This is a genomic window from Rossellomorea sp. GAMAL-10_SWC, from assembly GCF_049568075.1.
Taxonomy (GTDB): Bacteria; Bacillota; Bacilli; order Bacillales; family Bacillaceae_G; genus Gottfriedia.
Window position 1 is genome coordinate 4,555,067 of record NZ_CP144911.1, and the last position, 230,686, is coordinate 4,785,752.

Annotated in this window: 214 protein-coding genes, 3 riboswitches and 5 other annotated features (2 of these 222 cut by a window edge); of the genes, 183 read left to right on the plus strand and 31 right to left on the minus strand. The window is 33.2% G+C overall.

Annotated features, from left to right (window positions below; translation table 11 throughout):
* From upp to V5E38_RS22135, 17 genes are all read left to right on the plus strand, one after another.
* Nucleotides 1–459, plus strand: the 3' portion of a protein-coding gene (gene upp, locus V5E38_RS22055; protein ID WP_097974886.1) for a uracil phosphoribosyltransferase. Its footprint begins 171 nt before the window's first position; only the last 459 of its 630 coding nucleotides appear in the window; its start codon lies beyond the left edge, outside the window; its stop codon occupies nucleotides 457–459.
* 237 nt (nucleotides 460–696) lie between these two features.
* Nucleotides 697–1,638 carry a sugar-binding transcriptional regulator gene (gene deoR, locus V5E38_RS22060; protein WP_499211457.1) on the plus strand — a complete coding sequence of 314 codons (942 nt, stop codon included), beginning with the start codon at nucleotides 697–699 and terminating at the stop codon, nucleotides 1,636–1,638.
* 230 nt (nucleotides 1,639–1,868) lie between these two features.
* A complete protein-coding gene (gene deoC / locus V5E38_RS22065) occupies nucleotides 1,869–2,534 on the plus strand; it encodes a 2-deoxyribose-5-phosphate aldolase (protein WP_499211458.1) in 666 nt (221 codons plus the stop codon).
* A 140-nt stretch (nucleotides 2,535–2,674) separates the two neighbouring features.
* The gene (locus V5E38_RS22070) at nucleotides 2,675–3,079 is read left to right on the plus strand and encodes a cytidine deaminase (protein ID WP_097974891.1); all 405 of its coding nucleotides are present in this window, start codon (nucleotides 2,675–2,677) and stop codon (nucleotides 3,077–3,079) included.
* 120 nt (nucleotides 3,080–3,199) lie between these two features.
* Nucleotides 3,200–4,384 carry a NupC/NupG family nucleoside CNT transporter gene (locus V5E38_RS22075; RefSeq protein WP_097974893.1) on the plus strand — a complete coding sequence of 395 codons (1,185 nt, stop codon included), beginning with the start codon at nucleotides 3,200–3,202 and terminating at the stop codon, nucleotides 4,382–4,384.
* A 113-nt stretch (nucleotides 4,385–4,497) separates the two neighbouring features.
* Nucleotides 4,498–5,130: an AmiS/UreI family transporter gene (locus V5E38_RS22080; protein ID WP_499211459.1), complete on the plus strand. Its 633-nt coding sequence runs from the start codon at nucleotides 4,498–4,500 to the stop codon at nucleotides 5,128–5,130.
* 175 nt (nucleotides 5,131–5,305) lie between these two features.
* Entirely contained in the window at nucleotides 5,306–7,510 is a 2,205-nt protein-coding gene (locus tag V5E38_RS22085; protein WP_499211460.1) for a S8/S53 family peptidase, read from the plus strand.
* 261 nt (nucleotides 7,511–7,771) lie between these two features.
* Nucleotides 7,772–7,996: an AtpZ/AtpI family protein gene (locus V5E38_RS22090; protein ID WP_025568596.1), complete on the plus strand. Its 225-nt coding sequence runs from the start codon at nucleotides 7,772–7,774 to the stop codon at nucleotides 7,994–7,996.
* Between the two features lie 4 nt (nucleotides 7,997–8,000).
* The gene (locus V5E38_RS22095) at nucleotides 8,001–8,381 is read left to right on the plus strand and encodes an ATP synthase subunit I (RefSeq protein WP_025568597.1); all 381 of its coding nucleotides are present in this window, start codon (nucleotides 8,001–8,003) and stop codon (nucleotides 8,379–8,381) included.
* A gap of 64 nt (nucleotides 8,382–8,445) precedes the next feature.
* On the plus strand, nucleotides 8,446–9,117 hold the full coding sequence (gene atpB / locus V5E38_RS22100; RefSeq protein WP_420488148.1) for a F0F1 ATP synthase subunit A: 672 nt from the start codon (nucleotides 8,446–8,448) through the stop codon (nucleotides 9,115–9,117).
* A gap of 80 nt (nucleotides 9,118–9,197) precedes the next feature.
* Nucleotides 9,198–9,413, plus strand: coding sequence for a F0F1 ATP synthase subunit C (gene atpE / locus V5E38_RS22105; protein WP_025568599.1), 216 nt, complete (start codon nucleotides 9,198–9,200; stop codon nucleotides 9,411–9,413).
* A 205-nt stretch (nucleotides 9,414–9,618) separates the two neighbouring features.
* On the plus strand, nucleotides 9,619–10,122 hold the full coding sequence (atpF, locus tag V5E38_RS22110; protein WP_029715296.1) for a F0F1 ATP synthase subunit B: 504 nt from the start codon (nucleotides 9,619–9,621) through the stop codon (nucleotides 10,120–10,122).
* Nucleotides 10,119–10,658, plus strand: coding sequence for a F0F1 ATP synthase subunit delta (locus V5E38_RS22115; RefSeq protein WP_098233749.1), 540 nt, complete (start codon nucleotides 10,119–10,121; stop codon nucleotides 10,656–10,658). The genes atpF and V5E38_RS22115 overlap by 4 nt, the downstream gene beginning before the upstream one ends.
* Before the next feature lie 22 nt (nucleotides 10,659–10,680).
* The gene (gene atpA, locus V5E38_RS22120) at nucleotides 10,681–12,189 is read left to right on the plus strand and encodes a F0F1 ATP synthase subunit alpha (RefSeq protein WP_025568602.1); all 1,509 of its coding nucleotides are present in this window, start codon (nucleotides 10,681–10,683) and stop codon (nucleotides 12,187–12,189) included.
* Between the two features lie 85 nt (nucleotides 12,190–12,274).
* Nucleotides 12,275–13,129: a F0F1 ATP synthase subunit gamma gene (locus V5E38_RS22125; protein WP_069033739.1), complete on the plus strand. Its 855-nt coding sequence runs from the start codon at nucleotides 12,275–12,277 to the stop codon at nucleotides 13,127–13,129.
* A gap of 63 nt (nucleotides 13,130–13,192) precedes the next feature.
* Nucleotides 13,193–14,605 (plus strand): F0F1 ATP synthase subunit beta, encoded by a 1,413-nt coding sequence (gene atpD, locus V5E38_RS22130; protein WP_025568604.1) that lies wholly within the window; start codon nucleotides 13,193–13,195, stop codon nucleotides 14,603–14,605.
* 82 nt (nucleotides 14,606–14,687) lie between these two features.
* Nucleotides 14,688–15,089, plus strand: a complete 402-nt coding sequence (locus V5E38_RS22135; RefSeq protein ID WP_025568605.1) for a F0F1 ATP synthase subunit epsilon — start codon at nucleotides 14,688–14,690, stop codon at nucleotides 15,087–15,089.
* A 717-nt stretch (nucleotides 15,090–15,806) separates the two neighbouring features.
* Here V5E38_RS22135 and V5E38_RS22140 read toward each other — a convergent pair.
* Nucleotides 15,807–16,427 (minus strand): TetR/AcrR family transcriptional regulator, encoded by a 621-nt coding sequence (locus V5E38_RS22140; protein WP_499211461.1) that lies wholly within the window; start codon nucleotides 16,425–16,427, stop codon nucleotides 15,807–15,809.
* A 226-nt stretch (nucleotides 16,428–16,653) separates the two neighbouring features.
* On the opposite strand from V5E38_RS22140, the gene V5E38_RS22145 reads away from it, so the two are divergent.
* From V5E38_RS22145 to spoIID, 17 genes are all read left to right on the plus strand, one after another.
* Nucleotides 16,654–17,298, plus strand: a complete 645-nt coding sequence (locus V5E38_RS22145) for an HlyD family secretion protein (RefSeq protein ID WP_483295418.1) — start codon at nucleotides 16,654–16,656, stop codon at nucleotides 17,296–17,298.
* 12 nt (nucleotides 17,299–17,310) lie between these two features.
* Nucleotides 17,311–19,083: an efflux MFS transporter permease gene (locus V5E38_RS22150; protein ID WP_499211462.1), complete on the plus strand. Its 1,773-nt coding sequence runs from the start codon at nucleotides 17,311–17,313 to the stop codon at nucleotides 19,081–19,083.
* Between the two features lie 386 nt (nucleotides 19,084–19,469).
* Nucleotides 19,470–19,838: an NADH-quinone oxidoreductase subunit A gene (locus V5E38_RS22155; RefSeq protein ID WP_056469320.1), complete on the plus strand. Its 369-nt coding sequence runs from the start codon at nucleotides 19,470–19,472 to the stop codon at nucleotides 19,836–19,838.
* The gene (locus V5E38_RS22160; RefSeq protein ID WP_056469321.1) at nucleotides 19,829–20,347 is read left to right on the plus strand and encodes a NuoB/complex I 20 kDa subunit family protein; all 519 of its coding nucleotides are present in this window, start codon (nucleotides 19,829–19,831) and stop codon (nucleotides 20,345–20,347) included. The genes V5E38_RS22155 and V5E38_RS22160 overlap by 10 nt, the downstream gene beginning before the upstream one ends.
* Nucleotides 20,344–21,537: an NADH-quinone oxidoreductase subunit C gene (locus tag V5E38_RS22165; protein ID WP_499211463.1), complete on the plus strand. Its 1,194-nt coding sequence runs from the start codon at nucleotides 20,344–20,346 to the stop codon at nucleotides 21,535–21,537. The genes V5E38_RS22160 and V5E38_RS22165 overlap by 4 nt, the downstream gene beginning before the upstream one ends.
* Nucleotides 21,538–21,545: 8 nt before the next feature.
* On the plus strand, nucleotides 21,546–22,646 hold the full coding sequence (locus V5E38_RS22170; RefSeq protein WP_499211464.1) for an NADH-quinone oxidoreductase subunit D: 1,101 nt from the start codon (nucleotides 21,546–21,548) through the stop codon (nucleotides 22,644–22,646).
* Complete coding sequence (nuoH, locus tag V5E38_RS22175) at nucleotides 22,646–23,647, plus strand: NADH-quinone oxidoreductase subunit NuoH (protein WP_097974912.1); 1,002 nt, start codon at nucleotides 22,646–22,648, stop codon at nucleotides 23,645–23,647. Before V5E38_RS22170 ends, nuoH begins: the two co-directional genes overlap by 1 nt.
* Before the next feature lie 31 nt (nucleotides 23,648–23,678).
* Complete coding sequence (gene nuoI, locus V5E38_RS22180) at nucleotides 23,679–24,098, plus strand: NADH-quinone oxidoreductase subunit NuoI (RefSeq protein WP_025568978.1); 420 nt, start codon at nucleotides 23,679–23,681, stop codon at nucleotides 24,096–24,098.
* The gene (locus tag V5E38_RS22185; protein WP_025568977.1) at nucleotides 24,095–24,613 is read left to right on the plus strand and encodes an NADH-quinone oxidoreductase subunit J; all 519 of its coding nucleotides are present in this window, start codon (nucleotides 24,095–24,097) and stop codon (nucleotides 24,611–24,613) included. The genes nuoI and V5E38_RS22185 overlap by 4 nt, the downstream gene beginning before the upstream one ends.
* The gene (gene nuoK / locus V5E38_RS22190; RefSeq protein WP_025568976.1) at nucleotides 24,610–24,924 is read left to right on the plus strand and encodes an NADH-quinone oxidoreductase subunit NuoK; all 315 of its coding nucleotides are present in this window, start codon (nucleotides 24,610–24,612) and stop codon (nucleotides 24,922–24,924) included. Before V5E38_RS22185 ends, nuoK begins: the two co-directional genes overlap by 4 nt.
* Before the next feature lie 17 nt (nucleotides 24,925–24,941).
* A complete protein-coding gene (gene nuoL, locus V5E38_RS22195) occupies nucleotides 24,942–26,798 on the plus strand; it encodes an NADH-quinone oxidoreductase subunit L (RefSeq protein WP_097974914.1) in 1,857 nt (618 codons plus the stop codon).
* A complete protein-coding gene (locus tag V5E38_RS22200; RefSeq protein ID WP_335448674.1) occupies nucleotides 26,795–28,303 on the plus strand; it encodes a complex I subunit 4 family protein in 1,509 nt (502 codons plus the stop codon). The genes nuoL and V5E38_RS22200 overlap by 4 nt, the downstream gene beginning before the upstream one ends.
* A 3-nt stretch (nucleotides 28,304–28,306) precedes the next feature.
* Nucleotides 28,307–29,803: an NADH-quinone oxidoreductase subunit N gene (nuoN, locus tag V5E38_RS22205; RefSeq protein ID WP_499211465.1), complete on the plus strand. Its 1,497-nt coding sequence runs from the start codon at nucleotides 28,307–28,309 to the stop codon at nucleotides 29,801–29,803.
* 176 nt (nucleotides 29,804–29,979) lie between these two features.
* On the plus strand, nucleotides 29,980–30,216 hold the full coding sequence (locus V5E38_RS22210) for a DUF1146 family protein (protein ID WP_025568971.1): 237 nt from the start codon (nucleotides 29,980–29,982) through the stop codon (nucleotides 30,214–30,216).
* A gap of 80 nt (nucleotides 30,217–30,296) precedes the next feature.
* Nucleotides 30,297–31,016 (plus strand): YwmB family TATA-box binding protein, encoded by a 720-nt coding sequence (locus tag V5E38_RS22215; protein ID WP_499211466.1) that lies wholly within the window; start codon nucleotides 30,297–30,299, stop codon nucleotides 31,014–31,016.
* A 32-nt stretch (nucleotides 31,017–31,048) separates the two neighbouring features.
* On the plus strand, nucleotides 31,049–32,353 hold the full coding sequence (gene murA / locus V5E38_RS22220) for a UDP-N-acetylglucosamine 1-carboxyvinyltransferase (RefSeq protein WP_387362447.1): 1,305 nt from the start codon (nucleotides 31,049–31,051) through the stop codon (nucleotides 32,351–32,353).
* A 279-nt stretch (nucleotides 32,354–32,632) separates the two neighbouring features.
* On the plus strand, nucleotides 32,633–33,646 hold the full coding sequence (gene spoIID, locus V5E38_RS22225; protein ID WP_499211467.1) for a stage II sporulation protein D: 1,014 nt from the start codon (nucleotides 32,633–32,635) through the stop codon (nucleotides 33,644–33,646).
* A 308-nt stretch (nucleotides 33,647–33,954) separates the two neighbouring features.
* On the opposite strand, the gene V5E38_RS22230 is transcribed toward spoIID, so the two are convergent.
* Nucleotides 33,955–35,574, minus strand: a complete 1,620-nt coding sequence (locus V5E38_RS22230; RefSeq protein ID WP_499211468.1) for a peptide ABC transporter substrate-binding protein — start codon at nucleotides 35,572–35,574, stop codon at nucleotides 33,955–33,957.
* 51 nt (nucleotides 35,575–35,625) lie between these two features.
* Nucleotides 35,626–35,921 (minus strand) — a binding site (T-box leader).
* Nucleotides 35,922–36,255: 334 nt separating this feature from the next.
* Here V5E38_RS22230 and spoIIQ point away from each other — a divergent pair.
* From spoIIQ to V5E38_RS22265, 7 genes are all read left to right on the plus strand, one after another.
* On the plus strand, nucleotides 36,256–37,050 hold the full coding sequence (gene spoIIQ / locus V5E38_RS22235; protein WP_176522483.1) for a stage II sporulation protein SpoIIQ: 795 nt from the start codon (nucleotides 36,256–36,258) through the stop codon (nucleotides 37,048–37,050).
* A 279-nt stretch (nucleotides 37,051–37,329) separates the two neighbouring features.
* The gene (gene spoIIID, locus V5E38_RS22240) at nucleotides 37,330–37,599 is read left to right on the plus strand and encodes a sporulation transcriptional regulator SpoIIID (protein ID WP_025569002.1); all 270 of its coding nucleotides are present in this window, start codon (nucleotides 37,330–37,332) and stop codon (nucleotides 37,597–37,599) included.
* A 157-nt stretch (nucleotides 37,600–37,756) separates the two neighbouring features.
* Complete coding sequence (locus tag V5E38_RS22245; RefSeq protein ID WP_025569003.1) at nucleotides 37,757–38,758, plus strand: rod shape-determining protein; 1,002 nt, start codon at nucleotides 37,757–37,759, stop codon at nucleotides 38,756–38,758.
* A gap of 549 nt (nucleotides 38,759–39,307) precedes the next feature.
* A complete protein-coding gene (locus V5E38_RS22250; RefSeq protein WP_499211469.1) occupies nucleotides 39,308–40,639 on the plus strand; it encodes a UDP-glucose dehydrogenase family protein in 1,332 nt (443 codons plus the stop codon).
* A 244-nt stretch (nucleotides 40,640–40,883) separates the two neighbouring features.
* Complete coding sequence (locus V5E38_RS22255) at nucleotides 40,884–42,407, plus strand: spore germination protein (RefSeq protein ID WP_335477058.1); 1,524 nt, start codon at nucleotides 40,884–40,886, stop codon at nucleotides 42,405–42,407.
* Between the two features lie 2 nt (nucleotides 42,408–42,409).
* The gene (locus tag V5E38_RS22260) at nucleotides 42,410–43,591 is read left to right on the plus strand and encodes a Ger(x)C family spore germination protein (protein ID WP_499211470.1); all 1,182 of its coding nucleotides are present in this window, start codon (nucleotides 42,410–42,412) and stop codon (nucleotides 43,589–43,591) included.
* 17 nt (nucleotides 43,592–43,608) lie between these two features.
* Nucleotides 43,609–44,727, plus strand: a complete 1,119-nt coding sequence (locus V5E38_RS22265; protein ID WP_499211471.1) for a GerAB/ArcD/ProY family transporter — start codon at nucleotides 43,609–43,611, stop codon at nucleotides 44,725–44,727.
* A 26-nt stretch (nucleotides 44,728–44,753) separates the two neighbouring features.
* Here V5E38_RS22265 and V5E38_RS22270 read toward each other — a convergent pair whose 3' ends face one another.
* Nucleotides 44,754–45,011 carry a hypothetical protein gene (locus V5E38_RS22270; protein ID WP_097974935.1) on the minus strand — a complete coding sequence of 86 codons (258 nt, stop codon included), beginning with the start codon at nucleotides 45,009–45,011 and terminating at the stop codon, nucleotides 44,754–44,756.
* A 416-nt stretch (nucleotides 45,012–45,427) separates the two neighbouring features.
* On the opposite strand from V5E38_RS22270, the gene fabZ reads away from it, so the two are divergent.
* A complete protein-coding gene (fabZ, locus tag V5E38_RS22275) occupies nucleotides 45,428–45,850 on the plus strand; it encodes a 3-hydroxyacyl-ACP dehydratase FabZ (RefSeq protein WP_056469377.1) in 423 nt (140 codons plus the stop codon).
* A 117-nt stretch (nucleotides 45,851–45,967) separates the two neighbouring features.
* Here the strand turns inward: fabZ and V5E38_RS22280 are convergent, their stop codons facing one another.
* Both V5E38_RS22280 and V5E38_RS22285 read right to left on the minus strand, forming a co-directional pair.
* Nucleotides 45,968–47,368, minus strand: a complete 1,401-nt coding sequence (locus V5E38_RS22280) for a radical SAM protein (protein ID WP_499211472.1) — start codon at nucleotides 47,366–47,368, stop codon at nucleotides 45,968–45,970.
* On the minus strand, nucleotides 47,340–48,095 hold the full coding sequence (locus V5E38_RS22285; protein ID WP_499211473.1) for a prolipoprotein diacylglyceryl transferase: 756 nt from the start codon (nucleotides 48,093–48,095) through the stop codon (nucleotides 47,340–47,342). The genes V5E38_RS22280 and V5E38_RS22285 overlap by 29 nt, the downstream gene beginning before the upstream one ends.
* 139 nt (nucleotides 48,096–48,234) lie before the next feature.
* On the opposite strand from V5E38_RS22285, the gene V5E38_RS22290 reads away from it, so the two are divergent.
* Nucleotides 48,235–48,516 (plus strand): hypothetical protein, encoded by a 282-nt coding sequence (locus V5E38_RS22290; protein ID WP_499211474.1) that lies wholly within the window; start codon nucleotides 48,235–48,237, stop codon nucleotides 48,514–48,516.
* 128 nt (nucleotides 48,517–48,644) lie between these two features.
* On the opposite strand, the gene V5E38_RS22295 is transcribed toward V5E38_RS22290, so the two are convergent.
* From V5E38_RS22295 to V5E38_RS22305, 3 genes are all read right to left on the minus strand, one after another.
* Nucleotides 48,645–49,178, minus strand: coding sequence for a GrpB family protein (locus tag V5E38_RS22295; protein ID WP_499211475.1), 534 nt, complete (start codon nucleotides 49,176–49,178; stop codon nucleotides 48,645–48,647).
* Between the two features lie 65 nt (nucleotides 49,179–49,243).
* Nucleotides 49,244–52,000 carry a DEAD/DEAH box helicase gene (locus V5E38_RS22300; RefSeq protein WP_499211476.1) on the minus strand — a complete coding sequence of 919 codons (2,757 nt, stop codon included), beginning with the start codon at nucleotides 51,998–52,000 and terminating at the stop codon, nucleotides 49,244–49,246.
* The gene (locus V5E38_RS22305) at nucleotides 51,978–53,609 is read right to left on the minus strand and encodes a hypothetical protein (protein WP_097974948.1); all 1,632 of its coding nucleotides are present in this window, start codon (nucleotides 53,607–53,609) and stop codon (nucleotides 51,978–51,980) included. Before V5E38_RS22305 ends, V5E38_RS22300 begins: the two co-directional genes overlap by 23 nt.
* A gap of 593 nt (nucleotides 53,610–54,202) precedes the next feature.
* Here V5E38_RS22305 and V5E38_RS22310 point away from each other — a divergent pair.
* Nucleotides 54,203–56,218: a M14 family metallopeptidase gene (locus V5E38_RS22310; RefSeq protein WP_499211477.1), complete on the plus strand. Its 2,016-nt coding sequence runs from the start codon at nucleotides 54,203–54,205 to the stop codon at nucleotides 56,216–56,218.
* Nucleotides 56,219–56,445: 227 nt separating this feature from the next.
* Nucleotides 56,446–56,646: a cold-shock protein CspD gene (gene cspD, locus V5E38_RS22315; RefSeq protein ID WP_025568675.1), complete on the plus strand. Its 201-nt coding sequence runs from the start codon at nucleotides 56,446–56,448 to the stop codon at nucleotides 56,644–56,646.
* A gap of 372 nt (nucleotides 56,647–57,018) precedes the next feature.
* Here cspD (V5E38_RS22315) and V5E38_RS22320 read toward each other — a convergent pair whose 3' ends face one another.
* Nucleotides 57,019–57,504, minus strand: a complete 486-nt coding sequence (locus tag V5E38_RS22320) for a CarD family transcriptional regulator (RefSeq protein ID WP_286133493.1) — start codon at nucleotides 57,502–57,504, stop codon at nucleotides 57,019–57,021.
* A 193-nt stretch (nucleotides 57,505–57,697) separates the two neighbouring features.
* On the opposite strand from V5E38_RS22320, the gene V5E38_RS22325 reads away from it, so the two are divergent.
* The 3 genes from V5E38_RS22325 to V5E38_RS22335 all read left to right on the plus strand — a co-directional run bounded on the left by V5E38_RS22325 (nucleotide 57,698) and on the right by V5E38_RS22335 (nucleotide 60,789).
* Nucleotides 57,698–58,618: an alpha/beta hydrolase family protein gene (locus V5E38_RS22325; protein WP_499211478.1), complete on the plus strand. Its 921-nt coding sequence runs from the start codon at nucleotides 57,698–57,700 to the stop codon at nucleotides 58,616–58,618.
* A 201-nt stretch (nucleotides 58,619–58,819) separates the two neighbouring features.
* Complete coding sequence (locus V5E38_RS22330; RefSeq protein WP_097974954.1) at nucleotides 58,820–59,038, plus strand: hypothetical protein; 219 nt, start codon at nucleotides 58,820–58,822, stop codon at nucleotides 59,036–59,038.
* On the plus strand, nucleotides 59,038–60,789 hold the full coding sequence (locus V5E38_RS22335) for a hyaluronate lyase N-terminal domain-containing protein (RefSeq protein WP_499211479.1): 1,752 nt from the start codon (nucleotides 59,038–59,040) through the stop codon (nucleotides 60,787–60,789). The genes V5E38_RS22330 and V5E38_RS22335 overlap by 1 nt, the downstream gene beginning before the upstream one ends.
* A 243-nt stretch (nucleotides 60,790–61,032) precedes the next feature.
* Here the strand turns inward: V5E38_RS22335 and V5E38_RS22340 are convergent, their stop codons facing one another.
* Entirely contained in the window at nucleotides 61,033–61,395 is a 363-nt protein-coding gene (locus V5E38_RS22340; RefSeq protein ID WP_429898766.1) for a group I truncated hemoglobin, read from the minus strand.
* 944 nt (nucleotides 61,396–62,339) lie between these two features.
* Between V5E38_RS22340 and V5E38_RS22345 the strand changes: the two genes are divergently transcribed.
* The 31 genes from V5E38_RS22345 to V5E38_RS22495 all read left to right on the plus strand — a co-directional run bounded on the left by V5E38_RS22345 (nucleotide 62,340) and on the right by V5E38_RS22495 (nucleotide 92,926).
* On the plus strand, nucleotides 62,340–63,095 hold the full coding sequence (locus V5E38_RS22345) for a YveK family protein (RefSeq protein ID WP_390309980.1): 756 nt from the start codon (nucleotides 62,340–62,342) through the stop codon (nucleotides 63,093–63,095).
* Nucleotides 63,034–63,693: a CpsD/CapB family tyrosine-protein kinase gene (locus tag V5E38_RS22350; RefSeq protein ID WP_499211480.1), complete on the plus strand. Its 660-nt coding sequence runs from the start codon at nucleotides 63,034–63,036 to the stop codon at nucleotides 63,691–63,693. Before V5E38_RS22345 ends, V5E38_RS22350 begins: the two co-directional genes overlap by 62 nt.
* A gap of 290 nt (nucleotides 63,694–63,983) precedes the next feature.
* Nucleotides 63,984–65,807, plus strand: coding sequence for a polysaccharide biosynthesis protein (locus V5E38_RS22355; protein ID WP_499211481.1), 1,824 nt, complete (start codon nucleotides 63,984–63,986; stop codon nucleotides 65,805–65,807).
* Nucleotides 65,808–65,823: 16 nt separating this feature from the next.
* The gene (locus V5E38_RS22360) at nucleotides 65,824–65,946 is read left to right on the plus strand and encodes a hypothetical protein (RefSeq protein WP_499213640.1); all 123 of its coding nucleotides are present in this window, start codon (nucleotides 65,824–65,826) and stop codon (nucleotides 65,944–65,946) included.
* 5 nt (nucleotides 65,947–65,951) lie between these two features.
* Entirely contained in the window at nucleotides 65,952–67,061 is a 1,110-nt protein-coding gene (locus V5E38_RS22365; RefSeq protein ID WP_499211482.1) for a glycosyltransferase family 4 protein, read from the plus strand.
* A 17-nt stretch (nucleotides 67,062–67,078) separates the two neighbouring features.
* Nucleotides 67,079–68,194 (plus strand): glycosyltransferase family 4 protein, encoded by a 1,116-nt coding sequence (locus V5E38_RS22370; RefSeq protein ID WP_499211483.1) that lies wholly within the window; start codon nucleotides 67,079–67,081, stop codon nucleotides 68,192–68,194.
* A gap of 1 nt (nucleotide 68,195) precedes the next feature.
* The gene (locus V5E38_RS22375; RefSeq protein ID WP_499211484.1) at nucleotides 68,196–69,086 is read left to right on the plus strand and encodes a glycosyltransferase family A protein; all 891 of its coding nucleotides are present in this window, start codon (nucleotides 68,196–68,198) and stop codon (nucleotides 69,084–69,086) included.
* 22 nt (nucleotides 69,087–69,108) lie between these two features.
* Nucleotides 69,109–70,185 carry an EpsG family protein gene (locus V5E38_RS22380; RefSeq protein WP_499211485.1) on the plus strand — a complete coding sequence of 359 codons (1,077 nt, stop codon included), beginning with the start codon at nucleotides 69,109–69,111 and terminating at the stop codon, nucleotides 70,183–70,185.
* Nucleotides 70,186–70,210: 25 nt separating this feature from the next.
* A complete protein-coding gene (locus V5E38_RS22385) occupies nucleotides 70,211–71,422 on the plus strand; it encodes a glycosyltransferase (protein WP_499211486.1) in 1,212 nt (403 codons plus the stop codon).
* On the plus strand, nucleotides 71,394–72,581 hold the full coding sequence (locus V5E38_RS22390) for a glycosyltransferase (RefSeq protein WP_499211487.1): 1,188 nt from the start codon (nucleotides 71,394–71,396) through the stop codon (nucleotides 72,579–72,581). The genes V5E38_RS22385 and V5E38_RS22390 overlap by 29 nt, the downstream gene beginning before the upstream one ends.
* 18 nt (nucleotides 72,582–72,599) lie before the next feature.
* On the plus strand, nucleotides 72,600–73,607 hold the full coding sequence (locus V5E38_RS22395) for a glycosyltransferase family 2 protein (protein WP_499211488.1): 1,008 nt from the start codon (nucleotides 72,600–72,602) through the stop codon (nucleotides 73,605–73,607).
* Nucleotides 73,608–73,687: 80 nt separating this feature from the next.
* Complete coding sequence (locus V5E38_RS22400) at nucleotides 73,688–74,716, plus strand: glycosyltransferase family 2 protein (RefSeq protein ID WP_499211489.1); 1,029 nt, start codon at nucleotides 73,688–73,690, stop codon at nucleotides 74,714–74,716.
* A 72-nt stretch (nucleotides 74,717–74,788) separates the two neighbouring features.
* Nucleotides 74,789–75,841 (plus strand): NAD-dependent epimerase/dehydratase family protein, encoded by a 1,053-nt coding sequence (gene galE, locus V5E38_RS22405; protein WP_499211490.1) that lies wholly within the window; start codon nucleotides 74,789–74,791, stop codon nucleotides 75,839–75,841.
* A 27-nt stretch (nucleotides 75,842–75,868) separates the two neighbouring features.
* Nucleotides 75,869–76,039: a YwzD family small protein gene (locus V5E38_RS22410; RefSeq protein ID WP_390310002.1), complete on the plus strand. Its 171-nt coding sequence runs from the start codon at nucleotides 75,869–75,871 to the stop codon at nucleotides 76,037–76,039.
* A 13-nt stretch (nucleotides 76,040–76,052) separates the two neighbouring features.
* The gene (locus V5E38_RS22415; protein ID WP_429898774.1) at nucleotides 76,053–76,652 is read left to right on the plus strand and encodes a sugar transferase; all 600 of its coding nucleotides are present in this window, start codon (nucleotides 76,053–76,055) and stop codon (nucleotides 76,650–76,652) included.
* A gap of 1 nt (nucleotide 76,653) precedes the next feature.
* Entirely contained in the window at nucleotides 76,654–77,295 is a 642-nt protein-coding gene (locus tag V5E38_RS22420; RefSeq protein ID WP_429898775.1) for an acetyltransferase, read from the plus strand.
* Between the two features lie 18 nt (nucleotides 77,296–77,313).
* Nucleotides 77,314–78,486: a DegT/DnrJ/EryC1/StrS family aminotransferase gene (locus V5E38_RS22425; RefSeq protein WP_390310008.1), complete on the plus strand. Its 1,173-nt coding sequence runs from the start codon at nucleotides 77,314–77,316 to the stop codon at nucleotides 78,484–78,486.
* Nucleotides 78,483–78,824, plus strand: coding sequence for a helix-turn-helix domain-containing protein (locus V5E38_RS22430; RefSeq protein ID WP_390310010.1), 342 nt, complete (start codon nucleotides 78,483–78,485; stop codon nucleotides 78,822–78,824). Before V5E38_RS22425 ends, V5E38_RS22430 begins: the two co-directional genes overlap by 4 nt.
* 55 nt (nucleotides 78,825–78,879) lie before the next feature.
* A complete protein-coding gene (locus V5E38_RS22435; RefSeq protein ID WP_499211491.1) occupies nucleotides 78,880–80,655 on the plus strand; it encodes an ABC transporter ATP-binding protein in 1,776 nt (591 codons plus the stop codon).
* Between the two features lie 30 nt (nucleotides 80,656–80,685).
* Entirely contained in the window at nucleotides 80,686–81,828 is a 1,143-nt protein-coding gene (locus V5E38_RS22440; RefSeq protein ID WP_499211492.1) for a polysaccharide deacetylase family protein, read from the plus strand.
* Between the two features lie 28 nt (nucleotides 81,829–81,856).
* Nucleotides 81,857–82,714, plus strand: coding sequence for a 6-hydroxymethylpterin diphosphokinase MptE-like protein (locus tag V5E38_RS22445; protein WP_499211493.1), 858 nt, complete (start codon nucleotides 81,857–81,859; stop codon nucleotides 82,712–82,714).
* A 33-nt stretch (nucleotides 82,715–82,747) separates the two neighbouring features.
* Nucleotides 82,748–83,986, plus strand: a complete 1,239-nt coding sequence (locus V5E38_RS22450) for a hypothetical protein (RefSeq protein WP_499211494.1) — start codon at nucleotides 82,748–82,750, stop codon at nucleotides 83,984–83,986.
* 76 nt (nucleotides 83,987–84,062) lie between these two features.
* Nucleotides 84,063–84,809: a 3-deoxy-manno-octulosonate cytidylyltransferase gene (locus tag V5E38_RS22455; RefSeq protein WP_499211495.1), complete on the plus strand. Its 747-nt coding sequence runs from the start codon at nucleotides 84,063–84,065 to the stop codon at nucleotides 84,807–84,809.
* Nucleotides 84,806–86,434 (plus strand): aldolase catalytic domain-containing protein, encoded by a 1,629-nt coding sequence (locus V5E38_RS22460; RefSeq protein WP_499211496.1) that lies wholly within the window; start codon nucleotides 84,806–84,808, stop codon nucleotides 86,432–86,434. The genes V5E38_RS22455 and V5E38_RS22460 overlap by 4 nt, the downstream gene beginning before the upstream one ends.
* A 12-nt stretch (nucleotides 86,435–86,446) precedes the next feature.
* Complete coding sequence (locus V5E38_RS22465) at nucleotides 86,447–87,118, plus strand: HAD family hydrolase (RefSeq protein WP_499211497.1); 672 nt, start codon at nucleotides 86,447–86,449, stop codon at nucleotides 87,116–87,118.
* A 58-nt stretch (nucleotides 87,119–87,176) separates the two neighbouring features.
* Entirely contained in the window at nucleotides 87,177–88,175 is a 999-nt protein-coding gene (locus V5E38_RS22470) for a metallophosphoesterase (protein ID WP_499211498.1), read from the plus strand.
* 97 nt (nucleotides 88,176–88,272) lie between these two features.
* Complete coding sequence (locus tag V5E38_RS22475) at nucleotides 88,273–89,163, plus strand: LCP family glycopolymer transferase (protein WP_499213626.1); 891 nt, start codon at nucleotides 88,273–88,275, stop codon at nucleotides 89,161–89,163.
* Between the two features lie 527 nt (nucleotides 89,164–89,690).
* Complete coding sequence (locus tag V5E38_RS22480; protein WP_499211499.1) at nucleotides 89,691–90,461, plus strand: hypothetical protein; 771 nt, start codon at nucleotides 89,691–89,693, stop codon at nucleotides 90,459–90,461.
* Between the two features lie 109 nt (nucleotides 90,462–90,570).
* A complete protein-coding gene (locus V5E38_RS22485) occupies nucleotides 90,571–91,146 on the plus strand; it encodes a hypothetical protein (RefSeq protein WP_499211500.1) in 576 nt (191 codons plus the stop codon).
* Nucleotides 91,146–91,718 (plus strand): peptidase S26 family protein, encoded by a 573-nt coding sequence (lepB, locus tag V5E38_RS22490; protein WP_499211501.1) that lies wholly within the window; start codon nucleotides 91,146–91,148, stop codon nucleotides 91,716–91,718. The genes V5E38_RS22485 and lepB overlap by 1 nt, the downstream gene beginning before the upstream one ends.
* 26 nt (nucleotides 91,719–91,744) lie before the next feature.
* The gene (locus V5E38_RS22495) at nucleotides 91,745–92,926 is read left to right on the plus strand and encodes a hypothetical protein (RefSeq protein WP_499211502.1); all 1,182 of its coding nucleotides are present in this window, start codon (nucleotides 91,745–91,747) and stop codon (nucleotides 92,924–92,926) included.
* A gap of 96 nt (nucleotides 92,927–93,022) precedes the next feature.
* On the opposite strand, the gene V5E38_RS22500 is transcribed toward V5E38_RS22495, so the two are convergent.
* Entirely contained in the window at nucleotides 93,023–93,343 is a 321-nt protein-coding gene (locus tag V5E38_RS22500; protein WP_025671315.1) for a helix-turn-helix domain-containing protein, read from the minus strand.
* 235 nt (nucleotides 93,344–93,578) lie between these two features.
* Nucleotides 93,579–93,710, minus strand: a riboswitch (cyclic di-GMP riboswitch).
* 456 nt (nucleotides 93,711–94,166) lie between these two features.
* Nucleotides 94,167–94,688 carry a sigma-70 family RNA polymerase sigma factor gene (locus V5E38_RS22505; protein WP_499211503.1) on the minus strand — a complete coding sequence of 174 codons (522 nt, stop codon included), beginning with the start codon at nucleotides 94,686–94,688 and terminating at the stop codon, nucleotides 94,167–94,169.
* Nucleotides 94,689–94,996: 308 nt separating this feature from the next.
* Here V5E38_RS22505 and V5E38_RS22510 point away from each other — a divergent pair, with 308 nt between their 5' ends.
* Nucleotides 94,997–95,530 (plus strand): competence protein ComK, encoded by a 534-nt coding sequence (locus V5E38_RS22510; RefSeq protein WP_499211504.1) that lies wholly within the window; start codon nucleotides 94,997–94,999, stop codon nucleotides 95,528–95,530.
* A gap of 117 nt (nucleotides 95,531–95,647) precedes the next feature.
* On the opposite strand, the gene V5E38_RS22515 is transcribed toward V5E38_RS22510, so the two are convergent.
* Both V5E38_RS22515 and secA2 read right to left on the minus strand, forming a co-directional pair.
* The gene (locus V5E38_RS22515; protein ID WP_499211505.1) at nucleotides 95,648–96,556 is read right to left on the minus strand and encodes an accessory Sec system S-layer assembly protein; all 909 of its coding nucleotides are present in this window, start codon (nucleotides 96,554–96,556) and stop codon (nucleotides 95,648–95,650) included.
* A complete protein-coding gene (secA2, locus tag V5E38_RS22520; protein ID WP_499211506.1) occupies nucleotides 96,540–98,924 on the minus strand; it encodes a preprotein translocase subunit SecA in 2,385 nt (794 codons plus the stop codon). The genes V5E38_RS22515 and secA2 overlap by 17 nt, the downstream gene beginning before the upstream one ends.
* 280 nt (nucleotides 98,925–99,204) lie before the next feature.
* Between secA2 and V5E38_RS22525 the strand changes: the two genes are divergently transcribed.
* A complete protein-coding gene (locus V5E38_RS22525; RefSeq protein ID WP_499211507.1) occupies nucleotides 99,205–100,854 on the plus strand; it encodes a PQQ-binding-like beta-propeller repeat protein in 1,650 nt (549 codons plus the stop codon).
* Between the two features lie 222 nt (nucleotides 100,855–101,076).
* Nucleotides 101,077–101,655: a YARHG domain-containing protein gene (locus V5E38_RS22530; RefSeq protein WP_499211508.1), complete on the plus strand. Its 579-nt coding sequence runs from the start codon at nucleotides 101,077–101,079 to the stop codon at nucleotides 101,653–101,655.
* 142 nt (nucleotides 101,656–101,797) lie between these two features.
* Here V5E38_RS22530 and V5E38_RS22535 read toward each other — a convergent pair whose 3' ends face one another.
* On the minus strand, nucleotides 101,798–103,180 hold the full coding sequence (locus V5E38_RS22535) for a M48 family metallopeptidase (protein WP_499211509.1): 1,383 nt from the start codon (nucleotides 103,178–103,180) through the stop codon (nucleotides 101,798–101,800).
* A 245-nt stretch (nucleotides 103,181–103,425) separates the two neighbouring features.
* Between V5E38_RS22535 and V5E38_RS22540 the strand changes: the two genes are divergently transcribed.
* From V5E38_RS22540 to V5E38_RS22555, 4 genes are all read left to right on the plus strand, one after another.
* A complete protein-coding gene (locus V5E38_RS22540) occupies nucleotides 103,426–104,724 on the plus strand; it encodes a zinc ribbon domain-containing protein (RefSeq protein WP_499211510.1) in 1,299 nt (432 codons plus the stop codon).
* Between the two features lie 414 nt (nucleotides 104,725–105,138).
* Nucleotides 105,139–105,756, plus strand: coding sequence for a lysozyme family protein (locus V5E38_RS22545; RefSeq protein WP_499211511.1), 618 nt, complete (start codon nucleotides 105,139–105,141; stop codon nucleotides 105,754–105,756).
* A gap of 307 nt (nucleotides 105,757–106,063) precedes the next feature.
* Nucleotides 106,064–108,475: an SH3 domain-containing protein gene (locus V5E38_RS22550; RefSeq protein WP_499211512.1), complete on the plus strand. Its 2,412-nt coding sequence runs from the start codon at nucleotides 106,064–106,066 to the stop codon at nucleotides 108,473–108,475.
* A 127-nt stretch (nucleotides 108,476–108,602) separates the two neighbouring features.
* Entirely contained in the window at nucleotides 108,603–110,258 is a 1,656-nt protein-coding gene (locus V5E38_RS22555; protein ID WP_499211513.1) for an Ig-like domain-containing protein, read from the plus strand.
* A gap of 526 nt (nucleotides 110,259–110,784) precedes the next feature.
* Here V5E38_RS22555 and V5E38_RS22560 read toward each other — a convergent pair.
* Complete coding sequence (locus tag V5E38_RS22560; protein ID WP_499211514.1) at nucleotides 110,785–111,441, minus strand: sugar transferase; 657 nt, start codon at nucleotides 111,439–111,441, stop codon at nucleotides 110,785–110,787.
* A gap of 1,323 nt (nucleotides 111,442–112,764) precedes the next feature.
* Between V5E38_RS22560 and V5E38_RS22565 the strand changes: the two genes are divergently transcribed.
* From V5E38_RS22565 to V5E38_RS22685, 25 genes are all read left to right on the plus strand, one after another.
* Nucleotides 112,765–113,385, plus strand: coding sequence for an IMPACT family protein (locus V5E38_RS22565; protein ID WP_499211515.1), 621 nt, complete (start codon nucleotides 112,765–112,767; stop codon nucleotides 113,383–113,385).
* Between the two features lie 84 nt (nucleotides 113,386–113,469).
* Nucleotides 113,470–114,513: an LCP family protein gene (locus tag V5E38_RS22570; RefSeq protein WP_499211516.1), complete on the plus strand. Its 1,044-nt coding sequence runs from the start codon at nucleotides 113,470–113,472 to the stop codon at nucleotides 114,511–114,513.
* A 290-nt stretch (nucleotides 114,514–114,803) separates the two neighbouring features.
* On the plus strand, nucleotides 114,804–115,997 hold the full coding sequence (locus tag V5E38_RS22575) for a sensor histidine kinase (protein ID WP_499211517.1): 1,194 nt from the start codon (nucleotides 114,804–114,806) through the stop codon (nucleotides 115,995–115,997).
* A 150-nt stretch (nucleotides 115,998–116,147) separates the two neighbouring features.
* Nucleotides 116,148–116,825, plus strand: coding sequence for a response regulator (locus V5E38_RS22580; protein ID WP_097975019.1), 678 nt, complete (start codon nucleotides 116,148–116,150; stop codon nucleotides 116,823–116,825).
* Between the two features lie 296 nt (nucleotides 116,826–117,121).
* Nucleotides 117,122–117,964: a DegV family protein gene (locus V5E38_RS22585; protein WP_499211518.1), complete on the plus strand. Its 843-nt coding sequence runs from the start codon at nucleotides 117,122–117,124 to the stop codon at nucleotides 117,962–117,964.
* A 519-nt stretch (nucleotides 117,965–118,483) separates the two neighbouring features.
* Nucleotides 118,484–119,827: an ATP-dependent helicase ComFA gene (locus V5E38_RS22590; RefSeq protein ID WP_499211519.1), complete on the plus strand. Its 1,344-nt coding sequence runs from the start codon at nucleotides 118,484–118,486 to the stop codon at nucleotides 119,825–119,827.
* A gap of 146 nt (nucleotides 119,828–119,973) precedes the next feature.
* The gene (locus V5E38_RS22595; RefSeq protein ID WP_499211520.1) at nucleotides 119,974–120,504 is read left to right on the plus strand and encodes a ComF family protein; all 531 of its coding nucleotides are present in this window, start codon (nucleotides 119,974–119,976) and stop codon (nucleotides 120,502–120,504) included.
* 142 nt (nucleotides 120,505–120,646) lie between these two features.
* A complete protein-coding gene (locus V5E38_RS22600; protein WP_499211521.1) occupies nucleotides 120,647–120,904 on the plus strand; it encodes a flagellar biosynthesis anti-sigma factor FlgM in 258 nt (85 codons plus the stop codon).
* A 331-nt stretch (nucleotides 120,905–121,235) separates the two neighbouring features.
* Nucleotides 121,236–123,056, plus strand: a complete 1,821-nt coding sequence (locus V5E38_RS22605) for a potassium transporter KimA (protein WP_097975028.1) — start codon at nucleotides 121,236–121,238, stop codon at nucleotides 123,054–123,056.
* 242 nt (nucleotides 123,057–123,298) lie between these two features.
* The gene (gene cspD / locus V5E38_RS22610; RefSeq protein WP_056469532.1) at nucleotides 123,299–123,496 is read left to right on the plus strand and encodes a cold-shock protein CspD; all 198 of its coding nucleotides are present in this window, start codon (nucleotides 123,299–123,301) and stop codon (nucleotides 123,494–123,496) included.
* Nucleotides 123,497–123,766: 270 nt separating this feature from the next.
* A complete protein-coding gene (hpf, locus tag V5E38_RS22615; protein WP_069033815.1) occupies nucleotides 123,767–124,312 on the plus strand; it encodes a ribosome hibernation-promoting factor, HPF/YfiA family in 546 nt (181 codons plus the stop codon).
* Nucleotides 124,313–124,526: 214 nt separating this feature from the next.
* Nucleotides 124,527–127,040 (plus strand): preprotein translocase subunit SecA, encoded by a 2,514-nt coding sequence (secA, locus tag V5E38_RS22620; protein WP_499211522.1) that lies wholly within the window; start codon nucleotides 124,527–124,529, stop codon nucleotides 127,038–127,040.
* A 139-nt stretch (nucleotides 127,041–127,179) separates the two neighbouring features.
* Nucleotides 127,180–128,278, plus strand: a protein-coding gene (gene prfB / locus V5E38_RS22625; RefSeq protein ID WP_248267333.1) for a peptide chain release factor 2 whose coding sequence is annotated in 2 segments (ribosomal slippage) — nucleotides 127,180–127,242 and nucleotides 127,244–128,278 — 1,098 coding nt in all. Because the reading frame shifts where the segments join, the coding sequence is not laid out codon by codon here.
* Between the two features lie 455 nt (nucleotides 128,279–128,733).
* Nucleotides 128,734–129,612, plus strand: a complete 879-nt coding sequence (locus V5E38_RS22630) for a YitT family protein (RefSeq protein WP_097975035.1) — start codon at nucleotides 128,734–128,736, stop codon at nucleotides 129,610–129,612.
* Between the two features lie 69 nt (nucleotides 129,613–129,681).
* Complete coding sequence (gene cccB, locus V5E38_RS22635) at nucleotides 129,682–130,011, plus strand: cytochrome c551 (RefSeq protein WP_387325570.1); 330 nt, start codon at nucleotides 129,682–129,684, stop codon at nucleotides 130,009–130,011.
* A gap of 328 nt (nucleotides 130,012–130,339) precedes the next feature.
* Nucleotides 130,340–131,026, plus strand: a complete 687-nt coding sequence (ftsE, locus tag V5E38_RS22640; RefSeq protein WP_097975037.1) for a cell division ATP-binding protein FtsE — start codon at nucleotides 130,340–130,342, stop codon at nucleotides 131,024–131,026.
* A complete protein-coding gene (ftsX, locus tag V5E38_RS22645) occupies nucleotides 131,016–131,909 on the plus strand; it encodes a permease-like cell division protein FtsX (protein ID WP_499211523.1) in 894 nt (297 codons plus the stop codon). The genes ftsE and ftsX overlap by 11 nt, the downstream gene beginning before the upstream one ends.
* 136 nt (nucleotides 131,910–132,045) lie before the next feature.
* The gene (locus V5E38_RS22650; RefSeq protein ID WP_499211524.1) at nucleotides 132,046–133,416 is read left to right on the plus strand and encodes a murein hydrolase activator EnvC family protein; all 1,371 of its coding nucleotides are present in this window, start codon (nucleotides 132,046–132,048) and stop codon (nucleotides 133,414–133,416) included.
* A 484-nt stretch (nucleotides 133,417–133,900) separates the two neighbouring features.
* Nucleotides 133,901–135,364, plus strand: a complete 1,464-nt coding sequence (locus V5E38_RS22655; protein ID WP_499211525.1) for a catalase — start codon at nucleotides 133,901–133,903, stop codon at nucleotides 135,362–135,364.
* 178 nt (nucleotides 135,365–135,542) lie between these two features.
* A complete protein-coding gene (locus V5E38_RS22660) occupies nucleotides 135,543–136,976 on the plus strand; it encodes a S41 family peptidase (RefSeq protein ID WP_499211526.1) in 1,434 nt (477 codons plus the stop codon).
* A gap of 275 nt (nucleotides 136,977–137,251) precedes the next feature.
* Nucleotides 137,252–138,445: a PDZ domain-containing protein gene (locus V5E38_RS22665; RefSeq protein WP_499211527.1), complete on the plus strand. Its 1,194-nt coding sequence runs from the start codon at nucleotides 137,252–137,254 to the stop codon at nucleotides 138,443–138,445.
* A gap of 321 nt (nucleotides 138,446–138,766) precedes the next feature.
* Nucleotides 138,767–140,200, plus strand: coding sequence for a PTS mannitol transporter subunit IIBC (locus V5E38_RS22670; protein ID WP_499213627.1), 1,434 nt, complete (start codon nucleotides 138,767–138,769; stop codon nucleotides 140,198–140,200).
* A gap of 19 nt (nucleotides 140,201–140,219) precedes the next feature.
* The gene (locus tag V5E38_RS22675; RefSeq protein WP_499211528.1) at nucleotides 140,220–142,322 is read left to right on the plus strand and encodes a BglG family transcription antiterminator; all 2,103 of its coding nucleotides are present in this window, start codon (nucleotides 140,220–140,222) and stop codon (nucleotides 142,320–142,322) included.
* Between the two features lie 11 nt (nucleotides 142,323–142,333).
* Complete coding sequence (locus V5E38_RS22680) at nucleotides 142,334–142,771, plus strand: PTS mannitol transporter subunit IIA (RefSeq protein ID WP_387325592.1); 438 nt, start codon at nucleotides 142,334–142,336, stop codon at nucleotides 142,769–142,771.
* 1 nt (nucleotide 142,772) lies between these two features.
* Nucleotides 142,773–143,936 (plus strand): mannitol-1-phosphate 5-dehydrogenase, encoded by a 1,164-nt coding sequence (locus V5E38_RS22685; RefSeq protein WP_499211529.1) that lies wholly within the window; start codon nucleotides 142,773–142,775, stop codon nucleotides 143,934–143,936.
* A 93-nt stretch (nucleotides 143,937–144,029) separates the two neighbouring features.
* Here V5E38_RS22685 and V5E38_RS22690 read toward each other — a convergent pair whose 3' ends face one another.
* On the minus strand, nucleotides 144,030–145,277 hold the full coding sequence (locus V5E38_RS22690) for a helix-turn-helix domain-containing protein (protein WP_499211530.1): 1,248 nt from the start codon (nucleotides 145,275–145,277) through the stop codon (nucleotides 144,030–144,032).
* 404 nt (nucleotides 145,278–145,681) lie between these two features.
* Here V5E38_RS22690 and V5E38_RS22695 point away from each other — a divergent pair, with 404 nt between their 5' ends.
* Nucleotides 145,682–149,740, plus strand: a complete 4,059-nt coding sequence (locus V5E38_RS22695) for a S8 family serine peptidase (protein WP_499211531.1) — start codon at nucleotides 145,682–145,684, stop codon at nucleotides 149,738–149,740.
* A gap of 131 nt (nucleotides 149,741–149,871) precedes the next feature.
* Here the strand turns inward: V5E38_RS22695 and rluF are convergent, their stop codons facing one another.
* A complete protein-coding gene (gene rluF / locus V5E38_RS22700; RefSeq protein WP_499211532.1) occupies nucleotides 149,872–150,588 on the minus strand; it encodes a pseudouridine synthase in 717 nt (238 codons plus the stop codon).
* A gap of 189 nt (nucleotides 150,589–150,777) precedes the next feature.
* Nucleotides 150,778–150,879: riboswitch (purine riboswitch) on the plus strand.
* Between the two features lie 88 nt (nucleotides 150,880–150,967).
* Here rluF and V5E38_RS22705 point away from each other — a divergent pair.
* Nucleotides 150,968–152,269, plus strand: coding sequence for an NCS2 family permease (locus V5E38_RS22705; protein WP_499211533.1), 1,302 nt, complete (start codon nucleotides 150,968–150,970; stop codon nucleotides 152,267–152,269).
* 65 nt (nucleotides 152,270–152,334) lie between these two features.
* On the opposite strand, the gene V5E38_RS22710 is transcribed toward V5E38_RS22705, so the two are convergent.
* Nucleotides 152,335–153,669, minus strand: coding sequence for an APC family permease (locus tag V5E38_RS22710; protein ID WP_499211534.1), 1,335 nt, complete (start codon nucleotides 153,667–153,669; stop codon nucleotides 152,335–152,337).
* Between the two features lie 284 nt (nucleotides 153,670–153,953).
* Between V5E38_RS22710 and V5E38_RS22715 the strand changes: the two genes are divergently transcribed.
* From V5E38_RS22715 to V5E38_RS22725, 3 genes are all read left to right on the plus strand, one after another.
* Entirely contained in the window at nucleotides 153,954–154,667 is a 714-nt protein-coding gene (locus V5E38_RS22715) for an MBL fold metallo-hydrolase (RefSeq protein ID WP_499211535.1), read from the plus strand.
* Between the two features lie 162 nt (nucleotides 154,668–154,829).
* A complete protein-coding gene (locus V5E38_RS22720; RefSeq protein ID WP_499211536.1) occupies nucleotides 154,830–155,027 on the plus strand; it encodes a hypothetical protein in 198 nt (65 codons plus the stop codon).
* Between the two features lie 272 nt (nucleotides 155,028–155,299).
* Nucleotides 155,300–156,184, plus strand: a complete 885-nt coding sequence (locus V5E38_RS22725) for a LysR family transcriptional regulator (protein ID WP_499211537.1) — start codon at nucleotides 155,300–155,302, stop codon at nucleotides 156,182–156,184.
* Between the two features lie 149 nt (nucleotides 156,185–156,333).
* Here V5E38_RS22725 and V5E38_RS22730 read toward each other — a convergent pair whose 3' ends face one another.
* The 4 genes from V5E38_RS22730 to V5E38_RS22745 all read right to left on the minus strand — a co-directional run bounded on the left by V5E38_RS22730 (nucleotide 156,334) and on the right by V5E38_RS22745 (nucleotide 160,707).
* Nucleotides 156,334–156,954 carry a DUF47 domain-containing protein gene (locus tag V5E38_RS22730; protein ID WP_499211538.1) on the minus strand — a complete coding sequence of 207 codons (621 nt, stop codon included), beginning with the start codon at nucleotides 156,952–156,954 and terminating at the stop codon, nucleotides 156,334–156,336.
* A gap of 80 nt (nucleotides 156,955–157,034) precedes the next feature.
* The gene (locus V5E38_RS22735) at nucleotides 157,035–158,120 is read right to left on the minus strand and encodes a Ger(x)C family spore germination protein (RefSeq protein WP_499211539.1); all 1,086 of its coding nucleotides are present in this window, start codon (nucleotides 158,118–158,120) and stop codon (nucleotides 157,035–157,037) included.
* 11 nt (nucleotides 158,121–158,131) lie between these two features.
* Entirely contained in the window at nucleotides 158,132–159,223 is a 1,092-nt protein-coding gene (locus V5E38_RS22740; protein WP_499211540.1) for a GerAB/ArcD/ProY family transporter, read from the minus strand.
* Entirely contained in the window at nucleotides 159,220–160,707 is a 1,488-nt protein-coding gene (locus V5E38_RS22745; protein WP_499211541.1) for a spore germination protein, read from the minus strand. The genes V5E38_RS22740 and V5E38_RS22745 overlap by 4 nt, the downstream gene beginning before the upstream one ends.
* Nucleotides 160,708–160,943: 236 nt before the next feature.
* Nucleotides 160,944–161,194: a binding site (T-box leader), on the plus strand.
* A 43-nt stretch (nucleotides 161,195–161,237) separates the two neighbouring features.
* Nucleotides 161,238–161,501: a binding site (T-box leader), on the plus strand.
* A 112-nt stretch (nucleotides 161,502–161,613) separates the two neighbouring features.
* On the opposite strand from V5E38_RS22745, the gene trpE reads away from it, so the two are divergent.
* The 33 genes from trpE to V5E38_RS22910 all read left to right on the plus strand — a co-directional run bounded on the left by trpE (nucleotide 161,614) and on the right by V5E38_RS22910 (nucleotide 195,768).
* Nucleotides 161,614–162,984, plus strand: coding sequence for an anthranilate synthase component I (gene trpE / locus V5E38_RS22750; RefSeq protein WP_499213628.1), 1,371 nt, complete (start codon nucleotides 161,614–161,616; stop codon nucleotides 162,982–162,984).
* Nucleotides 162,968–163,579, plus strand: a complete 612-nt coding sequence (locus V5E38_RS22755) for an anthranilate synthase component II (RefSeq protein WP_499211542.1) — start codon at nucleotides 162,968–162,970, stop codon at nucleotides 163,577–163,579. Before trpE ends, V5E38_RS22755 begins: the two co-directional genes overlap by 17 nt.
* Nucleotides 163,551–164,579 (plus strand): anthranilate phosphoribosyltransferase, encoded by a 1,029-nt coding sequence (trpD, locus tag V5E38_RS22760; RefSeq protein ID WP_499211543.1) that lies wholly within the window; start codon nucleotides 163,551–163,553, stop codon nucleotides 164,577–164,579. The genes V5E38_RS22755 and trpD overlap by 29 nt, the downstream gene beginning before the upstream one ends.
* The gene (trpC, locus tag V5E38_RS22765) at nucleotides 164,580–165,368 is read left to right on the plus strand and encodes an indole-3-glycerol phosphate synthase TrpC (RefSeq protein WP_499211544.1); all 789 of its coding nucleotides are present in this window, start codon (nucleotides 164,580–164,582) and stop codon (nucleotides 165,366–165,368) included. It abuts the gene before it with no gap.
* A complete protein-coding gene (locus V5E38_RS22770; RefSeq protein ID WP_499211545.1) occupies nucleotides 165,365–165,970 on the plus strand; it encodes a phosphoribosylanthranilate isomerase in 606 nt (201 codons plus the stop codon). The genes trpC and V5E38_RS22770 overlap by 4 nt, the downstream gene beginning before the upstream one ends.
* A complete protein-coding gene (trpB, locus tag V5E38_RS22775) occupies nucleotides 165,971–167,170 on the plus strand; it encodes a tryptophan synthase subunit beta (RefSeq protein WP_499211546.1) in 1,200 nt (399 codons plus the stop codon).
* Between the two features lie 6 nt (nucleotides 167,171–167,176).
* The gene (trpA, locus tag V5E38_RS22780) at nucleotides 167,177–167,962 is read left to right on the plus strand and encodes a tryptophan synthase subunit alpha (RefSeq protein WP_499213629.1); all 786 of its coding nucleotides are present in this window, start codon (nucleotides 167,177–167,179) and stop codon (nucleotides 167,960–167,962) included.
* A gap of 638 nt (nucleotides 167,963–168,600) precedes the next feature.
* A complete protein-coding gene (locus V5E38_RS22785) occupies nucleotides 168,601–169,026 on the plus strand; it encodes a DMT family transporter (protein WP_097975091.1) in 426 nt (141 codons plus the stop codon).
* A 26-nt stretch (nucleotides 169,027–169,052) separates the two neighbouring features.
* Nucleotides 169,053–169,751, plus strand: coding sequence for a Crp/Fnr family transcriptional regulator (locus tag V5E38_RS22790; protein ID WP_499211547.1), 699 nt, complete (start codon nucleotides 169,053–169,055; stop codon nucleotides 169,749–169,751).
* Between the two features lie 44 nt (nucleotides 169,752–169,795).
* Nucleotides 169,796–170,278, plus strand: a complete 483-nt coding sequence (locus V5E38_RS22795; RefSeq protein ID WP_499211548.1) for a DMT family transporter — start codon at nucleotides 169,796–169,798, stop codon at nucleotides 170,276–170,278.
* Between the two features lie 28 nt (nucleotides 170,279–170,306).
* Nucleotides 170,307–171,026, plus strand: a complete 720-nt coding sequence (locus V5E38_RS22800; protein WP_499211549.1) for a YjjG family noncanonical pyrimidine nucleotidase — start codon at nucleotides 170,307–170,309, stop codon at nucleotides 171,024–171,026.
* Nucleotides 171,027–171,273: 247 nt separating this feature from the next.
* Entirely contained in the window at nucleotides 171,274–173,271 is a 1,998-nt protein-coding gene (locus V5E38_RS22805) for an IucA/IucC family protein (protein WP_499211550.1), read from the plus strand.
* Complete coding sequence (locus tag V5E38_RS22810) at nucleotides 173,268–175,358, plus strand: IucA/IucC family protein (RefSeq protein WP_499211551.1); 2,091 nt, start codon at nucleotides 173,268–173,270, stop codon at nucleotides 175,356–175,358. Before V5E38_RS22805 ends, V5E38_RS22810 begins: the two co-directional genes overlap by 4 nt.
* A 17-nt stretch (nucleotides 175,359–175,375) precedes the next feature.
* The gene (locus V5E38_RS22815; protein WP_499211552.1) at nucleotides 175,376–176,599 is read left to right on the plus strand and encodes an MFS transporter; all 1,224 of its coding nucleotides are present in this window, start codon (nucleotides 175,376–175,378) and stop codon (nucleotides 176,597–176,599) included.
* Between the two features lie 27 nt (nucleotides 176,600–176,626).
* Nucleotides 176,627–177,871 carry a type III PLP-dependent enzyme gene (locus tag V5E38_RS22820; RefSeq protein WP_499211553.1) on the plus strand — a complete coding sequence of 415 codons (1,245 nt, stop codon included), beginning with the start codon at nucleotides 176,627–176,629 and terminating at the stop codon, nucleotides 177,869–177,871.
* A gap of 170 nt (nucleotides 177,872–178,041) precedes the next feature.
* Nucleotides 178,042–179,538 carry an FTR1 family iron permease gene (locus V5E38_RS22825; protein WP_499211554.1) on the plus strand — a complete coding sequence of 499 codons (1,497 nt, stop codon included), beginning with the start codon at nucleotides 178,042–178,044 and terminating at the stop codon, nucleotides 179,536–179,538.
* Nucleotides 179,528–179,902: a hypothetical protein gene (locus tag V5E38_RS22830; protein WP_499211555.1), complete on the plus strand. Its 375-nt coding sequence runs from the start codon at nucleotides 179,528–179,530 to the stop codon at nucleotides 179,900–179,902. The genes V5E38_RS22825 and V5E38_RS22830 overlap by 11 nt, the downstream gene beginning before the upstream one ends.
* 218 nt (nucleotides 179,903–180,120) lie before the next feature.
* On the plus strand, nucleotides 180,121–180,351 hold the full coding sequence (locus V5E38_RS22835; RefSeq protein ID WP_499211556.1) for a FeoA family protein: 231 nt from the start codon (nucleotides 180,121–180,123) through the stop codon (nucleotides 180,349–180,351).
* On the plus strand, nucleotides 180,345–182,345 hold the full coding sequence (feoB, locus tag V5E38_RS22840) for a ferrous iron transporter B (RefSeq protein WP_499211557.1): 2,001 nt from the start codon (nucleotides 180,345–180,347) through the stop codon (nucleotides 182,343–182,345). Before V5E38_RS22835 ends, feoB begins: the two co-directional genes overlap by 7 nt.
* A gap of 18 nt (nucleotides 182,346–182,363) precedes the next feature.
* Nucleotides 182,364–182,516, plus strand: a complete 153-nt coding sequence (locus tag V5E38_RS22845) for a FeoB-associated Cys-rich membrane protein (RefSeq protein ID WP_025568315.1) — start codon at nucleotides 182,364–182,366, stop codon at nucleotides 182,514–182,516.
* Nucleotides 182,517–182,621: 105 nt separating this feature from the next.
* A riboswitch (TPP riboswitch) is annotated at nucleotides 182,622–182,732 on the plus strand.
* Between the two features lie 136 nt (nucleotides 182,733–182,868).
* Nucleotides 182,869–183,675, plus strand: coding sequence for a bifunctional hydroxymethylpyrimidine kinase/phosphomethylpyrimidine kinase (gene thiD / locus V5E38_RS22850; RefSeq protein ID WP_499211558.1), 807 nt, complete (start codon nucleotides 182,869–182,871; stop codon nucleotides 183,673–183,675).
* Nucleotides 183,668–184,906 carry an SLC5/6 family protein gene (gene cytX, locus V5E38_RS22855; RefSeq protein ID WP_499211559.1) on the plus strand — a complete coding sequence of 413 codons (1,239 nt, stop codon included), beginning with the start codon at nucleotides 183,668–183,670 and terminating at the stop codon, nucleotides 184,904–184,906. The genes thiD and cytX overlap by 8 nt, the downstream gene beginning before the upstream one ends.
* Nucleotides 184,890–185,717: a hydroxyethylthiazole kinase gene (gene thiM, locus V5E38_RS22860; protein WP_499211560.1), complete on the plus strand. Its 828-nt coding sequence runs from the start codon at nucleotides 184,890–184,892 to the stop codon at nucleotides 185,715–185,717. The genes cytX and thiM overlap by 17 nt, the downstream gene beginning before the upstream one ends.
* Nucleotides 185,693–186,328, plus strand: a complete 636-nt coding sequence (gene thiE, locus V5E38_RS22865) for a thiamine phosphate synthase (protein WP_499211561.1) — start codon at nucleotides 185,693–185,695, stop codon at nucleotides 186,326–186,328. The genes thiM and thiE overlap by 25 nt, the downstream gene beginning before the upstream one ends.
* A 656-nt stretch (nucleotides 186,329–186,984) precedes the next feature.
* Entirely contained in the window at nucleotides 186,985–188,130 is a 1,146-nt protein-coding gene (locus tag V5E38_RS22870; RefSeq protein ID WP_097975124.1) for an acyl-CoA dehydrogenase family protein, read from the plus strand.
* Nucleotides 188,131–188,141: 11 nt separating this feature from the next.
* Complete coding sequence (locus V5E38_RS22875; RefSeq protein ID WP_499211562.1) at nucleotides 188,142–189,482, plus strand: acetyl-CoA carboxylase biotin carboxylase subunit; 1,341 nt, start codon at nucleotides 188,142–188,144, stop codon at nucleotides 189,480–189,482.
* Between the two features lie 11 nt (nucleotides 189,483–189,493).
* Nucleotides 189,494–189,715 carry an acetyl-CoA carboxylase biotin carboxyl carrier protein subunit gene (locus V5E38_RS22880; RefSeq protein WP_025568303.1) on the plus strand — a complete coding sequence of 74 codons (222 nt, stop codon included), beginning with the start codon at nucleotides 189,494–189,496 and terminating at the stop codon, nucleotides 189,713–189,715.
* Nucleotides 189,716–189,727: 12 nt separating this feature from the next.
* Entirely contained in the window at nucleotides 189,728–190,639 is a 912-nt protein-coding gene (locus V5E38_RS22885) for a hydroxymethylglutaryl-CoA lyase (RefSeq protein ID WP_499211563.1), read from the plus strand.
* Entirely contained in the window at nucleotides 190,640–191,416 is a 777-nt protein-coding gene (locus V5E38_RS22890; protein WP_499211564.1) for a Clp protease/crotonase-like domain-containing protein, read from the plus strand.
* Between the two features lie 4 nt (nucleotides 191,417–191,420).
* Nucleotides 191,421–192,950: an acyl-CoA carboxylase subunit beta gene (locus V5E38_RS22895; protein ID WP_499211565.1), complete on the plus strand. Its 1,530-nt coding sequence runs from the start codon at nucleotides 191,421–191,423 to the stop codon at nucleotides 192,948–192,950.
* A gap of 387 nt (nucleotides 192,951–193,337) precedes the next feature.
* Nucleotides 193,338–194,600: a DUF2157 domain-containing protein gene (locus tag V5E38_RS22900; protein WP_499211566.1), complete on the plus strand. Its 1,263-nt coding sequence runs from the start codon at nucleotides 193,338–193,340 to the stop codon at nucleotides 194,598–194,600.
* On the plus strand, nucleotides 194,590–195,093 hold the full coding sequence (locus tag V5E38_RS22905) for a GDYXXLXY domain-containing protein (RefSeq protein ID WP_499211567.1): 504 nt from the start codon (nucleotides 194,590–194,592) through the stop codon (nucleotides 195,091–195,093). Before V5E38_RS22900 ends, V5E38_RS22905 begins: the two co-directional genes overlap by 11 nt.
* Before the next feature lie 168 nt (nucleotides 195,094–195,261).
* A complete protein-coding gene (locus V5E38_RS22910) occupies nucleotides 195,262–195,768 on the plus strand; it encodes a VanZ family protein (RefSeq protein ID WP_499211568.1) in 507 nt (168 codons plus the stop codon).
* A gap of 58 nt (nucleotides 195,769–195,826) precedes the next feature.
* On the opposite strand, the gene V5E38_RS22915 is transcribed toward V5E38_RS22910, so the two are convergent.
* Nucleotides 195,827–196,393 (minus strand): biotin transporter BioY, encoded by a 567-nt coding sequence (locus tag V5E38_RS22915; RefSeq protein WP_499211569.1) that lies wholly within the window; start codon nucleotides 196,391–196,393, stop codon nucleotides 195,827–195,829.
* Nucleotides 196,394–197,230: 837 nt separating this feature from the next.
* Nucleotides 197,231–197,459, plus strand: a binding site (T-box leader).
* Between the two features lie 48 nt (nucleotides 197,460–197,507).
* Nucleotides 197,508–197,739 (plus strand) — a binding site (T-box leader).
* Between the two features lie 372 nt (nucleotides 197,740–198,111).
* Between V5E38_RS22915 and V5E38_RS22920 the strand changes: the two genes are divergently transcribed.
* The 12 genes from V5E38_RS22920 to V5E38_RS22975 all read left to right on the plus strand — a co-directional run bounded on the left by V5E38_RS22920 (nucleotide 198,112) and on the right by V5E38_RS22975 (nucleotide 207,050).
* Nucleotides 198,112–199,848: an aromatic amino acid hydroxylase gene (locus tag V5E38_RS22920; RefSeq protein ID WP_499211570.1), complete on the plus strand. Its 1,737-nt coding sequence runs from the start codon at nucleotides 198,112–198,114 to the stop codon at nucleotides 199,846–199,848.
* A 111-nt stretch (nucleotides 199,849–199,959) separates the two neighbouring features.
* Nucleotides 199,960–200,328, plus strand: a complete 369-nt coding sequence (locus V5E38_RS22925) for a VOC family protein (protein WP_499211571.1) — start codon at nucleotides 199,960–199,962, stop codon at nucleotides 200,326–200,328.
* 116 nt (nucleotides 200,329–200,444) lie between these two features.
* Nucleotides 200,445–200,645 carry a DUF1963 domain-containing protein gene (locus tag V5E38_RS22930; RefSeq protein ID WP_499211572.1) on the plus strand — a complete coding sequence of 67 codons (201 nt, stop codon included), beginning with the start codon at nucleotides 200,445–200,447 and terminating at the stop codon, nucleotides 200,643–200,645.
* On the plus strand, nucleotides 200,608–201,000 hold the full coding sequence (locus V5E38_RS22935; protein ID WP_499211573.1) for a YwqG family protein: 393 nt from the start codon (nucleotides 200,608–200,610) through the stop codon (nucleotides 200,998–201,000). The genes V5E38_RS22930 and V5E38_RS22935 overlap by 38 nt, the downstream gene beginning before the upstream one ends.
* Before the next feature lie 148 nt (nucleotides 201,001–201,148).
* Nucleotides 201,149–202,135 carry a GNAT family N-acetyltransferase gene (locus tag V5E38_RS22940; protein WP_499211574.1) on the plus strand — a complete coding sequence of 329 codons (987 nt, stop codon included), beginning with the start codon at nucleotides 201,149–201,151 and terminating at the stop codon, nucleotides 202,133–202,135.
* Between the two features lie 42 nt (nucleotides 202,136–202,177).
* On the plus strand, nucleotides 202,178–202,720 hold the full coding sequence (locus V5E38_RS22945; RefSeq protein ID WP_499211575.1) for a GNAT family N-acetyltransferase: 543 nt from the start codon (nucleotides 202,178–202,180) through the stop codon (nucleotides 202,718–202,720).
* 25 nt (nucleotides 202,721–202,745) lie between these two features.
* A complete protein-coding gene (locus V5E38_RS22950; RefSeq protein ID WP_499211576.1) occupies nucleotides 202,746–203,189 on the plus strand; it encodes an SRPBCC family protein in 444 nt (147 codons plus the stop codon).
* A 2-nt stretch (nucleotides 203,190–203,191) separates the two neighbouring features.
* On the plus strand, nucleotides 203,192–204,310 hold the full coding sequence (locus V5E38_RS22955; RefSeq protein WP_499211577.1) for a GAF domain-containing sensor histidine kinase: 1,119 nt from the start codon (nucleotides 203,192–203,194) through the stop codon (nucleotides 204,308–204,310).
* A 13-nt stretch (nucleotides 204,311–204,323) separates the two neighbouring features.
* Nucleotides 204,324–204,971, plus strand: coding sequence for a transcriptional regulator (locus V5E38_RS22960; protein ID WP_499211578.1), 648 nt, complete (start codon nucleotides 204,324–204,326; stop codon nucleotides 204,969–204,971).
* A gap of 24 nt (nucleotides 204,972–204,995) precedes the next feature.
* Complete coding sequence (locus V5E38_RS22965) at nucleotides 204,996–205,949, plus strand: ketopantoate reductase family protein (RefSeq protein ID WP_499211579.1); 954 nt, start codon at nucleotides 204,996–204,998, stop codon at nucleotides 205,947–205,949.
* A gap of 134 nt (nucleotides 205,950–206,083) precedes the next feature.
* Nucleotides 206,084–206,632 (plus strand): NADPH-dependent FMN reductase, encoded by a 549-nt coding sequence (locus tag V5E38_RS22970; RefSeq protein ID WP_499211580.1) that lies wholly within the window; start codon nucleotides 206,084–206,086, stop codon nucleotides 206,630–206,632.
* Nucleotides 206,633–206,648: 16 nt separating this feature from the next.
* A complete protein-coding gene (locus V5E38_RS22975) occupies nucleotides 206,649–207,050 on the plus strand; it encodes a VOC family protein (RefSeq protein WP_499211581.1) in 402 nt (133 codons plus the stop codon).
* A gap of 202 nt (nucleotides 207,051–207,252) precedes the next feature.
* On the opposite strand, the gene V5E38_RS22980 is transcribed toward V5E38_RS22975, so the two are convergent.
* A complete protein-coding gene (locus V5E38_RS22980) occupies nucleotides 207,253–207,702 on the minus strand; it encodes a YmaF family protein (RefSeq protein WP_499211582.1) in 450 nt (149 codons plus the stop codon).
* A 173-nt stretch (nucleotides 207,703–207,875) separates the two neighbouring features.
* On the opposite strand from V5E38_RS22980, the gene V5E38_RS22985 reads away from it, so the two are divergent.
* Complete coding sequence (locus tag V5E38_RS22985) at nucleotides 207,876–208,346, plus strand: Lrp/AsnC family transcriptional regulator (RefSeq protein WP_097975163.1); 471 nt, start codon at nucleotides 207,876–207,878, stop codon at nucleotides 208,344–208,346.
* Nucleotides 208,347–208,356: 10 nt separating this feature from the next.
* Nucleotides 208,357–208,971: a LysE family translocator gene (locus V5E38_RS22990; protein WP_098428497.1), complete on the plus strand. Its 615-nt coding sequence runs from the start codon at nucleotides 208,357–208,359 to the stop codon at nucleotides 208,969–208,971.
* 145 nt (nucleotides 208,972–209,116) lie between these two features.
* Here the strand turns inward: V5E38_RS22990 and V5E38_RS22995 are convergent, their stop codons facing one another.
* A complete protein-coding gene (locus V5E38_RS22995; protein WP_499211583.1) occupies nucleotides 209,117–209,368 on the minus strand; it encodes a hypothetical protein in 252 nt (83 codons plus the stop codon).
* Between the two features lie 273 nt (nucleotides 209,369–209,641).
* Here V5E38_RS22995 and V5E38_RS23000 point away from each other — a divergent pair, with 273 nt between their 5' ends.
* Nucleotides 209,642–210,070, plus strand: a complete 429-nt coding sequence (locus V5E38_RS23000) for an Rrf2 family transcriptional regulator (RefSeq protein WP_499211584.1) — start codon at nucleotides 209,642–209,644, stop codon at nucleotides 210,068–210,070.
* Nucleotides 210,071–210,210: 140 nt separating this feature from the next.
* Entirely contained in the window at nucleotides 210,211–210,852 is a 642-nt protein-coding gene (locus V5E38_RS23005) for an NAD(P)-dependent oxidoreductase (RefSeq protein ID WP_499211585.1), read from the plus strand.
* Between the two features lie 220 nt (nucleotides 210,853–211,072).
* Here V5E38_RS23005 and V5E38_RS23010 read toward each other — a convergent pair whose 3' ends face one another.
* Genes V5E38_RS23010 through V5E38_RS23020 form a run of 3 tightly spaced genes read right to left on the minus strand, consistent with a single transcriptional unit; the run spans nucleotide 211,073 to nucleotide 212,447 of the window.
* Nucleotides 211,073–211,705 carry a hypothetical protein gene (locus tag V5E38_RS23010; protein ID WP_499211586.1) on the minus strand — a complete coding sequence of 211 codons (633 nt, stop codon included), beginning with the start codon at nucleotides 211,703–211,705 and terminating at the stop codon, nucleotides 211,073–211,075.
* Between the two features lie 11 nt (nucleotides 211,706–211,716).
* A complete protein-coding gene (locus V5E38_RS23015; RefSeq protein ID WP_387325727.1) occupies nucleotides 211,717–212,121 on the minus strand; it encodes a permease prefix domain 1-containing protein in 405 nt (134 codons plus the stop codon).
* Nucleotides 212,118–212,447 carry a PadR family transcriptional regulator gene (locus tag V5E38_RS23020; protein ID WP_499211587.1) on the minus strand — a complete coding sequence of 110 codons (330 nt, stop codon included), beginning with the start codon at nucleotides 212,445–212,447 and terminating at the stop codon, nucleotides 212,118–212,120. Before V5E38_RS23020 ends, V5E38_RS23015 begins: the two co-directional genes overlap by 4 nt.
* Nucleotides 212,448–212,690: 243 nt before the next feature.
* Between V5E38_RS23020 and V5E38_RS23025 the strand changes: the two genes are divergently transcribed.
* The 3 genes from V5E38_RS23025 (at nucleotide 212,691) to V5E38_RS23035 (ending at nucleotide 215,929) form a co-directional block, all read left to right on the plus strand.
* Entirely contained in the window at nucleotides 212,691–213,995 is a 1,305-nt protein-coding gene (locus V5E38_RS23025; RefSeq protein ID WP_499211588.1) for a phytoene desaturase family protein, read from the plus strand.
* Nucleotides 213,996–214,015: 20 nt separating this feature from the next.
* Nucleotides 214,016–214,900 (plus strand): sigma-70 family RNA polymerase sigma factor family protein, encoded by an 885-nt coding sequence (gene sigJ, locus V5E38_RS23030; RefSeq protein ID WP_499211589.1) that lies wholly within the window; start codon nucleotides 214,016–214,018, stop codon nucleotides 214,898–214,900.
* 240 nt (nucleotides 214,901–215,140) lie between these two features.
* Nucleotides 215,141–215,929, plus strand: a complete 789-nt coding sequence (locus tag V5E38_RS23035) for an EcsC family protein (RefSeq protein ID WP_499211590.1) — start codon at nucleotides 215,141–215,143, stop codon at nucleotides 215,927–215,929.
* A 66-nt stretch (nucleotides 215,930–215,995) separates the two neighbouring features.
* Here the strand turns inward: V5E38_RS23035 and V5E38_RS23040 are convergent, their stop codons facing one another.
* Nucleotides 215,996–216,652, minus strand: coding sequence for a glycosyltransferase (locus V5E38_RS23040; protein WP_499211591.1), 657 nt, complete (start codon nucleotides 216,650–216,652; stop codon nucleotides 215,996–215,998).
* A 235-nt stretch (nucleotides 216,653–216,887) separates the two neighbouring features.
* Here V5E38_RS23040 and V5E38_RS23045 point away from each other — a divergent pair, with 235 nt between their 5' ends.
* Complete coding sequence (locus V5E38_RS23045; protein WP_499211592.1) at nucleotides 216,888–217,454, plus strand: VanZ family protein; 567 nt, start codon at nucleotides 216,888–216,890, stop codon at nucleotides 217,452–217,454.
* A gap of 31 nt (nucleotides 217,455–217,485) precedes the next feature.
* Here the strand turns inward: V5E38_RS23045 and V5E38_RS23050 are convergent, their stop codons facing one another.
* Nucleotides 217,486–218,196 (minus strand): polysaccharide deacetylase family protein, encoded by a 711-nt coding sequence (locus tag V5E38_RS23050; RefSeq protein ID WP_499211593.1) that lies wholly within the window; start codon nucleotides 218,194–218,196, stop codon nucleotides 217,486–217,488.
* A gap of 292 nt (nucleotides 218,197–218,488) precedes the next feature.
* Here V5E38_RS23050 and V5E38_RS23055 point away from each other — a divergent pair, with 292 nt between their 5' ends.
* The 14 genes from V5E38_RS23055 to uvrB form a co-directional block, all read left to right on the plus strand.
* Nucleotides 218,489–218,932 (plus strand): MarR family winged helix-turn-helix transcriptional regulator, encoded by a 444-nt coding sequence (locus V5E38_RS23055; RefSeq protein ID WP_499211594.1) that lies wholly within the window; start codon nucleotides 218,489–218,491, stop codon nucleotides 218,930–218,932.
* Nucleotides 218,933–218,952: 20 nt separating this feature from the next.
* On the plus strand, nucleotides 218,953–219,894 hold the full coding sequence (locus tag V5E38_RS23060) for a ring-cleaving dioxygenase (RefSeq protein WP_499211595.1): 942 nt from the start codon (nucleotides 218,953–218,955) through the stop codon (nucleotides 219,892–219,894).
* Nucleotides 219,895–219,896: 2 nt separating this feature from the next.
* Nucleotides 219,897–220,502, plus strand: a complete 606-nt coding sequence (locus tag V5E38_RS23065; RefSeq protein WP_499211596.1) for an alpha/beta hydrolase — start codon at nucleotides 219,897–219,899, stop codon at nucleotides 220,500–220,502.
* 16 nt (nucleotides 220,503–220,518) lie between these two features.
* Entirely contained in the window at nucleotides 220,519–221,124 is a 606-nt protein-coding gene (locus V5E38_RS23070) for a flavin reductase family protein (protein ID WP_499213630.1), read from the plus strand.
* A gap of 166 nt (nucleotides 221,125–221,290) precedes the next feature.
* Nucleotides 221,291–223,669, plus strand: coding sequence for an Ig-like domain-containing protein (locus V5E38_RS23075; protein ID WP_499211597.1), 2,379 nt, complete (start codon nucleotides 221,291–221,293; stop codon nucleotides 223,667–223,669).
* Nucleotides 223,670–223,801: 132 nt separating this feature from the next.
* A complete protein-coding gene (gene sigY, locus V5E38_RS23080; RefSeq protein WP_499211598.1) occupies nucleotides 223,802–224,341 on the plus strand; it encodes an RNA polymerase sigma factor SigY in 540 nt (179 codons plus the stop codon).
* The gene (locus V5E38_RS23085; RefSeq protein ID WP_499211599.1) at nucleotides 224,334–224,630 is read left to right on the plus strand and encodes a DUF5345 family protein; all 297 of its coding nucleotides are present in this window, start codon (nucleotides 224,334–224,336) and stop codon (nucleotides 224,628–224,630) included. Before sigY ends, V5E38_RS23085 begins: the two co-directional genes overlap by 8 nt.
* Nucleotide 224,631: 1 nt before the next feature.
* A complete protein-coding gene (locus V5E38_RS23090) occupies nucleotides 224,632–224,835 on the plus strand; it encodes a transcriptional regulator (protein ID WP_499211600.1) in 204 nt (67 codons plus the stop codon).
* Nucleotides 224,836–224,853: 18 nt separating this feature from the next.
* Nucleotides 224,854–225,351: an SdpI family protein gene (locus tag V5E38_RS23095; RefSeq protein ID WP_499211601.1), complete on the plus strand. Its 498-nt coding sequence runs from the start codon at nucleotides 224,854–224,856 to the stop codon at nucleotides 225,349–225,351.
* Between the two features lie 204 nt (nucleotides 225,352–225,555).
* Nucleotides 225,556–225,948 (plus strand): GntR family transcriptional regulator, encoded by a 393-nt coding sequence (locus tag V5E38_RS23100; protein ID WP_025568295.1) that lies wholly within the window; start codon nucleotides 225,556–225,558, stop codon nucleotides 225,946–225,948.
* Nucleotides 225,949–226,638 carry an ABC transporter ATP-binding protein gene (locus V5E38_RS23105; protein WP_056469792.1) on the plus strand — a complete coding sequence of 230 codons (690 nt, stop codon included), beginning with the start codon at nucleotides 225,949–225,951 and terminating at the stop codon, nucleotides 226,636–226,638.
* Nucleotides 226,635–227,474, plus strand: a complete 840-nt coding sequence (locus V5E38_RS23110) for a hypothetical protein (RefSeq protein ID WP_499211602.1) — start codon at nucleotides 226,635–226,637, stop codon at nucleotides 227,472–227,474. Before V5E38_RS23105 ends, V5E38_RS23110 begins: the two co-directional genes overlap by 4 nt.
* Nucleotides 227,475–227,487: 13 nt before the next feature.
* Nucleotides 227,488–228,756: a hypothetical protein gene (locus tag V5E38_RS23115; RefSeq protein ID WP_499211603.1), complete on the plus strand. Its 1,269-nt coding sequence runs from the start codon at nucleotides 227,488–227,490 to the stop codon at nucleotides 228,754–228,756.
* A gap of 284 nt (nucleotides 228,757–229,040) precedes the next feature.
* Nucleotides 229,041–230,686: the 5' portion of an excinuclease ABC subunit UvrB gene (gene uvrB / locus V5E38_RS23120; protein ID WP_499211604.1), read on the plus strand. The gene runs 340 nt beyond the window's last position; only the first 1,646 of its 1,986 coding nucleotides appear in the window; the start codon lies at nucleotides 229,041–229,043; the stop codon falls past the right edge of the window.

Genomic DNA, 230,686 nt, shown 5'->3' on the forward strand with positions numbered 1-230,686 from the left:
CCAGTAGCAACTGCAAAGTCAAAAGTTATTGCTGGTAAAAAATTAGGGATCGTACCAATTTTACGTGCAGGTTTAGGGATGGTTGATGGGTTCCTTCAATTAGTTCCTGCAGCTAAAGTTGGACATGTTGGATTATACCGCGATCCAGAGACTTTAAAACCGGTTGAATATTATGTTAAACTTCCTACGGATGTAGAAGAGCGTGACTTCATTGTGATTGATCCAATGCTTGCGACAGGTGGATCAGCAGTTGAAGCGATCAACTCTTTAAAAACACGAGGTGCTAAAAATATTAAGTTTATGTGCTTAATTGCAGCTCCAGAAGGTGTTGAAGTTTTACAAAAAGCACACCCAGATGTAGATATTTACATAGCTGCCCTTGATGAAAAATTAAACGATCATGGTTATATTGTTCCTGGTCTTGGCGACGCTGGAGATCGTTTATTCGGTACAAAGTAATTACATTTTAAAAGCTTTCCTAGCGTAGGAGAGCTTTTTTCACTTTTAAAAAGTATAAATTGGCAGCTAGGTAGCTTATTCGACGAAGTCACCAATTTTAGGAATTAAGTTTAAGTGCAACTACGCCTCTGCCTAAAAGGCTCGTCAGTCTACGAGTTTTCTTTATATTAAAAGGGATATAATAATTTAAAATTTGAACGTTGAAATAAGGATTGGTAAGTTAAAGGGGATTAGGGAATGTCACTCGAAAAACAAAGGTTAATAATAGATGCCGCAAGACTATACTATGATTCTGACTTTAGTCAACAAGAGATCGCGACACAATTAGGAATCTCTCGTCCAACTGTTTCAAGATTACTCCAACAGGCTAAGGAATTGGGATATGTACGCATTGAAATTATTGACCCCCTTGAAGGCAATCAAGATTTAGCCCGAGAGTTAAAGAAGAAATATAATTTACAATCTGTTGAGGTTTGCTATTCACCAATTGATGACTACAATGAAGTTTTGCAAACGATCACTAAAAAAGCTGCGGATGTGTTAGTAGATTTAGTCAATGATGGTGACGTTGTAGGAGTAACTTGGGGAACAACGATGTATCATATTGCAACGAAGTTAAGTAATAAACAAGTAAAGGGTGTAGAAGTAATTCAGCTAAACGGTGGAGTAAGTTATTCTAAAACGAATACTTATGCATCTGAAACGGTCAATTTGTTTGCCGAAGCATTTAACACCGTTCCAAGATATTTACCACTACCTGTTATATTTGATAATCCACAAGTAAAACAAATGGTTGAGGAAGATCGCCATATTGGTCGATTAATCGATTTGGGAAAACAATCAAATGTCGCAATTTTTACTGTAGGAACTGTTAAAAAAGATGCTCTGTTATTTAGAGTTGGCTACTTAAACGAGAAAGAAGAACAGGATTTACAAACATTTGCTGTAGGAGACATTTGCTCACGTTTTTTTGATAAAGAAGGAAATATTTATTCTGAACTTCTTAATCGACGAACGATTGGAATTGAGTTAGATGAGCTAAGAAGTAAAGAAAAGTCTATTTTAGTGGCAGGTGGAGAAAGAAAAATAAACGCTATTCACGGTGCTTTAATGGGTAAATATGCAAACGTATTAATAACTGATCAATTTACTGCAAAAAGATTGCTAGAGCAGGAATAAGCAAGAGAAAATCAGATATTTTTAAAATTAAAAAGGAGGCGTCTTTAGTGTCAGTTAATCTGACTTAAGAGATAGCCTTTTTTAAAATTTAATAGGAAAAAATATCCTTGAACATAAGTTCAATTTGTATTTTACAAAATTTCATAGCGATGTTATAGTATAGACATATTCAAAGTAACTTAGTAAATAAACATTTTTTTATAATAAAACCATTAAGGGAGCGACTATATATGAATTACGCAAAATTAGTAGATCACACATTATTACGAGCTGACGCAAAAAGAGAAGAAATTGCAAAACTAGCTGAAGAAGCAAAAGAGTTTAACTTTGCATCAGTTTGTATCAATCCTACTTGGGTTTCTTATGCAAGTGAATTATTAAAGGATTCTTCTGTAAAGGTTTGTACGGTTATTGGCTTCCCTCTAGGAGCAAACACTCCTGAAGTAAAAGCATTCGAAACTACAAACGCAATTGAAAATGGTGCTGAAGAAGTTGATATGGTTATCAATATTTCTGCATTAAAAGAAAAAAATGATGAATTAGTTGAAAGAGATGTACGTGCAGTTGTTGAAGCTGCTAAAGGTAAAGCTTTAGTAAAAGTAATTATTGAGACTTGTCTTTTAACTGATGAAGAAAAAGTTAGAGCATGTGAATTATCAGTTAAAGCTGGTGCTGACTTTGTAAAAACATCAACAGGATTCTCAACTGGTGGAGCAACTGTAGAAGACGTTGCATTAATGCGTAAAACTGTTGGGGAAAACGTTGGCGTTAAAGCTTCTGGTGGTGTTCGTAACTTAAAAGACGTAGAAAATGTAGTAGCTGCTGGTGCAAACCGTATCGGAACAAGTTCAGGTGTTAAAATTGTTCAAGGTGAAGAAGCTAACACAGCTTATTAATTTCAAAATAATTTTAAAATAAAAAAAAGTGAGTGAGTTATTGCTCTTTAGCTCTTACGTTGGTAATATGGTAAAGCGAAGACAAAACTCACACACTTTAATAAAGAATTACCTAACTTATTCGTTAAAGGGTGATAAATATGAATACAAAATCATTAATCAACGAAGCTTTAAAGGCTCGTGAAAACGCATACGCTCCTTACTCAAAGTTTAAAGTAGGTGCAGCAATTTTGTTGAATAACCAAACAGTCTACACAGGTTGTAATGTTGAAAATGCTTCTTATGGACTAACAAATTGTGCAGAAAGAACTGCTATATTTAGTGCAGTCGCTGCGGGTAACGGTTCAGCAAAGATCGAATCAATTGCAATAGTAGGGGATACTGAAGGCCCGATTTCACCATGTGGTGCATGTAGACAAGTTATCGCAGAATTTAGTGATGAAAATACAAAAGTATACTTAACTAACTTAAAAGGTGACATCGCTGAAACAACTGTTAAGGAATTACTTCCAGGGTCATTTAGTTCAAAAGATTTACAAGGTTAATCCTTGTCTGACATCTAACTTCTATATGATGTCTGACATCCAACAAATAAAAAGTTGTGTTCGTTTTGAAAGCGCTTATATTAAATAAAAATAAATTTATTGGATTTTCGGGGGAGAAACATGAAATATATTATAGCTCTTGTTGGATTACTAGTTGTTTTCGGTCTAGCTTTCATCGCTAGTAGTGATCGTAAAAACATTAAATATCGTCCAGTCGTAATCATGGTCGTTGTTCAAATCATTTTAGCGTTCTTATTATTAAATACAGAAGTAGGCTTAATTTTAATTAAAGGAATTTCTAACGGATTTGGAAAGTTATTAGAATATGCTGGTGAAGGCGTTAATTTCGTTTTTGGTGGAATGGCAAATGAAGGTGCTTTCCCATTCTTCACAGGAGTATTATTACCAATCGTATTTATTTCTGCATTAATTGGTATTTTACAATTCACAAAGATTTTACCGTTTTTTATTAAATACATTGGTTTAATCTTAAGTAAAATCAATGGTATGGGTAAATTAGAGTCTTACAATGCAGTAGCATCTGCAATTTTAGGACAATCTGAAGTTTTCATTTCAGTAAAAAAACAATTAGGTCATTTACCTAAAAATCGTTTATATACACTTTGTGCATCAGCAATGTCAACAGTATCTATGTCGATCGTAGGGGCATATATGACAATGGTTGAACCAAAATATGTAGTAACAGCAATTGTCTTAAACTTATTTGGTGGCTTTATTATTTCATCAATCATCAATCCGTACACTGTTTCAGCTGAAGAGGATATTTTAACGGTACAAGAAGAAGAAAAACAAACATTCTTCGAGATGCTTGGTGAGTATATTTTAGATGGTTTCAAAGTAGCAATCATCGTTGCAGCAATGTTAATTGGATTTGTTGCATTAATTGGTGCAATTAATAATATCTTTGATATGATTTTTGGAATCTCATTCCAAGGAATTTTAGGTTATGTATTTGCTCCATTCGCATTCATTATGGGTGTACCATTTAAAGAAGCGGTTGACGCAGGTAGTATTATGGCAACAAAACTTGTTTCAAATGAGTTCGTTGCAATGATGGATTTAGCAAAACATGGTAAAGAGTTCTCAACTCGTACATTAGGAATTGTGTCAGTATTCCTTGTGTCATTTGCTAACTTCTCATCAATTGGTATTATTGCAGGTGCGGTTAAAGGTTTACATGAAAAACAAGGTAATGTTGTCGCTCGTTTCGGTTTAAAATTATTATTTGGTGCAACATTAGTAAGTGTATTAACGGCGATTATCGTAGGGATCGTTTTAAAATAATTTAATCCAAGCGTTTGACTTAGATCAGGCGCTTGTATTTTTTTTCTAATCTTAAAGTAGGAGGGTTGAGTTAAAAAGTGAATTTTTAACAATTTTCTTTTTAACAAGTCACTATGGGAGCTGTAGGTTTACTTTTATCTGGTGCAACTCTGTTTTTAAATAGTCTTGTTTTATTAAATAAGGCGAATGCTAAAAGTGCAGCATTATTAAACTTATTTGTTGGTACTTTACAAATCGTTTTTCCTATCTACTTATTAATGCATTTAGGTGCTGGTAAGTGGGAATTATTTAATACGGCAAGTATTTTCTTTTTTGGTATTACTTATTTATATAATGGATTTACAAATCTTAAAGGTTTTAATGGAACAGGCTTAGGCTGGTTCTCTCTTTGGGTTTCCATCATGTCTGTCCTTTGGGCTTTCGTGAACTTCGCTATAATTCATGATGTAGTAGGCGGATTATTGTGGGTTATGTGGGCATATTTATGGTATCTATTCTTTGCTGGCCTAGTATTAGGTAAGAAAATAGAACGATATACAGGAATCGTTGCAATGATTCAATCTTGGACTACAATTACTCTTCCTGCATTTTTTATGCTTTTAGGGATTTGGCAGGAGACAGTAATTTTAAATGCATGGGTCGTAGTTTTAGGAGCATCCATATTGTATTTTGTGATCCATGAAGTGAAAGCGTATGTTACAAATAAAAAATTCCAGTTGTTTAACCAACCCGAATTAAAAAATTAATGATAATACTAAAAGACTAACTTTTTAAGGAAGCTTAATGCTTTACCTAGAGTTAGTCTTTTTTTATTTTGAAAACTTTGTAGGTTCTAGAGAAAATTACCTTTTTATACATGAATGAACGATTAGTGAGAAAGCTAAAAAGAAAATATCTTATATAAAGGAGAACCTGCATTGAATGAAAAATTACTTTCTTAAAATAATTATTTGTCTAGTTTTTTTACTAATTCCATTTAAAGAAGTTTATGTAAATGCACATGAACAACAAAAACAAGTTGCTTTAATTTCGATTAAAGATGGAATGATTACACAGGCCATAAAACATATTGCTGAACGTTTCCCAAATGTAACTGTAAGGCAACAATACACTGAGACGTACTATGGTTTTTCAGTATCGGGTTCTCTTGAAGAGTTATCACAGTTAGCTAAAATGCCGTTAGTAAAGGACATGCATTTTGTTACAACTTATAGAGCTCATTTGGAAGATAGCATCCCTTTTATTGGAGCTGACGAAGCTCAATTATATAAGGATCAAAGGGGAAGAAAGATTACGGGTGAAGGCGTTAAGGTAGGAGTAATCGATACTGGTGTAGATTACAGACATCCTGATTTGAAATCAAATTATGGTGGCGGGTACGATACGATTGATTTAGATAAAGACCCAATGGAAACTAAACTTGAAGAAAAAAGTACATTTCATGGTACTCATGTAGCTGGTGTAATAGCGGCTAATGGAAAAAGAAAAGGCGTTGCACCTAAGGCAACAATCTATGCATACCGTGCCCTTGGCCCTGGTGGCGTTGGTACATCTGAAACGGTTATGGCTGCAATTGAGCGAGCAGTGAAGGATAAAGTAGATATTATTAATTTATCACTTGGTAATGATGTCAACGGACCAGACTGGCCGACAAGTATTGCGTTAGATAAGGCAGTAGAGAAGGGGGTACTTGCAATTACAGCTGCAGGAAACTCTGGACCAGGACTATGGACTGTTGGTTCTCCTGCAACTGCATCAAAGGCTTTAACAGTTGGTGCGAGCTATCCTCCTGTTCTTTTCCCATCTATACATGTACAAAATAAAGAGACAATTATTAGTCCTATGATTGGATCTGCTAAATGGGGTAAAGGTTTAAATGGGCGATTTGTATTTAAGAAATATGGGGAAAAGCGTGATTTAAAAAGAGTGAAAGACAAAATAGTCTTGCTTGAAAGAGGAAAAATCACATTCACTGATAAAGTAAAAAATGCTCAAGATGCTGGTGCAAAAGCTGTTATTGTCTTTAATAATATTGATGGAAATTTCATCGGACAAATTAAAGGTAAATTTACTGTTCCAGCTGCGACTATTTCAAGAAAAGAAGGCTTAATGATTAAGAAGATCATTGAAAAAAGTAGAGTGGAAGCTAAAACTGGACATGAAAAGAAGGTAGATATTCTAGCGGATTTCAGCTCTAGAGGGCCAGTAACAGGTACTTGGCAAATGAAGCCTGATTTATTAGCTCCAGGTGTACAAATAAAAAGTACAATTCCCGGTGGGTATTTAGCACTTCAAGGAACGAGTATGGCAAGTCCACACGTTGCTGGAGCAGCTGCTCTAGTAAAACAATTGCACCCAGATTGGAGTATGGAGGATTTAAAAAGTGTGCTAGTCAATACAGCAACACCATTATATAAGAATAATAAAAAGATGTATCATGCGTACGAACAAGGGGCTGGAAGATTAGATATTGAAAAAGCACTAGAGACTGAGACAACATTATTCCCGACGTCTTTATCTTTAGGAGTAACAAGAAAAACAGATTTACAAGTTAAGAAAGATTTTGTCGTTAGAATATCTAATAAATCAAATATATCAAAACAAGTTACAGCTATAAATAATCAGCCAGCCACTGGAATACAATGGGTATTACCTAAGCCTTTTACTATTCCACCGCATACTAGCAAAAAGATTAATCTTACTGCAACAGTTGATACGAAGGTATTAAGAGATGGATTTTATGATGGGGCAATTACGTTTAGTACAAATGATGATGAAAATCTAAGAATGCCGTTTTTATTACTACAAGGAGAACCGAACTTTCCGTCAGTAATGGGATTTCACTTTGGAAGAGTAAAAGGAAAAAATCGCTATAAATATGAGCTCTATTTACCAAGTAAGGTTGAGGAATACAAAATTGCTGTTTTTGAATCAGAAACATTCCGTTTGTTAGGTGTTATTGATGAACAGGAGAATAGTAAAAGGGGGATTATCAAAAAGGAATTAGTTTTAAAGGACTTTCCAAAAAGCGGGATTTATAAGTTTGTGATCTTTTATAAACGTAAACAATATGAAAGTGCAACGGAATCTTACGTTAACGTCGCTAAAATTTATGTTGAAGACTAAAAATTGGTAAGTAATTTTTAATAGTTTTTTAATTTAGGTAATTGACACATTTTTGTAACATATTGTATGCTTAACATGAATGTTTAAAAGGGTTTTTATTGTATGTAAATACTATGTTATTAAAATTTTTTGAACGTTTTGTGAACAATTTGTGAACGTTTTCAATGTTTAGAGATTTTAGCAAATATTTGTTGTAGAATTAACCATGATAAGACTTTTGGCAATTTTTTGAGAATGAAAATTGACATGGAGGGATTTTGTATGAAAAACAACAATCAACATCCTCTTAAAGCAATGGCACTCATGTCTTCCATTCTAGCTCAGCTTGTCGGTTCTATTCTCATAGGCATCTTTTTAGGAAGATGGATTGATTCATTTTTTAATTGGCCAGTACCAGTATTTATGATCATCTTTTTACTGTTAGGATTATTTACTGGAATCTATGGCACGCTTAAATTAGTTAAGCAATTCACACCAGGGGACTAGTTACATGCAAAAAGATAATTTTAGACGATTCACACGAGATATGTTGTATATCATTGCTTTAGCAGTTTTGGGTTGGGCATTTACCGACTATAAAACAATATTCACAGGCTATATTCTCGGAACAGTAACTAGCTTTTATTGTATATGGATTCTTCACAGAAAGATAAATACCTTCTTTGACCGAGTTTTAAAGCAACAAAAAGTTCGATCTTTAGGTACTGTAATTTGTCTTTCAGCGGTGGCTCTAGCTATGGTCATCGCGCTTCGGTATGAAAATTTTGTGAGCATACCGGCACTAACTGCGGGACTAATGACAGGACATCTTGTCATTATGATACATTTTGCATTACAACAAACGTCTTTTGCAAGGAAGAGAGGTGAATAAATTGGAACACGGCACTTATGGTTTTAAATTTATTGGTTTAGATTTTACGTTAACAAATGTTCTAATGACAACCATTGCTGCAGTAATCGTTTTTATCATCGCAGTTACATGCGCAAGAAGTCTACAAATACGCCCATCAGGAAAGCAAAACTTTTTAGAGTGGGTTATAGATTTCGTTAAAGGCATTATCAACAGTACAATGGATTGGGAAACTGGTGGTCGCTTCCTTACACTAGGTGTGACATTACTTATGTACATATTTGTTTCAAATATGTTAGGTCTACCATTCGATATCTCATTCGATGGAAACTCAGTTTGGAAATCACCTACATCAGACCCAGTCATTACTTTATCATTAGCAATCTTTATAGTTGGTTTATCACATTATTATGGTATTAAGATGCGCGGTTTTGGAGCGTATGGTAAAACATTCTTCCAACCAATGCCATTCTTATTCCCATTAAAAATTATTGAGGAATTAGCAAACACATTAACGCTAGGTCTTCGACTTTACGGTAACATTTACGCGGGGGAAATCTTACTAGGTTTACTTGCAACAATGGGTACACATGCTTATGCAGCAAGCGCAGGAGAAGGCGTTCTTTGGACAATTGCAGCGGCAATACCAATGATCATATGGCAGGGATTCTCTGTATTTGTTGGTTCAATCCAAGCGTTTATCTTCGTAATGTTAACAATGGTTTACTTGTCACATAAAGTGGCGGACGAGCATTAATCTGCTCATTAAAATTGGTAGTTAGATAAAAATTATAAAAAAAAATATATTTCTTATGATTAAGAAGGAGGAAATTTAAAATGGCTTTAATCGCAGCGGCAATCGCAATAGGTTTAGGTGCACTAGGTGCAGGTATTGGTAACGGTTTAATTGTATCACGTACAGTAGAAGGTGTTGCTCGTCAACCAGAATTACGTTCAACTCTTCAAACTTTAATGTTCATCGGGGTTGCATTAGTTGAGGCACTTCCAATCATCGCGGTAGTTATCGCGTTCATGGCATTTGGTAAAGCTTAAGATTTATACAAGCAGTTAAAAAATGGCGAAGTTTGTGTTCACATTTACTTCGCCATTCCTTTATGGCACTTTTGTTGTAAAGATTGAATTTTGAAAGTAAAGCTAGGGTCGGTAAGAGTCCTAGGCTATGTTATAAAAAAGAAAAATTATTAAATGATACCCTCGAAGGGAGTGAAGGCTTGTGTTAAACGGTTCATTATTCGTAATCGGTGAAGCAAACGGACATGGTATACCTTGGGGCGATGTAGCGTTTCAATTAGTAATCTTCTTAATCCTACTTGCTTTATTACGTAAGTATGCATTAGGACCTGTAATGGGAATTATGAAACAACGTGAAGATCACATCGCTAATCAATTAGACTCAGCTGAGAAAAACAACGCTGATGCAATGAAACTAGTTGAAGAGCAAAAGCAAGAGTTAGTTGCTGCTCGAACTGAAGCTCGTGAGCTTCTTGAGAAAGCTAGAAAGCAAGCTGATGTACAACGTGAAGAAATCGTTGCAGCAGCAAAAGCAGAAGCTGAAAACTTGAAAGAAAGCGCTAAACGTGAAATTACGCGTGAAAAAGAGCTTGCAGTACAATCAGTTCAACAACAAGTTGCTTCATTATCTGTATTAATTGCTTCTAAAGTACTTGAAAAAGAAGTGAAGTCTGAAGACCAATCTGCTATTTTTGATCAATATCTTAAAGAAGTAGGCGAAGCTAAATGAGTAACGAATTAGTTGCAAAACGCTACGCAAACGCTCTTTTTGAATTAGCAACTGAACAAAACTTAGTAGAAACTGTTGAACATGACTTACAAGTAGTGAAAAAGGAGTATGTAGAAAACTTAGAATTAAATAAGTTTTTACAACATCCTGGTATCACAAAAGAAAGCAAAAAGTCTGTCTTAAATGACACGTTTGCTTCAATCTCTGAAACGGTATTAAATCTAGTATGCTTATTAGTTGATCGTGGACGAATGAGCACTATTTCTAACTTAGTAACTGAATATGTAAAAATTGCGAATGAAACTCGTAATATTGCAGATGCAACAGTTTACTCTGTGAAGGCAATGTCTTCTGAAGAACTAGATAAAATTGGAGCGTTATTCGCTTCTAAATTAGGTAAAAACTCAATACGTTTGAAAAACGAAATTGATCCATCTTTAATTGGTGGGTACAAAGTTCGTGTTGGAAACCGTATTTTTGACGGCAGTTTAAAAAATAAACTTGTTCGAATTGAACGTGAATTAATCGCAAAATAGTTTGTAGATAGGGGTGAAATGCATGAGCATCAAAGCTGAAGAAATCAGTGCGCTGATTAAAAAGCAAATCGAAAATTACCAAACTGAAATAGAAGTTAGTGATGTTGGTACAGTTATCCAAGTTGGTGACGGTATCGCTCGTGCTCATGGTCTTGACCAATGTATGTCTGGAGAACTAGTTGAGTTCTCTAACGGCGTTATGGGACTAGCACAAAACTTAGAAGAAAACAACGTAGGTATTATCATCTTAGGACCTTACACAGGCATTAAAGAAGGCGACGAAGTTCGTCGTACTGGACGCATCATGCAAGTTCCAGTTGGTGAAGCATTAGTAGGACGTGTAGTAAACTCATTAGGTTTACCAGTTGATGGTCTTGGCCCAATCGAAACAACTAAATCTCGTCCAATTGAAAACGCTGCTCCAGGCGTAATGGCACGTAAATCAGTACATGAGCCATTACAAACAGGTATCAAAGCGATCGACGCTCTTGTACCAATCGGACGTGGTCAACGTGAGTTAATCATCGGTGACCGTCAAACTGGTAAAACAGCTGTTGCTATCGATACAATCCTTAACCAAGCTGACCAAAACATGATCTGTATCTATGTTGCAATCGGTCAAAAAGAATCAACAGTTCGTGGACTTGTTGAAACTTTACGTAAGCATGGCGCATTAGATTACACAATCGTTGTAACTGCACCTGCTTCATCTCCAGCTCCAATGTTATACTTAGCTCCTTTCGCTGGTGTAACAATGGGTGAAGAGTTTATGTACAATGGTAAACACGTATTAGTAGTATACGATGATTTATCAAAACAAGCGGTAGCTTACCGTGAGCTTTCACTATTATTAAAACGTCCTCCAGGTCGTGAAGCATATCCAGGGGATGTATTCTACTTACACTCTCGCTTATTAGAGCGTGCAGCTAAGTTAAATGATGAATTAGGTGGCGGTTCATTAACTGCATTACCATTCATTGAAACACAAGCTGGTGATATCTCAGCTTATATTCCAACAAACGTAATCTCGATTACTGACGGACAAATCTTCTTACAGTCTGACTTATTCTTCTCTGGCGTACGTCCAGCGATCAATGCAGGTCTTTCTGTATCACGTGTTGGTGGTTCAGCGCAAACTAAGGCGATGAAATCAGTAGCAGGTACGCTACGTCTTGACTTAGCGTCATTCCGTGAGCTTGAAGCATTTGCTGCGTTCGGTTCAGACTTAGATAAAGCAACTCAAGCTAAACTTAACCGTGGTGCTCGTACAGTTGAAATCCTTAAACAAGGTTTACACAAACCATTAAAAGTAGAAAAACAAGTAACATCTTTATATGCATTAACACGTGGCCACTTAGACAGCGTAGCAGTTGAAGACATTACTCGTTTTGAAGAAGAAATGTTAGCTTGGATGGACGTAAACGCTAAAGGTCTTTTAGATGCTATTCGTGATACTGGTAAATTACCAAACGAAGCTGACCTTGACGCTGCAATCACAAGCTTTAAAAAGAACTTTATTGCTTCTAAATAAGAAGGCGATTTAAATATCTGGATTTGAAGGATCGGGCTTTAGCTCGTCCTTCATTTAACTGTTTACCAAAAGGTGGTGAAAACCTGTGGCATCATTACGCGATATAAAAACAAAAATTAATTCAACAAAAAAGACAAGCCAAATCACAAAAGCGATGGAGATGGTTTCTGCTGCGAAATTAAACCGTGCTGAGCAAAACTCTAAGCAATTCGTTCCTTACATGGAAAAAATGCAAGAGGTAGTTGGTAGCGTGGCAAAAGGTGTAAACAGTAGACATCCGATGCTAGTAACTCGTCCAGTTAAAAAGACTGGTTACATTGTCATCACTTCTGACCGTGGTTTAGCGGGTGCATTTAATAGTAACGTATTACGTGCGGTAACTAATACAATTAAAGAGCGTCATAAATCGAATGATGAATTTGCAATTATTGTACTAGGTCGAGTTGGACGTGACTACTTTAAGCGTTTAGGTTACCCAATCGTTGAAGAGGTTCTTGGACTTCCAGATCAACCTTCATTCGATGATATTCAAAAATTTGCTAATCGTACAGTTCAAATGTACACAGATGGCATTTTTGATGAGCTTTACTTATCATATAATCATTTCGTAAGTAAGATTTCTCAAGAAGTTACTGAGAAAAAGCTATTACCTTTAACAGATATTGACACAGGTAAGGCAACAACTAATTACGAATTTGAACCATCTGATGATGAAATCTTAGAAGTTTTACTGCCTCAATATGCAGAAAGCTTAATCTTTGGTGCATTATTAGACAGTAAAGCTAGTGAACACGCTTCACGTATGACAGCGATGAAAAGTGCAACTGATAATGCGAAAGAAGTTATTAGTAAGCTTACTCTTCACTATAACCGTGCGCGTCAAGCAGCAATTACACAAGAAATTACTGAAATCGTCGGTGGGGCAGCAGCACTTGGCTAATCTGCTTACAACGGCTATATAAATTGATCGGCTTTTAATGAAACAATGCTAGGAGGAAAAGCGATGAGCAATGGTATTATTACTCAGGTATTAGGTCCAGTAGTAGACGTAAAGTTCGAAAATGGCCAATTACCACAAATATATAATGCGTTACGTGTTCGTAAAGAAGCGGGCGATGCAAACGAAGTAAACATTGATTTAACATTAGAAGTTGCTCTTCACTTAGGTGACGATACTGTTCGTACAGTTGCAATGGCTTCAACTGATGGATTAGTACGTGGAATGGAAGCAGTTAACACAGGGAAACCAATTTCGGTTCCAGTTGGTGACGCTACATTAGGACGCGTATTCAATGTGTTAGGTGACAACATTGACTTAGACGAAGAACTTGGAGAAGACGTACGTCGTGACCCAATTCACCGTCAAGCACCTAAATTTGAAGAATTAACTACAAAAGTAGAAATCCTTGAAACTGGTATCAAAGTAGTAGACTTATTAGCTCCTTACATCAAAGGTGGTAAAATCGGTCTATTCGGTGGTGCGGGTGTAGGTAAAACTGTATTAATTCAAGAATTAATTAACAACATTGCACAAGAGCACGGCGGTATCTCAGTATTCGCTGGTGTAGGTGAGCGTACTCGTGAAGGTAACGACTTATACCACGAAATGAGCGACTCTGGCGTTATCAAGAAAACAGCGATGGTATTCGGACAAATGAACGAGCCACCTGGTGCACGTCAACGTGTTGCCTTAACTGGTTTAACAATGGCTGAATATTTCCGTGATGAGCAAGGACAAGACGTGTTATTCTTTATCGATAACATCTTCCGTTTCACTCAAGCAGGTTCTGAGGTTTCTGCCCTATTAGGTCGTATGCCTTCTGCGGTAGGTTACCAACCAACTCTTGCTACTGAAATGGGTCAATTACAAGAGCGTATCACTTCAACAAACAAAGGTTCTGTAACTTCGATTCAAGCGATTTACGTTCCTGCCGATGACTATACGGATCCAGCACCAGCTACAGCGTTCGCTCACTTAGATGCAACAACAAACTTAGAGCGTCGTTTATCTGAGATGGGTATTTACCCAGCGGTAGATCCATTAGCATCTACATCTCGTGCATTAAACCCTGAAATCGTTGGTGAAGAGCACTATGAAGTAGCTCGTCAAGTACAATCAACTTTACAACGTTATAGAGAACTTCAAGATATCATCGCAATCTTAGGTATGGATGAGTTATCAGAAGAAGATAAATTAGTCGTAGCTCGTGCTCGTCGTATTCAATTCTTCTTATCTCAAAACTTCCACGTTGCGGAGCAATTCACAGGACAAAAAGGTTCTTACGTACCAGTTAAAGAAACTGTTAGTGGATTCAAAGAGATCTTAGAAGGTAAATACGATACTCTTCCTGAAGATGCATTCCGTTTAGTTGGACGCATTGAAGAAGTAGTAGAAAAAGCAAAAACACTAGTATAATAATTGTCTAATCGACAGCTTGTTCATCATTCTAACTGAATGGACTTGATTAGCTCACGAAGCTAGACAGGAGGAGTTCACTATGAAGACAATGAAAGTCAGTATCGTCACTCCTAATGGACCGGCTTATGAAGGCGAAACAGAATTCGTTAGCACGAAAGCAACTAGCGGTGAGCTAGGTATTTTACCAGGACACATTTCAACTGTGGCACCGTTAGCAACAGCACCTGTTAAAATTAAATCACCAGCTGGAACAGATTACGTTGCAGTTAGTGGCGGATTCATTGAAATTCGACCTGAAGCCGTTACAATATTGGCTCAATCTGCTGAAGCATCAACTGAAATCGACGTTGAGCGTGCAGTAGAAGCAAAAAAACGTGCAGAAAAACGTCTACAAGAAAGACGCCCTGACACAGATATCAAACGTGCAGAACTTGCTTTACACAAAGCAATGAACCGTTTAAACGTAGCACAATATAAGTAATTAAAAAAAGAGCCCTTTTGGGGCTCTTTTTTTGTTGGGTTATTTTGGGGTGGGTGTTAGTAGAGTGATAAGGGTGCAATTATAGTCGGGGTGCTGCTATTAAAATCAAAGAAACTGCAATTAAGTACAATGAAAGTACAAATAAATAGGTTGAGCGTGCAAATAAATTTAAATGAGTAGCAAATAAACTGTAGGTGCAATTAAAATCGATGAAACTGCAATTAAAAATTGTAAAACTGCAAATTAAATTAATAAAACTGCAAATATAATCTGGTTACTGCAATTAAATTTTGTAAAACTACAATTAAAATTGAGATAACTTCAATTAAATCTACGAAAATTTTTAGACACAGAAAGAAATAAGGAGATTAGCTAAACAGTTAATAAAGAAACATCAGCTTTTAGATCAAAATATATTAGATAAGTACAATATTGTTAAAAATGATCTACTAACTGGTGTAATTTGTATTAATTGTTATCAGTTTTTAATGGTTCGAGATAAAGGGAATTGGATTTGCAAGAATTGCTTATATGTTTCAAAAGTAGCACATATTAATGCTTTAGTTGATTACTTTTTGTTAGTTGGAAACTCGAATAATAATAAACAAGTTAGAGACTTTCTCCATATACCCTCTATCTACAACGCTTCAAGACTCCTACGCAAACTAAACCTACCATCATTAGGTACAACGACGAGCTGTCACAGCAATCCTCTTTTTAGTTTGATTCCAATCCCGCTGTTGTTAAAACACCATTTCTTGAGATTTTTAAAAGGTATTCTGCCATGTGTTTTTTTGTGTATGGCATGTCATTTTCAACCCAAAATGAAATTACGCTGAGAGTTGCGCCTGATATATAACTTACTAGTAGGTCACCTGGGACAAGGTATTTATTCTTTTTTGGTTGTATGAATGCAATGCCTTTTTCGAATGTTGTTGATAATACTTCGTAAAGTCTTCTTCTAAAAATATTTGGTCCTTGTCGTTTTAGGAGGACTTTGTAGAAGTAACTGTTTTTTTCGATATGTTCAAATAGATGGAAGTATGATTTTAAAGCCATTTCATCGAGTGAGTTTGGGTTTCCGTCATACATACCAAAATCTACATTCTTCATTGCGCTGTCCAAATCAACTAGTTTTTCTCTAACGATTTGGCGGACCATTTGGTATTTGTCTTCGTAGTGACTGTAAAAGGTTGCTCTGTTGACATTTGCTTTTTTAGTTATGTCTTGTACACTGATCGCTTCGAATTCTTTATCTGCTAATAGCGTAATTAATGCATCTTGTAAAAGTTGTCTAGTTCGAATCACACGGGGGTCAAGATTATTTTTTATGCTCATTTTTAAACTCCTTTATTAAATTACTTTAAGAAATTAAACAGTTTGTAATAGTAGTGTTGCTTAAACAACAAATTTTAAATTATTAACGGTTGAGTACGTTTATAAATCAATTATAATTAAAAACTATGAGAAGTAAAACGACAACGTGTTGCTTTACTTTTGTTACCTATATAGAGAAACGATTAAAAATTTAGGAGGAATTTTATTTATGGGGAACATGAAGAAAATGGTGTTTGTTAACATAATTACTTTAATCATATTAGTTGCAGGTGGATTTGCTGGTTATTACTATTATGATCAATCAACAAATTATATAAAAACGGATAATGCAAAAATAGATGGGCAACAAATTGTTATTTCATCTCCTGCAGCTGGTAAGCTTGAGTCATGGTCAGGTACATTCGGAAAAACATTTTCACCAAATGAATCAATCGGGAAAGTTTTAACAGCGCCTCAAACAGCTGGAGATACTGCACATGAAGTATCAGTTTCAGTGCCAACAAATGCTACGATTGTTCAAGCAAATGCAATTAAAGATCAATTAGTTGGAACAGGTTCAACTCTTGGTTATGCATATAACTTAGATAATCTTTGGGTTACTGCAAATATTAAAGAAACTGAAGTAGAAGATGTGAAAAAAGGTCAAGTGGTTGATGTGTATGTTGATGCATATCCAGATACAACTTTAACAGGTACTGTGGAATTTGTTGGATTAACAACTGCAAATACATTTAGTTTATTACCTTCTGGAAACTCTAATGCAAACTATACGAAAGTTGAGCAGGTTGTACCTGTAAGAATTGCTTTAGATCATAATAAGTCATTTGAAATTGTTCCAGGAATGAATGCTTCTGTTCGTATCCATAAGTAAGGAGGAATTTCAATGTCAACAGGAATGATCATTGCATATGGAGGGTTTTGCTTAATTGTTTTCTTTGTTATTAATCGAATCGTATTAAGAAATAAAGAAAATGACCTAAAAATAGATAAAAGAGAAGAAATGGTCCAAACGGAAGAACCAAATAAAATAGAAAAAACTGAAGAAAATCAAAATAAATCAGTTCCATCAGAGTCAAGTGAAAAACAGAGCTTTAGCATGGGAAAAGTTTTGACAGTTCTATTACTAGGCATGTTCGTGTCTATATTAAATCAGACATTAATAAATGTTGCCTTACCGAAGTTAATGGCAGATTTTAATGTAACGACTTCGACTGCCCAATGGTTATCTACTGGTTTTATGTTAGTGAATGGTATTTTAATTCCGGTCAGTGCCTACTTAGTTGATACATTTACTTATCGAAAATTATTTATCTTTTCGATGATTGCCTTTACAATCGGTTCAATTATTTGTGCTTTATCAGGAAACTTCCCGGTTATGATGGCAGGTCGCGTAGTTCAAGCTGTCGGGGCTGGTATTTTAATGCCGCTTGGTATGAATATCTTTATGACGATCTTCCCACCTGAAAAGCGTGGGGCAGCAATGGGATTGATGGGGATTGCAATGATTCTAGCGCCAGCTATTGGTCCTACAATAACTGGTTATGTAGTTCAAGATTATTCTTGGCATTTCTTATTTTACGGAATGGCTGTGTTAGGTGTCATTTCAATCATTTTGTCTAATGCTTGGTTTCATATTTCACGTAAACGTTCATTCCCAACTTTAGATATTTGGGGAGTAATAAGCTCGTCACTAGGGTTCGGAAGTTTATTATATGGATTCAGTGAAGCTGGTAATAAAGGTTGGGGTAGCACTGAAGTAGTTCTTTCTTTAGTAATTGCTTGTATCAGTTTAGGTTTATTTGTGTGGAGAGAATTAACTGCTAAACAACCATTAATAAATTTAAAAGTATTTAAATCTTTTTCGTTTACTTACACATTATTAATTAACTTAATTGTTACGACTGCTTTATACGGAGGGATGATTTTACTACCTCTTTATTTGCAAAACATTCGCGGGTTTACACCAATTAAAGCAGGATTATTATTACTTCCTGGTTCATTAATAATGGGTGCTCTTGGACCACTTACAGGTAAGTTATTCGATAAATATGGTATTCGTCCTTTAGCCATTTTTGGTTTACTTATTATGACTTATACAACTTATGAGTTCACTAAATTGTCTATTGATACACCGTATTTAAAAATTATGTTTTTCTATACTTTACGTTCATTCGGTATGTCATTTATTATGATGCCAATTATGACTGCTGGTTTAAATAAGTTATCTCTTAAGATGATTTCTCATGGTACTGCAACTCAAAATACACTACGACAAGTTGCAGGTTCAGTAGGTACAGCAGTCCTTGTTACAATTATGACGACTCAGACGACTAATCACATGGCAGACTTCTCAAATGAAATAACGTCAACGAATCCGTTCATTATGGATTGGGTTCATCAAACAGGCGCACAGTTAGCTGGTGCAGCTGGAGTAACCCCTTCTCAAGGTGGAGCTTTAGCAGTTACAACACTTTATAGCCAGGCGTCTAAATTAGCATCTATTAATGGAATCAATGATGCATTTATCTTTGCAACTGCATTGTCTGGTATTGCATTAGTACTTTCATTCTTTATGGGAAGTACAAAAAGTAGAAAGTTTGCACAACCTAAATCTAAAAATCAAAATAAGCAGTCTTCAGAAACGATTGCATCTTAAAAAAAAGCCAGTTCATGATTTTGAACTGGTTTTTTTTTCGACAGTTATCACTATTTTTTAATTTGTGGGAATTGTGAATAACTTTCTGTGGATTTGTGGATAACTCTTATACTGATATATAATTTTAGTAACTGGTAATGACAATTGGAATATTAGAAATTTATTAGAACGACATACATATAAGGTAATTTATGATTAACGGAATTTATTTTCCAACTATATCATTCAATTTTCAGATTAATGGCAATAAATATCGACACGTTTTTGTCACATTTGTTATAATGGATACGATTACAAAACTGAATAGTAAAAATTAATGAAAAATACATTATATTTATAATAAGTATATAATGTAGAGCTCTGTAGTTAGAGGAGGGACAAGTTTCGTGAATGCTTATTTAAATAATTATGTGATCGTAGTTGTGTTTCTAGTTATAGGAATTGCGCTTCCAGTTGTGGCACTCTCGGTAATAGGTAAAATTTTAAGACCGAATGTACCAACTGAAGCAAAAGCAACGACCTATGAAAGTGGTATTGAACCATTTCATGATGCGAAGGTTCGTTTCCACGCTGGATATTACATTTTTGCACTATTATTCGTTATCTTTGATGTTGAAACTGTTTTCTTATATCCGTGGGCGGTTGCATATGATCAATTAGGGCTTTTTGCATTTGTAGAGATGATTATTTTTATTCTTATGTTACTACTTGGACTTATTTATGCTTGGAAGAAGAAGGTGTTGAAATGGTTATGAAGTTAGATGGAATTTCTGTTGCTGAAATGGAAGAACTCCAAAAGAATATTTTTTTCACGACTTTGGAAGAAGTGAAGGCATGGGCAAGAAGTAACTCGTTGTGGCCATTAACATTCGGGTTAGCTTGTTGTGCAATCGAAATGATGGGTGTAGGTTCGTCTCATTATGACTTAGACCGATTTGGATCATTTTTCCGTACTTCTCCTCGTCAATCTGACTGTATGATTGTTTCTGGAACTGTAACGAAAAAGATGGCGCCAATCGTTAAACGCCTTTACGATCAAATGCCTGAACCAAAATGGGTAATTGCGATGGGCTCATGTGCGACTGCTGGTGGACCATATGTTAACTCGTATGCAGTTGTTAAAGGAGTGGACCAGATTGTTCCTGTGGATGTGTATATCCCTGGATGCCCTCCGAATCCAGCAGCATTAATTTATGGTATTAACAAATTGAAAGAGAAGATTCGTTACGAAGCTAAAACTGGAAAGCAGGTGACGAATAAGTGAGTGAAGATAAGTCAAAAGAACAGTTAAAGAAAGAAGCAGCTGAGAGGGCTAAAGAAGCAGCTCGACGTAAAATGGAACAGTTGAAGGCAGAAAAGGAAGCTGCAAAAAATACTGAAGTTCAAAAAGAAGAAGCTCATGTAGTTGAGGAGCCTACTGTTGAAAATGAAGTTAAACAAGAGGAACCAGCTTCAGAAGATGAAAAAGCGAAAGCACTTGCACTAGCGAAAGCAAAAGCAGTAGCAGCGGCGAAGGCAAAGGCGGCAGCAATCGCAAAACAAAAAGCAGCAGAAGCAAGTGAACAGGCTCAAGCAGAAGAGTCAGAGGAGACATCTGATGATGATAAGGCAAAGGCTTTAGCAGCAGCGAAGGCAAAAGCAGTAGCGGCAGCAAAAGCAAAGGCAGCGGCATTAGCAAAGCAAAAAGCAGCAGAAGGTGGAGAAACTCCAGCAGATGGTGCAGATGATGAAAAAGCGAAAGCAATTGCAGCAGCAAAGGCAAAAGCAGTAGCGGCAGCAAAAGCAAAGGCAGCCGCATTGGCAAAACAAAAAGCAACGGGTGGAGAAGACACAGCAAGTGCTGGTTCAGACGATGAAGTGGCAAAAGCAAAAGCGAAGGCAATTGCAGTTGCGAAGGCAAAAGCAGCAGCAGCGGCAAAAGCGAAAGGTAAAACAGACGGTGGTAAAGAGGCTCCAGTTGAAGAAGTGAAACCTTCTCATAATCAACCATTGTTAGATGAAGTAAAGGCATTAATTGAAAGAGAGTTTGGAACGGATGTTATTGAGGAATCAATTATTAATACGCTTTCTAAACATGATCCAACTTTTACAATCAAAAGGGATGCTTATTTTAAAGTAGCACAGTTCTTAAAGAATAATGAACAGCTACAATTTACTTATTTATCTGGATTACATGGAACTGATTTTATTGAGTACATGGAAGTCTACTCTTACATATATTCATATAAACGTAAACATGGAATCGCTTTAAAAGTAAAAGCAGACCGTGAACAACCTATTGTTGATAGTATTACTCCAATATGGGAAGGTGCAAACTGGCCAGAGCGTGAGACTTACGACTTACTTGGTATTCAGTTTGAAGGTCATCCAAAATTGGAGCGTATCTTACTGCCAGATAATTGGGTTGGCTATCCACTAAGAAAAGATTACGTTCAATTTGATGAGGGGGTGTAGGATAAGCCATGATTCGTACGGAAGAAATGCTATTAAATGTCGGACCTCAGCATCCAAGTACACACGGTGTATTTCGTCTTGTGTTAAAGATTGATGGAGAGATCATTAAAGAGGCGACACCTGTCATCGGTTATCTACACCGTGGTACAGAGAAAATCGCTGAAAATCTTCAATATACACAGATTATTCCATATACAGACCGTATGGATTATCTATCAGCAATGACAAATAACTATGTTATCTGCCATGCTGTTGAAACAATGATGGATATTAAAGTTCCAGACCGCGCAGAGTATTTACGCGTTATTTCAATGGAATTAGGGCGTGTTGCTAGTCACTTAGTTTGGTGGGGTACAAACCTTCTGGATATTGGGGCAGTGAGTCCATTCCTTTATGCTTTCCGTGAGCGTGAAATGATTATCAATCTATTAAACGAACTGTGTGGAGCGAGATTGACTTTTAACTACATGCGCGTTGGTGGGGTTAAGTGGGATGCTCCTGAAGGTTGGATTGAAAAAGTAAAAGAATTTATTCCTTATATGAGAGAGCAATTAAAAGGATATCACGATTTAGTTTCTGGTAATGAAATCTTTATTAATCGTGTAAAAGGTATTGGTGCATATTCACAAGAAGATGCAATTAATTTTTCATTAAGTGGTGCAAATCTTCGTTGTACTGGTGTTAAATATGATCTACGAAAAGATGCGCCATATTCTATTTACGATCGTTTTGATTTCGATGTTCCAGTGGGAACAGTTGGCGATGCATGGGATCGATATATGTGCAGAATGCTAGAAATTGAAGAGTCATTAAAGATTTTAGAACAAGCTGTTGAACAATTCCCTGCTGAAGGTGAAATTTTAGCAAAAGTTCCTAAAATCATTAAGGCTCCTAAAGGTGAAGGATACGTTAGAATCGAGTCACCTCGTGGAGAAATCGGTTGCTATATTGCAAGTGATGGAAAAAAAGAGCCGTATCGTTTGAAGTTTAGACGACCATCTTTTTATAATCTGCAAATTCTTCCAAAGCTATTAAAGGGTGAAAACATCGCAAACTTAATTACTATTTTAGGTGGTATCGATATTGTACTTGGGGAGGTAGACGGATAATGATAGAAAATCTTCTACAAAGTACACCGTCTTGGATAAATTTTCTCATCTATTTAGGCTTAGGCGTTATTTTTCTATTTGTAGTTTTAGGTTTCGTAACATTTGGAATCCTATCAGAACGTAAAGTAATGGGTTTCATGCAAGGGCGTATTGGACCTAACCAAGTTGGTGGACGTTATGGTTTACTTCAAACTGTTGCTGACGTATTAAAGCTACTTTTAAAAGAGGATACAATTCCGAAAGCGGCAGATAAACCATTATTTATACTTGCACCGATCATCGCATTTGCACCAGCGTTTATGGTATTAGCAACTCTACCTTTCACAGAGAACTTACAGTTTGCTGATATAGGTGTTGGATTACTTTACTATATTGCTGTTTCAGGATTAACAACAGTTGGTGTTGTTACAGCGGGTTGGGCCTCAAATAACAAATACTCACTTATTGGTGGTATGCGTGCAGCAGCACAGATGATTTCATATGAAATTCCGTTAGTAATGAGCGTATTAGGTGTTATTTTATTAACTGGAAGCTTAAATTTAAATGATATTGTTAATGCACAGGAGAATGTGTGGTTCATTGTAACTCAGCCGATTGCTTTTATCGTTTTCTTAATTGCAGCTGTAGCTGAATTAAACCGTACACCTTTTGACTTACCAGAGGCTGAGTCAGAACTTGTAGCAGGTTATCATACAGAGTTTTCAGGATTTCGTTGGGCATTTTTTATGCTTTCAGAGTATGTTTACTTTTTTGCAATGTGTTCGTTAATTACGATTCTATTTTTAGGCGGATGGAAACCAATTGCGGGTCTAGACTTCATTCCTGGGGCTGTTTGGTTCTCTTTAAAATTTAGTGTAATTTTATATTTATTAATTTGGTTCCGTGTAACGTTCCCACGTTTACGTGCTGACCAATTAATGGAGTTCGGTTGGAAGGTATTATTACCAGTTTCATTAGCTAATATTTTAATAACTGCATTAGTAAAAAGCTTGTTCTTCTAAACAAATAGACCAATCTAAAGGGGTGTGAGTCATGATTGGGTTAGTAAAAGGTTTAAAATATACTCTTCAAAATTTAACGCGCGAGAAAGTGACGTATGATTATCCAAATCAGCCGATTCCGTTACCAGATCGTTTTCGTGGAATTCAGAAATTTTATCCAGAAAAATGTATTGTTTGTAATCAATGTTCAGCAATCTGTCCAACAGACTGTATTACATTAACTGGGAAAAAACATCCTGATCCTACGAAAAAAGGAAAAATTATCGACACATACGATATAAATTTTGAAATTTGTATTCTATGTGATTTATGTACAGAAGTTTGTCCAACAGAAGCGATTATTATGACAAATAACTTTGAACTTGCCGAATATTCACGTGATGAATTGTTTAAAGACCTCCAATGGCTTGATGAAAACGATCAAAACATTCGAAAGGAGAATAAAGCATGAGTGGTTTTGTAGTTGCTTTCTTTCTTCTTTCTTTATCAGCCATTTTAGGTGGCGTAATGATGTTAAACTCAACGAAAGTTATGCATATGATGCTTTCGCTTGTATTAACATTCATCAGTATTGCAGGGATTTATGTCCTTCTATCAGCTGAATTCGTAGCTGTTGTTCAAATTCTTATTTATTCAGGTGCAGTAACAATCTTAATGATTTTTGGAATCATGTTAACGAAACATGATATTGAAAGTGAAAAACCAAAAAGAAATTGGAGAAATATAGCTGCATTAATCGGTATTGTTGCATTTGGAGTCGTTATGTTTTTAGGAGTAAACGGACTTTCAATCGACGCATCAGATGTTGATTTAGCAACAAATAATACGAAAAATATTGGATTACAATTATTTACAAATCATATCGTGCCATTTGAAGTAATGTCTGTATTATTACTGATTGCTTTAGTAGGTGCGATTATTTTAGCAAAATCAGATGATTCAAAAGAGGAGGGTACGAAGGAATGAGTTCAGTTCCAATTAATGCTTATCTTCTCTTAGCGCTAATTTTATTTTGTATCGGATTATATGGTGCATTAACAAAACGAAACACAGTAATCGTGTTAATTTGTATTGAGTTAATGTTAAATGCCGCAAATATTAATTTAGTGGCATTTAGTAAGCTGGGTGTAGCACCGTCTTTAACAGGACAAATTTTTTCATTATTTACGATTTCAGTTGCAGCTGCTGAGGCTGCAGTGGGCGTGGCAATTTTAATTGCATGGTATCGTCATCGTCAGACAGTCAATATCGATGAAGCTGATTCATTGAAAAGATAAATAGGAGGTGGAATTTGATGATGCAGTATGCTTGGCTTGTTCCGGTACTTCCGCTAATTTCCTTTCTAATCCTAATATTAGCTGGTACAAAAGGAAAGAAAGGTAGTGGGATTTTAGGAGCAACTTTAACAGGAATCTCATTCATCATCTCCTTGTTCGTCTTATTTGACCGTCTACAAGGGGATACAGTGCAGAAACTATACACTTGGTTAACAATTGGAAATATCGATATTCACGTTGGATATGTAGTAAATGCACTAAATTCGTTAATGCTAGTAATCGTTACGTTTGTTAGTACATTAGTACATATTTATTCAACAGCATATATGGAAGAGGATGATCGAATTACAGTGTTTTTCGCATATTTGGGCTTATTTACATTTGCGATGTTAGCACTTGTTATTTCACCTAGCATTCTACAACTTTATGTATTCTGGGAGTTAGTAGGCTTAGGCTCGTTCTTACTTGTTGGTTTCTACTTTTATAAAGAAGAAGCAAAAGCAGCGGCTAAAAAAGCGTTCATTATGACTAGAATAGGGGACGTTGGTTTATTTATCGGGATGGTACTTTTATTTTGGAAAACAAAGAGCTTTGATTTCGATCAAATTTTCAGTGTAATCCAAGGTGGACAAGTGAGTACTGGTATGTTAACACTTATTGCGATCTTGATTTTCGTAGGAGCAATGGGTAAATCAGGTCAGTTCCCACTTCATACATGGCTTCCTGATGCGATGGAAGGTCCAACACCTGTTTCTGCATTAATTCACGCAGCAACAATGGTAGCAGCCGGTGTTTACTTAGTAGCAACGACTTATCCAATCTTTATTGCTAGTGGAACTGCTTTAACGGTAGTTGCGATTGTCGGAGGATTTACAGCGATTTTTGCAGCGAGTATTGGTCTTGTGCAAAGAGATATTAAGCGAGTACTAGCATACTCTACAGTCAGTCAATTGGGCTATATGATGCTTGCATTAGGTGTAGGTGGTTATACTGCAAGTATTTTCCACTTAACAACTCATGCGTTTTTTAAAGCATTGTTATTCCTAGCTGCAGGTAGTGTTATTCATGCCGTACACACTCAAGACATTTTTAAAATGGGTGGATTACGTCAGAAAATGAAATGGACATCTACACTATTCTTAATCGGTACATTAGCTATTACAGGTGTACCATTACTATCTGGTTTCTTTAGTAAGGATGAAATTTTAGCTGCAACTTGGGAAAATGGCAATTACGTTTTATTCGTAGTAGCTTTAACTGCGGCATTCTTTACTTCTTTCTATATGTTCCGATTATTTTTCTTAGTTTTCACTGGGGAAGAGAAGACAAAGGGTGCGCATGAGTCACCAATGTCAATGGTCCTTCCAATGTCTCTACTAGGGATCCTTGCAATATTTGCAGGTTATATTAATACACCATTCTTTGGTCGTCACTTAAATGAGTTTTTATTAGATGGAGCTCCATTTACAATTACTGAACATAGTCATGAGCCGGTTTGGATTATGATCGTAGCAACGCTTGTTTCTTTAGCTGGTATTACGCTTGCTTACAATATGTATGGAAGAAATGTGAAGCAATCGAAACAAGAAGAAAATGGATTATTCTATGAAATTCTTCTTAATAAATATTATATTGACGAATTGTATAACGGTTCAATCGTAAAAGGTATGTTTGCAATCGGACATGTAATGTTTGCTATTGAGCGTTTTGTAATTGAAGGACTTGCATTACTAGTAAAAGGAATTGTAAGTAGTGTCGGTGGAATTGGTTCAAGGCTTCAAAGTGGTCAAGTCCAAACTTATGGATTTATCACATTACTTGGTCTTGCACTAATCTTATTAGCAATCGTTGTGACAGGGGGGTACAACTTATGATGTCTCATTTCTTATTATGGGTTGTTTTCTCACCTTTATTGGGATTATTACTAGTTTCTTTTGCTCCAAAGAATTCTTATAAGCTTTGGGCATTATTGACTTCGGTTTTATCATTTGCAGTTACTATACTAGCTTATATAGCAGGTCAAAACCATTCTAGTTTAAAAGATTGGAATATTTCATATGATTGGTTTTCATTTGGAAAATTTTTCGCTGGATCAACTAGATTGTTTCAAGTTAAGTTTGAGCTTGGAGTAGACGGTCTATCATTAGTGATGATTTTACTTACTGGTATTATCTCATTAATCGCTGTAATAGCGGGTTACTCTATTAATAAAGGTTCAAAAGGCTTCTATCAACTACTATTTATTTTACAAGTAGGTATGTTTGGTGTATTCGCAGCTCAGAACTTAGTATTATTCTTCTTATTCTTTGAATTAACGCTAGTGCCAATGTTCTTCTTAATTGGTAAATGGGGTCGATTTGATAGTGAACGTGCTGGATACCAATTCTTAATTTATAACGGATTAGGGTCTGCATTCTTATTATTTGTTATTGCTGTCCTATTTGCTCGCACAGGCACAACAAATTATGAAGTTTTAGCAAACATTATTCCAGCAGGACAACAAACAGTTAGTCCAATTTCAGAGCATTTAAAAATGGTTCTATTAATTTGTTTATTAATTGCATTTGCAATCAAACTACCATTATTCCCGTTCCATCGATGGATGGTGAATGTTCATACTCAAGCAAATCCTGCTGTAGTAATCATTCACGCTGGTATCCTATTAAAAATTGGAACTTACGGTTTAATTCGTTTTGCTTTAGGTATTTTCCCAGAGCAATTTGAAAAAATGTCGGTAGCTCTTGCGATTATTGGTGTAATTAATTTACTTTACGGAGCTTATATTGCTTTAATTCAAAAGGAATTACGCTCTGTATTGGCATATTCAAGTTTCTCACACATGGGGATTGTTATTATTGGATTAGCAGCAATGAATAGCGCTGGAATCCAAGGAGCAATTTTACAATCAGTATCTCACGGTTTAATTGCAGCACTTCTATTTTTAATAGTTGGCATGTTAGAAAACCGAGGTGATACTACTAGTTTTGACCGTATTTCTGGTCTTTCAAAATCAGCTCCAAGACTTGCCGGCTTATTGCTTTTTGGTGGTATGGCATCGTTAGGTTTACCAGGTCTATCAGGGTTCGTAGGAGAATGGTTATCATTTGTAGGCCTTTTCCAATCTCATAAAGCAATTGCAACTGTAGGTACATTAGGAATCATCTTAACTGCAGCTTATATTTTAAGAGCAATTTTACAATTAAGCTTCGGTAAAACTAGTGAATTTATTTCATCATTCACTGATTTGTCAAAACGCGAAGCAATCGCTTCGGTTATTTTAGTATTTGCGATTGTCCTGCTTGGTGTATACCCAGCTTTCGTAAATGATATGATTGTTTCATCAGTGGATTTTATCATTCAAGGGATTAGAGGTGTATAGAAGATGACTTGGAAAGCATTATCTGAATTTCAATGGGGAACAATGGGTCCTGAGATTATTCTAGTAGCTGCTGCGCTTCTTCTATTAACTCTTGAACTCTTACTACCTAAGAATGCGAGTCGTAAAATAGTCGGCTGGGTTGGTTTACTAAGCGTTGTTGGATCACTAGTATGGTTATTCACACTTTATTCACATAAACCAATAAGTCTATTAGCGGGATCGTTTAAACTTGATTCATTTGGGCTTCTCTTTAAAACTATTTTATTAATCGGGGCAATCTTAGTTTTATTACTTGCTCTTGGAGATAAATCAATTGCAGAGCGCTCAGAATACTACACATTGTTTATTACAGCGTTAATTGGAGCAATGTATATGGCTTCAAGTAGTGATTTAATCACATTATTTGTTGGATTAGAGTTACTCTCGATTTCATCTTATATTCTAGTTGGCATTCAAAAGAGAAGAGAAGGCTCTTCTGAGGCTGCACTTAAGTATGTAATTAACGGTGGTATTTCAACTGCAATAACATTATTCGGACTAAGCTATACTTATGGCTTAACTGGTACAACAAACATTACTGAAATGAATTTGGCACTTCAACAAGGAATTCCAAGCAGTAATGAATTTCTAATGATCCTAGCATTTGTGCTAGTATTTGTTGGATTATCATTTAAACTTGCGTCTGTTCCGTTCCATATGTGGGCGCCAGATGTATATGAAGGTGCTCCAACACCTGTAACAGCATTTTTAGCAACAGTTTCAAAAACAGGTGGATTTATTATCGTACTTCGCATCTTCTTAGCAATTTTTACGGGTGCATTACTGATGAAGGAACAAAAATCTGTATTTGAAGTAATGCAACCAGTTGTAGCCACATTGGCCGCGTTATCGATGATTATTGGTAATACAATTGCTTTAAAACAAAACAGTCTAAAGCGTATTCTTGCATACTCAGGTATTGCACACGGTGGTTATGTTCTAGTTGCATTTGTAAGTATTTCACCATTCATGTTTGAGGGAATCTGGTTCTACTTATTAGCTTATACATTCATGACAATCGGTATTTTAACAATTGTCTACAATGTACAACAACAAAGGGGAACTGACTCATTATCATCATTTGCAGGGCTAATTAAAACAAATCCATTTTTAGCAATTACAATGTCAATATTTGTTTTATCACTAGCGGGTATTCCATTAACTGCAGGGTTTATAGGAAAGTTAAATATATTCTTAGGGGCTTTCGTCCAAGTTAAAGGATATTATGTTCTAGGTGGTATTCTACTTTTAACTACAGTAGTATCCTATTTTTATTATTTCGGGATCCTTCAAACTATTTTCTTTAGAAGTGGTGAAGAGCGTAAAGTTGTACTTCCTAAGACACATTTATTCGTTGTATTGGTTTGTGCTATTTTAACAATTGTATTGGGTATTAAACCATCTTTAGCATTAGAGGTATTTCATAAGCTAGACATTGTGAAAGACTTCTTTATGGCGTAAAATATATTTAAATTAAAAGTGTAGGTTGATTCCTACACTTTTTAATTTGTAGAAAAAGTATAAAATTAGGTTTTCAGACTGTTTGAAATTTCGTGTACTAAGAACACATGGGCTAAAAATGCAACTAGGCAATCTGAAAATTTTTTCTATAAAAATGCGGAAAGAGGACGTGGAAAATGGAAGCTTTAGTTGGGACAGAAGCGTTATTAGCAATAATTGTCCATTTATTTTTCATTATTTTAACTTGGTGGGCTTTAACAGCAATTAAGTGGGAGAGTATTATGAAAAAAGGCCATGTTGCCCAAATTCGACTTTTTATGGTGCTATTGACGATTACAATTTCTTCTGCTGTAAGTAGTTTTTTCCTAGACTATCTTCAATATACAAAAAACATTACATATTTATTGAAATAATTTGTCAAAAAGTATGTTACGATGTACCGTATAAACCCCTCTCTACCTGTGAAAAATGGAAGTAAGAGAGGGGATTATTTATGAAAAAGACTATGTACATATTATTAATTACGATTACTTTTGCTTCTGCACTATTTTTTAATTGGGGTAAAATCGGTATGGCTGACACAGGTGTAGGCCAATTGAATCGTTTTGCAGACGTATTAAATAAAAAAGACATTTCGGTTACAAGTTGGAATTTATACGCAAGAGAAGCTAAAATGAATACTTCGGTGTCCAAAATAATCAGTAAATATAAAGAGGATTTTAAAAATTTTAAGTGGACGAAAGCTGACAATGGTAATAAAATAATTGGTACGTTTAACCATAATTTGGTCACAGAAAGAATCGTTGTTACATCTACTGGCAATAACAGCAGCTATGTAATTTATGAACTTAGTGGGACTAAATGGGACCAACAGGCTGAAAAAGAAACGAATAAGCTTATAAAGAACTCATTGGAAAATATTTTTAGTAAAGAACCTACTTTTTTTACTTGTATTAAGGGGACAATGGGTGGTAAACTTGAAGGTGTTTTGCAGGGTATAAAAAATGATTTTTTGGGGACTTTTAAAGCAACAAAAATTGAAGAAATAAAAGAAGGGGCATTCGTCTCTGTTTCAGCATATACTGAACAGTGGAATGACGCTCTGGTTGCAAATGGCAAAAAAATTAATTTACAAATTGCAATACGTGAAAACAATGTTGATAAATCAACGACAATTATTATTGGCACACCGATTATAACAGTAGAATATTGATAGATCTATTTTAGGACACGGAGGGGAAAAGTTTGGATAAAATCATTGTCCGTGGCGGGAAACAGCTTCAAGGCACAGTTCGTGTAGAGGGTGCAAAAAATGCTGTCTTACCAGTTCTTGCTGCAGCGCTACTAGCTAGTGAAGGAAAAAATATAATTCATGACGTACCAACTCTATCTGACGTTTACACGATTAACGAAGTTCTTCGTAATTTAAATACAGAGGTTGGGTTTAAAAATAATACAGTAACAGTTGATGCTTCAAAGGATTTACATGTTGAAGCACCATTTGAATATGTTCGTAAAATGCGAGCATCTATTCTTGTAATGGGACCTCTTTTAGCAAGAAATGGTCATGCACGTGTAGCGTTACCAGGTGGATGTGCGATTGGATCTAGACCAATTGAACAGCACTTAAAAGGGTTTGAAGCAATGGGAGCTCAAATTACGGTTGGTAATGGTTTTGTAGAAGCAAAATCAAACGGTCGTTTAAAAGGGGCAAAAATCTATTTAGATTTCCCAAGCGTAGGTGCAACAGAAAATATTATGTCTGCAGCAGCACTTGCTGAAGGAACAACAATTCTTGAAAATGCTGCAAAAGAACCTGAAATTGTTGACTTAGCAAACTTCATTAATGCAATGGGCGGTAAAGTTCGTGGTGCTGGAACAGGCACTATTCGAATTGAAGGTGTACCAACATTATTTGGTACAACTCATCACATTATTCCAGACCGTATTGAAGCTGGAACATTTATGGTAGCAGCAGCAATTACGAATGGAAACGTATTAATTGAAAATGCAGTTCCAGAGCATTTAAGCTCAGTAGTAGCGAAAATGCGTGAAATGGGCGTAACAATTATCGAAGAGGAAGAAGGTCTACGTGTAATTGGTACAGACAATTTAAAACCTGTAGACATCAAAACAATGCCTCACCCAGGCTTCCCAACAGATATGCAATCACAAATGATGGCACTTCTATTAAAAGCTAATGGAACAGGCATGATTACTGAAACAGTATTCGAAAATCGTTTTATGCACGTGGAAGAATTCCGTCGCATGAATTCAAATATTAAAATTGAAGGTCGATCAACTATTATTCATGGACCAAATGATCTTCAAGGAGCAGAAGTAGCTGCTACGGATTTACGTGCTGCTGCATCACTTATCCTTGCTGGTCTAGTTGTTGATGGATATACTCGTGTTACTGAATTAAAACATTTAGATCGTGGTTATGTAAATTTCCATGAAAAGCTTGCTGCACTTGGAGCGGACATTGAACGTGTAAACGAACCAAGCACAGCTGTAGAGGAAGAAACACTTAAAGATTTACAAGCGTAAACTAAAAACTAATTCAAATGCCTGGCACTTTGTGTTACCCCACATAGAGTCGGGCATTTTTGCATTTTCATGCAACTTTCTACTATCAGTTATAGACAGAAACCTTATAAAATATTCTAAAAATAATAAAAAAATAATACAATTTGTTAAAAGAATCTAATTTGAGATGAATCTATTATTTGTTCTAAATGCTTGTCCATATACATAAATTATCTTTAGAAAGGGCAATTAGTTGAAAATTGTCATTTAAAGTTGTTTTGAAATGGATAGGAGGAAAATATGAAGTCATTTAAAACATTAATCACTGCAGGATTAACTACTTGCTCAGTCGTTATTATTATCCCTACATTGCTTGTTCTACCATTTCATAGCCATACAGATGGTAGATTGGTTGATCAGCTACAGAAAAAAGCAAACCAAGTCGCAGCAGCGAACAAAAATGACAATCTAAGTATTGAAGTCTTTAGAACAAAAACACAAAAAGTAGAAAAACTACCAATCGAGGAATATGTATTAGGAGTAGTAGCATCAGAAATGCCAGCAAAATTTGAAACAGAAGCACTAAAAGCACAAAGTTTAAGTGCAAGAACATTTATCATCAAACGATTGAAAGAAGGTAAACCACTGGATGAAGGTGGAATTGTTGATGATTCAGTTAATTTTCAAGTCTTTCAGGATCGCGATGATCTGAAGAAAAGATATGGTGCTGAATACGATAAAAATATAGCTAAAATTGAAAAAGCTGTAAAAGCCACTGAAGGACAAATATTAACTTACAATGGACAACCTATAACTGCTTCATTCTTCTCTACAAGCAATGGATACACAGAAAACTCCGAAGAATATTGGAAAAATAGTGTACCATATTTGAAAAGTGTACCGAGTCCTTGGGATTCCGTTGCTCCAAACTATATATCAAAAAAATCATTTACAATAAGTGATTTCGAAAAAAAACTTAATGTAAAAATTAATAAGTCAGACATAGGGAAAGTCACCTTGAGAACACAAGGTAAACGTGTAGAACAAGTAGTGTTTGGTAAAAAAACTCTCTCTGGTAAAGAAATTAGAGAAAAACTAAACTTACGTTCAACGGATTTTTCATGGGAGCGTTCAGGTAATGAAATCATCATTACAACAAAAGGCTTTGGCCATGGAGTAGGTATGAGTCAATACGGAGCAAATGAGCTTGCTAAGCAAGGTAAAACATACGATGAGATTGTTAAGTATTATTATAAGGGAATCAACATAAAGAAGCTTAGTAAGAAGGATTATGACCTATTAGAGAAGCTTTGAGAGTTCAGACTGTTGACAAGCGCTTGCAGTCAGTCTGAAACTCAAGTTTTTTAGTACTTTGTCTACACACTGGACAGACCTCATGAAGGTCTGTTTTTTGTTTATCGGTTTTATATGAAAAGAAGAAATTAAATTTAAAAACACTCTAAATCGAACTAAGATTCGTTCATTTAGAGTGTTTTTTGATTAAAGAAAGTATTTATTTTGGGATATTACGAAGTTTAATTGCAGAATTACCAATGTTATTTGGTTCAATTTCAGTTCCTTAGTATATATAAGAATACAATTCACACTTATTTACTTAGCCCTTACTGCTTTTGAGCATATTTATAATAAAAATATCCAACAAATGGACGTACCTTTATGTTTTTTACATTTGATTTTTGCAAGTATACATAGCCAGCTTGGTAAACTGGAGCAATCGCAGCATCATCTAGTAAAAGGTCTTCAGCATTATGAAGGAGCTGAGTACGTTCTGTTTCGTTTTGTAAGCTGATTGTATTTGCTTTTTGAACAAATTCGTCATATTTAGCATTTTTATAATTTAATACATTTAAAGCTGATTTAGATGTAAATAGCTCTAAATAAGTTGTTGGATCTGGATAATCTGCGCCCCATGTATCTAGAGAGAGATCATAGTTTCCTTGCTGACGCAATTCGAATTTTTGTTGTGCAGGCTGTACGACAATATTAACTGTTAGACCTTTTAAATTTGTTTCTAATTGTGATTTTAAATATTCACCGATTTTACGCGATGTATTGTTATCACTTACTAGTAATGAAATTGTAGCTTTTGACTTACCACTTTCAGATAAAGCTTCTTTAAATAAAGATTTAGCCTCCTCTAAATTTACTGTAGAAGGATGAGACGTTGAGCCAACAAAGTCGACCCCTTTCGAGTTTTTTACTAAACCTTTAGGAATAATTCGATCAGTAGGAATAGAGCCATCGTTTAATATCGTTGTACTAATGTCCTCTTTATTATAGCCATTTGCGATAGCCTTACGTACTTTTACATTTGCTAAAAATGGATTTTTGTGATTAAAGCTGATGTAAGAGACAATTGGCATAGCTAGTTTGTTTAATTCTTTATTCCCTTTATAACGATCGATAACATTAGAATCAATAATCGCTTGGTCAAGTTCACCTGTTTCATAAAGATTAACTGCAGTTGTTGTTTCTTTCATGATTTTAACGTCAATTTTATTTACATGGACATTCTTTTTATCATAGTATTGCGGATTTTTTGTCATAGTGAATCCAGCCCCATGATCCCATTTACTAACAACGTAAGGACCATTATATAAAGTTGTATTTGCTTCTAAACCATATTTGCTACCTTGCTCCTTAACGAATTTTTCATTTAACGGGAAGAACATCGGTAAACTTGTCAGTTGAAGGAAATATGGGATAGGGCGTGCAAGTTTAATTTGTAATGTTTTATCGTCTAGTGCAGTTACCCCGAGTTTATCCACAGATAACTTTCCTTGGTTAATTTCTTTTGCATTTTCAATATCATATAAATCGTATGCAAACTGAGCTTTAGTATTTGGATCAACTGATCGTTTCATTGCAAAAACAAAATCTTTTGCTGTTACTGGATCTCCATTTGAATATTTAGAATCCCTTAAGGTAAATGTATAAACTTTACCATCCGTACTAACTTTATGTGACAAAGCAGCAGCGGGAACGTATTCTCCTTTTTCATTTGGCATGTAAAGACCTTCCATTACGCTATTAAGTGCGTTTAATGATGGTCCATCTAAAGCTAGTGAACTATCAAGACTTACAATATCTGAAGTATCCATTAAATGTAACGTATGATCATTTGACTTCGAAGCTGTTTGATTTGATTGTTGTCCACAACCTGCTAGTGCCAATGTGAATAATAAAGTAATTGATATGAAGGTTTTCTTAGTAAATATCATTTTATTTTTCTCTCCTTATTTTTGGGTACAAAAAAAGAGTCCCCGCCTTATAAAAAGGACGAGGACTCCCGTGGTGCCACCTTAATTAGTCTAAAAACCTTTAGACTCACTTTGCAGTATCAAAACAAATGAATTGAACTACCTTGTGACAAAAAGCAGTATCGAAACATGAGTTTGAATACCCGTCTCTTTTATCGGTGAGACGTCCGCCAAAGCCTACTGCATTAATAAATGGTTCGGTTTGGGTGCTCAGAAGCCCATTCAAAAATATGTCCGTACTGACTTCCACCAACCGTCAGCTCTCTGAAACTTTCATATAATCTACTCTTCTTCATCATCGCAAAAAATATATAATGACTGAAATAATTTTTTAAGTTTAAGTTTTTAATACATCGTACAAGCTTGTAGTGTGATTATATTTTGTAATAAAGAAAAATGCAAGAAAAATATTTTGTGAACTTTATAATGAGACTTATTAACTTATCCACAAATATTGTGTATAAACCTTGTGGAATTGTGGATAAATCGCTTTCATTTGTTAATATTTTTCTAGTATTTTGTGGATTAATGTGAATTAGTTTGAAATTGTGTGGAAAAATAAGAATTTTGTCGAACTAAAATTTTCTAAATTGCGTATATAATTCCAGAAATCTGTTGACAATGATTGCAGAGGTGATAAGGATGAGAGAGGAACAAAACAAAAAAACTTCTCAAAAGGTTATTAAAATGTTAAGAAAGCGTTGGGTAGTACCAGCAATTTATTTAGTAAGTGCGGCAGTTATTTTGACAGGTGCGTTATGGTATCAATATAGTAATGCTCCAACTCCAACAAAAACTGGAACTACAGTTGATACGAGAGAGCCAGAGGCAATTCCAGCTTCACAGCCAGAAGAAAAATTAACTTACCCAGTTTCAAAGGATGCAACAGTTCAAGTTAAAAGTCATTATTATGATGACTCTGCTTCAAAAGATGAGCAACAAGCATCATTAATCCAAATGGATAATAATACTTTCACGATCAACACTGGTATGGATTTAGTTGATAAAAGTGGAAAAGAATTTGATGTAACTGCAGCACTTAGTGGTACTGTTACAAAAGCTCAAAAAGATGCTGAGCTAGGTTATGTAGTTGTAGTAGAAAGTGGTAACGGATTAGTTTCATATTACCAAAGCTTAAAATCTGTAAGTGTTGAGCCAGGAACAAAAGTTTCACAAGGACAAGTTCTTGGAACAGCTGGAACAGCTTTAATTGGCAAAGAAAATGGCATTCATGTTCATTATGAATTACGCAAAGATGGTGTAGCAATTAATCCAGAGAAATACCAAGGACAAGATGTTTCATCAATTATTAGTTCTGAAAATACAAAAAGCGAAACAAAAGAATCGAATACAATGAATACTTCTGGTAATGTATCTGATGACAATGAAGAAGGTTCTTCTAATACTGATTCAACTGGAAATAAAATTCAACAATAATAATTAAGCAATTCACAAAGTGCCTAACACGTGGGAATCATACCCCATATGTGTTGGGCACTTGTTTTTTTCTGATAATTGTGCATAGTTAGACACCTTTGCTAATACAATGTTATAAACCCATCAAAGAGGTGTTTGAGGTGAGGAATCGTGGATTTTCTACCTAGTCAAAATAAATGTACCTCAGCAGGTCAGTCAGAGCAGGAAAAAGAGCAGCTTAGTCAGTCAAAACGAGTCTCATTTCACGCTTCTCACATCCATTTAGAGGAGGAGAGTAGTGTGCACGATTACATCAAAGAGAGAACGATCAAGATTGGGAAATATATCGTGGAGACGAAGAAAACAGTTCGCGTAATAGCCAAAGAGTTTGGAGTGTCAAAAAGTACAGTACACAAAGATTTAACAGAACGCCTACCGGAAATTAATCCAGATTTGGCAAATGAAGTAAAAGAAATTTTGGATTATCACAAATCAATTCGTCACTTACGCGGTGGAGAGGCTACAAAGCAAAAGTATCAAAAAGAAGACGTTGAGAAAGTAACTAAATAGGGTTTCTGAGCCTTGAAAACAAAATTAGAAATATTTAACCTCCTGTTCACAAATATTAATTACTAAAAGTAGTTCTTTATGGTAAAATTATATTTTGGTATGGAACGTATTCGGGGAACTGCTCATGAGTATAGTGAATAAGGAGGAGCCAAAAGGAATGTTTTCTAAGGATATCGGAATAGATCTTGGTACAGCCAATGTCTTAATACATGTAAAAGGTAAGGGAATCGTATTAAACGAACCTTCTGTAGTTGCAATAGAGCGTAGTAGCGGTAAAGTATTAGCAGTAGGGGAAGAAGCAAGCCGCATGGTAGGTCGTACACCTGGTAATATCGTAGCAATTCGTCCACTTAAAGATGGTGTAATTGCTGACTTTGATATTACTGAGGCAATGCTACGTCATTTTATAAATAAATTAGATGTAAAGGGATTCATGTCAAAGCCGCGTATTTTGATTTGTTGTCCAACAAACATCACATCTGTTGAACAAAAAGCAATTCGTGAAGCTGCTGAAAAGAGTGGCGGTAAACAAGTTTATCTTGAGGAAGAGCCAAAGGTTGCTGCAATTGGTGCTGGAATGGATATATTCCAACCAAGTGGTAACATGGTAATTGATATTGGCGGTGGGACAACCGATGTCGCAGTCTTATCGATGGGAGATATCGTCACCGCCTCTTCAATTAAAATGGCAGGGGACAAGTTTGATATGGAGATTTTAAACTATATCAAGCGTGAATACAAACTGCTAATTGGAGAGCGTACTGCAGAGCAAATTAAAATTGAAGTAGGTACTGTTTTCCCTGGCGCAAGAAATGAATCAATCGATATCCGTGGACGTGATATGGTAACTGGATTACCTCGTACAATTACTGTACAATCTGATGAAATTCAAAGAGCATTAAGTGAACCAGTTTACTTAATCGTACAAGCTGCAAAAACAGTATTAGAGCGTACACCACCTGAATTATCAGCTGATATTATTGATCGTGGAGTTATTCTTACTGGTGGCGGAGCATTACTGCATGGAATAGATATTTTACTTGCTGAAGAGTTAAAAGTACCTGTTTTCATCGCTGAAGATCCAATGCAATGTGTTGCAGTAGGTACTGGAATTATGTTAGAAAACATTGATAAGATTCCAAGTCGCTATTTAAAATAAAAATCTCAAGCTTTGTAGCTTGACTACACACTGAAATCTCAAGCATAGAGCTTGGGATTTTTTTGTTTGGAATTTATTAGGAGCAGTTATCTTTGTAAGAAAAGTGTTTAGGTTTTGTAAAGTTAAGATGAACTAGAAGGTAGTCAAAGTTGGAATAGAGAAAAGGAAAGTATCAAAGTTTAAAAAGCTCCATTTAAAGTTTAAATTAAGTAATTGTAAACCGTGGATTATCTAGGTAAGCAGTACATATGATTTAATACTTAAAACTCTAACATCTTAAAAATTATGTAAAACTCTCCTCTAGTTTAACTTGGGACTTGATCTAAAAAAATCGGAAAAAGGATGATGATTAGTAGATAGTTAATTTAACTGGTGTAAATGATGATCAAACTTCAAGATAAGTAGAGATACTAAATTTTATCTCTTTAAAAAACAGTAGACCTATAGAAATCAGATCTGAATTTGCAATTAAAAGTAAATTTTATCACTTTAGGCAGTGTTAAAGGTTTTTTATCTTTACTGAATAATTGTATAGGATGGGGATGAACCATGACGCATATAGTTGTTGCAGGTACGGGATATGTTGGTCTTACTACAGGAGTTTCATTTGCTTCAGTTGGTTACAATGTAACGTGTGTTGATATTGATGTTGAAAAAATTCAATTACTGCAAAAAGGAATTTGCCCTATTTATGAACCGGGTTTGAAAGAATCATTAGTAGAAAATATTTTCCTTAATAAAATTGAGTTTACAACAAATTACAAAGAAGCTTATAGCCATGCAGATATCATATTCATTGCGGTCGGTACACCAGAACTTCCAGATGGAACAGCAAGTTTGCACTATTTAAAAGGGGTTGCGAAAGAGATTGCAATTAATGCTAAAAAAAATTTAACAGTTGTTATTAAAAGTACTGTTCCAGTTGGAACGAATGAGGCAGTTAAGAGAATTATGCTGGAAAATGCCCCTCGACATTTAACGATTGATATTGTATCAAATCCTGAATTTTTAAGGGAAGGTTCTGCACTATACGATCTATTTAATGGTGATCGAATTGTCATTGGTTCCGAAAGTCAAAGTGCAACGGAATTAATAAAGGAATTATATAAACCATTTAATACGGCTATTTATACAACAGATGCAAGAAGTGCGGAAATGATTAAGTATGCGTCTAATGCATTTTTAGCTACTAAAATAAGTTTTATTAATGAAATTGCCACAATCTGTGAAAAATTAAATGCTAATGTTGATCATGTTGCTCATGGTATCGGGCTAGACCACCGAATCGGTTCAAAGTTTTTAAAAGCTGGAATTGGATATGGCGGATCTTGTTTCCCAAAGGATACGACTGCTTTAGTAAAAGAAGCTGAGCTAGTAGGTGTAGACTTAAAACTATTAAAATCTGTTATTACAATTAATAATCAACAAAAAATAAAACTTTTTGAATTAACAAAATCTCTTTTTGGAAATTTAAATAATAAAGAAATTGCAATTCTAGGAGTTAGCTTTAAACCAAATACAAATGATATTCGACATGCACCTTCTATCGATTTAATTAATCAGTTCATCAGAGAAGGTACTAAAATAACAGTGTATGATCCATATGCATTACCTGAATTAAGAAAAGTATTCGGAGATTCCATAAATTATTCAGTTAATGTGAAGGAAGCTATTCATGATAAAGACGCTACATTAATTTTGACTGAATGGAGAGAAATCATAGAAACCGATCTCCAATTATATGAGGAGCTAATGAAGCTACCGTTAGTAATTGATGGACGTAATTGTTTTGAATTGACTCAAATGCAAAAAAAGAACATCCACTATTACTCAATCGGTCGAAAGCCGGTGAATCCAATACCACAGCTTATTCGTAAATAAATATAATAAATTATAGACTCTTTAATAGGAGTTGGACCCTTAAGTTGCTTGGATAAGACACGGCACTTCTGAGATCGAGCAACCTAGAGGGAAAAAATTCTTATAACAAAAGTGAAGCGGGGTGTCTCATTAGACAGCCTTTTTTTTATGTGCAAAATAATCCACTTAGAAAACAATACATTAAATGAAATATTTTGGAAAAAGTATAAGAATAATAAGCCATGATTATAGGGTGGTGGAAAAAGTGTTTAACTATAAAGAAACCAATAGTGCAGCTACAAGTAAAAAAATTCCATTTCAAAATAATATATCCCGTTCTTTAAGTAAGGACATTTTAGAGAATATAAAAAGAATAAAAGATGATTTTGGAGATAGCTCCGACCTTGTGATTCGTCATGAAACACTTGGGGAAGGCATGCAGTATTCTTTTGCTGTGATTCATATTGACGGAATTTCAAATGAGAAATTAGTGAATGATGGAATCATTAATAAAATCGTTAAAATTAATGCAGAAAAAGAAACAACGCTGTCATTAACGGATTTAGAGAATGGCTTAAAAAGCGTAATCGCCGTTTCAAGTTTAAAATCACAATCAAGCTATACAAATCTCCTATCGGCATTACTAATTGGAGATACCGTTGTTCTTTTAGACCATGATAGTAATTTCTTAGTTGCATGTACAAAAATGGTGCAATCTAGAAGTATATCAGAGCCTTCAACACAAACTGTAATCAGAGGACCAAAGGATAGCTTTACAGAAAGCTTACGTACAAATACTTCTCTAATTCGTAATAGAATTCAACACCCAGCGCTGCGAATCGAGTCAATGAAAATAGGTGAAGTAACGAGAACTGATGTAGAAATAATGTATATAAAAGGTGTTGTAGATGAAGAGTTATTAAGGGAAGTAAAACATCGTTTAGAGGCTATTAATGCAGATGAAATCTTAGAATCCAGCTATATTGAAAACTATATTCAAAACGATCAAAAGACTATTTTCCCTACAATGATTAACTCAGAGAGACCTGATGCTGTAGTAGGTAACTTACTGGAAGGACGTGTTTCAATTTTTATAGCTGGTACACCATTTGTCTTAATTTTACCAGCTACATTTACACAGTTTTTTCAATCTCCAGAGGATTATTATCAAAGCTCATATATTGGTACTTTTTTAAGGTTGCTACGTTATATGTCCTTTTGGACTGCTTTGTTTGCACCTGGAATTTTCATTGCAATTACATCATTTCATCAAGCAGTAGTTCCAACGGTTTTATTAGTAAGCTTAGCAGCCCAACGTGAAGGTGTGCCTTTGCCAGCGATTGTTGAAGCCCTTGGAATGGAACTAATTTTTGAAGTATTACGGGAAGCCGGAATTCGAATGCCAAGAGCGGTTGGGCAGGCGCTTTCTATTGTTGGAGCCTTAATCTTGGGGCAAGCAGCTGTACAAGCAGGATTTGTATCTGCGTCAATGGTAATCATCGTATCAATTACTGCGATTGCTAGCTTTACGATCCCTTATTATAATATGTCAACAGCCGCTAGGATTCTTCGGTTTATATTATTATTGGCAGCAGCTTATATTGGTTTATTTGGAATGTTGATTGGCGGTTTAATTATATTATTACATATGTGTAGCCTACGATCTTTTGGAGAGCCATATTTTGCACCATTTGCTCCATTCCGTATAAAAAGTCAAAAAGATACTATTTTAGTTGTACCTGGTCAAGGAAACCCAAAAACCGTTAAAGAACAAAGTACTGGAGAATAAGTATGAAGAGAAAATGTATGATCTTAATTCTAATTACAAGTTTACTTTTGGTGAGTTGTTCTAATTATAAAGAATTAAACAGTGTATCAATCGTGGTAGCTATGGGTGTCGATTATATACCTAAAGATAATCAATACAATATGGTTCTTCAAATCATTAATCCGAGTGCAATTGCCAGTGTTACTGGTTCAATAGGTACACCAGTTATTTCCCTAGCACAAAAAGGTAGAACGATTTCAGAAGCGGCGCGAAATGTTACAAAAAGTGTTTCTCGTTCAAATATATACTCTCATGTAGCACTTGTTGTTATTGGTGAAAAATTAGCAAAGGAAAAAACGTTGAACTATATATTTGATGTGTTTGAGCGGGATTCCAAAATACGTGTTAATATTCCAGTTGTTATTGCAAGGAACGACAGTGTTTATCATGTAATGAATAACTTGCCAGCACTTGATAAATTACCGGCTAAGTCAATGGTAGGGAAAATTAAAAATACGTCTTCACTACTAGGAGAAAATCAAGAAATACAAATGCGTCAAGTAATATCGGCACTTTCAAGTAGTGGTAGAGAACCGGTCGTTAATGGTGCAATTTTAGAAAATGAAACTGAGAAATCTGAAACGCTTGATAATTTTTCAGATGTGAAATCATCCTATAACAAGATTGAAGGATTAGGGGTTATTAAAAAAGGAAAGTTAGTTGGATGGTTAGATGGTCCTCCAGCAAAATCAGTTCAAATAGTTGATAATGCGATAAAGGAAACGAATATACAGATAAAATGCAGCAAAACAGAATTTGATTCAATGGAGATTACACGTTTGAAAACCGACACGAAGATTAAAATGAAAGGTAAAACACCAATCATTCAGATAAAGGTAAAAGCGATAGCCATTATTGATGAAGTACTTTGTAATGACAATTTTGATCAAGCGAAAACACTAAAAAAATATGAATTATTAAGTGAGAAAGCGGTAAAGCAAACCCTAGAGGAAGGAATTAAAAAAGCACAAGGATATGGTGCAGATATTTTTGGGTTTGGCGATAAACTACATTTATCAGATCCAAAGGTTTTTAAAAAGTATGAGAAAAATTGGAATGACCAATTTCAAAAAGCTAAAGTGAAAATTGATGTTGATGTCCAAATAAATAATGTAGGTATGAGAAAAAAAGCTTATCCATTTTAGAAAAGAAGGGAATGCTAATGAATCGAAAATTATCAATTGGTGCCTACCAATTCTTTAGTATTATATTTTTATTTGAAATGGGGAGCGCTACATTAGTAGGGCTTGCATCTGGTGCAATGCAGGATGCTTGGATTAGTGTTTTAATCGCTTTGGTTACTGGATGCTTACTATTTTGTGTTTACATCAAATTATTTGATCTGTATCCCGAGTTACCATTTACGAGATATATTCAATCTATTTTAGGGGAGTTTGCAGGCAAATTACTAGCAATGGTTTATATTCTCTATTTTATTTATATTGGAGCACGAGTTCTTAGAGACTTTGAAGAATTATTAGTGATTACACTTTACAACACATCCTCTCTTATTTCAATTGGCATTTTATTTATGTTTTTATGTATGTATGCAGTCTTTAAAGGCTTTGAAGTATTCGGTAGAGTATGTGAGTTTCTATTTTTCGTAATCATCTTCATAATCGTATCAATAATTGGTTTTGAAGTAATTGCAGGAATAATAAAAACCGATAATCTAAGACCCGTGCTAGAGACGGGTTGGAAAACCATAATAAAAGAAGCATACCCTTTGACCGTTACATTTCCATTTGGTGAAATGATTGTATTTACAATGATTTTACCTTATTTAAAGAAACCGGATAATGCATGGAAGGTCGGCATTCCTGGATTAATGTTTGTAGGTCTGCTTTTAACAGTAGTAACAATGCTTAATATTTGTGTTTTAGGAGCAAATACGGTGGTCAGAGCTACTTATCCGATCTTAACAGCAATTAGTTATATCAATATTGCTGATTTTATTCAAAGGCTCGATTCAGTCGTTGTCATTGTTATTGCTGTAGGGGGATTTATTAAGATAACGGTTTTTTTCTTTTGTGCAATCATTGGAGCGGCAGATTTATTTAAAGTGAAACAATCGGATACACTTACCTATCCAATTGCAGTAATCATAGTAATTTGTTCCGTTTGGATGGCACCTGATTATTTAGAGCACTATAAAGAAGGGTTTGACATTGTACCTTACTATTTACATATACCTTTACAAATCATTATTCCTACTGTTCTGTTGGTCATAGCAGTCATCCAAAAAAAAGCAAAAACAAAAACGAAAGAGAATGCAGAATAGAAGCCTTAACTGCATTCTCTTTCGTTTTAATTAGAACTATTTTGATTTTGTTCTTGATTTCGTTTCTTTTTTAGTTTCTTCATATACGATAGGACGATTTTGGCAACGCCGAATGGTACAGTAAAAAAGAAAATTAATACATAATCTTCACCAACTAGTTCAGTTTTGCTAAGCTTTATATTCGTTAGTAAGTGAGGAAACTGATCCCCATTATATAAGTCGATTCCTTCCAATAAGCACATCTCTAGAATAAATAAACAAAGAAAAACCCAAAATACTTTCAATGCCCGCACCCCATTTATAATGACTAATTACTATTATTTTGGTATATGATGGCAGTGATTATACGAAAAGTTAGGGGGAATTTTCTGTAATTTAATAAGTAAACAGTCGAACACAGTAGGTAGCTTGAATAAGTTGGATGACCCTTTGTTTATAGGTGATCACTAATAACGGGGCTTAAAAGTAATAGATAACATATTGAGTTCTATGATTGGCTTATTTGACTAAGTAACTTACCGTTTTAGCTCTTGTAGAGTAATTGGAGTAATAATGGTAAGCAATTGAGCGGTTTCATTATTGGTTTGCGTTAACTTACAAAATAAGATAGTATTATATTAATAGCGCATAGAAGCTGGTCTTAAGACTTGCTTCTTTTTTATTAACATATTGAATTTTTATAAATGGAGGACTACATAAAATGTTAGATATTAAAGCAATAAAAGAAATTCTTCCTCATCGTTACCCATTTTTATTAGTAGATCGTATTATTGAGCACGAAGAAGGTAAACGTGCGATTGGTATTAAAAATGTAACTGCTAACGAAGAATTTTTTAATGGTCATTTCCCTGATTATCCTGTAATGCCTGGGGTACTAATTGTAGAAGCTCTAGCACAAGTTGGAGGAGTTGCGGCGTTAAGCCTTGAGCAAAATAAAGGAAAACTTGCATTATTTGCTGGTATCGATAATTGCCGCTTTAAAAGACAAGTAGTACCAGGTGATCAGCTAAGACTAGAGGTTGAACTAGTGAAAATGCGTGGACCAATTGGTAAAGGTAAAGCAGTAGCAACAGTTGACGGACAAATAGCTTGCGAAGCTGAACTTACATTTGCACTTAAATAAATAGAGTGAACAAAAAAGAAGCCTATTTTAAAAAAATAGGCTTTCTTTTATTTTTAAGAGAAGGGCATTTAAATATAAGTAATTCAAATTTACTTTTATTTTAAGTGAGGGTTTGCTTTACTTTATAATTTCTTCTCTAAGTGTCTCTAAGTATGACTCTTTGTCATCCCTATAAAACAAATTATATGTGTCAAATGGAATCATTTTATCATCTGTCGTTACAAAATGAACACATGATTTTTTTACGCTTCGAACATCTAAATCATAATTATCTTGGAATTTCATAATTAATACTCGAAATACATTTTCATATCCCATTCCACTTGGTAAAATAACTTTTGGTAAACAACATAGAAGATCCTTTAAGCCTTGAAATCCACTTTGAGGGGAGTGATTTAAACTAAATAATTTGAAAACTTTGTTTCGTAGCTCTTCATCACTCTCGAAAACTATTGTATTCCTTTCACCCTCAAGCAATACATTCTTATCAATGATACTAGTTAAAGGGGTGATTTTACCGCCCATTTTTAAAGCATAGCCCATTGCTAAACTGTCAGGATGGCACGGCACTGGAATAATATCGTCTTCAGAATAGAATTCACTTTGTTTAATAATCTCTTGGCGAACTTCACTCAATGTTAAGCGTTCAGTTGATGGGTCATAGTTTTCTGTTCTTCCTGCGTGTTGAATAGGTTGGAATGTTACACCACGTACACACTTTTGTTCTGTACCCCATTTAATAATTTTGCCTATTTCATGGTCGTTTAAGCCCTTTTTTAGGACAGCAACCAGTGTAGTACTAATATTATACTTATTTAAATTATGAATAGCTTTTTGTCGTACCTCTCGTAAATCGCGCCCTCTTAGCTCAAGAAGTGTTTCCTCTTCAAAACTATCAAATTGAAGATAAATTTCAAAGCCAGGTTTGTAACTTGCGAGTCTTTTTACAAAGGCTTCATCAGTGGCAATTCGAATTCCGTTTGTATTGACCATGAGGTGTTTAATGCTTCGCTTTTTTGCCTCATCTAGTATTTCAAAAAAATGAGGGTGGATTGTCGGTTCACCACCGGAGATTTGAACTACATCTGCTTCCTTTTCGTTTTTAATAATCGTATCAAACATCCGTTTAATAGTTTCTAAGTCTTTCCAAGTAGTTCGTTTAGGAGAACTTTCTGCATAACAAATCGGACATTGCAAATTACACACATCTGTTATTTCAACAATACTCAAACAACTATGTTGTTCATGATCTGGGCAAAGACCACAATCGTATGGACAACCGTATTTAATTGGGGTGTTCCATCGGTGGGGCATTTCACTTGGTTTAATAAACTCTCTACATAATTGATAATAAGGAATATCTGTAGAAATTAAGACTTTTTCCATACCATGGTGCATGCAGCGTTTTAACATATAAACGCAATCATTTTCAAAGATAATTTTTGCTTCTACTTTTCGTAAGCATTTACTACAAACAGATATTGTAAAATCACTGTACGTATAAGGACGATTTGGCACGATAATTTCTCCTTCTCTGATAGATAAAATAGATAGCGTAATATAGTACGCCTAATAAACAAGTTAGTTGAATGCTACTCATTTCTCCATAGGGCTTGATTGTTGGTTTTAGCCACTCAATGAAAAACCTATAAAGAAAATATGAAGCGGAAAACAGAGCAAAGTGAAAACCCTCATAAGGTTTTTGTTTAAAAATGTATTTTATAACGAACAGTAAACAGCATAAAAAAGCAATGTCATAAAGTGATGTTGGATGACGTTTTATTCCATCGCCTAAATCAATTCCGAATACACTTGACGTAGGGATTCCATATGTATCATCTGTTAATCCAGTTAAAAAGCAACCGATTCTTCCAATGCACATTGCCAGACAAAGTGGGAGAACCATATCATCACCGGTTGAGCTTGTTTGGTTGCAAAGTTTTTTACTTAACTCAACTCCAATGATACCGCCTAGTAATCCACCAACAATGGTTTTTCCTTGAAATATTCCAAATAGACCATGACTATGAATGGTGTGCAACAATTTTGGGATGTCTTGAAGTGAAGCGACAATCAGACTGCCAAAAAGGGAACCAAGAATTGCTCCAATTAGTACGTATACGGTTTTTTCTTCACTAATCGTTCCTTTTCGGCGGAACTTAATATATACTCTAAATCCAATAAAAAAGGCTAAACTTTCAAAAACTCTATGTGGATGAAGTTCCATACCAAAAAGTGGGATCATTACAGGGGTGTGTATAGTATCACTTCCTTTTTTATTTCAAAAAATTTATTGTCATGATGCTAACCCTATGATACTATTTTTCTGAATATTCTACTATCATATATTTATAGGAAGTTCAGATTAGGGAGGGGGGATGAGGTTGCCAGATCACCGCGATTATCATCCAGTTGCTAATTTTTTTAAAGGGCTTTTTCTTGGAACTCTTACTTCATTCAGTGGAATCCTTGTTACTTTTTTAGGAATAGATTTTATAAGTTTTTCAATAGCGGCGGGAATTGTCGTTGCTATACCACTTTTAATAGGTATTTATCTTTTGTTAGTCTCCAAAAGAAAGTTCTTGGCAATTGGGTTTTTCATGTCTCTCCCAATTGTATTCTTTATATTCTATTCGATTTGTGGGGCCATTTTTTATGATATATGATAAATTTTCTCCTTTACAGAGGAAGCATCGTTAGTATCCAGCAGACTACAGATTTAATATTCAAACCCAAATAAAAAACATGCATATTCCCACCGCATGTTTTTTTACTGTTTTATTAACCGTATAAATTAATTCGTTTTTCTCCACTCTATAGCTTTTCGCTCTATTTCCTTCACAAAGGCATCTTTTCCATCCATGTATCCATAAATATCATTTGGGAATTTTTCAGCAAGCTGCGCTTTTAATTCCCCATATGCTTTCATCTCATCCTCATGTACCCTTAAAAAAGCGGGAACTGCTAGATGACGCTCAATTTCTTTTTCATTATCAAACTGATACATATGCATTTGGTGGGTACGATTCTCGCCACCTTTTCGGAAGTATCTTCTACGTGGAAGACCGAACTCACCAAGTCCCTCATAACCAATTTCTGCTAATTGATCATTATACTTGTCTATATTTTCTATGTTTTTAATGACAGGTAACATATCGATAATTGGTTTTGCCTTTAAATTTGGAACTGATGTACTACCTATGTGATGAATTTCAATAAGCTCATCTTTTAAGATTTCACGTATAAGGTTAGCTTCTTCTTGGAATAATTTTTTCCAGTTTTCATCATGGTTTTTGACAATTACGTTCCTTCCAGTATTTGTGCCCATAATAAAACCTCCGTTTAATAGAAAATGGGATTATCTCTATACAATAATCCCATTTTTCCGTCATATTAAACACCTAACAAATCAACAAGCTCATCCATAGACAATTCTGTAATCCACTGTTCGCTCGTTATGATTGTATCGTTAAGTGATTGTTTCCGTTGTAGCATTTCATCAATTTTTTCTTCTAGCGTTCCGATCGTTACAAATTTGTGGACTTGAACGAATTTTGTTTGGCCGATTCTGTATGCTCGGTCAGTCGCTTGATTTTCAACTGCTGGATTCCACCAGCGGTCAAAGTGCATTACGTGATTTGCAGCTGTTAAGTTTAATCCTGTTCCACCAGCTTTGAGTGAAAGGATAAACACTTTTACATCGCCGTTTTGGAAGCGGGAAATCATATTATCCCGGGCAGTTTTAGGAACACTACCATTTAAGAATAATACTTCTTCACCAAATTTTGCTTGGATTGCCTCTTTAAGCATATCACCCATTCTCACATACTGGGTAAAGATTAGACAGCTTTCTTTTTGTTCAAGGATTGGGTCTATTAATTCGAATAATCGTTCAACTTTACTTGATCTCTCTTCGAATTCAACAAGCTGGGATTCTTTTAAGAATAAAGAAGGGTGATCACAGATCTGTTTTAACTTATTTAGCATCCATAAAATGCGGCCTCGGCGTTCGATACCAGTTAATGTATCGATTTGTTTTAGGCTGTCTTGAACAACTTGCTCGTATAATGCTGCTTGTTCAACTGATAACGGACAAAGCATCTTTTGTTCTTGTTTTGGTGGAAGATTTAAAGCAACATCTTCGTCTTGCTTAGTTCGTCTTAGTAAGAAAGGTGAAATTAAACGATGAACAGCATTTATCTTTTCTTCATCTCGGTCCTTCTCAATAGGGTTTACATAATTGCTAGCGAAACGGTTTAGTGAACCTAGATAGCCTCTATTTATAAAATCAAATATTGTCCAAAGCTCCGTTAAACGGTTTTCCATTGGAGTACCAGTAAGAGCAATCCGGTGCTCAGCTTTTAACCCGCGAACTGCGCGAGACTGCTTTGTCGTTGGATTTTTTATGTTTTGAGCTTCATCGAGAATGATACTTTTCCAAACATATTGCTTTAGGTCTTCATAATCTAAAACGCTTAAAGCATAGGAGGTGATGACAATATCGACATCTCTCATTATTGAAAATAAGTCTTCACCTTTTAAACGGTTACCACCATAGTGAACATGAACAGTTAAATCAGGGTAAAATAATTCAATTTCTCGTTTCCAATTGTTGATAACAGAAGTAGGGCAAACAATCAATGATGCTCCTTGTTTTTCTTCGTTTTCTTTACGGTAAGCTAAATAAGAGATCGATTGAATTGTTTTACCAAGCCCCATATCGTCAGCTAGTAGTGCACCAAATCCCATATTTTTCAAATGAACTAACCATTCGAATCCTTTTTGTTGATATGCTCGTAATGTTGCTTGCAGATCATGAGGAACATTAAGCTCGGGAACTTCTGAAATGGATGTTAATCGTTTAGTTAATTCTCGGAATACATCATCTACTTCAATTTCAACTTCGGCAAAAGGTGAGTGATCGTCCTCAGGTTTTTCAGTCCCTTGTAGTAGCTCATGTTGAAGAACTTCGTGAAATCTAAGTCCTTGCTTTTCAGCCTTTGCCATCATTTTTTTCATACGTGCAATAAAAGCAGGATCAAGTGCAATCCATTGACCGTTAAATTGAATTAAACGTCTTTGATTTTCAACAAATTGTTGGAATTGTTGTTCTGAAAGCTCCATTCCATTTGTAGAAATTCGCCAGTTAAAGTCAACTAATGTTTCCATATTGAAAAATGAGTTTCCAGCAGGTTTTCCTTTTACACTTGCTTTTAAAGTCATCTTATTTTGCTTTAAAGCTTGCCACCAGCTTGGTAAAAGAACTTGAATATTTGCGGAAAGTACTTTTTCACTATCCTCTGTTAAAAATGTCCAAGCTTCTTGTTCGCTTAAAACTTCTTTTGGCTTATGATCATCGATTAAGTTTGGTGCTAATAATCCTACTCCTTGGAATGTTCGATCTAAATACTCAGCATAAGAAGAATGCTTTTTATGTAATGATTCATGTCCGTTATATTCATAAGGTTTTATGGTTTTTCGCTCATCAATTAAATACGTACGTAAATTCCAGTCATCATGCTCACTCATTGGTTCTTCAAGTACTAATCGAATTGAAAATGGAACATCATCGTCTCTTAGCCCGATTTTTACATGCCAATCGTCTTCATCAATACTATGTGTGAGTTGCTGTTTTATATAACTTGGATTGTGATACAAGCCCCTAGCAATATCCCAGCGTTTAGACTGTAAAGTTTCTATTTCAAACTGTTGTTTAATTGCAGAAGAAACCAATTCTTGTAAAGTTGGTTCTAATTGTTCAAATCCATCAATTTTCCATAGCTCATCGCTAGTCTGATAATGAGCAAAGCTTGGGGAAACGTGGCCCTCGTTAAAATCATCGTATAAACGTGAGATTACCGAATGAAACTCATTTGCTTCATCTAAATAAGTAATCTCTACTAATGAGTTTTCTTGATGTTCTCTAAAAAAAGTAAGTGCTTCGATTGGAGTTAAAAGAATTCCTTCAATCTGTCCGACTCGGGTCGGTTGCAATAATGTCCCATAATATGAAGGTTCATGCCATTGAAACACTAGATGCTTCCATGCGGTTACCGGTAAAATGACACCGTGACTTTGCATTCCATAAAGGAGTAAGCCTTTTCGCTCAACCCATTTTACGGCAATACTAAGATTTGCTAGTCGCTTCATTGACTAATTTTCCTTTCTTTAATTCCTCTTGAAGTGCACGTAAACGAATAAATTGAGATTCAACATACTGAATATAGTCATCCCACTCATTCATGCGCTTTAATTTTTTATAATTTGTTCTTAGTTTTTTCAAATATCGAACTGCTATTTTATAGTTTGCTCGGCCTTTTAATTCAATGTAATAAAGAACCAAGTGATGGTATATAGGTAATACAGATTGAGGTGAGTACTTATGTACTTCCTGAAGGTCATGTTTATCAATGTAATCAGGATTGTAAGAATATAAGTGCATTTGTAGCTCAGCCCATCGCTTGTATTCTCGATTATGCATTAAGTAATCAGTGTACTGCATCACACTATATGGAAGTAATGCTTGATAAACTACTTCTAGCCCGGCCGTTTCATTTGTGTAAAAACTATTGTACTCATAATTAGTAAGGAAATGTTTCGCAAAAGTAGTTTTTGCATATTCATCATCGCCATTTTTTAAAAAGTGTAAAAGCATCTCGTAATATAATGGCAAAAATAATGTTAGCCGATCTGTTTCATTGTTTTTTCGAAGACTTTCTATCCAGTAGGTAAAGCAATAAAGAGTACGTTCATTACTGCTGTATTGTTTTATAATGGACAGCATTGTTTCATCTTCTTTTAATAAATAATATAGATGAGCTTTTCCTAAGTCTGCATAATAATTGTCCTCAACCTTTGATAAAGTTTCTAAATCCTTATATAAAATCTTTGGACTATTTAATAGCTCTTTATATACATGACGAAAAGAGTTATATCGTGGAACTATACAAAGATTTCTTTCTAATAAAAGAGCCTGTAACTGCTCACGAAGAACTTCTTCATACTGAGTAGACACGGAACCCCCAGTTAAATTATGTAATTGTCTACTTACTGCCTCAATTTGATTTTCTAGCATTGTCATTTCGCGAGGTAAATGTGCATTGTCGTAAACTGTGCTTTGAATTTCGATTTGTCCGACCATTTTATTCATTGTAAAAATTGACGCAAGTAATTGATATAGTAGCTTTTCCTTTTCTTGACGTGGTTGTTGATTCAATAATCCATGATAAAACCGTTCATATAATGGATATACAAAATAAACATCTTGGTAAAATGACGTTCTTTGCTGTTCTATATACTCCTTATACTTTTTCTCAAATAACTCCACTGTCTCTTTCGGTCGATCCTGCTCAAACATACTCATTTGATCTAACAATTGGCGACCAGTCATGATATTCGGGATACTTTTTAAGGAAGACTGCTTAAACTTCCTCAAAATATCTCCGACTAAAGAAAATGAAGCGGCAGCATAGCAAAGAAGTGCAATTTGATGTTGGCATGGAGGAGCTTCGTAGCAATCACATCCATTTTGATCATGGTTTTCAATATGTAGAATTGGTAAATGAATTTGGTCCCCTTCTTCGACAACACCAACTAGGCGACCTTCGCGAACCGAAACATTATATACTTGACCTAGTCGATACAACTGTAGGCCAGTTTCAACAAGCTCTGCGTCCCTCGTATTTTGAGGAGAAAGCTTTGAAAAAAGTGAATATGAAAGTTCATAAATAATATCTTTACTTAAATCACGCTGAAGCATTCGATGCCTCCTTACTCGAAACATTCTTATTGGTAATTATACCCTAAACAAATACGATACACATAGCCGAAAAGGGAAAAATTGAAAGTTGATATAGATTGTTACTATTAAGTTGTAATTAAGATTTTGGAATCATAAAAAAAAGAGTGGGAAGCAATTAAAATTCTGGAACGCAAATGAAAAGTCGGGATCACAATTAAAACCCGGAAATCACCAATAAAAAGTGAGAATCCGCAATTAAAATCTGGGAATCGTAAATAAAAAAGTGTAAATCGCAATTAAAATCCTGGAATGGCAAATAAAAACTATCAAATCAAATATATTCAAAAAATAAATTGTACTTATATGTAAAATCCTCAGTTTCAACTAAAATCGATAAAAACATACCTATATTTAAAGTAAAAAACGTAACAGGAATGGGTAAGTGTGTAATACAATTTTAATATGCAATGAAAATGCTAATATATTAAAATATTAATATATTAGACATTTAAAAAAAGCTCCCTAAATGGGGAGCTTTTCGTCTGTTACGAGTAAAAAACAATTACTTACATATACACAATTGTTTTTGATTAACTAGAGAGGTGAAGGGATTGAAGAAAGGTTATATTAGTTTAATTGTTTTAGTACTTATGTTTAGTATGTTTAAAGATGTATTTGCGGAAACAAAAGCTGCAGACAAATGGGTTGTAACTCTAAAACCTACAGAATTGACCATTCAGAGTACTGGAGCTGGAGGAACAACCAGTGGCACAACAACTGGAGGAACAACCGGTGGTACAACAACTGGAGGAACAACCGGTGGTACAACAACTGGAGGAACAATCGGTGGTACAACAACTGGAGGAACAACCGGCGGTGCAACAACTGAAGGAACAACCGGTGGCACAACAACTGAAGGAACAACCGGTGGCACAACAACTGAAGGAACAACCGGTGGCACAACAACTGAAGGAACAACCGGCGGTGCAACAACTGGAGGAACAACCGGTGGTACAACAACTGAAGGAACAACCGGTGGCACAACAACTGGAGGAACAACCGGCGGTGCAACAACTGAAGAAACAACCGGTGGCACAACAACTGGAGGAACAACCGGCGGTGTAACAACTGAAGAAACAACCAGTGATGTAACTAACACAACAACTACAATAACAATACCAGCGAACATTAAGTTAAAAGTAGATAAAGAGGAAAATGACCTTTACTATGTTACTTATAATGGGAATGCTGGAACTATTTTGAAAAGTGCAGTCCGAGATGCTACTCCATGGGAAATCTACCCTACGGCGAAAGTCTTTAAAGTAACAAACGATACACCTCTATTATTAAGTGAAAATGGTAAATTAGTGAATAGGGGAACAGTAAAAGCAAATACGGTTTTTAGTAAAATAGGTGTGAAGGATCAGTATTTAATGATCCAATATTCTAATCAAACTGCTTATATTGATAAAAATAAAACAATTCCTTTACCAAATGGGACATTGCCTGTAATCAATATTGTGACTCAGCCTGTCAAAATTACAGCAGGTGTTGCAGTGCGAAATACTAAAATTGTCTTCCCGCGTGATCCGAAACCAACAATGGTTAACATACCTGCTAAGCAAAAAATAGTAATTGATTCAGCTTATTCCTCTTATTATGTCGTTAAAGTTGGGGGACTTAAGGGGCTTATCCCTAAAGCGGATATTTCGTTAAAAACATATAATTACGTTGACCCAAATGGTGATTACTCATATGAAGAATTGACAGCGGATTTACAGGAGTTGAATGCTTGGTATCCTGGATTTACTAAAGTTGAAACGATTGGTAAATCGGTAGATGGTAGAAATTTATATGCGATTAAGCTAGGGACTGGAAAAGCTGAAATTAGTATAAATGGTTCGCATCATGCTCGTGAGCATATGACAACAAATGTCATAATGGAAATGCTTGATCAGTATGCTAGTGCGTATGAAAAAAATACAAAGATTTCTGGTTTTGATGTAAGAAAAACATTATCACAAACGTCTATTTATTTTGTACCAATGGTTAATCCTGATGGTGTAATGCTTGTACAAAAAGGTGCGAGCAGTGCAAAGAATCCAAATCAGGTCATTAAATTAAATAATGGTAGCAAGAATTTTAAAGCTTGGAAGGCAAATGTACGTGGCGTAGATTTAAATCGTCAATACCCAGCTGGGTGGAATACGATTTCTGGTAATAAGTCAAAGCCTGGACCTGATAACTATAAAGGTACGAAGGCTCTAAGTGAACCAGAAGCTAAAGCTTTATATGATTTCACTAATAAACATTCATTCAAAAATACAGTTGCATACCACTCATCAGGAAATATTATTTTCTGGCATTATAATCAATCAGGGACTCAAATGGCTAGAGATAAGGCAATTGCTACAAAATTATCAAAACAAACAGGTTATAGTTTGGTCGCTCCCGCAAAAGGTGGAGGCGGTGGATATAAAGACTGGTATGTCGCTGCAAAAAAACGACCTGGATTTACGATTGAAATTTCTCCTTATGTAGGGAACAAACCAGTTCCAAATAGTTACTTTAGTAGTATTATGAAGAAGAACTTACCAGTTGGTTTAATACTTGCTAACGAAAAGTAAAAAATAAGGCCATTTTTTATAATAAATCCATAAAATTTAATTATTCTTCGTGCACAATTTGTTTTTCATTTCATTTTATGTTACTATAGGTACATACTTAATAAGAAATTGGTTAATTCAATTCATGTGTTAAAAGGGACGAATTTTCATCCTGTTCTAATGTGTGTATTTTTTCTTAACAATACTCATTAAGTGTAAAAAAACAGGTATATATGGAGGTTCGTACAATGAACACAGGTACAGTTAAATGGTTTAACGCAGAAAAAGGTTTCGGATTCATCGCTGTTGAAGGTGGAGACGATGTATTCGTACATTTCTCAGCTATCCAAGGCGACGGTTTCAAATCTCTTGAAGAAGGCCAAAAAGTAAGCTTTGAGATCACTCAAGGTAACCGTGGCGCTCAAGCTGAAAACGTAGTTAAATTATAATTTCACTTTTGAGTGAATAAAAGGCTGCTAGCATTTTTGTTAGCAGTCTTTTTTTATTTTTGTGGAGAAGTGTTAATGGCGTCGCCTGCAAATAAAATGTCCACAATCGTATATAAACTATTTAAAAAAGTAAATCTGAAAAAAATATTAAAACTTCTAATATCTTCCATTATAATGTATTAAATTAACTAATGGAATTAAAACTGGTAAATATAAAAAAATCTTACCGAGAAAACACATAAGGTGGAATCGAAACTATATTCATACTTTATTTTGATCAGTTGGTCCTCCTGGGTATTCATGAAAGTAACTAATAAGTTCGAAAATCAACAAAAAAAGAGCTTAAAGTAAGCTCCTTTTCCTAAAAAATCTTTATTTTAATGCAGAATCAATTAATTCGGTTGCTTCAAGCTGTGATATGCCTTTAATTAAGCTAAGTTCGCCAACAAACATGCGTTTAGCCATGTCTAGCATTTCTCTTTCACTAGGGTTTAAAGGTTTTTCCCTGCCTTGAAGCGTTAGATCACGTACAACTTGAGCACCAGCGAGTAATTCGCCAGACTTTAGTTTCTTCATGTTTAAATCATATTTTTGTTTCCAAGATAAGGAATCGTCGGGAAGACCATTTGAAAAGTCATCTAATACATTACTTAAGTGTTCTTTGTCTTCGACTAAACGAATTTTCGTATTTGACACCTTCCCTTGAGGGACCATCAATTTTAAATTGCTGGATGGTATGTTGATTATGTAGTACTGTTGTGTTACACCTTGTATAACTTTCTCTTCGATGGAATCAATTACTGCAGCTCCCTGCATTGGGTAAATAATTTGATCGCCAATTTTGAACAATGTACCCACCTCCGAAAATTCTTATAACTTAAGTATAACATTAATAAATGAAATATCAAAATTTATATGATAACATTTGTAAAATAAAACTGTCAATAATTTTATGTATATTTTTTTACTTTTTTGGGGAAAAGATGAACATGTCATATGGTCGTGGACATAATATGAAGAAAGAGACTGTCGAAAGGAGGTTAGGTTACTAATGAATTTTCGTGTAGTTATTTTTATCGTTACAGTACTTACTTTTTTTACAACGACCACCGGATGTAGCCAACAAGAGCAAAGAGAGCTACAGAAGCTTCCCGATGGCGTATTTCTAGCAGCATCTGAGCTTTCTTATGAAGCATTTCTAAGTAAAGAAATAGGCAGAAGCTTAAGAGAACATAAAGGAATTGCTGATCCATTACTTACTCAAGTTCATAAGAATCTTAGCGATTATAGTCTTGTTTCCATTACATCTGGTAATATTGGTTTTTCTGCAATAGCACTAAAAAACAAAAAAAATAATAGTTTACTATTTGCTTTTAGTGGATTAAAGAAAATTAATATACAAGATATTTACCAAAGATTAGTTGAATTTGAAACTCCTGAGAATGGTTCACCAATTGTCGTAGATCAACAAGCTCAGCAAGCATATGACTGGGTTACAACAATATTAAATAAAAAAGAGAACTATCATTCAAGTGTGTATGTTACTGGTCATTCGTTTGGAGGTTATTTGGCTCAATTTGTGGGTAATCAACTTAAGAATGATAAAAAATTGAAAAATCATTTATTTGTACAGGGCGTTACATTTAACTCATTAGGTGTACTATTAGATGATGGTTCGAAAAAACTTCATGCAAAATCACAAAAAGTCCAAAAAACGTTTAAACCGCTATTTACAAATTACATTGTTAAGGGTGACCCATTGGACTACGCCAATAAAACCTTCTTTAAACAAATAACTGGGTACTCACTCCAGCATCTCGGTAATGTCAAATATATTACAGTTGATGAGAATTATAAATCGTCTTTAACGGCTTTAGAAAAAACAACAGATTTATGGACAAAAGCAAGATTATTGAAACCTTTGTACCCATATCACGATTTAGTTGAGTTTGAGGGTGCGTTTTGGAAATAGAGTAAATTATTAAAAATACTAAGATTAATCTACTAAACCTTTTTTGTTGGTTTAGGAACTAATCTTAGTATTTTTTTGTTCCAAAAAAAATGTAAAACTAGTTATTTCTATATTAGTAGTCATTCACGGAGACATTTAAGAGGCGTTTTTCATAAGATGTTATATCTAAATTAATATTCATAGAATGGAGGTTAAAGTTGATTGACTTATTTTCTTAAAATTGGACAAGCAATTGAAAATAAGAAAACTACTTTTTTAGTTTCAAATTCCCAAAAGTTTTTAAGTAATAAAACTACTTTGTTTGCAGTTAGCCTCAATATTGATGGTGGTAGTTTTACTGATGTGAACTTTGATCAGAAGATAGATGGGGGAAATTTTACCGACACACCTTTAGGTAATATAGATGGAGGGAATTTTTAATGGCGCAAAAAATACAAATTCGTAGAGGTCTTAAAGCAAACTTACCGCTTTTGGATGTTGGTGAATTTGGCTTTACTACCGATACAAATGAATTATTTATTGGATCTAGTAATGGTAACATCTTATTTTCAAATCGGAATGAATTATCTAGTTTAATTATTAATTTAAAAACTTTAGGGGTAAAATCAGGAAATAGTACATTTGCAGCAAGTAATTCAGCGATTCTAAAAAGTTTAATTACACAATACCCAAATGGTGAATTTACTTTTTATTTACCAAAAGGAGAATATTATTTTAATCCAATAGACCTAACTAGTATATCAGGCAGTATTACAATAAAATTAAAAGGTGAAAATGATGGATTATCCCCATCTTGGTTTAAAAGTGTATCCACTACAATTAAGACAAATAAGCAAGATTTTATATATGACCGAAGAAATCCTTCTCCAGGCATTTGTTTCTATGTGGAGGATTTAAAGTTCTATTCTTATGAAGGTTATACAGAAATTCCAACCGGAGTTTGTTTTGGAGCACAAAATGACGGATCTGCTGAATACAATTTCCATTTTTATAATGTATTCATTCATGGCTTTGATTACGGATTTAAATCACCAGGTTTTTCATGCGCTGGTAGCGGTGGTAAACATATGTCATTCTCAACTTGCCACTATGGAATATACATTAGTTCAGCTAGTCATTTATTTCAAGCAGACGATGTTGAGTTACTTTATAATCGAGTTGGTATTAGATTTGGTTATGGGGGTACTCCATGTTCAATTTCAAATATCCACGTAGCAATTGGCTATTTAGGCGCAGATAAAAATAATTTCGATCGCTTTATGGTCATTCACACAAAAGGTAGTGTGAATATCTCTAATTTATATCAGGAAGCATACGAATCAGACGCGCAGCCTGAGAAGACAACGATAATTGATTATGAAGGCTGGGCATTTGGAATTAATCCAATAATTATAGAAAACATTCCAATTATCGCTCCTTCAGGAAATGGAGGCCTTTTTTTAAGAGGAAGAACTTATTTAGGTGAAGGTCCAGAAACAGGAACTGTGAATCCGGTTGAGATTGATAGCAGTGATATTAATCAGTATCCAAACGGATGTGTAATTTTTAAAAACTGTATGCCTCCAAGTGATTTCACAACTTTGAAATCACTAATTGATATAAATGGTTCAGATGGAACAGGTTACTATTTTGAAGGTATGGAAATATATAAAAATGGGTTGTCTTTATCAAAAGACTCATTGTATAAATTACGATCAAAATTTAACTATGTTAGTTATAATTTGACGAGCTTTCAAAATTATTTAATGTATAATTTCTCAGATTTACAAACGCCCGTCTCAGATGGAGTGGCATTTAAGGATAAATTTGTTGAAATGGCATCAAAGGTAATTGTAAAAGGATCAGTTTATATAGATGCTGGGATTTCAACTAATGTAAAAGTAGTATTAGGTGTAATTTATGATTACTATGATGATGCTACTGGTGGTACAAATAATAGAGGTGTAGAGTTTTCGCCAATTTGTACAATTGATACTACAGGTGGAAAAGTTTTCAATGGTGGTAATTTCTATGTAGATGCAAGTTTTACAAAAGGCACAAATCATAATTATAGAAGTCAGATTAAATTAGGTTATAAACTGGTCGACGGAGCAACAAGCACTTACAAGTTAAAGTCTACTGACTTTAGTAAAATAACATATAATGTAGAAATACGGAAATTACTATTCTGATGAATGGATTATAGAGGGGGGAAGTAATTTGAGTTATAAATACCTCTTCATAATTTACTTTTGGGGCGACGACGTCCCCTTTTTTTATGGGCTTTTTGGATATCTCCAGTCAGTATTTAGAGAAGTTTCAACTATTTAGACTGACTGGAGGCACTGGATTATGATGCGAAGAGTCCTTAGAGGAAAATTAGCACCTTAAATGAGTAATCAACACAATCTTAGTGAACGCATTATTGTTAAGCGTTATTTATACTGTATATCATCTCTAAGAGACTCAACCTTTGTAAGGGCCAGATCGATATCTGCTTCACTAACACCAAAATGTGCTAAAGCATCATGAAGATGGGTAGCAATTGCATTAAAATGTTCAGGTTGAATATTCATGCCTGCATGGGCTTTTGACATTGATTTTCCTGAATATTGGTTTGGCCCTCCTAAAGCAAAGCTGATAAATTTTGTCTGATGGCGACGCTGCTTATCCATATCTGTTTTTTCGAAGAAGTGATTGACCGTTTTATCTTTTAGTACTAAATCATCGTAAAAATAGTCCACAACTTTTCCGACTGTTTCTTCTCCACCATATTTTTCGTACAGAGTTTGTTCCATATTAAAACTTCCTTTCATAATAGGCTAAAACTAGAATTCCCGAAGAAACTTGGAAATATTACTAATTTTTTACTAAAAATATTTCTTAAGTAAAAATTTGTAAAAAAGAAAACTTAATAGTTGATGTTAAATCTTTGGCACTTTTGATTAAACATAAAAAAGAAATTATTCAATTTAAACGACGACTTGGCATATATGGAAATATCTATAATAAATTTATTATATAGAATCTACCATTTAGCAGTGGGGCGTGAAAAAAAGGGACAAGTTTGGAAAAAAACGATTAGACTACTTCATTAATATTATTATTTTTTTAGTTTTAGTGATTTCTTTATCCTTAAGACAAAGCGTTTAGCATAATATTTTTATCCTTAAATTGAAAGGGAAAAATAGTTTTTAGTAGATTAGCACCTATATTTCTTAAAAAAGAACAACTTTAGACTTAATTTAAGAAATATATTTAAACTTTTAAAAATAATTTAATAGGAATTTTTAATTAAAAAAATTAAAAACAAATGTATTTTAATTTGGTAAAAAGGATGTAAATTTATAGAAAATATTATTGACTTGTTCTTTTTAAGGAATTAAAATTTAGTTTATAATTAACGTAATTTTCAGTATTTGGTTGAAACAATACGCCATTTAGAATGGATTAGTATCTATAATATATATCATTTTTTACATTCAGCTGTTCGTTATATAGAAACTGAACGTTAATTTTAAATTAATTTAGTAGTGACTTTGTAGAATTTTAATACCTGTTTCTATTAAAAATGAATATTATTATCCATAGTTTTGTTCAATATAAAGAACCTTAAAGAAATTTACCTTTAGTTATTTTTGAATTATAGAATAGGTACAAGTCCTCTCAAATTTCGTTCTTTATAATGAACTTATTCGATGTAAGCAGTATAAACAAAATATTGAAAAAAGTGGTGATGAATTTGGAAAATGAATTTAACATTAAAAAGTTATACGCAATCATAAAGAAACGTATATGGATACTTATTGTATCAATCAGTCTATTTTTTGCTTTAGGTGGAATCTATACAGTCTATCTTACAACTCCACTGTACTCCACTTCTTCTAAATTAATAGTAAATGCAAAAACACCAGATTTAATGAACACACTATTGGTAATGGTAAAAGAGCCATCATTATTGGAATATGTTATTGAGCAGATGAATTTGAATATAACCTCAGATGATTTGAGCAAAGAAATTACAGTTGAAAGTGTAAACGGTTCATCGGTGGTTAAAATTACTGTAGTAGATTCAAATCCTGATTTAGCGGCAGAAATAGCCAATACTACAGCAGATGTTTTTATGAATCAAATGCCAAATATATTAGGATTTAAGGATATTAAACTTTTATCGCGTGCAGAGGTCAATAATATTCCAATTAATGAAAATTATAGCAAATATAGTATTTATGGATTGTTAGTAGGATTAGCTGTTGGTATAGGACTCGTCTTTTTACTTGATTCATTGGATGACACGGTGAGGTCAGAGCAAAATGTTGAGGAATTACTTGGAATTCCTGTTTTAGGGACTGTTTCTAAAATGAGAAAGAAAAATACGTCATTAAGCAAAAGTGAAAGGAAACTTAATGCTATGAAGGAGGAGTATCATGCGATTAATGAACAGAAAATCATCACAATTAAAGAACAAAATCAATCTAATCAATCTAGTAACTTCTAATAGTCCAAATAGTAGAATTTCTGAGGAATACAGGACAATTAGAACAAATTTTCTAGGGTCAGTGGATGGACGGAAGACCCAATCTTTAATTGTGACTTCTCCAAACCATAATGAGGGGAAATCTACAACTGCGGCAAATCTAGCAATATCACTAACACAGTTGGGAAAAAAGGTTCTCTTAATAGATGCTGATTTAAGAAGACCGAAGCTATTTTCTGCTTTTAATATTGGTAACTCTCTTGGATTAAGTAGCGTATTAACAGGAGAAAATAGATTTGAAGATGCAATAAAACATACGGAAATTAAAGGTTTAGATTTATTACCTAGTGGACCAACTCTTGCCAATGCAGCTGATCTATTAGGTTCAATATTAATGAAGACATTAATCGAGACAGCAACAAATCAATATGATATGGTCTTGGTTGACACACCTCCTGTTCTTGAATTTGCAGATGTAAAAATTTTCTCAGATTATTGTGACGGTGTAATATTGGTTATTCGCTATGGGAAAACAGAAAGTAATGATCTTATTCAAGCTAAAAAACTATTAAATGATAGTTCAAAGTTAGTAGGAGTCATTCTAAATAACAAAAGATAAGGATATTAGTTGCTAAAAAATAGATTTTATTTTTATAACCTTGTTCTTTATTAAGAATAATACCAACTTGAAGTAAAGGTGATGTCTTCTTACCTCTATCAATGAAGGCACTCGGTTATACTGTGGGTTGAAAGATACCTTAGACGCAAGTCGTCGAAAGTGTGATGTGAGGGTGGGTTGGATGCCCAATATTTAATTTAAAGTCTTTAACTATTGGATTTTTAAAGGGATTCAATAGTTAAAGACTTTAAAAATTTTAAGTGAACTCGTGTAGAAAAGGAGTAAGAAATGTGACTTATAGACAAAGAGTTTCTTTTATTATTTTCTTAGATTCATTTATTGTATTAACTTCTATTTTCTTTAGTCGATTTTTAGTAAACGCAACGATTGATGTTTTCAAAGCTCCGATTGTTATTAGCTCAATTACATTGGTACTTAGCCATCATTTATTTTCATTTATTTTTAAGCTATATAAGAAGGCCTGGGAGTATGCAAGTATCGGAGAACTAATCATAATCTTTGAAGCAATTACTTACTCAATTCTTTGCACTGCAATCGTACAGAAGTTGATTATACATGAAATGTATTTCCGACTATTAACGGTAACGTGGGTTCTACATATTTTGTTAATCGGAGGAACCCGTTTAGTATGGAGAATATATACAGATTCGTTTAAGAAGAATACAGAGAATAAAAATAGAACACTTATTATTGGTGCTGGTGCTGCAGGTACAATGGTAGTAAGACAATTGTTAAAAAATTATGATTCAGAATTAAAGCCAATTGCATTTATCGATGACAGTGTTAAAAAACAAAATTTACACATTTTGGGTATTCCGGTAATAGGTGGAGTAAACCAGATTGAACATTATGTAAATAAACTAGATATAAGCAATATAATAATTGCAATTCCATCCTTAAGAAGAAAAGATCTTAATAAAATTTTACAAGAATGTACTAAAACAAAAGCAAAAACAAAAATTCTACCAATGCTAGAGGATATTATGACTGGAAAAGTATCCGTAAATCAATTTCGTGATGTACAAGTTGAAGACTTATTGGGGCGTGAGGCAGTTGAATTGGATATTGAAATGATTTCAGATTCAATTACAAATAAGATTGTATTAGTAACTGGTGCAGGCGGGTCTATTGGGTCTGAGATTTGTAGGCAAATTTCAAAGTTTAGTCCAAGTACTTTAATTTTATTAGGACATGGTGAAAATAGCATTTATACAATAGAAATGGATTTAAAAGAGCAATTCGTAAATACTTCGATTAAATTTGTAACAGAAATTGCAGATATACAAGACGAGAAGAAAATGATATCGATTATGAGAAAACATAGACCGCATGTAGTATACCATGCAGCTGCACATAAGCATGTTCCTTTAATGGAACAAAATCCTGAAGAAGCAGTGAAAAATAACATCATTGGTACACTAAATGTTGCAACTGCTGCTAGTTTATATGACGTTGAAAATTTCGTTATGATTTCAACTGACAAAGCCGTAAATCCAACTAGTGTAATGGGGGCAACTAAAAGATTGGCAGAAATGATAATTCAAAATTTGGATCGAAATGGTAAAACTAAGTTTGTCGCTGTGCGATTTGGAAATGTCTTAGGTAGTCGGGGGAGCGTGATTCCTTTATTTAAGAAACAACTTGAAAAGGGTGGACCAATTACAGTAACTCATCCAGATATGGTTAGATACTTCATGACGATTCCTGAGGCTTCGAAGCTGGTGATCCAGGCCGGAGCTTTAGCTAATGGAGGAGAAATTTTTGTATTGGATATGGGCGAGCCTGTAAAAATTGTTGACCTTGCTAAGAATTTAATTAAATTTTCAGGTAACTCAATAGATGAAGTGGGAATTGAGTTTACTGGCATACGTCCAGGTGAAAAGCTGTTTGAAGAATTATTGAATAAAGAAGAAGTGTATGAACAGCAAGTTTATCCGAAAATTTATGTAGGAAAGACATCAAAACTATATATTGACGAAATAAATGAAATAATTTTAACATATTCTACATTGGATCAGGAAAATCTCAAAGGTAAATTACTGAATATTTCGAACAGTAAAATTGAAATAGAACAAGTGCTTTCAATATCTTAAAGGAGTGCCCATTTATATGAAAGTAAAAAAAGGTATTATTCCAACGGTGGGATTAGGGACTAGATTCATCTCAGCTACAAAAGCAATGCCAAATGTAGAGAAAAATAAAACTGGAATGGTTAAAAGGCATAATTGGTGAATTCTATGAAAAAAATATTATATATAACGACACTAAGTAGAACAATCAATGCCTTTTTAGTTCCTCATATTAAAAAACTTATCAGTGATAAAAACATAGTTGATTGTGCCTGTTCAGTTGATTTAGAAATCGATAGATCTCTAACTGAGCAAGGCGTAAATATTTACGACATTCCTTTTTCTAGGAATCCATTTCATCCATCAAATCTAAAGGCATTTAGACAGCTTATCAAAATACAAGTAGAGCATAAGTATGATATTGTACATGTCCATACACCAATTGCCGCATTGTACGGAAGACTTTTAAAGGCCAAGTTTCCCCAACTAAAAACAGTATATACAGTACATGGATTTCACTTTTATAAGGGGGCTCCCGTTACAAATTGGTGTATCTATTATCCTATTGAAAAAATAATGGGTTACTTTACAGACACAATCATAACGATGAATACTGAGGATTTTCAGAGAGCTCAGAAATTTAATATAAATAGGATTCTAAAAGTCCATGGTGTAGGGGTTGATTTTGCTTCCTATAACATGGATTTATTTCATAAGGATGAAATTAGAAGAAAATTGAATTTAAGTAAAGATGACTTTGTTATTCTTATGATTGCAGAGGTGAATCAAAATAAAAATCATAGGCAGATGATTGATGCCGTCGATATTTTAAAAAATAGAGGGATTCAAGTCAATGTAGTATGTGCAGGCGATGGACCGCTAAAAGAGGAACTAAAGGAAGTAGTAAGAATTAGAGGATTAGAAGAAAATATACAGTTTTTAGGTTTTCGTAATGACATTAGTGAACTTATAGCTGCCTGTGATATTGGGATTCTTTTATCACATAGGGAAGGTCTCCCAAGAAACATAATGGAGTTAATGGCATGTAAGAAAACAGTGATCGGTACAAATATCAGAGGTATTAGAGATTTAATTGAAAATAATGTAAATGGATTTTTAGTACCAACTAATGAACCAACCGTAACTGCGGACAGAATTGAACAGCTAATTAAGGACAGAGTATTATTAGAACAGATGGCTTCGAACGCGAATCACTTTATTAAGAAGTATGACGTAAATCAAGTGGTAAGTAGTATAGCTAAATCTTATGCTCTGTAAGTAAGGAGTCTATTACTATGAAGAGTTTACACGTTTTACCAATGAATAAGCTGAGTGGAGCCGAGAAATTGGCTCTTATTTTATGTAAAAATATGAAAAATGATGAACCAATAGTTGTTTGTGGTGGAGAAGATTTAAAATCAATCTTTAAAAAAAATAATATAAAGAGCTACTCAATAGACTTTAAAGATAAAAACCCAATAAAAACATTTTTGAATCTAAGAAAAATAATAAAAAATAACAACATTAAGATTGTTCATGCACATGACAATATAGCATCGATTTTTTCTTATTTAACGATAAAAATGTTTCACTTAGACGCAAAAGTTCTTTCTCATATTCATATTTGTTATCCATGGTTAGAAAGTAATAACCTAAATAAACTAATTGATACTTTTTTTCGAAAACGATATGACCATAATATTGCGTGTGGCAAAGAAGTATTTGAATACTATAAAAAAAATTCTGACTTTATCAATCATGTGAACACTACTACGCTCTCGAATGCGATTGATGTTGAAGAGATTAGAAATTATGTAGATATGGATAGAGAAAGAGCCTATCGAGAATTTAGTATACCAAAAAGAAAGGTAATAATAGGTTTTGTTGGTAGACTTTCCGAACAAAAAGGAATCATTCCTTTTATTTACCAATTAGCAAAACAGAAAGAGAAGTTTGAAGAATGCCAGTTTTTATTAATAGGCAGCGGAGATCAGGAAGAAGAGATAAAAAGTTTAATAAAAAATCTAGAATTAGAGGAATTGTTTAAACTCACTGGGCATCAAGACAATGTTTACAAATTTTATCCACTTATTGATATATTCTTTTTGCCATCGATAAATGAGGGACTTCCAATGGTAATTTTAGAAGCAATGTGCTTTGAAAAACCTGTAGTTGCAATGGATGTGGGAAGTATAAGTGAGATTATAAAAAATGAGCATAATGGATTCATTATTTCTAATTTAGATTATCAACAATTCATAAAGAGTTTACTATATTTAAAGAATCAAGAGTTAAAACGTAAACAATTTGGAGAAAACGCTTATCACTCAATTAAAAAAGATTACGATATTACAAACTATGGAGCTTCAATAAAAAAAATATATATCAGTATGTTAAAACTGGAGGGATAAAGTGTCAAAGTTTCTTACAATTTTAACCCCTACATTTAATAGAAGTAAATTGTTAATCGACTGTTATGTAAGTCTAAAGAATCAGACATTAAAAGATTTTGAATGGATTATCATAGATGACGGAAGTATTGATGATACGAAAGCGATCGTTGCTGAACTAATGAGTCAAAATGAAATAGATATAAAATATTTTTATAAAGAAAATGGTGGAAAGCACACAGCTTTAAATGAAGGCGTAAAACATGCCCAGGGAAAGTTATCATTAATTTTAGATAGTGATGATCGTCTAACCCCTGACGCTGTAGGATCGATTAATAATTACTATAAAAAGTATAAGGAGCAAAAGGACATTGGAAGTATATCGTTCCTAAGATGCTACAGTGATGGAAAGATAATTGGTGATACTTTTAATGAAAGTGAAATCATTTCTACTTATATTGATTTAATTATGAACAAAGGGACAAAAGGAGATAAGAGCGAAGTATTTGTTACGGATATTTTAAGGAAATACCCATTTCCGGTATATAAAAATGAGAGATTTATTGGAGAGCATGTTGCTTGGGTACGAATTGCACGTAAATACAAAACGTTATATATTAATAAACCTATTTATATCACTGAATATTTAGAAGGAGGATTAACGAAATCAGGAAGAAGATTACGGATTAACTGTCCTTTAGGTGGTATGGAAAGCAGTAAAGAAACTATAGATAAAAATTTCAGCTGGAGAGTTCGAATTAAAAGTATGATGCTATATATTTGCTATGGTTTTTTTGCCAAGAAAAAATTAAATTGGATGTCAAAAAATTCGAAACAGTATTTATTATTCTGGTCTACTTTACCTGCAGGTATAATGTTATATCATTATTGGAATGTAAAGTATAATAACTGATTTTAGTAAGGGTGAGTCTATTTTGGTACCTTATGTTTTGACTTTACTATTTGCTTATAGCTATGGGTGGTTAGCAAAACGATTTGGAAGTATTAAAAATAAGCAATTCATTAATAATAAATATTTTATCTTTCCTGTATTAATTACTTTAATACTGATATCTGGACTTAGATTCATGAATGCTCTTTATAGTGATGAATGGATCTATCGAAGTGATTACGCCAAAATTGGAAATATGGATTTTAAAGATATATTTTCATTAAAGATTGAGCCGGGTTTTGCATTACTTAATTGGGCATTGTATAAAATATCGATTCAACCGCAATTTCTTATATTTATTTGCGCAGCAATAACCAATACGCTTATAGTTTTAACAATTGCTAAATTTAGTGAGAAGTTTGAGTTAAGTATACTCCTTTACATATGTATTGGCTTTTATTTTACTAGTTTTAATATTATGAGACAGTACCTAGCAATCAGTATTGTATTTTGGGCAATAAGATATCTGGGTAAAGGAAAATTCATAAAATATTTGATCTCCATATTAGTCGCGTCGACTTTTCACTTTTCTGCTTTAATAATGATTCCAACATATCTAATTTATAAAGGAAGAGCTTGGACAAAGTGGACAATTCTAACAATGGTATCTGGAGCCACGTTTACCGTTTCATTTGCTATACTCGTGAATATATTAGAAGCAGCTCTAGCAAATACTAAGTATAGTGATTATTTGAAAACATTAACAGAAGGTTATTATGGTGTTAATATTTTGAGGATTTTGATATTTATAATTCCGTTATTTCCTTTATTTATTTGGAGAGTACCACTAAAAAAAATATATTCAAATAGCGATCATTTGGTAAATCTCTACGTAATAGGCGTGATATTTATGTTACTTTCATCCAATTATGTTTTTATTGCTAGGATTGCAGATTATTTTACGATATTTAGCGTATTATTGATTCCGAAACTAACTGCATTATTTAAGAAAAGCAGCTTTAATCAATTAATTTATTTTGGCATTATGGTTTGTTATATGACGTTTTTCTATTATCAAATAAGCAATAGTGCTGGTTACACTAGTATTTTCTCAATATAAAAGGATAGAGAAAGAGGATGGAAATATGAAAAAGGTATTATTTCTAGTTTCGGATATGGAAAGTGGTGGATTTCAAAAAAGCTTAGTGACATTATTACAATGTTTTGATTACAGTAAATATAAAATAGATATAGCTGTATTCTCACCGACTGGGATCTTTTTAAATCAAATTCCAAAAGAAGTAAATTTAATAAATCTGGCATTCCCACCTTCGTTTTTCAAAAAATTCCCGGGATGTATTTTAGATCTAATAAAGGAAAAAAAGATAAAATTTGCATTGAAAAGAACATTTCATTTCTTACTATCCAGACTTAATAAAGGTTATGCTGCAATGTATATGTCATCTAACTTCCCTATTATTGATGAGCATTATGATGTCGCTATTGATTATAATGGTCAACAAATTCTTTATTATTTAGTAGATAAGATAAAAGCCAATAAAAAAATAACCTATTTCCATAATGATTATGAAAAATGGAGTTACTACTATTCGGCCGATAAATTATATTACCCTAAAGTGGATTACATTGTAACTGTCTCAGAAATTTGTAAACAATCTTTAGATAAATTTTTTCCAGAATGCTCCCATAAAACGAGAGTTATTGAAAATATCAGTTCACCGACATTAATTAACAATATGGCGTGTAGTAACTTAGACTTGTTTGATGGTTTTGAAGGGACCAAGATTGTAACCGTGGGTAGACCTTTAATGAGTAAAGGGTACGATATTGCAATTAAGGCATCTGCTAAATTAAAAGCAAATGGATATAATTTTAGATGGTATTCGATAGGAACCTCAAATGAAGAATCAAAGTTTAAAAAAATGGTAACAGATTTAAACCTAAATAATGATTTTATTTTTTTAGGAGAAAAAGAAAATCCTTATCCATATATAAAACAGGCCGATCTCTATGCCCAGCCCTCACGATATGAAGGTAAGTCTGTAGCAATTGATGAGGCAAAAATACTAAATAAGCCTATTATTGTTACTAATTTTTCTACTGTACTAGATCAAATTGAAAATAAAGTAAATGGTTTAATTACAAATATGGACGAAGAAAGTGTGTTCAAAGCTATAAAAGAGGCAATAGATTATAAAGAAAAACTAACCCTATTAACTGCAAATCTGAAAAACGAAAAATTAGGTAATGAGCACGAGATAAATAAGTTATATAGATTAATAGAGAACAATCAGGAGAAAATTTCGAATGAAGAAAAAATTGCTGTTCTCAATTGAGTCCTTAAGGATAGGAGGTGCTGAAAAAAGTTTAGTAACTCTATTATCAAAGATTGACTATAAGAAATTTGATGTGGATTTATTTTTATTTAATTATTCAGGTGAATTTATTTCACTAGTACCAAAGGAAGTAAATATTATTAATAAAGATAATGATTATAAATTTTTTTCAGCACCACCAATTAAATCACTAACTAATTTATTAATAAGTAAAAAATACAACCTTTTTTTTACTAAATTCATTTTTCTTTTTATATTAACAATTCATAAATACATTTTGAAAAAAGAGTATATTGGATGGAAGTATGTTAGTCACTTTCTTCCCAAATTTAATAAAGAATATGATTTATCTGTGGGATTTCTAGAAAAAAAATCAATCTATTTTTCAGTAGATCATGTTAAAGCTAAGAAAAAAGTTGGATGGATTCATACAGACTATAGCAAAATCCCTTATAACTATAAGTTAGATAATCACTATTTTAAAGAATTAGATTTCATAATGACAGTTTCAAAGCATTGTAAAGAAGTGCTAATGCAGAAATTTCCAGCATGTAATCATAAAATAAAAATAATAAATAATATCGTCTCTCCAAATTTAATAAAAAGTATGGCAAATGAGATGGTCAAACACAATATAGAAAAAAGTACGAACGAGATACTGATTGTTACTGTTTGTAGATTAATTCCTCAAAAAGGGATAGAGGATGCAATAAATGCATGTGAAAAGTTAGTTAATCAAGGGTTTAAAATAAAATGGATAGTTATTGGAGATGGACCTGAAAAAGAAAAATTAACTAGTTTAATAGAAAATAAAGGATTAGTAAAACAATTTTTTCTTTTTGGGAGTAAAGGAAATCCGTATCCTTATATGAAAATGTGTGACATTTATGTGCAGCCTTCACATGTAGAAGGATTTGGAATTACGGTATTAGAAGCTAAGATTTTAGGTAAAGCAATTGTAACGAGTGACATCCCAGAATTTAGAGAGCAGATACAACATCATGAAAATGGATTAACTTATGGCAATATCGATGAACTAGTATCGAATATAGTGAAAATAATAAAGGAAAAAGATCTATCCTTAAAATTTATGAGGAACTTAGAAAATCAACAATTTGATAATTCAATTGAAATTAATCAGTTAGTAAAAATTATTTAATTAAAAGGGGGGGAGATCTTGCAACCTTTAGTAAGTGTAATAGTTCCTATATATAATGCCGAGAAATATTTAAAAGAGTGTATTAATTCTTTAATTTCTCAATCTGAAAAAAATATTGAAATAATTTTAGTGAATGATGGATCTACGGATAATAGCCTCAATATTGCATATGAGTATGCTAATAAAGATCCTAGAATAAAAGTTTTAAACCAAGAAAATGCTGGTCCAAGTGAAGCTAGAAATAATGGAATTGATCATTCCTGCGGTAATTACTTATCCTTTATTGATGCTGATGATTGGATTGAACAAAACATGTATAAAGAAATGTTGGCTTGTGCTATGAATAAGGAAGTAGATTTAGTTCTATCAAATATGAAACTTATAAATAAAGATAATCAAATTGTTCATGCTCCAATAAAAGAAATAAATAAAAGTATATTTAATAAAAGTGAAATATTAAATGAACTAGTTCCGTTTGCACTTGAATTTGGAAATATAAATTCTTTAGCATCGAATTTATATTGTAGAGAACTAGTAGATAGTAACAACATTAGATTAAATGTTGACATTTTTTACGGAGAAGATTGGATATTTAATTTGGAATATCTAAAACATTCTAAATGTGCGTTATATATGGATAAGTCCTTTTATAATTACAGAAGAGGGATTGATAGCTCATCAAGTAAATATAATGATAAAACTTTTGAAACAAATGGAGTAATTATTTATAGAACTTCACAAGATTATGCAAATTATTTTAAAAGTAATATTTATATTGGTGGGGCAAATTTCCTCAATGTTACAATTCATTGCATTATATGTGAATGTAGAAGGCATGATATCGGATTTAGAGATAAATTAAGTAGGATCATGTCAATGTTAAATAATCCAAAGTTAAATGAAGCTGTAAAAAACACTAATCTGAAGAAACTACCCTATAAAAATAAAGTTATGGCAATGTTATTAAAATATCGATTAAATTGGTTAGTGTGCGGATATTTTGGAATAAAAAACTTTTTAATGTAGTCGATAATAAAAAAATTAATAAAAATTAATAAAAATTATGTGTTAAAAGGATAAATTTTTTTTATAGGAGATATTAAAATATGCATCCTAAAATAAGTATAATAGTTCCTATTTATAATGTTGAAAATTATATTCATAAATGTATTGATTCAATTTTATCCCAAACATTTTCGGATTTTGAACTGATTCTAGTAAATGATGGATCCCCCGATCGTTGTGGGAATATAGCTGAAGAGTATTCCAAAAAAGATAGTAGAATTATAGTAATTCATAAAAAAAATGGTGGTCTATCTGATGCTAGAAATTCAGGTATTGAAATTGCTAAAGGGGAATACATAGGGTTTGTGGATGGCGATGATTGGATCGAACCAGATATGTATAAATTACTTTATGATATGTGTGTAGAAAAAGAATGCGAAATTGCCAGCTGTAATTACTTTATTTTAAAAGATAATGAAAAGATTGAGAATAATCCATATCCTTTAATGGTTCAAAGCAGAAAGGAAGCAATGAGAACCTTACTAGATGGAAAAATGTATAATGAAGTTGTGTGTACAAAGTTATTTAAAAGAAGTTTATTTGAAAAACAAAGATTTAAAATAGGGATTATTCACGAGGATACTGACTTTACTTATCGAATGATTCATGAAAGTAAGAAAGTTTGTTGTGTTGGTAGTTCTAAATATAATTATTTACAGCGAAGTGGAAGTATAATGGAAGATTCAACTAAGAATATAAAAATTGATAGTGTATTAATATATATAGATATGTATAATTTCATGATTAAATATTACCCAGAGCTATGTAATAAAGTGTTAACAAAATTGGTATTTACTTCATTACATTTATTAAATTTATTTATTACAAATACTAATTTTTCGATTTATAAAAATGAATATTATAAAGTTACTAGCATTTTAAACAAATACTCAAATAAAACAGTAAAACTAAAAGAGTTACCTTTTACTGTAAAAATATTATTGCTAGTCATTAAAATTCATCCATTAATTTACAGGCCATTACTAAGCTTAATACAAATTAAGCATTTATTAACTAGTAAATTAAAGGGAGGAATAAGAAGTTTAAAATTAAATAAAGTTCAAGAATAGAGCATTTCAATTAACTTATTAGTTGAAATGCTTTTTTTCATTACTTTTATTTTATATAGGAGGATGGCACAATTGAGAATTTTAATTACAGGTGGAGCGGGCTATATCGGAAGTCACGCATGTGTAGAACTTTTAAATAATGACTATGAAATTATTGTTGTAGATAATTTTTCAAATAGTAGTCCCGAGAGTTTAAAGTGCATATCTGAAATTACAGGAAAATATTTCCCGATCTATCATATAGATATATTAAATAAAGGGAAGCTTGAAGAAGTGTTTATGAACCATCATATTGATGCTGTAATGCATTTCGCTGGATTAAAAGCAGTTGGTGAATCAAATAGCAAACCACTTGAATACTATCAAAATAATGTAACCGGCACCATCTATCTTTGTGAACTTATGAAAAAATATAATGTAAAAAAGCTTGTATTTAGCTCATCTGCAACCGTGTATGGCTCCCCAGATCAAGTGCCAATTTCTGAACACATGATGTTAGGGGCGGTAAATCCATATGGTCGCACGAAACAAATAATAGAGGATATACTGAGAGATTTATATAATTCCGACAATAATTGGAGAATTACATTATTGAGATACTTTAATCCTGTAGGTGCCCATAAAAGTGGATTGATTGGCGAAGATCCAAAAGGAACTCCAAACAATTTAGTTCCATACATATCGCAAGTAGCAGTAGGAAAGTTACTTAGTTTAAATATCTTTGGAAATGATTATCCAACGTTGGATGGAACAGGTATTAGGGATTACATTCATGTCGTGGATTTAGCGATGGGCCATTTAAAAGCACTAGAAAAGCTTGGACATGAAAATGGAGTAAACGCGTATAATCTCGGGACAGGTAGAGGCTATAGCGTTCTAGAAATGGTTAAAGCATTTGAAAAAGCTTCTGGAAGAAAAATTACTTACACAATTAAGGAACGTCGGCCAGGAGATACAGCTATATGTTTTGCAGATCCTTCCAAGGCAAAAGCGGAGCTAGGTTGGGAAGCAATCAAAGATATTAACGACATGTGTGAGGATGCTTGGAATTGGCAAAAAAATAATCCTAATGGCTATGATAAATTTTCAGAAATCAATCTGCCTATAACGAACACTGGTATCTAATTGTTTCAAATTAAGTAGGAGGAAACCTTGAAATCGATTAACTTGAATCAGGAGCAGTTAAAGGAGATTCTTGAAAGCTTTTATAAAAAAGGTAATGAACAAGTTGATATAAAAACACAGGATTTTGTAAATGAAATCATTTATAAAATACAGACCCTGCGTAACACGAACCTAGTAAATGTAAGTAAGCTTAAATAGGGGGTCCAATTATATGAAAAGAAGTATAGATTTAATTATTTCTCTAATGATATTAATTGCTTTTTCTCCAATCCTCTTAGTTGTTGGAGTAATGGTAAGATTCAAAATGGGATCACCAATTTTATTTACTCAGGTAAGGCCAGGATTAAACGGGAAACCGTTTAACTTATACAAATTCCGTACAATGGTTGACTTAAAGGATTCAAATGGTGAGCTATTATCTGACGAGTTACGATTAACCAAATTTGGAATATTCCTTCGAAAAATGAGTTTAGATGAATTTCCACAGTTGATTAATGTTGTTAAAGGTGAGATGAGTCTAGTAGGTCCAAGACCACTTTTAATGGAATATTTATCTCTTTATACGAAAGAGCAAATGCAACGCCATGATGTTAAGCCTGGAATAACTGGTTGGGCTCAAGTGAACGGTAGAAATGCAATCACTTGGGAAGAGAAATTTAAATTTGATATTTGGTATGTAAAAAACTTCAGTCTTATAGTAGATTTAAAAATTTTATTCTTAACGTTTATTAAGGTGATCAAGAAAGAAGACATTAGTCAGCAAGGGCAAGCGACGATTGAAAAATTTAAGGGTTCATATGAAGTGATGTAGTATGAAAATAATTATATTAGGAAATGGTGGACACAGTAAAGTCATTCAAGAAATGGTACACTCTTTAACAAATCACGAAATCATAGCTATTTTAGATGATATATTTACTATTGAAAAACGGGAGAATGAAATCATATATGGTCCTGTAGATTCTATAAAAAAATACCTTACTTTTCAAGTTAAAGTAATCATTGCGATTGGTAATAATGATACAAGAAAAAAAATAGTAAATTTACTAAATATAAATAGCGATCAATATTTATCAATTATTCATCCATCAGCAATAATAAGCCCATCAGCTATCATTGGGAATGGGACAATTGTAATGCCTAAGTCAGTTATAAATACAGGTGCAAAAATTGGAAACCATTGTATTATTAACACAAGTTCGATTGTTGAACATGATAATTTGATTGGGGATTACTCACATGTTTCACCAAATGCAACATTAACTGGAAATGTTGAAATAGACGAAGGAGTCCATATAGGAGCTTCTGCAACTATTATACCAGGCTTGAAAATAGGAAAATGGTCAGTCATTGGAGCGGGATCAACTGTTTTACAAAATATTTTACCTTACAGTTGTGCAGTGGGAAGTCCTGCTAAAGTAATTAAAAAGTTAGCTGTTGGAATTAAAAATTAAACGAGAAGGGGTTTACAAATGTCTTTATCAAAAATTTATCTTTCTCCTCCACATATGAGTGGAAATGAGCAAAAATATATTAATCAAGCATTTGATTCGAATTGGGTTGCACCTTTAGGACCAAATGTTGACGCATTTGAAAAAGAGATTGCCTCATACGTAGGAGCCAGTGGAGCAGTTGCCGTCAATTCAGGAACGGCGGCAATTCACTTGGCTCTTTCTTTATTAGGCGTAACAAAAGGTGATAAGGTTTTTTGTTCAAGCCTTACTTTTGTGGCAAGCGCGAACCCGATTCTTTATCTAGGAGCTCAGCCAGTTTTTATTGATTCAGAGTCAGATACGTGGAATATGTCTCCGAGGGCTCTTGAAAAAGCTTTTCAGGATGCACATTTGGAACATAAGTTGCCAAAAGCTGTAATTGTTGTGAACTTATATGGTCAAAGTGCAAAAATGGACGAAATACTTGCATTATGTAATCAATTTGATGTTCCAATCATTGAAGATGCGGCTGAATCACTGGGATCAACATATAGAGGTAAAGTAAGTGGTACCTTTGGAAGATTTGGTATTTTTTCATTCAATGGAAATAAAATTATTACAACGTCAGGAGGAGGAGCGCTTATTTCTAATGACGTTGAAGCCCTACAAAGAGCTCGTTTTTTAGCTACTCAAGCAAGGGACTCAACACTATTCTATCAACATAGTGAAATGGGATATAACTATCGAATGAGTAATATACTAGCTGGAATTGGTAGAGCTCAATTAGAAGTATTGGATGAAAGAGTAGAAAAAAGAAGACTTATCTTTGAACGTTACTCTAAAGAACTATCAAATATAACTGGTTTATCGTTCATGCCTGAATTAAAAAATACAAGGAGTAATCGCTGGCTTACAGTCGTTACAATTGACCAAGAATTAGGAATTTCTACTAAGCGTCTAATTGAAGCATTGGCAGAAGAAAATATTGAAGCTCGTCATGTATGGAAACCGCTCCATATGCAGCCCCTTTTTGAAAATACCCCTTATTATTCACATGATAAAAATGAAGATGTAGCTCAAATCTTATTTAAAACAGGTATATGTCTTCCTTCTGGATCAAACTTAACAGAAGAAGAGCAAAACAGGGTTATAAGTTGTCTTAAAAATACAATTTATAAAGAACTCTGTAAGGTAAAAGAGGTGAAAATATGATAGGAAAAAAAATACAAGAAATTCGTAAAAAGAAGGGATTAACATTATCTGAGCTTGCTGAAAAAGCGAATATTTCTAAGTCCTATTTAAGTAACATTGAACGTGAAATAAACCAGAATCCATCTATTCAAGTTATGGAAAAGATTACGAAAGTACTAAGTGTCGATATGAGCACTTTGTTAGGTATAAATGCAGAAATACAGCATCCCCTTGAAAAGGAATGGTTCAATTTTGCAATTGAACTTAAGGAATTAGGAATTGATATTGAAAAAATCCATGAGTATAAATCTATTTTTGAGTTTATAAAATGGAAAAGTAAAATTGAAAACAACAGATAGCATTTAAAAATTGATGTTATCTTTAGATATTTCATTGTAAAGGTGTGAAAGAGAATTGGGAGATACATTAAATAAATTACTTCTGCTCTTTAACAAAAGAGAAAAGAAAAAGTTGTTAGTCTTATTTCTTATGATGATAGTCTCTGCGATGTTTGAAACAGTAGGGATTGGATTAATCGTTCCATTCGTAGGTATTGTTACGAATCCTTCGATTATAAAGGAACAAAAGATTTTAAATACAATTTATGAGTTATTTCAATTTAAATCGACAACATCTTTTTTGATCTTTTCGGTCTTTGTACTACTTTTGATTTTTGTTTTAAAAAATTTATATATTTTATTGTTTCAATATTCCCAGAACCGTGTGATTCTTAACCAACAAGTTAAATTGTCAAAAAGACTATTTAATGGGTACTTAACAAAACCATATACATTTCATTTACAAAGAAACACAGCAGTATTACTTCGAAATGTAAATGAGGAAGTACCTAAAGTGTTTCAGGGGATTATTTTATCCGGATTTCAATTGTTTACGGAGTTACTTGTAATATTTTGCATTTTAAGTTTGTTATTATATACAACTCCAGTAGCAACATTAACAGCCTCCTTTTTATTAGGCGGAAGCGTCATATTGTTTTTAAAAATGTTTAGGAAAAAGATGAGTGAAATAGGAAAAGAACAACAGCAAGTTAACGGGCAGATGATTAAATGGATGAACCAGGGGTTAGGCGCAAGTAAAGAAGTGAAGGTATCTGGAAAAGAAAACTTTTTTGTTAATGCTTATGCAGAGCAGAGCCAAAAAAATGCAATTATTAAACGGTATATCATGATGCTTGACCAAGTTCCAAGGTTGTTTATTGAAACGTTAATTGTATCAATTGTTCTTATTACTATGTTGATCATTATTTTCCAAGGGATTACGATGACAAAAATAGTATCTACTATGGCTCTATTTGCAATGGCAGCTTTTAGACTTATGCCTTCTATTAATCGAGTAATCTCGATGATTTCAACTATTCGATATAATAGGCCAGCTTTAACTGTTATCTATGAAGACTTATTTGTAAATTCAGAAGAGCTTTCGCAAAATTTTACGGAAGATCACTCTTTAGATTTATCTATTAATGAAGAGGGGACATTTAAGGATTCAATTAGATTGAATGGTGTGTTTTTTAAGTATCCTAACCAACAGGACTATTCAATTAAAGACGTATCATTAACGATTCCAATAGGTCAATCAGTAGCATTTATAGGGGAATCAGGCGCTGGAAAAACAACTCTAGTAGATATTATTCTTGGTCTTTTTCGTCCGGAAAAAGGAACCATTTCTGTCGATGGTAAGGATTTTCACGAAATAGAGTCAACTTGGAAAAAGAAAATAGGATATATTCCTCAATCGATTTTCCTAACAGATGACACAATTAGAGGTAATATTGCTTTTGGAATGCCAAATTCTCACATAGATGATAGAGCAGTATGGAAAGCTCTAGAACAGGCACAGTTAAAGGCGTTTGTTGAGTCTCTGCCTGAGAAGTTAGATACACCTGTTGGAGAAAGAGGAGTAAGACTTTCTGGCGGTCAACGTCAACGGATTGGGATTGCTCGAGCACTGTATCTTAATCCTGAAATAATTTTTATGGATGAGGCAACATCAGCATTAGACAATGAAACGGAAAAAGAAATTATGTCAGAAATTAATAAGTTGAAAGGTGAAAAGACTTTAATAATCATTGCTCATAGACTAACTACTATTGAAAATTGTGATGTTGTATATAAGATAAGTAATGGAAAACTTGTCTCTGTTAATGAATTAAAAATGTCAGTAATATAATTTCAGACGGGTAGGAGGAGGAAACTAAGGTTGAAGAGAATAATAGATATTTTAAGAAAAGTAAAGAGGAAGTATCACTCATATAGATTTTGGCAGTATTTAATAAAAAAGATGGAAAAGAATATTCAATTCGAAAAGCTTAGTAATATGTCCCCTTATATAAATAAACCTGGAATTGCATTTACATTTGACGACAGTTATAGAGTTAGCCAATGGGCTAAATACGGAAAAGAATTGTTTGGACATTACGATGTAAAAGTAACTTTTAACGTAAATGCATTTCATCATTTTGAAAATGAAAGAGAGCATTCCCAAGAAGAAATAGATTTATTATTAGAGTTACAAGCCAAAGGTCACGAAATAGCACACCATGGTTATAAACATCAAAATGCTGACACATATTCCCGTGAAAAAGGTGTATATAAGTGGTTAGATGCTGAGATTGAACCCTTGTTTGATTGGCTGGAAAAACAATCACACTCTAAAACAAAAGAGAAGTTTAAAAAGCCTGTTACCTTTGCATTTCCATATGCAGAATACAATGAAGATAATATTAAGGCGTTAATACCTAAATACTTTAAAATTGTTAGAGGACAATTGGTAGGTGATAATCTTACACCATTTAAACATACTGGATTAGCACCTTCAATTTGTATAGATAGAAATTGTTTGCAAAATCCTAAGTATATAAAAAAAATGATGAAAATTTGTAAAAAAACAGGCATGAATTTAATCTTTATGTGTCATTCAATAATTCCAGATGAAATTTGCTGGGATGAATTTGGGTGGGGAGAGGACCCTACTGGTTCAGGTAAGTATAGAATTTCACCTAATACAATTCAGTACATTATTAGTGAAGCAAAAAAGTTAGGAATGGAATTCTATACAACTGCTGAATTAGCTGGTGCAGCTACTTTCATAGATAGAAATTTTGAAAATTTTGTAAGAGAATTAGTATCGAGACCAAATGATCAATGGATTTCTATATCGAAATTGGGCTTAATAAAAGAACTAGATTTGAGAAATCAGAATATTTCTAATTTAGATGGTATACAGTATTTTGTGAATCTAGAAAAACTATATTTAGCTGGTAATAATATTTCTGATTTTAGATTGTTAAATAAGTTAACTAATTTAAAGGAATTAGATATTAGTATAAACTTAGTTTCTTAGATAGATTAAATTCGAGGTGTTGGAATGCATGAGCATTAAGAATAAGTTAAAGCAAAATAAAATTACTTATTTTTTTATTAAGAAAATAAGATTCATTCAACTTATTACGTTACCTAAATTATTTAATATTTTTAAGTTTAATCTAATGAAGTATTTAAGGTTAATGGGAATCACTCATGTTAATCAATATAAAAAGTTAAAACTACTAAAAAATAAACATGTTGGAGAGAGATGCTTTATAGTAGGCACTGGACCTAGTTTAACTATTGAAGATTTAGAAAAACTACATAATGAAATTACGTATAGTATGAATTCCATATGCTTAGCTTTTAATGAAACAAATTGGAGACCAACATATTATGGAATTCAAGATATAGGGATATATAATCAATTTGAAAAGGAAATAGAGTCACTTGAGGTCGAATGTAAATTCATAAGTGACTTTATTGTTAAACAAAAAAAAGTTTCAGATGATTCTTTTATATATCCACATAATATACTTAGTCATGATTTTCCACATAAAAAATATTATTCAAAGTTTAGCGGTAATGCCTTTGCCGTGGTATACGATGGGTATTCAATTACGTATTCAATGATTCAAATAGCAGTTTATATGGGATTTAAAGAAATCTATTTGATTGGTGTAGATTGTAACTATCCAAGCAATTTAAACCATCACTTTAGGGAGTATCAAGGTGTTGACTCTACGTTTTTAACAGCGGGCGAAAGAATGGTTGTTGCTTATAAAGAAGCTAAGATGTTTGCAGATAAAAATAATATAAAAATATATAACGCTACAAGAGGAGGAATGCTAGAACTATTTGAAAGAGTAAATTTAGATGAGGTTTTATTTAGGGGTTCTTTGTTACAAACCAAAGTGGAGTAGTATTTTTATTAAATAAGTTTGGGGTAAAAATGTATGCTAAATAATAAAAGTTCAAGCAAAAAGCAAATGCAGAGTAAAGAAAATACATATATTTTTATTGATAATTTACAATATAGGCTACTATATATAAAATTAGATCAAAATATAGTAAGTCTTATATACTACATGCTTTTACGAGGAAAACCTTTTAATTTTTTTACAAGAAAAACAAGAAGTCGAGTGTTAAATTTTATAAAGCCCTTAGTTTGCTTAATTAGAGTAATAGAATTTATCTATTTAATTTATAAAAAAAAATATTTACTTCCTGGATCTCAAAGTTCCCATCCCAATATTTCTACAATACATAATGGACACTGTTTATTAGTAACTGTTCAAGGGGAATACAAAATTGTAAATTTTAAAGAGAAGATTCTCATAACTTTTTTTCCTAATCATTTTTCAATTAAGGAGATTAAAGAAATTATAACGAAATTTAAAGAATCTCAAAAGTGTAAATTAGCACCGGAGTTAATAAGTTGGGATATAAAAAAACGATTTATGAAGGAGTCATATTATAATATTAAAACTTCATCATTTAATTTTAAGAGTAATCAACATTTCTATTCAGAAGTTCTTCCAATATTAAAGGATATAATATTAAGTAATAACCACCAATTAATATTATTGAAAAATCATATTCAAAACTTAAACATTAGGATCAATAAATTAGTAGAATTGTATTTAAAAGAAAATAAAAAGTTAAAAAGTTTCGCAAAAAATATTCAAGATTTTATTGTAGAAATTAATGAGAAACTGGAAGAGAAACCTTCTGAAATGAAATTATTTTTAGTGTTTTCTCATGGTGACTTTTGGGAAGGAAATATTCTTAAAAATAAGTTGGGGTGTAGAGTAATAGATTGGAATACTCTTAATAAGAGAAGTTATTTCTTTGACTTTTATTTTATCATGTTTGACATTATTTCAAAAATGGATGACTCGGTAAAATATAATCAAAGCAGAAAAATAGAAGACGCCTATAAATTTTTTATTAGCAACAATATGAAGAATATAAACTTTAAAAATTTTGTCGATCAATCTGAAACATACCAATATATTTATTATTTGGAATATATTCTTCTTAAATTACAAGAAAATCTAAAAAGAGATGTAAGGTATTTAGGTTATTTAGAAGAACAGATTAATTTCTTTAAATTATATGAACTTTATAGAAATGAAAATCTATTATTCAGTGATATTCCTAATGCTTTTGAATATGGAGTTGAATTAACATAAAAAAAGATTTTTTAATATATCCTGTGGTTCTTAAAAAAGAACGGTATCCGGATTAAAAAAAGACGGGAGGATTTATATGAAAATTATCGGAGTAATTCCAGCTAGATATAATTCGTCAAGATTCCCAGGCAAGCCATTAGCAGATATTTGTGGAAAACCAATGATTTGGTGGGTTCACGAACGATTAAAAGGATTAGAGGGACTAAGTGAGGTATATGTAGCAACAGATGATCTACGAATTAAAGATGTTTGTGAAAGCTATGGAATAAAAACGATTATGACTTCTGAAAATCATAAAACACATCTTGACCGACTATACGAGGTTTCCACTTTAGTAGACGCAGATTTTTATATAAATGTAAATGGGGATGAACCATTAATAGAAACTGAGGCAATTAGAAGGATTCTTCCTAAAGAGGTTGATTCGAATTCACTATATGTATCAAATTTAATGACAGAGTTAAAAAATCCTTTGGAGGCGGTTGATTTTTCAAAGATTAAAGTTGCCACTGATGTTTTTGGATATGGATTATATTTAGCTCGAAGCCCAATTCCTTACCCAAAAGGGACATACGATTTCTATTATAAAAAGTTCGTTGGAGTACAATGTTTTACAAAAAGTGCATTGGGGTTCTGTTATTTGGCACCAAGAGGACCTTTGGAAGCAGCCGAAGACATTGATGAGTTTAGATTTATTGAGAATGGTCAAAAGATAAAATTTGTGGAAGCAAATGTGACGACTCTTTCCGTAGATACCCCAAAAGATTTAGATAAAGTACGAGATATCATAAAAAATCGTTTAGAAAGTGTGGTATTTGAGTGAACAATATAAAGTTACTCGATTGTACTTTACGCGATGGTGGATACATCAACAATTGGAACTTTGGTAAGAGGACGGTTAAAAAAGTAATTGAAAAATTGACACAGTCTAATATAGACATTATCGAATGTGGATTTCTAAGAGATGTTGATTATGATAATGATACTACAATTTTCAATGATATTGAAAACATCAAAGAACTGATTCAGCCAAAAACAAAAAATAAAGATACTATTTACGTAGCTATGATTGATCAACCATTTATCTCAAACGATAAGATAAAAGTATATGATGGTACTTCAATTGATGGAATTCGATTAACTTTCCATGATAATGAAGAAGAAATTGCTGAAGCATTAGAATATGGAAAAATGTTAATTGAAAAAGGGTATAAAGTGTTTATTCAACCCGTTGGTACTACTAGCTATACTGATGCAAATCTGTTAGCTTTGATCGAAAAAGTTAATGAGTTAAAACCATATGCATTTTACTTAGTAGATACACTTGGGATTATGTACAAAAATAATTTACTAAGAATGTACCACCTACTAGATCATAATCTTGATAAAACAATTAACATCGGATTCCATTCTCATAATAATTTACAATTATCTTTTTCAAATGCTCAAGAATTGCTAACGCTGCATACTAAAAGAAATATAATAATAGATTCATCAGTATTTGGTATGGGAAGAGGTGCTGGAAATTTATGCACGGAGCTAATTTCCGAGTACATCAATGAAAATATTGATGAAAAATATAAAATAGTACCGTTATTGGAAATTGTAGATGAACATTTGGGTAGATTTTTTAATGAGCCTAAATGGGGTTATTCCGTTCCCTATTTCATAGCGGCAATCAATAATTGTCACCCTAACTATGCATCATATTTAATGAATAAACAGACGATTTCTGTTAAGTCAATCAATACAATATTGAGGCAAATCCCGAACAAAAAACGTAATATCTATGATGAAATTTATATTGAAGATTTATACATAAATCATCAAATGCAATTGGTAGACGATACAGAAAGTTTGAATAGATTAAGGAAGCAAATTGGTAATAAAAAAGTACTCATTATAGCACCAGGTAAATCAATCGAAAAAGAATTAGAGAATATTAAAACGTTTATAACCGAAGAGGATCCGTTTATTATTAGCATAAATTTTTTACCTAGTGCTTTTAACTGTAACGCTATTTTTATTAGCAATACTAAGAGATTTAAGAGTATGGAAGAAGTAATAAAAGATAGAGCAATTACTACAACTTTGATTACAACCTCTAATATTACAAACTTAAAAGTCGGTTCATCATTAGTCGTTAATTATGCTGATTTACTACTAGAAAACCCCTTAATTTCAGATAACGCAGGATTAATGGCTATTAATTTATTAAATCGTTTATTTATTGATCATGTGTATCTTGCGGGATTTGATGGGTTCAGTTTAAATAAGGCTAAAAACTACTATTCAACAGAATTAATCAATCATATTGAAATGGTTGAGCTTGTTAAAAAGAATGAAGAAATAAAAAATTACTTAGCCAGTGTAGAAAAGCATATGGGAATTCACTATGTAACATCGACGATTTATAATGATGTTCATTTGTATAGTAAGGCATATTAAAGCGGAGGGCATATGAAATATTCTACAATCATTTTTGACTTAGATGGAACATTACTAGATACAGCGGAAGGAATCATGATTGGTGCGAATCATACTGCAATTCTAATGGGGGCACCCGAATTAACAGTTCAACAGCAGAGACGATTTATTGGTCCACCACCTGCCGAATCATTTATGCGAGAGTGCGGTTTTAATGAGGAGAAGGCAAGAGAAGCTGTAAAAATATATAGAACTAGATATAAAGAAAAGGGTAAATTTGAAGCTAAGCAATATAGCTATATTAAAGAGTTACTATTTTCATTAAAAGAGAAAAAATGTACTACGGCAGTTGCAACGCTGAAGAGGGATGATCTAGCAAAAGAAATTTTAGGGAATTTCGAATTAAGCAAGCACTTTGATGTTATTTTTGGGGTCGATGATGCCGATACGCTTAGTAAATCAGATTTGATTTTAATGTGTTTAAAAGAGATAGGTCAAAATGATTTATCAAAAGTAGTATTGATCGGTGATAGCATGCATGATGCAATTGGTGCAGAGAAAGTGGGAATTGATTTTATTGCTGTGACTTATGGTTACGGATTTGAAAGTAAAGTCGACGCAAGTAAATGTAAGAATGTCTATGTAACTGAAAGCGTTGAGGAGCTCTTTGATTTTTTCGAATTAAAGCAGACGATCAATTATTAATTTCATTTGAACGGGTTATCAATACTTTGTATAAAAAGTGGATAATGGAGCGGTTACTTTGAAAAATAAATTAACAAAAGTGGTTGCAAGGTTAATCATATTATTTATCTGTGCTCTAGTAATTTATATAATTTGGGATAATAACCGAATTACAATAGCAAAACAAGATGTCTTAGTAGACCATTTACCAAAAGAATTTGAAGGATATAAAATTCTTCAAATTACAGACTTGCATAGTAAAGAGTTTGGTAAAAATCAAAGTCGCTTGTTAAAATCCATTAATTCCACCGATTATGATGCCATTGTTTTTACTGGGGATATGATTCTTAAAAGCCAAAGTACTAATATTAAACCCTTCTATCAATTATTAGAAGGCATAAAAAACAAAGAGAATGCGATTTATATACCTGGAAATGAAGATCCAGAGGCATATTATGTAAATTCAAAAGGTGTATTAGTAAAAAGTAAATTCATAAAAGGAATTGAAAAACGCAGTGTCAAATTCTTGGAATCTGTTTATTCAGTCAAAAAAAACAATTCCACAATTAACTTCGTTGACTTTGAAACGTCGATCCTGAACGCTTCTCAAAGTGAAAAACAAACAAATGGAATCTTCTTACCTGAATATGTACAAACCAAGCAGTATATTGAGCACCGTAAAACATTAATGAAAGAGATGTCCGGTATTAATTATTTAAAGAATGATGTCTTAATTGCGCTTAATCACTATCCTATAGTTGATAAGAGAATTGATAGTCTTTTAAATGATTCTAGTCTGAAGTTTAGAGATCGGAAATACGATTTGATTATTGTTGGGCATTATCATGGAGGACAAATTCGTTTACCTTTTATAGGAGCACTATTCGTTCCAGAGGGATGGTATAAGTGGGGTGGTCTGTTTCCCCCACAAAACCGCGTTAAAGGTCTTTGGGAGTACAAACATACTAAACAATATGTAAGTACAGGTCTTGGAAGTAGCAATTTTATTCGGTTCCTAAAGTTTCGTTTATTTAACCCACCTGAATTTAATGTTTTAACATTAAAACAAAAAAAATAAAAAGACGTTGAAACATATTTTTCATATTTTCTTTCATCTAGTCTAACAATTTTAATTTTTACTAAAAGGAGCAATATCCGTGAGCTGGAAAAAAATAATGTTGCGCATTGGAATTGTTTTGATTGTACTGGTAGTTATAGCTGGGGCTACTGGATTTTATATTTATCATGAAGTCACGAAAACGACAAGCGTTATCTATCACCCAATTGAAAAGTCGGAGAAAAGAGTCCAAACCGTCAGCGTTAAGGAAAATAATCCATTTTCAGTTTTACTATTAGGAGTAGATAAACGTCCAGGTGACCAGGGGCGCTCTGATTCTCTAATGGTCTTAACCGTAAATCCTACAAAAAATACGACGAAAATTATTAGTATTCCACGCGATACTCGTACTGAAATAGTAGGGAAAAATCGTACTGATAAGATTAATCATGCATTTGCATTCGGTGGTATACAGATGAGTGTAAACACTGTGGAGAAATTTTTAAACATACCTATTGATTATTATTTAGAGGTCAATATGGAGGGATTTAAGGGCATTGTAGATGCAATTGGTGGAGTAGAGGTTATGAATACACTAGACTTCACAAATGACGGTTATCACTTTAAAAAGGGATTATTGTCTTTAAATGGTGAAAAGGCATTAAGTTTCTCGCGAATGCGTTACGAGGATCCACAAGGTGATTTTGGACGAGAAGCTAGACAACGTCAAATTATTCAGGAAGTAATTAATAAAGGAACAAAAATTAAAAGTTTAGTGAGTTATAAGGATATATTAAATTCGATTAGTAAAAACCTAGAAACTAATTTAACTTTAGATGAAATGTTCGATATTCAGAAAAGCTATCGCGGTGCCACTGACAGTATTGAACAACAGCAACTAGAAGGAAGTGGGAAAATGATTAAGGGAATCTACTATTATTTAGTACCGGAAGAAAATCGTTTAGCACTTTCAAACGAACTACGCGTTCAGTTGGGATTAACACAATAGCGTGAATTTTTATCGAGAGAAAAACCCCCGATTTGTAATATAGTTTGACTATATTACGGATCGGGGTTTTTTTCTTTGATCTTTAATCTGAACGAAAAGACTATTCCTCTGATATTTACCCTCTGTAGTTTCTACAAATTTCTACATATTGATATTCGATCGCAAACCTATGGACTACTAAAGACCTAGTACTTAATCCTGATTTTTCCTTTGAAATATGAAAAAAAATAGAGAATGAACAGTATTTACGTTAAATCATTTTCGTAATTTATGTGTAAAAAGGACTAACTAATAGTGTGATAGTTAGTAAAGTTCTGTTTTGACAACAGAAAATAACAAATTAATATAATACTCGTCAAAAAAAGATTAAAAAAAACAATATTCTCGTCGTTTTTTGTCAAAATAACACTTTTCATAAAGGTTTAACTCAATTGTTAGATTATTTAGTCTTTTGTATAGTTAAATTGTATACGTTCTCACGGGAGAACGGTATACAAAATATATACAATTTAGGGAGAGAGAAAGAAATGAAAAAGGTTAAGAGTAAAGTTGTAATAGGTATTGTATCTGCAGGTTTAGTTATTTCTGGAGGAATTGCATTCGCAAGTACTAACGCGGGGGAGTTATTAACAAACTGGGCTAATTCGAAAACTTCTGATGCAAAAACAGAGCTTTCTTCATCATACAAACCAAAATATGATTCTTCAGTTGCAGATATGAAAACTAGCGTAAATAATTACAAAGTTGATGCTGCAAACACGATCGAATCAGTAGGAGACGCTCAAACAAAATTGGCAAATCAACAAATTAGTGCGGCTTTAAATGAGCATATTGCTGCAATTTCTGAAGCTATGGCAGCTTTAAACATGAGCATTCCTGCAGATTTTGCTAACTATGTTTCAACAACAAATGGTAAAACAACTTCTGATTTAAATTCATTAGCAGATACATTAAATAGTAGCTTTAACGCACAGCTTTCAGCGGTTGCAAAAAGTGCTGATTCAAAACTTCAATCTAATTTAAATTCTTCTCGTACAACAGCTGTGAACACTTTAACTCAAAAAATTCAAGATGCTAAATCTGAAATTACTACATTAATTAATACTCAAGCATCGGATTCTGAAAAAGCTGTTTTAAAGCACTTATCTTCTGAAATTGATCGTATTGAAGCTTCATTAAAAACTGAAATTGACACGCAAAAAGAAGCAGCATTTAAAACTTTAGAAGATACTCAATCAAAAACTACGAATGATGCTATTAAAGATATGCAAGACTTAGTGGACGCGATTAATAAATAAGAAATAAATTAAGATATTTTCCACTATTAGCAGTTAGCAGTAAACATGATTTTTAAATTCATAAAATTAAAGAGTTTGTTTTTTTCATGTAGTCATTAGGAGGTAAATTATGCAGAATCGTACTGAAAAAACAGAAAAACAAACATGGGTCTCCAAAAAATTTAAAAAGCTTTTAATTGCATCTGTTACGTTAAGTGGTGGTTTGCTCATCGCAACGACGTTTTCATTTGCCGATACAAATTTACCTGCAGCAATGACTGCATGGACAAGCCAACAAACTAAGCAAGCAAGTGATTATATTATTGGTATGACCGAAGCAGAGTCTACTAAGCAAAAAGCACGCTTAATTCAAGAGGTACAAGAAAAAGCTAAGGAATCTGCTGATGAAATACAAAAATATGCGACACAAAAAAGCTTAGAATCACAAGCAGAGCTTCAAAAGTATGGAGATCAATTGATTAAACAAATTGATAGTACGAACGAAAAGGATGTACAAGAAGCAAAAGCGAGAATTGATAAAATTATACAAAACGCTCAGGAACAAGCAAAAGAAGAAATTAAACAGCAGATTCCTAATGTGAACTCAAATAATGGGAATAAATCTAATGAAACATCTAACTCGAAAAATGATGATTCACAAAATACAAACAGCCAAGATCAGTCTAACGGGGAAGGTCAACAGTAATGAATGCTTCAAAAATTGAAGAACAAAAAACGGTGGAAGATAAAAACGTACAAACTTTTAGTCAGTCATTATTTGAATGGATGAAGTTCTTTCTAATTTTAGGTGTTCTTTTAGTTATATTACTAAACACAGTTGGGCTTACAAAAGTTAGTGGATTTTCGATGTACCCTACTTTAAATGATGGGGATGTAGTCTTTGTGAATAAATTAGCTCGATTTACTCATGATCCTGAACTTGGAGATGTTGCGATTATGAAATTAAGAGCTGAAGGATTTGATGTTGTAAAACGAATAATTGGAGTTCCTGGGGACAAAGTTTTTATAAAAAATGGGATTATTTATGTGAATAATCAACCGGTTCCAGAAATCTCTACAAATGGGATTTCTGAAGATATGGAAAAAATAACGGTTCCTAAAAACAAGATATTTATTGTTGGTGATAATCGAGAGCCGGGAATAAGCTTCGATAGTCGAAGTAAAGACTTTGGATTTATACCTATTAATGACATTAAAGGTTATGTACTTGTTTCAATTTTACCTATTCATAAAATAGCAAAACCACTTAAAGTGTAATCTGTCTAATGGAGGCACGAAAGAAAATGGAAAAAAAGTCAATGAAAAAGAAAATTGCGGTTGGAATACTGGCTGCTGGAATCCTAACATCTTCTAGTTTGGCATTCGCATCTACTAATGCCGGGGGGGTATTTACAAATTATGCAGCTCATTTATTAAATGATGCGAAGTCAACTGTTAGTAGCACATTAGGTTCAAAAACTTCAGATATGATTGGGGCATTAAAGAATAAATTAAATGCATATGCTTCTGATACAGAAAATGGCGTTAATCATAAACAAGGCGAGTTAGAACAAGCTGGTATTAGTAAAATTAACGGTCAATCAGATGAGCATATTAATGCAATCAACAATGCTTTACCTGGAATTAATCAACATACTACTGACCAATTTTCGCAGCTAGTAGCCCAATTAAATGATCAAACTACTGCTGGAGTTGAAAGTGAAGTTAACGGATTAAAACCTGACTTTAGTTCACAAGTTACCAATGGTCAACAAAAAATTACTGCTGAGCAAGCTAAGGCACTTAATGATTTAGAAGACGCAATAAATGCGGCTAAAGTAACTTTAGGTCAATTAATTGATCTGCAAAAACAAACAGCCGATCAACAAGTAAAAACTTACTTACAAGATCAAATTGATAAAGTAACACAAATTATCAATGACGCAACAAACGATTTAGAATTTAAAAAATCGAAAGCATTAGTTACTAAGGCAACAACTATTAAAAATGATACACTTAATGATTTAGATTCTTTAGCTAGTGGATTATATACTCCTCAAAATAGTTTTCTAGCAGACTTTGAAAGCGCAAGTTCACCATTTTCTATTGCTGGTGATTGGGAAAGAATTAATTCAAAAGTAGATGGGAAAACTGACTATTATTTAATTAGCAGTAACGTTTCTAATAATAGTTCATCTATTGCTGAGGTAACAATTAATGTACCAGATAATGCATATAACGCTTTCTTATCTTTTGATTATTTAGTACTTTCTCAACTAAATAAAGATATCTTAACGATTTCAATAGATGACAGTGTACTTGTTAGTGAATCAGGTACAGATAACCATTGGACAAATAAAAAGCTTACTATTCAACCAGGTAAACATGTGTTAAAACTTACTTATGCTAAAGATAAATCTGGCAGCTCAAGTAAAGATGCTGGTTATATCGATAACATTTCTTTAAAATATGATTTACGTAAATAAATGATAAGAAGGGCACTCTTCGTTTGAAGAGCGCCCTTCTTATTTTAGTGGGGAAAAAAAATTCAAATTAAAATGGAAACATTTTAATTTGAAGGTTTATTTACCTTGTTTATACTTATTAAACTCAATAAATTTTAATAATTCATCTTTTGGTATACCTGAATTAATTGCTTCTTGAAGGATATCCATCCATTCAGAATCAATAATTTTTGTTGGATCAATATCATCTTTCAGGAGGCTTTCTGCCGTTGTATTGAAGACGCCAGCAATTTTTTCAAGTACTTGAATTGAAGGATTGCTTTGTAGATTTCGTTCAATCGAACTTATGTAAGATTTTGCGATACCAGCACGTTCTGCAAGCTCTGTAAGTGACATTCCATGTTGTAAACGTAGTTTTTTAATTCGTTCTCCAATCATATAAGCTACTCCATATCTTTTTGACTATTACAAAAAGTATATCATAGTAGAGAGTAGTTATCCTAGTTTTGACATGAATCTTTAACGCAATTGTAAAGAAATGATCGCACTTCATCAGGACTTATGCCTACTTCAATGCACTCTAGTAGCAAGTCGATCCAGTTTAATTCGGCAGAATGTTTTTCCAATTGACTGTACATGGATAATGGCCTCCTAAAATTAAGGTATAAAATACCTAGGTAACCCTGCTATCTTAGTTCGTTTAATAGTTAAAAAATACAGTGAACTAGTGCTTTTTAACTATGTTTACTGATTAAGATCAGTGGCTTTGCGTCCCAATCTCTCAACTGGTTTGCCTTTTTCTAGAGAGAGTTTTGGTGTATTTATTACAATTTTTAAAAAATTTATAACACAATTATATAATGAATCCAATACATAGTTTGTAGTAATTTGTAGTTTCAAAAAAAACAATAATATTGCTAATATTTCAATTATATTAAAAGGTTTAGATAAATCAAGGCGTTTTTTTACATTTGAAACAATTGGAAAAATTTTAAGAGAATACATTTCGACATTTGCAAAAAAAATGTCGAAATACCAAAAAATGACTGGTAAAATTTAGTAATTTTAGAATAATATTCAAGACTAGGCCAAAATAGAAGAAAACGTTTAAAAATGTACGGAGTTCACTCAAAATGGCATAGTTTTGAAATTTATAAAAATAGGAGGAAAGTAATGGGTAATTTGCATTTAATTGTAATTAAAGTTGATAAACTAAAAAAATAAAGTAACCAATAAATAGATCACTTTATTTTTAAAAGTTTTATTTTGAATCTCTTAATCTTTTTAATGCATAACGATAACTAGATCGAACACTGGATTCTTTCATATTTAGGCAATATGCGATTTGTGGAAACTCATGATTGTAGTAGAAACGTCTAATTAGAATTTGCTTCTGTAAGGGAGAAATCCCATCTAGAAAACTTATAAAATTATCTAGTGAAAATGCTTCATCACAATATATTACATCTTCATGGTTTTGTTCTACTACTACGTTTCTCTCATCATATTTAATTGCTTTGGATAGCTCGTTTAATAAATAGCCTCTAACTGTAATATAAGCATAACTTGAAAAGCTCCCTTTCTCAGTTTGATACTGCTGATAAGCCTTCCACAATGCTATTTGACCAATTTGATAATATTCATCAAAGTTTTTATATAAATGTAACTTCTTCATAATTGCTTTTATCATTCGGGAATACTGGTTTAAGCATTCCTCGAATGTACTTGGCTTCAATTTTCCTGAAATAACTTGATAATTTACATGTTCTTCACTACATTTCATGCTTACTGCCTTTCTAAAAAGGCATGCCCTTGTGTGTATTCCGCGGTGATGTAACTATATAAAAATTTAAAAAACATATCATATTTGGATACATCAATTAAGAATAAAAAAAATAGAGTGAAATGTGAGTTTCATATTTAAAACTTTAAATTTGCCAGAAATAATTAATTGAAATCTTATCTATTTATATTTTTAAACGTAAGTAAAGTTTACTAAAACACAGGCTAAACGGTCATAGAAGTTTCAAAAATACGGAAAGATAATTTTGATATAATCGATATGTAAAAAATCCTAAAAAGGAGGCACATATGTCAAAATTAGATTATGTTGTATCGTATGAAACAATGCTGATTGAAGCTGCGGATCATCCAGAGTTTTTAACCAAAATAACTGATAAAAACAAAGGGGTGATCTATTCAAAGCGGCCAATGAAAGCAATCTTGAATGAATCCGCCCTCTACCATAATCAATCTATTAAAGGTCATCTCGAAGTCGTAAAAAGTAAATATCCAACTATGAAAAAGATTCCTCTTATGATTAATCCCACATTATCAATTATTATGATTCCTACATCTTCGCAAAATAACATATCTTGCAAATGGCTTAATTTTATCCAAATAAATAAATATATAAAAGAAAAAAGAAAAACAAAAATACAGTTTAGGAATGGAGAAGAGAGGGTATTCCCAATTTCTTATTACATTTTTGATAAACAAATTAGTAAAGCCACAAAGATTATTAGTATGTATTTAAGTCAGAAAGTAGAATATAAGCTAAAATCAGATGAAGAAAAGTTAATGATGATTAAGGAATTAATAGAAGGATATTCTTCTGATGGGTAGGCTTAGGTAAGTTATTTTAGGAAAGCAGGGGCAGGAAATACAAAAAGCAGGCCTTAAGATCTTAATTGATCATAAATCCTGCTTTTAAACTTTGTGTATCTATTCTTTCATTATGCCTTAAATAACTTCTTGTTCAGGTATTCTAATTGTCCATTGTGAGAACGCATTTATTTCTACTAGTTCTTTAGGGAAGATAAATGTCCATGGTTTACTCGTATTTGCTTGGATTGTTAATGGAGGTAGTGTGAATAAACCTTTCGCAATTATTTCGCCATTCTCATTTAACATTTCTAGTGGTAGTAATTCTAGACTAACAGCTTGTGTTGATCCATTTCGAACTAAAATGTTAACGCCTAAGTTTCCTTCTTCATTATAGCTTGCTCGTAAAGCATGTAAGCTCACTTCATTTATACGTAATTTAGGTAAAGAATTTACAAGATTGCTTAATTCTGTAATTTGTTCTTCAGTAAGTCGGCCTTCCCATGATGGATCTATATCTAATCGGTGGATAGTTTTTGATAAATCAAATGCTAACTCAAAACCTGTTTCAGGCAAGTCCTCTTTTAGTAAATACTCTCGTTCAAATACAAAACGCCATGGGCGGCTACTGCAAGGAGGCATTTCGCCAAGCTCTTCCAATCTAAATCCTTTTTTAGCTAAGAGTTCTCCTTCTTCACTAATCAATAATAGAATTGCGTCTTCTAAACGAACTAATTTTTCTAAACTGTTACGAACGAATGCAGTAACAGTTGCACTTCCGTCATCATTAGTTTCAAGCTCGATTGCAGATAATGATAATTGATTTGGTTTTAAAGGAGAAAGCTCGTTATTTAAAAATTGATAAACATAACGCTTTTCATCCTCAATATGCATTAATGGGTGGAATGAAATTTTAGGGAAAATTTCAACCACTTCATTTTCTTCAACTTGAACTGCTTGATCAGTAGATGTTTGTTGCAATAAATCACTCGATGAAACTGTTGAATCTTTACCTTTTTGTAATAAACGCTTAATCGACGATAACATTTTGTTTTTCTACCCCCTGTGGACAAGATAATTCTTGGAATGTTGAAGCAAGACTTGCTGATATTTCTTGTTGTATTGAGTTATAAGTATGTTCAAACAGAGTAAATCCATCAAATTCATATAGTCGAATTGGATCTTCTTGTTGATACTGTCTTAAGTGTATCCCTTCAATTAATTGTTGTAAATGCTCTAAATGTTCAGTCCAATATAAATCTATAGTACTTAATGCCGTGCTTTTTAAAACACTAATAAGTTTTACTTTTTTCTCTTCCTCCATACCGTTTAATACATCTTTATATACTGAAAAAGCTTCTTTTACGTTATGCCAAATCTCTTGTTCAGTATTAAAATGTTCAATATCTATTCGAAGTGGTGGTATAAGTTGTTCAAGTGCTGTTTTACCTTCAAGTAGATCCCAATCTTCAGGTGTACTGTCTTTAGGATAGAATTGCATTAATAAGTGATCAATAGTTTCTTCAGCTTGATCAATAAACCAGTCTAAACCAGTTTCATTTTGTATAAAGTTATTTCTTAATTTATAAATAATACGGCGATGTTCATTTGCAACACCATCTAATTTAAGCTGCCATTCACGAATTAAAGATTGATTTCCTTCACGGAGCTTTTGTGTAGATGAAACAAAGTCTTGAATCGTAGAATTTAGTACTCTACCAAATTGATCAGTCTGTAGATTTTTATATAATTTCTCTAGCTTTTCTGTATTATATTTTACAAATAATTCATCTTCTAATGACAGATAGAATTGAGATGAACCAGTGTCCCCTTGTCTCCCTGCACGCCCTTTTAATTGTGAATCAATACGCTCACTTTCATGACGTTCGGTTCCAATTACATGAAGACCTCCTAAATCTGATACACCATCAGCTAATATGATATCAGTCCCTCGACCCGCCATATTGGTTGAAATGGTAATCATACCTATTTGACCAGCTTGGGCAACCAGCTGTGCCTCTTCTTCAACATTTTTTGCATTAAGGAGCTGAAACTTTATCGATTCTTTCTCTAATAATTCTGCGAGTACTTCAGATTGACGAATGGAGGTTGTTCCAATTAGAATTGGTTGTCCCTTTTCATGTCGTAATTTTACATCAGCCAGAACTGCCTTGAGTTTTTCTCCTGTTTTTTCAAACACAATATCCTCGTGGTCATTACGAATTACCGGTTTATTAGTAGGAATTCGATAAACTTCCATGTTATAAACATGTAGGAGTTCTTTTTCTTCCGTTTTTGCAGTTCCAGTCATGCCAGAAAGAATTGGGTACATCCGGAAATAATTTTGTATTGTTACAGATGCAACGGTATGATTTTCTTCAGTTGTTTTTAACCCTTCTTTTGCCTCGATTGCTTGATGGAGACCGTTACTTAATGAGCGTCCTTCCATCATTCGGCCAGTAAATAAGTCAATTAGTCTAATCTCGCCTTCGTGAATTATATAATCAACATCGCGTTGAAATATTAAATCGGCTCGCAATGCGTTATGAACATAGTGGAAAAGCGTTGTATGTTCTAGGTCATATAAATTTTCTACCATAAAGGCTTTTTCAATCTTTGAAATACCTTCTTCGGTTAAAGTAATTGCCTTAGTTTCTTGATCTAAAAAATAATCCCTACCGTTTATAAACGTGCGAATAAAGCGTGCACAAAGCGAATATAAGTGTGATTGTGCGGTTTTTTTTCCTGCAATAATTAGTGGTGTTTTTGCTTCATCTATTAATATTGAGTCAACTTCATCAATAATTGCATAATGATATGGGCGTTGAACTTGTTCAACGAAAGAAGTAACCATATTATCTCGTAAATAATCAAAACCAAATTCTGTTCCGATTCCATAAGTAATATCTGCATTGTATGCAGCTTTTTTAGCCTCCAAAGGTAAATTGGGAATGTTTAAACCTACTGTAAGACCTAAAAATTTGTGGATTTGCCCAATTTGATCCGCATCGCGTCGGGCCAAATATTCGTTTATGGTAATAATATGTACGCCCTTTCCCTCAAGCGCACGAGTATAGGCAGGTAATGAAGTAACCAATGTTTTTCCTTCCCCAGTTGGCATTTCAGCGATATTTCCATCTAGTAATGCAAGTCCCCCAATTAATTGAACATCATAATGGCGCATCCCTAAAACACGTTTTGATGCTTCACGTACTAGTGCAAAAGCATCTATCGTAATTTCATGAATAACAGCTTCTTTATTAGAAATTTTTTGCTTTGATAGATAAGTAAATTCACGCAAATCTTCATCTAGAAGACTTTCAAAGAATGGCTCCTTTGTATTTATCTCTTGAACAATTTTTTCATATTCCTTTAATTTTCGATTGCCAATAATTTTTTGCAAAGTCTGGATCAAGGATGTTCCCTCCTGAGCTGGTAATCTATCAAGTCTCTTCTTTAAATGTATCATAAGTTTTACGGGACTCAAGGTGTAAATAGTGGGAATTTATAGAAAAGATTGAAAATTATATTATTAATACTAAAGTAACAATTAGTAGGAATCAAAATGAAGCGAACGATCTTTAAGTAAAAATAACTAGTTAATTCAAAATGTGACAAATTACTTACTTCCTATTATATATAATCTTAGTAGTTTCATATTAATAGTCTACTAAGATATGAGGGAGAGAGCTTTATTGAAGACAAAGATCGGTATAATCTTTTCTGCTGCAATACTTTTAACAAGTATATTTAGTTCACCGTCGTTGAAGCATAGAGGCACTAAACATGAGACCAATTTAATAAGTAATAATGAAGTAAAAGCTGCAACAAATCAAACTAGTAGTGGACAATCAACACTTCAAAAAGTTGAGACAAATCAACAAAAAAAATGGGAAGCACTACAACTGAATCCACTCCCAAGTAGTAAAAACCTATCGTATAGTTTCAGTAATAGTACAAAAGTGTTTACAAAGCCTTTCCCAGAGCAGTATCAAACTATTAATGGGATATTGAGCTTTCGAGGCGGACCTTTCCGAAATAACGGTTCAATGGGAACGACAGTTATTTCAAAGCAAAAGTTAGTTAAGAGTTGGTCGTTTCAAACTTCTTCTTCATCTGGATGGGGCGGGGGCTCAGGATGGACTGGCCAACCAAGTGTAATTGAATGGAAACCACAAGAACAAAAAATTATGAATTTATATTCTCAATTTAAAACAAAGTCAAATTTTAAAGAAGTAGTTTATGGATCTTTAGATGGAAGAGTTTACTTTTTAGACTTAGCAACAGGGAAGAAAACAAGAAATCCAATAAATATTCAAAATCCAATTAAGGGTAGCGTGGCTCTTGATCCACGTGGTTATCCTCTTTTATACGTTGGACAAGGTATACCACAAACCGGAAAAATAGGTATGAGGATTTATAGTCTAATTGATGGCTCTCAATTAGCATTTATTCCAGGAATTGATTCCTATTCTTTTCGTGGTTGGGGAGCTTTTGATGGATCTGCGTTATTTAACCGAGAAGATGATGCGATGTTAGTCGGCGGGGAAAATGGACTAGTTTACTTTATCAAACTAAATACCAAATATGATTCTAAGGCTAAAAAGATAAAAATTTCTCCAGTAATTTCAAAATATCGATATAAACTTAAAAATAATTCATACCAAGGTATTGAAAATTCAGTAGCGGTATTTAAGAATATTGCATATTTCGCCGATAATGGTGGTGGTATTCAAGCGCTAGATATTATTAAGAAAAGGCCAATTTGGGCAAATAATGCATATGACGATACAGATGCGTCAATTGTCATTGAGAATTCTAATGGTACACCGTTTTTATACACAGGTTCTGAAATCGATAAACAAGGAACTAAAGGCTATGCACGCATTCAAAAGTTAAATGGGCTTACTGGTAAAGTAATTTGGGAGAAGAAAATACCGGGTTATTCGATAAAAGGTAATCATCCTGTTAATGGTGGACTGTTAGCGACTCCAATTGTTGGAACTGGGCCATTAAAAGGGCAGGTTATTTTTAATATTTCAAGGTATAAAACGATGAATGGGGGCTTATTAATTAGTTATGATACTGTTACTGGAAAAGAAAAATGGCATTTAGATTTACCAAACTATGCGTGGTCATCTACAGTAGCGGTTTATACAAAGGATAATAAAGCTTACTTAATTCAAGGTGATTCTGTTGGGAACCTGTACTTAATAAGTAGTAGCGGAAAAATGATCAATAAGATTAATCTAGGTGCCAATATTGAGGCGTCTCCAGTTGTAGTTGGTCAACAAGTAATTGTTGGAACTAGAGGAGGTAAATATATTAGCGTCAATATCCAATAAATATTGTGATGAAAGATCCCTAATTCCGTTTGTGGAGCTAGGGATTTCTTGTGTATTTGATATAGGATTTTTTTAAACGGTCTTTTCAATTGTGTTAATAACATATTAAACTTCTATTAAAAGAATTGGATTTTTAGCAAATAGATTAGATAATATGATAGATGTATTTATTTTAATTAATTAATTTATTTATTTATAACTGTATTAGAGGAGTGAAAGAATTTGGCTAATAAGGCAGAAAACAATGTTGAAAGTCGTTCAGAACATAGAAAACTTAAGAATAAGGAAGATGGTTTAAGTAATAAACGATACTTTTCGTTTATACTCTCGATAGCTGGAGTACTTATAATTGGTGCTACAGCAATTTTTTATGTCTACCCAAAAATAATGAATGAAGGTAATTTTCATCCGGAAAATGCTTCTACAAAGGCAGTAGCGGATAAGGATGTAAAAAAAGAAACAAAGAGTGAAAAGACGACTGAAACAAAAACTAAGGAAGTTGCTAAAGAAACAACTACTAAGGAAACAAAAGCTACTGATGAAGAAAAGCAATCAAAAGATTATGTTTTACCGGAAAGTAATAGTAGAAAACTAACAAATGCAGATCTGATTAAATTAGCTCCTAATGATTTACGTTTAGCCAGAAATGAAATCTATGCTAGGCATGGTTTAGTATTTAAATCTAGTGACTTGACGATTTATTTCACCTCGAAGTCTTGGTATAAACCTAATCCAGCATATAGCGGAGAGCTTAATGATGTAGAAAAATATAATTTAAATTTAATTAAATCAAGGGAATAGTTGGAAATACGACAGTTTCTTCTTCAATTGTATCAAGTTATAAATTAGTAATAAGCTATTAAAAAAAGCAAAGTTCAGTGATTAATGAACTTTGCTTTTTTACTAACTCTAATACTTTTGATAAGAAAATACTTGTATTGTCTTAAAGGTTAATCTCGGTTTCTTGATTATCAAACCATTTTAAGATTTTCTTTGCTCCATTTTCCTTAGCTACTTCTTTTAATGTCATTCCATCCACATTCTTTATTGATAAGTCTGCACCTTTTTTAATTAGATACTGGAATGTTTTTAAATCATCTACTTCATATATTGTATCAAAAATAGGCGTTTCTCCAACATTGTCTGGTTGGTTAATATCTGCTCCGTATTTTAGTAATAAGTCAATTGCTTCCTTGTCACCCAAATAAGCTGCAGCATGTAAGATTGTCCAATCATCTGCATCTCCTATAGTAGGATTTGCTCCATTATCAAGTAATAACTTTAGCATCTCTAAGTTTAGAGGTTCTCCATCAGTATATGATGCTTTAAGAAGTGGGGATTCATGATCTCTATTCAATTCATTTACGTCTTCTCCTTCGTCAATTAACTCTTTAACTTGTTCAATATCGTTATCAAGTACTGCTTGCGTTAATGGTGTTTCCGCAGATAAATAGCCATCAAAGAATGATTGTGCTAGTGGAATCGCTTTTTCTACTAATAAACCTGCACCGACTATAACCCCGAATGACAACCCGAATACAATTACAGCAATTCCGTACACGCGTTTTGGTGTTTTAAATTTAATATCGCTTTCTACATTATTAAAATGAAGCAAAGCGTTAATACGTTTTGGTAAAGTTGGATGGGACATAAATCGTTCACTTAACCAGATAAAAAAGCCTTTTTCATTGCTACTATTTAATAAATATTCATGCTGATCAATTTGTTGATAATATTTGCGACCGATAGCTAACATTGTAAGTGCTTGAGTCGATGCTTCAAAATCATTTATATAATGACTAGCCATTCGATCACTTGTATACTCACATGCACGTGAATATGCCGAACCTAAAAAAGGAACCCAATTTGCAGGCAATACTAAAGCCTGTTTTAGAATATGATTTCGTTTAATATGTGCAAGCTCGTGTGCAATTACGAAATCAACTACTTTTGGATTTGATTCAATCTCTTCGAATAGAACTGAATATAATACAATCATATTCCGTCCAAAGAAACGCGTAGCAAAGGCATTTAACAGTCCTCCAGATTGGACTACATAAACATCTGGTAAGAAATAAAAGCCCATTTCCTTTGAAATTTCTCTTGTTCTGAAATATACTTCTGGAAATTGTTTTTCAGTAATCTTAACACCATTAATACGTATGTGAGCAGTGAAAATTAAATGGGCAAAGAGAGGTAAAACGATTAAAATTCCTAAAATAATAAGACCAACAACACTTAAAATAAGTAAAAAATAAATTGGAATACTAATAAGTAAAAGTAATATAAAATAAATCGATTCTTTCCGATTAACTAACGACTTCAATTTCTCTCCTCCTATATCTCAATTCTTATAGTTTAACAAGTAAATGGAAAGGATGTCATACATATATTTAAGAGAAATGAAACCAATTACTTCCACTAAATAATAAAAAAATTTCTTTTTACCCTTTAAATAAAAAATAGTATGATAGACTATAGTCTACTTTTTTAAGTATTTATTTAGATTCAATTTATATATTAAAAACATGCACTTTATAGAATGAAAATTTAAGGGGAAGTTAAAAATAAATGGAAACTCAGTTAAGAGAACAAAATTCCTTGTCAAGAGCGGGTATACGAATAATGCGAAAAAACCGAATACCTAGTTTTAAAAGAAAATGGATGTTTATTTTAATACCAATTCTCGTGATATTAATTACACATTTAACATTAAATTACTTAAATTCGCCTAAAAGATTAGTGAAGATTTTTGATAAAGCTGTATCAGATAATAATTATAAAGAAGTGACACATATGCTACAAAAAGGCGGTACCGGGGCATCCCTAGATGAAGACTCAGTAATCGCGTTTATGGATTACTTAAATAGCTATGATGTTTTAGATAATTTAGACGATATGATCCAAAATAATAAAGTAATTAATAGTAAGTTAATAGACGGTCGTGGAAATTATGTGCTTTCAATTAAAAAGGGTAGTAAATTCTTAGGGATTTATCAAACATATTTAATAAGTGCACAACCATTCGAATTAAAGATTTCTTCACCAATTGATGAAGTTGAATTAAAATTAAATAATCATATTACACATTTAAATAAAGATGAATATGAAACAACATACCACAAAGTTTTACCTGGAAAGTACACTATGGCTGTTTCATATAAAGGTGTTTATAGTGATGTTAAAGATTCAGTTGATATAGATTTTTCTTCTGCTTCAAAAAATAAGTTATCACAAGAATTAACTTTTAATGTTAGTTATGTCCAAATTTACTCGAACGAACCTGAGGCAGAACTTTTTGTAAATGGAAAAGATACGGGGCAAAAAGTAAGTGAACTAGACCGATTTGGTCCTTTTTTATTAAATGGTAAAACAGTAGTTCACGCTGAAATTGAAAAGAATGGTGAATTATTTAAAACGGATGATATTCCGGTTACAGGAAAATATGTAGATTTAATGTTTGATACGCCAGTTGAAAATCAGGACGAGACAGATCAAAAAGATGGTTTCTTTGCAGGACTTAAACGTTTTTTTGATAAGTATTTACCTAGTCCAAAGCCTTCTTCTGATTTAGAAGAAAAGCAACTAATCAACGGCTTGTTTAATCAAAATGGCCAAGCATTCTTACAGTCTAAGGAATATCAAGACAAAATTAAGAAAAAGGATACAACGCAAAAACTCACAAGCTTTTCTATGAAAGATTCAAAGCAAGATGATTCAGGTATGATCATTACAACAAATGAGTCGTATGAGATCACTGATAAACATGGTAAAACTAAAATGAAATCATTTGAAATTACCTACCACTTCTCAAGAGAAAATGATGAATTAAAAATGGATCGTATTTTAGAAGTAAAAGAGATAAAGTAAATTGTAGAAAAGAGTCCAATTTAGGTTGGACTCTTTAGTGTGTAGACAAAGTACAAAAAACTTGAGTTTCAGACTGATTGCAAGCGTTTGTCTTTCGAGGCGCGAAGCCTGGTGAGGAGCGGAGTTACCCTAGACGGTAATGAGCACCGCAGACAGGCGAAGCAACGAAGAAAGCGAGCGTTTTCGGGCAGTCTGAAGAGTCCAATTTAGGTTGGACTCTTTTTTTTGAATGCAGAGTTGGAAGATCCCGCAATTATTAAGCTAGGATTAAAAGGGTACAATTCTTATTAAATGATTATTATAAGAAATATTTCTTTTTTCACATTTTAATGTCAAATATATGTAGTTTTAGCACATTACTTTTTTAAATAGGAATATTCGTTATAATGTATTAAAGAGAAATGTTTGGAGGTAATGAAAAAGAATAGAATGTGGAAATTTATTAAAAGACTTCTTTTATTTACACTTCTGATGTCAATTATTGGGTTATTTGCGATCTATCGTTACTATTTCCAAGATGTGTTGAAGTATGAAACACAAGTTTACACTGAATTAAAGACGTCTGATTTAGAAGAATACACACCTTTATTACTAGGACTAATGATGCAAGAAACGAAAGGTAAAGGAAAAGATCCAATGCAAGCTTCAGAATCATTAGGATTAGCGAAGGATAGTATTCAAGATACTTCAAAAAGCATACAACAAGGGGTCTCACACTTTAAAGACGTGTATTCCTATGGTAAAAAGCAAGGCGTTGATTTACAAACCATCATACAAAGTTACAATATGGGGATTGCTTATATTGATTTTGTAAAAACACATGGAGGTAAACATACAGTTCAACTTGCTAAAACTTATTCTCTATCGATGGTGGAGACGAATCCTGAGCTTTATACGTGTAATAATAATAAGAAAAATTTCAGATATCCATATTGTTATGGTGACTTCACATATAGTCAAAAAGTAATGAAGAAAACAAAGTACTTCGAGATTTTAGTCCCACTTAAACATAATATAGTAGGAAAACCATAGTCCATGAAGAAGAGATAAATGTCTTCTTTATGGACTTTTTAACTTTTTTTTTAGAATTATGTCAATTTAATTACAAAATAGTTGTCATTTCGATAAAATTAAACAATTTCCTTTTTTTACCGATATAATTATTGAAAAAACAATTCAAATTCCGACATTTTATGACTTATACTTAATTTTAGTGTTAATTTTTTGTTAATTTCATTTTTTAAAAATTATAGTTTATTAATTTTACTAGTTTAATAGAATTGGATTGTTTTATTCTACGGCTTAAATGTAATATTGGTAGGAAAGGAAAATTTGATACATGAAAAAAATGGGAAGAGTACTTTTGGTATCAACAGGCATATTAGTAGGCACCTCCAGCATTTCCTGTCCTAATATCGGTTTGGAAACATCAAAAGCGAGTGCAGCAATTGTAAATATTAAAACAAAGTATCAAACGACAGCAAATCTATATTTAAGACAGGGTGCAGGTACAACCTATAAATCACTTGTGATTATTCCAAAAGGAAAAGTAATTACCGCTACTCAAAGAAATGGTAATTGGTACAAAGTGACTTATAGTTCAAAAACTGGTTGGGTAAGTGGTACGTATTTAAAGGAATATTATAAATATACTACTCAAGCGACCGCTTATTATTTTACAAATAAAACTACTAAGCTATATCCAACGCCTGATACAAAAAAAGCTGCAGTATATTCTGTAGTTGTTAATAATGGATTTTACAGTACTCAAAACATTGTAAATAGCATTGACCAAACATGGTTACGCGTTAGTTATAATGGCAAAACCTTGTATGTAAATAGCGCAGATGTTACGAAAAGTGCTGTAGCTACATTTGCACAAACAAAATATAAGGCAATTAAAAATACAAGTTTATATCAAACCTATGGTGCATCTTCTAAAGTACTATCAAGTATTCCAAGTGGTACGGTCATTTCATCATCAAAACGTGTCGGTAACTGGTATAGCGTCACGCTTAACGGTAAAACAGGATATGTTTATATTAATAATTTTACAAAAGTAAATGAAGTAAAATATGAAACAACAAGTACTGCATATTATTTTACGAAAGCAGTCACTAACTTATATGCAACTCCAGATGCGACAAAACCTGTAGTAACTACAGTTAATGGAGATAATGGCTTTGCTTCAACTCAAAAAGCGACAGATTTAGTAGGGAAGATCTGGTATCGAATTAATTACAATGGAAAAAATCTGTATGTTAAAAGTGAAGATGTATCTGCAAATAGCTTCACAACATTTACTACTACAAAATATAAAGCGCTTAATGCAACATATTTATATGAATCGTTCGGCAATGCATCAAAACAACTTATTCAAATTCCAAAAGATACAGTTATCCCGATTAGCAAAAAAATTGGTAATTGGTATAGTGTGTCTTATAAAGGTGTAAATGGATATGTAAGAACAGCAGATTTCGGAAAAAGTGATGTCGTGACGATAACAAATATAACGGATACGACTTATATTACGACTTCAGAATTAAATTTACGTCAAACGTACGATACTTCTTCAGCGTTGCTTACAGTAATTCCCGTTAATATGGTTTTAATGGCGACTGATAAAACGTCTAACAATTGGTATAAGGTTAGTTACAATGGGAAAACGGGATATGTATCAGGATCATATATCAAACAAGTAAAAACTGGTGACCCAATAACATCAAGAGATAGCTATCAGTTTATTGATCTGCGTACACCTTCGCCTGTAACTGCTGCGCAAATTAATACCTATATTGCTAACAATGTGAAAAGTGGAGTTAAGAGTATACTGTCTGGTCAAGGACAATTGTTTATTGATGCTGGAAATAAATATGGTGTAAATGCACTTTATTTAGCAGCGCATGCCATTCATGAAAGTGGATTTGGTACTTCTCAAATTTCATTAGGTAAAAATAACTTATTTGGCTTTGGTTCATATGACACAACACCATATATAGCTTCATACAAATTTATGAGTGTACAAGAAAATGTAGAGTATATTGCTCGCTCAATTAAATCTACTTACTTAAACCCAAGTAACTGGAAATATAAAGGTGCATATCTTGGTTTTAGTACGAAAGATATGAGCAATGTAAGAATAGATGCAGCGAGTGAAGGGATGAATTTTTATTACGCGACTGATCCAAACTGGGGTAAATTGATTGCTCAACATATGCAAAAAATTCTACCATTTAATAAAGCGTACTATGATCAAGCCCAACCGAATACTACGATTCCAGGAAGTCCATCCACTCCTGTTGGAAGTGATGTATTCCCTGCTAATATCCAAGCGGTTGCAAAAGGAAACATTGATCTATACACCGCAAAGGGAGATACGGCTAAAGTGAAATCGATTACAGCCGGTACAACTTTCCTTCTTCTTGAAAAAACAAATAATTATTGGATTAAATTATCAATAGATGGGAACGTTTTTTGGACAAACAGTATCAAATTAAATGCATATAGCCAAACCTTATCTGTTAAAAACTTAGGTAGAATAACAACAGATGGTTTAAACGTGCGCTCAGCTGCAACTACAGCTGAAAACAATGTAATTGGTAAGTTAAACCTTAATAATTACGTAAGTATTGTTACAAATACAGATGGTACTTTAACAATGGATAGTACAAAAAAATGGTATAAAATCCAACTAGCGAATGGAAGTTTTGGATGGGTATCTTCAAGTTATGTCAAACAAGAATTAAAGTAAAAAAAGTGACTCCTTGTGAGTCACTTTTTTACTAGTTTAATTGAGTGACAATTTTAAAGAATAATATGTTTATATGATACAATGAAAGATAGAAAATTATTTAAGTAGATTGGGGAGGAGTAAAATTTTGAAATCAACAATGTTAAAAGTAGGCTTATTAACGACGCTTTCCATTGGCTTAGTTGCTGGAAAAGCATCAGCAGCAACGGATTGGTCTACGAAATGTTTACCAATGGGCGAAATTAAACAAAATGTAAATCCATCTAATCAACAAATTAACTGTTTACTAACGAATGCAGCGCTAAATGCAAAAATTCCACCAGAAGTTGTAATTGGTGTTGCAGGGCAAGAATCTTCTTGGAGACAGTTCGAAAATGGTTCAGCTTCTACTGACGGTAAAGGTTATGGAATTATGCAAGTTACCGACGCAAGGTATGATCAAGATAAATTAAAAAGTGATATTATTTATAATATTCAAGCCGGTGTTGAAATTTTAAATGAAAAGTATGATTTACAAAATTCTTCTCAAAATCCAATTCCTAGAATTAAAGGGGCCGGACGGGAAATAATTGAAAATTGGTATTTTCCGGTTATGGCATATAACGGGTTGAAGCCTGTAAATAGTCCTATTAAACGTAGTGATGGATCAAGAAATTGGAATACTTATCAAGATAAAGTATTTTCTAAAATTCAAAAAGAAAGTTATTTAAATGATACAACTTTAGCGCAATATCCATTTGGATATAATGATTTTGAATATGATTCAAATAGTAGTGCGAATATAAAGTTTAACAAACTAGAGTACACTTTGAAAGATGAGCTTCATGAGTCAGTTTATTTACTTAAAAAAGGTGATATTGTTAAAGTTACCGAAGAAGGTGCAAATTTAAGAGAACAACCTTCTAAGAAAACAATTGGAACTTTACTACCATTAAACAAGACTTTTGTAATCGATGGGGATTTCAAATATACTGAAGGACAAATTAGCACTGATAGTGATATATGGTACGTGTGGTTCCCAGTAAAATCAACTGATGGAAAAACATCAGGCTATATTGCTTCTTCATATATTGCCAAAAAGAAAGATTTTGTAGCTCCAATCGTATCAGGGGTGAAAAATAATATTTCTTATAATAAAGACGTAAAGATTACATTTGATGAAGGTACTGCTTTATTAAATGGCGCAGGATTTAAAAATGGTCAAATCGTTAGTAAGCCAGGCAAATACACTTTAGTTGTGAAAGATGAAGAAAGTAACACAACGACAATCACCTTTACAATTGATAAAACAAAACCTACAACACCAACAATGAATACAGTTTCAGATCAATCAACTACTATTACCGGAACAGCAGAAGCAGGTTCTACAGTTAAACTATATATTAATAGCAAGCTTCAAAAAAGCACGAGAGCTGCTTCAAATAAAAGCTACAAATTTACAACTTCAAAGCAAAAAAGTGGAACGACAGTAAGTGTAACTGCTACTGATAAAGCTGGAAATGTAAGTGCAACAAAGTCTTTAAAAGTATTAGATAAAACACCACCAGCACTTCCAGTTGTTAATAAAGTTACTTCAAAATCAAAAACTGTAACAGGTAGTGCTGAGAAATATGCTTCAGTGAAGATTTATCGAGGAAGCACATTAATAGGTCAAAGCTCGGTTAATTCCAGTGGTAAATTTTCTGTATCAATAAAAGTACAGAAAGCAAACACATATTTAAAGGTTTATGTCATTGATAAATCGGGAAACAAAAGCGTTCGTACAATTAAAGTTGTAAAATAGTTAAAATACGATGCGATAAGTTTTTTTCTTATTGCATTGTATTTTTTTATTTTTCAAGTTCTTATTGGAAAGAGTAAGTTTATTTGTTTCGAACTTTACAATTGCTTCACGATAATTAAGTAGACGAGGATCTGTTTTACAAAATATTTTTAAGATGAATGCGATTTGTTTTTAATATGTGGATAACTTGTGAATAAAATTAATACTTATCGACAGGAAGAAGAGATCAACAATTTTCATTTTGGTAGAATTTTGTCGTATCTTTATATTTCTTAGCTACTTGAATTAATTTATAAACAAGCGGTTTGTGGATAACTATTATATGTTATCCACAAATTGTTAATAAACTTCTGAAATTGTGGGTAATTTTCGGAATTTAAAATGTTTTTTACGTTTACAAACATTTTAATGACCAATAATACTTTTTATTAAAGAAATTAAAAGGCCATTTCCCAATTGAGAAATGGCCTTTTGTTAAGCTATGCTTATTTTTAATATAGAGAATTTTGAACTTGTCTTATATTAGCTAACGAGCACCTTCACCAGTCAAGACAACTTTAATTGTTTTAAACATAATTTTAATGTCCAACATGATTGATCGATGTTCAATATAGTGTAAATCCAAGACTAACTTCTCTTTCGGTGTTAATTCATACCCGCCATTCACTTGTGCCCAACCAGTTAACCCTGGTTTGACTGTTAAGCGATTAGTGAAGCCTGGTACTTCATGATTAAATTTTACTAAAAAAAACGCTCTTTCTGGTCTAGGACCAACAAGACTCATATCTCCACGTAAGACATTGACGAACTGTGGTAATTCATCGATACGAGTTTTTCGAAGGAAGTGACCAAGTTTTGTAATGCGAGGATCATCCGTACTAGCCCATTGTGGTCCGTTTATCTCTGCATCCATACGCATTGTTCTTAACTTGTAAATATTAAAAATCTTCCCATTTAATCCAACTCGTTCTTGGATGAAAAGAGCAGGACCAGGAGAATCAATTTTAATTAATGCGATAAAGAACAAAACGAATGGTAAAGAAATGACAAACGCGAGCGACGCAAAGACTATATCCAATGTTCTTTTTATAAATGAATAAAAAATACTTTTCTTTTTTAATGACTCAAGTTGTTGAATTGAGTAGCGGCTTTCAACCTTTTGTTGAGTATTCTGTAAGGCCATTTAAACACCCCAGTTTATAATTTAGGCCCATCCTTGCAAGTGCATTGCAACATGTCCTAATGTATAACGTTTACGTTTTATAACATCATAACAATTATAAATGTTCGCAGAAAAAAATCAAATTATTTTTATGTTACAAGCTTATTACTCCACATAAAAAGTTCACAAGGGTACCTTACACTTATAGTGTGTGCAAGAATGATTTATTAATCGGCATTACAATAATTAGTAATTGATCAAACTTTTGTCCAGGTCGACTTTTTAGGTATTATTATTTTAGCATAAAGTAAGTGGGAAAATACGTCGCGTTAAAATAGCACTTTCCCAAAGAAATTAAAACCCCATATAGATTTAGCAGCGTTTTGTCTCTATATTTAACGTTATTGTAAGGAAATAAAAGCACTTGTTATATGGACAAAGAATCTTACTACATTCTAATAACAGTTAAATTTATTTAATTTGTGTGGGGGATTAATCTTTTTTATAACCTTGGTTTTGTAATTGGGTATGTAATAACAATATTTTGATGATTCTCCTTATAATTTATTATGAATAAATTTAGGTTTTTTATCCTTCATTAAATCCTTGTTTTTTTGTTTCTCCAAAAATCAACTCCCTCTTCGTAATTGATCAAGAATTTTTTACTTATGGCAAACTTCTTTTAGCATTTTTCATTGTTATATTGATTTTGAATTAAGTGAACGAAATTTATTAATTTATGTAGTTCCATTAAGGACTATATTTACTATTGAGGTGGAGTATTGCTTTTTAATCATACGATTGTAATAAAATGCTCTTATTTAATTTCCGCATTATTAAGCTTATTACCGCAGAAGAAATATGATTCTAATATTTTTTGAACATTTAGGATAATCTTCTTCTTAAAAAAGGTGTAATTTTTAATTTTTAAATGAAAAAACGAATTAAATTAGTGGGGATATAGCTGGATATGACCAAAGATGAAATGGATTTATCACTTAGTTTTCAATCTTGTTAAATTTAATTTAAATTGAGTAGAAATCTCTTGATGTGGAATCAGTAATTGATATAAGTTTTTTTATGCATAGTGGATATACAGTTTGATATTCATGTGAATATGAAAACTTTACTTATACGTGTGAAATGATTAGATCATATTGTAGTTGCTAAAGTTTAAAATTAAGTTATTAAGCATTATTTCTAATGTTACTGTATAAAATCTTGTCAGTAAATACTTACTTTTGAAGAATGTTAGTGTTTTTTAAGGAATGGAATGAATAATTGTAGTAATATATTGAAGTGAGTCGAAATTTTGTTTAATTTAGTCGAAAGGTTAGGTGTTAAATGCTAGCGAATTATTTCACTGTTTGTGGCTTTGGTAGTCATGAGATTGAGATTGAAAAATCGAAATTTATTTGTTACATAAATGAAGCGAAAACTGAAGTTGATGCGCAACGATTCATTTCAGAAATTAAAAAAAAGCATTTTGATGCATCTCATAATTGCTCAGCTTATTTAATCGGTGAAAATGATGAAATTCAAAAAGCCAATGATGATGGTGAACCGAGCGGTACGGCTGGAGTTCCAATGTTAGAAGTTTTGAAAAAGAGAGGATTAAAAGATACTGTTGTTGTTGTAACAAGGTATTTTGGCGGTAAAAAGCTTGGAGCAGGAGGCTTAATTCGTGCATATGGACAGGCAGTCAGTGAAGGGTTAAATGCTGTTGGAATTGTTGAGCGTTCATTAGTTAAAGTAATGAACGTAAAGATTAATTATAAATTGTTAGGCAAAGTAGAGTTCGCTTTACGGAACTCACGTTATCATTTAGAAAATGTTAACCATATGGAAGAAGTAAGCTTTGAACTTTGGATTAAGATTGATGAAGTTGAGATCTTCAAAAACTGGATGATTGAGTTAACAAATGGTAGTTGCCATATAAATGAAAGTATTGTTAAATACATGTAGTAGTCTAGCTTTATAAATAGTAAATATATGACTAATTTCAAATAGAACAATCATACTAACTTTAAAGGAGGTCTATTCGAACATATGAATCAGAATCATTCTCGAAAAATGGCCAAGAAAAGAAGAAAGAAAAAGAGAGGCCTAATTGCTAGGGTATTATTACTTATCATTATAGTAGCCTTAGTGTTTGTAGGATATAAAGGCGTTAGAACATATCTTGAATTAAATAAAGCAACAAAAGGAGAAGATATTTCTTCAAACTTAAGAAATGAAAAAGTTGCAATATCGAAAGATCCAATATCGATTCTCTTCTTAGGGATTGAGAACTATTCAACTGGTGGAAAGGGTGGACGAACTGACTCGATGATCCTTGCTACCTTTAACCCTAAAGAGGAGACAATAAAAACAATGAGTATTCCTCGAGATACATATGTAAGTATACCAGGACATGCAGAAAAAACTAAAATTAACCATGCATTTTCATATGGCGGTTTACAATTAACAGTTGATACAGTTGAGCAATTCTTAAATGTACCAATTGATTATTATGTTACAGTAGACTTTAATGGCTTTAAAAACATAGTTGATGCAGTTGGTGGAATAGATGTTGATGTACCTTTTGACTTCTGGGAAAATACAGATACTACACCAAGGAAAAAGGTTTACTTTACAAAAGGTATGATGCATTTAAATGGACAACAGGCGTTAGCATATTCTCGTATGCGTAAACGTGACCCTCGTGGTGACTTTGGACGTGAAGAAAGGCAGCAACAAGTAATTAAAGCGATCTTAAATGAAATTAAATCACCTGAAACAATCATGAAAATGGATCAATACGCGAAAGTGTTCAGTAAAAATATTAGTACGAACATGAAAATGAGCGGTGGTATTTCACTTGCGAAGCATTTACCTAATATCACTGAAAATGACTTGGAAACTATAAAATTAAAAGGTCATGATGATACGATTCACGGTATTTACTATTATGTTCCTGAAGAGGAAAGTGTAAAAGAAATTACTAGTAAATTCCGAGTTCACTTAGGTTTAGAAAAACCATCTACAACTAATACAACTAATACAATTAATTCAGATAGTAGTTCTGAAAATGAAAATAGTACCAATCAATAAATAGGCAGAAAGCTGATTCTTTTACAGGAATCAGCTTTTTTATTGGGTCAATCGTAATATTTTTGTAATGCTTGTTAACATTGTGTTAAGGATGTTATAGAAGGGTATGGATTTTTTAAAAATTATAATAAAATACCAATATATATTGGTAATATAAGGTTTGAATCGGAAAAATTAAAATTTTTGCTTATTTCAAATTTTTGTACAATTATAATCCTAATTACATTATAATATTAGATATACATAAATTTATTAGTCATTTAGTAATAGGCTAATGGGGGAAAAGGTGAATGACAGCTAGGAAAATGGACAATCAGACACTAGACGAAATCATGGATAATATGCTCTCATCTGTTATAGATAGTAAGTCCCATGTGTTTGGAATTGTTGAAGATACTCGCTCAGAATACGAGAAATTAAGAGTAGAGCTTAAAGAAGTAAAATTACAAGTAGTAGAGAAGATTGAAAATACGGTTAAATTAGATTTATTAGCCCGAGCGGCTCGCCAAAAATTAACTGAAGTTGATGGGGATTTTAATCGGTATACTGACTCTCAAGTAAAGTCAGTATATGAAACTGTCCAAACTATTCAGGAACAGCATTTTCTTTCATTAAAGGAAGAAAAAGTTCTAAATCATCGTAGAAAAGAATTAGAAAATAGACTTCAGACTTTGTTAGAGAAGCTAAAAAAAGCAGAATTATTAGTTGCACGTATTTCAATTGTTTTAAACTACCTTAATACAGACTTTAACCAAGTTAGTCATTTACTTGAAGATGTAAAACAAAAACAAGAGTTCGGATTTCAATTGATACAAGCTCAGGAAGAGGAGCGTATAAAGTTATCACGCGAAATTCATGATGGACCAGCCCAAACGTTAGCCAGTATATTAATGCAGTCAGACTTTTTAATAAAAACATATCGCCAAAGACCAGAAGAAGATGCAAGAAAAGAATTAGGTGATATAAAGGAACAAGTCCGTTGTGCATTAGGGGAAGTTAGAAGAATTATATACGATCTACGCCCAATAGCTTTAGATGATTTAGGTTTAGTTCCAGCCCTTAATAAATATTTAAAATCGCTTGAATCGTATAAGCATATTGACATGAAATTTGAATATTGCGGTCAAAGCAAAAAAAGACTTAATTCAAAAATAGAAGTTGCAATCTTTCGGATCATCCAAGAAGCAGTTCAAAACGCATGTAAGCATGCCGATCCATCAACAATTTTTGTGAGATTAGAGTTTTTAAGAAACAAAATTAATGTTTTCGTACAGGATGATGGAGTAGGTTTTCCTGTTGGAAAAGGCCAAAGTGAAAACTCTTTTGGATTAATAGGAATGAAAGAACGCGTTGAGTTATTAAATGGAGATTTTAAAATCGAATCAATACTAGACGCAGGTACGAAAATTAGGATCACTTTAGATGTAGATATAGAGAATGAATTAGAAATGTCATTTCAAAATGAAACGTCTGAAAATTTCTAAAAGTAAAATTTTGTTTCACGTTTTTCGGAGATTTGCGTCGTAACTATTCATGAAATATGTTAAAATATACTATAATTTAGAAAAAAATACCAATTTCTACAAATTTCGATAGATTAGCAAACTAGAACAAATAAACAGAGGAGTAATGAAATGAAAACTAGAATTGCAATTGTAGATGATCATAAATTGTTTCGTGAAGGAATTAAGAGAATCCTAGATTTTGAAGAGAGTTTTGATGTTGTTGCTGAAGGTTCTGACGGTACAGAAGTTGTAAATATCATGGATCAACATCAAGTAGATGTATTTATTGTTGATATAAACATGCCGACAATGAACGGAGTAATAGCTACAAAAGCATTGCTAGAAAAACATCCTGATGCAAAAGTAATCATTTTATCAATTCATGATGATGAATCGTATGTAACTCATGTCCTAAAAGTAGGTGCAAGAGGCTATTTATTAAAAGAAATGGACTCTGATACACTAATTGAAGCAATTAAAGTCGTTACAAAAGGTGGATGTTATTTACACCCGAAGATAACTCACAACCTAGTAGAAGAATTTAGAAGACTATCACTTAAAGAACAATTATTTAAATCTCGCGAAGTAGAAGTGCGCCGTCCATTACATTTACTTACTAGAAGAGAATGTGAAGTACTTCAAATGTTAGCAGATGGTAAAAGTAACCGTGCTATTGGTGAAGCTCTCTTTATTAGTGAAAAAACTGTCAAAAACCATGTAAGTAATATTCTACAAAAACTAGAAGTAAATGACCGTACCCATGCTGTAGTAACGGCAATTCGAAACGCTTGGGTAGAAGTGAAATAATTAGGTGCAAAAAGCAGAGTATCGGATGATCGGTACTCTGTTTTAGTTTGTAGACAAGAAACAATATATTTTATTTTTCGCTTTTAGTCTAAAACATAGAATCAATAAAATCGCCACTTTTTCTTTTCAATAAATAGGCTTTTAAGTATAATAAGTCTTTCTAAGTCTAACTGGGTTGTCGAATTGACTCAGAGTAAAGAGAATGAAATACAATGATTTTACTTAATTAGTTGTGTAAAATTAAAACATTAAATACATAGTTAAACGTTACTATATATATAAGAAAGGATATGACAATGAGAACTGCAATTGTTACAGATAGTACATCCTATATCCCAAAGGAAGTAAGAGATTCTTTAGATATACATATGTTGCCTCTTAATGTAATCTTCGGAGATGCGTCCTACCAAGAAGAAGTTGAAATTACAGCCGAACAGTTTTTCCTCAAGGTCCGTGAACAAAAGGAGCTTCCAAAAACTTCACAGCCTGCATACGGCACGATTATTGAAAAATTTGAACAGCTTTCAAAAGAATATGAGGCTGTTGTTGCGATCACTTTATCAAGTGGAATTAGTGGAACCTATCAAAGTATTGTATCAGCTGGTTCAATGATTGATAACTTAGAAGTAGTCGCTTACGATTCAGAAATTAGCTGCATGGTCCAAGGGTTTTATGTCATTGAAGCTGCGAAAATGGCAAAGAAAGGTGCTGGACCAACTGAAATCATTGAGCGTTTAGATGAAATAAAACAATCTGCAAATGCTTACTTTATGGTTTTTGATTTAGATCACTTACAACGTGGTGGAAGACTTTCGAGTGCACAAGCATTTGTAGGAAGTTTACTACAAGTAAAGCCAATTCTAACATTTGTAGACAAACAAATTGTCGCCTTTGAAAAAATTCGAACTGAAAAAAAGGCAATGAAACGAATTACAGATTTATTTGGCGAAGTTGCATCAAAAGGCGAAAAAATGAAAGCAGTTGTTATTCACTCCAATCGTGAAGGAGATGCAAAAAAGTTAGCCCAACAACTTAGTGAAACATATCCGAATGTTGAATTAGAAACTTCATATTTTGGCCCAGTAATTGGAACGCACCTTGGTGAAGGTGCTTTAGGATTAGGTTGGTACATTGTTTGAGTAGGAGCTCCTTTGATTAGGGGCTTTTTTGTTTTTTCCAGTGGGAATTTGATAACGTAATTAAATGTGAGCATCGCAAATAAAAACAAGTAATCGCTATTAAAAGTAGAAAATCACAAATAAAACCTTGTTATCACAAATAAAATCAGCAAAATCGCAATTAAAAAGAAAAACTCGATAAACTATTGTAGATTTTGTTCAATTTCAATTAAAGTTGTTAATTTTTTAGGAGTTTATATAGAATTTGATCAAAAATACTTCATTTTTAACTCGAATTGAATTATTTTTAGTCTACTTTATAAATGGACTGTAGAATTATTGAAAATGGATTTTTAATAATGTAGATATTAAAAGATCGTCACAATATATCTATATATTTGACAAGGAAATTTCACTGGATTTAACGTCGTTAGTGACTAATTGGATGTAATATTTGAAGATGGCCATATTTACGTGGGACTTTTTAAAACTCCCTAGTTTTATCCCTCAAAATATTTATTATAAGAAAGTAGGTTAAAAATGGACAAATTTTACGGTAGAAAACTCCAACTTCTCCCCACAATAAACCTTCAGGACATCCCCTCAACAAGTCTAATCATTCAAGCGGTTCAAAAAGTTAAAAATCGTTATCAATGCTTTCGTTGTGGTAATCAAAATCAACACTTTTTCGCCACTCATTTTTGTGCTAAATGTTCATCACAGTGTACGTATTGTCGAAAATGTATCACTATGGGAAAGATGTCGACATGTACTGAGCTAGTCATTAATGAAGTGGATATGAAATTCGATACCTCAATTTCTGGACTCGAATGGGATGGTAAACTCTCACCACAGCAAAAAGAAGCTTCTATTAAAGTAGTTGAAGCTGTGAACGAAAATCAGAATTTGTTACTTTGGGCAGTTTGTGGTGCAGGAAAAACAGAAATGTTGTTTGAAGGGATTGAAGCTGCACTGCAGCAAGGAAAATTAGTTTGCATTACAACTCCACGAGTAGATGTTGTTTTAGAGCTATCGATTCGATTCAGACAAGCCTTCCCTACTATTTCAATTGCAGTACTTTATGGAGGTAGTGAAGAGAAATGGGATGGAAATAGGATAACGATTTGTACAGTACATCAGTTAATGAAATTTAGACATACCTTCCACTTATTAATTATTGATGAGGTTGATGCTTTTCCTTATAATATTGAAACACGTTTGCACTGGGTTGCAAATGAATCAAGAACGATTAAAGGTTCTACAGTACAAATGACAGCTACCCCAACTAGTGAACAACAACTACTTGCGCTAAAAAATAGAATCAAAAACGTAATGGTCCCCGCAAGATACCATAGGCAACCTCTACCAGTACCAAGCTTTAAATGGATTGGTAACTGGCGTAAAACAATCCGCAAAACACAAAAACTTCCAAATCCTTTAGAAAAATGGATAAAATTATATATTCAAAAAGGCTGCCTTATCTTTTTGTTTGTCCCTACAATTAATGAATGTGTTTTCATAGAAGAGGCTGTTAAAAAGATAACAGTTAAATCGGCATCAGTTCATAGTCAAGATCCACAAAGACATGAAAAAGTAAGTGCTTTTCGAAACGGTGATACTCAAGTTTTAATTACAACGACAATTTTAGAGAGAGGCGTTACGATTTCGAATAGCCAAATTGCAGTACTAGGTGCTGATGAAGAGATTTTTACAGAAAGTGCACTAGTTCAAATTGCTGGGCGTGCTGGTAGGCATATTAATTATGCAAATGGAGAGGTTATCTTTTTTCACAATGGAATTAGTGAAGAAATGCTCAAAGCTAAAAAGCAAATACTTCTAATGAATCATTTAGGTATCGAGAAAGGCTGGTTGGATAATAAGTGATTTGTGTTTATTGCGGTGTTCGATTTATTGAGAAGTTCTCCTTGCATAAATTGTTTTTTCTAAGCAATGAATCAGCTTGTTCACAATGTGTAGCGAAATTTAAAAAAATAATAGGTCCTGTTTGTGAAATTTGTTGTGGTTACATTATGGAGAATCAAAAGCATTGTAAAAATTGCGTAGAGTATATGAGTTTAAAGTTAGATGTGCCGTTAATTATTAATAAGTCGATATTTCATTACACAAATGAAGTAAAAGAGTGGCTCAATCATTTTAAATTTTGTGGTGATGTGCAGTTAGCATCTATATTTGCAAATGATTTGAGGGAATACTATGAAAATTCTTTCAAAAATTATAAAATAATTCCAATACCTTTAAGTGATGCGAGGCTAAAGGAAAGAGGCTTTAATCAAGTTGAAGTGCTCGCACAATATGCAGGTTTAAACTTAACAAATTGTTTAGAAAGAATTCATACCGAAAAACAAAGTAAATTAAACCGTCATGAAAGACTTAGCCGAGAACAAGTTTTTTCTTTTTGTGGTGAGGAAAAAATCGATAGCGAACCGATTGTATTACTTGACGATGTGTATACAACTGGTAAAACGATACAAGATGCCGCAACGATATTGTTACAAAATGGTGCTTCTGAAGTACATTCCCTCACATTAATTCGGGCATAAAGCTTGGAGGCTTGTTAATTTTACTACGAGTTTTACCGATATAAATAGTGGTCATTGGACAGAATAAAACAAAAATACAGATAAAGGATCGTAATTTAATAATAAAGCAGAGGTAAAAACGATTAGCGATGAGGTGAGAAAAATGAAGGGCAATACATCTGATGAGGACAAAGTTCATTTACATCAATACAACGTAGAAAAAATTGAACAAAATAAACGAGAACAAGAAGGAAAAATAGAATTCTCCCCTCAAGCGAAGGATAATCAAATCGCTAATCAGATAATCGAAAAACGTGATGAACGTATACAGCAATTAAAAAAACAAATAGATGAGGGAACATACAAAGTTCAACCAATGAACGTGGCTGAAAAAATGCTTAGTTATTTTAATAAGAAATAAAGACTAACAATCGAACCGGGTTGTTACAAAAATTGTTAATTAAATAAGAAGAAAAAGGAAAGAACTTAGCAAAAATGTTAAGTTCTTTCTGTGTTTAGGCAAGGAAAAAAATAGGATTTTCATCCGAAGCATAATCATCTGTTATGATTTTTAAAGTGGTCATTCATTTTATAGTATTTTAATTTGATTTAGAGGAAAGTTAATATTAATTATTTTGACAAAAACTTTATAAAATAATGGAAAGATTTTCTTAATATATCACACAATTTTTTCTAATAATGTGATAAACTCAAATGGTTTAGTTTTTTACTTTTTATGTAGAGGTGTACATATGTTATCGATTTTAAAACGATACTTAATTGGTAAACCACTTAAGTCAACAGAGTTAAGTGAACAAAAGTTATCGAATACGAAGGCCTTGGCAATTCTATCGTCAGATGCGCTTTCTTCAGTAGCATACGGTCCGGAGCAGATTCTGATCGTTTTAACTACGGTTGGGGCGGTAGCGTATTGGTATTCGGTTCCGATTGGTATAGGCGTACTGATTTTATTATTAGCATTAATTTTATCTTATCGCCAAATTATTTTTAGTTATCCTCACGGTGGTGGCGCTTATGTCGTATCTAAGCAAAACCTCGGTGTTATTCCAGGTTTAGTTGCCGGTGGATCCTTGCTAGTTGACTATATCTTGACTGTAGCGGTTAGTGTGTCTGCAGGAACGGACGCGATTACGTCCGCCTTTCCAGTCTTGCACGCTCATACAGTATTTATTGCTGTTATTTTGGTTATATGTATTACAATTTTAAACTTACGCGGACTAACTGAATCTGCTTCGATTTTGGCATATCCGGTTTATTTATTCGTTGTAGCACTTGTTATCATCATTATCGTAGGTTTATATAATGTCTTTACAGGCCATGCACCACAAACAGCACATTCAGCGATTGGTACTGCTGTTCCAGGGATTTCGCTCTTTATTCTTTTAAAAGCATTTTCATCTGGTTGCTCAGCCTTAACCGGTGTAGAAGCAATTTCAAATGCTATTCCGAACTTTAAAGAACCTTCAGATAAAAATGCGGCAAAAACACTATTGTTGATGGGTTCGATTTTAGCAGTACTATTTTCTGGAGTTATGTTTTTAGCTTACTGGTATGGAATTGTACCAAATGCAGAAGAAACAGTTATGTCCCAATTAGGTTCTGATATTTTCGGACGAAATATAATCTATTTCTTTATACAAGGGACAACGGCGCTAATCCTTGTATTAGCAGCTAATACAGGATTTTCTGCATTCCCATTACTAGCTTATAACTTAGCAAGTGATAAATTTATGCCAAGAATGTATTTACTTCGAGGAGATCGTCTAGGCTATTCAAATGGTATTATTACACTTGGTATAGCTTCAATTTTATTAATTATTGCTTTCCAAGGTAAAACAGAAGCATTAATTCCATTATATGCTGTTGGTGTATTTGTACCATTTACACTTTCTCAAACAGGTATGGTAATTAAATGGATTAGAGAAAAACCTGCTGGCTGGTTACCGAAATTAACTGCCAACTTCGTTGGAGCATTTATTTCAGCAACAGTTTCGATTATTTTCTTAACGACTAAGTTAAATCAAGTTTGGTCAATATTTGTTTTCTTACCTTTGATTGTTATTCTATTCTTAAGAATACGTAAGCATTATGAAGCAGTAGGTGACCAATTAAGATTAAATAATGATATTCCAGAAAAAATTAGTGGAAATATCATGGTAGTTCCTGTCGCTGGGATTACAAAAGTAGTTGAACGTACAATGCAATATGCTCAAGGGATTGCTGATGAAGTCTATGCTGTTTACATTTCTTTTGATAAAGAAAGTGAAGAGCAAATGAGAGAAAAATGGGAAGCATGGAATCCTAACGTAAAATTAATTGTTGTTCACTCTGAGTACCGAGAGATCACAAGACCTCTTTTAAAAGTAATAGATGAAATGGAAGCAAAAGCTCATGAACAAGGTTTTGAAATTACAGTTTTAATACCACAGTTTATTACGAGAAAAAATTGGCATAATGTTTTACATAATCAATCAAGCTTATTACTTCGAGCGTATTTACTTCATAAACGAAGCGTTATTGTAACTACTGTACCTTTTAGATTTAAGGTGTAGAGAGCAAAGGTTTGTAGGAAAAATGTTATAAAATTTCTTTTTTAAAAAATAGGAAAAAATAATGGGACAAGTCGAAAGGTAAGCGAATATGATAGGTAAGGAAAATAATTAGAATTTTTCGTTATTTGTCGAATTCGTGAAAAAAAAGGCGATAAGCTACTTTTGACTTGTCCTAGTTTTATGATGTATAGTTGAAATGTGGAGAAGATTCACAAGTTTTCGACTGAAGGGAATGGATTTGAATGCAAGGTAAAGTAAAATGGTTTAATGCAGAAAAAGGTTTTGGATTTATCGAGCGTGAAGATGGAGACGATGTATTCGTACATTTCTCAGCTATCAACGCAGAAGGTTACAAATCTTTAGAAGAAGGCCAAGCAGTTAGCTTCGAAATCGTTGAAGGTAACCGTGGACCTCAAGCTGCTAATGTTACTAAAATTTAATTTTTTCCGTTAATAAGTAAGTATTTGCTTATATAGATTCGGACCACGAGGGCTTACTCATTTGAGTAAGCCTTTGTTTGTTTTGGAAAATTTTTGAGTATCTTTAAATTATTATAAAAATATAATCTGATATAGCCATAAAAGTTCATAAAATGGACACAGAGATTTCTCATATTTGACAAAAACTTCAAGGAGGAAATTGAGATAGAAGTGTAGAATATAAATATGACAGCTTTCATTATTTGGAGCTTGATGAAGGAGGAAACCCATATGATGCTAAACATCCGAGGCGAAAATATTGAAATTACTCCAGCTATTCGTGATTACGTAGATAAAAAATTATCTCGATTTGATCGTTATTTTGACGAAGAGTTAACGGCGAGAGTTAATGCTAAGGTATTCCACGACAAGCAAAGAATTGAAGTAACTATTCCTGGAACGTATATGTTATTACGTGCAGAAGAAGAGCATTCAGATTTGTATGCAGCTGTCGATTTAGTTATTGATAAACTAGATCGTCAAATTAGAAAACACAAAACAAAAGTAAATCGCAAGTTAAGAGAAAAAGGTTCATTAAAATTCATGTTTGCACCATCAACTACTGAATCAGCTGTTGCAGTAGAAGAGCACGAAAATGATATTGAGTTAGTTCGTACAAAGCAATTTGATTTAAAACCTATGGATGCAGAAGAAGCAGTGCTACAAATGAATATGTTAGGTCATAACTTCTTTGTATTCTTAAATGGTGAAACGAATAAAACGAACATCGTTTACGCTAGAAAAGATGGGCGTTATGGTTTAATTGAAGCCAAATAAAAATTAAAAAAATAATAATAAAAGGACTGAGCTGAACAATTAGCTTAGTCCTTTTTTGGTTTTTTTACTTATTTTCTAAAATATTAATTAATTCTAATAGAACATTCTCGACATAAGGTTGTCACGTATCTTCATTTAATGATAAAATTAGAAATAGTATCTACTAACTTAATGACATTTTAGTTTATGACTTTATAATAGAGGAGCGTTACGAATGCTTGGAATGATAAAAAAGGTTTTTGATCTTAATCAGCGACAATTAAATAAAATGCAAAAACAAGTTGATCAAGTGTTATCTTTACAGGATCAGTATGCAAAATTATCTGATGATGAACTTAGAGGTAAAACATTTGAATTTAAAGAGCGTATACAAAAAGGTGAAACTCTTGATGATATTTTAGTTGAAGCATTTGCTGTTGTTCGTGAAGGTGCTACTCGTGTGCTTGGTATGACTCCATATCCTGTACAGTTATTAGGTGGAATTTCCTTACATGAAGGTAATATTTCAGAAATGAAAACTGGGGAAGGTAAAACTTTAACTTCCACTTTACCTGTTTACTTAAATGCATTAAGTAGCGAAGGTGTTCACGTTGTTACAGTCAATGAATACTTAGCTAGTCGTGATGCTCGTGAAATGGGTCAATTATATGAGTTCTTAGGACTTACTGTTGGTCTAAATTTAAATAGTATGGAACCAGATGAAAAGCGTGAAGCATATGCTTGTGATATTACGTATAGTACAAATAATGAATTAGGATTTGACTATTTACGTGATAACATGGTTGTATACGCTGAACAACGAGTTCAACGTCCACTAAACTATGCTATTATCGATGAGGTTGACTCAATTTTAATTGACGAAGCACGTACTCCATTAATTATTTCTGGACAAGCAAAACAGTCTGCACAATCTTATATTGCTGCAAATGCTTTTGTTGGAATGCTTAAGCTAGATAAAGATTATACGTACGATGTAAAAACAAAATCAGTTTTATTAACTGAAGATGGTATTTCACGTGCTGAAAAAGCTTTTGGCGTTGAAAACCTATTTGATTTGAAAAACGTTAACTTAAACCATCATATTACTCAGGCATTACGTGCTCACGTGACGATGACTCACGATGTAGATTATGTAGTTCAAGATGGTGAAATTGTAATCGTTGACCAATTTACTGGTCGTTTAATGAAAGGCCGTCGATACAGTGAAGGTCTTCACCAAGCGATCGAAGCTAAAGAAGGATTAAAAATTCAAAACGAAAGTATGACGCTTGCGACAATTACTTTCCAAAACTACTTCCGTATGTACAAAAAACTTTCGGGTATGACAGGTACAGCTAAAACTGAGGAAGAAGAATTCCGTAATATTTACAATATGAATGTTCTGGTTATTCCTACGAACCGACCAATTGCTCGTATGGATAAACCTGATTTAGTATATAAAACAATGACTGGAAAATTTAATGCTGTTGTTGATGAAATCGTAGAGCGTCACAAAGCTGGGCAACCAGTTCTAGTTGGTACAGTAGCGATCGAGACTTCAGAATTAATCTCTCAATTGTTAAAGCGTAAAGGTGTTAAACACGAAGTATTAAATGCAAAAAACCATGAACGTGAGGCTGATATTATCGCATTAGCTGGTCACCGTGGCGCAGTTACGATTGCGACAAACATGGCTGGTCGTGGTACAGATATCAAACTAGGAGAAGGCATTCGTGAGCTTGGTGGATTAGCTGTAATTGGTACAGAGCGTCATGAAAGCCGTCGTATTGATAATCAGTTACGTGGTCGTTCTGGTCGTCAAGGTGACCCTGGTGTGACAACTTTCTATTTATCAATGGAAGATGAATTAATGCGTCGTTTTGGTTCAGAAAATTTATCAGTAATGATGGACCGTTTAGGATTAGATGATTCTCAACCGATTGAAAGTAAAATGGTTTCACGTGCAGTTGAATCTGCACAAAAACGAGTAGAGGGTAATAACTTTGATGCTCGTAAACAATTACTTCAATATGATGATGTATTACGTCAACAACGTGAAGTTATATATGCTCAACGTTCTGAAGTTATTGATTCAGATGATTTACAACCAATCGTTAAGAATATGATTGAAGGTACTATTAACAGAGTAGTTCAAGCTCATACTCCAAACGAGCAGCTTCAAGAAGAGTGGAATTTAGAAGGAGTCATTGATTTCTTAGAAGCAAACTTATTAAATGAAGATGAAATCACAGTTGAACAATTACGTGTAATTGAACCGGATGAAATGGTTGAATTAATTCAAAAAACAGTATTCGAGCGTTACGAAGAAAAACAGGTAGCTTTACCAGTTGAACAAATGCGTGAGTTTGAAAAAGTTGTATTATTACGTACTGTTGATAACAAGTGGATGGCTCATATCGATTCAATGGATCAACTTCGCGAGGGAATCCATTTACGTGCATATGCACAAATTGATCCACTACGTGAATATCAAATGGAAGGCTTCGCAATGTTTGAAGAGATGATTGCTTCAATTGAAGAAGAGGTATCTCGCATTATTATGAAAGCTGAAATTGAAGTTGATGTAGAGCGTGAAGCTGTTCAAGGCGATGCAATTCATGTAAGTAATGATGGTGAAGGTGAAGTAAAGAAAAAACCAATCGTAAAAGGCGAAGAAACTGGCCGTAATGAAGATTGTCCTTGTGGATCAGGTAAGAAGTATAAAAACTGCCACGGTAAAGGAATCTAATAAAATAGAAACTAAATGAAAAGGGGCAAAGGCAAGTAGTGATTAGAAAAGAGGAGTAACTTACAAAGGTTATTCTTACTTTACTACTTGTCTTTACCTGCTTTTTATTGTTCGTAAAATTTAATCGAGGTGTTATGTAATGGAATTAGTAGAAGTAAAGCAAGAACTAGAAAAGATGGCGAAACGCCTTCAAGCATTTAGGGGGTCTCTTTGACGTCGAAACAAAACAAGCAAGACTAGATGAGCTTGAAGCGTTCATGTCAGAGCCAGATTTTTGGGATGATCAAAAAGCTGCACAAGTAGTAATTAGTGAAGTAAATGGTTTAAAAGAAGTCATTAATGAATTCAATGATTTAAATGATGGATATGAGAATCTTGAAGTAACTTATGAGTTAGTTAAAGAAGAAAATGACGACGAACTATTTGAAGAATTAGTAACTGAAGTAAAATCTTTAACTGGAAAACTGAATGATTTTGAACTTCAATTATTATTAAGCGAGCCATATGATAAAAATAATGCAATTCTTGAACTTCACCCAGGAGCAGGTGGAACTGAGTCGCAAGACTGGGGTTCAATGTTATTACGTATGTACACTAGATGGGCTGAAAAACGTGGATTTAAAGTCGAAACCTTAGATTATCTACCTGGTGATGAGGCTGGTATTAAGAGCGTAACTTTAGCAATTAAAGGCCATAATGCCTATGGCTATTTAAAAGCAGAAAAAGGCGTTCATCGTTTAGTACGTATATCTCCATTTGATTCATCAGGTCGTCGTCATACTTCTTTCGTTTCTTGCGAAGTAATGCCTGAGTTCAATGAAGAAATTGAAATCGATATACGTACAGAAGATTTAAAAATTGATACGTATCGTGCAAGTGGAGCGGGTGGTCAGCACATTAATACAACTGACTCAGCAGTACGTATTACGCATGTTCCAACTAACACTGTAGTAACATGTCAAACAGAACGTTCACAAATTAAAAACCGTGAACATGCAATGAAAATGTTAAAAGCAAAACTATATCAACGTAAAATAGAAGAGCAACAAGCTCAACTAGATGAAATCCGTGGAGAACAAAAAGAAATTGGCTGGGGAAGTCAAATTCGTTCATATGTTTTCCACCCATACTCTATGGTTAAAGATCATCGAACAAACACAGAGGTTGGTAATGTACATGCAGTAATGGATGGAGATCTTGATCCATTTATTGATGCTTACTTACGTTCTAAGATTTAATGTTGAAAAATGGGCTGATAAGATTGGGGGAAACTTCTTTCTTACCAGCCCTAATCTTTGGGGACAAAAGAGGTATATTTTATCATTTAGTTGCTGTAAATCCATCTTTTAACCTATAAAATCTACGATCAGACTGCCTGCCAAACACTTGGAATTAGTCTGATCATCAAATTTTTGGGACTTTGTCTAAAAAGACATCTCTTAATTATTGAGATGTTATTCTTTTGAGCTTTTTTCTTTAGGGGATTAATAAGGATTCTACCTTACTAATGTGAAGGGGTTACATGAATCATATTTATTTTTAAGTTGTTTTACAAATAGAAGAAAGTAAATTTTGTTTATATGTAATTAAATCTTATTGTTTTTTTCATAATAAAAAATAGAGAGAGTATCCGATATACAGGATATAAAATAGAAAAGTTGTCTGTAAGTGAGAAACATTGAGGGGGATAAGTTTGAAAAAGGTCAGATATTCTACTGCTCTAACTGTAGGGTGGGGTAAAACGTTTTTTGAGTACTTTTTTGTATTAATTGGTTCTGCAATAATTGCTGTCGCGTTTTGTGTGTTTTTATTACCAAATCATATTGCTTCTGGTGGGGTAAGCGGTATTTCGACGATTCTAAAGAGCACAATGGGATTTAATCCTGCGTTTGTACAATGGGCATTTAATATTCCTTTATTTATAGCAGGTGTAATTTTTTTAGGTAGACAATTCGGCGCTAAAACATTAGTTGGAACAATTTTTATTCCACTTGTTGTTTATTTAGTGGATTTATACAATATAAAACCTGCAACTGATAATCCACTTTTAGCATCAATTTTTGGAGGACTATTTATTGGTTTAGGTTTAGGAATCGTGTTCCGTGGTAAAGCATCTACTGGTGGAACAGATTTAGCAGCTCAAATTGTTCATAAATATACTGGTTTATCACTTGGGATTTGTGTAGCATTTATTGACGGATTAATTGTTCTTACATCTGCAATCGTGTTTAATCTTGAAAGTGGTATGTATGCACTAATCGCACTTTTTGTTACGAGTAAAACAATCGATTTAGTTCAAATCGGTCTTGCTAGATCAAAAATGGCACTGATTATTACTTCAGAAGTGGAACCTGTAACAACAGCAATTGTTCACCAATTAGATCGTGGAGTAACAAAGTTAACCGGTGTTGGTGGATATACAAATGAAGACCGTTTAGTATTAATGTGTGTACTTGATCAAACTGAATTTTCTTCTTTACGGGATATCGTTCGGTCAGTTGATCGAAATGCTTTCATTACAGTTGTTGATGCAACAGAAGTACTTGGAGAAGGTTTCACAAATTTGACATAATAAGGTAAAATAAATAATTTTATTAGTAGTAGACTATAGTTATGGATTTTTAAAGGGGCGATGATTTTTGTGAAAAAACTACTTCTTGCTTTTATAACTGGTGGTATGTTGTTAACGATTACAGCATGTGGTTCAAATAATAATTCTAGTAAAAATAATGATTCAGGTGAGCCGGTTTCAGTTGCTAATGGGGAAAAGTTATTTAAACAAAGCTGTGCTAGCTGCCATGGTGGAGAATTAGAAGGTGTAATTGGACCAAGCTTAAAAAAGGTCGGAGCGAAATATTCTGAAAAAGAAATAGAAAATATTATCCATGATGGTAGAGGTTCAATGCCTAGTGGAGTTGTTCAAGGAAATGACGCGAAAAGTGTAGCGAAATGGCTTGCGACTAAAAAATAAAATTATTAAAAAAAATGAAAGAAACAGACAATTTTCTGTTAATTAGAAAAGGTCTGTTTCTTTTCATTTTAGTTACATTTTTCCATAATTTGTTAAATAAGCTATTAAATCGTTCGGAAATAATCTTGACTATTATTAAAATGTAACATAAATTTATCAATTTTGACATTTTTTAAGTGGTATAATAGAGGTGCTTAGCTGAATTTATCGAAATATGTAAATAGCAAGCGAAATAATAAGATCAAGTAAAGTAAAGTATAATTTCATCCAGAATGGATCTTATATAGTTTAATAGAAGAAAACGGAACAAAAAATTAAGGAGAATGTCATGATTGAGTTAAAAGATGTTTATAAGACTTATCCTAATGGTGTTCTTGCGGTAGATGGTATTAATGTAAAAATTCGCCAAGGTGAATTTGTGTATGTCGTGGGACCAAGTGGTGCCGGAAAGTCGACATTCATTAAAATGATGTATCGTGAAGAAAGACCATCAAAGGGTACAATCTTAATTAATGGAATGGATTTAAGCCATATGAAGGATAAAAAAGTTCCTTTATTACGTAGAAATATTGGGGTAGTTTTCCAAGACTATAAATTATTACCGACTTTATCAGTTTATGAAAATATTGCATTTGCACTTGAAGTTATTGAAGAAAATCCGAAAACAATTAAGAAGAGAGTAATGGAAGTACTTGACCTTGTTAAGTTAAAACATAAAGCGCGATTCTTACCAACAGAGCTTTCTGGTGGTGAACAGCAACGTGTTTCGATTGCCCGTTCTATTGTAAATAAACCACAAGTTGTGATCGCCGATGAGCCAACAGGTAATCTAGATCCTGAAACTACATGGGAGATTATGGATATATTTAAAGAAATCAATGAACGTGGAACAACTGTAGTAATGGCAACTCATAATAAAGATATCGTAAATACGATAAAGCGACGTGTAATCGCAATTGAAGCTGGAAAAATTGTACGCGACCAAGCGAGAGGAGTGTACGGTTATGAAAGCTAGAACTGCAAAAAGACATGTTCGTGAGGGTCTACGTAGTTTAAAACGAAATGGTTGGATGACGTTTGCATCGGTAAGTGCTGTTGCAGTTACTTTAATGCTTGTTGGCGTATTTTTAACCGTAATTTTGAATGTTAATCACATTGGAACAACTTTAGAAAAAGATGTTGAAGTACGTGTTTTGGTTGATTTAACAGCGAACAAAGATCAACAAGCTACTTTAAAAGAAGAAATCAAAAAATTAGATCATGTAACTACTGTAAAGTTCTCATCGAAAGATCAAGAATTAAACAATCTAATCAAAAGTATGGGAGAAGATGGAAAAGCATTCCAACTGTTTGAACAGCAAAATCCATTAAATGATACGTTTATTGTTAAAACAGATTCTCCAGAACAAATCGCACCAGTAGCCAAAAAAATTGAAGGCTTAAAATATATTGATGAAGTAATTTATGGTAAAAAACAAGTTCAAAAATTATTTAATGCAGTTTCGGTAGGTCGTAATATCGGTTTAGTACTGATTTTCGGACTATTATTTACTGCGATGTTCTTAATCTCTAATACTATCAAAATAACGATCATGGCAAGACGACGTGAGATTGAGATTATGAGATTGGTAGGGGCAACTAATAACTTTATTCGTTGGCCGTTCTTATTAGAAGGTTTACTGTTAGGTGTGTTAGGATCGGTTATTCCGATTGTTTTACTATTAACGGGCTATAAGGTCATTTATAATATGTTAATGCCAAAATTAGCAGGAACAATGTTCACATTATTACCATTTTCACCGTTTGTGTACCAGCTATCCGCAATATTAATAGCTATTGGTGCAATAATCGGGATGTGGGGTTCTGTCATGTCAATTCGTAAGTTTTTACGTAAATAAGATTAAATTTTTCATTTGTAGTTCTATTGTTTTAATAGTGTAATTCGATTGATAAGCTCTAGTTCCCAATTTAACGTCTGTCTGAGTTGATACAGGTACTAGGGCTTTTCTATATACATATAAGGAGGGATCTTAGATGAGTAAGCGAAAATCATCGAAAGTAATAACGATTATGTTATGCAGTACTTTCATCATCGGTGCTATCCCATCCGTTTCTTTTGCTGAAAGTAAATACCAATCAGAAATTGACCGCATTAAAAAGAAGCGTAGTGAAGTTAAGGATCAGACGGATGCGACAAACAACAAAATTGCTGATATAAAGCATGACCAGCAAGAAGTTGTTGCGGAGCTTGAAAAACTTGATACTCGGATGAAACTGACTAAGCAAAAAGTTAACCAAACTGAAGATGCAGTTAGTGATGGGAAAAAGCAAATTTCAAAACTAAAGGAAGAAATCAAGTTTATTGAAGAACGCATTAAATCTCGAGAAGAATTATTGAAAAACCGAATGCGTTCTCTTCAAAAAGCCGGTGGAATGGTATCATACATTGATGTCATTTTAGGCGCTAATAGTTTCGGAGATTTAATCCAAAGAATGAGTGCCGTACAAATTATTATGAAGGCTGACGAGGACATTATTAAGCAGCAAAACTTGGACTTAAAAGAAGTTAGTGCTAAAAAAGATGATTTGACTATTAAACAAGCAAAAATCGAAAGAGATTTAGCGAACTTAAAAAGTCTTAATAATCAACTTGCAAGTCAGGTTAGCGAAAAGAACAAATTAATGGCCTCATTAAAAGCTAAAGAAAGTGAAGCTCATGAAGATGTTTTAGATTTAAAGGAACAAGATCAATTATTAGCAAGTCAGCAGGCTGCAATGCAAAAAGCTCTTGAAATCGCTAAGAAACAAGCTGCTGAAAGAGCTGCGGCAGAAGCTAGACGTAAAGCAGAGGCTAAACGTAAAGCAGAAGCAGCTGCAAAAAGTAAAAAGCCATCTACAAGTACAAGTCAATCAAGTGGATCTGAAAGCTCAAGTAGTTCAGGTAATTCTAGTAACTCAGATAATACCGGTAGTTCTGATAACACACCAACCGTGTCTAGTGGCAACTTTACAAGACCAGCAAACGGTTATATCTCTTCAGGATTTGGACAACGTTCATTTGAAGGTGGAGAGTTCCATGAAGGTGTTGATATTGCCTCAGCGGGAAGTGTACCAGTTGTAGCAGCAGGCGATGGGGTTGTAATTCGTGCTTATGTCTCTTCTTCCTATGGAAATTGTGTATTTATTACGCATAATATTGATGGACAAGTATGGACAACTGTATATGCGCACTTGGCTAGTTTTAATGTATCAACTGGACAAACTGTTTCAAAAGGTATGAAAATTGGTTATATGGGAAATTCAGGTCATTCTACTGGACAACATTTACACTTTGAATTACATAAAGGTGAATGGAATTATGCTAAATCAAATGCAGTAGATCCTATGAAATATATTAATTTTTAATTTACTAAAAACCTATCCTAAAACACTAGGATAGGTTTTTTATTTTGTTTTTTGTGATTATTGATTTCAAATAAAACAGAAGAATGTCGCAAATAAAAATGGTCCATCACAAATAAACCTATGTAATCGCAATTAAAACTGAAAAATCACAATTAAAATTTTCAAATTCGCAAATAAAGCCAACCAAACTATTAAAAAGAACACATATTATCAAAAAAAACTAATAAAATGTTTCAATTTGTCATGCTTAATGTTGAGTTATAGAGGAATTTTAGTATTTATATGGATCTTTTACGTTGAATTTATTAAATCAGCACCTATTTATATAAGAACCGCAATTCATACCTACATAGTTAAGAGGTAAGATTCAATTATAATATTTACTAGTTTATAATAATTATAATTTGATATTGATTTTCATTATGAGTTAGATTATTATATAATTATTACTAGATTATAATAATTATAATTAAGGAGAAGTGATATGACAAATAACCGATTAACAACAAATCAAGGAGTGCCAATTGGAGATAATCAAAATTCACTTACAGCTGGACGTAGAGGTCCAACTTTATTAGAGGATTATCAACTAATTGAAAAACTAGCTCATTTTGACCGTGAAAGAGTTCCTGAGCGTGTTGTGCATGCACGCGGAGCTGGCGCACATGGTGTTTTCATAACTAAAAATAGTATGAAAAAATACACGAAAGCTAAGTTTTTACAAGATGCCGGAACAGAAACACCAGTATTTGCTCGTTTCTCAACAGTTATTCATGGATTACATTCTCCTGAAACATTACGTGATCCTCGAGGATTTGCTGTGAAATTCTATACTGAAGATGGTAACTATGATTTTGTAGGTAATAATCTTCCTATATTCTTTATTCGTGATGCAATGAAATTTCCCGATATGGTTCATTCATTAAAGCCGGATCCTAGGACTAATTTACAAACTCCTAACAGATATTGGGATTTTATGTCTCTAACACCTGAGTCAACAAATATGTTATTACATGTATTTTCTGATGAAGGGATTCCAGCGAACTATCGTCAAATGAGAGGCTCAAGTGTTCACGCATATAAATGGATAAATGAATACGGTAATACTGTTTATATAAAACTTCGTTGGGTACCAAAGCAAGGAATTGAAAATCTTTCAATGGAAGACGCTAGTGAAGTTCAAGGTAAAGACTTTAATCATGCAAGCCGTGATTTATACGATTCAATTGAAAATGGCGATTTCCCAGAATGGGACCTATATGTACAAGTATTAAATCCAGCAGATATGGATGACTTCGATTTTGATCCATTAGACCCTACAAAAGATTGGTTTGAAGATGTGATTCCTCGACAATTTGTTGGAACGATGATCCTGAATCGAAACCCTGAAAATGTATTTGCAGAAACAGAATCAGTTGGATTTAATCCTGGTGTGTTAGTTCCTGGCATATTACCATCTGAAGATAAGTTACTACAAGGAAGATTATTCTCTTATTCAGATACTCAAAGATATCGTATTGGGGCAAATTATTTACAACTTCCAATTAACTGTCCTTTTGCGAAAGTAGCAAATGGTCAACGTGATGGTCATATGCCTATTAGTCAGCAAACACATCAAATTAACTATGAGCCAAATAGCTACTCAGATACGCCAAAAGAGGATGCCGATTATGTTGAAGTAGTGCAGCCATTAAGTGGTGTTTCTGAGCGCAAAAAAATAGAAAAAACAAATGACTTCGGCCAAGCAGGAGAAGTTTGGAATAGATATAGTAAAGCGGAGCAGGGTGCTGTTATTAAAAATATTAGTGCTGACCTAACAGATGTAGATGAAAAAATTAAGCTTCGTGCAGTTTGTAACTTCTATCGTGCAGATGCAAAATTAGGTGAGAGACTAGCTGGTAAATTAGGGATTAATCTAACACCATACTTACAACATCTACCAAAATAAATTAAACTCTTCTAATAAAAATTTATTAAAACGTGTTCTACTTGCAAACATAAGTGATACAGGCTTATCATATAATAGAACAGAAATGGCATCGCACGTCTGTGTGATGCTTTTTCGGGTACATACACTATTTAATAGATTGGTACGTTCTTAAGGAACGAAAAATAGGAGGTTCTGTATGAATCGTAAAACAACGGCTTTACTTGCAACAGCAACATTTGTTGTTGGTATGGGGGTAGGTACATTTGCATTTAATGATGGTACAAGTACAATCGTTTCGAAATTCTCTGAGAGTAAAGAAGTAAAAGCTTCAGAAGATGAAAATATTGCTAAAATACAAAAAGCTTACGAAATTATTGCAAATCAATATGTGAAAAAGATTGATCCTGATAAATTAACTGAGGGTGCAATCCAAGGGATGGTAACAACTTTAGATGATCCGTTTTCTACTTATATGGATGGAAAGACAGCTAAACAATTCCATGAATCATTAGGTTCTTCTTTCCAAGGAATTGGAGCGGAAGTTTCTAAAGATGGTGAAAAATTAATTATTGTATCTCCTATTAAGAACTCACCTGCGGAAAAGGCTGGTCTGAAACCAAAGGATGAAATTTTATCAGTTGATGGTAAGAGTGTAAAAGGTTTATCTCAATATGATGCAGTTTTAAAAATCCGTGGTAAAAAAGGAACAAATGTTACGATTGAAGTACAACGACCAGGAGTCCCAGAGCCAATTAAATTTACAATTAAACGCGATGATATTCCAATGTATACAGTATTTAGTTCGGTGAAAGACGTAAATAATGAAAAAATTGGTTATATTCATATTACCTCGTTTAACGAAAAAACAGCAGATGAGTTCAAGAAAGAATTGAAAAAGCTAGAGGATCAAAATATCCAAGGATTAACAATTGACGTTCGAGGAAATCCTGGAGGGTACTTACAAGCTGTAGAAGGCGTTTTAGAAGAATTAGTTGTAAAAAGTGAGCCTTACTTACAGGTTGAAAATAGAAATGGCCAACGAGAAAAGTATTATACTAAATTAAATAAAGCGAAACCATATCCGATTGATGTATTAATTGATAAAGGTAGTGCATCTGCGGCTGAAATTTTAGCTGCGGCATTAAGTGAAGCAGGACACTATGAATTAATTGGGGAAAAATCTTATGGTAAAGGTACTGTACAATCTACATTAGATTTCAAAGATGGTAGCAATATTAAGTTAACTCAATTTAAATGGTTAACTCCAGATGGTACTTGGATTCACAAAAAAGGTATTAAACCAGATGTTGCTGTAAAACAACCTGATTATTTCTACGCTACACCAATTGATAAAAAGAAAACATTTAAATTCGATGACAATGATGAAAATATTAAACAAGCGCAAATCATGTTAAAAGGTTTAGGATACGACCCGGGTCGTAAAGATGGATATTTCAGTAAGCAAACAGAGACAGCAGTTAAGAATTATCAAAAAGCTGTTGGGATTACTGTTAACGGTGAGATTGATCCTCTAACTTCAGAAAAACTTGAATCATCATTAATTGATAAAATTAAAGATGAAAAGAATGATCTTCAGTTAGAAAAAGCTTTAGATATGGTAGCTCAATAATAGTACACAGAGAGGACAATTTTGAATTGTCCTCTTTGTATAGCAAAGTCCAGTTTTAGAGGACAAAATTAATTTCGTCCTCATTTGACATAATTCCCGGGAAATAGATTTGAAATTACAATCCATGCAGGAGTTTTAGTTTAGTATGTCGAAAGTACACTTTATGGAGAAGTGTGCTTTTTTTATTGTTTTGTAGCATATTCTCTTTGAAAAAACATTAATAAACCGATAACATAAGAATATCAATCTATTATATAAAAAAGGTGGTGAATGTTATGTGGTCAAATTTATTATCTGAACTATTAGTAGGATTAGGTAAACTATTTTTAAATCCATTTACTTATATATTTTTCATCGCATCAATTTTCTGTGGCAATTTACGTGTAAAACGAGAACGTAAGCATTTTTCGGTTCGAAATTTTAATGTAACGTTCGAGTGGAAAACTTCACTATGGTATGGATTACTGATTGGATTAATTCTTTCAGTTATCACATTGGTAGCTGGAATTAGCATTCCGATTGAAATGGTTTATTTATTAAGTGTATTAACGATTATTTGTGCACTAATTTTACAATTCAGATGGATGTCTCCTGCTTATCTTTTTGGACTAGCATTAGTAGCTCTGCCATTACTAAATAGAGGGAAAGATTCACTACCTTTGTTGAAAAACTTTATACCTAATGATCTGAATGCGATGCTTCCTGCTATAACAATTCTATTGGCTTTACTTTTATTGGCTGAAGGAATTTTAGTTCAACGTAATGCTGCAAATCATACAACTCCTTTGTTTATTGAAAGTAAACGTGGAAAAAGAGTAGGGGCACATGAGGCAAATAGATTATGGATGGTGCCATTATTTTTACTAATACCTAGTGGTTCGATCGTTAGTGACTATTCATGGTGGCCTACACTTGCTTTAGGTGATAGTGGGTATTCGATTCTTTGTGTACCATTTGGAATTGGATTTTACCAGTTAATTCAAGGAATGTTACCAAAGGAATCAATTAAGCTTGTCGGTAAACAAATAGTTGCTTTAGCAATTATAGTTTGTGCAGGTGGAATATTAAGTTATTTTATTGGTTTTGTAGCATTTATAGCTGTAGCAATCGCAGTAGTAGGACGAGAAGCTATAAACTATATTCATAAAAATAGAGATATTAATACACCATCTTACTTTACAGTTAAATCAAATGGCCTAATTGTTTTAGGGATTTTACCAAACTCTGTAGCGGATAAAATGAACATTATAGTAGGCGAAAGTATTACGAAAGTAAATGGACAAAATGTCTCTACTGTTAATGAGTTTTATGAAGCTCTACAAATTAATCGTGCGTACTGTAAATTAGAAGTAGTTGATTTTAATTCTGAAATCCGTATAACGCAATCTTCAGTTTATGAAGGTGAACACCATGAGTTAGGATTTTTATTCCCAGAAGAAGAATCTAAATATAGTGGACAGGTTGGATAAGAGTTGTAGGTCGGAAGGTTTAATTTCTACAATAAAATCAAAAGGAACATATTCATAACTTGAATATGTTCCTTTTTTTATATCGGTTTACGAGTCTAATGTAGGGGTGTTTTTGTAGGTACTATGTCATGTTTTCGAGTGTTTTGAGACCTATTGCTCAGGTAGACTGAATCTATCATTCTATTATAAGTAGAGTTTATAGAAAATTTAGCTCTTTTAAATTTTGTCACATTAGTAAGCGACAAATACGAATATTCATTTCATTGTATTGGTACTGTAAGCGTTTTATCATTTGTATATAAGCTTCACAGGGGAGGTAAGATTTTGAATACAGATAAAAACAATAATATAAAAGTAAAAATACAACGCTTTGGTAGCTTTCTAAGCGGTATGGTAATGCCAAACATTGGTGCTTTTATTGCATGGGGATTAATAACTGCACTGTTTATACCTACTGGATGGGTCCCTAATGCAAAGTTGGCGGTATTAGTAGGTCCAATGATTACTTATTTATTACCATTGCTAATTGGTTTTACTGGAGGAAGAATGGTCCATGATATTCGAAGCGGAGTTGTTGGGGCAATTGCAACAATGGGGGTAATTGTTGGTGCAGAGATGCCGATGTTCTTAGGCGCTATGATTATGGGACCACTTGGCGGTTTGGCTATTAAGAAATTTGACCAAGCTATACAAGGAAAAGTTAAGTCAGGATTTGAGATGTTAGTTAATAATTTCTCAGCGGGTATTTTAGGAGCAATTTTAGCAATAATTGGTTTAATAGGTGTTAATCCAGTTGTTTCGACGCTAACAGAAGCATTAGCTAATGGGGTAGATATAATGGTAAAAGCAAATGTCATTCCTTTGGCAAACATATTTATTGAACCAGCAAAAATCTTATTTTTAAACAATGCTATTAACCATGGAATTTTAAGTCCAATTGGTCTTGAGCAAGCAAAATCAGCTGGAAAGTCACTTTTGTTCTTACTAGAAGCTAATCCAGGACCGGGCTTAGGTGTACTATTAGCATATACGATATTCGGAAAAGGGACAGCTAAACAAACAGCGCCAGGAGCAGTAATTATCCATTTCTTAGGTGGGATTCATGAGATTTATTTCCCTTATATCTTAATGAGACCTTTATTAATCCTTTCTGTTATCGCTGGTGGTGTAGCTGGTACATTTACTTTTAATATATTAGGCGCGGGTCTAGTAGCAGCAGCTTCTCCAGGTAGTATTATAGCAATATTAGCAATGGCTCCAAAAGGAGGATACTTACCAATTCTTGCGGGAGTACTTGTTGCAACAGCCGTTTCATTTATTGTTTCAGCTGTCGTTCTAAAATCATCTAAGTCAGTTTCATCAGATGAAGATTTAGAAAGAGCAGCTCAAAAAACACAAGATTTAAAAGGTAAAGAAAGCAAAGTAGCTAGTCTATTACAGACTGAAAAAGAAGTAGCTAGTTCTCTTGGTATTGATAAAGAAGTGAAGAAGATTATTTTTGCCTGTGATGCTGGTATGGGATCAAGTGCTATGGGAGCATCAATATTACGCAAAAAGGTAAAAACAGCGGGGATAGAATTAGAGGTTACGAATGTAGCAATTAATAATTTACCAAATGATGTGGATGTTGTCATAACTCATAAAGATTTAACTGATCGAGCAAAAGCAAAAGTACCGAATGCAGTTCATATCTCAGTAGAGAACTTCCTAAACAGTCCAAAGTATGATGAATTAGTGAATTCTTTAATAAAATAAAAAATTTAAAGAGGTATATATGTATATATCAGCAAGAGAAAGAGAAATCATTAATTTGTTGTTAAATCATCCAAACGGAATCAATGTTCAAGAAATTGCAGAGAACTTAAATGTTAGTAGCCGAACCGTACAACGGGAACTAAAAGGAGTCGAAAGTATTGCCTCTGCTCATAACCTTTTCTTAAAAAAGGTATTAGGTGTTGGAATGTATATAGAAGGAGCACCTGAGCAAAAAAATGAGCTCCAAATTGCAATATTAAAAAGTGGTCAGGAGTTTACTCAAAAAGAAAGACAGGAGTTAATTCTATGTTCCTTATTAAAAGAACCAGAATCTATTAAACTAATCTCACTAGCAAATGATTTGCATGTTACCGTTGCCACAGTTAGTAACGATCTCAATAAAGTAGAAGAATGGTTAAAAGAGTTCGATTTGGACCTTATAAGAAAGAAAGGGTACGGCATTGCTTTACTAGGTTCGGAACGAAAAAAAAGAAAAGCCCTAGGACATCTAATTGCACAGCAATTAAATGAATATGAGTTTTTATCTGTAGTGGAAGATGAGTATGAAACAAAGAATAGATTCTCAAATGGATTATTAGAAATAATAAAACTAGAAAAACTCACCATGATTGGAAAAATGATTCGAGATATTGAACAACAATTACCTTATTCTCTAGCTGATAGTGCATTTATGACATTTACAATTCACTTATCTCTTGCCATTGAAAGAATTATTCAAGGCGAAGTCGTAAAAATGGATCAAGTAGTTCTTGAGGAATTAAGTACCACTAAAGAATTTAATATCGCAAGTCAGATTGTTAATGAATTAGAAGAAGTGTTTAAAGTTAATATCCCAAGTGCTGAAAAAGGGTATATTACGATGCACTTATTAGGTGCAAGGCAGCGTCAAGAGAAAAACGATTGGCTAGAAGAGAGCAGTACGGAAATCGTCGTAGGCTCAAAAAAGTTAATCAATTATGTATCAAAGGAACTTGAAATAAATTTTGAAGAAGACCAAGCCTTATTTGAAGGACTAATTACCCATATTGAACCAGCAATCTATCGAATTCAAAAAAAACTAGATGCAAATAATCCTTTAGCAAGTCAAATTCAAGAGGATTATCCTGCAATGTTTAAGATCATACAAAAGGGATTAAAAGAAGCTTTTCCAAAGATTGTTTTTCCAACTGAGGAAATTGCTTATCTTGTCCTACATTTTGGTTCATCTCAAGTAATCTATGATAACAGTAAAGAGATTAGAGCGCTTGTATTATGTTCAAGTGGAATCGGTTCTTCTAAAATGTTAGCGAGTCGAATCAAAAAAGAGATAAAAGAAATAACAGATATCGAAGTATCGTCTTTAGCAAACTTAAGAAATATTCAAATTGACCAATATGACATTATTTTATCTACAGTTGAGATGCCGGGATTTTCCCAAAAATATATTACCGTAAATCCTTTATTGCCAAAGAATGAGGCAGAGCAGATTCGTGATGAAATAAAACGCAACTCTCTTACAACGGAAGCAACTTTATTAAGAAAGCTCCAAAACAAAAAGCTTCAAAAGCAGATCAAGCTAGAAACGCCAGAATTAATTAAACAAAATCTTGAAGTAGTTCATCAGTATTCAGAAACTGTACTCCATATTTTGAATACATTTGAGACAATTTCATTACCGTTTATTCCAACCTCTTCTATTTTATTATTGGAAATATGCAAACAAGCAAATGTTAGAGGATTAATAGGTGATTATTTTGAGGTAACAAATCAACTTACAGAAAGAGAAAAGAAGGGTGGACTAGGGATACCAGGAACTAGCATAGCACTGTATCATTGTCGCTCAGAATATGTTATACAACCAGTGTTTTTATCCTTTTTGCTTCATGAGCCAATGATAGTAAAAGCAATGGACCATTCGTCAATAAAAATCAATACATTATTATTATTACTAGCTCCAGTTGATATGCAAACAGGTCAATTAGAGGTGTTGAGTACAATTAGTTCAACAATTATTGAAGATGAAGAATCAACACGGATTTTTACATCTAATAACTATACAGATATATATAACAAACTAAGCTATGCGTTATATGAAAATTTACAAAAAAGATTTAAGAATTGAGGGATTAATAAATGATTCAGACAGTATTACCAACAGATAATGTTTTATTAAATGTAGATGTGAAAACAAAAGATGAAGCTATTCGTTTAGCAGGAAATCTTTTAGTAAAAAACGGTTATGTAAAAGAAAGTTATATTGAAAAAATGATTGAAAGAGAAGAGTCTTTAACAACTTATATGGGGAACTTTATTGCGATTCCACACGGAACTGAGGAGTCAAAGCAAGAGGTAATCTCATCTGGAATTTCGATTCTTCAAATTCCTAATGGAGTAGACTTTGGAAACGGAAATATTGTAAAGGTAGTATTCGGTATTGCAGGCAAAGATAATGAGCATCTTGATCTATTATCTCAAATTGCAATCCTTTGTTCAGAGGAAGAAAATGTACATAAATTGGTCGCAGCCACATCAAAAGAGGAACTAATTTTAATGTTTAGCGAGGAGGAGTAAAATGTTAGCTGTACACTTTGGAGCCGGAAATATTGGAAGAGGATTTATAGGACAATTATTACACAAGGCAGGGTACGAGATTTGTTTTGTTGATGTAAACGAAGAGATTATTAATGAACTGAATGAGAAGAAATCTTACACTGTCATGCTAGCAGATCGTACTCAAGAAGAAATAAAGATAACAAATGTAAGAGGTATTAACAGCCTAAAGGATCCAGGAAAAGTTGCAAAAGTAATTTCACAGGCTGATATTGTAACGACAGCAGTAGGTCCCTCAATTCTTCCTAAAATAGCAAAGCTAATTGCAGAGGGATTAATTGAAAGAGTTGAGAATTCAGATAAAGCGTTAAATATAATAGCGTGTGAAAATATGATTGGTGGAAGTTCTTTTTTAAGAGATGAAGTTTATTTAAATATGACATTAGCTCAGAAGAAAAAAACTGAACAGTCAGTCAGTTTTCCGGATGCTGCAGTAGATCGAATCGTACCAATTCAAAGTCATGAAGATAAATTATTAGTGGCAGTTGAACCTTTTTATGAGTGGGTAATTGACCAATCAAAAATGATCGGTGAAGTTCCAGCAATTGATGGTGTAACTTATGTAGAGGATTTACTTCCTTATATTGAAAGAAAGTTATTTACCGTAAACACTGGTCACGCAGCGACTGCATATTTAGGCAATTTCTACGGATATAAAACGATTAAAGAAGCAATTTCTGATGAGAATATTAGGAATACTGTTAGTTCTATTTTAGATGAAACAGGAAAGTTATTAGTTAAAAAATATAACTTTGACTTAGATCAACATAGCGCTTATATTAAAAAAATAATAGGTAGATTCGATAATGAATATATATCAGATGAATTATCTCGTGTTGCTCGTTCACCAATTCGTAAATTAGGAGCAAATGACCGTTTTATTAAGCCGGCAAGAGAGTTGATAAACTTTGGGATAACACCTAACTATTTAGTTAAAGCAATTGCAGTTGCGCTATTCTATAAAAATAATGATGATCATGAAGCAGTTGAACTACAAAGCTTCCTCCAAGATCACTCTGTGGAAGAGTTGCTTGTTAAATATTCAGAATTATCAGAATACAGTAAGCTAATTAGTTTAATTCTTGATGAATACAATCAGTTAGAGAAGGACTTACTTGTACATTAATTTTACTAGAATGATAGACTCACTAAAATTCATTGTAAGGGACAGATTCAATCGAATTAGTCCCTTATATCTATTCTGTCTGATCCGGTTCACCTAATTACCACTAATAAACATTTCTCCAGCGTTAACTGCTTTTTCATATTGCTTAGTTTTAACATAGTACGAGTAGAGCAACTTTGCATACTTACTTGAATGTGTGACATGATGGTGTTCCTTAAAGAAAGGAAATGCAGTTTGTTCCATGAAATCATAATATTCATCAAAATTTTCGTTAAAACGTAAAATTAAAAGCTTAAAGAGAATTCTATATAAATCATTTGTAGCTTTTTCTGAAAGAGCAAGTCCTTCATATGCTTCTTCTAGCAATGCACTTGTTGATAGGATCTTTCCTTCCCCAGCATTATCTAAATAGTTGTATAAACGATTTAAATATGGCAATGATTGTTTATCGGCCACTTCAACGGATTTTTTATAAAAAATATGTGCATTATTAAAGTCCTGCTTCCAAAAATACATTAGACCTAAATTATGTAGGATCATTCCTCTTTTATCTAAAAGGCCTAAAGCTTCGCTATGCTCAATCAAACTCTCATACCTTTTTACCATTTCTTCAAAATCTAGTTGTGTGCTGTCTTTTAATTGTACTAACATTAGGGATTCTGCCAATATTGCTCTCGCATAATTATTTGTTTTATTAAAGAATCTAAAAGCTTTTTCACCATAAAAATATGCCATAACTTTAGAACGTGTCCAATGGTAGGCTGATCCTAGATGATAGTAATATTCTTTATTTCCGTATTCACCTATATTGACCTTCTTCAATTCTTGTAATGCAATTTGTCTATTTACATTTTCGAGACGGGTATATTGGGCTAAATAATATATTCCTCTGACATGGTGGAATAAATTCTTTTCGTATGTTGACATAGGAGGAGAATCTTTTTCAATCCTTTTAATGATGCGATATGCTTTTTCTATGTTTTTACACAAAATAAAATATCTGGCTAATAAAAGCTGATAATATATGGCATAGTTAGACGCACTAATATAGTGAATGCTTTCTAATTCTTCTTTTATAATCAGGACATCCTTCATTCGCTCTAAAATAATAGCATTGTGCCATTTTTGAAGTTTCTTTTCAATATTTTGAACAGCGACGATCTCATTTTTAATGTCAATTTGAAGACGTTGAGAGAACAATTGAATGATTTCTTCAGAATATCGAGTTTCCCCTCTTTCAATTCTACTTACATGGGTAGCGGTACAAATGTCTTTTCCTAATTCCTCTTGTGTCAATCCCGCTTTTTTACGATAAAATTTAATGATTTCGCCTTCAAGCATATATTCTCTCCTTTTCTAATTCCAGATGATTAACTATGAAGTTTTTTGCGTCAGTGCAGGATTACATTCCTACAATTTGCGAATGTCTATTGCAACGCAAATCTAAGAAACTAGAAAGTACAAAGACTTTGAAATACCTATTCATTTATTATAACTAGAAATTTTTAAAGTCAAATACTTTCATTCCAAATTAAAAATAACACAAATTTCCCATCAAAATTTCATGCTTTTTTAATATTTAATGAAATTTCCTTTCAAATTTCAATGCTTTTTAGGAAAAAAAACCTACAAAATGACCAAAATTTCGATTAAAAATAACACAATATGCATTTTTCCTAAATGCTATTACTATTGAAATAGTAAGAATTTTTTAATTATACAGAGAAAAGTGGGGGATGAGGTCTATGAAGGTAACAACATTAGCAAAGCACTCGGCAGTACTTGCTCTTTCAACGAGTCTGTTTATTTCATCTTTTAGTGCAAAGTCATACTTAACGGCAAAAGCAGCAACGTCTAAAGCAGAAGAAATTTTAGCTTCAATTACACCAGAGCAAAGAGAAGCACTAAAACAACTAGAATTAAATAACCAAGAAGGACTTCAAGGATTCGGGGAAGGTGAACTGAATTCTGATAAAAACGTCTCTGTCATCGTTCAGTTTAATTCAGATCCTAGTAAAGTTGCAGTATTAGAAGCAGCAGTTGATGGAAAATCTTTAACGAAAACATCAGCACAAGTACAAGTTGACAAAGAGCACAAGGTTTTTAAAGAAGATGTAGGAAAGTTCGTTAAGGTTAAGGAAAAGAAAAACACTCCTGTTATTACAAAAACGTATAAAACAGCATTTAATGGTGCAGCGATTACACTTCCTGCAAATCAAGTGAAGGAACTTTTAAAATCAGATGTTGTTAAAATGATTTATAAAGATGTAACGTTTAACATTGATCCAGTTAAAGAAGAAGTTCCAACAGATGTTGCAAGAAAAACAACTACATCAGTAGATAGTATTCCTTACTTAAACGTGGACAAGCTACATAAAGAAGGAATAACAGGTAAAGGTGTTAAAGTAGGGGTACTAGATACTGGTATTGACTATAACCACCCTGATTTAAAAGACGCTTTTAAAGGCGGATACGATTTTGTAGATAATGATAATGATCCAATGGAAGCTACTTACAAGGACTGGCAGGCATCAAACCAACCTGAAAGTAATGGTAATGGCACTTACTATACAGAGCATGGTACGCATGTATCAGGGACAATTGTTGGACAAAATAAAAATGATAGTGAAGTTTCGGTTGAAGGAGTTGCTCCTGACGCGGATCTATCTATGTACCGTGTGCTTGGTCCATACGGAAGCGGATCATCTGAAAATGTAATCGCAGGTATTGATAAAGCAGTTCAAGATGGTATGGATGTTATTAATCTTTCATTAGGAGCAGGAATTAATGATCCATATTATCCAACTAGTACGGCAATAAATTATGCAGTATTAAATGGCGTAACAGCGGTGGTTTCAGCAGGTAACAGTGGTCCTAATGCTTATACTTTAGGATCACCAGGTACGGCAGCATTTGCTTTAACGGTTGGAGCTAGTGATGTTCCAACTACAATTACAACATTTGATGGAATAGTAGCAGGTGGATGGTCAACAGATCTTATTAGTATGGCTAGGAGCTTTGCTGATAGCTTTAATAGTTTAGAAGGAAAATCTCTTGAACTAGTAGATGTTGGATTAGGAACATTGGATGATTACAAAAATAAAAATGTTGCCGGGAAAATTGCTTTCGTTCAACGTGGGAATTTTGCACTAGTTGATAAAGTGAAGTTTGCAAAGCAAAACGGAGCAAAAGCTGTCATTATGTACAACAATGTGGATGGCCATGTTGGATATAACTTAGGTGAGTCAATGGAATATATTCCTGCATTCTCAATGACAAAGAAAGCAGGAGAAGAATTAAAAGCGAAAATTGCAAATGGAAATACAACTTTTACATTTGCAAATCTAAAGGAAAAGTCTACTGAAGGTGATAAGCTAGCGGACTTTAGCTCAAGAGGACCAGTTAACGGTAACTTCCAAATGAAGCCTGAAATCACAGCACCTGGTGTAAGTGTTCTATCTACGGTTCCTTCATATATAGCAAATCATAATACACCAGAAGACTATAAATATGCATACCAAAGAATGGATGGAACGTCTATGGCATCGCCATTTGCAGCTGGTGTTGCGGCGTTATTACTCGGACAGAATCCAAACCTTCAGCCAGCAGACGTTAAATCAATCCTTATGAACACTGCTGATAAACTAAATGGAGATTATAGCGTGTTTGAAGTAGGAGCAGGTCGTGTAGATCCATATCAAGCTCTTCACACTCAAACAGAAATAAAAGTACAAGATGAGACATTGATCCCTGTCGGCAACGAATTATTAAAGGCAAAAAATGAAACTGGCGGGTTAAGTTTCGGTAAACAAGTTGTCAAAGATGACTCAGAATTAAAAGTAAAGAAAGACATTGAGTTTAAAAACAATAGCGATAAAAAGAAAACATTTGATGTAAAAGTAGTGGATAATGTGAATGGTAAGAATGGATTACAAGAGAACGGGGTTGTTCTAGATATTAGTAATTCAATTAAAGTTGACAAGAACACTGTTAAAACAGTAAAAGCAACATTAACGGTGCCATCTACAGCAAAAATAGGTTTTTATGAAGGCTATGTTTTAATAACAAATAGTGAAGATAAAACAGAGCAATATCGTATCCCATTTAGTTTTAAGAAATCAGATGAAGGCTTTGACATGCTAGATCTACTAACGCCTGCTATTTCACCTTCTTATTATAATCATGGGTATGACAGCTATCGCACAACAACAGCATTATTGAAATTCAATTTAGGTTCACCAATCAATACACTAGATGTCATATTGCAAGACGGAAAAACAAATGAAGATTTAGGGTTAGTTGGTACACTTAATTTAGAAGGAAGACCAACGGATAATGATTATTTCCTTCAAGCTTTTAATGGGGAGTATAATAAGTTTACGGGAGATAAAAAACATCCTATTTCTGAAGAAACAACTATTGCTACTCCTGGTCACTACAAATTAAAATACGTTACTACTTTACCAAGTGGGAAACAAAAAATAAACTTTGACGATGTATTTATTGATATAGATACACCTAAAGTAAAAAGCTCATTAGATGGAGATTCACCGTTTATTGAGTATAAACCAGGTCAAAAGACCGTTCCATTTGAAATGGAAATAAAAGATGACGCTTTAACTGAAATGCAGAAGGCTGGTATCGATATAGATGAAACATCGAACTTTGCAGTCTATACTTATGGTTTCCCTTTTCCAAATGGTCCAATTAAAATGGACAAAAACGGCAAGTGGATTGATGAAGTAGAAATGGCTGATGGTGTTAATTCTCTGTCATTTAATTTAATTGGTTATGATAAAGCTGGAAATCAAGCAAACTGGAAGGAATACTACTTTATCAAAGAAGGTACACCCGTCTCATACGCGAAACATAATGTAGAGTTAGCTAGATCAGGAGATATCTTGTCTGCATCTCTAGTTTTAGACAACTTACAAGGTGTTAAAGAAGCAACATGGAATTTTGATGATGCACAGGCTGCAGATGTTCCTTATGTTAATCTTGTTGAAGCATCTTTAACGGATAAATTCAAGGATAAAGCAACCATTCAAGTAACTGGTAATAAAATAAAAGTCACTTTTAAAGAAGCGATAGTATTTGACCGTGCAGAAATAGTAAACGTAAAAGTAAAAGTACAAGATCAACTTTTCTATCCAATAGGTTATATTAACCCATCAGCTAATATAGTAGATGCTAATGGTCAAGCAGTTAAGCTATTAAATGCAGGTAAACGATTCCAATTAAAACCAAGATTTAATCGAGTGCAAGGCAATATTATACCAGAGGGATACTTAGTTGAAGGTCAATCATATACTGGATACCGTAATTGGACAAAAGTAGGCGCAACAATGAAAGTAACAAATGGAGCCTATAATCTAGACGCGACTAATTTAATTAGTAGTGGTGGACGCTTTAATATTGAACCACTTCCTCTAAATAAAGATGCATATACATTTGAAGTTAATGTACCTGGACACTTTATTACAAAGGAAACAAAGAAATTTGGTTTCGAATACAAAGGCGAACTATATGGTAAAACGGATTCAATTAACGTTAACTTAGTTGGTGGAGATGTTAACCAAGATAACGTAATCGATGTACAAGATGCACTTTACGTCCAAACTAATTGGGGAACAAACAATCGAAATGCAGATATCAATTTCGACGGAACAGTAAATGCAAAAGATTTTGCTTTTATCGAGAAAAATTACTTACAGCAAAATCCATCTGTACAAAACGCGCCTACACCGAAAACAATCTATAATAACCAAACGTTAGAAACAATTAAAAGTCAATTAGGCTTATAATCTCAAATCCCAAAGAAGCTGCTATTAAATATTACTTAATAGTGGTTTCTTTTTTCGTGGAGAATAAACTCAAACTTTTTATTGAGTAAAAAAAGACTAATTCAATACATTTGAATCAGTCTTTTTTAAATTTACCATTCATTTGGCTCATAATTTAATTCTTTAAATAATTGAGTTTTTTCTTTCTTAGATAAGTCTCTCCATTGACCCATTGGTAGATTACCTAAATTAATATTCATAATTCGAGTTCTTTGTAATCGATAGACTTCATATCCAAGCGCTTCACACATACGACGAATTTGACGGTTTAAACCTTGTGTTAAGATAATCTGGAAATCATATTTTGAAAGCTGTTTAACTTCACATGGTAATGTTTTCGTACCTAATATTTTTACCCCTTCGGACATTTTAGTTAAAAAGTCAGGAGTTATTGGTTTATCTACAGATACAATATATTCTTTTTCATGCCTATTTTCAGCTCGTAAAATTTCATTTACAATATCGCCATCATTTGTAAGGAGAATCAAACCTTCAGAATCCTTATCCAATCTTCCGATATTAAAGATACGTAATGGATGGTTTACGAGATCAACAATATTCCCTTTAACACCTTTTTCAGTAGTACTAGTTATACCAACTGGTTTGTTTAAGGCTATATAAACATGATTTCGAGCTAGTCTAATATGTTCACCATTTACAATTACTTCATCACCAGGTTCAACTTGATCGCCGACTTTTGCTACTCTACCATTTAATTTTACGCGTCCTTCACTAATTAATTTATCCGCTCCACGTCTCGAAGCCTTTCCAGACTCACTAATAAATTTATTTAAACGAATGTTAAACAACCCCTTAAATTCTAAATTATACTTTCAGAATAACATAGATAGCTTTTTAATGAGAATACCATTCGACTATTACTAAAAAGTACTTTTAAATTGTTACTACTATTTTATCCACATTCATTATAATATTTTCTAAATTATATAACAAAAATGTTTTTTATTGACAGACTGTAAGGCAGGTCGTATGATAGAAAAAATATATTAATATTTTCTCATATAAACTTGAAAATAAGGTTCAAGAGTTTCTACCTAGCGCCCGTAAACTGCTAGACTATGAGGAAGAGCTCTGGATTTTTGTTTTCTTTACAATGTAAAACTGCCTGCTTTTTCTCATGAAAAGCGGGCAGTTTTTTTTATTTTAATATAATAAAGGAGTCATCATATGTTTCAACTTAAAAAACGAAATACTTCAGTTAAAATTGAAGTATTAGCTGGTTTAACTACATTTTTAACTTTGGCGTACATCATTATTGTCAATCCAATGATTTTAAAGGACGCAGGTGTACCGTTTAACCAGGCATTTTTAGCTACTATTCTTGCAACCATTATTGGTACTTTAACGATGTCTTTAATAGCTAATTATCCCATCGTTATAGCGCCAGCAATGGGGTTAAATGCCTATTTTACTTATTCTGTAATTGGGGGACATAATCTCCCATATTCAGTAGGTTTTTCTGCTGTTTTTATTACTGGAATTTTATTTTTACTACTTTCTTTAACATCTTTCCGAACAAAATTGATTCAAGCAATTCCTGCTAACTTAAAGCATGCAATTGCTGCTGGAATTGGTTTATTTATTACCTTTATTGGTTTGCGTTTATCAGGTATTGTCGCAGATCATCCTACTAATCTAGTTCAAATTGGTGATTTTAGTTCTCCTAAAGTTGCACTTACATTGATCGGTCTACTAATAACAATTGTATTTATGGCACTTAACTTAAATGGTGCGTTATTTCTAGGGATGATTACGACAGGTCTAATTGCATATTTTACAGGTCAGTTAAATTTTGCAAATGGTTTTGTTGCTATGCCGCATTTACCAAAAGGAATTTTAGTATACAACCCAATTGATTCTGTGAAAGACATTATTGAATATGGACTTTATAGTGTCATTTTCTCATTTTTACTTGTCATGTTATTCGATACAACAGGAGCTTTACTAGCAATCGTTAAACAAGCAGGTCTTATCAAAAATGGTAAGTTAGAAAAGGGAGGAAGTGCATTCTCTGCTGATTCAATTGGAACAATTGTTGGTGCAATGTTAGGAACAAGTCCGACTGCAGCAACTGTAGAATCCTCTGCAGGTGTTGGTGCTGGTGGAAAAACTGGTTTAACATCATTAACTGTTGTAGTCCTATTTGTAATCGCAGCATTTTTTAGCCCAATGATTGGTTCAGTATCAGAAGTTGCCGCAATTACAGCGCCTAGCTTAATTATTGTTGGCTGTTTTATGATTAAGAGTATTTCGGAGATTAAATGGGATGATTTTGAAGAAGCATTCCCGGCATTTTTAGTCATTGTTAGTATGCCATTAACATCAAGTATTGCAAACGGAATTGCTTTAGGCTTTATTTCTTATCCAATCATGAAAATCGTTAAACGTAAATTTAAAGACGTACACCCATTTGTATATATATTTGCAGTACTATTCTTAGTTCAATTAGTATTTTTTGCACATAAATAATAGAGACATAAAAAAGCAGGTAAAAGATATTGAAGTCTTTTACCTGTTTTTTATTAATCTATATATTAACTTGCTTTATATTTTTCTTCGCTTCTAATAGTCGATTTTAGTCTCCAATAAACAGGTAAACCAACAATTGCAATACCAATTGATACAAGTGCATCTATTGGGGCATTTATAATCGTACTACCGATGATGTAAAGTGTACCTAATATTGCCACAATCGGAGTGATAGGGTATAAAGGTACTTTATACAATTTATTTCCACCTTTATCTTTTTTACGTAATATGAAGATTGCATTAAATGCTAGTCCATAAAATAAGAAAACTGCAAATATAGCCATATCAGAAAGTCGATCTGGGTTCCAGAATATCATCATTACTAATGCTAAAACAATTTGAAAAACTGTTGAACCTACTGGCGTATTAAATTTAGGATGAATACTAGATAATACTTTTGAACCAGGTAGGAAGTTTCGTTCTGCCATCGCGAATGTAACCCTTGGGAATGTAAGAATTTTGCCATTTAAACAGCCAAAAATAGAAATTAAAATTCCGATGGCAAGAATTTTTCCACCAATACTACCAAATAGTGAAGAAGCTGCCGCAGTAGCTGCATTAGGACCTAATTCAACAATTTTACTAGCAGATAAAACATGTAGCATCGCGATATTAACAGAAAGATAAGCTAAAATAACAATAACAATACCAGAAATAATTGCTCTAGGAAGAGTCTTTGAAGGATTCTTCATTTCTCCTGCCATAAAACCTACATTCATCCAACCGTCATATGCCCATAAAGTCGCTAATACTGCTGCGCCCATATTAAGTGCTTGAGTTGAACTACCACTCTCTGCATTAAAAACTGATACGTCCCCTTGAAGAATACCAAAAACAGCAATTAAAATAATAGGAACTAGTTTACCTGCAGTAGAGATTGTTTGAATAAATCCACCAAGTTGAGTGCCTAGTATGTTTAGACCACCAAGTAATATAATCGTGATAATACCAATAACTTTGCTACTTCCATGAAAACCGAAAAAATCTGCTAATAAAGAGCCAAAATAAAGACTAAGAGCACCCATAACAGCTGGTCCATAGACAAGGGTTTGTACCCAACCGCATAAAAATCCCCACTTCTCCCCATAAACCTCTTCTATGTAAGCATATAATCCACCAGTTCTCGGGATTTTTACACTTACTTCAGCAATCGTTAATCCACTTGCTAGTGTAATAACGCCACCGATAATCCACGCTAAAAGAGCCATAGTGGAGTTAGCAGTTGAAGACAGTACGATCCCAGGTTTCATAAAGATACCAGAACCGATTACTGTTCCGATTACTAAGGACGTTGATACGAAAAAGCCAATATTTTTCTTTAAATTTAGTTCTTTTTCCACGTTATACGCTCCTTCCAGGACTATATTTATAAAATTAGAAAGATTATAGCATATTAATTTTGTAATCTATTTTTTTCTGAATAGTTAAATTTATGTCTTATGTATTCGTGATGTAGTGGATAAGACCCATTAATTTTGATAAATCTTTCATAATATTTATTCATTTTGACTAGATAACTTATTGATAAAAGGTTATTAGTCGTAAATATAGAACACTATATTGTAGGTATTTCAGACCGATTTTTAGTTAATTATGGAATGCTATCTATTCTGGAGGTGAAGACGTGGAAGTTTCTTTCGAACGTGTGGTAGATAACATATACGTTTTAGCGATATGGGATACCGAATGGAAGTCATATAATAATTGCTACTTTATAATTCAAGATAATGGAGTTACTCTCATTGATTCAGGAAAGGGGATCCACTCTAAATATATTAGGAAAGCTCTGGTTGAATTAGGTAAAACACCAGAAGACGTCCATCTCTTTTTAGCTACACATGGACATGAAGATCATATTGAAGGTTCTAGTATTTTTAAAAACACTAAGAAATTTATCCATTCAAATGATAATAATTTGATTGATTCACATGAATTAAGTCAATTTAGTAATGACCTGGAAGATTTTGAAGTAATAAAGGAGTTTGAATATGATTTAGTTGGATACCATACTCCAGGTTCGGTCGTATTTTACCATCGCCCATCAAAAGTAGTTTTTACAGGTGATTTCTTATGTTTCTTCGGTGATCCTTTATCAAAGGATGGACTGGTCTCTAAAGGAGTTGACCTTAGAAATGAGTGGGTAAAATATTTGAGAGATGGCGGAGTCTCAACAGAACAATTAGATCATTTTCTAGGTGGACTAAAAAAAATAAATCAGTTTGATAGTAGTGTAATGTGTACTGGACATGGCGGTGTCCTAGTAGGAAATATTAAAGAGTTTATAAGTGAACTAATTGATGTCGGAGTCCAATATCGTAAAAGAGTATCAGACTGTTGACCGATTTAATCAGTCTTTTTTATGGGAAGCAGTGTTTAGAAAGAGCTTAATTTTGCACTTTAGAAAGGTTAGATTGGAATATTCTTACCAATAATGAACTATATAGACTGTAAAAGGATTTCTTTCAAATACTTAAATTTACTTTAATGGGAGTGCATCGTAATGAGGTTAAAATCATTAATAGGGCTATTATTAGGTTCATTGGCAACATTCTTCATTTTAAGTCTCCTAAGTAATAAACTTACCAATAAAGAGTACTGGTTTTATGCAACAATCTATCTTATCTTTATGGTTTTAGCATACTTTGCAATTAACTTAATTCGAAAAGTTAAGTCATCAAAGAAGACTGATTCATTTTGAATCAGTCTCAGACTATTGACAAACGCTCGCTTTCTTCGTTGCTTCGCCTGTCTGCGGTGCTCATTACCGTCTAGGGTAACTCCGCTCCTCACCAGACTTCGCGCCTCGAAAGACAAGCGTTTTCAATCAGTCTGAAATATGTATACGCTCAGAGATTGATTCACCAAGAATCAGTCTTTTCTTTTTTACCTGTTTTATCATATTTCCTATTATAAGGAAAATAAATGATGATAATATTGATAATAAGTAAATCTGATACTGGGAGATAGAGTATGGATCAAATTCTTTTAGTTTTTATGGCGGTCGCTGAAAAAAGAAACTTTTCAAGAGCGGCTGAGGAGTTACATATGACTCAACCATCCGTTAGTCAGCAAATTCAATTACTTGAAAAGCATATCGGTGCAAAGCTTTTAATTAGAACGAATAAATATGTTCAGTTAACGAAGGCTGGAGAAATTGTTTATTTGCATGCTAAGGAAATAACTAGTTTATACAAGCGGATGTCGACACTTGTGAATGATCTGATGAATGAGGCTAGTGGTCATCTTAAAATAGGTGCAAGTTATACATTTGGTGAATATGTATTACCGCAAATTTTAGCGGAAATGAAGAGACAATTCCCGAATGTCATTCCATCGGTACAAATAGGGAATACGCGAGAAATCGTTCAGGCTGCACTAAGCTTTCAAATTGATATTGGTATAGTTGAAGGCGAAGCGACTAATACAAATTTAAATATACAGCCTTTTGCGAATGATGAAATGTATATTATAGCTGGAACTAAGAGCGAAATATTCGCTATTGATGCTGTGACATTGAATCAAATTGAAAATGAAACTTGGATTGTTAGGGAAGAAGGATCTGGAACAAGGGAAGCGACTGAACGATTATTTGAAGTATTAAAGATACGTCCTAAAAATATAATTGAATTTGGTAGTACACAATTAATTAAAGAAGCTGTAGAAGCTGGCATGGGAATTACCTATCTATCTGAGCTAGCAATAAAAAAAGAAAAGCAGTTAAATACCATCGATTATCTAAAAGTAGAGGGGACACCTATTCAACGGAATTTTTCAATTATCACAGATAAAATCGAACTTCAAACGAAATCGATGGAAATATTTATTGAGTTAGTTAAGAAATACTACGAGAAATAAAGTAGGAATCCTTTTTTATTTAGTTGACCAGATAGGAAAACGAAAAAATTGTTCAAACGATAAGAAGATAAAGGATAATTGTAATAATTTCAAAAAAACAAATAAAAAAATACAGTCTAATTAGGCTGTATTTTATAGTAACTATTCACTTACGCATTGCCCATAATAATCTGTTCAAGTGTATTTGCTACATCTTGTGCACTATCAGAAACTGCTTCTAACATTTCATAAATCTCTTTGAACTGAATTATTTTGATTGGGTCTTTTTCATTTTTAAATAGTTCCTTAATGGAAGTGCGTAATAACGCATCACACTGTGACTCATAATCTTTTACTTGGATCGCATGTACGCGCATTTCTAATAATTTCTTCCGTGAAAGTAACTGAATTGCTTTTAAGATTTCATTGGCAGCACTGCGAATATTTTTAACAAATTTCACCATGAATTCATCTATTTGAACAATGGAGTACATTTCGAATGTTGCTGAACATTGCTCCATTCCGTCTAGTACATCGTCCATTTTATTAGCAAGTTCTAGAATGTCTTCACGTTCAATTGGTGTAATAAATGTTTTATTTAATTCAACGATAATTTGATGAATATATGTATCACCTTTTGTTTCATAAGCCTTCATTTCTGCAGAGAATGCTTTCAAATCAGTAGCATTTTTTATTTTAAAGTCATCAAAATAAATCGAACATTCATTTACATTATTCGCAATATTTAAGAGCATTTCAAAGAATGTATCATTTTTTTTACCCAGTTTCAATTTGGCTCCTCCTAAAAACAGATTGATTCAAATCCTTACATTATGTTGCTCAAGAGTATGAAATATTATAAATATGATTCTTAAAAAACAGGCCCAGTTCGATCGATTTTTGCTTTTACAGAAGTTTTGAACTTAACATTCTTATATTCTTTGTCCCAATTTATTTTTTTCCATAAATCTGGATAAGAGCTAGATAAAATTCCTCCAATACCTAATGCGTCACAATTAGCTTCCAATAGTGATTTAGTGATTTCATCAGACTGTTTAGTAAGAATTTTTGAAACATCATTATTTAATTTGTCTTTGTTTAGCTTTTCTCCTACCTTACCTGTGTAACTAGTAATTGTTAAATCAAGAGTTAAATTAAGTCTACAAGTTATTTTTTTAGTTTTTTTATCTACTTTTAAATCTAAATCTCTTTTCATTGTTTTTACTCTAAATGAAATCGAACGATGGTCTCCTAACTGTACAGCCATTTCAGCATATTTCTTTAATCGATCCATTAGTAACAATAATAGACTTCCTTTTTCATTAGGTAAGCTAATTCCTGAAAACTTATCCCCATTAAATAGGTCTACTCCACCGATTGTAATTCTATCATTTTCGTCTTTGGAAACAAAAGGTAAAATGATATCTCGACCTGTATCTGTAATTTGTGACCATGTTGTAAAAGCAGTTTCTTTCGGAATCTTTGTTGTTTCCTCAGCAGCCTCTAAACCTTTTAATATGACAAATGCAATAGGGCTAGTTCCAGGGTTGAGGGAAATAATGTCTGAAGCCTTATCTTCTGCTATTACAATTCTAGTAGAAATATAGGCCTGTCTCGGGCGATAAAAAAGTTCTAAAAAAGGGTAAATTCCTTTTCGAGCAAGATCTCTCCCAATTAAGATAATATGCGATTTACTTACATCAATAAGGCCAGGTAGTTTATTATTAATGTCAATTTCCATTCCGGATACACTAGGTCGCTTTACTTTAACAAGTTCGTCCTTAACTTCAAACTGTCCTCCACCTTTATTTTCAATATTTAATGCTCTAATTGTTGCTAATACATTATCGTCTTGACCTAAATCGAAGCTAATGCCATTGACCATTTTTTTATTTACTAATAAATTTTGGTCCCAACAGCTTGCTAAAAAAAAGGTAAACAAACATAAGGTTATCAAAAATGATTTTCTTATAATTGTTCACTCCTTTCAGTTTTTGAAATGATGAAGGATAGACAAAACAGAAGGAAGGGAAGTCCAAATACAACCACATAACTTAAATAAGTTACATACTTATCAAAGATAGCTAATTGATCCTCATCAAATGGTATGATTGTTATGAAAAAAATTAAGATTCCACTAATACATACATTTTTTTTAAATGTTTTTTCATTACTGATACTTTTAGCTGATAAAAATAAGTAAAGGATTACCGAGGTTGTCATTGGTACAATCCAGACCGATAAAAAGATCAAATCTAAGCGGTCGATCATTTCAAACGAAAGGGCTTTAAATAAATATAAAACAGGCTCTCTAATTTGCAGAAGTTGTGTTGGACTAAAGCTTATTAGGCAAATAAAGGTAAAATATGTATAGAACAATGTCACGGAGAAATTGGCAAGACTCACAGTTTTTAAAATTCCTTTTTCAGTATCAAGTACGAAAGGAAAAATTAGTAAAAAACTTTCAAATCCTAATATCGAGAGTAATGATTTATGACTTCCTAAAAATATATTTTTTACTCCTGATTGCCCGATTGGTAGAATATAGTGAAAATCTTTTGGTAAATAAAATGTGAAGAACGATAGTAAAAATAGAAGGATGATTAAAACCGATGCTAAAACAAAAAATCTTGAAATAATTCTTAAGTCACTAATTGTTAAATAAATACTTGATAAAATAATAATTAATGATAGTACCCATACTGGAGTTAACGGTAATAACCACAGAGTTATGGTCCTGATAAAAAGAGCACAAGCCAGACTTCCAATCATAATAAAATAGGTATATATAAATAAGTTAAAGAACTTTCCAACATATTTACCTAAAATTTTTTTTGTAATATCAGTATAAGTAGTATTTGGATATCTTTTTAGTAAAAGCCAGTAAATGAATAATGTAATTTGTACTACTACTCCTGCAATTAGGGTAGAAATCCACCCATCACCTTTGGCCGTACTTTGAACCGCATTTGGTAAAGAGAGTAACCCAATACCGATTTGACTCTGGATAATAAAAAAGTAGAGCTGTAATTTAGAAATCGAATTACTATTCGTTATCATTTTTTCTTCCACACCCTAGATATTCTTTGCTGCACAATCTTTTCAGGACGTGCATCAGTTGGTCTTGTATTTTGTTTCCATGAAGGGAGTCTAAAGAAAGTATCTTTTATATCTTCCTTTCGAAAAGGTGCCATCGGAGAAAAGTACGGCATGCCAAATGATTTTAATTTACACATATGCATAAAAATTAACATTAAAGTTAGTGTGATCCCAAAGAAACCTAGTACCGAAGCCATGATCATTGTCGGAAAGCCCAATAATCTCATACTAGTACCCATTTCACTAACAGGTGCTACAAACGAAGCAATTGCTGTAAAACCAATTACGACGATCATCGTGTTTGATACTAAATGTGCTTCAACTACTGCTGTACCAATCACTAGCCCCCCAACTATACCAATTGTTTGAGCGATAGGAGATGGTAGTCTAATAGCGGCTTCCTTTAGTAGCTCTAATATGATTTGCATTGCAAAAGCTTCGACGAGAGGGAGAAATGGTACAAACTCTAAAGAAACTCTAATTGAATAAAGAAGACCTATTGGTAGTACTTCAGAGTGGAATGATACGATTGCAATGTATATGGCAGGTAAGCTAATTGCGACAATAAAGCTAAATACCCTAATAATTCGAAAAAATGAACCAATCAACCATCTATGATTATAGTCATCAGGAGCTTGATAAAAAGCAAAAAAGGTTATTGGTACAATTGATACAGTTGGATTCCCATCTACAAGTAAATTTATTTTTCCGTCTAAAAGATAAGATGCAGCTCGGTCTGGTCTTTCTGTATTTACTACTTGTGGAAATGGTGAAAACGTACTATCCTCAATCAATTCTTCTAATTGTCCTGTTGAACGAAGACTGTCTAATTCAAGACCTGAAATTCTTTCTTCTATGACCTCGACAAGTTTTCGATTTACAATTGAATCGATATAAACCATTGCAACCTTAGTATTTGTAATCCTACCAATCGTAAAATACTTAACCTTTAACTCAGGTGTACGGATTCTTTTTCTTAGTAATTGTATATTTGTATTTATACTTTCTACAAAACCATCATGTGCACCGTTAATATTTTGTTCATTTGCAGGTTCAGAAATTGCACGTTCCTTATCATCTGAAGCTGCTGCTAAAATTCCATTTGAACAATTTTCTTCTAAAATTAGACAATATCCGTCTAATAAACTATTTCCTAATTCTGCGATATTTGTTGAGTTTTTAATCTCATATGATTTGACGATATTGCCTGTTTCATCCTTCGTTTCTCTTAAAATAGGTTCAATAATAAATGATTGAAGTGCCTCAATTTTTATCATCGATTCAATAAATAAAACGGCAAAAATCTGAGTATTTTTATGAATAATCTTAACAACCAAATCTTCTGTATGACTTAAATAATCTTGAATCATTTCAATATTATTTTTAAGATTATTGGATAAAATTTCTTCTTTATTTGATGTAATTGTTGTTGTATTGGTTCTCATATTGATACCTCTTTGATGGAAGGTCTAATTGGGTATATTCTTTCCAAAATTAGGTTGTGTATGCAATGAATACTCAAATGAAAAATCATTCCGATTCCGTTTTTTAGATTAACAAAAACGTATAATATTAGTTTTCTAAAAAATAGAAAAATCGAATTTTGTAGAAATAAACTTGTTGACTTTTTATTTTTTGCATAATAATATAAGGACAATTAATTTAAATAAACATCCATAATTACTTTGCGTTGACGAAGAGTAGTAACGATTACGGAAACTAAAGAGAGCTGATGGTTGGTGAGAATCAGTGTGAAAGTAATCGCGAATGGACTTCCGAGCATTCAAACCGAACCTTAAATAAGTAGTAGGCTTTGGCGAGTAGTCTTCTCGTTACAAAAGACGGGTATTCATTAGAAAGTTGATTGGATACCGACAAAGCGAGCTGTTAATCAGCTAATGAAGGTGGCACCACGGGTCTCTCGTCCTTTTTTAAGACGGGGGGCCCTTTTTGTATTTCTTTAAAATTAAATATTAATAAATCGCTGAGTAAGAAGAGTAAATATTGGTGAATGTCACAGAGAGTTAGACAATGGTGGGAGTCTAATACAGGAACCTTTATCGAATGGGCTTACGAGAGGCATCTTGAACAGTAAAGTAGGGATGCACGGATTTCCACCGTTAAAAGGATAGGGTATCGGAATTATTTTAGTAACTTATTCCCGTATCCGAAAAGTGGGATTCAGATCAATCTGATCCAATCTGAGGTGGTACCGCGGTAGCAACTAATCGTCCTCTATATGCACAATCTTTGTGCGTATAGGGGACTTTTTTTTATATTCATCATTAAATTTTTGGAGGTCGAACAAATTGTCAGTACAAAACAAAGCAGAAATAGTCATTGAAACGATAATGGGGGATTTGTTTACACCGATTTCATTATTTAAGAAATTGAACGCTAGCAAAAAGTTTTTATTTGAAAGTTCATTTAAGCATAAAGATTCTGGCCGTTATTCATTTGTTGGTTCAAAACCTGCTTTTGAATTGATTGGGACACATCAAAGTGGTCAAATCATCTATAAAAATGGCAAAAAAGAAGAGTTTGTTGGAAATCCTCTTTTAAAAATGAAAGAGTTAATACCAAAGCAGGATTATTTAGAGGTATTGGATATCCCTTTCATTGGTGGGGGAATTGGGTATGTAGGATATGATATGATTCGCCAGTTTGAAGAGATCGGTGATGAGCTAGAAGATGTTATCGGAATGCCAGATCTTCATTTAATGTTTTTTGAGGTCATTATTGTATTTGATCATTTGGAACAGAAAATTCATTTGGTTGGAACAAAGCTTTCCGATGAAACAACATTAGAAGATTTGAAGAGCGAAATTCAGAAGTATAAGCAAGTAATTCTATCTAATTCAAATCAAGAGGAGGAAGTAAAACCTGTTGTATTTTCTACTTTCGAGTCTGAAGTTAGTAAAGCTGACTATATGTCCAAAGTAGAAAAGGCAAAGTCATTTATTCAAAAAGGAGATATTTTTCAAGTCGTTCTATCACATCGAATGGGAGCTAAATTTGAAGGGAATCCATTTGATTACTATCGAAAATTACGAATCCAAAATCCGTCACCCTATATGTATTATATCGATTTTGGTGATAGCGTTGTTGCTGGTACTTCCCCTGAAAGTTTAATAAAAGTTAAAGATAATCAGGTCATTACGAATCCAATTGCCGGTACGAAGCGAAGAGGGAAAACGGATGAACAAGACTTAATGATCGAAAGAGATTTATTACAGGATGAAAAGGAACTTGCCGAACATAAAATGCTTGTTGATTTAGGAAGAAATGATCTAGGCAAAGTTTGCGAGTTTGGAACAATCAAATTAGAAAAATATATGACCGTTGAAAGATACAAATATGTAATGCATATCGTTTCCGAAGTTAGTGGGCAATTAAAAAAACCAAATACTTCACTTGATGCACTTATTGCTTGCTTACCAGCTGGAACCGTATCTGGTGCACCTAAGATTAGAGCAATGGAAATCATTAATGAATTAGAGAGTTCAAAGCGAGGGGTATATTCCGGTGCAGTCGGTTATGTATCAGTTAATGGAAACCTTGATTTTGCATTAGCTATTCGAACGATGATTTTAAAAAATCAAATGGCCTATATTCAAGCAGGAGCAGGTATTGTTTATGACAGCAAACCTGAACACGAATATGAAGAAACCATTAATAAACTAAAAGCTTTTTTGGAGGAAAATCATGATTCTAATAATTGATCACTATGATTCTTTTACTTACAATCTTTATCAATTTTTGGGAGAACTTGGCGAAGAAATGAAAATCGCTAGATATGACAAAATTTCAATAGATGAAATAAAAGAAATGAATCCAGAAGCAATTATTCTTTCTCCGGGACCAGGTAAACCCGAAGAGAAACAGGAAACGAATGAACTCATTCAAACTCTTCATAAGACTGTCCCAATACTAGGCATTTGCTTAGGGCACCAAGCAATCGGTTATGCATTCGGCGCAAAAATTATTAAAGCTAGACAAATCAAACATGGAAAAACATCGAAAATTAGGCATGATGGCAGTAATTTATTTGCCTACATGTCCCAGCCGCTAGAAGTTATGCGATACCATTCACTCGTAATTGAAAAGGAAACGATACCGCCATTATTTGAAACTTTAGCATTCGCTATGGACGATCAAGAAATCATGGCCATTAAACACCGAAAATATCCAATCTACGGTATGCAATTTCATCCGGAATCTATTGGAACAGAATACGGAAAACAACTTTTATTAAACTTTTTAAATGAAATAAAGGAGGAATTAAAAGATGAAAGAGTACCTTCAACGCTTAGCTAATCGAGAGTCGTTTACAGTAGAAGAGATGCAAGTAGCTGTCGGTAGGATTTTACAGGATGATCAAATATCAGATAGTGAAATCGCAGCATTTCTAGTTGCTTTAAAAACAAAAGGTGAAACAGTAAATGAAATAGCAGGACTAGTAAACGCGATTCGAAACCATACTGTAGGATTTACTAGGAAGTTTCATAATGTCATTGATAATTGTGGGACTGGTGGAGATAATTCATCGAGCTTTAATGTGAGTACAACATCAGCTTTTGTTATTGCGGGAAGTGGAATTCCAATTGCAAAACATGGAAATCGTAGTATGTCTAGCAAAACAGGTAGCGCAGATGTATTAGAACAATTAGGTGTGGAGCTATCAATTCCAACACAAGCTTCCGAAGAGCTTTTAGATGAAATAGGCATTACATTTTTATTTGCTCCATATGTTCATCCAAGATTGAAAAAAGTTATGAAGGTTAGACGTGAGCTACAAATTCCGACCATTTTTAATTTAATTGGACCTTTAACAAATCCAGTTGAATTAGAGACCCAACTATTAGGAATTTACAGAAGAGATTATTTAGAAGTTTTTGCAGAAGTTCTAAATAAATTAGGACGTAAACGAGCGATTGTATTAAACGGTGCAGGGCATTTAGATGAAGCATCATTAGCTGGTGAAAATCATATCGTCCTACTAGAAAATAATGAGCTGAAAAAGATGACACTTCATCCGGAGGAAGTTGGATTAACTTCTTACCCAAATACAGAAATCAAAGGTGGAGATTCAAAGAGAAATGCAGATATTCTTCTTCGAGTATTAAAAGGAGAAAAAGGAGCTTTTAGAGATACGGTTTTATTAAATGCTGGTTTAGCAATTTATACTTCAGGGATTGTCAATCAAATTACGGATGGTATTAGGAAGGCTGAGGAGAGCATCGATTCTGGAGCAGCTTATGAGAAATTACAAAAACTAGTCGAAAAAACTAGCAAACTAAAAAGAGAGGTTATTTAAATGGAAACCATTTTAGATCGAATCATTTCTCAAAAACAAATCGAAATTAAAAGCTTAAGAGCGATTAGTCGAAAATTAACGAGTGAAACAAAGAATTTATCATTAATCGAAAAGTTAAAAGCTGCAGACCAATTATCGATCATTGCGGAGTTTAAACGAGCATCACCATCAAAAGGTGATATTAATACAAATCTTAATCCCGCCGAACAAGCAAAGAAATATGAAGAAAATGGAGCGGCTGCAATCTCTGTTTTAACTGATACAACTTTCTTTAAAGGTTCCTTTAAAGATCTGAAAATTGTGCGTGATTCCGTTAATATTCCGATATTATGTAAGGATTTTATTATCGATCCAGTTCAAATAGATATCGCCAAAGAGCATGGAGCAAACATTATTTTGCTAATTGCTGCTGCATTACCTTTTACAGAACTAACTAATTTATATCAATATGCTAAGCAGCAAAATCTTGAAGTGTTGATGGAAGTACATGATGAGGAAGATTTAGAAAAAGCACTAAAAATTAGGCCTGATCTATACGGCATTAATAACCGAAACCTAAAAACATTTGAAGTGGATCTAGGTGTAACTGAAAGACTAGCACCACTGATTCAAGCAGATGGAGGGTTCATTATTAGTGAAAGTGGAATTTTCAATCAGTATGATGCAAAACGTGTAAGAGATGTTGGGGCAAATGGAATTTTAGTCGGAGAGGCATTGATGAGGAGTAATGAATTATCATCAAACATGAGCGAGCTGATGGTTCCTATTTTAAAGGAGGCTAAGCAGTGAAAGTGAAAATTTGTGGGATTACCGATTTAAAAACAGCTAAATGTGCAATAAATGCTGGAGCTGATGCCATTGGATTTGTATTTGCAGAAAGTAAACGTCGAATTGAAATTTCTGAAGCAAAAAAGATCATCGAATCACTGCCAGATTCGGTGTTGAAGATTGGCGTTTTTGTAAATGAAACAAAGGAGACATTGGAATCCATTTACGAGAAAGTTGGTTTAACGCATCTTCAGCTACATGGAGATGAAACGCCAGAATTTTGTCGTTCATTATCCTTTCCAGTAATCAAAGCATTACGAGTTGAGTCGGAAAAGGACGTTGAAAAAATCGCAGAATATGATTGTGATTATATTTTAGTAGATAGCCCGAGTGGAAAATATCGTGGCGGAAATGGAACAACATTTAACTGGGATCTTGTTAAATCAAAGAAAATAGATAATTTGATTTTAGCTGGTGGTTTGACGATTGAGAATGTAATACCAGCAAGTAGCGTCGTAAAACCAATAATGGTCGATGTAAGTAGTGGAGTCGAAACGAACGGGAAAAAAGATGAAGAAAAAATAAAAAGTTTTATAAAAAAAGTTAAATTAGGAGGAATTTAAATGTCTACGTACACACTTCCAGATGTAAAAGGTCATTTCGGTATGTATGGAGGGAAATATATACCTGAAACGCTTGTTCAAGCTATAACTGAATTAGAAGAAGCTTATTTAACTATTAAAGATGATCCGGCATTTAATGAGGAAATTGAAAGTTTGTTAAAGGATTATGTAGGTCGCCAAACACCTCTATATTTTGCAGAAAATTTAACTAAGCATGCTAACGGAGCTAATATTTATTTAAAACGTGAGGATTTAAATCATACTGGTGCTCACAAAATTAACAACGCGATAGGTCAGGCATTACTTGCGATTCGAATGGGTAAACGAAAAATCGTTGCCGAAACAGGAGCAGGACAACATGGTGTAGCAACTGCAACAGTTTGCGCTCTATTAAATTTAGAATGTGTTATTTTCATGGGTGCTGAGGATGTTCGAAGACAAGAACTGAATGTTTTCCGAATGGAATTACTAGGCGCAAAAGTGATTAGTGTTGAATCAGGAAGTGCGACATTAAAGGATGCAGTAAATGAAGCCCTTCGTTACTGGGTTGCAAATGTAGATGACACTCATTATTTATTAGGATCAGTAATGGGGCCACATCCTTTTCCTATGATGGTAAGAGATTTCCAAAGTGTAATTGGAAAAGAAACAAGACAACAATTTTTAACGAAGGAAGGTAAACTTCCTGATGCAGTAGTAGCATGTATTGGCGGAGGAAGTAATGCAATTGGTATGTTCCATCCGTTTATTACGGATGAAAGTGTAAAGTTATTTGGAGTAGAAGCGGCTGGGCATGGAATCAATACAGATAAGCAAGCAGCATCTTTAACAAAAGGCGTGCCAGGCGTATTACACGGTGCATTTATGTATTTACTTCAAGATGAAGATGGTCAAATACAAGAAGCTCATTCAATTTCTGCGGGGCTAGATTACCCAGGGGTAGGTCCTGAGCATTGCTATTTGAAGGATATTGAGCGAGTAAAATATGAATCAATCACAGATGAAGAAGCACTTGAAGCATTCCAATTACTAGCAAGATTAGAAGGAATTATCCCAGCATTAGAAAGTGCACATGCAGTTGCCTATGCAATAAAACTAGCAGCAACGATGAAGAAGGATGAAAATTTAATCATCTGTTTATCTGGTAGAGGCGATAAAGATGTTCATACCGTTCGTGAGCGATTAAAGGAGGGCAAATAAATGATGTTGAACCGAATTGAATTCCAATTTTCAGAACGACTTAAAAAAGGTGAAAAGTTATTTATACCTTATGTAATGGCAGGAGATGGTGGCCTTGAAGTACTAGGGGGAAGACTTGCTTTACTAGAAAAATTTGGCGCATCAGCAATCGAAATAGGTATACCATTCTCAGACCCAGTAGCAGACGGACCAGTAATTCAACAAGCGGGAATTAGAGCATTACAAGCTGGTGCAACATTAAAAGCTGTAATTGAAAAAATAAAAGAAGTTCGTAAATTAATTTCTGTACCTTTAATCGTTATGACATATATGAATCCCATTTTAGCTTATGGAATTGACAGGTTCGTATCTGACCTTCAGCAAGCAGGAGTAGACGGATGTATTATTCCTGACTTACCAATCGAAGAAGAAGAAATTATCATCCATCAACTTGAAGAATTTGGAGTAGAACTAATTCGTTTAGTCACAATGGCTACACCAAAAGATCGAATCCTTAAAATTGCTGAAAAAGGAAGAGGTTTCTTATACACAGTAACAGTAAAAGGGATTACTGGTGTTCGAAATGAACTAGACGATAGCCTATCATCCTTTTTAAAAGGTGTTAAAGAAATTAGTAATAAACCTGTAATAGCTGGATTCGGTGTATCTACCCCAGAACAAGTAAAGGAATTAAGCCAAGATTGTGATGGAGTAATTGTTGGTAGTAAAATTGTTGATTTATTTAATCAAAATAAGATCAATGAAATTAAACTTTTAATGGAATCAAGTTTAGTAAGCGAGGAAGTAATCTAATAAAAATGAATCAGGCTATTTAAGTGGCCTGATTTTTTTATGTTACTTACTTTTAGGGTATTGTATTAATCTTAACCATAATTAAGTCTGAAATATAGTTGAACCTTGGCTATAACTGACCGGTTGTGAGTTTTTTGGATGAAAAGAATTGATTTGAAAATCATTCCATTTAATTTTACCAAGAAACCATTAGAAATACGGTTAGCGGTATGGGTATAATAAATGTTTAATTGCGGTTTTCCTATTTTTATTTGCGATTCCGAGAATTTAATTGCAGATCTGACAATTTTTATTGCGATTATCGAATTTTATTTGCAGTAGCTAAAATAATTGTAGAATGATCCATAAGTATCCACAAAAAATAGACTGTTCCTTAAAAAATTCAACTACAAACTATCCACTAATTTTACAGTTCTCCACATTTTTATGGGAAGTTTTCCACATAATACCGGAGTATCCACAAAAAACTCACTCCAAAAAAATATAACTACAAACTATCCACAGATATTTATATAATCTAAAAAGTTTTCCACAATTGCAGAATACACTCATATTTCTCTCTAGGACATATGTCCTTTCCAAACAACCATCCAATATCGTTTAATAATGAAGAAATCAAAATGTCAGGAGAGATCTATATGAAAGGAATTTTATTAGCAATTATCGGCGGAGCATTCATTACACTACAGGGAGTTGCAAATTCTCAAATTAGCAGTGATATTGGTACTTGGCAAGCAGCTACAATTACGCAGTTCACAGGTTTTATTGTAGCTTTATTCATACTACTATTAATAAAAGATAAAAAATTAGCTGAAGTTAAGAAAGTGAATCCAATTTATTTATTAAGTGGTGCACTTGGAGCATTTGTTATATTTTGTAATGTGACATCAATTCATATTATTGGTGTGACATTTTCAATTTCTGTTCTTTTAATCGCACAGCTAAGTTTAACATTTATCATTGATAGTAGAGGCTGGTTCGGAGTCAAAAAGCTTACTATTAGTCCTTCACAATTTATTGGAATTGGTATGATGATGATCGGTGTGATTGTGTTAGGATCTTAAAAGTAATTGTTGGAGGTGAAGTTAACTTGAAAGTCACTAGTGATATTGAACAAATTAATCAATTTTTAGCTGAACTTCATATTAAAGAAGTCTTTAATGATGATTTAAAAGCTCATATGACTCTTCATCGATTCATGCAAGGAGAGCTTATTTGTTCCCAAGGAGACTTACCACAAACTTTGTTTGTTTTAGTAAAAGGGAAAGTCAAAGTTTATACAACTACAGAAGAGGGTAAAACATTAATTCTTTCATTTAAAAAGCCGCTTGAATTAATTGGCGACATTGAATATGTAAGAGGTTCAAATTATATAAATACGGTTGAGGCTGTTTCTGCAGTTGAAATGATTGCTATAGATTATAGGTGGCTAAAAAAATTTGCTAAAGACTATGCACCATTTCTTCAGTTTTTATTAGACATCATAACGGAAAAGTTTCTTATTAAGTCGAATGCGATGAGTTTTAATTTAATGTATCCTGTCGAAGTTCGGCTAGCGAGTTATCTATTATCGGTTTCATACCATGAAGCGAATTCTTTACAAAACGAAAATTTAAATCCGATCAATCTTAAAGACGCAGCAAATCTAATCGGAACGAGTTATCGACATGTTAATCGAGTTATTCAACAGTTCTGTAAGGATGACCTAGTGGAGCGGAAAAATGGGGGAATCCTTATTAAGAATCGTGCTGGCTTGAGTGTTCTTGCTGGTAATAATATTTATGAATAAATTCTTAGGACTAATAAAGTATTTTATTTTTGGAGGTGCAATTTATGATTTATGGATTAATATTATCTTTAATAGCAGGATCACTAATTGGTTTACAAAATATATTCAATAGTAAAGTTAATGAACGGGCGGGAATATGGGTAACAACTACATTTGTATTAGGAATGGGCTTTTTAGCTTCTTTCGGAATGGGGCTTTTATTTGAAGGTAAGGAATTATTTGTTTTGCATAATATGAAAAATTGGTATTGGATTAGCGGAATAGTCGGTGTAGGTGTTGTTTTCTGCTTAACGAATAGTACTAAAATTCTTGGACCAACTTATGCGATATCAATTGTTCTCACATCTCAATTATTGTTTGCAATGTTATTTGATTCTATGGGATGGCTAGGTCTTGAGAAAGTTCCGTTTTCTCCTAAGCATCTAATTGGTGTTTTGCTTATTATCAGTGGTATATTAATTTTTAAATTAAACGGAATTAGGTTTAAACGGATTAAGCTAGTTAAAAATCAATCTAGTAAAATATGAATTAAATAAATAGAGATGGGGAAATGTTATGAAAACATACAAAACATTATTATTAGATGTAGATGATACATTATTAGATTTTGGTGCAGCAGAAAAAGTAGCATTACAATCTCTATTTAAAGATCAAAAATTACCATTAACGGATGAAGTTAAGTCAAGGTACAAAGAAATAAACCATGGACTTTGGAAGTCATTTGAAGAAGGTAAAATAAGTCGTGATGATGTGGTAAATACACGTTTTTCAACCTTATTTAAAGAGTTTGGTATTGAAGTTGACGGTTCTCTACTGGAACAGTCTTACCAAAGTTATTTAGGAGAGGGAAATCAATTAGTTGAAGGTGCATTTGAATTACTTACAAGTCTTCAGCGCGAGTTCGAATTATATATTGTTACAAACGGAGTTTCAAAGACACAATATAAACGTTTGAATGCGGCTGGTATTTATCCTTTCTTTAAAGACATTTTCGTTTCTGAGGATACTGGTTATCAAAAACCGATGAAAGAATACTTTCAATATGTATTTGATCGAATTCCAAACATTGAATTAGATCAGACATTGATTATTGGAGATTCATTTAGCGCGGATATAATTGGTGGGGCAGGGTCAGGAATTGATACTTGCTGGGTCAATCCAAAAATGCTTTCAAATGACGCAGATGTAGTTCCAACCTATGAAATACAAAAACTAGATGAACTATATAAGATTTTAAATATTGAACAGAAGGTTTTGGTTACTTCATTTAACTAAGACCCCCTTAAAAAGCAAAGTTTTTCACTCAATCTGATCGTTGATTTTTGAATTTAGTTTACACACTTAAAGCAAAAAGTTATATACTTTTTGCTTTTTTATTTTGCATAAATTAGAAAATATTGGAATAAAAATTATTGACAATGATAATCATTATCACTTAATATAATAAATGTGTTTGTGTTGATAATAATTATCATTATCATCTGTTTGGACTTAAATGAAAATCATTAGAGGATGTGTAGAAATGATTAATATTCAGAACAAAGATGGATTAACAAATTATGATCACTTAGATCAGGAAGAGTTAAAAACTTTGGATTATCTTAAAAGCGAAAAACCTGAATTATTGGTAGGCTATCTTTCTAATGTGAAAGCAGGAAGAAGAGGAATTTTTCAACGTCTTTTCCAAGCGTTTATAAGAGAAAAATTAATACCAGATGAAAGAATTACTTGGATAGATGGAGAAGTGTCAAAAATTAACGTAAATCTACCTAGTGGAAGACTTCTGCAAGTTTCTGTTTGCAAATTACACTCACTTGGAAGATTCGATCTAACTGATGATGTAATTCTAATTGACAATACATTATCTAACGAACTAATGCATCCTGTTGAACTGATTGAGTTATTAAAGAACGAAGGGATGTTGGAGGAAGCAACTACAGAGCAGTATGAACGGTTTAAGCACGAAATTCAAAATGGTGTTGCTAATCTAACGTTGGCCCTAACGTGTGCTACAATCAATCATCAAGAATTAGCGGAAAAGGCTAAACAATTTTCGGTTCATTCTTCAATAGAATGGGCTCTACATCAAAAGAATCAGGACAAAGAATTTAGTCCACTTGCATTTTTTGAACAATGTGTAGTTGAAGGGCATCCTTTACATCCTGGAGCCAAAACAAAGTTTGGGCTTAGTGTCGAAGAGGTAATTCAGTACTCACCGGAATGGGGTGGCAAACCAGGGGTAGTCATTATTGCAGTTTCAAAAGACCTTTGTCGAACGACATCCATTGATCAAACTACTATTACAAATTGCTTATTTAAAGAGTATGAAAGTCTACAGCCTGCTGTTGAAGCGGTTTTACATAATAAAGGCTTACAGCTTAGTGATTTTGAATTGATACCAGTTCATCCATGGCAATTTGAAAATACACTAGATGCATTTTATGAAAAAGAGATTGCGCAAGGAAAAATAATTCCAATCAGTGATTTTGTTATTCCAACTCAATCATTAGTGTCATTTCGATCTTTAGCTCCGATTCAAAATTTAGGAGGGAAAAAACATCATTTAAAAACGGCAGTTAACGTGCAAACAACAAGTGCTATTCGTACGGTATCACCTAATGCTGTCGTAAATGGTCCGATACTTTCAAAAATATTTAAAGCAATTCAAGAAAAGGAATATGGATTTGATGGGAGATTTATTGTGCTAGAAGAACGAGCGGGAATTCATTTTAAGCACGAAAGTTTAAATGTTTCTGAGGAAGAGCAATGGAAACTTCAAGCAAATTTAGCTTCTATTTTAAGAGAAAATCCCGAAAACTATGTCCTACTTGAGGATGAAATTCCAATGGCGGCAGCGTCATTAATTTCAAAATCCCCAATAAGTAAAAAGCCAATTGTAATCGAGTTAATTGAAGAATTAGCTAGTGTAAATCGTTTAGATGATATGAACGAGGCTGCTAAACTATTTATTCGTAAATATGCAAGAACGTCATTACCTGGCTTTTTAACAATGATGGTACGTTATGGAATTAGTCTGGAAGGTCATATGCAAAATAGTGTCACGGTCTTTAGAGAAGGTGAGCTAGTACGCATTTTAGTGAGAGATTTTGGTGGAATTCGAATACTTCCGTCAAGAATGTGGAAACAAGGTTTTGAAGCAGAATTTTATCCTGGTTCATCTATTGTTACAGATGAGGAAAGCCAGTTACATAATATAATTTCGTATTCAGTTATGCAGAATCATTTTGCTGAGCTAATAACTTGTATAGTACGTACATTAGAGTTCGATGAAGGAGAGCTATGGGAAGAAATTGTTAAGATTAGTAGAGAGATATTCAAGGAATTAAAAAAGGATCCCTTGATTAAAGTACAAGCATCATTGGATGAAAAAGCATTTTTCCAACCAATGATTAACTTAAAAGCTTTAGCAACGATGCGATTACAAGGAGATAGTACTGCTTATTCATTTATGAAAGTTCCAAATCCAATGAAGTACTGGAAAGGAGAAATCGGAGAATGAGCGCAAGTTTAAGCCAAGTATTATTAGAAAAAGATTTTTTATATGAATCATTTGAAAAACTACGTAACGGAGAACTATTGGGAGATGAAGCTGCGAATCTTACTTTTTTAGTAGGCAATATGCCAAATCTAATTCCAAATTATATGGTAAACCTGGAAAAAGGAAGACGTGGTATTTTAAACCGTCTCGTAGGTTCAATGTTAAGAGAAAACATACTTAATTTTTCTACAGACTCACATGATTTATACGTTATTGACTCGATCTATGCACTAAATGTACCAGCTATTACAAGTTTTTGGAGAATGGTTATTCAACAGGTTCAATCTTATAACCTACAATCAGGCAAAACTTATAAACTATATTCTCTTAATGAGGATGAATGTTTGGTTATTCCGGTAAGTCGTACTTATGCGTTTAATCGAATTGAGGTCGACGGTGAAATATTAATTGTTACTGAGAAAGAAGTAACACCAATAAATCACTCGGTTGAACTGTTGGAAATTGTTCGTCACAAAAAAGAGTTCCAATACGAAAGTGAAAAATTTGCTTGGGAGCAGCTTGCAAAGGAACTAATTAATGGAAGTGCGAATCTTGCATTATCCTACGCGTATTGGGATCAAAAGAAAAAAGAGCTTCAAAAGAGGGCTTCAGAATTTAAGATTACGAATGTTTTAGACTGGGTTCTGTTTGAGAAAAAATTAAATTCAGCATTCGACAGTAGCTTATTTTTTGAACAACTTTCGGTTGAAGGGCATAATCTTCATCCAGGTACAAAGACGAAAATCGATATGAAAGCTGAGGATGTTTTTCAATATGCACCTGAGTTTGATGGAGTAGCTGCAATTCAATTTGTCGGCATTTTAAAAGAACGTGTTGAATGGTGTGTGAAAGATGAATTAGAAGAAGATGCAAATAAATTACTATTTAAGGTTTACCCTGAATTAAGAAATGTAGTTGAGCAACAATTTCAGCTACAAGGCCATCGTTTAGAAGAATATGTAATCGTTCCAGTTCATCCATGGCAACTAGAAAACGCTATTTCTGTAGTTTATAAGCAAGAATTGAATGATCAGACTATTGTTCCAATCCAATCATTTCACGTTCCTTGTGGATCAACATCTTCTTTCCGAACTGTTGTACCACTCGGGAACCAAGGGAGCATGAACTATGCAATTAAAGTTGCAGTTAAAAGTCAAATGACCTCAACTGTTCGTACAATTTCTGCAAATACAACGAATAATTCTACGATTGTTACTAGATTAATAAAGTCCATTATGGAAATTGAGCAAGTATTAAGTAAGCAGTTTGTACCAGTTTATGAGATTGCTGGTTACAATTTCAAAAAAGAAAATGACAAGCAAAAAAATAGAAATTTATCTGCAGTATTACGCGAAAATATTGAGTCATTTACTTTCAATGATGAAGTTGCAATTGTCGGAAGTTCTCTATTTTCAGAATCACCAATTTCAGAAAAGACCATCGTCTCGGAATTAATTGAACAGTATGCTAAAACGACAAATGAATCAATTAGACAGGCTGCTTATCAATTTGTTTCAGAATATGTAAATATTGCGTTACCTGGATTTTTAACACTATTAGTTAAATATGGCATCGGTTTAGAGGGACATTTGCAAAATAGTGTAATGGTATTTAAGAACGGTCAACCTGTCCGGATGCTTTTCCGTGATTGGGGTGGTCTACGAATTTATAAAGAAAGGCTTAAGAAAAACAATTTACATGTAGAGCTTTACGCCGGTTCGATAACGGCGACAGATGACTTGAAAGAAGTGCACAATAAATTATTTTATACGGTATTTCAAAACCATTTAGGAGAGTTAATTTTACAAGTTTGTAATGAGTTCGGTATTAATGAAAGAGAACTATGGCAAGAAATCCATCGAATCTGTAATAAAGTTTTTGACAAATTAAAGGCAGACCCGACGTTAACAGAAAATGTGGCATGTGACCGTGAAGCTCTTTATCAAATGAAAGTTGAGCATAAGGCACTTACAAAAATGCGACTAGATCCTGCGAAGAAAGGATATTCTTACGCAATTGTTCCAAATCCTCTTCATGAATTTAAGTAAAAAGGAACGAAATGACAATGGCACAAATTGAAGTACAGAATAAAAAAAATTCACGTTTTGCTTTTCAATCAAAATCCTTCAATATTTTTATGACAGGAAGCTTAATTTCAAGAGTCGGAGATTGGATGGATTTAGTTGCATTAAATTGGGCTGTCTTGCAATTTACAAATTCTCCAATTCATTTAGGCATTATGAACGCTTGTAGATTAGTTCCAACATTTTTATTAAGTGTTCCAGCGGGAATAATGGCTGACAGGTTTGATCGTCGAAAATTGTTAATATGGCTTCAAGTAGGAATGATGCTGTTAACATTTGTGATCGGATTTCTTGTCGCAAAAGGTCCCTCATTTTGGCTGTTTGCACTAATTGTGGCTATACGCTCGATGTTTGCAGCTATGGATCCACCAATTCGAAATGCGCTAATACCAAACCTTGTACCGGAAAGTTCAATGGTGAGCGCACTTGCAGTTAATACAATGATTATTAATCTATCGCGAATTATTGGACCTGCAATTGCTGGTATCTTGTTAGGTATTATAAATATAGCAAATTTATTTTATATCAATGCTTGGGGTACATTTGCTGTCTTAATCTCTTTAGCAATTATTCGGGCAGACTACCAATTGATTAAATATAAAGATAAAGATGAAAAAATAACAATAAAAGAAGCTGTCGATTTCGTAAGGAAGAAGCCATCAGTCCAATCATTGCTTATATTAGCAATTGTTCCAATGGTATTTGGTTTTCCATATACGACAATGATGCCACTGTTTGCTAAAGAGTTATTGCATCTCGGTCCTGAAGGATTTGGTGTTTTATTATCGATTTCTTCCATTGGTGCAATAATTGGGACAAGCTGGTTATCTATTGGGAAAGAGGTTATCGAAACGGGTAAATGGCTAATTTATTCAAATATTGGATTTGGTCTATCATTGCTATTATTTATTGGAACAAATAATTATCTAGTTGCAGGTTTGGCAATGTTCCTTGTTGGTTTAACGAGTCAAACATACAGAACGTTGAGTCGAATTACACTGCAAAAGCAGGTTCCAGATCATCTCAGGGGAAGAATTATGAGTATTGCTTTAATGGATCGTGGATTTATTCCATTAGGTGCATTATTAATTGGAGCAATAGCATCAAGTTTGGGAATTCTCTGGGCGGGAAGTGTAATGGGGCTTGGTTGCATCTTAACTACTTTAATGATTGTGTTGAAAAGAAGAGAAATCTTAAAAGTATAACTTTATTATTCATAGGAGTGTAAGAAAATGATTGCAAATATTGTGCAAACACAAAGTCGAGAGCAAGATCGTCCATTTTGTGCATATCTTTATGACCTAACAAAATTACGAAATCATGTAAATTCATTAATGACAACTCTTCCTTCAAGCTGTCGATTATTTTATGCAATAAAAGCAAATTCAGATGAAATGATTCTTAAAGCATTGGCACCAATTGTGAATGGTTTTGAAGTAGCCTCGTTAGGAGAAATTGAAAAGGTAAGGAATATTGATTGTAATATACCAATTCTATTCGGTGGCCCTGGAAAAACACGTCATGAAATCGAAATGGCAATAGAGTATGGAGTAACCTTACTTCATGTTGAAAGCTTACATGAAATAAAACTTGTTAATTATATAGCAATGCAAAAACATGTCTCTGTTTCAATATTATTACGAGTTAATTTACGTCATTCTGTACCGTCAGCTAAACTAAAAATGGCTGGAGTGCCAACACAATTTGGTATTGATGAGACAGAAATAGATAAGGCGATTTCCTTAATAGAGGGATTACCAAACTTGAAATTAGAAGGTTTTCATTACCATGCTATGTCGAATAATACGGATTCAAAATCACATGCATCTTTTGTAGATCATTGCTATGGATTAACAAAAGAGTGGAGTAATAAGTGGAACTTAGACATCACATACGTAAATGTCGGTGGGGGAATTGGAATAAATTACTTACAGGTAGATAAGCAATTTGATTGGGAAGATTTTACGGAACAATTGGAAAAAGTACTCGAAAAACATAATGACAAAAGTTGGAATACTTTATTTGAGTGCGGTCGATATCTTACTTCTTCGTGTGGCTATTATGCAGCGGAAGTCCTAGATATTAAACAAAATCACGGTGAGTATTTTTGTATTCTACGAGGTGGAAGTCATCATTTAAGACTTCCTGCAGCTTGGAAGCAAAGCCATCCATTTACTGTCATCCCAGTAGGAAAGTGGCGATATTCTTTTGAAAGACCTGAAGTAATCGATGAAAAGATTACAGTAGCCGGAGAACTTTGTACACCAAATGATGTATTAGCTAGAGAAGTCATCATTTCTAAATTACGGGTAGGCGACATTTTGCTGTTTAGCTATGTGGGAGCGTATGGCTGGGCAATCTCACATCATAATTTTCTAAGTCATCCACATCCTGAACGAATTTATGTAGACCGTGATTCTTTAATTAGACAGTATGATTTTGTAAATGAAGGAATGTCATTTGAAGTACAAAGTTAGGCTAGGTATGATAAAGCTGAGGAACTTCTTCCTCAGTTTTTTTAATTTAGTCGAAAATTGATACAAACATTAAAAATAGTTAATAAAAATATAATTGACTAAAATCTGAAATAGCTTTATTATCAAGAGGTGATAATGATTATCATTTATATTTAAGGGGAAAATCAACGATGAAGCAGGCTCTTATTAAAGTAACTTTAACAGCTTTACTATTTTTAGTTTTACCGTTTAAAACCTTTGCTGCAAGCCCTGAAGAGGATTTAACACATGCAAATTCTTTTGTAGAAAGTGCAATTCAATCTGCTCAAAAAGGAGATTTTAAATCTGCTGAGCAGGAATATAAAAAATTCAACGACGAGTGGCTTGATAAAGAGGATGGAATAAAAAATAAATCGATTGATGCGTATGGCAAAATCGAAGAAGCTATGGGAATGGTTCAGTATAACCTAGCTCAAAAAACAGTGAATCAAAATGCACTTGTTACTGCACTTAAAGAATTAGAAGAGGTAAATGAAAAGTTTATTTCTCATCAGTTCGCTAGTTCAAAATTAGATTCAAAAAGTACAGGTAGTGTAGAAGATTTAATCGAAATATTAAACAAAGCTTTAGCAGATTTAAAAGATAACAATGTATCAGGAGCAACTTCAGAGATTGATCAATTTAGAAAATCTTGGATCAATATTGAAGGTGTTGTATTAACACAATCTCAAACAGTGTACACAGACGCTGAAAGAGATATGGTAACTTCTTATGCAATGCTAACTGCTAAAACGCCTGATGTGAAAGCGGCTACAAAAACAATTACAGATATGCGTGATTATCTATTACCATTAGCGTCTAAAACTAGTTATACAATGATCGATGCTATTACTATCTTACTGAGAGAAGGATTAGAAGCATTACTAGTAGTTGTAGCATTACTAGGTTTTATTAAAAAGTCTGGACAAGAAAAGAAAAGTAAGTGGATCTGGTTTGGTGTTGGCACGGGATTAGCTGTCAGTATCATACTAGGTATCATTGTAAATATCTTATTCTCTGCAGGTGCTTTTGGAAGTAACAACTTCTTAATCGCAGGCTGGACTGGGGTATTTGCGGCTGTCATGCTCTTATATATGAGTTATTGGTTACATAGCAAATCCAATACTAAGCAATGGCAACAGTATATTAAAACTAAGAGTGATAAAGCTTTAAATACTGGTAGTCTATTATCTTTATCAATTCTTGCGTTTTTAGCAGTTTTCCGTGAGGGAACTGAAACGGTATTATTCTTTATTGGAATGGCGTCATCAATAAAACTGTCGTCATTATTAATAGGAATTGGGTTAGGATTTGCAATTTTAGCAATACTAAGCTTCTTAATCTTAAAGGTTGGTCTGAAAATTCCAATGAGACCGTTTTTCCTTATTTCAAGTATATTAATGTTCTATTTATGCTTTAAATTTGCCGGCATGGGAATTCATGGTTTACAACTATCTGGATTACTTCCAGCGACTCAGGCACCTATTCCTACAATTGATTTCTTTGCGATTTATTCAACTTGGGAGAGCTTTGTACCCCAGATGATTTTGTTGCTAATAGCTTGTATTACTGTTATTTATAATAGATTCTCAAATAAAAATAATAATAAAAGTAGTAAAAATTCAGGGGGAACGAAAAATGTTATCTAATAAAAAACTAGTCGCAGCAATGGCTTTAGGACTATCTTTAACTTTATCTGCATGTGGAACGAAAACAGACAATGCAATTAAAACTGGTTCTGATGATATGATCAAAACGATTTCAGAATTAAAAACACAAATTTCAAATAATGATGAAGTAAAGGCAAAAGATAGCGGAGAAGCCCTTGAAAAATCATGGGAAAAATTCGAAGATTCGGTAAAAGGTAAAGACAAAGATCTTTATGAAAAAGTTGAAACGCCACTTCATATTATTGAAGCAGGAGTAAAAGTATCCCCATTGAATGCAGATACACTTAACCAAGCTGGTGACGAATTAGAAAGTGTATTAAAAGAAGTTAAAGATTTAAAATAATAAACAATAATCATCGTTTTCTAAAAAAGCCTACATAGAAATATCTTTGTAGGTTTTTTCTTGATTTTATTCACGCAATTTTGGGGATTTTTTCTTAAGTTAACCTTTTCATAAAAGCAGGTAGACAATTAACTTGTCTTCACTTAAGATAAAGATATTGATAAGGATTATCATTATTAATTGTTTATATAATAAGTTTTGATCCGGGGGAATCACTTATGTTACTTTCAGAATTAAAAATAGGCGAAAAAGCAAAAATAACGGACTTGTCATCACTAGGTGAGGCAGTGAAGAGACGTCTTTTAGATCTAGGGATAAGTGAAGGGGCTATGGTCTGCCTACAATGTACAATGCCGTTCAAAGGGCCTTGTATGATTGAAAATTGCGGACAATCACTTGGCATTCGATTTCATGATGCATCTGGGATAAAGGTAGAAAAAATATGTTAAATATAGCGCTTATTGGAAATCCAAATACAGGAAAAACTTCTCTATTTAATAATTTAACAGGTACATACCAATATGTAGGAAATTGGAGTGGGGTTACCGTTGAAAAAAAGGTAGGGAGTATAAAAAATAAACTTGGAAATCTAATTGATTTACCAGGTATCTATTCTCTAAGCCCTCTTTCAAAAGATGAGGCCGTTGTTTCACATTTTTTTGTAAATGAAACATTTGATGGGATGATTAATATTGTTGACGCTGCTCAATTAGAAAGAAATTTAATGCTCACTCTTCAACTTCTAGAGTTTAATAAATCAATGATTATTGGTCTAAATATGGTTGATGTTGCTAAAAGAAGAGGAATTTCAGTTGATCCTTCTAGTATCTCAAAGATATTACAAGTACCAGTTATTCCAATTGACGCTAGATCGGGTAAGGGAACAAACGAGGTAAACGAATTACTAGAGACAATTCCTCAATCTGAAGTTGAGTTTGAAATTGATTATGGAATAATTATTGAAGACGGTATTAAAAATATTATGACACTATTACCTTCAACTTTATCTATTCCTAAAAGATGGACTGCAATACAAATTTTAGAGGGCAATAAAGAGGTAATTGAATTCATCGCTTCATCCTACGATTTTAGTAAAATTGACCAAGTAATTAAAATAACAGAGGCACAATTACACAGTGAAAAAGGTGTATCACCTTCAAAATGGATTTATTCTATAAGAAAAGAAGTCATTTCAAAATTAATTGGAAGTTCTGTAGAGAAAGAATCTAATGAAGCAGTTACATTAACTGATCGCATTGATCGATTTGTGACACACCCAATTTTGGGTATTCCTATTTTCCTAGTTACAATGTTTTTAATGTTTAAGCTTACTTTTGATTGGTTGGGGTTACCCTTATCTGACGCATTAGATGGGTTTTTATCAGGATCTGTAACGGACTGGCTAACAAATGGCTTAAATGCAATACATGCATCTGATTTTATAAAAGCAGTTGTTCTTGATGGTATTGTTGCCGGTGTTGGTGGAGTTTTAGTCTTTGTTCCACAAATTTTTATTTTGTTTTTACTAATTTCATTCCTTGAAGATTTTGGATATATGTCTCGAGCGGCTTTAGTAATGGATCGTTCGATGGAAATGGTTGGTTTAACTGGTAAGGCATTTATTCCAATGATTATTGGATTTGGTTGTAATGTACCTGGAGTTATGGCTGCAAGAACAATTGAACAGCCTAGAGAGAGATTACTCACCATTTTGTTAACACCATTAATGTCTTGTTCGGCGCGTTTACCAGTATATGCACTTTTCGTTGGAGCGTTTTTTGCAAAAAATCAAGCAATAGTTGTTTTTTCACTCTATATACTCGGAATAGTAGTTGCATTAGTATTAGCTAAGGTTTTTTCATCTACTATATTAAAGGGTGAATTTTCATTATTTGTCGTAGAACTCCCACCGTACCGTATGCCACAAGGTAAAGCTTTATTTAGAAGCACATGGGATAAAGGTAAAGGATTTATTCGAAAAGCAGGTACGTTTATTTTTGGTGGTTCTGTAGTAATATGGTTATTATCTTATATGGGACCAAGTGGTTTAGGTGTTTCGATGGATGATAGCTTTTTAGCAATGATTGGCGGAATACTTACACCAATACTTGCACCTTTAGGTTTCGGGACGTGGCAAGCAGGTGCTTCTTTACTAACAGGATTTTTGGCTAAAGAGGTAGTCGTATCTGCCATGAATATTATCTATCATGTGCCAAATGCACATTCTTTACAAGGAATATTGTCAACACAGTTTTCTGCACTTTCTGCATTTAGCTTTATGGTATTTGTCTTATTGTATGTACCATGTCTTGCAACTGTTGCGACAATTCGTAAAGAGACAGGTTCTGCTAAATGGACGTATTTCTCAGTTGGATATGCACTAGTTATTGCGTATATATTAGCGCTAATTATCTATCAAGTTGGAAGTCTCTTAGGCTACTAAAGAAAGGGGTATCTACTTATGATTGTCAATATTATAATAGGAGCTCTTATTTTTGGATATGCAGGGTGGACACTTTTACGATATATAAAGAAAACGAAAAAAGGTAAATGTGGCTCATGCTCAATCGCAAAGACTTGTAGTTCAAATTGTGATACAAATTATTCAAAATAGAAATATAGCTTTAACTAAAAAGATAAAATTTAAAGTAAACTGTCTAAATACTTGAATAAAGTAGAAGGATTAATTAAGATGATAAAGTAATTAATTTAAATAATTGAATAGTACTAGGGGTGCCGTAAACGTTCGGCTGAGATTAAGACACATAAGTCTTTGACCCTTTAACCTGATCTGGATAATGCCAGCGTAGGAAAGTGAACGGTAGAATACATATTTTGTATTCATAACATTGATTTGTTCGAGCACAAGTCCTTATGGGATTTGTGCTTTTTTTGTATTTAAAATCAAGTTTCATCTTCTATCTGTAAGATCAAAGAGTTCTATTCATGAAATAGGGGGAAGAGAATTGAAGAAAGTATTAACGATAGCAGGCTCTGATTCAAGTGGTGGTGCAGGTATTCAAGCGGATTTAAAGACGTTTTCAGCTCATCGTGTTTTTGGAATGAGTGTAATTACAGCAGTAACTGCTCAAAATACGCAAGGAGTGTTTGCAGTACAAGATATGACACCAGAGATGATTGCTAGTCAGTTAGATGCAATTTTTACTGATATTGAAGTCGATGCTGTAAAAATTGGAATGGTATCTCAAATAAAGACGATTAAAGTCATTGCTGAGAAACTAAAGCAATATAAACCAAAGCAAATCGTAGTTGATCCAGTTATGGTTTCAAAAAGCGGATTTGACTTATTAAGTCCGGATGCAAAGGAAGCTTTAATACAAAAATTGATTCCATTAGCAACTGTTATTACGCCAAATCTTCCTGAAGCAGAAGTCATTACTGGAAGAAAAATTACAACGATTGAAGAGATGAAAGAAGCTGCTATTCAAATTCACTCATTAGGTGCTAAAAACGTCCTTGTAAAAGGTGGTCATCTAGAGGGGGAGGCTACCGATATTTGTTTTAATGGCGAGGAATTTACAAGCTTTAATAGCGTTAGAATTAATACAATTAATACCCACGGTACAGGTTGCACTTTATCTTCAGCCATTACATCTAATTTAGCAAATGAACTTGAATTAAATGAGGCAATTAGAGAGGCGAAAAACTATATAACATTAGCAATCCAACATTCCTTTTCAATCGGAAAAGGGGTAGGTCCTGTACATCATTTTTACTCATTGTATGAAAAGGCAGGAGCTCAATATGTCTAATCAAAATGTAAAAATGACGAAGTGGAACTTTACAACACTTTGGTTTGGTGCGGCAGTTTCTGTAGCAGAAATTATGACTGGTGCCCTAGTAGCACCACTAGGTTTTACGAAAGGCTTGACGGCCATTTTAGTAGGGCATTTACTTGGAACATTATTGCTTATATTAGGTGGAGTCATTGGTTCTCAGCAAAGATTATCAGCAATGGAATCTACAAAAATTTCATTTGGTAGCTATGGTAGCTATTTGTTTTCGCTTTTGAATGTTCTACAGTTACTAGGCTGGACAGCAATTATGATTTTAACAGGTGCTCGCTCAATCAATTTAGTTACAATTAAAGATTATCGGTTTGACCACCTATGGGTTTGGTGTTTAGTAATTGGAGTATTGATCGCAATCTGGTTGTACTTTGGGCAAAATGCTTCAAAAAAACTTAATAGTTTAGCCGTTTGTTTGTTATTTGTCTTAACAATTATGCTCTGTTTTGTCATTTTTAAAAGTGATAAGATCCTAACCCAACCAAGCACTTCAGGATTATCTTTTGGTGCAGCCGTTGAATTATCGGTAATTATGCCATTATCGTGGATTCCATTAATTAGTGATTATACTCGTTTCGCGAAGACAACAAAAGATGGAGCGATTGGTAGTTTTATAGGTTATATGTTTGGTAGCTCTTGGATGTATATTATTGGGCTAGGCGCAGCATTAGCATTTAATCAAGTAGACCCGGTTGCTGTTTTAATGAGTGCAAATCTAGGATTATTTGCAGTTGGTATCGTCGTCTTAGCAACTGTTACAACGACTTTCATGGATGCTTACTCTGCCGGAATATCAGTTACAACCATTTTTCCAAAGCTAAATGGAAAACATATCGCCCTAATCGTTACAGCTCTTGGAACATTATTGGCCGTTATTTTCCCAATAGAGAAGTATGAAGGATTTTTATATACAATTGGTTCTTTTTTTGCACCGTTATATGCAATTTTATTAACGGACTATTTTATTCTAAAAAGAACAAATATAAGTAAATCGTTGAAGATTGATTGGATCGCGTTTATTACATGGATTTTAGGAGTTTTTATTTATCGTAAGTTTGTACAATTAGACTTCTTCCTTGGAGCTACTGTTCCAAGTATGATTTTAATTTGTGTCATTTATATAGTTGTTCAGTTTGTTATTAATAAGCTTGTTCCAAAGCAAATCGGGGGAGAAAAAAATGTTAACTATGAATGAAATGAGTCAAATTCTTGAAAGTGTGAAAGAGAAAAAGCCTTTAGTTCATCACATTACAAATTATGTAACTGTAAATGACTGTGCAAATATGGTGTTAGCCCTAGGTGGATCACCAGTTATGGCAGATGATTTAGCCGAAGTAGAAGAAATGGTATCTTTTGCATCAGCACTTGTTATTAATATTGGAACATTAAATGAAAGAACAATTCAATCAATGATTAAGGCTGGTAAAAAAGCTAATCAATTAGGCGTACCAGTTATATTAGATCCTGTTGGTGTAGGAGCAACTACTTTACGTACAGAAACGACTTCTAAATTATTGAAAGAAGTACGTTTTGCAGTAGTTCGTGGAAATATGTCAGAAATTAAAATGATTGCTGGCTTAAAGGTTCAAATTAAAGGTGTGGATTCTGTAGCTGGTGAAGAAGACGGCGTTGAAATTGCAAAATCTCTATCAGCGAAATTAGGCTCAGTAGTTGCAATTACAGGTGCAGTAGATATTATTGCAGAACAAGACCGAGTATGTACCATTTCAAATGGAGATAAAATGCTAGCTGATGTAACTGGAACTGGATGTATGAGTACATCATTAATTGGAACTTATGCTGGTGCAACGACTGATTATTTCCTTGCAGCTGTTTCCGGTATTACGACAATGGGTCTTTGTGGAGAGCTTGCTAAGGCTCGCCTAACTGAAGGGCAAGGAATCGGTACATTTAAAGTAAACTTATTTGATGAAGCATCTAAAGCTTCTGTTGATACACTTCTAACGGGAGGAAAAATCGAATGGCTACAGCAAAAAGTAAAATAGATTATAAGCTTTATTTAGTAACGGATCGAGATGTATTAGGATCAAGGGATTTAGTTCAATCTGTTGAGGAAGCAATTAAAGGTGGAACAACAATCGTACAAATAAGAGAAAAAAATTGTAGCAGTCTAGATTTTTACAGTATTGCTATGCGAGTAAAAGAAGTCACTTCAAAATATAATGTTCCATTGATTATTAATGACCGTTTAGACATCGCATTGGCGATACAGGCTGATGGCTTGCATATCGGTCAAGAAGATTTACCTTTGACTGTGGCTAGACAGATTGTTGGGGAAGATATGATTATTGGTGTATCTGCATCAACATTAGAAGAAGCAATGATTGCACAGGAACAAGGTGCGGATTATGTTGGTATTGGTTCAGTGTATCCGACGAGTACAAAACTAGATGCAAAATATTTAGCACTAGATGAGTTACGAAGAATACGTGAGGCAGTAAAAATTCCAATCGTAGGCATCGGTGGAATTAATGAAAAAAACGTTGCTGAATTAATGGAAACAAAAATTGACGGTGTTGCAATTGTTTCTGCGATATTAGGGAAAGAAGATATTAAATCGGCTGCTGAATATTTGAGTATGTTGGTTAATAAGTAATAAATTAGTATCTAGGGTATCTATTACATCGTTATTTGATGGATAGGTGCCCTTTTTGTATTTTAAGAGGAAAACTTGATTGTCATGAACTATTTAAAAATCATAGATTCATATCAATTCTTTAATTGATTTAAGAAGAATTAGAACAATTGGCTAGTTTACCGTATGAAAGGATCAACTGTTGTGCGATTTTTAGTGTATAATTCCCCAACTAGTATGGGTAATTTATCATCTAATTGCAGTTTTGAAGTTTTTAATTGCAGATATAGCTATTTTAATTGCAGATTTGCCTTTATATGCAGTACTCCTTTTACTTGCACTGATATCCTGCTTATTTGCAGCTCTCTAGACTTATTTGCACAGTCAGGCTTCTTATTTGCACCCCTCTAAAACGCATTTGCACTCCCCCATCCAACAGTAATTCCGACTACATCCCGACAATCCTCCCACTTTTCCTAACATTTCCTCTCTTGTCTCAATTTGTCGAACATAGATTAAAGGAAAATGGTAGAAAATATCGAATATTATCAATTGTAAGACTAAAATATTTATTTCTTATACACGAAATATGAGACTCCACTGCTTTTTGCTGCAGTTGGAGACATTCTTACGTTTTTTTAAACGTACCTAAATATTAAAAGGAGAGTGACTAACACATGGATTTTTTATTATCTAAAGAACAGCAAATGATTCAAGAAATGGTACGAGATTTCGCGGCAAAGGAAATTGAGCCTTTTGCAGAGGAACTTGATCGTGATAGCAAATTCCCAATTGAAACGTTCAAAAAAATGGGTGAATTAGGTTTATTAGGAATTCCGTTCCCTGAAGAGTATGGCGGTAGCGGTGGCGATACAATTAGTTATGCGTTAGCTGTAGAGGAAATAGGGCGTGCATGTGGAGGAACAGGTTTAAGCTTTGCTGCAACATGTTCATTAGGCGCTTCTCCAATTTACTATTTTGGTACAGAGGAACAAAAGCAAAAATACTTAGTTCCAATGGCGCAAGGAAAAACGCTAGGAGCTTTCGGTTTAACTGAGCCAAATGCGGGTTCTGATGCTGGTGGAACACAAACAAAAGCAGTTTTAGAAGGTGATGAGTATGTAATTACAGGTGAAAAATGCTGGATTACAAACGCTCAGTATTCTAACACAATTATCGTAACTGCTTATACTTCTATTGATGAAAAAGGAAAGAAAAATATTTGCGCGTTTATCGTTCCAACTGACTCAGAAGGATTAACAATTACAGATCCTTATGACAAGATGGGTGTTCGTGCTTCAAATACAACTCAAATTGTTTTAGATGGAGTACGTGTTCCAAAAGAAAATATTCTTGGCAATCCTGATAAAGGTTTTGGCCAATTCTTATATACATTAGATGGTGGTAGAATTTCAATTGCAGCACTTGCTGTAGGTATTGCACAAAAGGCTTTTGATAAAGCATTAGTATATGCAAAAGAACGTAAACAATTTAAACAACCTTTATCTAGTTTCCAAGCTATTCAATTTAAATTAGCTGATATGGCAATGGGAATTGAGTTAGCAAGAAATATGGTGCATAAAGCTGCATGGTTAAAAGACAATGGAAAACCGTTTACGAAAGAAGCGGCATTCGCTAAGTTATACGCATCTGAAATCGCTTCCAAAATTGCGAATGAATCATTACAAATTCATGGTGGATATGGCTATATGAAAGAGTATGGCATCGAGCGTTTAGTGCGTGATGCTAAGTTACTTGAAATTGGTGAAGGTACATCAGAAATTCAACGTATGGTAATTGCACGTCAATTAGGATGCCGATAAGGAGAGAGAATATGATCAAAATACTTATTGCAAACCGCGGGGAAATCGCATGTAGAATTATTGAAACATGTAAAAAGCTTCGTTATCAAACTGTAGCAGTTTATTCAGATGCTGATAAGGAAAGTTTGCATGTTAAGTTAAGTGATGAAGCATTTTCTTTAAAAGGTAATCATACAAAAGATACGTATTTAAATGCAGATTTAATTATAAAAATTGCAAAAGAAAATAATGTAACAGCAATTCATCCTGGATATGGCTTCTTATCAGAAAATAGCGATTTTGCTAGAAAATGCAAAGAAGCAGGCATTCTATTTGTTGGTCCTAAGCCAGAGCATTTAGAGATGATGGGCGAAAAAATTAGAGCTAGACAAATAATGGAGCAATTAAACATTCCATTAATTAAAGGAAATTCTCACCCAATTCAATCGGTTGAAGAAGCGAGAGAAATAGCAGACCAAATTGTCTATCCTGTTATGTTAAAAGCGTCTAGTGGTGGCGGCGGAATCGGTATGAAGTTAATCGAAAACGAAGCACAGCTAGAAAAAGAATTTTTAACAACACAAACGAGAGCTCTTCAATTTTTTGCGAATGATGATGTATTCATTGAAAAAGCGATTATTAAACCGAGACATATTGAAGCACAAATTGCTGCTGATACTCATGGCAACGCTGTTTTCTTATTTGAAAGAGATTGTTCAATTCAAAGAAGAAACCAAAAAGTTGTTGAGGAAGCACCATCACCGTTCCTTTCTCCACAAGGTAGAAAGAAACTTGAAGAATATGCCCTTACAATTGCTAATCAAATGAAATATGTAAACGTGGGGACAATTGAATTTTTAGTTGATGAAAAAGAAAATATTTATTTCTTAGAAATGAATACTAGATTACAAGTTGAGCACGGTGTAACAGAAGGAATTACAGGAATTGATCTAGTTGAATGGCAGTTCCGTATCACATTTGGTGAAACACTTCCAATTCGTCCAACTCATGTAGAAATGAATGGTCACTCGATCGAAGTAAGGGTATATGCCGAGGATCCTAAAACTTTCTTCCCATCACCAGGAACAATACAACACTGTAACTTCCCAGAGGAGATTGGTGTACGTATTGATACACATCTATATGATGGATGGGTTGTATCACCGTTTTATGATCCATTATTAGCGAAAGTGATTGTAACGGCTAATACAAGAAAAGAAGCAGTAATTCAACTGCACAATTATCTTAAAAAGGTAGAAATTGAAGGTATTAAAACAAATCTGCCGTTTTTGATTGATATTCTTTCAACGAATGCATTCCAAGAAGGCGACTATACAACAAGTTTTATTAGTGAATATCAAAAAGTGAAATGAGGTAATTAAAAATGGAAAACTTAACTGCAATGATGGCTGGAAGCGTATGGAAATGTCTTGTATCAGTAGGGGACGAAATTAGTAGTGATCAAGATTATGTAATCTTAGAATCTATGAAAATGGAAATTCCTCATGCTGCTCCTTATAAATGTAAAGTCGTAAATGTGTTCGTTAACGAAGGTGATTTTGTAAACGAGGGTGACTCTTTAATTCAAGTTGAAAAACTAGGTTAGGAGTTATTAGTGATGAAGCTACCTCAATCGGCTTTTATAAGAGAAGTAGGTCCACGTGATGGTTTGCAAAATGAAAAACAGTTTGTTTCCACTGAAAAGAAGCTTGAGTGGATTAATCTATTAGTAGAGAGTGGTTTGTCTTATATTGAAGTTTCTTCGTTTGTAAGACCAGACTGGATTCCTCAATTAAGTGACTCGGTAGATCTATTTACGAGGCTTAAGAAAAAAGATGGGGTTACTTATGCTGCTCTTGTTCCTAATAAAAGAGGGCTAATGAGTGCATTTGAAGTAGATGCAGATGAAATTAATTTCTTTGTTTCTGCAAGCGAAACACATAATTTAAAAAATAAAAACGCGAGTATCGAGCATTCAATGAGCGATATTCGCTCAATGATTACAGAATGTAAAAATAATAAAAAGACTACTAGAGCATATATTTCAACTGTATTTGGTTGCCCGTATGAGGGTGCTGTAGACCAAATGAAGGTGATCAAACTTGCAAACCAATTACTTGAATGTGGTGTAGATGAGATTTCCTTAGGCGACACAATTGGAATTGCTAATCCGCTTCAGGTAAATCAATTTTTAGAAGATCTAGTTAAAGAAGTACCAGTTAATCGTATTGCTATGCATTTCCATGATACATATGGTCGTGCAGTTGCAAATCTATATACTTCTTTACTATTTGGAATTGAAAAATTTGATTCATCAAATGGTGGGCTAGGTGGTTGTCCATATGCACCAGGAGCTAGTGGAAATGTAGCTACTGAAGATGTTGTTTCATTACTTCATAATTTAGGTATTACAACTAATGTGGATGAAAAGAAACTACATCAAGCTACTTCATATATCTCTGAACAAATGAACTTAACACCAGTTAGTAAGCTATTTTCCGTATGGAATGGTTCAAAGGAGAGTATTTAAATGGAATCAAGTTTATTAGTAAGTGATATCGGTCATATTAGAATTCTTACATTAAATCGTACAAATGCAGCTAATTCATTATCACGTGAGTTACTAGATGCTCTTCATAGCCAAATGGATGAGTTAAAGAAATCATCTGTTCGTGCTGTCATATTTACTGGTAGTGGGTCATCTTATTTCTGTAGTGGTGCTGATTTAAAAGAAAGAAGAGGCATGACTGAGAGTGAGGCTCGAGAAACTGTTGAAAAAATCGGGACACTTTTTGAAAAAGTGGAAAGATTACCTATGCCAACAATCGCAGCAATCAATGGAGTTGCCTTAGGTGGTGGCTTAGAACTTGCTTTAGCATGTGATTTAAGAATTGCTCATAAAGATGCAATCGTTGGTTTACCAGAAACATCTTTAGCGATTATTCCAGGTGCTGGTGGTACACAAAGACTTCCACGTTTAATTGGGCTTGGAAGAGCGAAGGAGTTAATCTTTACTGGTAAACGTTTAAATGCACATGAGGCTGAAGGCTATGGCATTCTAGAACATGTTGTTGAAATAGATGAATTACAAAATAAGGCGCTTGAAATATGCGAAACAATCGCAAGTAAAGGTCCTCTTGCAATCCGTGCAGCAAAAAAGGCGATTCAACGCGGTTTCGATCTTCCTTTAGATCTAGGGCTAAGATTAGAAACTTATGAATATGAAACTTTACTGCATACAAACGATCGTATGGAAGGTTTAGTAGCATTTCAAGAAAAGCGTAAGCCGCAATATAAAGGAGAGTAATTGCATGTCAAACGAAGCAACATATCAAGCTCGAAAAGAACAAATACTTTCTGGTGGGAAAGAAAAATATCATGAGAGCAATGCCAAAATTGGTAAGCTCTTTGCAAGAGAAAGAATTAATCAACTTTTAGATAAAGACACTTTTGTGGAAGATGGTTTCTTTGCAAACTGTATGAATGACGAATTTCCAGCAGATGGTATCGTAACAGGAATCGGTAAAATTAATGGCCGTACTGTATGTGTAATGGCGAATGATTCGACTGTAAAAGCAGGGTCGTGGGGCGAAAAAACAGTAGAAAAAATCATCCGAATTCAAGAAACATGTTTAAAAATGCTTGTACCTTTAATTTATTTAGTGGACTCTGCAGGAGCACGTATTACGGATCAAGTATTTATGTTCCCAGGTAGACGTGGTGCTGGACGTATATTCCACAACCAAATTAAGCTATCAGGTCAAGTACCTCAAATCTGCTTACTATTTGGACCTTCTGCTGCAGGTGGAGCTTATATTCCTGCATTTTGTGATTCTGTATTTATGGTTGAAGGTAATTCTTCAATGTACTTAGGATCACCTCGTATGGCTGAAATGGTAATTGGCGAAAAAGTTACACTCGAAGAAATGGGTGGAGCTAGAATGCACTGTTCAGTTTCAGGCTGCGGAGATGTATTATGTGAGTCAGAAGAAGAAGCAATTGCTAAGTTAAAAGATTATTTATCTTACTTACCAACTAATTTCAAGCAAGGGGCTCCTGTTGTTGAAGCTAAAAATCCTGTTCAAAAGGAGAAGTCTTTAGCAGAAATTATACCAAGCAATCAAAACGTACCATTTTCTATTTATGAATTTATCGACCGAGTAGTTGATGAAGATTCATTCTTTGAAATTAAAAAGCTATTTGCACCTGAACTAGTCACTGGTTTTGCTAGATTAGATGGACGTAGCGTAGGAATTATCGCTAATCAACCGAGAGTTAAAGGTGGCGTATTATTCCATGATTCAGCGGATAAAGCAGCTAAATTTATTAATTTATGTGATGCTTACCATATTCCTTTATTATTCTTAATGGATGTACCTGGTTTCATGATTGGTACAAAAGTAGAGCGTGCAGGAATTATCCGCCATGGTGCAAAAATGCTTTATAGCATGAGTAATGCATCTGTTCCAAAAATCTCAGTTATCGTTCGTAAAGCATATGGTGCTGGACTTTACGCAATGGCAGGCCCTGCATTTGAAACAGACTGCGTCATTGCATTCCCATCTGCTCAAATCGCTGTAATGGGACCTGAAGCAGCAGTAAACGCAGTGTATGCAAAGAAAATAGCAAGCTTACCAAAAGAAGAACAAGCTGCCTTTATCCAAGAAAAACGTAAAGAGTATGCTGAAGATATCGATATTTACCGCTTAGCATCTGAGCTAGTAGTAGATGTAGTCATTCAACCTGAAGAGCTACGTACAGAGCTAATTAAACGTTTTGCTTATTACTCAGAATCATATGAAACTCCTGCTACGAAAAAGCATGGTGTTTATCCTGTTTAAAGGATAATGAAAACAGCCCTAGAATTAGGGCTGTTTTTTTATTCGTTTCGTATGTGGGGTTAATATTCATTCGTTTATGGAAAAATTAATTAGATACTATGTAGTTTGTGAAAGTGACAAAATCGTCACTTTAGATCATGTTAAAATCGATGGTTTGCAATATGCAGTCGGTTTATAGTTAACATGAACAGGAGGTATCATATTAGGGGCGAGTGGACAATAAGAACACAATACAAAGCTCTTAGCGGTAAATCTTAATAATTAAACAAACGTTTGATTAAATATATTCTCCTAAAATTTTAGATTTAGAGGTAATTTATGTTTTATTAAGAAATTATAATAGTAGTGGAAGTAGTTTTATAAACTGCTACTAAAGGGGGGGATTACTTGAGTAAATTAGATCAGAAGCTAAAAGAATGGCACAAGCATAACTTACTTGATGAAGAATCATTAAATCGAATAGTCGAGTATGAAAGGCATCGGGCTAAAGCTGAAAAGCAATCATTTTTAGGAGATATTATACCATTTTTAATTGCATTACTTGTAGCATTCTCAATTTTAGCGCTTGTGGGCAGTAACTGGAACGATTTTAGTCAAACCATGAGATTAATCATTATTTTTGTAACACTATTAGTTTTCCATGCAGTTGCATTTATAAGCTATCAAAAGGGTAAAGAATTGTTTGGGAATTGTTTAAACTTTATTAATGTAATTGGGTACGCATGTGCATTTGTATTAATTGTACAAATGTATCAATTTACTAGTGACAGCCCAGTATTTCTGATCACTTGGACAATGCTCGCATTCCTTTACTTTTATGTGTTAAAGCATAATATGTTCTATTATCTTTTCTTAGGAATTGGATTTTTTAGTTTGAGTTATAGTGCTGGAATAGGAACGGCACATGTTTATCTTCTTCAAATTCCATTGTTACTTTGCTCAGTTTATTTCTTGAAAATTATGAAGAATCGATGGAATGCTAGCTTTAATTACACATTTCTAGGCTATATTGTCATTATGTTTTTCCAGACATTTTCAGATCGCCAATATATGACGCCGATCATTCTAGTCGTGTTTATTCTTTGGTATTTAAATGAACGTGGGATTATTACTTATGTTATTTTACCTGTATTTACTATATTTATATGGTTATTTACATTTTTCACTTCATTATTTGGAGGATCATATGATGTAATCCACGAGATACAAAAGGAATTTTCACATGGATTTTTAAAGCCGATTGCAGTGCCACTGTTTGATGCGATCATTCTATTAATCCTAATACTAGCAATCTATACTATGTACAAGAAATGGAAGGACAATGTATCGTTTAATAATTATCTTTGGATCTTCTTATTTATATTTTTATTGCCAATATTAGGGGTACAAGATCAATTAGCCAATATGATCGTTGGAGTATTAATACTATTTGCTTATTCGTGTATACGTTTATTTAAAGGTGTATCTGGCCAGGAAAAAGGAAGTATTATTATTGGTTTTATAACATTTGCCTCACTCGTTATTGGAATTTATACAGGATTTGCAATTTCATTTATCAGTAAATCAATTGTGTTTATTATCCTTGCAGTAGTTCTATATTTTGTCTATACCCAATCGAGAAAAGCAAGAGGTGATGAACATGCAAAATAAGAAGAAGTTACTTATGCTTTCAATCATTCAATTTATCTTATTACTAGCTTTACTTGGAAACATTATGTACTTTAAGCAATCAGCCGATACGTTTAAAATAAGATCAGAAAGTTTGGATCCAGTGGAACCTTTATTGGGACATTATGCAGCCCTATCGTATGATTTTGATTCAATAACAATGAAGGATTGGAATGGTAAAGGTAAGCCGAAAGAAGGGGAAAAAGTTTATATTGTCTTTCAAAAGGGACAAAACGATATTTATCAATTAGATTTTGTAACGGATCATCGTCCAAAACATTCAAAATACATTAAAGCAACTATTCAATACGTATTTTTAGAAGAAGACGAAGAAATTGCCATCAACCATAATCTAAGTCGTTTTTACATTCCAGAAAGCCAAATGGACAAATACAATCGAGGCGGATCTAAGTATATTGTTACAATCCAGCAAAAAGGAGATCGATCAGTCGTTAAAGCTGTCGATGTTCAGTGAAATAGCCACTCAATTGAGTGGTTATTTTTTATAGTATCTTGGAAGAGTTTACTAGTTTAAGACAAGAAAAGGGTTTGATTTTTAGACATATTTAGTACGAAAAGTCATCTTTATAATGTGGAAATATATGGTATTATTTAGTATATAAAATGATGGAGATTTTAAAAGATGAATAAGTTTATAAAAATAATATTATTACTATTATTCTGTTTCTATTTAATGATCCTTACTGAAAGAATTCTATTTAAATATTTACCTGTACAACAATTTATTAGCCATTTCGAAATTAATTTCGCTAGAGATGATTGGTGGAGATCAAATAACTTTATTCCATTCAAAACGATTATTTTTTATTTGTTTTTGGCTGATATTAATTTTGATATTAGAATTAGTAATTTGGCTGGCAATATTATCGGGTTTATGCCATTTGGCTTCTTGTTGCCGTTAATAGTTAAGAAGTATGATAATTTGAAATCAATTTTAAAAGCGACTTTCATTTTAAGCTTAACTTATGAATTACTTCAGTTATTATTATTTCAGCTAGGTAGCTTTGATGTTGATGATTTGATATTAAATACACTTGGCGGTGGATTAGGTTATTTAGTTTTGAAAATAATAAGATTGGTTTTTGACTTGAAGAATAAACAAAGGGTTAATACTTCTAGAATGAATTGACAACTTTTTTTTAAGAATATAAAAAGAGCTCACATCATAAGAATGAGCTCTTTTTGTATTACGCTGAAATTTCATCACGTTTTAATAAATTAGCTTTTGCTAAACGTTTTCCAATAATAACACCTAATGCAGATGCTACATAGGCTTTAACTAATCCAAGAATAATGAAAGGATAGAAACCGAAAGCCATTGCATCGTGCCAGCTTAGAGAGGCTGCAATTTTTAACCACACAGTGCCAAAAATTAATGTAACAAACATTCCGATTGTGTTTGCAATCATTGCATTTAAGACTGTGAACTTAGTTTTTTCAATATAGTAAGCGATGATGAAAATAGTTGGAATAAATCCAACTAAATAACCACCTGTTGAACCGACTAGTACACCAAACCCTGCAGCACCACCTGCGAAAACCGGGATTCCGATTGCACCAAGTGCTAAATAAAGAAGTAAAGAGATTGTTCCGTATTTTTTACCTAAAATCGTAGCCGCTAAGCCAATCGCTAATGTTTGTCCTGTGATTGGAACAGGAGAAAAGGGCAAAGGAATAGATAGTTGGGATAGAATACCAATAATTGCTGCAAATAAAGCTGAATTAATAAGCATTTTTAATCTTTCTTGTTGCATTACAAAATCTCCCTCTTTATGTTAACTTGTTTTATTTGTTAGTTAACATATTATAAATTAATTATATTTTATATAAGAAGATTGTCAATATGATTAAATTTAAAGAGTATTAAAATCATTAATTTTGAGAAGTTTAAATGAAGGGAAAAGACTTAAGGAGAGCTCACCTAAGTATATTAAAAGTAATTGCTCTAGGAAAATGTCTAGTCCCCAATTTAATAAAAAAAGTGTAATTCGAATACGATTACTCTTCTTTCAAAACTATAATTTTTTTCCTGCATCATTTAATTAAGAGCTAGTTCTTTTAATTAATTTGATTACACCATAAATAATTCCAGCAATCATTAAAATTGTAACTGGTAAAACTACAATCATTCCTAACATTCTATGTACTCCCCTATTCAAGAATAGATGACATTTATTAGAGAAGTTAGTAATGTGTCGGGGTTGAATTATATTAATATAATTGTTTCCTTAAACATAAAGCTGATTAAAAAAAGTGTATATTTTCAATGGGAAATTAAGAAATATTAAAGAGTGAAAATAACATTGGCATGACTAAGATTATGTTACTAGTAAATAACCTAGATAATAGACTTTTTAGTTTAATTGATTGCCAAATCCTTGTTTAGCTAGAGAGAAAAAGTGTGTTACTACTATAAAATCGGGATACGTAATTAACATTTAGTTTGTGAGTCTAAAGTATATATATCTAATTATATATTTCACTAGGTAAGGATTTTCGTTATATTAAAATAATAAAAACTTCAAAAAAATAATATTGATAAGTGTTGACATTTATGAAAAATAGGAATAAAGTATGTATTAATTGAATCGCGAAAAGCAATGATAGGAATTTTAGTAGTGGAGTTTTCCCTGTAACAGAGAGCTGGTGGTTGCTGCAAACCAGTACATAGAACACATGAATTACGATCCTAGAGCATCTTCCTCGAAACGAATTGTGAGGGGAAGACGGTGAAGAGCCGTTATGAAATGAAGATATTAGTATTGTTTTTAATACTAATAATTTAGGGTGGTACCGCGAATAGACTATTTCGTCCCTACTGTGCAAACAGTAGGGACTTTTTTATTTTAAGAAAATAATTTAATTAAATAATAAGCAATGAATGGAATTAAAGTAGTGAAGTTTTCCCTGAAACAGAGAGCTGATGGTCGGTGCAAATCAGTACATAAAACGACATGAATTACAATCCACGAGCATCTTCTTCGAAACGAATTGTGAGGGGAAGACGGTGAAGAGCCGTTATGAAATGAAGATATTAGTAAGTTTTAGTAAAACAGCTAATAACTAGGGTGGTACCGCGAATTTAAAGTTCGTCCCTACTGTGCAAACAGTAGGGATTTTTTTATGTAAAAAAATCCTGTGTGCATGCATAGATGTGACGGAATAAGCTACAAATGTGAGAAGAACTAAGATGAAATATAAGCTTGTCTTTTTTTGAGTTGTCTAGTTCCACACATTTCGTGTTTGAAAGGAGTGATGTGTTTGGTTGATTACGACTATAAATACCGAATAAAAAAAGATTTTGTAGAAAGAAGGAGTAATTTGGAAAAAGTAGAAATGGTTAAATGATGGAAACTTGCTTAAAAATGCTCAAAAAAAGCTTTTAGCAAGATATAGATAGAACGGGTATTTTTAAGAAAGTAGAGTAATAGATTTTTAAGTGAAATAATTTTTAAAAAGGGGAATTGATGACATGAAAGAAGCAGCTTTTGAAACAAAAATAATACCGCCTCATTTGAAACAGTACTTATCGGAGCAAAATTATGATCTTTACACGCCAATTGATCATGCTGTATGGCGCTATGTAATGAGACAAAATCATCATGCATTAAAAGATAAAGCACATTCTGCATTTGTCGATGGACTAAAGATGTCAGGAATTGAAACGGAAAAAATTCCAAATGTAGCTGAAATGAACGAGTGCCTTTCAAAAATCGGTTGGGGCGCAGGAATCGTTAATGGATTAATTCCAGGTGCTGCATTTTTTGAACTGTTAGCAAATGGTATTTTACCAATCGCAACTGAAATTAGACAAATCACGAATATAGAATATACACCTGCTCCAGATATTATTCATGAGGCTGCAGGACACGCGCCAATATTATTTGACCCTGTATTTAGAGAATACGTACAAAAAATTGGTTCAATTGGTGCAAAGGCATTTGCTACAAAAGAAAAACAAGAATTATTTGAAGCAGTTAGAAATTTAACGATTGTAATGGAAGATCCAAAATCGACTACAGAAGAAAAAGCTGCTGCACAAAAATTAGTTGAAGAAAGACAAAAAGCAATTGTTGGAATTTCAGAAGCTGAAAAAATTTCACGCGTATTCTGGAGAACAGTTGAATATGGTCTAATTGGTGAATTAGATAATCCCAAAATTTACGGCGCTGGTTTATTATCATCAGTAGGCGAAAGCACACATTGCTTTACAGATGCAGTTGAAAGACTACCTTTCTCTATTGAAGCTTCTACATTACAGCCGAAAAATATAACTGAAATGCAAGCACAATTATTCATATGCAAAGATTTCGATGAGTTAATGCAAGGTGCTGAAGAATTAGCAAGCACTATGGCATTCCGTGTAGGTGGTACAGAAAGCTTAGATAAAGCACTTAAATCAAAAAGCGTTGCAACATTTGAATTAAATTCTGGATTAAGTGTAACTGGTATTGTTCATGCAATCTTAAAAGATGAAAACGGTGAAGCAATTTACGTTAATACTACTGGCGAAACAGCACTTTCAATAAATAATAAGCAATTAGAAGGTCACGGAAAAGACTACCATGCTAAAGGGTTTGGTACACCAATTGGACTTCTAAAAGGAAATATTGAATTAGAAGAATGTGACGATGCTGCACTTAAAAATTTAGGTATTGTCGTAGGGAACTTTGTCGATTTAGAATTCTTAAGCAATGTAAGCGCTTCCGGTAGAATTGTGAATATTATTAAGAATGAAGACAAAGTTGCACTAATCTCATTTGAAGACTGTACTGTTACTTACGAAGGAAAAGAATTATTCAAAAAAGAGTGGGGAACTTTCGATATGGCAGTTGGTTCTCGAGTTGAATCAGCATACCCTGGTGCAGCTGACCCAACATCTTACTTTAGTGATTCAATTAAAGAAGTAGAGTTCGTAATGGAAACACCGGCTCCATTAACTGAATTAGAAAAATTATATAAAGAAGTTAGAGTAATTAGAGAAAAGAATTCATTCTGTGATGACTGTATTTCTAAACTAATTGCTGTGCATAATGAGCTTAATCGTGAACACCAAAGTGACTGGTTATTACGTTTAGAATTACTTGAAATTGCAACAGTTAATGCTAAATTAGAGCAAATTGTTGAGCCGCTAAAAGCTGAATTGGAAGTATTAAGAAAAGAGGATACTTTAAAGAATCTTATTACAAATGGCTTAAAGCTAGTATAATATGTAAGAATATTGGGAAAAGCATTACTTCTATAGAAGTAATGCTTTTCTTATTAATTAGTTCTGGTAATCTATAGATATAAATTTTTCATAATGAGAGAGGTGTTAACAATGGGGTTTGAAATAAAAGGAATTGATCATATTCAATTAGTTTGTCCAAAGGGTGGAGAGGACGAGGCTAGAAAATTTTATAAAGAAATTTTAGGTATGAAGGAACTGCCAAAGCCGGAAAATTTAAAAGGCAGAGGTGGATGCTGGTTTATTTGTGGTAATCAAGAAATTCATATTAGTATTCAAGAAGATTTTATTGCACCTAAAAAAGCTCATCCTGGTTTAATTGTTACAAACATAGAGGCATTAAGAGATCAACTTCTTCAACTCAATTTTGAAATCAAGGAGGAACCACCAATAGAAGGTCGTACTCGTTTTTTTGTTAATGATCCTTTTGGGAATAGGGTCGAGTTTTTAGAATTTCATTAAGTAAATAATTGATTAACCACTGTAAATTGACAGTGGTTATTTACTTTTAATTTAGAGATTTATCGATAATTAAATTGTTAAAATTGATATGATTTAATTATCAAATACAAAAGAAGGTGCTTCCAACATCGGGATTACTTCAATTTTATATTGCGAATGATGTTCTTTATGGGCAAGATTTTGAACATCCAACTAGTCAAAAAAGCTTTAGGGTTATCTATCATGAAAATTTAAATGAAACAAACTTAATTGAAGACTTCTCTTTTATAACTGTAGAAGATGAATCCAATTGGGAAAGAAGCTGCAATGCAATTTGAATTAACAGCCCAACCAATATCCCCTGAAGCAATGGACTTTGAAAAAATCAACTTAGACGTACCGTTTGACGCAGAAATTGACAATGACGATTATGAAGAGCTTGGTGAGCTTTATTTTGAATATTTTAGTGGAGATGGTCATCGAATTGGAGGGTATCCATACTTTACTCAGTCAGATCCAAGAGATTATGTAAAAAAAACTGAAAATCACTCTATCTTGTTATTACAAATTGATAGTGATGATACAATTGAATGTATGTTTGGTGACGTTGGTGTAGCGAACTTCTTTATTAAAAAAGAGGATCTGTTAAAAAAGGATTTTACTAATGTTCTATACACATGGGATTGTTGTTGAATTTTACAAGATGAAAGAGAGCATTATCCGGCTACAAGCAGGAAGTAATGCTCTTTTTATGGAACTAGTAATGAGTGAATGAAGAGATAATTAAAATTATCAGAATTATTAAGTAGTTTAGCTTGTAAAAGTTGCAAGGAGGTTTGTTATGAAATTTATCGCGTTCGAAAATATACACTTAGATGATGCGGCTAGTCTTTTGGCTATCCGTCATATGTATGACCGAAGTATAAATCCTGAATTACCATCTAAATTTGAAGAAGCTTCGTATGCTAAGAAAGCTATTGAGGCGCTTTTTAATGAAAAGGACAGTTTTGGTATTGCAGCGGTGAATGATTCCGAGTTAGTTGGCTATATGATTGGGTCAATTCAAACAGATAAAAATCGAGAACGTCATACATGGATTAAATATGCTGGAATGGCTATAGCAGAAAGTGAAAGTGAAGAGTTATATCGTGAATTATATGCAGAGTTTGCCAAGAAAATGGTAGAGCTTGGTTCGTTTAATCATTACGTAATGGTACCAAGTGGTAATAAGTCTACTTTAGATGCTTGGCTTCATTTAGGATATGCTTATGAGCAGGTTCATGGTATACGTGATTTGTCAGTTTCGTCTGATAAAGTATATGAAGATATACAGATTCGATTGGCAACTAGTGAAGATGAAAAAAGAATACGTGAATTAGCAACTGTAATTATGGAACATCAAGCGAAGTCACCGGTATTTGCACCAGGGTTTATTGAAGAAAGAGATGATTACAAGGAAGGTTACGCAGACATTATTAATGATGAAGCGGCAACGTTATGGTTAGCAATCTATCAAAATGAGATTGTAGGTTTCCAAGTATTTAAATCAGCAGCAGCATCTGATGAGAATTTATTAACACCTGAATCTTGCATTAGTTTAGTAGTAGGAGCAACCGTCGAATCTTCTCGGGGAATCGGTGTTAGTACGGCCTTATTACGTCATGGACTTACTGTTGCTGACAAAGATGGCTATAAATTTTGCGAAACAGATTGGAGAATTACGAATTTAGAATCCTCGAGATTCTGGCCAAAAAATGGGTTTAAACCGATAGCGTATCGACTAGTCCGTAAGATTGATCCAAGAATAATTTGGGCAACAGGCGTCTAAAGGGTCAGGAAAAGCAGGGAAATTAGGGAGTGTAGGAAACAGATGAAATTAGTTGGTAATAATATATATTTAAGACATTTAGAAGTTGCTGATGCAGAGGATTTTTTATCATACGAAGTTCGAAATAGAGCGTTTTTTAAACCTTTTACATATATAAAAGACGAGAGTTTCTATACTTTGGAAGCTCAGCAGGATCGTATTAAGTCATATAAAGAGAAAAGCGACAATGATTTGTATTATGGTTTTGGTATCTTTTTAAAGGAAACAGACGCTTTTATAGGTTTTACAATGTTAGCAGAGATTTTAAGAGGAGATTTACAAAGTTGTTTTGTTGGTTATTCTTTAGATGAACAACAAAATGGTAAAGGCTATACAACTGAAGCTGCAAGGTTAGTTGTAGAATATGCCTTTAATGAATTAAAATTACATCGCATTGAAGCGGGTGTAATGCCGCATAACATTGGTTCAATAAGAGTATTAGAAAAGGCGGGTTTCCATAAAGAGGGAATTGCCAAGAAAAATGTACGTATAAATGGGAAATGGGAAGATCACCAAATGCTAGCTATCATTAATGAAAATGAATAACTATAAAACTTTTGGAGGGATTAATATGAATATTATTAGTTATCCAGATATATCAAGTAGGCCACATAGTCTCACTGTGGAACGAGTAATGGAAAATTCTATAGATGTGTTGTATGAAGCTTGGACAAAAAGATTTGGTGATTGGTTTGCTGCGCCTGGTTCAGTGATTATGAAGGCAGAGGTTAATTCTGTATTTTTCTTTGAGACGCATTTTGAGGATAAACGTCATCCACATTATGGTCGCTTTTTAAAGCTTGAGCACAATCAACTTGTTGAGATTACTTGGTTCACTTCTGGATCCAAAACGGAGACTGTAGTAACTGTGGAGTTTTCAACAAATGAAAGTGGAGCGGCAGTTATTAGATTGACACATGCAGGCTTCCCAGATGAATTATCAAGAGACCAACACGAGCAAGCATGGCCGATGGTGCTTGAACAACTTGATCGTCGAATGAAGGAATTAGCATAAGTATGAAAAAAGAATCATTTCTTTTAGAGCTACAAGTATTAAAAGAAATTGCTGAAATATTAAACGAGGGTACTAATTTACACAGTACCCTCAATTGTGCCTTAGCCAAATTAATTCAAGTTACGGGTCTAGATACAGGATGGATTTTTTTAATTGATAAAAATGCGGGCTTCGAATTAGTCGCTTCACATGAATTACCTCCTGCTCTTATGAACGAAGAGGCTAAGCCAATGTGCAATGGAGATTGTTGGTGTGTAGATAAATATAATACCGGAAGACTCAATAAGGCATCAAACATTATGGAATGTAAAAGATTAGAAAACTCAGTTATTCATAATTGGGGAGAAACAAATGGTGTCACTCATCATGCGACTGTACCACTGCAAGCAGGTGAAGAATCTTTTGGTTTATTAAATGTTGCTGCTTCTAATAAATTAAAATTTGATCAGGAAGAATTGAATTTACTAGGTGCAGTTGCGTTGCAAATTGGAACAGCAATTAAACGAATTCAATTAACAGAACAGGTAAAAGAGTTTGAGGTGATTCAAGAAAGAAATCGTCTTGCAAAGGATTTACACGACTCAGTTAGTCAATTATTGTTTTCGATTAATGTAACTGCCAAAGCAGGTGCAAATGTATCCGACAATCTGAAATCAAAGGATACATTTAATCATATTCAACAAATTGCCCAAGAAGCACAAGCAGAAATGAAAGCCTTAATATGGCAGCTTAGACCACAGGGTATTGAAAAAGGAATAGTTAGTGCATTAATTAATTATGGTGAAATGCTAGGCTTAAAAGTAATTAGTAATGTAAAAGGTACAACGATATTACCTTCTAAAATAGAAGAAACGTTATGGCGTGTAGGTCAGGAAGCGTTTAATAATTGTAGAAAACATTCAGGACAAAATACGGTATATTTACAATTATCAATCAGTACAAAGAAAGTAAAAATGACGATTCGAGATCAAGGTGTCGGTTTTATATGCCCAAAGGATGTACAAATTCCAACATTAGGTTTGAAAAGCATGAAGGAAAGAGTCGAATCGATAAAAGGGTCGTTTTTAGTTGAAAGTGATTTGAATAAAGGAACAAAAATTACGACGAATATCCCTTTTTAAAAAGGAGCGTTTTATGTCTATTAAAATAGTAATTGCTGATGATCATCATGTAGTTAGGAGAGGACTTATTTTCTTCTTAAATACGCAAGATGATATCGAAGTTGTTGGGGAAGCATCGAACGGAGAAGAGGCATTAAGATTAGTTAAAGAGTTAAAACCTGATATTGTCATCATGGATTTAGCGATGCCAGTTCTAGATGGAATTGAAGCAACCAAAAGAATAAAAATAGAGGGCTTAACAGTTAAAGTAATGATTTTAACTAGTTTTTATGATCAAGATCATATTTTACCTGCAATTGAAGCAGGTGCAGCGGGATATTATTTAAAGGATAGTGACCCAGATGAGCTCGTTTCTGCGATCCGAAAGATACACGATGGGGAAAAACAGTTTCATTCGAAGGTTACGACGCAATTAGTTTCTGCATTAACTGGGAAGATCGAAACGAAGAACGATGAGTCATTTCAAGACAAATTAACTAAGCGAGAAATGGATGTATTGAAGGAAATTACGAGGGGAAAGAGTAATAAAGAAATTGCAGCATCATTATTTATTACAGAAAAAACTGTAAAAACCCATGTTTCGAATATATTAGCCAAGACTCAACTTCAAGATCGAACTCAATTGGCACTATATGCAGTACGAAATGGGATTATGAATTAGATATTAGTAGAAAGGAAGAGTGTTATGCGAATTCTTGTATTAGGAGCTGGAGGAATTGGCGGCTATTTTGGAGGACGCTTAGTAGAAAAAGGAGAAGATGTTACATTTTTAGTACGAGCTAATCGGAAAAAACAGCTAGAGGAAAATGGTTTAGTTATTCGTAGTGTGAATGGTGATTTTTCATTTCAACCGAATCTAATTACTGCAAAGAGTCCTGCCGAGATTTTTGACATCGTGCTTTTCTCGACTAAGTCATATCATTTAAGCGATGCTATTTTGGATGTAAAACCGTTCGTAGGTGATCAAACTGTTATTTTACCTCTTTTGAATGGTATTGCTCATCTAAATCCTTTAAAGCAGGCATTTGGTGACGAAAAGGTTATAGGTGGTTTATGTTTTATCGAAACAACTTTGAATGAAGCTGGGGAAGTTGCTCAAACAAGTAAAGCTGCTAGACTTGTATTTGATGAATTCTTAAGCAAAGAAACTGACCGTATTAAAAAAATTGCTGATGCATTTAGCGGATCAAAAGCTGACTTTGTCCTTAGTAAGCAGATTGAACGGGATATGTGGCATAAATACTTATTTATTACTGTAATGTCTGGTGTTACGTCTCTCATGCGTGCGCCAATTGGTCCAATTAGAGAAAGTGATGGTGGAAGAGCTACTATCCGTGAATTATTTGTGGAGTGCGCTAATATTATGAGATCCTATGGTGCACCGATTTCTGAAAATATTGTGGAAGAGCATATGAAATCAATTGATGCTCTTGGATATGATATGAAGTCCTCTTTGCAGAGGGATATGGAAAAATGGTCATTAGTAGAGGGGGATCATTTGCAAGGGTATTTACTAGAACTTGCAAAGAAAAAGGATATAACTGCTAAATTACTTGAATTAGTTTATCAAAACATTAAAGTTTATCAAAAAATGAATCAAGATCGTAGTAATCGAGAAACCGAACATTTATCAGTTTGAAATCTACAACTTTAGTTGTAGATTTTTTTCATTTTTATATACTCCTAAACGTGTAGAAAAGTTCTATCAAACGACTGAAGTTCGGACTTTATTAATTGACTATACTAAAGGTACGAATTAAAGGAGTGGAAAATATGAATATTATAATGATTAATGGTAGTCCAAGAAAAGAAGGTCGTACAGGTATATTAACTAAAATCATCTCGAAAAAATACAATGTAAAAACAATTGATTTAAGTGAACTAGTATTACCAATTTATAATGGTCAAGAGGAGCAAAATGAAAATGCTAATATCCAAAAATTAAGATCACAGCTAGAAAATGCTGATGCTATGATCATTGCAACACCGGAATATCATGGTGGAATGAGCGGAGCATTAAAAAACGCTTTTGACTTTTTAGGTAGTAAGCATTTTAAAGATAAGCCTGTTGCAATATTGGCTGTAGCCGGTGGAGGAAAGGGTGGCATTAATGCACTTAACAATATGAGAATTGTTTTAAGAGCATTATATGCAAATATTTTATCGAAACAAGTTGTGATTGATCCATCAGACTTTATATCAGAAGGTACTGCGTTAGAAGAAAATTCATCTTATTCAGTAAATAGCTTATTTCAAGAATTGAAGCTCTATGCTCAAATATCAAAAAAGCTAAATGAAGAATGGGCAACAACAAACTATTAAGGATAAGGTGATGACAATGATAAACTGGGTTCAGTTTAGAATTGCAAGACCTACAAACCAATTAGCTGAAATAAGTAAGTTCTATGGAGAAGGGCTAGGCTTAAAACGTGTGGGTGGTTTTCAAAATCACGATGGTTACGATGGAATCATGTTTGGATTACCTAATGTTGAATACCATTTAGAATTTACTCAACATATTGATGGAAGCCCATGTCCTGCCCCAACAAAGGATAATCTTTTAGTATTTTATATACCTCATAAAGCTGAAATAGATCTTGTCAAAAACCGATTAAATCATCTGGGTTATATTGCCGTTGAACCTGAGAATCCTTATTGGCTCGGAAAAAGTATTACATTTGAAGACCCGGATAGATGGAGAATTGTGTTAATGAATACTGAAGGGTTAAGGAATACTTAGAAATTCATTTTAGTAAAAAACACGACGAAGGACCTACTATGAAAGGTTCTTCATCGTGTTAAAATACCACGCAATCAATTTTTTAGAATTGTTGATATAACGGTAAAATTTTTTGAAAAGGAGTTAGAACCTGGAATGGGCCTTAGAAAATTATGTATATTAGATTGAATGAAATATACATAAATTGAATTTTACGATTGACCTATACCAATGGTCTATCAATTAATGTTGCGAATTCAAGATCATGTTCATGATCATCATTGATCGTGGTCATTCCTTTGACAAAGTGAACATGCTTACCATTTCCTACAGGTATTGGAGGACCCGTTTCAATAATAACCTCGTGATGATGATCTAGAAAATCTGTATTTACTACAATTCGGTGTATATGACTGTGTCTTCCTTTAGGAATGGCTTCACTTGTCACCCCAGCAAATCGATGATTATGTCGATCGTCATCTTCTTCGGCTAATTTGGTACTTGCCACGAATTCATGTACATGTGTTTGTGGTTTTTCTTCTTTGTGTTTTACTTCTTTCTCTTCATTAGCTTCTCTTTCATTTTCTTCATTTAACTCTCTTTCTCTTTCTCTTTCTCTTTCATTTTCTCTTTCCCTTAGTCTTTTTCGATATTCAAATGGGTCTCTTTTCATAAAATGACGCCCCCTTCGATAAAGATTGTCTTCCTTTCATTTTATTAGTACTAGTAAATAAATATGTTTATTAAACGTGCATATTTAGAATGTATTTTCACTCGGATACATTGAAATTCTTTCATAAAATAAGTAAAATGGAATAAATACTTATAAAAATAAGGTTGAAATAGATGGATACTTTCGATTTGAAAATTATTAATCGTTTAATGGATAATTCTAGAATAAAGTGGGCGGATTTAGCTAGTGAAGTTGGCTTGTCAGCTCCGGCTACTGCTGAACGTGTTAACCGATTAGTTGAACAAGGTGTGATTAAAGGGTTTGGTGTGCTAGTTGATTCAGAAAAAGTTGGAAGTGAATTAACTGCGTTTGTAGCTGTCTCGCTTGAGCGACCCGAAAATCGAGCTCCTTTTTTAGAGCTTGTTAATCAATTAGAGGAAGTGCAGGAATGTCACCATATTGCGGGTGAAGATGATTATTTACTAAAAATTAGAAGTAGAAATACAAAAGACTTAGATCGAGTAATTAGCCATGAAATAAAAGGGTTAAAGGGAGTAATAAGAACAAAAACAACAATTGTAATGGATACAACGAAAGAAACATTTCGACTGCCACTACAAAAACATAAATTTTCTATAGAGTAGGGAGGGTAACATGAATCTTGAATTTTATATTAAAGGATTAATAATTGGCTTATCAATTGCTGCACCTGTTGGTCCAATTGGAGTACTGTGTATCCGTAGAACTCTAGCGTATGGAAGAATGGTTGGTTTGGTTTCTGGTCTTGGGGCTGCTACTGCTGATGGTATTTATGGTTTAGTTGCAGGCTTTGGATTAACTGTTATTATGAATTTTTTAATTGGTCAGCATTTTTGGATTCAGTTAATCGGTGGTTTCTTCCTCTGCTATTTAGGTGTAAAAACACTTATTTCAAAAGCCAGTTATACTCAATCTGATACGCAAAAGAAAAATATAATTAATGCGTTTTTATCCGTTTTATTTTTAACGCTAACAAACCCAATGACGATTCTATCATTTATCGCCATTTTTGCAGGATTAGGAATCTCGAATTCAAATAGCAATATTGTTTCTTCCGTCATTTTAGTATTAGGGGTTTTTTGTGGTTCAAGTTTGTGGTGGGTAATATTAAGCAGTGGTGTGGGACTATTTAGATCTCGAATCAATGATCGGTCTTTAACATTAATTAACCGTTTATCAGGTATTATTATTATTATTTTTGGTGGTATAGCTTTGTATGGATTAATGTGAAATCTCACTTAGGATTAGTAAATAGCGGGTTTAATGATTGGTGTTTTAGGAATTATGTCACTTATTAAGTAAAGGAGGAAGCTATATACTAATAGCTCCCTTCTTATTGGTTCTTTGTTCTCTCTAGATTCGAATGGAAAGTCTTTTATTTATTGTAAAAAAACATAACATACCAAATTCCAATCGTTAGGAATGTTCCTAATGCGATAAATATTGCCTTATATACCCAATGAGGTAGGAAGAACAAGATAGCACCTATTCCACTTACGCCATTTCCTCCAACACCACTGTTTTTTAAATCTGCATGAGCTTCTTTTTTATACATGATTCCAAAACCAAGTAAAAACAAACCTAAAATCGTAAAGCAAATTAGATAAGCAAGATCATTTCTATTCATTTTCTTCACCCTTTTGTTAATGTTTCTTAATAGCTTAAGGATAAGTTAGCTATTATTATTTTTAAACCATTTTTTTCCATTTTTGAATAAATTTTAACTACTATGGCACTGATCTAAGTTTACCTCTAATAGTAGCTGTTAACGATTTTCTGCTGCTTAACTTGGCTTTATTAAATAAAAAAATATAAATTGATCATAAGTTTGTGTAAAATAAATAGTATTGACATATAATAAGTGTTGTAACTATAATGGTTACATCGGAGGTTGAATCCTATGAAAATCAGTAGTCGTTTTACCGTTGCTGTTCATATTTTATCTTTAGTCACGATGGAGAATAGCACGCTTTGTACTTCCGAATGGATTGCAGGAAGTGTAAATACGAATCCAGTCGTAATTAGAAGAGTAATGGGAAAACTTAAGAATGCTGGGTTAATTCAAGTCCGTCGAGGAACCGGTGGAGCTACACTTCATAAGCCTTTAAGTGAAATTACACTTTTAGATGTTTATAGAGCGGTTGAAGTCGTAGAAGAAGGAGAACTTTTTCAATTTCATGAGAAACCGAATCCGAATTGTCCAGTCGGTGCAAATATTCAAGCAGTGTTAGAGCTGATCTTAAATCGAGCACAAGAAGCAATGGAAAAAATACTGGACGAAGTTACTATGGAAGAATTAGTTACAGTATTAAGCAAAAAAATTGGATAATATCATTCAATTTTTTTTGTAAATGATGTAACTTGAATTGTTACATCTATATATTATTTATATTTTTTTAAAGTAGTTGTAACTATTTTTGTTACAACCATGAGGTCAAAATAACTTAAATTTTAGGAGGAAGAAAAAAGATGAAAATTGGTATTATTGGAGCAACAGGAAAAGCAGGAAATCTTATTTTAAAAGAAGCAGTAGAAAGAGGACATGAGGTAACAGCAATCGTAAGAAATGCTTCTAAATTAACAAATAAAGAAGTATCAGTATTGGAAAAGGACTTATTAGATTTAAATTCAACTGACTTAAAGCAATTTGATGTTGTTGTAAATGCATTTAAAGCAGCTGAAGACCATGAGCATCTTTATATTGAAGCTGGGAATGTTTTAATAAATTCTTTAAAAGGTGTTAACGATACTAGATTAATCGTAGTTGGTGGAGCTGGCAGCTTGTATGTTGATGAAGAAAAAACGATTCAATTAGTGGACACACCTGAATTTCCAAAAGAATATTATGCTACTGCATCACATATGACAAAAGGTCTTCACGAATTACAAAAAACAACTGATATTAAGTGGACATTTATTAGCCCAGCGGCATTTTTTGATCCAAATGGTAAACGTACAGGAGCTTATCAAAAAGGAAAAGACAATTTTATTGTTAATAAAAAAGGTAATAGCTACGTTAGTTATGCTGACTATGCAATTGCATTATTAGACGAGATTGAAAATCCACAGCATATTAATGATCGATTTACATTGGTTTCTGAAGCAGAATAAGTTTCAGACTGCCCGCCAAACGCTCGCTTTCTTCGTTGCTTCGCCTGACTGCGGTGCTCATTACCGACTAAGGTAACTCCGCTCCTCACCAGGCTTCGCGCCTCGAAAGACTAGCGCTTGCAATCAGTCTGAAAATCAAAAAGCGATTCTTTATTAGAATCGCTTTTTTTATTTATAAAAATAAAATGGACCCCATAGTTTGAAGTCCGCCAATTATTGCCTATATTTGTTTCTTTTTATAACCATAAAAATACATACTTAGAGGCCACCAAATAACTGCAAAAATTGGATATACAGCCCAAATTGTATCTGGGGATGAAATGATATTTACAATGATAAAGAAAAGACTAATTAGTAGGCTAGCTGTAAACGAAAATGCTACAAACGCTTTTCTATTCGCATGATAAATGGATAATGGCCACCAAATAATTGCAAATGCCGGATAAATGACCCAAGGATATTCTGGAAAAGCGATAAAATTCAAAAACCCATAGTATGCGATCGTAATGATACTGCCAAGAAGAGCAATTGGTAATGTTCTAGCATTCTTACCTAAATGCATGAGAATTGGCCAACTAATAATTGGAAAGGCTGCATAGAAAAACCAAAGATAATCAGGTGAGTGAATTAAGTTCTCCGCTAACAAGAAAGCTAGGAGTATGATACTACTAAAGAGTGAGAATTGCTTCATCGATTTTTTTCCAATGAAATATAAACTTATTGGCCAAAATAAAATGAAAAAACATGGGTAAATAAACCAAATCGTGCTAGGAGATGTAATAAAATTAACGAGCATAAAAAAGACCATCGTCATAATACAGCCTGCAGTTGCAAAACCGATATAATTTTTCACTGTTCTTCACCTCACTTTTTACGTTGCCAGTAGAAATACATTGAAAGAGGCCACCATAATAGACCAAACGTTGGGTACACAAACCATATAGTCTGTGGAGTGTAGTAAAAATTAATAAATAAGAAGAATGCGATTAGTAAGCCACTGCCCCAAATTGAATAAGATAAATTTAGTTTTGCAAAATTTGCTTTCTTGCTATCTGGTTTTTTAACACCAAGTTCTCTCTTTAATTCCTCAATGTCCCCAAATTCTACAATTGCTTTGTTTATAGCATCTTCTTCTTCCTTACCATTTTCCATTAAAAACATGACTTTTTCTTCTAAGTTCTGAATGATCTCTTGTTTAACTATTTCTGATTGTTCAGTTTTAGGAACATCTTTAAATAGTTCTTCAATATGATTTCTAATTTTTTTCATTCTATCTCCTCCATGAATAGATTAATAATTTCTTTTACTTCTTGCCATTCTTTTACTAATTCACTTAAATATGCTTTACCTAATGAAGTGATTTTGTAATATTTTCTTTTTCCACCGTGTGTAATATCGCCAAAATAAGCTTCCACTAATTCCTTTTTTTCTAAGCGCTGAAATACAGCGTATAATGTTGCTTCTTTTATTTGAAACCGATTGTCTGTCCGTAATCCAATTTCTTGAGAAATCTCATATCCATAGCGATCTTTCTCAGAAATAAGTTTTAATATGATTGAGTCAAGATGCCCGCGTATGATGTCACTTCTAACCATAATTCACCTGTTCACCTTCTATAATATTATTCTATCTGATAGAGTAATGTTAACAATAATTACTCTGTCTGTCAAAGTAATTTTATGTGATTTTGTTTTTGACTATTCGATAGAAGTGAAATAAGCCCGTCCAAAGCCAAAATAAACTAATTATCTTTTCTGTGTCCTGCTTTACTATATGTCACATTTTTTGTATTTCATTCGTCTTAATTAGTGAAGAAAAGGAAAGGGAGAGATAATATTATGAACTTAAATCAAATAGATGGTCATCAAAAATGGGATGTTACTGTATTAGGTGGTGGGATTGCTGGGTTAACTGCATCAATTTACTTAGCTCAAGCAGGTAAAAAAGTACTTCTATTGGATAAAGCATCTAAATTAGGTGGGAGAGGTATTTCGAATACAATTGGCGATGCACATTTAAATCTTGGAGCACACGCATTATATACAAACTGTATCGAAATTTTAAATGAAGTAGGTGTTACTGTTTCTGGCAAGCTTCCAAAATTGAGTGGTGCATTTATTCTTGGAAATCAATCTAATCAAATGAAAATAATCGAGGCATTTAACTTATTTTTGGGTAATCATTTAAAATGGAAAGAAAAAATGGAATTTATTCGATTTTACCGACATATTCGTAAAATGGATTTGGATGAAATCAATCATATTAGTTTAGAAGAATATTTAAATAGAAAAATAACAAGTGAACGTGTAAAGAATTTAATTTTAGCCTTTATACGCGTATCTACATTTACTAGTAATTCTGAAATAATAAGTGCCGGAGTGGCAATAGGTCAGCTTCGTAGTGCGAAGGTATTGTATATAAACGAAGGATGGCAATCAATTGTTAACGACCTAATTAAAAAGGCGAACCAACTTGGTGTTACAATTCAAAATAGTACAGTAGTGTCTAAAATTACTGGTTCTTATCCAAACATAAATCTTATTTTGAAAAATGATACTATGATCAACACTAGCTGTTTGTTATCGACAATTAATCCAATTGATTTAGTTAAGTTAATAGATGAGCCAATCTCTGATTCATTTTTACAAAAATGTAATCAAATGATTCCAGTAAAAGCTGCATGCCTTGACCTTGTCATGAAAGGTTTACCAAATCCAAAACTCAACTTTGCTTTAGGTGTTGATCAACCATGGTATTTTTCAAATCATTCATCAGTAGCTAAATTATCGAATAAAGAAGGCGAAATTGTAGTTCATCTAATGAAATATTTAAACTCGGTCAACGAAACCGATTCTGCAAAAGATGAGGAAGAACTAGAAGGTTTGCTTGATGTACTTCAACCAGGTTGGAGAGACTATGTAATTTCACGACGCTATCTTCCTAAGCTTATCGTTTCTAACGACATAAAAAAGCCATTTCATAAATTGGATAAACATTTATCAAATAGTGATATTGGCTTGGAAGGCATTTATATTGCAGGAGACTGGGTAGGGGAGACAGAACTTCTATTAAATGCATCTCTAACAAGTGTTAAAAATGCTACTAAACTAATAAATGAGAAGCTTGAACTTCAACTAATTTAAAATAGAGGAGAAGATACTTCATGGAAGTAGACTATCTATATTCTAAATATAAGCCACTTTTATTTTCAATCGGATATAGTATGCTAGGATCGGTTGAGGATTCGGAGGATTTGGTACAGGATACATTTCTTACAGTTCAAAAGATGAATCAATCCAACACAAAAGAAGAGCCGAATAATATAAAAGCATTCTTATGTAAAATAATGACAAATCGTTGCTTGGATTTATTAAAATCCTCAAAAAATAAGCGCGAAGTTTATATAGGGCCGTGGCTTCCAGAACCGCTTATTCAAAACTTACCTGAAGATTTAAATGATGATCCGATGGAAAAGATGATTTTAGATGAAACGATAACATATGCATTTTTAGTTTTACTTGAACAGTTAAATCCAACCGAAAGAGCTGTATTTGTATTACGTGAAGCCTTTCAGTTTGACTTCAGTACAATCGCTAATATTTTAAATAAGACCGAATTGAATTGCCGTAAAATATTCAGTAGACTTAAGCGCAAAGTCCAAAGTAAGGATGTAGTGGAAAAACGAAATCTAAATCAAGAGCTAGCCATTGCAAAACGATTTATTGAAGCTGCGGAAACAGGTAATTTAGATATGCTAATATCACTTTTAACGGAAGATATCGTACTAATTACAGACGCCGGTGGCAAAACGAAGGCTGCTCTTCGCCCAATCAATCTACAGAAAAATGTTATTGCATTCCTTGTTGGTGTTAGGAAGAAAATTAACTCTCCATCCGAAACCGATATTGTTTTGATCAATAATCAAATTGGTTTAATTGTTAAAAGTGAAGGCGACGAGCCAACCGTAATTTGTTTTGAAATAGAAGGAGACCGTTATCGTAGTATTTATATGCTTCGAAATCCTGAAAAAATAAGATTTTTAAGTTGAGTACTAGGAACATCTTAAACATTAGAACAGGGCGTCCCACTTTTTATGGGATTCCTTGTTTTTATATAATCAGGAAAAAAGAGATTTAGTAACTCATAAGATATTCATGAGTAAGAAAGATGAAATATCTTGACTCATAAAGGGCTTATGAGATAGCCCTTTTTATTTTTGGTTTTTTTCACAAAAAGCTTTATAGTTTTAGTAGTTACTATGTTTAGATTAAAAATTATAGGAGTGTTTATGGAAACGAAAGAGTATCTAATAACGCAGCTTAATGAAATTGAAAAATGGGAGAAGGATCAGAAAAGCGTATTTTTTTGGGAGAAAATCGGTAGAATTCCATTTATGATCTTGGATAAAATTACACCTAAGTTCGTTCACGATAAGATCGGAATTATTTTAGATGAGCTATCTAAGTATGTGAATGCTGGTGGTCAATATTTAGTTAGTGTTCCTTCAACTCTAACTAGGATGGGTAAGGAGCTTTCTATTGAAGAACTAACCGAAATTGAAATGGTCAATCAACTTAGTCTTGAGCAAATGGATCGTGTTTCGAATGATTTTATTGCTAGTCGTAAACAATTTGCAAAGGTCCAAGGAGCGACAACAGGTTTTGGTGGAATGTTTACAATTGCGATCGATATCCCAATCTTATTAGGACTTACATTAAAGACACTTCAAGAAATAGCAATTTCTTATGGTTATGATCCAAATGATCAAATGGAGAGAGTATTCATTATTAAATGCTTACAATTTACATCTGCTGATATAGTCGGTAAAAAGGCGATATTAGAAGAATTAACAAATATTGAAGGGAAAAAAGCCTTTTCTCAAATTGAAGGTTGGAGAGAAGTATTTTATACATATCGTGACAACATGGGATGGAAGAAGCTGTTTCAAATGGTTCCAATTGCAGGTTTAATATTTGGTGCATATGTAAATAAACAAGCAATTGAAGATGTTGGCGAGGCTGGTAGAATGCTTTATAAAAAAAGACGGATCATGGAAAGATTGCATGATTTAAAATAAGTAGAAAAAAGATGAATTTAGTTTAGATCTAAATTCATCTTTTTTGTTAATTAATCAAACGTTTGTTTAAGATTTAAATTTATTTGGGAATTGCTTAATAATGCCTGAAGAAATTGTATCAGCTATAGGAATCATATGTTGAAGACCAGCATCAAATGCTTTTACATTGCCGTCCCAGTCCATTTTTATTCTAGTTACAGCTTCATTTGTTACCATTTTTAAATGTGTATAAAGTAAATCTTTTAAAGCTTGATTTGTCCAATTTGGATTTACCTTACTTAAGAGTGCAGCAATATCATCTGCATTTTTAAACCATGTGTCGTTCAAAGTTTTTAAAGTTGCCATATCATTTGCTTTCGCAGCATCAATAATCTTACCAGCGATTACAATGTGGTCGGTAAGTAATTTAGCAAGTTGATCTCCAGCGGCAGCACCATAATATGGTTTAATTGCATTCCCAATATCTTGTTGATTTCTTAGGAGTCTTGCAAGTACTACATCCTTATCTGGCATGTTAGCAACAGCACTAACAATATACTTACTAGTCCATATTAAGTGATCCATCCAAAGCTTTCTCATATCTGCTTTGAAATTACATGCCGAGTTACTTATGCATCTTCCATGAACTCGATGATCTACTTGCTCGGCACTGGATTTAATAGGGGATAAAATTAGTGCAAAACATAAAAATAGAGATGTGAATTTTAGTAATTGTTTCTTCATCTAGATGTCTCCTTTGAAATGTTTTCAAAATGTACTAGTATTATTTTGGATTTTTTTTCAAGTAATATTCAAAGTTTTTACATTTAGTTCATTTGTATATGGAAAACATCAAAAATGATTAGATGGGCTATATAAAAAATAGTAATTTTGATATAGTATATTATCTGTTGGAAAAAAATGTAAAAATACTTCAGGAGTGTTACATATTCCTTGGAGGGTGAAGGGGAGGAAAGCATTGTTAGATTATTTATATCCTAGTATCTTTATCATGACTTTAATCATTTTATATTTTGGTTATAGATTCTTTAAAGGTTATATTACTCTACTAAAATATTCATATTGGATAATCTTTGGAATCTATATTACATGTCTCGTCGATTTTACTTTGTTCCCATTTCCTTATCAAAAATATCTAATTCAAGTCATGATTGAGGATCACTTGGGATATACAAATAATTTTGTCCCCTTTAAAGTAGTTGTAGATTCAATAAGATATGGATCATTTTCAATTGCTCTAAAGCAAGTTGGCGGAAATATTCTCTTATTTATGCCATTAGGATTTGCTTTGCAAGTTCTTTATCCGAAGATCATGAAAAGTAAAACGATATTAGTTGGTTTTTCTATAAGTTTAGGGATTGAAATAATCCAAGGAACCACTGGATTTTTTCTTGGATATAATTATCGATCATGCGACATTGATGATTTATTATTAAATACATTTGGCACTGTGTTAGGAGTCGTAGTCTTTAGTTTAAGTACTAAATTATCTATTAAACCAGGACTATTAGAAGAAAATCGTTAATCAATATATAAAAAAGACAAGGAGCATAATCCTACTTGTCTTTTTGTAACTTCTGAAGCTCTTTTACTGTCACAAATTTATATCCATCTTTCGATAATAAATCCAATATACCCTTAATCGTTTCTAATTCTTTACCAGTTTTATCATACATCGGATGAATTAAAATAATTGAGCCTGGTTTAATATTGTTCTTTACATAGTTTATTTTGTCTTGAGTATTTGTGTAAAAAGTATCTGGCTCTAAATTCCATGTAATTGTTTCTCGGTTATGTTTATGCATGTAATACGGTAAGCCGAATAGTTTTTTCCCATTTGGTGGACGGAACTCAATTTCTCCTTTATAGCCAGCTTTTCGAATTAGTCTATCTGTCTTTTCAATTTCATTTTTGATAAATGAAGGTGATTTTAGCACCATTCTGTCATGTGAATATGTATGATTTCCAATTTGTTGCCCCGCATCCACAATTTTTTTAGCTTCCTCGGGATTCTGTTCAATTTCATTCCCGATTAGAAAAAAAGTAGCTTTTGCATTGTATTGATCTAAAAGTGGTAGAATGTCATCAACATTTTTAGTTGGACCGTCATCAAAGGTTAAAGCAACTACTTTTTGGTTCGTATGTACTTTATTTGTTAATCCCCCAAAAAGCTGAAAAGATCTTGCATTCATTAGCTTGTACAATCCAAATAAGATCAGAAACAAAATTAGAATACTTGCACTTATTTTCAGTAGTCTTTTTTTCATCTATTTAACCTGTCTTTCTAGTTATTGAAAATTAAACATAATTATATCATCACTAATTAAAAAAAGAATAAAAGAAGGAAATTAAAGGGAATTTAAGATTGTTGAAAGAAATAATGAAAGAGGAAAGATTGCGGGCGAGGAGACGTAGGACTCGCCACATAGAGTTTTCCTAAAGTGGAGATCATCGTACTCTTCTTTTTTGAAAACAGATTTTAATTAGTTCAAACAATCTACTTGCAAAGTTATCAGTTTAGTATTAAACTGATAACAAGATCGATCAAAGAGGTGCAAAATGTTAAATAATCATAATGAATCTTCTACAAACAAATCAAAAAATTTAGCAGTATTACTTTGGTTTCGATTAGCTCGTTTTTATCTTAAAAATGTTAGAGAATCAAATAATCAATTGAAAAAGTGGGGACTGACGACTGCTCAATTTGATGTAATAGTCCATGTTGGGAGAAATAAGCGTCTTACGCAGCAAGAATTAGCCGATAAATTAGTTGTTACAAAAGGAAATGTGACTCATCTATTAAAGAAAATGGAAGAGCTTCAGTGGATTAAAAGAGAAGTAGAATGGAAAAACAAATACCTCTCTTTAACAGAGATTGGTCAAAAAATGTATGAAGAAATCGTACCTTCACAAGATGAGTTTCAACAAGCTCAATTCAGCAAATTAACCGAAGAAGAGCAATTACAATTACTTACTTTATTAAGGAAATTAAATAAAAAATGAATTAGAACGGAGGAAAGTTTATGGAGAAAATGAAAGGCATACATCATATCACTGCGATAGTTGGTGATCCACAAGAAAATATGGATTTTTACGCTGGGATTTTAGGTTTACGCTTTGTGAAAAAAACAATTAATTTTGATGATCCAGGTACGTATCACTTTTATTTTGGAGACGAAACTGCAAAACCAGGTACAATCATGACTTTTTTCCCTTGGGCAAATGCTTATAGAGGAAAAGTAGGAAGTGGGCAAGTAGGAATCACAACATTCTTAATTCCAGCTAACTCAATGGAATTTTGGGAAAACCGTTTAGCATCATTTAATATTCATACAAAAAAAGTAAGTCGATTTGGAGAAACATTTCTTCAATTTGAAGACTTTCATGGCTTACAGCTTGAATTAGTAGAAAGGGAAGCTGGCCAGGAAAATACTTGGGAATTTAATGGTGTTACAAAGGATGTAGCCATTAAAGGGTTTGGTGGTGCAGTTTTATATTCTGGAGCACCAAATAAAACAGCTGAACTGTTGGAAAACGTAATGGAATTAGAATGTTTAGGTCAAGAGGGTAACTATTTGCGTTTTAAGGCTGCTGGTGATATCGGAAATATTATCGATATTGAATTAGCAGCTGTTGGAAGAGGCGCTATGGGGGTAGGAACTGTCCATCATATTGCATGGAGGGCAAGTAATGATGAAGAACATGTTAAATGGCAAGATAAATTATATGAAAATCATTATGGAGTTACTGAAGTAAAAAATCGAAATTATTTTAACGCAATTTATTTTCGTGAAAATGGTGGATTATTATTTGAAATTGCAACTGATCCACCAGGATTTATGATTGATGAGAATATAGACCATTTAGGTGAACAATTAATGCTACCAAAGTGGCAGGAACCACATCGTGAAATAATAGAAAAACACTTACAACCTATTGTTGTTAGAGAAGTGAAAGGAGAATGACGATGAAACACGTATTTAATAGAGGAAGTAATCCATCGAAGCCAACATTTTTATTATTACATGGTACAGGTGGGAATGAACTTGATCTATTACCAATTGCAGATATGATCGATGATGAAGCTTCTGTATTATCAGTAAGAGGAAATGTGAGTGAAAATGGAATGCCACGTTTTTTTAAGCGATTAGCTGAAGGTGTATTTGATATGGAAGATTTAGTTTTCCGTACAAAAGAATTAAAAGAATTTATTGAATCAGCGTCCGCGGAACATGGATTTGATCCAAACAATATGATCGCAATTGGTTATTCAAACGGTGCAAACATTGCTGGAAGTCTACTATTCCATTATGAAAATGTATTTAAAGGTGCAATGCTATTGCATCCAATGGTACCGATTCGTGATTTAGAATTGCCAAATATGAAAGATGTGTCAGTTTTCATTGGAGCAGGCAAAAATGATCCAATCTGTTTACCACAAGAAACAGAAGAATTAGCATCATTGTTAGAAGGTGCCGGGGCAAAAGTCGGTACTCATTGGGAAAACATGGGGCATAGCTTAACTAGATCGGAAATTGAAGCAGCAACTGATTGGTACAAAAATAACTTTTAAGGAGTATGCAGTAATGATGAAATCTTTTTCTCCAACAGATTTAAGTGATCGTGATAATTATAAGTTCTTAATTGGTAGTATTATTCCAAGACCAATTGCTTTTGTTACAACTGAATCAAACGAGAATGTAGTAAATGGTGCACCATTTAGCTATTTCAACATCGTAACGGCTAATCCACCTATGATTTCTGTATCTGTTCAGCGACAAAATGGTAAACAAAAAGATACAGCTAGAAATGCGATTGAGAGAAAAGAGTTCGTTGTCCATATTGTTGATGAATCAAATGTTGAAGCGATTAATAAAACAGCAGCTGCATTGCCACCTACTGAAAGTGAAATTGAATTAGCAGGCTTAACACCAGTAGAAAGCGTAATGGTTTCAGTTCCAGGTGTGAAAGAGTCAAAAATTCGAATGGAATGTATTTTAGAACAGGCAATTCCATTAGGTAAAGATAATGAGGCTTGTGACTTATTAATAGGCAAGGTTGTTTATTTTCATATAGAAGATGAAATTTATGAAAATGGACGGATCGATGCAGATGGCTTAAAAGCAGTTAGCCGTTTAGCAGGGAATGACTATGCTAAAGTTGGGGAAATGTTTACGATTGATCGTCCTAAATAATATTTTAATCTGATTATCATTTTTTAGGATTTTGTTTACACATTGAAGTGAGGGGATGATTCCCTTCACTTTTTTATTGCATTAGATATCACAAATTGAACTATTTAGAATATAATTAAAGTTGTTATAATTTTATTAATAAATTTTTAATTAGTGGAGGAATTGAATGAGAACGCGTTTTTTTTCATTATTAGTAATAATACTCTTGCTTGTTTCGAGTATAATGACAAGCCCATCAATTAAAAACGTACAGGCAGCAAGTGCTCCGATAGAAATAGGATTTAATCCATTTGACTCTGCCATAGATCCAAATAAGCCTGTAATTTACCTAACAAAACTCGGGAGTAAAACGATTTACGCAGTAAACTATGAAACTAGTGAAATTAAGACATTGGATTTACCTAACCCTTCAGAACATATAGAGATTTATAAGGATAAATTATATGTAACTCAATTAAAGATGAATCATCATCCATATTATAGAAGTCCTTACACTGGAGGAATAGCAGAAGTTGATACGCAAGATTTTTCACTAATAGGAATGATTGATATTGATATCGATCCATATGATATAGCAATTGACAATGATGGTTATATTTACGTATCACCAGGTTCAGGTCAACTTCAAAGTTTGAAGGTGTACTCTTCTATCGATAAAAAGGAAGTAGTGAGTTCTTTTTCACCAAGTATAGATACACAGTCAAATCTTTATTTTGATTCTAAGGATTCGAAATTATATTCATTGTGTACATTATATTCTCCAATTGACATTCATGCCTTTGAAATAAATAAGGGGAATATTGTAAGCTCCTATGATTCACCTTATCATGGGGACTATGAGCTAAGTAAAGATGCGAAAATTTCCCCAAGTGGGCTATTTTATATAAGTACTGGAAATGTCTTTGAACTTGCACCATTAAAATCAGGGGATATGCAATATGTATTTAAATTAGGTGAAAATTATACTGATTATGCATTTAATGAGAATGAAAAACTGACTTTTGCAGCAAGTAATAAAAGTGGAATTGATGTATATAAAGGCAAGTCTAATGAATATCTCTATTCAATTAAAAATGATGTGAAAGTTGAAAAGTTACTTTATAATAATGGTTTGCTTGCTATTTATAAAAATGATGAAAAATATTATTTAGAGTTTATTCAAAACTATGGTCCAGAACCACTTGAATTAAAAGACAGCATTTATCATTTTACAAATGATGCTACAAGACCATTTTTTGATGGGGTGGATAGTATCCCTACTTTTGGTTATATTGAGCTTAAATTTAATCAATCGATTGTTCTTGATAATAATACGAGGATCAGCCTTGTAGGTCCAAAGGGACCAGTTAGTATCCATACTTATGCAGATAAAAAAGGGAAGCTAACTATTCAATCACAACCAAACGACCTAGAGCCTATTACATCCTATAAATTAATAATTGATAATAGTGCAATTTCTGGCTATCTTGGTAATAAGTTAAATAATCCTATTACAATGAATTTTCGAACAGAAGCTCCTTCTATGAGCAATCATATAGAATTTGATAGTACAAATGCTCCATCAGAATATAGTTTTACAGTAAAAACAAGTGGAGGATTTGAGCCTGAATACATGTTTCTCAGTTTAGATTATGGGGAATGGAAGGTTGTCCAAGATTATAGTTCTAATCCAACTTTAAAATGGTATTCAAATAATGTTATAGGCAATCATCGGTTTAAGGTACTAATTAAAAATGGTAATTCAATTAAACAATACGATGCTTCAATTGAATTTGAACAAATAATAGACCCAATTATTCCACAACTAACAATAAAGGCAGGTACAACAAAACCAATTAAAACAGATTTAACTATATTTTTTACTGCTATTGATAATATGGGAATTAAATATATAAGAATGCCTAATGGGGAAATAATTAAAGGTTCAGACATACTATATGGATCGGATGTTCCTTATTTAATTACTAAAAACGGTACATATTATTTTAAAGCAGAAGATCTTGCTGGAAATATAGTGACAAAATCTATTACCATCTCAAATATTTATAAAACGCCACCTGCAATGCCAGGTGTGAACGAGGTGTGGAATTCTCACACTTCAATAAAAGGGAAGACGATAGCGAATTATACTGTTACGGCATTTGTTAACAACAAAATGATTGGATCGGCTAAATCATCAAGTACTGGTTATTTCACAATTACAATTCCTAGACAGAGTGCTGGTACAAAAATCTCTGTAATTGTTACAGATCCAGCTGGTAATAAGAGTAGTGCAAGAGTTGTTACAGTTTTGGATAGAATCCCACCAGCTATACCTGTAATGAATAAAGTAACTTCTAAAACAACTACCATTACTGGTAAGACCGAAAAATATGCAATTGTTTATGTTTACAATGGAAGTAAATATTTAAATAAAGGTACAGCAAACTCAAGTGGATATTATAAAATAAGTATTAAAACACAGACAAAGGGTTCCAATTTAAAATTTTATGCTACTGACCAAGCTAAAAATAAAAGTAAATTAGGAAGTGTAAAAGTATATTAATTTGAAAAAATGATCCTATCCAATCTTGGGTAGGATTTTTTTATTTAAAAAATGAACGATTTGCAGAACCTAATCGTATAACAAATGAAAACTAAATAAATATTGAATAAGTTAGCTAGGAAGGAGGAAGAAATGGCAGATTTAGATGACTTAGAAATTATAAAATATGCTCAGCAAGGTGACCAAGATGCATTTGCTAAACTTTTTCAAATCCATTATTCCTTTTTATATAAATACGTTTTAAAGATGACGTTAAATCAACAAACAGCAGAAGACTTAGTGCAGGACACGATGCTGAAAGGTTATGACAATATAAAGAAATACAACGGCCAAACCAAATTTTCAACTTGGCTAATTACAATCGCTACTAGACTTTATTTAGATCAACAAAGAAAGAAAAAGCGTGAATGGTTTTGGCAAAAAAATGAGTCCGTAGAATTATCACGTTCCTTAAATTGGAAGTTGGCTTATAAAGGGTTTGAGTGGAGTGATATTATGGAGGGTTTTGAAAAGCTAAAGTCGGAAGTGCGAGCGGCCATATTATTAAAACATTACTACGGCTATACGAACGAAGAAATTGGAAATATGATGGGAATTCGAGAAGGCACGGTTAAATCAAGAATTCATAATGGGATGAAGGAATTAAGAAAGGAGTTAATGCAAGATGGATAAAGAAGAAATTGTTTCAGCATTTAAGCAGTTTGATGAAATAGCAAATATTAACGAACCTTCAATCAATGAGATTATAGAAAAAATTAAAATACACCAGGAAAAAAAGAAAACCATTTATCTTAAAGAACTAATCGTATTTATCTGTGTAGCATGCAGTCTATTCATCGGAGCATTTCTTGTTGCTTTAGAGGCACCAGTAAGCATTGTTATTATTCAAGGTTTAGGCTTTATTGTTCTACCAATTATTTTTAAACGAGATAAAAAGAAAATTGAAAGTGAGTTGATCTAAAGTGGAATGGACAACAGAAAATATTATCATATTAGTTTTAGTCTTTACAATTTTAATAACTCAAAGTATCACACTTTTTACAAAAGCTAAAAAGAGAAATCGTTCAGCTTGGTTATGGGGGATGTTAGGAATGATTCAATTCCCTTGGCCTAGTGTATTCTTTTACTTTTTAGTTGTTCGAAAAGATCGAAAAAAACTAAATTAAGAAAGTGAGTGGTTTGGGATGGAAATCAGACCAGCGTTAAATATAAAAGAGACAACATTTCAAAAATGGATAAATGGGATTTCGCTACTTATAACCGTTTTATCTGGAGCTTATTTAATGATGACTTATCATAAGCTACCAAGTGAAATACCAATGCATTTTAATGTGAATGGAGATATCGATAATTGGGGCCCAAAATGGACAATTTTCATTATATGGGGATTTGGGCTTATTCTTTATTTCGTCAATTCTAGCCTTCAGACAATTTCTCAAAAATATAATTATATCGTAAAAATTACAAAAGAAAATGCAGAGAAACAATACAAATTAGTGTTACAAATGATGTCATTTTTAAAGCTAGAAATCATGATTATAATTGCATACCTTATCTGGGTAGTTGTACAAAATTCACAAGGAACGATGGATCAACTGAATATTTTTATTATGGTAGGATTTGTAACTTGTTTATTTAGTACACTGGTTGTGTATGTGATTAAATCAAGGAAATATCGATAGTGTAGAAATACTAGACTAATTGGAAAGGTTCAATTTTAGTCTAGTATTTTTAATTTTATGTTTGACAATTTTAGTGTATTACCTGTATAGTACACGTATAAGGTGTATTAATCGAGTAATACGCATAGTTATGTATTAAGTGTATGAACTAAGTAGTACACACACATACTAATTAAATTGCAATAAGGACGAGGAGGTGGATTGATGGAATTTATAGTGAATAATCGTGAACCCGTTTATTTACAGGTCGTTAGGCATTTTAAACAACAAATTGCCAAAAGACTATTAGAAGCAGGTCAAGAAATACCATCAAGAAGAGAATTAGCTGTTCAATTTAATATAAATCCAAATACTGTACAAAAAGCATACAAGGAAATGGAGGAACAAGGATTGATTACGACTGAACGAAATTTCCCTAGTAAGATTACGACTGATATAAAAGTGTTAAATGGTGTACGAAATGAATTAATTATGGAAGCTGTAAATGAATTTGTCGATTCAATTAAAGTAATAAATGTTCCGGTTGAAGAGTTACTTACAATGGTGAAACAAAACTATGAACAAAAGATAAAAGAAGAAGGGAAAGGAGAGGCTTAAATGATCCAAGTAAAAAATGTTTCAAAAAAATATGGTCGGAAAAATGTTTTACGTGATATTTCTTTCACAGCAAATAAAGGAGAAATCACTTGTTTAATTGGTATTAATGGTGTTGGTAAGTCTACAACGATGAAGGCAATTATGGGGATTACGCCAATCGATCGCGGTGAAATATTAATAGATGATAAGAAAATGAATCATACAATGTACGAAAATATCACCTTTATTCCAGACACACTTACAATGCTACCTAGTTTTACAGTTGGAGAAGCAATGCAGTTTATGAAGGATTTTTATGTGAATTGGAATCCAGAACGTGCAAAAGAATTACTTGGATTTTTCCGTTTAAAGGAAGATGAAAAATTAGGTGAGCTTTCAAAAGGGAATGCTGCAAAAGCAAATTTACTTTTTGGTTTAGGACTAGATGTAGATTATGTTCTGATGGATGAACCTTTTTCAGGTATCGATATGTTTAGTAGAGAACAAATTGCAAAAGTGTTTACGAGTCACTTAATTGAGGATCGAGGCGTGATTATAACTACTCATGAAATTAGTGATATTGAGCATTTAATCGATAAGGTCGTTTTATTAGATAACGGCGAAATACTGAAAGAGTTTTACACAGAAGAAATTCGATTAGAAGAAGGTAAATCAGTGATGGACGTAATGAGAGAGGTGTATGAGTCTTGAATCGATATTTAAAACTAGTTAACTTTGAAGTTAATCGATTTTTTAAATTATATATAGGGCTACTTATTATTGTAGCTATTTCGCAGTTTGTGAGTTTATTTGCAGTAAAGTCTTCTTATATGAAAATGGCGAATGATGCAAATTACGCAAGCTCTATGAAAGCAACGGAGGAATTTATTACAAGGTATGGATTGATTAGTTTTAACCAGGTTGCTAATCATGCATTATTTATTGGACCTATTGTGATCAGTATCGCTTTAATGATGTTCTATGTTTTTATCATTTGGTACAGAGATTATTTCGGAAAAAACACGTTTATTTACCGTTTATTTATGCTTCCAACTTCAAGAATGACAATTTACTTTGCAAAAGCGACTACGATCTTAATTATGGTGTTGAGTTTACTCGCTTTTCAACTAATACTTTTACCAATTGAAATAAACGTATTTCAACAAATCATTCCAAGTGAACTTTTAGGAAAAATGAATACGATTAATCTTGTTATGGGTCCTAATATTTTTCAAATGATTTTACCAAGTAATTTTGTGGATTTTATTTTTAGGTACCTTATTGGAATGGGCTTAGTGTTTACCCTTTTCACATTCATACTATTAGAACGTAGTTATCGCTGGAAAGGTATATTATTTGGGATTTTATACGCTATGGTAATTGTAGTTTTAATTCTTATACCAGAGATTATTCAATCTTACGTTTTTGGTGATTTCTCATTTTATCCAAGCGAAGTCATTTATATGGAAATAGGTCTTTTTGCAATCATTATTACAGGTTCAATCTTATTTAGTAAATATTTATTAAAAAATAAAGTATCGGTGTAAGGAGGAGTTAAGAGTGAAGCGATATCGTAATTTGGCAGTAATAGCCGTTGTCACGACAATCAGTTTAGGTACGTTTTTTACGAAAGTAGCTATGTCAGAAAGTAAGTTGCCTAAATTTTACTTAAAGACCGAAAATGGAGATTCGAAATACGTTAAAAATTTAGTTCTTAGCGGTGGATACGGTCAGGATGGAGGTAGAGGCTTAAGTATCACTACTGCCGGAAGTGAATATAAAGATACTAATTCAATGCTTAGTGAACTTGATAGTGAATACTATGACTTAAAAAAATTAAATGATTTAAAAAAGAAAGAAAGAAACTTTATGCGCGGAAAAATTTCTTCTTCTCAATTTTATATCGATAAAGATTTTGCATGGCACGCCGAGGTAAAAGGTGGAAAACTTGATGGTACGTATGAGCATCAAAATAATCATTTTAAAATGTATATAGATGGTCTTGATCTTCAAAATAAAGACCGTTATACATTTAAAATTGATATCCCTGGTGAAGAAAACTACTCGTATATAAATGTAGAGGATGTACAATTAATTGGTAAAGATTTAGTTGTTACTACTTATCAAAATAAAACGATAGATAATAATACAAAATCAGATGTAAATGTCGATCAAACAGAACTAGTTATGTATCGAATTAATGTAAACCAAAAGAAAATTGTTGATCGTAAAGTGATTAATAAATCATCCAATGACCAAAAGACACACACTCATACTGAATTACAAAGCACGATATCAGAAACAGATCAAACGATTCCTTCTAAATTCAGTGTCTACAAAAAGTCAAAACTAAAGGATACAGTTCAATCGAATGGAGAAACAACAACTGAAGAAATTAGTAATGAAGTATTCGTATTTAATTTAGAAACCGATAAAGAAGAACCTTTAAATTTATCGAATGAACAAAAAGAACAATTAAAGCAGAGTAATGTAATCATTGATAAAGATAACTTGTATTTTATAACGAACGGTGATAAAAATCTTTCAGTATTAAAGTATAACCTTAACAATAAAAAAGTTGAAGGTGTACCAGTACTTACTTCTAAAATTAATGGTAATAATCTTTCAAATTATAAAATTATTGACGGAAAACTGTACGCAATTACGAATAATGTAGAAGGTCCAGAAAAGAGCAATAAAGAATTCAGTATTACTGACTTAGCAAATGGACAAAGTGTTTTCGAAGGTAAGATCGAAGTAAAGAATAGTAAAGGAAATGCTAGTAAAGCATTAAAAAAATTACAGATATATGATTTTAAGGTTGAATAAGTAGGGCAGGAAAAAGAAAAGACATGGGTTATAGGAAAAGATTTTATAAAAGTTATAAAATCTTTTCCTACTCCTTCTTCTTTCTTAATTCCTGTTCTTTTTTTACCTCATCCTTCACTTAAGGAATGTACGTTCTAGTTTAATTACTTGAATTCGTACTTAAACATCGATATTATGTAAAGATGATTATTTTTTAAAGTACGTTTGTTCTGTTTTTGATTGATTTTTAAAATTTTGTGGTAAAATAGAAGGATAGGTATGTTTTGGAAATGGAGGCGGGGAAGATGGAGCAGAATTTCGAGATAGTTTCTAATTATTCACCTCAAGGTGACCAGCCAAATGCGATTAAGCAGTTAGTTGATGGGGTTAAAAATGGTAAAGAGCATCAAGTTTTATTAGGTGCAACAGGTACGGGAAAAACGTTTACCATTTCAAATGTAATTAAAGAAGTAGGAAAACCAACATTAGTATTTGCTCACAATAAAACATTAGCAGGGCAATTATATAGTGAATTAAAAGAGTTTTTTCCAAATAATGCAGTTGAGTATTTCGTTAGTTACTATGATTATTTTCAGCCAGAAGCTTATGTACCTCAAACGGATACTTATATTGAAAAAGATTCAAGTATTAACGATGAAATTGATAAGTTACGTCACTCTGCAACTTCTTCCCTTTTTGAACGTAAGGATGTCATTATTGTAGCGAGTGTTTCTTGTATTTACGGTTTAGGTTCTCCTGAAGAATATCGTGAATTAGTTTGTTCTCTTCGTATTGGGATGGAAATTAGTAGAGACGACCTATTACATAAATTAGTAGATATTCAGTATGCTCGTAATGATATTGACTTCTCACGTGGTACATTCCGAGTTCGTGGTGATGTTGTTGAAATATTCCCAGCATCACGTGATGAGCACTGTATTCGTGTAGAATTTTTTGGTGATGAAATTGAGAGAATTAGAGAAGTGGATGCATTAACAGGCGAAATTTTAGGTGACCGTGAACACGTTGCAATTTTCCCGGCTTCCCACTTCGTTACACGTGAAGAAAAAATGAAAATTGCCATTAAAAATATTGAAGTTGAGTTAGAAGAACGTTTAAAGGAAATGAGAGATAACGGTAAGTTACTAGAAGCTCAAAGGCTTGAGCAGCGAACTAGATATGATTTAGAAATGATGAACGAGATGGGATTTTGTTCAGGAATTGAAAACTATTCCCGTCATCTAACGCTGAGACCACCAGGTTCTACGCCTTATACATTATTAGATTATTTTCCAGAAGATTTCTTAATGGTGATTGACGAGTCACATGTTACAGTTCCGCAAATCCGAGGAATGTTTAACGGTGACCAAGCTCGAAAACAAGTATTAGTAGATCATGGATTCCGTCTGCCTTCTGCTTTGGATAATCGACCTTTAAAATTTGCAGAGTTTGTGGAAAAAGTGCAACAAACTATATACGTAACTGCGACACCTGGACCATATGAGCTAGAACTGTGTCCTGAGAAAGTAGAGCAAATTATTCGTCCAACAGGTCTACTAGATCCAACGATAGATGTTCGTCCGATTGAAGGTCAAATTGATGATTTAATCGATGAAGTTCGTAATCGTATTGCTAAAAATGAGAGAGTACTAATTACTACTCTAACAAAGAAAATGTCTGAAGACTTAACGGATTATTTGAAAGAAATCGGAATTAAGGTTAACTATTTGCATTCTGAAATTAAAACGCTTGAACGAATTGAAATTATTCGTGATCTTCGTTTAGGTAAATATGATGTGTTAATTGGTATTAACCTTTTACGAGAAGGGATAGATATTCCTGAAGTTTCATTAGTTGTCATTTTAGATGCAGATAAAGAAGGATTTTTACGATCTGAACGTTCATTAATCCAAACAATTGGTCGAGCTGCAAGGAATTCAAATGGTCATGT

Bases quoted from the DNA above. Each gene is read 5' to 3' on its own strand.
- deoR (WP_499211457.1), top strand. From the start codon at position 697: ATGTCACTCGAAAAACAAAGGTTAATAATAGATGCCGCAAGACTATAC.
- deoC (WP_499211458.1), top strand. From the start codon at position 1,869: ATGAATTACGCAAAATTAGTAGATCACACATTATTACGAGCTGACGCA.
- V5E38_RS22070 (WP_097974891.1), top strand. From the start codon at position 2,675: ATGAATACAAAATCATTAATCAACGAAGCTTTAAAGGCTCGTGAAAAC.
- V5E38_RS22075 (WP_097974893.1), top strand. From the start codon at position 3,200: ATGAAATATATTATAGCTCTTGTTGGATTACTAGTTGTTTTCGGTCTA.
- V5E38_RS22080 (WP_499211459.1), top strand. From the start codon at position 4,498: ATGGGAGCTGTAGGTTTACTTTTATCTGGTGCAACTCTGTTTTTAAAT.
- V5E38_RS22085 (WP_499211460.1), top strand. From the start codon at position 5,306: ATGAAAAATTACTTTCTTAAAATAATTATTTGTCTAGTTTTTTTACTA.
- V5E38_RS22090 (WP_025568596.1), top strand. From the start codon at position 7,772: ATGAAAAACAACAATCAACATCCTCTTAAAGCAATGGCACTCATGTCT.
- V5E38_RS22095 (WP_025568597.1), top strand. From the start codon at position 8,001: ATGCAAAAAGATAATTTTAGACGATTCACACGAGATATGTTGTATATC.
- atpB (WP_420488148.1), top strand. From the start codon at position 8,446: ATGACAACCATTGCTGCAGTAATCGTTTTTATCATCGCAGTTACATGC.
- atpE (WP_025568599.1), top strand. From the start codon at position 9,198: ATGGCTTTAATCGCAGCGGCAATCGCAATAGGTTTAGGTGCACTAGGT.
- V5E38_RS22115 (WP_098233749.1), top strand. From the start codon at position 10,119: ATGAGTAACGAATTAGTTGCAAAACGCTACGCAAACGCTCTTTTTGAA.
- atpA (WP_025568602.1), top strand. From the start codon at position 10,681: ATGAGCATCAAAGCTGAAGAAATCAGTGCGCTGATTAAAAAGCAAATC.
- atpD (WP_025568604.1), top strand. From the start codon at position 13,193: ATGAGCAATGGTATTATTACTCAGGTATTAGGTCCAGTAGTAGACGTA.
- V5E38_RS22135 (WP_025568605.1), top strand. From the start codon at position 14,688: ATGAAGACAATGAAAGTCAGTATCGTCACTCCTAATGGACCGGCTTAT.
- V5E38_RS22140 (WP_499211461.1), bottom strand. From the start codon at position 16,427: ATGAGCATAAAAAATAATCTTGACCCCCGTGTGATTCGAACTAGACAA.
- V5E38_RS22145 (WP_483295418.1), top strand. From the start codon at position 16,654: ATGGTGTTTGTTAACATAATTACTTTAATCATATTAGTTGCAGGTGGA.
- V5E38_RS22150 (WP_499211462.1), top strand. From the start codon at position 17,311: ATGTCAACAGGAATGATCATTGCATATGGAGGGTTTTGCTTAATTGTT.
- V5E38_RS22160 (WP_056469321.1), top strand. From the start codon at position 19,829: ATGGTTATGAAGTTAGATGGAATTTCTGTTGCTGAAATGGAAGAACTC.
- V5E38_RS22170 (WP_499211464.1), top strand. From the start codon at position 21,546: ATGATTCGTACGGAAGAAATGCTATTAAATGTCGGACCTCAGCATCCA.
- nuoH (WP_097974912.1), top strand. From the start codon at position 22,646: ATGATAGAAAATCTTCTACAAAGTACACCGTCTTGGATAAATTTTCTC.
- nuoI (WP_025568978.1), top strand. From the start codon at position 23,679: ATGATTGGGTTAGTAAAAGGTTTAAAATATACTCTTCAAAATTTAACG.
- V5E38_RS22185 (WP_025568977.1), top strand. From the start codon at position 24,095: ATGAGTGGTTTTGTAGTTGCTTTCTTTCTTCTTTCTTTATCAGCCATT.
- nuoK (WP_025568976.1), top strand. From the start codon at position 24,610: ATGAGTTCAGTTCCAATTAATGCTTATCTTCTCTTAGCGCTAATTTTA.
- nuoL (WP_097974914.1), top strand. From the start codon at position 24,942: ATGATGCAGTATGCTTGGCTTGTTCCGGTACTTCCGCTAATTTCCTTT.
- V5E38_RS22200 (WP_335448674.1), top strand. From the start codon at position 26,795: ATGATGTCTCATTTCTTATTATGGGTTGTTTTCTCACCTTTATTGGGA.
- nuoN (WP_499211465.1), top strand. From the start codon at position 28,307: ATGACTTGGAAAGCATTATCTGAATTTCAATGGGGAACAATGGGTCCT.
- V5E38_RS22210 (WP_025568971.1), top strand. From the start codon at position 29,980: ATGGAAGCTTTAGTTGGGACAGAAGCGTTATTAGCAATAATTGTCCAT.
- V5E38_RS22215 (WP_499211466.1), top strand. From the start codon at position 30,297: ATGAAAAAGACTATGTACATATTATTAATTACGATTACTTTTGCTTCT.
- spoIID (WP_499211467.1), top strand. From the start codon at position 32,633: ATGAAGTCATTTAAAACATTAATCACTGCAGGATTAACTACTTGCTCA.
- V5E38_RS22230 (WP_499211468.1), bottom strand. From the start codon at position 35,574: ATGATATTTACTAAGAAAACCTTCATATCAATTACTTTATTATTCACA.
- spoIIQ (WP_176522483.1), top strand. From the start codon at position 36,256: ATGAGAGAGGAACAAAACAAAAAAACTTCTCAAAAGGTTATTAAAATG.
- V5E38_RS22245 (WP_025569003.1), top strand. From the start codon at position 37,757: ATGTTTTCTAAGGATATCGGAATAGATCTTGGTACAGCCAATGTCTTA.
- V5E38_RS22250 (WP_499211469.1), top strand. From the start codon at position 39,308: ATGACGCATATAGTTGTTGCAGGTACGGGATATGTTGGTCTTACTACA.
- V5E38_RS22260 (WP_499211470.1), top strand. From the start codon at position 42,410: ATGAAGAGAAAATGTATGATCTTAATTCTAATTACAAGTTTACTTTTG.
- V5E38_RS22265 (WP_499211471.1), top strand. From the start codon at position 43,609: ATGAATCGAAAATTATCAATTGGTGCCTACCAATTCTTTAGTATTATA.
- fabZ (WP_056469377.1), top strand. From the start codon at position 45,428: ATGTTAGATATTAAAGCAATAAAAGAAATTCTTCCTCATCGTTACCCA.
- V5E38_RS22285 (WP_499211473.1), bottom strand. From the start codon at position 48,095: ATGATCCCACTTTTTGGTATGGAACTTCATCCACATAGAGTTTTTGAA.
- V5E38_RS22295 (WP_499211475.1), bottom strand. From the start codon at position 49,178: ATGGGCACAAATACTGGAAGGAACGTAATTGTCAAAAACCATGATGAA.
- V5E38_RS22300 (WP_499211476.1), bottom strand. From the start codon at position 52,000: ATGAAGCGACTAGCAAATCTTAGTATTGCCGTAAAATGGGTTGAGCGA.
- V5E38_RS22305 (WP_097974948.1), bottom strand. From the start codon at position 53,609: ATGCTTCAGCGTGATTTAAGTAAAGATATTATTTATGAACTTTCATAT.
- cspD (WP_025568675.1), top strand. From the start codon at position 56,446: ATGAACACAGGTACAGTTAAATGGTTTAACGCAGAAAAAGGTTTCGGA.
- V5E38_RS22325 (WP_499211478.1), top strand. From the start codon at position 57,698: ATGAATTTTCGTGTAGTTATTTTTATCGTTACAGTACTTACTTTTTTT.
- V5E38_RS22335 (WP_499211479.1), top strand. From the start codon at position 59,038: ATGGCGCAAAAAATACAAATTCGTAGAGGTCTTAAAGCAAACTTACCG.
- V5E38_RS22340 (WP_429898766.1), bottom strand. From the start codon at position 61,395: ATGGAACAAACTCTGTACGAAAAATATGGTGGAGAAGAAACAGTCGGA.
- V5E38_RS22350 (WP_499211480.1), top strand. From the start codon at position 63,034: ATGAACAGAAAATCATCACAATTAAAGAACAAAATCAATCTAATCAAT.
- V5E38_RS22360 (WP_499213640.1), top strand. From the start codon at position 65,824: ATGAAAGTAAAAAAAGGTATTATTCCAACGGTGGGATTAGGGACTAGA.
- V5E38_RS22365 (WP_499211482.1), top strand. From the start codon at position 65,952: ATGAAAAAAATATTATATATAACGACACTAAGTAGAACAATCAATGCC.
- V5E38_RS22370 (WP_499211483.1), top strand. From the start codon at position 67,079: ATGAAGAGTTTACACGTTTTACCAATGAATAAGCTGAGTGGAGCCGAG.
- V5E38_RS22385 (WP_499211486.1), top strand. From the start codon at position 70,211: ATGAAAAAGGTATTATTTCTAGTTTCGGATATGGAAAGTGGTGGATTT.
- V5E38_RS22390 (WP_499211487.1), top strand. From the start codon at position 71,394: ATGAAGAAAAAATTGCTGTTCTCAATTGAGTCCTTAAGGATAGGAGGT.
- V5E38_RS22400 (WP_499211489.1), top strand. From the start codon at position 73,688: ATGCATCCTAAAATAAGTATAATAGTTCCTATTTATAATGTTGAAAAT.
- V5E38_RS22415 (WP_429898774.1), top strand. From the start codon at position 76,053: ATGAAAAGAAGTATAGATTTAATTATTTCTCTAATGATATTAATTGCT.
- V5E38_RS22420 (WP_429898775.1), top strand. From the start codon at position 76,654: ATGAAAATAATTATATTAGGAAATGGTGGACACAGTAAAGTCATTCAA.
- V5E38_RS22425 (WP_390310008.1), top strand. From the start codon at position 77,314: ATGTCTTTATCAAAAATTTATCTTTCTCCTCCACATATGAGTGGAAAT.
- V5E38_RS22430 (WP_390310010.1), top strand. From the start codon at position 78,483: ATGATAGGAAAAAAAATACAAGAAATTCGTAAAAAGAAGGGATTAACA.
- V5E38_RS22445 (WP_499211493.1), top strand. From the start codon at position 81,857: ATGAGCATTAAGAATAAGTTAAAGCAAAATAAAATTACTTATTTTTTT.
- V5E38_RS22450 (WP_499211494.1), top strand. From the start codon at position 82,748: ATGCTAAATAATAAAAGTTCAAGCAAAAAGCAAATGCAGAGTAAAGAA.
- V5E38_RS22455 (WP_499211495.1), top strand. From the start codon at position 84,063: ATGAAAATTATCGGAGTAATTCCAGCTAGATATAATTCGTCAAGATTC.
- V5E38_RS22465 (WP_499211497.1), top strand. From the start codon at position 86,447: ATGAAATATTCTACAATCATTTTTGACTTAGATGGAACATTACTAGAT.
- V5E38_RS22475 (WP_499213626.1), top strand. From the start codon at position 88,273: ATGTTGCGCATTGGAATTGTTTTGATTGTACTGGTAGTTATAGCTGGG.
- V5E38_RS22480 (WP_499211499.1), top strand. From the start codon at position 89,691: ATGAAAAAGGTTAAGAGTAAAGTTGTAATAGGTATTGTATCTGCAGGT.
- V5E38_RS22485 (WP_499211500.1), top strand. From the start codon at position 90,571: ATGCAGAATCGTACTGAAAAAACAGAAAAACAAACATGGGTCTCCAAA.
- lepB (WP_499211501.1), top strand. From the start codon at position 91,146: ATGAATGCTTCAAAAATTGAAGAACAAAAAACGGTGGAAGATAAAAAC.
- V5E38_RS22495 (WP_499211502.1), top strand. From the start codon at position 91,745: ATGGAAAAAAAGTCAATGAAAAAGAAAATTGCGGTTGGAATACTGGCT.
- V5E38_RS22500 (WP_025671315.1), bottom strand. From the start codon at position 93,343: ATGATTGGAGAACGAATTAAAAAACTACGTTTACAACATGGAATGTCA.
- V5E38_RS22505 (WP_499211503.1), bottom strand. From the start codon at position 94,688: ATGAAATGTAGTGAAGAACATGTAAATTATCAAGTTATTTCAGGAAAA.
- V5E38_RS22510 (WP_499211504.1), top strand. From the start codon at position 94,997: ATGTCAAAATTAGATTATGTTGTATCGTATGAAACAATGCTGATTGAA.
- V5E38_RS22515 (WP_499211505.1), bottom strand. From the start codon at position 96,556: ATGTTATCGTCGATTAAGCGTTTATTACAAAAAGGTAAAGATTCAACA.
- V5E38_RS22540 (WP_499211510.1), top strand. From the start codon at position 103,426: ATGGAAACTCAGTTAAGAGAACAAAATTCCTTGTCAAGAGCGGGTATA.
- V5E38_RS22545 (WP_499211511.1), top strand. From the start codon at position 105,139: ATGAAAAAGAATAGAATGTGGAAATTTATTAAAAGACTTCTTTTATTT.
- V5E38_RS22550 (WP_499211512.1), top strand. From the start codon at position 106,064: ATGAAAAAAATGGGAAGAGTACTTTTGGTATCAACAGGCATATTAGTA.
- V5E38_RS22560 (WP_499211514.1), bottom strand. From the start codon at position 111,441: ATGGCCTTACAGAATACTCAACAAAAGGTTGAAAGCCGCTACTCAATT.
- V5E38_RS22565 (WP_499211515.1), top strand. From the start codon at position 112,765: ATGCTAGCGAATTATTTCACTGTTTGTGGCTTTGGTAGTCATGAGATT.
- V5E38_RS22570 (WP_499211516.1), top strand. From the start codon at position 113,470: ATGAATCAGAATCATTCTCGAAAAATGGCCAAGAAAAGAAGAAAGAAA.
- V5E38_RS22575 (WP_499211517.1), top strand. From the start codon at position 114,804: ATGACAGCTAGGAAAATGGACAATCAGACACTAGACGAAATCATGGAT.
- V5E38_RS22580 (WP_097975019.1), top strand. From the start codon at position 116,148: ATGAAAACTAGAATTGCAATTGTAGATGATCATAAATTGTTTCGTGAA.
- V5E38_RS22585 (WP_499211518.1), top strand. From the start codon at position 117,122: ATGAGAACTGCAATTGTTACAGATAGTACATCCTATATCCCAAAGGAA.
- V5E38_RS22590 (WP_499211519.1), top strand. From the start codon at position 118,484: ATGGACAAATTTTACGGTAGAAAACTCCAACTTCTCCCCACAATAAAC.
- V5E38_RS22595 (WP_499211520.1), top strand. From the start codon at position 119,974: ATGGAGAATCAAAAGCATTGTAAAAATTGCGTAGAGTATATGAGTTTA.
- V5E38_RS22600 (WP_499211521.1), top strand. From the start codon at position 120,647: ATGAAGGGCAATACATCTGATGAGGACAAAGTTCATTTACATCAATAC.
- V5E38_RS22605 (WP_097975028.1), top strand. From the start codon at position 121,236: ATGTTATCGATTTTAAAACGATACTTAATTGGTAAACCACTTAAGTCA.
- cspD (WP_056469532.1), top strand. From the start codon at position 123,299: ATGCAAGGTAAAGTAAAATGGTTTAATGCAGAAAAAGGTTTTGGATTT.
- hpf (WP_069033815.1), top strand. From the start codon at position 123,767: ATGATGCTAAACATCCGAGGCGAAAATATTGAAATTACTCCAGCTATT.
- secA (WP_499211522.1), top strand. From the start codon at position 124,527: ATGCTTGGAATGATAAAAAAGGTTTTTGATCTTAATCAGCGACAATTA.
- ftsE (WP_097975037.1), top strand. From the start codon at position 130,340: ATGATTGAGTTAAAAGATGTTTATAAGACTTATCCTAATGGTGTTCTT.
- ftsX (WP_499211523.1), top strand. From the start codon at position 131,016: ATGAAAGCTAGAACTGCAAAAAGACATGTTCGTGAGGGTCTACGTAGT.
- V5E38_RS22650 (WP_499211524.1), top strand. From the start codon at position 132,046: ATGAGTAAGCGAAAATCATCGAAAGTAATAACGATTATGTTATGCAGT.
- V5E38_RS22655 (WP_499211525.1), top strand. From the start codon at position 133,901: ATGACAAATAACCGATTAACAACAAATCAAGGAGTGCCAATTGGAGAT.
- V5E38_RS22660 (WP_499211526.1), top strand. From the start codon at position 135,543: ATGAATCGTAAAACAACGGCTTTACTTGCAACAGCAACATTTGTTGTT.
- V5E38_RS22665 (WP_499211527.1), top strand. From the start codon at position 137,252: ATGTGGTCAAATTTATTATCTGAACTATTAGTAGGATTAGGTAAACTA.
- V5E38_RS22675 (WP_499211528.1), top strand. From the start codon at position 140,220: ATGTATATATCAGCAAGAGAAAGAGAAATCATTAATTTGTTGTTAAAT.
- V5E38_RS22680 (WP_387325592.1), top strand. From the start codon at position 142,334: ATGATTCAGACAGTATTACCAACAGATAATGTTTTATTAAATGTAGAT.
- V5E38_RS22685 (WP_499211529.1), top strand. From the start codon at position 142,773: ATGTTAGCTGTACACTTTGGAGCCGGAAATATTGGAAGAGGATTTATA.
- V5E38_RS22690 (WP_499211530.1), bottom strand. From the start codon at position 145,277: ATGCTTGAAGGCGAAATCATTAAATTTTATCGTAAAAAAGCGGGATTG.
- V5E38_RS22695 (WP_499211531.1), top strand. From the start codon at position 145,682: ATGAAGGTAACAACATTAGCAAAGCACTCGGCAGTACTTGCTCTTTCA.
- V5E38_RS22705 (WP_499211533.1), top strand. From the start codon at position 150,968: ATGTTTCAACTTAAAAAACGAAATACTTCAGTTAAAATTGAAGTATTA.
- V5E38_RS22720 (WP_499211536.1), top strand. From the start codon at position 154,830: ATGAGGTTAAAATCATTAATAGGGCTATTATTAGGTTCATTGGCAACA.
- V5E38_RS22725 (WP_499211537.1), top strand. From the start codon at position 155,300: ATGGATCAAATTCTTTTAGTTTTTATGGCGGTCGCTGAAAAAAGAAAC.
- V5E38_RS22740 (WP_499211540.1), bottom strand. From the start codon at position 159,223: ATGATAACGAATAGTAATTCGATTTCTAAATTACAGCTCTACTTTTTT.
- V5E38_RS22745 (WP_499211541.1), bottom strand. From the start codon at position 160,707: ATGAGAACCAATACAACAACAATTACATCAAATAAAGAAGAAATTTTA.
- trpE (WP_499213628.1), top strand. From the start codon at position 161,614: ATGGGGGATTTGTTTACACCGATTTCATTATTTAAGAAATTGAACGCT.
- V5E38_RS22755 (WP_499211542.1), top strand. From the start codon at position 162,968: ATGATTCTAATAATTGATCACTATGATTCTTTTACTTACAATCTTTAT.
- trpD (WP_499211543.1), top strand. From the start codon at position 163,551: ATGAAAGAGTACCTTCAACGCTTAGCTAATCGAGAGTCGTTTACAGTA.
- trpC (WP_499211544.1), top strand. From the start codon at position 164,580: ATGGAAACCATTTTAGATCGAATCATTTCTCAAAAACAAATCGAAATT.
- trpB (WP_499211546.1), top strand. From the start codon at position 165,971: ATGTCTACGTACACACTTCCAGATGTAAAAGGTCATTTCGGTATGTAT.
- V5E38_RS22785 (WP_097975091.1), top strand. From the start codon at position 168,601: ATGAAAGGAATTTTATTAGCAATTATCGGCGGAGCATTCATTACACTA.
- V5E38_RS22795 (WP_499211548.1), top strand. From the start codon at position 169,796: ATGATTTATGGATTAATATTATCTTTAATAGCAGGATCACTAATTGGT.
- V5E38_RS22800 (WP_499211549.1), top strand. From the start codon at position 170,307: ATGAAAACATACAAAACATTATTATTAGATGTAGATGATACATTATTA.
- V5E38_RS22805 (WP_499211550.1), top strand. From the start codon at position 171,274: ATGATTAATATTCAGAACAAAGATGGATTAACAAATTATGATCACTTA.
- V5E38_RS22810 (WP_499211551.1), top strand. From the start codon at position 173,268: ATGAGCGCAAGTTTAAGCCAAGTATTATTAGAAAAAGATTTTTTATAT.
- V5E38_RS22815 (WP_499211552.1), top strand. From the start codon at position 175,376: ATGGCACAAATTGAAGTACAGAATAAAAAAAATTCACGTTTTGCTTTT.
- V5E38_RS22820 (WP_499211553.1), top strand. From the start codon at position 176,627: ATGATTGCAAATATTGTGCAAACACAAAGTCGAGAGCAAGATCGTCCA.
- V5E38_RS22825 (WP_499211554.1), top strand. From the start codon at position 178,042: ATGAAGCAGGCTCTTATTAAAGTAACTTTAACAGCTTTACTATTTTTA.
- V5E38_RS22830 (WP_499211555.1), top strand. From the start codon at position 179,528: ATGTTATCTAATAAAAAACTAGTCGCAGCAATGGCTTTAGGACTATCT.
- V5E38_RS22835 (WP_499211556.1), top strand. From the start codon at position 180,121: ATGTTACTTTCAGAATTAAAAATAGGCGAAAAAGCAAAAATAACGGAC.
- feoB (WP_499211557.1), top strand. From the start codon at position 180,345: ATGTTAAATATAGCGCTTATTGGAAATCCAAATACAGGAAAAACTTCT.
- V5E38_RS22845 (WP_025568315.1), top strand. From the start codon at position 182,364: ATGATTGTCAATATTATAATAGGAGCTCTTATTTTTGGATATGCAGGG.
- cytX (WP_499211559.1), top strand. From the start codon at position 183,668: ATGTCTAATCAAAATGTAAAAATGACGAAGTGGAACTTTACAACACTT.
- thiM (WP_499211560.1), top strand. From the start codon at position 184,890: ATGTTAACTATGAATGAAATGAGTCAAATTCTTGAAAGTGTGAAAGAG.
- thiE (WP_499211561.1), top strand. From the start codon at position 185,693: ATGGCTACAGCAAAAAGTAAAATAGATTATAAGCTTTATTTAGTAACG.
- V5E38_RS22870 (WP_097975124.1), top strand. From the start codon at position 186,985: ATGGATTTTTTATTATCTAAAGAACAGCAAATGATTCAAGAAATGGTA.
- V5E38_RS22875 (WP_499211562.1), top strand. From the start codon at position 188,142: ATGATCAAAATACTTATTGCAAACCGCGGGGAAATCGCATGTAGAATT.
- V5E38_RS22880 (WP_025568303.1), top strand. From the start codon at position 189,494: ATGGAAAACTTAACTGCAATGATGGCTGGAAGCGTATGGAAATGTCTT.
- V5E38_RS22885 (WP_499211563.1), top strand. From the start codon at position 189,728: ATGAAGCTACCTCAATCGGCTTTTATAAGAGAAGTAGGTCCACGTGAT.
- V5E38_RS22890 (WP_499211564.1), top strand. From the start codon at position 190,640: ATGGAATCAAGTTTATTAGTAAGTGATATCGGTCATATTAGAATTCTT.
- V5E38_RS22895 (WP_499211565.1), top strand. From the start codon at position 191,421: ATGTCAAACGAAGCAACATATCAAGCTCGAAAAGAACAAATACTTTCT.
- V5E38_RS22905 (WP_499211567.1), top strand. From the start codon at position 194,590: ATGCAAAATAAGAAGAAGTTACTTATGCTTTCAATCATTCAATTTATC.
- V5E38_RS22910 (WP_499211568.1), top strand. From the start codon at position 195,262: ATGAATAAGTTTATAAAAATAATATTATTACTATTATTCTGTTTCTAT.
- V5E38_RS22915 (WP_499211569.1), bottom strand. From the start codon at position 196,393: ATGCAACAAGAAAGATTAAAAATGCTTATTAATTCAGCTTTATTTGCA.
- V5E38_RS22920 (WP_499211570.1), top strand. From the start codon at position 198,112: ATGAAAGAAGCAGCTTTTGAAACAAAAATAATACCGCCTCATTTGAAA.
- V5E38_RS22925 (WP_499211571.1), top strand. From the start codon at position 199,960: ATGGGGTTTGAAATAAAAGGAATTGATCATATTCAATTAGTTTGTCCA.
- V5E38_RS22935 (WP_499211573.1), top strand. From the start codon at position 200,608: ATGAATCCAATTGGGAAAGAAGCTGCAATGCAATTTGAATTAACAGCC.
- V5E38_RS22940 (WP_499211574.1), top strand. From the start codon at position 201,149: ATGAAATTTATCGCGTTCGAAAATATACACTTAGATGATGCGGCTAGT.
- V5E38_RS22945 (WP_499211575.1), top strand. From the start codon at position 202,178: ATGAAATTAGTTGGTAATAATATATATTTAAGACATTTAGAAGTTGCT.
- V5E38_RS22950 (WP_499211576.1), top strand. From the start codon at position 202,746: ATGAATATTATTAGTTATCCAGATATATCAAGTAGGCCACATAGTCTC.
- V5E38_RS22955 (WP_499211577.1), top strand. From the start codon at position 203,192: ATGAAAAAAGAATCATTTCTTTTAGAGCTACAAGTATTAAAAGAAATT.
- V5E38_RS22960 (WP_499211578.1), top strand. From the start codon at position 204,324: ATGTCTATTAAAATAGTAATTGCTGATGATCATCATGTAGTTAGGAGA.
- V5E38_RS22965 (WP_499211579.1), top strand. From the start codon at position 204,996: ATGCGAATTCTTGTATTAGGAGCTGGAGGAATTGGCGGCTATTTTGGA.
- V5E38_RS22970 (WP_499211580.1), top strand. From the start codon at position 206,084: ATGAATATTATAATGATTAATGGTAGTCCAAGAAAAGAAGGTCGTACA.
- V5E38_RS22975 (WP_499211581.1), top strand. From the start codon at position 206,649: ATGATAAACTGGGTTCAGTTTAGAATTGCAAGACCTACAAACCAATTA.
- V5E38_RS22980 (WP_499211582.1), bottom strand. From the start codon at position 207,702: ATGAAAAGAGACCCATTTGAATATCGAAAAAGACTAAGGGAAAGAGAA.
- V5E38_RS22985 (WP_097975163.1), top strand. From the start codon at position 207,876: ATGGATACTTTCGATTTGAAAATTATTAATCGTTTAATGGATAATTCT.
- V5E38_RS22990 (WP_098428497.1), top strand. From the start codon at position 208,357: ATGAATCTTGAATTTTATATTAAAGGATTAATAATTGGCTTATCAATT.
- V5E38_RS22995 (WP_499211583.1), bottom strand. From the start codon at position 209,368: ATGAATAGAAATGATCTTGCTTATCTAATTTGCTTTACGATTTTAGGT.
- V5E38_RS23000 (WP_499211584.1), top strand. From the start codon at position 209,642: ATGAAAATCAGTAGTCGTTTTACCGTTGCTGTTCATATTTTATCTTTA.
- V5E38_RS23005 (WP_499211585.1), top strand. From the start codon at position 210,211: ATGAAAATTGGTATTATTGGAGCAACAGGAAAAGCAGGAAATCTTATT.
- V5E38_RS23015 (WP_387325727.1), bottom strand. From the start codon at position 212,121: ATGAAAAAAATTAGAAATCATATTGAAGAACTATTTAAAGATGTTCCT.
- V5E38_RS23020 (WP_499211587.1), bottom strand. From the start codon at position 212,447: ATGGTTAGAAGTGACATCATACGCGGGCATCTTGACTCAATCATATTA.
- V5E38_RS23025 (WP_499211588.1), top strand. From the start codon at position 212,691: ATGAACTTAAATCAAATAGATGGTCATCAAAAATGGGATGTTACTGTA.
- sigJ (WP_499211589.1), top strand. From the start codon at position 214,016: ATGGAAGTAGACTATCTATATTCTAAATATAAGCCACTTTTATTTTCA.
- V5E38_RS23035 (WP_499211590.1), top strand. From the start codon at position 215,141: ATGGAAACGAAAGAGTATCTAATAACGCAGCTTAATGAAATTGAAAAA.
- V5E38_RS23040 (WP_499211591.1), bottom strand. From the start codon at position 216,652: ATGAAGAAACAATTACTAAAATTCACATCTCTATTTTTATGTTTTGCA.
- V5E38_RS23050 (WP_499211593.1), bottom strand. From the start codon at position 218,196: ATGAAAAAAAGACTACTGAAAATAAGTGCAAGTATTCTAATTTTGTTT.
- V5E38_RS23055 (WP_499211594.1), top strand. From the start codon at position 218,489: ATGTTAAATAATCATAATGAATCTTCTACAAACAAATCAAAAAATTTA.
- V5E38_RS23060 (WP_499211595.1), top strand. From the start codon at position 218,953: ATGGAGAAAATGAAAGGCATACATCATATCACTGCGATAGTTGGTGAT.
- V5E38_RS23065 (WP_499211596.1), top strand. From the start codon at position 219,897: ATGAAACACGTATTTAATAGAGGAAGTAATCCATCGAAGCCAACATTT.
- V5E38_RS23070 (WP_499213630.1), top strand. From the start codon at position 220,519: ATGAAATCTTTTTCTCCAACAGATTTAAGTGATCGTGATAATTATAAG.
- V5E38_RS23075 (WP_499211597.1), top strand. From the start codon at position 221,291: ATGAGAACGCGTTTTTTTTCATTATTAGTAATAATACTCTTGCTTGTT.
- sigY (WP_499211598.1), top strand. From the start codon at position 223,802: ATGGCAGATTTAGATGACTTAGAAATTATAAAATATGCTCAGCAAGGT.
- V5E38_RS23085 (WP_499211599.1), top strand. From the start codon at position 224,334: ATGGATAAAGAAGAAATTGTTTCAGCATTTAAGCAGTTTGATGAAATA.
- V5E38_RS23095 (WP_499211601.1), top strand. From the start codon at position 224,854: ATGGAAATCAGACCAGCGTTAAATATAAAAGAGACAACATTTCAAAAA.
- V5E38_RS23100 (WP_025568295.1), top strand. From the start codon at position 225,556: ATGGAATTTATAGTGAATAATCGTGAACCCGTTTATTTACAGGTCGTT.
- V5E38_RS23105 (WP_056469792.1), top strand. From the start codon at position 225,949: ATGATCCAAGTAAAAAATGTTTCAAAAAAATATGGTCGGAAAAATGTT.